We start from the raw sequence: 226,263 nt of genomic DNA, 5'->3' as shown, positions 1-226,263 counted from the left end.
CGAACGAAGATCTCACCGTTGGCGAATTCGCGCGCGGTCTGCGGGGTGATGTCGACGTCGAGTTCCTTGGCGACCTGCTCGGCCAGCTCAGGATGTGACCGGCCGGCGAAGAGCATCAAGTTCTTCTGGTTGTCGATCGAGAACGCGGTCACTGCTGGTTGCCATCCTTTTGCTCGATTGCCTTCGAAGACGTCTCGTCTGCCGCGATGGCTTCCGCCGCCGCGCGCGCCGCAGCGGTTCCTGGACGGTAACGCTGCACCCAGTTCTCAAAAGTGCGCTGTGGCCCACCCGACACAGCAAGTGCGCCCGGTGGAACGCTTCTGCGCAGTACAGTACCCGCACCCGTATAGGCGCCGTCACCCACGGTGACCGGCGCGATGAACATGGTGTCGCTACCCGTGCGCACATGTGAACCGACCACGGTGTGGTGTTTGTTCACCCCGTCGTAGTTCACGAAAACGCTGGAAGCGCCGATGTTGCTGTGCTCGCCGATGGTCGCGTCGCCGACGTAGGTCAGGTGCGGCACCTTCGAATGCGCGCCGATGGAGGCGTTCTTGGTCTCGACGAACGCGCCGAGCTTGCCTTCCTCGCCGACGACGGTGCCGGGCCGCAGATAGCTGAACGGGCCGATGGTGGCACCCTCACCGATCCGGGCGCCGGCGCCGTGGGTGCGGATCACGCTCGCGCCCTGGCCGACGAACACGTCGGTGAGGGTGGTGTCGGGGCCGATCTCGGCGTCCTCGCCGATCTGGGTCTCGCCGAAGAGCTGGGTGCCCGGCCGCAGCACGGCGTCACGCCCGATGCGCACGCTCGAGTCGATCCAGGTCGTCGCCGGGTCGACGATGGTGACGCCCGCCCGCATGTGGCGTTCGAGAATGTAGCGATTGAGGGTGGCGCCCGCCTGCGACAGCTGCACCCGGTCGTTCACGCCGGTGACCTTGTTGGAGTCGACCAGCCGCGCGCCGTGCACGGGATGACCGGCTTCACGGGCCAGCCGCAGCACATCGGTGAGGTAGAGCTCGTGCTGGGCGTTGGCGGTGGACAGCCGCCCGATCATGGTGCGCAGTACCGACGCGTCGAACGCGTAGACACCGGAGTTGACCTCTTTGAGCTTGGCCTGCTCGGGAGTCGCGTCGGCGTGCTCCACGATCTCGGCGACCTGGCCGTCGTCGTCGCGCACGATCCGGCCGTAGCCGTTGGCGTCGTCGGGTACGAAGGTCAGCACCGTCACGGCGGGCCGTTCGGCGTAGCTGCGGTGCTCGTCGAGCAGCGCGGAGAGGGTGTGCCCGTCGAGCAACGGCACATCTGCCGAGGTGACGAGGAGGTCGCCGTCGAAGTCCGTGGGGATCGAACCCAGTGCGCACTGAACCGCGTGTCCGGTTCCGAGCTGCTGCTCCTGCACCGCGCACACGATCTCGCGGCCGAGTTCCTTGCCCACGTCCGCCACAGCGGCGCCGACCTTCTCCCGGTCGTGCCCGACGACAGTGATCAGGTGGGTCGGATCGATCTCGACAGCGGCGTGCAGCGCGTGCGAGAGCATCGACCGGCCGGCTAACGGGTGCAGCACTTTCGGAGTCTTCGACCGCATTCGCGTCCCGGCACCTGCGGCGAGAACGACGACGGCGGTCTGCGGTGACATGGATCTCCCTCGGCTGCCTGTCAGCGAGTGTGCTGTGGCGGGTTCGGTCGGTAGATGGTGCGGGCCGACGATACGTCACTGGGTGTCCGTGTGCTCCGCCGCCAGGACTCGAACCTGAACTATCTGAACCAAAATCAGAGGTGCTGCCATTACACTACGGCGGATCGCTACACCAGTGGGCAGTCATCGCCCACCACTGTGCTACGGCACGCCAGTGATCCTCGCACACGATCCCGTCCTCGGGCGAATCTTGTGGATGCCTGTCGCGTCCGTGCTCGGATGTCGTTGTTAGCCTTCTGGAACGCACGTACTGATTCTTGTGAGTCGAAAACGCGGAGAGGCGGGGGCATCGATGTCGTCCAGTGAGCCGGTTCGGGCCCCGAGACCCAGGATGACGGGTACGCAGCGCAGGCAGCAGCTGATCGAGATCGGCCGCGCGTTGTTCGCGGAGCGGGGGTACGACGCGACCTCGATCGAGGAGATCGCGCAGCGCGCGCAGGTGTCCAAGCCGGTGGTCTACGAGCATTTCGGCGGCAAGGAGGGCCTCTACGCGGTGGTCGTCGACCGCGAGATGTCGATCCTGCTGGAGATGATCACCTCCTCGCTCACCCGCAATCGCTCGCGGGTGCGATTGGAACAGGTGGCGCTGGCCCTGCTCACCTACATCGAGGAGCGGACCGACGGTTTTCGGATCCTGGTCCGCGACCAGCCCGTCGCCAGCTCCGACGGGCGCTACTCGAGCCTGCTCAACGAGGCCGTCAACCAGGTGGCCCATCTGCTCGCCAGTGATTTCGGCCGTCGCGATCTGGATGCCAGCCTCGCCCCGCTCTATGCCCAGGCTCTGGTCGGCATGGTGTCGACCGCGGCGACCTGGTGGCTCGACGAGCGCGTCCCGCCGAAAGAGGTGGTCGCGGCGCACCTGGTCAACCTGTGTTGGAACGGATTGAGTCATTTGGAAGCCGAACCGGGGCTCAGCTCCGAATGGAATACGGGGACCGCGCCGACCGGTGGTGGGGTAACCAGACGTTAGCGCACGGCAGTGTGGACCGAATCCATGATTCGGCTGCCACTTCGCCGCCTGGTGGTACGGTTCACCCATCCTTTTGGGTGCTGCCGGGCGGTATGTCGAGCAAATTTCGGGATGTCGGTCTACTTCAGGATGGCTGGATTATTGGATGACAGGCGGATCTGATGGCTAGGCAAGCACGCGCGGAGATCACCCGCGACTCCGTCCTTGCTGGCGCTGCCGATGTCTTTCTCCGTTTGGGCTACGCCAACGCGAGCCTCAGCGAAATCATCGCGCAGTCCAACGTGACAAAGGGTGCCTTGTACTTTCACTTCGGCTCCAAGGAGGAGCTGGCCAGGGCGGTGGTCGATCAGGGCAACGAGCGCCTGACCGGATCCTGCCAGGGTTTCTTCGATTCCCGGGTGCCCGCGCTGGAGGCGGCCGTCGGGATCACCTACGTGGTGGCCGATCTGTCGATGAACGATCCGATGGTGGGTGCGATGCTCAAACTCACCCATCAGATCGGCGACTATCGCGGGGCGCAGGGCGACAACATCGCCAAGACGTGGGGCGATACCTATCGGTTGCTGTCGGAGCGCGCCATCGCCCAGGGCGACCTGATCGCCGATCTCGATCCGGAGGTCGTCGGCGTGCTGCTCCAGGAGTTGACCGCGGGCGTGCACATCGTCGCGGTCGGCACCGAGTCGATGGAGCAGATGGCGGCCCGGATGGAGCGGGCCTGGTATTTCCTGCTGCCCTCGCTGGTGCCGACGGAGAAACTGTCGTACTTCCGGGGGTTCGCGGCGCGCAGGCTGCGCCGCTACGTCGTCTAGGTCACACGCTGCGGTCGATGGCGAGCACTGCTCGCACATCGTCGGCGGCCCCGGTCGGGGTGATCCGGACCGCGTCGCGGCCGAAGGCGTGCAGTACCAGTTCCGACGGAGTGCCGGTGAGCACCACCTCGGCGCCCTCACCACGGTGTGCCGTGATCCGGGCGCCCTGCGGCGTCGCGAGCACGACCGGCACCGGCGACTTGCGGTAGGCCGCGCGCGCGACCGTGCGCAGTGCCTTCCACAGCCGATCCTCGTCGGCCGCGGCCAATTGCCTCGGCTCCCAGCCGGGTTCGGACCTGCGCACGTCTTCGTGGTGGACGAACATCTCGGTCAGATTGACCACCGCGTCGACCGGGCGCAGTGGCGACCACCACGGCGGGCCGGTGCGGACCAGTTCGAGCAGTTCGGCGAACGGCCGCTGCGCGATCTGGTTCTGCTTCGTCTCCAGATAGCCCGCCATCGGCCGGAAGACGATACCGATCGACGCGTCGGGCCTGCGTTCGCGGACCACGAGGTGGGCTGCGAGGTCGTGCACCGTCCAGGTGCCGCACAGGGTCGGCGCGGCAGGGCCGGCCTCGGTCATCGTTTCCACGAGGGCGTGGCGTTCACGTCGAGCCAGACTCACGCCTCGACCCTACGCCGTGTCGCGAGGTCCGTCCCCGCGCGATCCCACTCGGTGGTCCGGAATCAGCCGCCGTTCATCCACTGTCGCTTCAGATTCCAGTGGTTGACCCACCACGCCTGTTCCGCCGCGGGATCTGAGCCCGCCGCCGGGGGCGGTGACTCTCCGGGGAAGAGCCCCTGCGGGTTGGGGGCGCCGACCCTGGTCGGTGTCGGGGGCGCGGCGGGCGCGGTCGTTTCCGGCGCGGGGTTCTCCTCGGGCGCAGGCGCCGGATCGCGCGGCAAGGTTGTGGTGGGGGCCGGAGCGGCCACGGGCGGTGCGGGACGGGGTGTGTCGGCCCAGATCCTGTTGTCGGGGATCGGTGTCGTCACCGGAGCAGGCGCCGGGGGTTGGGCGGCCGGTGGTGGCGGCGAGGCTGTGGGCGAGACCTGTGGTTCGGTGGTGGTCGGCGCGGCGGTCGATGGCGGCGTGCTGCTGGTGGTATCGAGGGAACGCGCGTTCATGGTCGGTGCGCTCTCGTCCATGGCCTGTGACACCACGAATCCGGACACACCGAGGACAGCCGCGACGGCCGCCGCGGTCAGCACCACAGCGCCTCGGCCCCGAGCCGCGCGCGCAGGGGGAACGGCCTGCTTTCGCGCCTGGTCGGCGGCGATCAGCGCCGCTCCTCGCGCCGTGGCGTCGGCGGGATCCGGCAGGAGGATCACGCGGGCGGTGAGTTCGTAGCGCAGGGCATTGGCGATCTCCGGATCGACCGCCGACGAACCGCTGAGGGCGACCGCGTCGGCGTGTGCCGGGATCGACGCCAGCATCGATCGCACGCGACCGATCGTCTCGGTCATCGCGTCGCTGTCGACGGCGGGCCCCTCGACCGCGACGTCCTCGGCGAACCCGGTGGTCCAGCCATCCGAGGCCAGGATCTGGCGACGATCCGGCCCGACCACTACGGCGGTCGCGGTGTGATCGGCCAGGTGCAGCATCAACACGGTCCCGAACGCACCGAGTTCGGGCAGGTCGGCGATCAGCGCGAACAGCGCCGATCGGGTCGAGACCAGCGACGATGTCCGCCACGGCCCGCCCGCGAGCTCCGAGACGATCCGCTGCCGGTCCTCGGTCGTGTGGTACGCCACGGCGACGTCGGCGATGGCGGGCGCTGTCCGAGCGAGTGCGTCGAGTGTGTCGACGATCGAGGCACCGTCGTCGCCACGCTGGTGGACTGCCCGCAGGACTTCGGATGGTTTCCCTGGCGTGTTGGCCAGGAGCACACCCCGCACGACAGTGCGTTCCGCTGATATTCCGATTGTGGTCGTCATAGATCACCCACTCGATAGATGTATAGCTTTCGGAGATTCGTGGCGGTTGCGTTCGCCGATTGGTTGATCGGTGGATTGTGATGTCTATTACAGGGGTGGTCGGCGCGTGCTCGGGGGTCGGCTGCGGGCCGACGCCCCGAAAATCACTCATCTAGACTTCGAGACGGCTACCTCGCCTATCCCGTCTGCGCATTCAGGAGCGAACAATGTCCTCCCTTCGTCCTCCGCTCGCCGGTCTGGCCGAAGTGGTCGCGGGTGACGCCGCACTGCGGATGGTCACCGACCTGGTCGGCAAATCCGGGGTGGAACTGGTCGCGCCATCGGCCGTGCGGTCGTTCGTCGCCGCGACGATCGCCGACCAGCGTTCGCTGGTGGTGGTGACCGCGACCGGTCGCGAGGCCGACGATCTGACCGTGGAACTCACCGAGCTGCTCGGTCCGTCGGTGGCGATGTTCCCGTCCTGGGAGACCCTGCCGCACGAACGTCTCTCGCCCGGCCCCGATACCGTCGGCCGCAGGCTGGAGGTACTTCGCAGGCTGGCCCATCCCGAGGACACCGTCTATCCCGAACCGCTGCGGGTCGTGGTCACCACGGTGCGTTCGCTGATGCAGCCGATGACGGCCGGGCTCGGCGATATCGAGCCGGTGGTGCTGCGGGTCGGCGGTGAACACGATTTCGACGAATTGCTCGCTCGCCTGGTGGAATTCGCGTACACCCGGGTCGACATGGTGGGCAAGCGCGGCGAGTTCGCGGTGCGCGGCGGCATCCTCGATCTGTTCGCGCCGACGGCGGATCATCCGGTGCGCGTGGAGTTCTGGGGTGACGAGGTCACCGAGATCCGTCCCTTCTCGGTCGCCGATCAGCGCTCGCTCACCGAGAGCACCGTCGACACGGTGGTCGCGCCGCCGTGCCGGGAGTTGCTGCTCACCACACCGGTTCGCGAACGCGCCACCGCGGTCGCCGCCGACAACGAGGCCGACGCCTCCCTGGTCGAGATGCTGAACAAGATCGCCGAGGGCATCCCCGTCGACGGCATGGAAGCCTTGCTGCCGGTCCTCGCGCCGGGCCAGCTCAGCCTGCTCACCGAGGCGCTGCCCGCGGGCACCCAGCTGTTGCTGTGCGACCCGGAGAAGATCCGCACCCGCGCGGCCGATCTCGTGCGCACCGGCGAGGAGTTCCTCGAAGCCTCATGGACGGCCGCCTCGTTCGGTAGCGATGCGCCGCTGGGCGCCAACGGCCTCGACCTGGCCGCGTCCGGCTACCGTGGTCTGCCCGAATTGCGTACCAGCGCGGATGAACTCGGCCTGCCGTGGTGGACGCTGAGCCCGCTCAGCTCGGGTGACCCGATCGAGGTGAACCTGCCGGTGGCCCCCGGGCCCACCGCGCGCGGGTCCGAGGAACTGGTCGCCACCATCTTCGCGTCGTTGCGCGCGCACGTCGCCACCGGTGCTCGCGCGGTCGTCGTGGTCACCGGTCACGGCACGGCCCAACGCGTGCTGGAACGGCTCGGTGAGGCCGAGGTGCCCGCCGCGCTGCTGCCCGCGGGGGCGGTGCCGGAGCCGGGGGTGGTCGGCGTGCTGTGTGGTTCGCTGCACGACGGGCTGATCTTCGATGACGCCGGACTGGTGGTCGTCGCCGAATCCGATCTCACCGGCAACCGGGTCACCGCGCCCACCGAGGGCAAGCGGCTGCCCGCCAAGCGTCGCAACCAGGTGGACCCGCTGGCGCTCACCGCGGGCGACATGGTGGTGCACGACCAGCACGGCATCGGCCGGTTCGTCGAGATGATCGAGCGCACCATCGGTGGCGCGCGCCGCGAGTACCTGGTGATCGAGTACGCGCCGAGCAAGCGCGGCCAGCCCGGCGACCGCCTGTTCGTGCCCATGGAATCGCTGGACCAGCTCTCCCGCTATGTCGGCGGCGAGCTGCCGAGCCTGTCCAAGCTCGGCGGCTCCGACTGGGCGAACACGAAACGCAAGGCGCGCAAGGCCGTTCGCGAGATCGCGGGCGAGCTCGTGCAGCTCTACGCCGCCCGCCAGGCCGCCCCGGGTCACGCCTTCGCCCCGGATACGCCGTGGCAGCAGGAGATGGAGGACGCGTTCGCGTTCACCGAGACCGTCGACCAGATGACCGCCATCACCGACGTGAAGTCGGATATGGAGAAGGCGGTGCCGATGGACCGCGTGGTCTGCGGCGATGTGGGCTACGGCAAGACCGAGATCGCCGTGCGCGCCGCGTTCAAGGCGGTACAGGACGGCAAGCAGGTCGCCGTGCTCGTGCCGACGACCCTGCTCGCACAGCAGCACCTGCAGACCTTCACCGAACGCGTCGCGGGCTTCCCGGTGACGGTGAAGGGGCTGTCCCGGTTCACCGATGCCGCCGATTCCAAGGAGATCATGGCCGGGCTGGCCGACGGCTCGGTCGACATCGTGGTCGGTACGCACCGGCTGCTGCAGACCGGCGTGCGCTGGAAAGACCTCGGCCTGGTGGTGGTCGACGAGGAGCAGCGCTTCGGGGTGGAGCACAAGGAACACATCAAGGCGCTGCGCACCCACGTCGACGTGCTCACCATGTCGGCCACCCCGATCCCGCGCACCCTGGAGATGAGTCTGGCCGGCATCCGCGAGATGTCGACCATCCTCACCCCGCCCGAGGAACGGCATCCGGTGCTCACCTATGTGGGCGCCTACAACGACAAGCAGGTCACCGCGGCCATCCGCCGCGAGTTGATGCGCGACGGCCAGGTGTTCTACGTGCACAACCGGGTGTCCTCGATCGACAAGGCCGCCAAGAAGATTCGTGATCTGGTGCCCGAGGCGCGGGTGGTCGTGGCACACGGTCAGATGAACGAGGATCAGCTCGAGAAGACCGTGCAGGGATTCTGGGAGCGCGAATACGACGTGCTCGTCTGTACCACCATTATCGAGACCGGCCTCGACATCTCCAACGCGAACACCTTGATCGTGGAACGCGCCGATTCCCTCGGACTTTCGCAATTGCACCAGTTGCGCGGCCGCGTCGGTCGTTCCCGTGAGCGCGGCTACGCGTATTTCCTGTACCCGCCGGAGAAGCCGCTCACCGAGACCGCCTACGACCGCCTTGCCACCATCGCGCAGAACTCCGATCTCGGTGCGGGTATGGCCGTGGCGATGAAGGATCTCGAGATCCGTGGCGCGGGCAATGTGCTCGGCGCCGAACAGTCCGGTCACGTCGCCGGTGTCGGCTTCGACCTGTATGTGAGATTGGTCGGCGAGGCCGTGGAGGCCTACCGCGCGGCCGCCGACGGCAAGCCGATCGTCACCGAGGAGAACAAGGAGGTGCGCATCGATCTGCCGGTCGACGCGCACATCCCGCCCGATTACATCGCCAGCGACCGCCTGCGGCTCGAGGGCTACCGCAAACTGGCCTCCGCCCAGGATGATTCGGCCCTGGCGGCGGTTATCGAGGAGCTCGTCGATCGTTACGGTCCGCTGCCGGTGGAGGTCGGGCGGCTGGTGGCGGTGGCCAGGTTGCGCCTGCTCGCGCGGGAGTACGACGTGTCCGAGATCGTGGTCACCGGCTCGTCGCTCAAGATCGCGCCGCTGAGTCTGCCCGATTCCAAACAGCTTCGGCTCAAGCGGATCTATCCCTCGGCCAACTATCGCCCGGCGAGCGGGTTGATCACCCTGCCGCTGCCCCGGATCACCGACAGCGTCGGCGCCGACCGGGTACGCGATGTGGCGGTGCTGCAGTTCGTGGCCGATCTCCTGCTGGTGCTGGATGGCAAACCACAAGGGATGGTGGACCTTTCGGTGCCGACCGAACCCGCGGCGGCGCGATGAGTTCGGAGCTCTCGCGGGAGCAGACCGACGCCGCGATCGTCGCCGCGGGACTGTCCGAGGCCGTCGAGGTGATGGATCGGCTCTGGCGGTTCGGCGGCTGGGAGCGCACCCAGACCCACGATTCGCTGCGCCCCTACCTCCTCGAGGAGACCTACGAGCTCCTCGACGCCATCCAGGCCGGCGATGCCGAGACCATCCGCGAAGAACTCGGCGATCTGCTGTTGCAGGTGCTGTTCCATTCCCGGATCGCCGAACACGCGGGCGAATTCACCGTCGACGATGTGGCGGCGACCCTGGTCGACAAGCTCGTCCATCGCAGCCCCTATCTCACCGACGCCGATTTCTCCTCGGGCGCCTCGGTGGCCGACAAGATCGCGGCGCAGGAAAAGGCATGGGAGGAGCGCAAATCCGCGGAGAAATCCCGCCGCTCCTGTCTCGACGGCATCGCCATGGCCCAACCCGCCCTCGCCCTCGCCGAGAAGATACGTACCCGTGGCGCCGCCGCCGGACTGCCCGCCGACCTCGTCCCCGACACGCTGCGCGTGGTCGAACTCGGCGGTCCTGATTCGGCCGAGGAACGCCTGCGCACGGCATCGATCGACTTCGCCGCCGCCATTCGCGCCGCCGAGGACGCCGCCGAAGCCGAACGGGGCGCCAGGCTGCCACTCGGCGTGGACGACTGGCACGCCTTCTGGCCGCGCTGAGCGTCATTCGCCGACAGTATCGGTTACCGATCAGCTAACGGTGTCGCGAGGTTATGGGCCCGCTTCGGCGGCTGAGACGTTGCTGAGATCTGATGGATAATCTTGCTCGCGCCAGCGGGCAAGGGCCACACGGCTTTAGAATCGAGGTAGCTCGCCGTCCGCGGCGAGGCAGGGGTCCGGCGATCGTCGAGGTGAGGTTGATGGCTACAGAGGTAGATCCGGCAGGGCAGAGCGTGATGGCCGACCATCCGGAGCTGGATGTGTTGCCGGTATGGCCGCAGGAAACCATCGCGGTGCTGGTGACCACCGATCTGGGGCCGCACGCGATTCCGGTCTCGTGGCCGGTGCGCGCGGGTGATCGGCGGATTCTCATCAGTTTGAAGTCCGATCGCGGGTCGCTGGCGCGGTTGCGGGAGCGGCCGGAGGTGGCGTTGCTGATCCTGGGCGGCGGCAACGTGGCGCTGTGTGCGCGCGGCCGGGCCACCGTGATCGCCGAGCAGATGCCGTCGGCGCAGGATTACACCGCGGTGCAGCTGGATGTCGACGTGATCGACGACCATCGCCAGTCCGCGTTCGCCGTGGACCGTGGTATTCAGCGCACCGTCCTCGACGACACCGAATTGCGGGCGTTGGAGGGACGTGTCGAAACCCTGCGAACCTGGGTCGACGACGAGTCCGCGGCGTAAATTTCTCTACGGCATACCATCCGGATAGAAGGGTTTTCATGAGCGTCACACTCGCCAAGGGCGGCAACGTCTCGCTGTCGAAGCAGACCGACAATCTCACCAAGGTGGCGGTCGGTCTCGGCTGGGACGTACGCACCACCACCGGCGCCGACCACGACTTGGACGCCAGCGCGTTGGCCACCGGCGCGAATCTGAAGGTGCTCTCGGATCAGCACTTCATCTTCTACAACAACCTGCGCTCGCCGGAAGGCACCATCGAGCACACCGGTGACAACCTGACCGGCGAGGGCGAGGGCGACGACGAGACCATCAACGTCGACCTGGCCGCCACCCCGCCGACGATCACCAACATCTTCTTCCCGGTCTCGATCCACGACGCGCAGGCCCGCGGCCAGTCGTTCGGTCAGATCCGCAACGCCTACATCCGCGTCACCGACGCCAACACCGGCGTGGAACTGGCGCGCTACGACCTGTCCGAGGACGCGTCCACCGAGACCGCGATGGTGTTCGGCGAGCTGTACCGCCACAACGCCGAGTGGAAGTTCCGCGCCGTCGGCCAGGGCTACGCCTCCGGCCTCGCGGGCATCGCCCGCGACTACGGCGTGAATCTCTGACGAACCACCCCGAAGGCGGGCGAGCACTGCTCGCCCGCCTTCGGGGTGCTCGCCGGTCATCGTGATTGCGTGACCGGCACCCGTCGCGGCGAGGGCACACTGGCCTGATCGAGCAGCGTGAAGTACTTGCGCAGCATGAGCGCGGCGGTGGTAGCCAAGCCGGCCGTCAGGCCCCACCACACCCCGGCCGCGCCCAGGTGCAGCGGGAACGCCAGCAGCAGCGCCGAGGGCAGGCCGACGCCCCAGTAACCGACCAGCGACAACCGCAGGCCCGCGGAGGTCTCCTTGAGACCGCGCAGGAGCCCGGTGCCGATGTTCTGGGCGGCGTCGAAGAATTGCAGCACGATGCCGATGAGTAGCAGGGTGTGCGCGATGGCGACCGTGTCGGTGTCGGTGGTGTCGAGGAACGGCGCGAGCACGATGTTCGGCGCGAGCACGTAGACGACGCCGGTGACGATCGCGACTGTGGCGGCCATGCGCAGCGCCAGCCAGGCCAGCGCCCGCGCGTGCGCGAACTCATCGCGCGCCACCGCATGGCTCACCAGGATCGACGCTCCCTGCGACAGCCCGATCGCCACCTGGAACACGATGTAGATGACCTGGTAGACCACGTTGTGCGCGGCCAGCGCGGCGGGCCCGAAACTGCCCATCACCAGCGCGAGCACCGAGAACATGCCCGCTTCCGAACCGTAGGTGAGCGCGATCGGGGTGCCGAGGCGCAGTTCCTCGTGCACGGTCGCCCAGCGCACCGGCCACGGCGTCGACGGCAGTGTGGCGCCGAGTTGTTCGTCGTAGCGCACCATCGCCCACAACACGCCGAAGGTGATCAGGAAGACCAGGGAGGTCGCGATGCCGACACCGGTCAGGCCCATCGCCTGAATGCTCGCCCAGCCGTGGATGAAGGCCAGTGCGAGCACCAGGTTCAAGGCCACCGAACCGAGCGTGACCAGCAGCAATGCCTGCGGCCGCTGCATACCGACGGTGTACTGGCGCAATACCTGGAACCACAGACACGGCAGCAACCCGGGCGCGAGCGCGATCATCATCGGCCGGGCCGCGTCGAGCACGCCCGCGTCCTGGCCCAGCCACGGCAGTACCCATCCGAGCCCGATCAACAGCGCGCCGCCGAGCAGCCCGGCGACCGTCGCAATCACGAAGGACGCCCGCATCACCGCGCGCACTTCGTCGTCGGCGCGTCCGCCGCGCTTGTCCGCCGCGCTGAGCGCGCCCGCGATCTGATTCCCGGTGCCGGTGATCAGCCCGACGCACATGGTGCGGATCTGGTTGAACAGCACCAGCGCCAGCCCACCCGCGGCCACTTCGCGCACACCGAGCGTGCCCATCAGCGCGAGATTGGTCGTGGAGACCGCGATCTGCGCCAGTTGGGTGAGCGCGATCGGCGTCGCCAGCCTGGCCAGCGCGTTGCTATCGGTCGCCGTGCCGTTCACCCACCCGCTCCGGGATTCGTCTCGCGCGTGATCGCGCTCACCTGACCTCCATCAATTCGTCTCGGTGCCGCAGCGGTGAGTAGCGGCGCAGCAGCGTGGTCACTTCCGCTTCGGCGGCGGGATCGAGCAGGTCGCGCGCGCTCATCCAGTCGTCGTCGAACACGGTGTCGAGGTATTTCTCGCCACCATCACACACGATGGTCACCACGGTGGAACCGGCCGGGAACTCCGCGAGCCGCGCCAACGCATTGTGCACCGAACCGCCCGCCGAGCCGCCGATCAGGAGCCCGTGTGTTCTCGCGACCGCGCGGGCGGTGGCGAAGGCGTCGACATCGCTCACCTTCACGCCCTCGTCGAGCAGGGCGTAGTCGACGGCGGTGCCGATGGTCGCGCCGGGCGGGGTGCCGGTGCCCGACTGCCAATACGGGCCGCCCTCGCCGCCGAAGGCGATGGATCCCACCGGCTCGATCCCGATCACCCGGGCGGGCAGGCCGAGGTCGCGCAGCCGGGTCGCGGTGCCGAACAGCGAGCCGCCGGTGCCGACCGCGGAGAGCAAGATGTCGACCCGCTCTACGTCGGCCAGCAATTCGTCGGCGACCGCGTAGTAGCCCACGGCGTTGGCGTCGTTGTTGTGCTGTTCGGTGAAGTACGCGTCGTCGCGGGCAGCCGCCATCGCCTCGGCGAGGTCTTCGCGGGCCGAGGTGGCCAGCTCGTCGTCACCGTCGTCGGCGACGAACACCAGGTCGGTGCCCATGGCTCGCATCGCGCGCAACTTGTCCTTACAGGCGTGGTTGTCGACCACGGCGGTGAATCGATAGCCGCGTTCGGCCGCGACCACCGCCAAGCCGAGTCCGGTGTTGCCGGACGTCGACTCGATGATATGCCCGCCATCGCGCAGCAAACCTCGCCGCTCCGCGTCGAGCACCATCGAACGGGCCATTCTGATCTTGGCGGCGCCGGTCGGATTGAACTGCTCGAGTTTGAGTAACAGCCGGGTGCCGGTGTCGGTGACGGCGAGTTCGAACAGGGGGGTGCGGCCGATCAGGTCCGTCACGCGCGTGACGAGAGCCATGGGGTGTTCCTCCATCGGGATCGGTATCTCGGGTGATCAGCGGGCAGTGCTGTCCAGACTCCAGCGTGGTCGGTCCGCGCCTGCGCGCAGCACCACCTTCGGCGGGAGCGGGAGTTCGTGGAAGGGGGACTCGTTGGAATCCATCTGGTACCCGGCGGTGTTCGGGTAGACGAGCAAGTCGCCGGTTCGTGCGCGCCGGGGCAGCGGGATACGTCGTCTGCTCAGCAGGTCGGACTCCAGGCAGGTGGTGGCGCCGACACAGGTGGGGGTGCGGTGGCCGGGGCTTTGCGGCCACAGCACCGGATCGGGGAGGTACTCGCTGTCGAACCACTGCTCGGACAGGCTGAGGCTGGTGCCGTCGACGGTGAGGATGTCGTACGGGTTTCCCTGCACGGTGCGGGTTTTCACGCCCTGGACTCGGAATACCGAACTGCCTGCCCGGTCGAGTAGCGCCCGGCCAGGCTCGATGGCGAGTCGTATTCCGTTGTCGCGCAACAGTGCGGCGAGGCCGTTGTGGGCCAGGATCGCCGCGAGCATGGCCGCGCCGGCGACCGGGAAGTGATAGGGGTAGTAGTCGCCGGGCGGGTTCGTGTGGAACCAGCTGTCCTCGACCGTGTTCTGGAACTGCGCCCACGTCGCAGCATCGAGATAGTCGACGCCGAACCCGCCGCCGATCGAGATCGTTTCCGCCGGATGGCCGTTCGCCCGCGCGCGTCGGCAATGCCCGACCAACGCGGCCGCCTGCTCGGCGCGGGCGACCGCGTCGTAGCCGGACAGGTGGAAACTGAAGCCGGACAAAGTAATCGGTGCGGCGATGGCCTGAATCGCCTGCTCGAGCTCCATCGGATCGAGTCCGAATCGGCTGGTCGATGCTTCCGGCAGCACCCGCAGCAGCACCCGCACCGGCAGCTCGAGCGCGGCGAGCCGGTCGAGTTCGTCGAGTGCGTCGATCGCGATCAACGATCGATGCCGAGCCGCCAACCACAGCAACTCATCGGACTTCGCGGGCCCGGTGACCATCAGGTCCTCGCCCCGAACCCCCTGTCCCAACGCGGCGACGAGCTCGCCGGTACTCGCGACATCGATCCCCGCACCGCTGTGCGCGCACGCACGAGCCACACAGGCCGCCTTGTTCGCCTTCTTCCCGAAGTAGACGAACCCGTCGACGCCGGACTCGGTGAAGACCGACTGAAATGCCGTGATATTCCCCGAGACCCGTTCGGGGAACAGCACGTGAAACGGCCCGCCGACCGCGTTGGCGATCTCGCGGAGCAGCCGGGGATCGGCGAGAAGACGCTGTTCCAGCACGTCGGTGTGGGCGGGCATCGGCGGTGCGCAGTGCGTCGGCCGGTCGGTGCTCGGCGTCGGGTCGACGCCGCGGTCCTCGATCTGCGGCGAACTCGGCGGCACCCGCGTGTCGGATCGGGGCGCGGGGAGCGAGGTGCTGTCCCCGGTGACCCCCGGCCGCGCACCCGTCAGTCCCACAACGGCACCTCCGTGCCACGTCCCTCGGCGATCGCCCTGGCGGCCAACGCGTGCGCGACCGCGATATCGGTGAGCACCAGCCCGCTGTTGTAGACGAAGATCTTCTCGTCCTCGGTGCGCCGGGCCACGGCGCTGCGGGTGAGTACCTGCGGCAGTTCGGCATCCACCGAACGCAGTGTCCCATCGGGTCCGACCATGTCGGTGCCCGTCAGTGCCATCTGCGCCGCGCTGGTGGCGACGACCCGATCGGCCTCGACCAGCGCCGACGGAGCCAGGCCGTAGCCCACCAGTACCGCCACCGAACCCGGTGCCAGATGCGAGGATTCGAGCGCGATCTCGGTGCCGGGCCCGGCCGTGGCCAGCACCACATCGGCCGCCGCGGCCGCCGCGTAGGGGTCGTCGACCACATCGAGCAGCGCGTGCGGTGCCGCGTCGGCCAGGTGCGCGTGCACCGCGGCCAGCCCCTCCGGATGCGTGCCGTACACCATCAGCTTGCGCAGCTGCGGGTTGGCGGCGAGCAAGTGTGGCAACGCATTCCGACCCTGGGTGCCGGTGCCGATCAGCAGCGCGCTCTCCGCCCCGCGCCGCGCCGTCTCGCGTACCAGCAGCGCCGACACGGCGGGCGTGCGCAACGCGCCGACCCGCGCGCAGTCCATCATCGCGATGGGGGCGCCGGTGGTGTCGTCGTAGAGCGTGATGGTCGTGTAGTACCGCTTGGTGCTGCGGTCGTGTCCGGGATCGAACTTGTAGGAGGTCTTCATGGCCACCACGCGTCTGCGCCCGTCGCGGCCGAGCATGGCGTAGGACACCGACGAGCCGCCGGGGTCGGCGACACTCAACTTGCGTGGGTTGTCGGATTCGCCCGCCGCGAAGGCGAGATAGGCCTCCTCCACGGCGCGCACTACTTCGGCGGGGCTGATCGGTACGTCGGCCAGGTCGCTGCGGGAGAGCACGCGCAGCCCGACGCCGCGGTCACGGTTGTTCAACGGATCCTCGTTCATCTGCAATGCCCCGCTCTGCTGTCCGATCAGCGCTCGCCCGGAACGGGGCGACCACGTGTTGGCCATACCCATTCTCGGACGACTCCTGCGCGCGCCGACGGCGTTCGGGCAGTCGGATATTGACGCGCTTGAGCCAGCGGTCGGTGCCGTCGTAGCGCGCGCGGAACGGAACGCGCCCGTGCACGGTGACGTCGTTGTCGAGCAGCAGGATCTCGCCGGGGGCCAGCGCGGGGGCGTGACTGACCCTGACGAGTTCGGCGGTGAGCCTGGCGTAGGCGGCCCGGAAGGCCGCGTCCGCATCGTCGATCGGGGTGTAGGCGGGATCGTAACGTGCTGTCACAGCGCCGTTTTCGTCGCGCCACAGAGTGGGCAGCGGTGCGAGCTGATCGAAACCGGTGCCGTAGGAGACATCCGGCAGGATCGGCAGCGTCGGGGTGGTGAGGGTTCGCAGGTCGTCGTCGGACAGACGCACTTCGCGCACCGAGGAGACCGTGGTGGCGACCCGGTCGGGGTTGCGCAGGCAGATCAGCATGAGCAGGTTCGCGCGCAGCGCGTGGAAGGCGTCCTCGGTGTGCGGGCTGAGTAGGGTGGAACTGCTCGCGCCCGACTGCTCGTCCTCGTGGCCGACGGCGGGCACGATATTGTTGACCAGCCTGCCGTTCTGCTGGCCCTGCCAGCCGAAAGGCTCACCGGCGCAACGCCCGAGCAGCAACATCACGATGTCCAGTTCGAGCGAGCCGGGATGCGTGTGTTCGGCCGCGGCCTGCCAATGCGCCGGGGTGTGGCCGAGATCGGCGTCGTCGACGGGCAACCCGCGCACCACGGTCGCGCCCGCGGCGGTGGCGGGCGGTCGCACGGCGTGGCGCACGCTGTCGGGTAGTTCGTCGGCGCGCTCGGCGATCCGGGCGATCAGACCGGGGTCGTGCAACGTCGCGGTGTGGGGTGCGTCACCTAATCGGCGGCGAATGTCTGCCGCGAGCGATCGGAGCGCCGTGGCGGCGCCGGGATCGAGCTCGCGATATTCGATGTCGTGCTGGTGAATCGTCATACGTTCGGAGAGAACGCTTTTCACCGGTTTCCCTTCTGCGCATCGGTCGAAAGCGGGTGATCTTCAGGCTCGATGTGCGAAGGTAGTGCCTGCCATGTGATTAGGCAAGACTTACCTAACGTGTCGGCGGGAGAAATAGCCGATCCATATAATCTAGCTTTCTACCCGAGTCGCCGGAGTAGGCGCTGAGCAGGGTGTCGCGCGGCACCGCGGTTCGGTGACGGTCGATGTGAGGCTCCCCACGCGGGGGCTCTTTCAGGCTAGCCTCGCCTGATTTACGGCGTCGGGAAAGGGGTTCCGGCGCAAGCGGTTCCAGGAGGTGAAACCTGGCGACGAACACTCGAAGCCAGGAGCGCGGCGGTTTCCTGATCTCGTACTAACATGGGTGGCTCACCGGGTACGGGCGCACTCGTCACCGTCCTCGGTCCGGCCGCCGACGCAGCCCCACCACAGCCTGAGTCCGGCTCATAACACGGGGAGGCGGAATGTCAGTGCAGAAGTTGGGCGTAGCCGCCGCGGTCGCGATCAGCGCTCTGTTGGCGGGGTGCAGTTCGCTCGCGTCGATTCCCGACGACATGCCGCCGGGGCCGGGAGTCGCGCTGCCGGTGATCGACGTCGACGCACCCGGCCGCGCGGCCGAACAGTTGCGCGGCTGGGCCGACGAGCAGTCCGACGCGATCGGCATCCAGCCGGTCGCGCTCGAGGCCTACGGCTACGCCGCGGCCGTGCTGGCGAAGTCGAAGCCCGAATGCGGGATCGCGTGGACCACCATCGCCGGCATAGCCAGTGTGGAGAGCGGACACGGTACCCATCGTGGCGCGGGCGTCGACGCCGACGGCACGGTGCGGCCGGCGATCATCGGCGTCGCCCTCGACGGCACGAAGGGCAACGCCGACATCCGCGACACCGACGGCGGCCGCCTCGACGGCGACACCACCTACGACCGTGCCGTCGGCCCGCTGCAGTTCATTCCCGAAACCTGGAAGCGCTGGGGTGTCGACGCCAACGGCGACGGCGTGGCCGACCCGCAGAACATCGACGACGCCGCCCTCACCGCCGCCCGCTACCTGTGCACCCGCGGCGGCGATCTGACCTCGGCCGACGGCTGGCAGCGCGCCCTGTTCGCCTATAACCAGTCGAACAAATACATGCATGTGGTGCGCGATCGCGCCGCGATATACAGCATCGGCCGCCGCGTGTAGTTGCGCACGGCCCGGAGTGCCGGTTACTCCGCACTCGGCCGAGACGATAGGCTCGGCAGCGCACGGCCCTCCCGTGATACCTACCGTGCCTTCCGTCGTAAGGAGCAGTTTTCGTGGCCATTATCGAACAGGTCGGAGCTCGCGAGATTCTGGATTCGCGCGGCAATCCCACCGTCGAGGTCGAGATCGCCCTCGACGACGGCACCCTGACCAGGGCAGACGTACCTTCCGGTGCGTCCACCGGCGAGCACGAGGCCGTCGAGCTGCGTGACGGCGGCGACCGCTACGGCGGCAAGGGCGTGACCAAGGCCGTCGAGGGCGTCCTCGACGAGATCGCGCCCGCCATCATCGGCCTCGACGCCGTGGAGCAGCGCACCGTCGACCAGGTACTGCTGGATCTGGACGGCACCCCCGACAAGTCCCGCCTCGGCGCGAACGCCCTGCTCGGAGTGTCGCTGGCCGTGGCGCGCGGCGCCGCCGAGTCCTCGGGCCTCGAGCTGTTCCGCTACCTGGGCGGCCCGAACGCCCACGTGCTGCCGGTCCCGATGATGAACATCCTCAACGGTGGCGCGCACGCCGACACCGGCGTGGACGTGCAGGAATTCATGGTCGCCCCGATCGGCGCGCCCACCTTCCGCGAGGCGCTGCGCTGGGGCACCGAGGTGTACCACTCGCTCAAGGCCGTGCTGAAGGAGAAGGGCCTGTCCACCGGTCTCGGTGACGAAGGCGGCTTCGCCCCCGATGTCGCGGGCACCGTGGAGGCGCTCGACCTGATCAGCATCGCCATCGAGCGCGCGGGCTACAAGCTCGGCACCGATGTGGCGCTGGCCCTGGACGTGGCCGCCACCGAGTTCCACACCGAGGGCGAGGGCTACAAGTTCGAGGGCAAGGTCCGCACCGCCGCCGAGATGGGCGATTTCTACGCCGACCTGCTCACCAAGTACCCGCTGGTCTCCATCGAGGACCCGCTGTCGGAAGACGACTGGGACGGCTGGGTGGCACTGACCGACGCCATCGGCGACAAGGTGCAGCTGGTCGGCGACGACCTGTTCGTCACCAACCCCGAGCGCCTCGAAGAGGGCATCGCCAAGGGCGCGGCCAACGCGCTGCTGGTGAAGGTCAACCAGATCGGCACGCTGACCGAGACCCTCGACGCGGTCGAGCTGGCGCACCGCAACGGCTACAAGACCATGATGTCGCACCGTTCGGGTGAGACCGAGGACACCACCATCGCCGACCTCGCGGTCGCCGTCGGCTCGGGTCAGATCAAGACCGGCGCCCCCGCGCGTTCGGAGCGGGTCGCCAAGTACAACCAGCTGCTGCGCATCGAGGACGCCCTCGGTGACTCGGCACGCTACGCGGGCGACGTGGCCTTCCCGCGTTTCACCGGCGAATTCTGAAAGCAGTTCAGGGCGGTAGCGAATGACCGAGCGACGTGCGCGTGGAACCAGTCCGGGTGGACGAGGTGACAGGCGCACGTCGCGGGCCGCGCGTTCGCGCCCGCGCCTCGATACGCCGAGCCGCCCCACCGCGGCCAAGCGTCCGACCAGGCGGCATCCGCAGTCCACGGGCGCTACCCGCAGGTCAAGCGGCAAGCTGGAGCGCGGCGAACACACCATCCTCGGTCTCTCGACCGGGAAAGCGGTGATCCTGGCCGCGGTGCTGTGCGGCCTCGCGCTGACCTTGGCGGTGCCGACGCGCACGTATTTCAGCCAGCGCGCCGAAGCCGTGGCACTGGCCAAGCAGCGGACCGAGCTCGAAGCCGACCTGGCCGGCCTGCGCGATCGTCGTGCGCAACAACAGGATCCGGCCTACATCCGTTCCGAGGCGCGTGATCGCCTTCGCCTGGTGATGCCCGGCGAAACCCCCTACATCGTGCAGATTCCCGGCATCGAAGCGCCAGCGCCGCCGCCGATGAGCACCCGCACCGCGGCGCCCGACCCCTGGTACACCGACCTGTGGCGCAGCATCTCCGAACCAGCCCCGGAAGGACCACGGTGACGACACCGAACGCCGACGACCTCGAGATCATCGCGAAGCAGTTGGGCCGCGAGCCTCGCGGTGTGCTCGAAGTCGCCTACCGCACCCCCGACGGTCGGCCCGCCGTGGTGAAGACCGCGCCCCGGCTGCCCGACGGCACCCCGTTCCCCACCCTCTACTACCTGACCGATCCCCGGCTCACCGCCGAGGCGAGCAGGCAGGAGTCGGCCGGTGTGATGCGCGAGATGACCGAACGCCTCGCCACCGACCCCGAGATCGCGGCCGCCTATCGCCGCGCGCACGAGAGCTACCTGGCCGAACGCGACGAGATCGAGTCCCTCGGCACCGATTTCACCGGCGGCGGTATGCCCGATCGGGTGAAGTGCCTGCACGTGCTGATCGCGCACTCGCTCGCCAAGGGGCCCGGCCTCAATCCCTTCGGCGACGAATCCGTAGCGCTGGCCGCCGACGCCGGTCTGCGCGGAACCGCGATCCCCACCGATTGGCCTGCCGCCCAGACCCCCGAAGCGTCGGCCTGATCGCGGCGCCGCCGTACCGACGCGCTGCCCGCGGGCCGGGAGACCAGGCATAATCGCGGACAACGTCGACGTGCCCGGCGTGTCGTCAGACCTGGAGGAGCATCATGAGTGAGCGTATCGCCGCAGTGGACTGCGGAACCAACTCGATCCGACTGCTGATCTCCGAGGTCGGCGCCGACGGCGGGCTCACCGATGTGCACCGGGAGATGCGCATCGTGCGACTCGGGCAGGGCGTCGACGCCACCGGTCGGCTGGCACCCGAGGCGCTCGACCGCACCCGCCGTGCCCTGGGCGATTACGTGAGCGTGATGTCGCGGCACGGGGTTTCGCGCGTGCGCATGGTGGCCACCTCGGCCACGCGGGACGCGGAGAACCGCGACGAGTTCTTCGAGATGACCCGTTCGTTGCTGGGGCTCGTCGTGCCGGGTGCGGTCGCCGAGGTGATCTCCGGGGACGAGGAGGCACGGCTGTCGTTCGCCGGAGCGGTCGGCGAATTGTCCGCGAGCGCGGGCCCGTTCGTCGTTGTCGATCTGGGTGGGGGATCGACCGAACTCGTGGTCGGCGACGAAAACGGCGTCCAGGCAGCCTATTCCGCCGATATCGGTTGTGTGCGCATCACCGAGCGCTGTCTCACGGGCAACCCGCCGACAGCCGAGCAGGTCACTGCCGCAAGGGAATTCGCCCAGACCAAGCTGGACGAGGCCTTCGCGAAGGTGCCGGTCGACAAGGTCCACACCTGGGTCGGAGTGGCGGGCACCATGACCACGATCACCGCCGTCGCCCTCGACCTACCCGAATACGACGCCGCGCGTGTGCATCTCACCCGCCTGAGCCTGGCGCAGGTGCACCAGGTCTGCGACCGCCTGATCGGGATGAACCACGACGAGCGCGCCGCGCTCGGCCCGATGCACCCCGGACGCGTCGACGTGATCGGCGGCGGCGCGGTGATCACCGAAGTGCTGGCCGACGAATTGGCCACCCGCGCGGGAGTTTCCGAACTCATCGTCAGCGAACACGACATCCTCGACGGCATCGCCATGTCGATCATCGACGCGGCCTGACACCCTATCCGCCGGTGCGCTCGCGATGCTTGCATCCGGGCCAGCAGCACGGTCGTCGCTGACCGTCTTCGAGCTCTTCCTGCGTGCGCCGGATCCGCCGTGCACGAGTCGCGGCCTGCTTGGCGTCCTCCACCCAGCAGACGAACTCGTTGCGGGCCAGCGGTGTGATGTCGCGCCAGGCCGCGAGCGCCACGGCATTGGCGAGCAGTGCCGCACGCAGGTCGCCGGGCAGTTCGTGCACCACGCCGCCCGGCACTTCTCGGCCGCTCATGAGCGTTCGGGCAGCGCGCAGGCCATCCCATCGGCCATCCCGGTCGGCTGCACGCCGAGGCCCTGATTGAGGCGGGCGCGCTGGTTCTCCCACGCGATGGTCGCGGCCAACTCGGTCAGCTGCGCTTTCGACAGGTGGGTGAGCAGGGTGTCGCGCAGTTCGTCGATGTCGACCGCGGGGGTGACCGTCATCGCCTCCGCGAACGCGATCACGAGCTTCTCCAGCTCGGTATAGGCGTCACTGGTCTTGTACCGGGGCAGATCGGTGAGTTGCCGCTCGGTCAGCCCGGCGGTGTGCGCCAGCGCCGACCCGATGTCGAGACAGAACTGACAGGCCACCAACCCCGCTGTCTTGAGTTCGGCCAGCTCTTTGAGCCGAGGGTCGAGCTTGTTGCTGAACAACAGGGCCGTCTCATAGGTCATGGTCGCCGCCGCGAGCTGCGGCCGTCGCCCGAGCCACCCGACCAGATCCCCCCGGTTACGCCGGGCCTGCCCGATCACCTGGGCGTATCCCCTGATTCGCTTGACCACCCGCATCGATTACACCCCTTCGTGCCGACGTTTCGTTCACCCATGAACCTACGCCGGGATCCCACCGATCCCCAGGGTGATCTGCCTCCCTATCGCGACGAAGCGCCTGCTGGGCCCGCGGTCCGGTCGGGGGCGTGTCGCGCCTCGGCCGGGGGTTCCGTCGCGGGGCGTTCGCGCGCGGACCCGGCTGCGGCGGCATCAGGTGCGCGGGCATCGACGCCAGAATGTTGCGTGGCAGCGGCATGGTCTCGTCGAAGAGGGAGACCGCCCGGAAGGGTTGGGCGTCGATGGCGACCCGGTCGGGTTCGCGGCGGGCTTGGTCGACGATGAGGATCGCCAGCATCGCGATCGCGGCGTAGGCGATGCGCTGGTGGTTGGCGGGATGATCGGCGAGGCTGATGGCGAGGAAACCGCACATGCCCGCGGCCGCGGCGGGTGCGGTGAGCGAGCCCGCGGCACTGCCGGTGACCGCGATCCACGCGCCGATGACGGTGAGCGCGACGACCGCGAGCAGGCCACCGATCCCGGATTCGACGGCGTAGTTCAACCACAGGTTGTGGGTGTGATGGAACTCCTCCGGGCTGTCGATCATCTGGTTGAGCCAGGCTCCGGCCCGGCCCGGCCCGACCCCGAGCGGATGGTGCACGGCTATCTCGACCGCCGCCGTCCACACGTCGGCCCGAACACCGACCTTGCCGCGGGTGATCACCACGACGAACGCGACGGCGGCGGCGATCGTCGCCCCGATCGGCAACAACCACGGCACCCATCGCTCGGCCATCGCGTGCTTACCCGGTCGCAGCCGTCGCAGGAAGGCGAAAACCACCAGTCCGGCCAGCGCGGCGACCACTCCGCCGCGCGACCCGGTGAGCACGACGGCCAGATATCCGAGCACGACCAACCCGACGCTCACCAGCTGCGCGCGCATATTGGCGAGCGAGGCCGACGCGGCCGCCGCCACCGGCAGCAACAGCACCAGATACGTGGCGAGCAGATTGGGATTGGAGAAGGTGCCAACGGCGCGGATCATGGTGTCGGCGCCGCAGATGTCGTGCGAGCCGTCGAGCGAGCCCCGGCAGAATCCGGTCGGGGTGTCCTGCACCACCTGCTGTAGCGCGACGATGCTCGCGATCGTGGTGCAGGCCAGCGCGAGCAACGCGATCGCGGGCCAGGAGTCGGGCACGACCCGGCGGACACCGACCGCGAGGTAGTAGACGGCCACGATCGTGACCAGCCCACGCCAGGTCGACCACGGTTGTCCCGCGAGGTAATTGGCCACCGCCGACGACACCACCAGCAGTGCGAGTGGGATATCGGCTGGTGTGCGCCACCGTGATTCGCCGGTGCACAGCACGGCGAGCAACCCGATGGCGATGATCGAGCGGGTCGGCGTCACGATCCAGAAGATCGACTCGTCGGGCACGATATCGGCGACCGATTCCAGTGAGATCGCGCCGAGGCACAGCAGGGCGGTAGCGCGGGCGATAACGACCCTCGCAGGTGCACGCGGTGGTGTCTGCGATGCCGGGTCGGGATAACTCATCCGCAATATGTCCCGCACGCGGATTTCCGGATCGCCACCAGCAGGAGATCTTCTGATGACAAGTCAGAGTTCTTCGCGCCGGCAAGTACCCGCAATCGTTAGACAGATAGTCATGTTTGTCTTATCTTGGAGGCATGAGTTCAACGACGTCTCATGCGGTCGGCTTCGAGCTTCGCTCCGGAGAAACCTGGCGCGACCCCTGGTCCATGTACTCCGCCCTGCGCGAGCACGACCCTGTGCACCGGGTGATCCCCGCCGAGCAGCCGGACAACGACTTCTACGTGCTCTCGCGTCACGCCGATGTGTGGAGCGCGGCACGCGACCCCGCGACCTTCTCCTCCGCGGCGGGACTGACCGTGGACTACGTCGATCTGGCCGCCGCCGGGTTCGGCGCCGTCAAACCGTTCGTGTTCATGGACCCGCCCGAGCACACCGACTTCCGGCGCAGGGTGTCGCCGGGATTCACACCGCGCCAGGTGAATTCGGTCGAACCGGCGGTGCGAAGGTTCGTCGTCGAACGCATCGAGCGGCTGCGCGCCGCGGGCGGGGGCGACATCGTCAAGGAACTGTTCAAGCCGATGCCCACCATGGTGGTCGCCCACTATCTCGGTGTGCCGGAACGCGATCACGGCAAGTTCGACGAGTGGACCGAGAACATCGTCGGCGGCGCGGTCGCGGGGGCCGGGCTGGCCGCCGGAGACCAGCACGCCTTCACCGCGGTCGGCGAACTGGTCGGTTACTTCAGCGAACTGATCGCCCGCCGCCGCGTCGAACCGGGCGACGACACGATCTCGCATCTGCTGGACTCCGGCCTCGGCGCCGACGGCGACAACGAAGGTTTGGTCGCGATCCTCGGCTTCGCATTCACCATGATCACCGGCGGCAACGACACCACCACCGGCAACCTCGGCGGCGCCGTCCAGCTCCTCACCGCCAACCCGGACCAGCGGCGACTGCTCATCGACGACCCCGCGCTCATCCCGGACGCCATCGAGGAGTTCCTGCGCATGACCTCGCCGGTGCAGGGCCTGGCCCGCACCACCACCCGCGATGTCGAACTGCACGACACCACCATCCCGGCGGGTCGCCGCGTCCTGCTGCTCTACGGTTCGGCCAACCGCGACGAACGCGAATTCGGGCCAACGGCAGCCGAACTCGATATCCGGCGCAACCCCAAGCGCATTCTCACCTTCAGCCACGGCCACCATCACTGCCTCGGCGCGGCCGCCGCCCGGATGCAGGCACGGGTCGCGCTGGAGGAACTGCTCACCCGCTGTCCCGACTTCACCGTCGACCTCGACGCGGTGCGGTGGGCGCACGGCAACTACGTGCGCTGGCCCCTCTCGGTGCCGTTCCGAGCGACGAGCGCGGCATGAGCGGTGACTGGCTGGCCACCGACCGGGCGGATCTGGCGGCCGAACGCATCCTCGACGCGGCCGCCGAACTGTTCGCCGAACACGGGGTCGCCGCGGTCGGCATGGGCGACATCGCCAAGGCGGCCGGATGTTCCAGAGCCACGCTGTATCGCTATTTCGACAACCGCCAGTCGGTGCGAATCGCGTTCGTGCACCGCGAAACTCGTCGCATCGTGGCGTCTCTCGACGAGCAGGTCCGCCACATCGCCGACCCCGGCGAGCGCATCATCGCGGCGATGCTCGGCGCGATCAACGCGGTCCGCGCCGACCCGCTGCTCATCGCCTGGTTCCGGCCGGGCGATTCCGGCGCGGCGGGTCGCATCAGCCAGGACTCCGATGTCATCGAATCCCTCGCGGCGGCCATGTTCACCGACACCGACCTGAGCGACCCGGAACGCAGCCGTCTCGCCCGCTGGCTCACCCGCGTGATCGTCTCGTTCCTGGCCACCCCCGGTCGAGACGACGCCGACGAGCGCGCCATGCTCGAGGACTTCGTCGCCCCGATCATCACCCGAACCTTCGCCTGAACAGGCAGTACACTGCGAAGATGCGAATCCACCGGAACGCTGTCGCCGGCGCCGCGGTGCTCGCCGCGGTCGTTGCCCTCGCGCCGACGACCGCTGCCACCCCGGCCTCCGGTGTGACCGTCGAACCGCTGACCCAGGTCGATGTCAGCGCGTTCAGCCCGTTCGCCTCCTTGCCGAGCAAGTTCACCTTCCGCCGGATCACCATCGCGCCAGGGGGCACACTCGGCTGGCACTACCACGACGGCACTGTCCTCGCGGTGATCACCGCGGGCCAGGTGACCCGCTACGAGACGGACTGTGTGCCCACGACGTACTCCGTCGGCGAGGGTTTGTCCGAGACCGTCGGCCCCGACCACGTCCATGTGGGCCGCAACCTCGGCACCGAGCCCGCCGAGCTGTACGTGGCGTACCTCAACCTCGCGAATGAACCCCTCTTCGTGGATGCCCCCGCCCCCGACTGCCCGTAGCCGCCCGGCGGCTCAGGCGCCGAGGCAGACTCCGGCACCGCCGGTGGCGAGTGTTTCGGTGTCGCAGTACGCGGTTCTCGGGTAGTAGGGGCCCATCGTGGTGGCCGGGTCGGCACCGGAGTCCTGGGACGCCTGGACCGAATTCGGGTAGAACGCCGCGCTCGGGATCATGTTCCGCAGGAACAGCACCTTGTCGACGTCGGTGCTGCCCCAGGGAATCACCGTCACGCTCGGATCGAGGTTCGCGGGAAGATCCGCGGGCGCCCCGAGAACATAGGTGTAGTAGCCCGACTCGTCGATCGCGGTTTGGAAGTCGGCCGCGCACGCGACGACGGGATACGGCGAGCGCAGGTCGTTCTGACACATCGACCAATACCGCACCTGCTGGTTCGGATCGGTAGGCGATTGTCCCGCAAGGGTATTGGGGAAGATCGGTGCCTTGCCACGCACCACCAGCAGGCGTCCGGGCTGATAGCTGATCCGCGTTCCGATGTACTTGTTGTCGCCGTTCGGGAAGAGCCCGGCCGTGCTCGCCGGATTGCTGAACACCGCCTCCGGTGTGTTGCCGGGGAACGCGCCCGCGGCGGCCCCGGCGATCACCCGGTCGAACCCGGCCTTCACGGCATCGGCGACCGGACCCGGGTAGGCGGCCGGATCGAAAGGCTGCGCGCACGGTTGGGTCGCGACGTCGGACCCGCCGATCGAGAGCTTCGCATCGGGCAGTCCCACGCCGCCACTGAGCGAGTTCGGATCGGTCGGAACGTAGACCCGGATGATGACGAACCCGATCGGAGTGCCCTGCCCACTCGCCACCGCCTGGATCTCGTTGCGGCTGTGGTCGGCCGGGCCGTTGACCAACGTGGCGTGCCAACGCTGTCGCGAGGCGGGCAGTGCCTCGGCGGAAGCGTCGACGTACGGGTTGGCGCTGCCCGGGTCGGGGATGATCTGGTCGTCGCGCAACGTGTCCACGGTGTCGAGATCGGTCCCGTAGGTATTCAACGAGAAGTACCGAGCCGCCGGATAGGTACCGGACAACTCGATCGAGTCACCCGGTCCCAACGCGTAGGGCATCAGCCAATACGTCGAGTTCGCGTCAGGGAAAGCCACATTCAACACGGTGCTGTTGGACATGAACCGCCACGCGCACAGCGTCGAGTCGGTCGGTTCCGCGGAAGCCGGTGCGGCGAACCCCACCGCCGCCGAAATCATGGCCACCACACAACCCAGACGGACGAACAAGGCCATAACCGAATGCATGACGATCCCTTCGCTGCGCTGAAGCTGTCGAAGAATCCGTGCGCCCACGTCGTCGCGGCCGCGTCCCGCAGCAACATAGTGCCAGTACAGCGAATCGAACCCCGACCCGAGGTGGCCCGTGCCGCTATCGCGGCGGAGCTCGCAACGTAATCCGTTGAAACGCAATGCAATAACCACCGAAAGGCCAGCGGGTGACCATAAGGATTTCGCATGTCGATCGCAGGCGGGGCTCCCTAATTTTACAGGTGTCAAGGCCACCAAGGGCTGACAAATCCACACCGAAGGAGATCTGAGTTGAAGAAAATGGTTGCGGGACTGTTGATGGGCGCGCTCGCCACCGGGGCCCTGATCACCATGGCGCCCGCGGCGCAGGCGGCGCCGTACGGCAACCTCAAGGACTGCCAGATCGCAGCCAAGCGCAAGGCCGACGAGCGAATTTCCCAGGGCGACCTCAACGTCCCCAACTACACCTGCAAGCGTGACGGAAACGGCTGGCGGATAGCCGTCGGCTAGTTCTGCGCGAGATGGCAGGGGTCAGGCCGCCCGACCCCTGGCGACGTTCTGGCGCGCGTTGCACCGGCGGCGCATCACCGCGCACATCCGGTGTCACCCTCACGGCGGAAACCGTACGAGCGCGGCCGTGTGCCGTGCTCGTACGGTTGTGTGCTCGCCGACAGGGTCAGGCGGTGGGGGTGAGGAGTTGGTTGAAGAACGAGCGGTAGCTGCGCAGCGCGCGTCGCAACGACTCGGTGTCGGGGCTCTCCGACCACCGGTCCGCGATGATCCCCTTGCGAGCGGCGTAGGTGGTGGTGAGCTCGTGGATCAGTTCGGTGACCAGCTCGTCGGCCTCGCGGACGGCATCATGGGGATCGTCGACGAAGGCGCCCTGCAGATCGCGCCAACGGTCGCGGAGCTGTTCCAGGGACTTCTCGTCGAACAGCGGGACGACGTCGTCGTCCGTGTCGGTGGCCGGGCTCTGCTGCTGGACCACCGGCTCGTGCTCGGGGTCGGCCGCGTCGACGGTGTCGGTCTCGTCGGCGGAGCTGTGGCGCTGGTGACCCGCGCGGGCCTCGTTCGCGGTATCCGCGCCGCTGCCCGCGACGAAGGTCCTGTCGGTATTGCCGTCCACGGCGGGGGAGGCCTTGGGATCGCGTCCGGAATCCGGGTCGATGACCTCGGCGTCGATCACGAGGTGCTCGCCGCGTTCCTCGGTCGCGCCGCGGTCGTTTTCGTTGAGGTTCTCGAGATCATCGGTGTGCGAAGCGGTTTCGGTTCGGTTGCGTTCTGTGCTCATGACACGGTGTCCTTCTTGTGCTCGGTGTGGCCGTTCGTCAGATCGAGGAACAGGGCGCGGTAGTGCACGATGGCGGTCCGAAGGTCCTCGGTGCTCGCCTGGCCGTTCGCGTGCTTCACCGCGACGCCGTGGGCATCGCGATAGTGGCCGAGCGTCGAGGCGTGCTCGACGGAGAGGTCGGCGACTTGCTGGTCGAAATCTTCTGTGGGGTAACCACGTTCGGCCATGACGGTCGTCACGAGCCGGTCGGCCTCGGTGACGGCGTCGGCGGGATCATCGACGAAGCGCTCCTGCACGCTCGCCCAGTCCGCGGCGAACTCCTTCTTGCGTTCGGGCGTCAGTTCACGCAGGTCGAGTGAGCTGTGCCTGCGCTCGCGCTCGGCCAGTTCGCGTTCGGCGGCACGGCGATCCGCCGTCTGCTCGACGGTCCGGTCGTACTCTGGCCCGAATCGGTCTCGTAGACGCTTCCGGCGTAGGTACGGCGGCACCAGAAGTGCCGCACCTACGAGTACGACCACGATGACGATGACAACTACCAGGATTCCGGAAGACACGGTTCTCTCCTTCGACGAGCCTCTTGTCCCGGTAGTGCCTCGAAAAACCTTTCTCAAACGCCTTCGCGCCGAACGGCCGATCGCCCCGCAGGTCACGGCGCATGTTGCGGTCGCCGCTGCGACACGATTTCCGCTACTTCGGAATTGGAGCCGTCACGCGATACGTCGGCCTTCGTGGCCCGCCGAATCAGCAGGTCCGGGTTGCGGAATCGAGCATTCCGAGGTCGATCGCGTCTGCCATCGCTTGGTAGCCGACCAGGTTGGGGTGCAGGTTGTCCGGTCCGCTGTAGGACGACAGCAGGATCGAAGGATTGTTCGGATCTCGCAGTGCGACATCGAAATCGACGACTCCGTCAGCGAGGTCCTGGTCGCGGATCCACCGGTTGATCTGTTGCCTCGAGTCCTCGCTCCCCGGTGCCAGCACGGTGCCGTCGACCAGTGCGTTGGATGCGGGGAGAATCGTTGCCAGCCAGATCTTCTTACCCGCGGCATGGGTCTCGGCAATGATCCGCTGATATCCGGCGATCATGGCGTCCGCGGTGGCGACCGGGGGCAGCCCGAGGTCGTTGATGCCTTCCAGGACGAGGATTCCGCCGACGCCGGCCTGTTCGAGAGCGTCCTTTCGGAAGCGGTCGAGGCCACGGGGGCCGAGCATCAGCGGCTCACCGCTGGTGAGCAATCTGTTGGAGCCGATTCCGCTGTTCACCACCGAGATCGGGATCCCAGCGGCGTCGAGTCGGCGCTGCAGATTGTCGGGGTAGCGTCCGTCGACGTCGGCCACCGTCGCGTCGGCGGGGACGCTGACCGGGCTGCCGCCGACGAAACCGTCCGTGATCGAATCGCCGAACGCCACCACTGACCGCGTCGACGCGGGCGCCATCACGTCCAGTCCGTTGACATAGAACCACGAGTTCGTGGTCGACGAGAACTGCTGGTCCGCACCATGTTCGGTGAGATCCCCACTTCCCGCCGGGGCGTAGTACGACGTGGCATTCGCGTTCCAGTGCTTGGTAGGCGAACCGGTCGGCCCGGGAACGTACAGGGTGAGGGCCAGCGGCTCGAAGGCGCGGAAGGTGATCGATACCGGGTCGCTGACGGCATCTCGGCCCGGTGCGATGGTCACTCCGGGTGCCCCGTCGAAGGTCACCCGCACGATGCCGTCCGCCGTCGATCCGTCGGACTGGATCCCAGCCGTCACGCTGCCGAATGTCACCGGCGTCGTGCCGAACCGGTTCGACAGGTGAATGCGGGCCTGCGAGCCGCCCAGATGCGGACTGATGATCATGCGGAGGGTTTGGTTCACCAGGCCGAGCGGAACCGGACCGCCGAGCGCGTCGAGGGGAGCCAGCGCATCGGTCGGGCTCGCTGTCCAACTGGCGACGAAATGGTTCCCCTCACAGGTGGCAGGTAGCGGATCGGCACTCGTGGTCGGTGCGGCAAGAGACCAGGCGGCCAAGGCGACCACGGTTGCGATCCCGGCGAATCCGCTGTACGGGGCCGTCCGGCCACCGTGCGCCGAGGGGCTCCGGAAGGGGACCTGCCGACTTCTTTGTCCGTTTCGCATCAACGCGCGTCCGTATCGTCCAGCAGCCTGTCGTCTGCACCTGGTAATTCCCCCCATTTCGTACACGGCGTCCGGGTGCGACAGCTGGCACTTCGTCGGCTCGTGCGCCGAGCGGTGGTCCAGGTGAGACGAGCGGTTGAGATCCCCCCACGAACGGTAACCGAGTTACTCTCCGACGTCCGCGCTGCCGGTCGTGGTGTTCGGTGCCGGAGGTGGTGCGTCGGGTTGGCGAACCATGCGCAAGGAGGTGAGCAGCCCGAGCAGGCCGGCCAGGATCGGCACGAGCAGCGCCGCCTGCAACGCGAGCGGTCGCGCGTCGGTGTTGATCCGGACGATTTCCGCACCGATCGCCGGGGGCTCATCGGCCACCAGCGACTCGAGTTCGGTATTGCTCATGATCTGGGCGTCGTCGTCGAGAACCTGGGCGACATGTTCCTGCTGTGCGGGTGGGAGCACCTCGCTCGAGGTGGCCATGGCGGTGAAGGTCAGCGACAGGGTGGCCAGCATGACGGCACCGGCGAACGCCAGCCCGAAGGAGAGCCCGAACGACCCGGCGGCGGAGTTGGTGCCCGCGGCTTCACTCACCCGCTCCTCCGAAATCGGTGCGAGCGTGTAGTTGTTGAGCTGCGAGACGAGCAAGCCCAAGCCCGCACCGGCCACGACCAGCGGCGCCAGCAGTGCCCACCCGAACTCCGCGCGCGGCACCAGCGGGATCAGTATCGCGATACCGGCGGTGACCAGGACGAACCCCCACCGGATGATCACCGCGGGACGTCGCGTTCCCGCTCTTCTGCCCGCCAGCAGCGCAACGGCGAACATGCTCAGCGACAGTGGGGCCAGCGACAGACCCGCCTGCATGGCGTTGTATTCGAGCACCATCTGCAGATAGATCGGCAAAGCGATCATCGTGCCGCCCAGCGCGATCTGCTGCAGCATCTGCCCGGTCACCCCGAGCCGGAACACCTTCGACCGGAACAGATCCGGGTCCATCAGCGTCGGTTCACCGCGGCGCTTGCGCCGGATCAGCCAATACGCGAGCCCGATCAACGCCGCCGCACCGGTCACCAGCAGACCCGCGACGGCCTCACCGCCCTCCTGCCACACCAGGATTCCGAGCACGATGCCGCCCATGCCGACCACCGAGAGCCCCGCACCGACCACGTCCACCCCGCGCGCACCGGTGTAGGGCACGTCACGGACCAGCCCTATACCCGACAGGACCACCGCGATGATGACTACTTCGAGCGCGAACCCGACCCGCCACGACAGGTAGGTCGTGACGAATCCCCCGAGCAGGGGCCCCACGGCGGCGGCGATCGCGGCGGCCGCGCCGACGAGCGCATACACCTGCTTCTGCGCGGCGCCGTGGAAGTTGCCGTGGATCAGCGACTGCATCGCGGGCAACAGCAGCGACGCCCCGATACCGCCGACCACGGCCCACGCCACGATCACCGCGGTCAGGCTCTGGGCGAAGGTCATCGCGGTCGCCCCGACCGCGTAGCCGAGCAGGCCGAGCACATAGGCGCGCCGACGCCCGATCAGATCCCCGACCTTGCTGCCGATCAGGATGAACGCCGCCGATACCAGCGCCTCGAGCGCGATCGCGGACTGCACACCGCTGACGGTGGTGTCGAGGTCACGCACCACCGCGGAGATCGACACGTTCATCAGCGAGGTATCCACGACCAGTACGAACATCGCCATCGCGAGCAGGACCGCGAGCAGCCTCCGCTTACCCGACAGCTGTTCGGCATCTCCGGAAACCGCACCCTCGACCAAGACCGTCCACCTCGCTCGTCACGAACCGGCGCGAATCCGGTCCAGGGTCGAACTCTGCTGAACCAGACAGTAGGCCGTCGGCGCCCCGAGGCCCGCACCCGGCCACCAACCGTTATGACAAAGCCGCTTCCGCACCGCGACCTCGCCAACTTCCTCGCCTTTGGCCCGGTGGCCGAGCACGCCATCAGCGACACGGCGTGCGAGCGCGGCCGTGTCGGTGCTGTCGATTCGGCGGCGTCCTACAGGATCGGTATGTCGGGCGGCATATGCATCGCGATCGCGATGAGCGAGTGCACGCGGGTGGAGATGATGTTGAGCAGGCCGTGAATCTCTACCGGCGCCGCCTCGGTGACGGTTTGCAGGTTCTTCAGGTCCGCGTCGATGCGGGCGAGTATTTCGTTGACATCGCGCGGGTTGGAGGCATTGAGCGCGGTCGAGATCTCCTCGAGCGGTACGCCCTGCGCTTCCAGGTTCTGGATGAGGCGAATACGGTCGACGTCGGCGGGGTTGTACAGGCGGTAGTTGCCCGCGCTGCGCTGGGCCGGGGTCAGCAAGCCCATGCTGGTGTAGTGGTCGATCGTGCGTGGGCTGACCTCGGCGCGTGCGGCCAGTTCGCCGATCTTGAGCAATGTGTCGGTCACTGTGGCCTCCTCTACGCGCAGCGGAGATCAACCATACAGCGGTACGTGCTACCGTCGCGAGAGAGCCCTGCGACGGCTGATCCGGGCAGGCTCAGCGCTGGATAACTGTAACGTGGCACGTGCTACTGTGTGCCATTGCTGACACCGGCACGTTCCACTTCTGATCGCTGATTTCAGGTAGGTATCCCACCGATGATGTTGCGGCCCATGGCCAGTACGGCGACTACGGATCTCGCGTTGCTGCCGGGTTTTCTGGATCCGGTGAACCTGCTCAACTCCTTCGGCACCTGGATGCTCGCGGGTCTTCTCGCGGTGGTGTTCATCGAGTCCGGGCTGCTGTTCCCGTTGTTGCCCGGCGACTCGCTGCTTTTCACCGCGGGTTTGATCGCGGCGTCGAAATCGACCGAGATCGCACCGTTCGCGCCGATCGGGCTGCTGTTGGTCCTGGTTCCGATCGCCGCGATCGCCGGTGATCAGGTGGGATACGTGATCGGGGCCCGCGGCGGAACCGCGTTGTTCAAGGACAACGACGCCCGATTCCTCAAGAAGCGCTACATCGACGAATCGCACGCCTTCTTCGTCAAACATGGTCCGATCACCATCGTGCTGGCCCGATTCGTGCCGATCGTGCGGACCTTCGCGCCGGTCGTAGCGGGCGCGGCGGGCATGCGGTACCGAACGTTCGCGATCTACAACATCATCGGTGGCGTGCTGTGGGGTGCGGGCGTCACCTACCTGGGATATCTGCTCGGCCAGATCGAGATGGTCCGCGACAACATCGATCTCATCTTCTTGCTCATCGTCGCTGTCTCGGTCCTGCCGATCGTCATCGAAGTCGCCAAACGTGTCATCGGAAGCAGGCGTGGGGAAGTCCGAGTCGATCACTCGGCGGACAACGCCGATTCCAGCGAACGCATCAACTCCTAGAACCGGATCCGCTCACTTCCGGTGGCAACTCCCCGAGCGCGCGCGCCGGGTGACCAGCCGGCGTTTTCAGCCTTCTACATGGGCCTTTCCCGGCCCGGACCATACAGTGCTGCGTGCTACTGTGGCTTGTATGCCCGATGGTGAAGCCGACGACGAAGGTCCGTCTCGATACCCCCGCGTCGCGTCGTGTTCTCGACTATGCGGCAAGGGGGTGAGAGTGTGCTGACCGCGCTGAGCGTGATTCTCGGAGTGGTGGTCGTTCTGCTGATCACGGCGGCTACCGGGTATTTCGTAGCCCAGGAATTCGCCTATATGGCAGTGGACCGGTCGCGACTGGCCGCGCAGACCGAGGCCGGTGACGCAGCCGCGGGCCGTGCGCTGGCGGTGACCCGACGGACCTCGTTCATGCTCTCGGGCGCGCAATTGGGAATCACGGTAACCGGGCTGCTCGTCGGTTACGTGGCCGAACCGCTGATCGGGCGGGGTCTGGGCGAGCTGCTCGGCGGGATCGGGATTCCGACAGCGGTCGGCGTCGGCGTCGGGACGGTGCTCGCGATCGGGTTCTCCACGGTCGTGCAGATGCTGTTCGGTGAGTTGTTCCCGAAGAATCTCGCGATTGCCCGACCGGAACCCGTCGCGCGCTGGCTGGCGCGCTCGACGACACTGTATTTGCGGGTATTCGGTTGGCTGATCTGGCTTTTCGATCAATCCTCGAACGTTTTGCTGCGGGCGCTGCGGATCGAGCCGGTGCACGATGTGGAACATTCGGCGACACCACGCGACCTCGAGCACATCGTCGCCGCCTCCCGCGACGCGGGTGAGCTGCCGCGGGAGCTGTCGACACTGCTGGATCGGATCCTCGACTTCCCCTCGTCCACCGCCGAACACGCGATGATTCCGCGTTCGCAGGTCGATCTGGTCCATGTCGATGATCCGGTCGTCGATGTCATCGCCCGGATGAGCACCGGGCATACGCGTTATCCGGTGGTCGGTCAGACCAATGACGATCTGCTCGGCATCATCGAATTGCACGATCTGCTCGGCGCGGAGCTGACCGGGACCGCCGCGAACCACCTGCGGTCCGCGATCTTGGTGCCGGAATCGCTGCCGCTGCCCGATGTGATGGCACAGCTGAGCGAGGCAGGCCAGGAGATGGCATTGGTCGTCGACGAGTACGGCGGGTTCGCCGGGGTCGTGACCGTCGAGGACATCGCCGAGGAACTGGTCGGTGAGATCGCCGACGAACACGATTCGGGCACCACACCGGAAATCGTCGCCGACAACGGCGGTTGGCTCGTACCGGGGGAGGTGCACCTCGACGAGGTGGAACGGGTCATCGAAGTGGATCTGCCCGAAGGCGACTACGAGACCATCGCCGGTCTGGTGATCAACACCTACGGTGGCCTACCCGAGGTTGGCGACCGGGTCGAGCTCGCGCTACCGCGCCGTGGTGCCGACTACGCCACCGAGCGACCAGGCCCGGTCCGCACGGTGGCAGCCGAGGTCAGGGCGGTCGGCAAACATGTGCCGTCGTCGGTGTGGTTGACCGTGCGCACCGAACACGTGGGAGACAACGATGAGTAACCCGTGGGTGGTCCTCGCTGTCACGATCGTGTTGATCGCGGCCAGTGCGTTCTTCGTCGCGGTGGAGTTCGCGCTCATCGCGGCGCGTCGGCATCGTCTCGCGGATGCCGCACCGAGAAGTCGTGCCGCGCGCGCGGCATTGCGGAGTTCGGCGGAGCTGCCGGTGCTGCTGGCGGGGTCCCAGCTCGGCATCACCGTGTGCACGCTGGCGCTGGGCGCTGTCACCAAACCCGCTGTGCACCATTGGATCACCCCGCTCGTCGAGCGACTGGGCGCTCCGCTGTGGGTCGCCGATATCGCCGGGTTCGTGCTCGCCTTGATCGTGGTGACGTTTCTGCATCTGGTGGTCGGTGAGATGGCGCCGAAGTCGTGGGCGATCGCGCATCCGGAGCGGTCGGCGACCATGCTGGCGATTCCGATGCGGGCGTTCATGACGGTGATGCGTCCGCTGCTGACCGCGTTGAACAATGCCGCCAACTGGTGTCTGCGCAAGGTCGGGGTCACCCCGGTCGACGAGGTCGAATCCGGACAGGATTCGGCGGCGTTGCGCCATCTCGTCGAACATTCCGCGACCGCGGGAACACTCGACGAGCGGTACCGCGGAAATCTCACCAGCGCTTTGGAACTCGAACAGCTCACCGTCGGCGACATCACCGTGCCCAACCCCACACCGAGCGCGGTCGCCCCCACCGCCGGCATCGGCGACATCCAAGATCTGTCCCGGGAGACCGGTCACCTGCGGTTGCTCGTACGCGACGGCGACGACGTCCTCGGCGTGGTTCATGTGCGTGACAGTCTCACCGCGCCGACGGATACCGCCGCAGCCGAGCTGATGCGCCCGGTGCTCAGATTCGCCGCGAGCCTGCCGGTGTACGAGGCGCTGCGCGTCATGCGCGAATCCCGCAGCCACCTCGCGTTGGTCACCACCGCGGACGCCGGGACGGAGATACTCGGATTGGTCACGATCACCGATGTGCTGCAACAACTGCTCCCCGTCGCGGTGGGTAGCGACACGACCGCGTAGCTGTTCGAATGGGTAGCACGGTGTCGCGCACACCACGATGAGCTTGTGGCACAGTCGGTTTCGAATCACGACGAGCGGATGATGCGCTGATGACACAGGAGGACGTTATGGGGACACGACTGGTCAGCGCGCAACGGACCCATCGCGGGTTGGTGCGCGAAGCGAACGAAGACAGCGTCCATGTCGGCCCGAGCGTGCTCGCGCTCGCCGACGGGATGGGCGGGCACGCCGCGGGTGAGGTGGCCTCGGCGTTGATGATCGCGGCACTGGCACAGCTCGAGCAGGCCGACGGCGGCGAACTGTTGGAGCGGCTGGAAAAAGCTGTACTGACAGGCAATTCAGCCATCGCCGAGCACGCCGACCGCAGGGCCGAGACAGCCGGAATGGGTACCACGCTCACCGCGATCCTGTTCGACGGGCCCCGGTTCGGACTCGCCCATGTCGGTGACTCGCGCGGCTACCGGCTGCGCGCCGGGAAGCTGTCACAGCTCACCCACGACGACACCTTCGTCCAGTCCCTGGTCGACGCCGGCCACATCACCGCCGAGCAGGCACGAACCCATCCGCGGCGTTCATTGATCATGCGGGCATTGACCGGCGAGCCCGTCACGCCTGCCCTGGTCCTCGGCGACGCAGAGGACGGCGACCGGTTTCTGTTGTGCTCGGACGGGCTCTCCGATGTCGTGGGCGCCGAGCAGATCGAGGTGACCATGGTCGGCGCGCGCACTGCCGAGGAATGTGCCGACCAGTTGATCGAACTGGCGTTGGCGGGTGGAGGACCGGACAATGTGACCGTCGTCGTCGCGGACCTGCTCGCGACGACCTGACCACCCATCAAGGATGTAACCGCCCCTATTTGTAATGTCGTTGCGGCCCTTGGCTTCTGTCGGTGCTTCTCCCTACCCTGAATGGGTGACGTTCAAGATTGTTTTCACGTCGGTGTTGTTGCTGGCGGCCGTGCTATGGGGAGTGACATGGCTGTTCGAGCATCCGGAAATAGTGGATTCCTGCGACCAGATACCGTGCCCGCCGGATGTGTTCACGAAACCCACCACCACCACACCGCCGGCGCCGGGCGAACCGTACACGATCACTTCGGACGCCTACATGTGCTGCGCGTGAAGGCAAAGCCCCACCCGCACGGAATTCACTGATCGCTCGGTGATGGTGACCGGCGTTGCCCTGCATTCACCGGCGTCGTCAAGAGCGAACGTGCTCCCGCGACGGGAACGTCTATGAAGAAGACTTGGCGCCGATCGTTGACGGCCGCACACCTACGAACGAAGAGATGCGCACTGCACGGTGCTCGGAAAACGACCTCGGTCTCGACCGCCGGACCACGGATAACGCCGCCGTAGACGAGCACTTTGCCGTTCTGCTCGTGGAAACACTCAGGCTCGGATACTCGCCTCCAGCTCAGCGGCGTCAGGGCCCGTGATCGTGAATTCGACACATACAGGCGCCGCTGGTGTGCTTGCCCCGCTGGCGGGACCGGGCACGATCGACTGTGCCAGCTCGCTGATCGCATCGACCTGATCGACCAACCCTCGCTGGGCTGCGTAGTGCCGCAGCGCCGACTTGTTCTCGTCGAGTAGAACCGCACTGAACTGGCACACAGGTCGTGAGATTGAAGGGGCGGAATCCGCGCACTCACCGCTGGTGGGGGACATCGGTGTGATGAAGAGCAGTGGGCAGTGACGGGGCGGCGGCCGACCCAATCATGTTTTGACCCTGCGTCAATACTGCAGTGTCGCCGGTCATCGGAGTTGGATTCACAGGCCCCTTCCATCCACACCAGCCACCGCACGCGGCGACGGTCTGGCTTTCGACTCCGCCGTCGTCGAACCGGGCAGTGATATGCCAAGCACGGGCCGGATGGTCGCAGATCGGGCATTTGCCGAAGTAGTTGAGAACGTCCTGGACTTCTGAGTCAGTGACGGTCCTCTTGTGATTGGCCATGATCGAGTCCTCCCTAGCTGGGAGCTTAGAGCGGCGCAGCGCTGGTGCTGATCGAACCCGCAATGCGATCGGTCACAGGCTGTCGTCGAATCGTCCCGAGATCCGCATGGTGGCGTCAGATTTCACCGATCGGGTTGGTGAAGTCCGATGCCGAACGACGGCCGTATTCACCGATAAACGACGTCACATGCGGCGCGGCATCCCCCTGTCGGCCGGGCGTTGGTGGCAGCAGGTGCAGCGTCTGAGGCAAGTGCGTGGACGTCTGTCGTTCTCGAAACTGGAGGGTCTATCTCGCTGCAGCGGTCCCGGCTGACGATGGCTGGGGCCGGCGGGCGACAGGAAGTTCGGCGCGAATTCTTGGTGTTTTTTTGGGAATCGCCCGCATTTTGCAAGTTCTCAGACCCAGCGATCGGGTCTGACCTGGTGTTTCAGTGCCCCCACAGGGACTCGAACCCTGACTGTGCGGATTTTAAGTCCGCTGCCTCTGCCAATTGGGCTATAGGGGCGTCCCGGATAGCGTAGCGAATCGTACGGGTGTACCGGAATCCTGTTGGTCGACAAGGTCGGCCCGGCGTGTCGGAACGGACCACGCCGGGACCGATCATGTCATCGAAGGGGCTGGTCAGTCTTGCTTCGCCGCCTTTTTGCCGAGGACCGAGTGGCGACGGCCATAGGCGAAGTAGACGGCGAAGCCGATGGCCATCCAGATCACGAAGCGCAGCCAGGTTTCCACCGAGAGGTTCACCATCAGCCACAGGCAGGCCGCGACGGCCAGGATGGGGACGAGGGGGACCAGGGGGACGCGGAAGCCGCGGGGGAGGTCGGGGCGGGTACGGCGCAGGACGATGACGCCGACCGAGACCAGGACGAACGCGAACAGTGTGCCGATGTTCACCATTTCCTCGAGCGTGCCGAAGTCGACGAAACCGGCCAGCACGCAGCAGATCACGCCGACGATCGCGGTGAGTCGCACCGGGGTGCCGCGCTTGCCGGTGTGGGCCAGCCCACGGGGCAGCAGACCATCGCGCGACATCGCGAACAGCACGCGAGTCTGCCCGAGGAACAGCACCATCACCACGGTGGTGAGGCCGGCCAGGGCGCCGATGGAGATGACGTTCTTGGCCCAGTCCACGCCGACGATCTGGAATGCCGTTGCCAGTGTGGCGTTCTCGCCCGCCAGATCGGTGTAGGGCACCATGCCGGTGAGTACCAGCGTCACCGCCACGTAGAGCACGGTGACGATCACCAGTGAACCGAGGATGCCGCGCGGCACCGCCTTCTGCGGATTCTTGGTCTCCTCGGCGGCGGTCGCCACGACGTCGAAGCCGATGAACGCGAAGAACACGATGCTGGCCGCGGCGAGCAGGCCGTACCAGCCGAAGTTGGTGTCACCCGCACCGGTGATGAACTGGAACAGCGTCTGGTGCAGACCGCTGGCGCTTTCCTCGGCGGGCTGCGACGGCGGGATGTAGGGGCTCAGGTTGGACGCCTTGAAATAGGTGATGCCGAGCACGAGCACCAGCGCGATGACAGCGAGCTTGATCGCCACCGCGACGGCCGAGACCCGCGAGGACACCTTGGTGCCGACGGCGAGCAGCACACCGAGCACGGTGAGCAGCAATACCGCCCCCCAGTCGAAGGTGATCGACCCCCAATGCACCGTGGCGGAATCGAATCCGAATACCGTGCCGAGATACTGCGACCAGCCTTTCGCGACCACCGACGCGGCGAGCGCGAATTCCAGGATCAGGTCCCAGCCGATGATCCACGCCACCAATTCACCGAAAGTGGCATAGGAATAGGTGTAGGCACTTCCGGCGACCGGCACGGTAGAGGCGAACTCCGCGTAGCAGACCGCGGTGAGCCCACACGCGATCGCCGCGAAAACGAATGCCAGCGATACCGATGGCCCGGCCACATTGCCCGCGGTGCGCGCGGTCAGGGTGAAGATGCCCGCGCCGACCACCACGGCGACACCGAAGACCGTCAGATCCCAGGCGGTCAGGTCTTTGCGGAGTTTGGAATCGGGATCGTCGGTGTCGAGAATCGACTGCTCGACGGATTTGGTGCGGAACAACCCGCTCCCTCGGCCGGGCGCTCGGCCCACGCCTGGCGCGTCCTGCGGTGTCGACACGGTATCTCTCCTTCTTCTCACGAACGTAGTCGGGGATTACCCGCAAAACCCGGTCAGTGCACGCCCTGCATGCGGCGCTTGATCCAGGGCGCGCACGCGACGACGACGAGACCGGCCACGATGGCCGCGGCGCCGCTGAACCCGAAGTAGGCGACCTCGCTCTCGGGGCTGTAGAAGCGGGCCAGGGTGCCCGCCATCGACGTGCCGATACCGACGGAGAAGAAGTACAGGGCCATCATCTGCGAACGGAACGCGGCGGGCGCGAGATGGGTGGTCACCGCCAGGCCGATCGGTGAGAGCAGCAATTCCGAGACCGCGAAGCCGCCGAGGATCACGAAGACCGCGAGCACCGGCACGGTCTTGCCGTCGAAACCGCTGAGCAGCGCGAACAACCAGAACGCGATGCCCATCCCGATCACGCCGAGCGCGAACTTGATCGGCGTGCTCGGCGCGCGATTGCCGAGCTTGGTCCACATCAGCGCGAACAGCGGCGAGAGCGCGATGATCCACACCGGCTCGACCGAACCGATCCAGCTGGCGGGGGCCTCCCAGCCGAAGATCCGCCAGTCGACGCGCTCGTCGGAATACACCGCGAGCATCGTGAACATCTGCTGGAACAGCGACCAGAACACCGCGTTGGCGATGAACAGCGGGATGAACGCGACCACCCTTGTCCGTTCGACCTGGGTCACCTTGGCACTGCGCAGCAGCACCGCGAAGTAGACGACCGAGGCGACCACGATGACGCCGGTGGTGACATCGGAGAGGTTCTCCAGCGTGATCAGCTCCGCCAGCACTGCCACCAGCACCACGACCGCCGCGACGGCGACACCGATCAGCACCGGGATCAATTCGCGACCGGTGATGGGATTGGGCACCTCGCGCCCATGGGTGCCCAGGTTGCGGCGGAAGACCACGTACTGGGTCAGACCGAGCGCCATGCCGACCGCCGCGGCGCCGAAGGCCACGTGGAAACCCCACTCGCGTTGCAACAGGCCGGTCAGCAGCGGGCCACAGAACGCGCCGATATTGATGCCGAGATAGAACAGCGTGAACCCGCCGTCGACCCGCGCGTCCGTGGGCGCGTAGAGGGTGCCGAGCAACGACGACGCGTTCGCCTTCAATCCGCCACTGCCCAGCGCGATGAGTACCAGACCGACGCCGACTCCGGCGAGACCCGGCAATACCGCCAGCGCGAGGTGCCCGGCCACCACCACGACACCGCCGTAGAAGACCGTTCGCTCCATCCCCAGCACTCGGTCGGCAATCCAGCCGCCGAGCACGGTGGACAGGTATACCAAGCCGCCGTACGCGCCGACGATGCCGAGCGCGGTGCTCTGCGCGATCCCGAGGCCGCCCTCGGTGGTGGAGTAGTAGAGGTAGTAGCCCAGGATCGTGAGCATGCCGTAGAAGGAGAAACGCTCCCACAGCTCGACGCCGAACAGATTGGTCAAACCGATCGGATGACCGAACAGGGTGCGTTCGGCCGCCGTGTCGGCGGGGCTCGGCGGGTCGCCGAGCCGTGGTTCTTCCTGCGACATGAGGGAACGATCCCACGTCGAAACGGTAGACAGCAATTTTCCCGCATCGTCGTGGGTTCGGCGTGCCGTGCTCGTCGGGCGGGCGCGAACACGCCCGGCGGCAGGTGCCGACGCCAATTAAGCTGTGGTGACCGAACTCCCACGACGGACGAGGAATCAGACGTGCTGACAGCCGAGGTGACCGTGCCCGTGCGGCCGGAGCGGGCGTTCGCGACTCTGGCCGACGGCTGGCTCTACGCGAGCTGGGTGGTCGGCGCCTCGCACATCGGTGAGGTCGACCCCGGCTGGCCCGCCGTCGGCAGCCGCATCCACTACCGATTCGGCCTGTGGCCGGTGCTGATCAGCGACACCACGGTGGTGCGGGCGATCGACCCGCCGCACCGGCTGGAGTTGGAGGCGCGGCTGTGGTCGGTCGGCTCGGCCTGGATCTCGTTCACGCTCGCCGAGAAATCAGCGGGGCACACCACCATCCGGATGGTCGAACGCGCCGTGCGCGGGCCCGCGCAGTTGATCCCCGGCCCGGCGCAGGACCTGATCTTCTCGGTGCGCAACCAGGAATCCCTGGATCGGCTGGCCGCGGTGATCCGTGCGCGCTCGCAAAATGATTGATTCGCGCGAATTCCGACCGGTTTGTATTTCTCGATTGTGAGTATTGCGCGTTGAAATAGTTTCGTGGAATTCCCGGTCTCCGTGTTGTGCCTGTGTCCGTGGGTTTAGTCTCTAGCCCACTATCAAATGCAGAGGGTAGATCAGGGGAACGCGCGTGCTTCATATCGAGCACTTCGGCAATGGCTGGATGACTCCGGTACTGGCTTTCGTTCTGTCGTTCATCGGTTCGGTTCTCGGGCTACGGTGCGCCGTGCACGCCAAGGTGTCGGCCGCGCCACTCTGGTGGCTCATCGCCGCGTCGGTCGCGCTGGGCGGAGCGGCCATCTGGGTCATGCACTTCACGGCCATGCTCGGATTCGGCATCGGCGGTGTGCCCATCCACTACGACGTGCCGTTGACGCTGCTCAGCGCCGTCGTCGCGATCGGGGTGGTGCTGATCGGGCTCACCATCGTCACCGGTGGTGGCAATGAATGGGTGACGCTGCCGTTCGGGGGTGCGATCACCGGGCTCGGCGTCGCCGCCATGCATTACCTGGGGATGTGGGCGATGCGCGTGCAGGCCGTGATCGAATACGAGCCGACGCTGATGGTGCTGTCACTCGTGGTCGCGGTGGTGACGGCGACGGCGGCGCTGTGGTTCATGCTGCATGTGCGTGGCCTGCTGATGACAATGGGCGCCGCGCTTGTCATGGGAATCGCGGTGTGCGGCATGCATTACACGGCGATGGCGGCGATGCGCGTGCGGCACAGCGAATCGATGGTGATGGTGGACGGCGTCACCCCGGTGCAATTGCTGCTGCCGTTGATCGCGACGGTGTCGCTGGTGGTCACCGGATTGGTGATCGTGGTCGGATTGGCCGAATCGGAGTTCGATGAAAAGCGCCGACCGCGTCAGCCGAAGTAAACCGCCGTGGCCGAATATTCGGCCACGGCGGTATCGGTCAGCTCGGCTGGGGGAGGTCGCAATCATCGACCTTCGGATTAGCGCCCACATAGTTCAGTGGGCCCGCGATGATCGTCACCGCGATGGTGCCGAGTGTCGCGCAATTCTGGTCGCGTTCGGTGTAGTAGCCGCGCTGGCCCGCGGCCAGAACGCCGATCAGCAACCACACCAAGACGACGATCGAAACGATGCGAGATCTACTGCCTGCCATGACTGTTCCTCGATTTCGACGAATTCTTCGCACGGTCAGTAGTAGTGCCGGCGGCCACCGACAACACGTCCGGTGCTGCCGACCAATGCCAGCACGACGCCGACGACCAGGAGGATGACTCCCACCGTGTTCAGCAGGGGGATGCCGAAAACGAGTCCAGCAATGAGGAGTACTGCGCCGAGAATAATCATCAGATCTCACCTTGTTCGGTGTCGGGATCGTGGAATGCCGGAGGGCACCACAATGAACGGATGCCCGGTTTTCCCGATACGAAACAGGCTGTGCCGCAACTGTCCGACTCCGGGGCCGCCGCGGCCGAAACTACTCGGCCACGACGGCTCGCAGTGGATCAGCGGGCGAAGATCGGCAGCGCGGCCGAGCCCGAGGAAACCGGGCGCGGGGCACTCGAGCCGAGGTCGGCGTCGAAGGAGCCGGTGCCGCTACCGACGTCGACTGAGCCCATCGAGCTGCCGGTGGGCGGGCCGAGCTCGACCGAACCAGAGGGCAGCAGGTCCCAGTCGGCGCTGCCGACCGCGTTGGCGGTGCCGCCGGTGCCGAGCAGGGTTGCCGCGGCGAGCGCGGCCAACAGGCCCGCTCTCGTGGGGGTGGATTGACGGATGGACATGGGTGATACCTCCGAGAACTTCACTGTGGTAGCTCCCAGGACGGTAACTGAAATACGCTGATTTCACACCGTATCGGCGTGGTCTGCTACGCGGGTGGCCGCTGACCCACTTCCATCTGCACGCGGTAGCGGTCGGCGCGGTACCAGCTCTGGGTGTGCTCGATCGGTATTTCCGCGCTGAACGACACCCGGTCGAAATGCAGTACGGGAGCGCCCTTCCTGACTCCGAGCAGATCCGCGACACTCGCCTCCGCGGCCTGGGCGTCCACCGTCTGCAGGGCGCGTTCGATCGGCCTGCCGTAGCGATCGGCCGTGGTTCGGTAGATCGAGCCCGAGAGATCGTGCGAGATCAGGCCGGGCACCAGTTCGGGATTGAACCAGGCGTCGTCGACGCTGACCGGATCGTCGTCGGCCAGCCGCAATCGGCGCACGTGGTAGGCGGGCACGCCCTGTGGCAGCCGCAGCGCGCGGGCGGTGGCCTCGGGCGCGATCGCCTCCTCGGCGACGAGCACCAGGGTGGTCGGCTGGTGGCCGAGCGCGCGCATCTCCTCGGTGAACGAAGCCAGGTGCAGCCGCGATTGCACCGGCCGGTGCGCGACGAAGGTGCCCTTGCCGCGAACCCGAACCAGATATCCCTCGTTCACGAGTTGACCGACCGCCTCGCGCACAGTGATCCGGCTGACGCCGTAGTCCTGCATGAGATTGCGCTCGCTGGTCAGCAGATCGCCCGGCTGCAGCTCACGCGTGCACTTCTGCAGCAGAATCGCGCGCAACTGTTCGTGTTTGGGCACTGCGCTGTCACGCAGCGGTGCGGGCATCGCCAGTGGCTCCTTTTTCTGGTAGGCCGACCGGTCCCTACTGGTCCTATCCGGATGATTCGAGGGTACGCGACCGGCGTCGAGGAGCCCGCAGATCCACGCCCGGGCTCAGCGGATGCCCGGTGTGCGGGGATCGGTGCCGACGCACCCCAGGACGACGCATCCCGGTGGTGAATCCGCGAACGGGGCCTTCGGAGTCTCGCCGAGACAGTCGAGGAAATTGCAACCGGGGTAGGCGTACGGGCCGACGCCGAGGGTGCCGAAGAAGGCGTCGGGTCGGGCGATCATCGGGTCGGTCACGCTCACATCGGGACGTTCCCGATATTCGCCGGGATCGGGGATCTGCTGGTCGCGGAACGCGGAGACGAGCGTGCGCATCACGTCGTGGGTGTAGGTGGTCGAACTGCCCACGGTCGCGACGCCGGTCCAATTCAGCACCATGCCGAGGCTGGGCACGATGAAGCTGTCGTTGCGCAGCATCCCCGACATCTTCACCGCGTCGTCGGGGAGTCCGGGAAACTCGAGGCGACACGGTGCGCCGTTGATCACGAACAAGAAGCCGTAACAGGGCATGCTCGGCGAGGGTGACACCGCCGCCCGCATGTAGTCCGCGGAGATCACCTGCAGGTCGTTCCAGCGACCCCGATTGCCCACGAGCAGGCCGAGTTTCGCGAAGTCGTCCGGGGGAAGGATCAAATGCGCGTGGCCGTAGGTGTTTCCGGCGCGGTCGCGAGCCCAGTAGTAGTCGCTGCGGGCAATACCCAACGGGTCGAACAGCTTTCGCTGGGCGAAGGACTGGAAGTCCTCGCCGACCGACTGCCCGATCACATAGACCAGTAGGTCGACCGCGCGCTGGCTGTAGCGGAACATCGTGCCCTGCGGGCGTTCGATCGGCATCGCGAGTGCCTGTGCGACGACATTGGGATCCAGTTGCGCCAGCCCTGTCGCGCCTTCCGCGGCAACGGCGACCTCCATGCCGGAGGACTCGGTGAGCAGATTGCGCACGGTGATCTCACGGTGTGCGGCGTCGCCGAGGCCTGGCGGTAGGTAGTCGCCGATCGGCGCGTCGATCCGCAACAGGCCCGCGTCGACGGCGGCCCCGGCGACGAGCGCCACGACACTCTTCGTTCCGCTCCACAGATTCCACGCCACCCCACCGGATTCGGCGTTGCGTGGGCCGGTCGCGATCAGGCAGTTGTTGCGGTACAGCTGGATGTTGAAGCGGGTCACGTCGGTGGCCCGTGCCATGGCGGCCCCCAGCACGGCGGGGTCGAGCGCGGCTTCGGCCGGTGTCGCGGACTGCGGGGTGCGGCCGGTAGTGACCTCGCACTGCTTCGCGGTGACCGGATCGGCCTTCGCCGCTGTCGGGAGCCAGGTGCCCGAAATCAGCGTCATCGCGGTAATAGCCGCTGTCACAACGTATTTCAGATATATCTGCACGCAACCCTCCAGATGGTGTGTCCGGAGAGGAATCGTGAACGATCACGTTCTTGTTACGAGGCGATCAGCTGCCGTACGGCGCGCACACCCCGATCGCGGTGTCCTTGGACGTATTGAAAGTGTCGATCACGCCGTTGAGTTCGCCGGTGGGTGCCCTGCGTTCGAGGGTGTCGGCGAGGGTGTTGGTCTTCTGGACGTAGTCGCGCAGCGGCACGGACAGATCGGTGATCACATCGCCGGTGATCTTGCGGTCGAGGTCCTTGGCGCTGTTGCGCAGGGTGGCGACCGCGTCCGTGGCCTTGGCGTCGGCATCGGGGGCCTGATCGTTGGACGCCGCGATGTAGGCGTTGAACGAGGTGACCGAGGTCTTGTTGGCCGAGCGCAGGCCATCGCATGCCGCGTCGTTGGCCGCCTCTATCTTCGCCGCCTTCGACGAGGACGCCGCCGCCGACGACGCCGCCACCTCGGAGGTGTAGGAAGCCAGCTCGCCCTGGTTGACCTCGGCCGTGCCCGGCACCTGCTTGGAGCAGGCGCCGATGAAGATCACTCCGGTCGCGGTGGCCGCGAGCGCGGTCCCGAGCCCCAGCCGTTCCAGTACTCGCATTTCTCTCCCCTGCCTCGAGATCGCACGCGCCGGTTGGGCCGGAGCCGAACATATCGACCGTACTGGCTGATTCCGGGTGACGTCAGGGCGCGGTGGTGAATTCGATGACGAACCGAGACGCGGCGCCGGGGTGTCGCACCCGGCGCCGCCCCCGATCAGTTCTGTTCGAGCATGCCGCGCATGGTGGTGATCTCGGCCTCCTGGTCGGCCACGATCGCCGTCGCGAGCTGACGTGATGGCGGATTCACGCCGGCGTTCAGCTCGGCCTCGGCCATCGCGACCGCGCCCTCGTGGTGGGCGATCATCATCGTCAGCCACTGCCGGTCGAATTCCGCGCCGTTCGCCGCCCGCAGATCGCTCATCTGCGCGTCGGTCATCATGCCGGGCATATCGTGCCCGGCGTGGTCTTCGGTCGCGCTCGGCGCCGGTTCGCCGAAACCGGCGAGCAGATCGGTGATCTGCCGCATCTCCGGCGCCTGAGCCTTCTCGACCTGGGCGGCCAGTGCGATGAGCCGCTGGTTCTGGGTGTGGCTCGGCACTATCTTCGCCATCTCGACGGCCTGCGCGTGATGCGGGTACATCATCCGCAGGAAGCTGACGTCGGCCGCGTTGAAGTCGGTGCTCGCGGCGGCGCTGGTCGTGACGGGAGAGGTGTGTTCGGCGGGGTGGGTGGTGGTGCTGTCGGTGCTACAGCCCGCCGCGAACAAGACGGCGGCGGTCGCGGCGATGAGCACGTGGGTACGACTGATGGACATGGTGATCCTCCTGGGGATTCGGGTGAGGTGTCGACACTGGCGAGGCACGCACGGTGCCGCGCCTGTCAGATCCGCAGAATCGCCAGTTGGGAAAGGGTGAGAACGGTCCACGCCGGCGGGCGTTCGCGGCGGCCGCGCCAGGCCCGGGTGGGGCGCCGGGCGGCTTCGACGGTGTCGCCGAGGCGGTAGAGCAGGACCAGGGTCAGTGCGATGGCGAGTGCGGCCAGGACGAAAACGCAGGCGTGGATGGCGGTGTGTTCATCGCAGCCCGCCGCGCCGCAGCCCGTGTGTGGGGCGGTGGGAGCGGCGATGGGCAGCGTCGAGTCCGTGAACGGCGCTTCGGCGAGGGCAGGAGTGTCCCGCGCGAGGTGGGCGATCGCGGGGACCGTGACGTGCTCGTCGACCGGAGTGGCGGACGGCGGGTCCGAGTGGTCGGGTGGCGCGAGGGCGGCGGCTGGCGGGTTCGAGTGGTCGGGTGGCGCGAGGGTGACGACCGGCGCGTGCGCGCTGTCGTCGGCGTGCGCGGGAGCAAAGACCGCCGAGTGCATGGCGACGATCCCGGCCAGCAGCAGCAACACGGCGAGCGCCCTGGCGATGCCGGGTGCGCGCGTGGGCTGATGCCGGTCCGTCACGGCGGCCAGTCTAGCGATCGTCGTTGCGATACCCGGTAGGGGTAGTAATCATCGCGTGGCGATGTCGATGACCAAGCGCGGGGGATCGGCCAGGGCGGTGACCGAAAATGGTGGCTGATCAGCGTCGACGCCGATATACGACTGGGTGACACCCTCGTAGACGAGCCGTTTGTAGACGCCGGTGATGGTCGGCGTGCCCGGGTCGGTGACCGGATCGGGCCCGGCGAACGGCGCAACGGTGGAGTCGAACGGATACGCCGAGCCGAGGATGCGCACCTCGAGAATCGCGCGGCCCGCCACGTCGACGGTCTTGCCGCTGCCGTCCTGCGTCGCGCGATCGGTATAGGCCACCTGCCACCCGGGGGAACCGGTGCCGCCGAGCGCGTAGACCACGCGGTCGAAGCCGGGCTGTCGGCCGATCCGGATATCGGTCACGGTCAGTGCCGCACCCGAGGAGGCCGGGCCGGACTTCGGGCTCGCGTCGGTGGGTACCGCACCGGCGGCATCGGCGAACGTGCCCGCGGTGCTCGTCGTTGTCGGCGGCGCCGCGGCCGGTGTGTCGTCGGTGTCGCAGCCGGATACCGAGACCGCGGCCGCGGCGATCAGCACGAACACGAGGGCGTTGCGCATGCGGCTGATGCTACGCAGGGGCGGTGGCGTGGCGGGCGAAGGAGCACGGGGTGTGTTTCGGCTACCGAAAGTTTGCTGATTACTTCGAAATGAAAGCTGTTGCGGTTGGTGGGCGCAGGTCGTGGCCGGGATTTCCGGTGAACACGTACCAGTTCCGTAGTTAGCGCGACCTGCGGTGATCGGTTTCGGCGCACGTCGGCCCGCAGCCTTCGTCGAGGCTTTGGGAAACAACGAAATTCGTGATAGACGCGAATTACGGGCGATCTGCCATGGCATCGCCAATCGACGTAACTCGTTGGCACTCAGTGAAATACATCCCACAAAGACCCCTGGTGAATCGTCTCGACGGCTGATAGTGGGGCCGGATGTGGCGGTGGGGCAACGATCTAGCACACTTGCCGGGTGGACAGTGTTGAGGACGTATTCGACCGACTACGCCGTTATCCGGATGTGGAGGCGCCGAACCTCTATGCCGTCGACGCCGCCGACCGACTGATCCTCGACACCGCGGCCGACGCCGTCGCGGCCGTGGGTAGCGGTGAGATTGCGGTGATCGGCGACGCCTACGGCGCGCTCACCCTCGGCCTCGCCGCGCGAGCTGGACTCACCGGTATTCGCGTGTATCAGGACCAGATCACCGGCGAATCGGCACTGGCGGCCAACGCCAAAACCCTCGGGCTCACCGATCGCTACACCGCGCACGCCCTGGACGCCGATCTGCTCGCCGGAGCGCGCGTGGTCGTGATGCGATTGCCGCGGATGCTGTCGGGCGTCGCCGAGATCGCCGAGGCCATCGCCCGCTATGCCCCCGGCGACGTGGTGGTGTTCGCGGGCGGTCGGGACAAGTACCTCACCCCGGCCATGAACGAGGTCTTCGCCGAGTTCTTCGCGCGGGTCCGCGCGGGCCGGGGTCGGCAGAAGTCGCGCGTGCTCGAGGTCGGCGAACCGCTGCCGGTGGGCGAACCCCGGTTCCCGGTGCGCGAGCACATCATCGAGATCGACGGCGATGTCGTCGCGTTCGGTGCGGCGTTCTCGGGCTCGCGCCTCGATATCGGCACCCGATTCCTGCTCGAGCACCTGGACCGGATGAAGCCCGACGCGCGCGATGCCGTCGATCTCGGTTGCGGCACCGGCATTCTCGCGGTCGCGCTCGCCAAATCGCGCCCGGGTATCCGGGTGGTCGGCACCGACCAGTCCGCCGCCGCCGTCGCCTCGGCCAGGGCCACCGCCGAAGCCAACGGGGTCGCCGACCGGGTGACCGTGGTGCGCGACGACGCCATGTCCTCGGCCGCCGACAACAGCGCCGACCTGGTGCTGTGCAATCCGCCCTTCCATGTCGGTGCGGCCGTGCACACCGGCTCGGCGATCAAGATGTTCGTCGAGACCGGTCGTGTGCTGCGACCCGGCGGCGAGCTGTGGACGGTCTTCAACTCGCATCTGAACTATCGCGGCGTGGTGGAGCGAATGGTGGGACGCACCGATGTGATCGGCCGGAACCAGAAGTTCACGGTCACGCGGTCCGTTCGTGGTCTGCGCGACGTACAACGATAGGACGACCCGAAAGCGGTAGAGTCCGATTTGTCCGAAAGGGCGAGCGGTGTGGTCGTCGACCGGGTCGCTGGGAACTTTGTCCGCTCGGGGCGCGTTGAACAGGGCAGTTGGAGCTCCTGTAGCGACTCGTACTCCAAGAAAGGCGCACGGTGCGTACCTCATCGAATCCGGTGTTCAGAAACCTTCCCCGCCAGGAGGGTGTCGGCGGTTACGCGAACTTCGGTTCGGGCGTAGCCGGCGCGGGCCAACTGGGCAACCAGCAGTACGGCGAATACGGGCAGCAGTACGGCCAGCAGTTCCAGCAGGCCCCTGCCACCCGCGCGATGACCATCGACGACGTGGTCACCAAGACCGGCATCACCCTCGCGGTGCTGACCGTCTCGGCGATCATCTCCTTCGCGCTGTCCAGCGCGAACCCGTCGCTGGCGCCGCTGTTCGTCATCGGCGGTGCCATCGTCGGCCTGGTCCTGGTGCTGATCGCGACCTTCGGCCGCAAGATGGACAACCCGGCCATCGTCCTGTCCTACGCGGCCTTCGAGGGTCTGTTCCTCGGCGCGCTGTCGTTGATGTTCACCGGCACCGAGTTCGGCGGTGTGGGCGGTAGCGCCCTGATCGGCCAGGCGGTGCTCGGCACGTTCGGCGTGTTCTTCGGCATGCTCGTCGTCTACAAGACCGGCGCCATCCGCGTGACCCCGCGCTTCACCCGCATGCTGATCGGTGCGATGGTCGGCGTGCTGGTGCTGATGGTCGGCAACCTGATCGCGAGCTTCTTCACCGACGGCGGCTTCGGCCTGCGCGACGGCGGCGCACTGGCGATCGTGTTCAGCCTGGTCTGCATCGCCATCGCCGCGTTCAGCTTCCTGCTCGACTTCGACGCCGCCGACCAGCTGATCCGCGCCCAGGCCCCCGAGAAGGCCGCCTGGGGCGTCGCCCTCGGCCTCACCATCACCCTGGTCTGGCTCTACGTGGAGATCCTGCGCCTGCTGAGCTACTTCCAGCGCGACTGATCATCAGACGACGAAGCGGCCCACCTCATTGAGGTGGGCCGCTTTTTCAGCTCACGCGCCCGGTCGTGGGCTCGTGGATCAGCTCAAGCGCTCGATGATGAGTGCCATGCCCTGGCCGCCGCCGACGCACATGGTCTCCACGCCGAACTGCTTGTCGTAGGTCTGCAGGTTGTTCAGCAGGGTGGTGGTGATGCGGGCGCCGGTCATGCCGAACGGGTGGCCGAGGGCGATCGCACCGCCGGAGACGTTGAGCTTGTCCTCGTCGATCTTCAGCTCACGTGCCGAGCCGAGCACCTGCACGGCGAAGGCCTCGTTGATCTCGAACAGGTCGATGTCGGCGACGGACTTGCCCGCGATCGCCAGCGCGCGCTTGACCGCCTCGACCGGGCCGAGGCCCATGATCTCGGGCGAGAGGCCGGAGACGCCGGTGGAGACGATGCGGGCCAGCGGGGTCAGGCCCAGCTCCTTGGCCTTGGTGTCGCTCATGATGACCAGCGCGGCGGCGCCGTCGTTGAGCGCGCAGCAGTTACCGGCGGTGACGGTGCCGTCGGGACGGAAAACCGGCTTGAGTCCGCTGACCGCCTCGTAGGTGACGCCGGCGCGCGGGCCGTCGTCCTTGCTCACGATCGAGCCGTCGGGCAGTGTCACCGGGGTGATCTCGCGCTCGAAGAAGCCGGCCTTGATGGCCTCCTCGGCACGGTTCTGCGAGCGCACGCCCCAGTGGTCCTGGTCCTCGCGCGTGATACCGGTCAGCGAGGCGACGTTCTCGGCGGTCTGGCCCATCGCGATGTAGGCGTCGGGGAGCAGGCCGTCCTCGCGCGGGTCGTGCCACGCGCCGGTGCCGCCCTTCGCGGTCTCGGCGGTGCGCGCCTCGGCCTCGGCGAATTCGGGGTTCTTGGTGTCGGGCCAGCTGTCGGCCGAACCCTTGGCGTAGCGCGAGACGGTCTCCACGCCCGCGGAGATGAACACGTCACCCTCGCCCGCCTTGATCGCGTGGAAGGCCATCCGGGTGGTCTGTACCGACGACGCACAGTAGCGCTGCACGGTGGTGCCGGGAACGACGTCGAGGCCGAGCTGGACGGCCACGTTGCGGCCGATGCCGAAGCCACCCTCGCCGGCGGGGGAGCCGATGCCGAGGATGATGTCGTTGATCTGCGTCGGGTCCAGCGAGGGCACCTTGGCCAGCGCGGCGCGAACCATCTGCGCGGTCAGGTCGTCCGGGCGCATTCCCGCCAGTGACCCCTTGACGGCACGGCCGATGGGGGAACGAGCGGTGGAGACGATGACGGCCTCGGGCATGAGGACTCCTTTTCGCGTGGATTGACGTGAACGGCTGTTTACATGCCGGTCATTCTCGAATCTACGTCTCGAGGCGCGCGACGGGAAGAGCCGGGCGGTCGCGCACCTGTGCGATCAGCACCGGCAACAGTTGGGCAGCGGCCAGTTCATAGCTTGCCGCGGACGGATGGAATCCATCGGTGGCGAACAGGATTTCGGGCGAGGCGCGGAACTCCGACGCGACCAGCGGTGAGCCCATCGGCACCGCGATGCCACCCGCGATGGTCGTCGCTACCGTCTGCGCCTTGGCCAGTCGCACACTCCAATTGGCGACCACGGTGCGCAGTGGCTGCTGGATGGCGGTGACGGTGCCCAGGTTCGGGCAGGTGCCGACCACCACCAGCGCGTCGGCCTCCCGCAGTCGCGCCACCGCTGCCGCGAGCCTGCCCGCGGAGGCCCGGATGGAGTGCTTCTTGGTGATGTCGTTGGCGCCGACCAGGATCACCGCCGCGTCCGGCGGCGGCCCCGCTACGAACATCGCGTCGACCTGTCCGGCCAAGCCCTTCGACGTGGCGCCGGAGATGGCCTTGGTACTCAATCGAACGCGCAGGCCGGTGGCCTCGGCCAGCCCCCGAGCCAACCGCACCCCCGGGACCTCGGCGGCGCCGAGACAGCCGAGCCCGGCCGCGGTGGAGTCGCCGAAGACCATCAGATGCAGGTCGACGGGTGTGGTCTTGCGCCACGGCTGCGGGAGCAGCGCGCCCGGTGCGTACACGCCGTCGGCCTCGGGCGGCTTGGAGGTATCGCGACCGATCACCGCGCGCGCCGCGCCCGCCTGCGTCATCAGCAACCGATACGTCGCCCAGGAGACGGTTCCGGCGCTCGATCCGGCGAGCACCGTCGTCGCTCCGGTCACGACCGCGGTCCGCCAGCTGATTCGGGGTGCGCTCACATTCGAAAATTCTACGTCTTGTCCGCCGCTGCGAGCCTGTGGCCGAACCGGGGTGCCGCACACGGCCGGGACCGAGCGGGCGTGTGTCGGGCCGTCCCGACGAGTTACCCATCTACTCGCGAAATCAGAGGTTCTGCAACGATGGAGCTATGCGCATCGCGGATCATGTGGTCGACCTCATCGGAAACACCCCCCTGGTTCGGCTGAACTCGGTGGTCGGACCCAACGCGGGCCTGGTGGCCGCGAAGGTCGAATACCTGAACCCGGGCGGCAGTTCCAAGGACCGGATCGCGGTCAAGATGATCGACGCCGCCGAGCAGGACGGCCTGCTGAAGCCGGGCGGCACGATCGTCGAGCCGACCTCAGGCAACACCGGTGTGGGTCTGGCGCTGGTCGCCCAGCAGCGCGGATACAAGTGCGTGTTCGTGTGCCCGGACAAGGTCAGCGAGGACAAGCGCAACGTGTTGCGCGCTTACGGCGCCGAGGTCGTGGTCTGCCCGACCGCCGTGCCGCCGGAGCACCCCGACAGCTACTACAACGTCTCCGATCGACTGGTTCGCGAGATCGAGGGCGCCTGGAAGCCCAATCAGTACTCGAACCCGGGCGGTCCCGAAAGTCATTACGAGACAACCGGTCCCGAGATCTGGGCCGACACCGAGGGCAAGATCACCCACTTCGTCGCCGGCGTCGGCACCGGCGGCACCATCTCCGGTACCGGTCGGTACCTCAAGGAAGTCTCCGGCGGCAAGGTCAAGATCATCGGCGCCGATCCGGAGGGCTCGGTGTACTCCGGTGGCACCGGTCGCCCCTACCTGGTCGAGGGCGTCGGCGAGGACTTCTGGCCCACCGCCTACGACGCCTCGATCCCCGACGAGATCATCGCCGTCTCCGACGCGGACTCCTTCGAGATGACCAGGCGCCTCGCCCGTGAGGAAGGCCTGCTGGTCGGCGGTTCCTGCGGTATGGCCGTGGTCGCCGCGATCGAGGTCGCCCGCCGCGATCCCGACGCCGTGGTGGTCGTGCTGCTGCCCGACGGTGGCCGCGGCTACCTGTCGAAGATCTTCAACGACAAGTGGATGAGCTCCTACGGCTTCCTCCAGACCCCGCTGGACGCGGGCCCGGAACCACTGGTCGGCGACGTACTGCGCGGCAAGTCCGGCGCCCTGCCCGACCTGGTGCACACCCACCCGTCGGAAACCCTGCGCGACGCCATCGAGATCCTGCGCGAATACGGCGTCTCCCAGATGCCCGTCGTCGGCGCCGAGCCGCCGGTCATGGCCGGTGAGGTCGCGGGCAGCGTCACCGAGCGCGATCTGCTCTCGGCGGTGTTCGAGGGCCGCGCCAATCTCACCGACTCGGTCGCCCAGCACATGAGCCCGTCCTTCCCGCTGATCGGCTCGGGCGAACCCCTGTCGACGGCCACCAAGGCACTGTCGGATTCCGACGCGCTGATGGTCGTCGAAGACGGCAAGCCGGTCGGCGTCATCACCCGCCACGATCTACTCGGATTCCTGAGCACCGGCAGCATCTGAGGTTCGACGCACAGTGGGTGCGGTCCGGATGTCGGGGGCGAGTCCCTTCTTCGCCGCGGCGGTCCGGATCGCGTCCACCACCAGCAGCAATGCCGCTCGCCCCGCCGAGTTGGTGCGGTAGGCCAGCGATACCGTCCGGGTGAGGGCGTCGCCGAGCGCGACGATATCCACCCCGGGCGGGCGAAGGGCCAACCCCAGATCCGACACCAGCGTGACGCCGAGTCCGGCCGCGACCAGCGCCATCGAAGTCGCCTGCTCCTCCAGTTCGTGGTCGATGCGCGGCCGTAGCCCGGCGGACTGGAACGCCAGCCGCGCCGCGTGCCCGAAGTGCGACCGGGCAGGCGCGATGATCCACGGATGCTCGGACAGCTCGGCGAGGGTCACCCCCGCCGCGGGCACCGCGCCGGCGGGGACGGCGGCGTGGATGCGTTCGACCCCGATGACCGCACGCTCCAGACCACGGTCCCAGGTCATCGGATAGTTCGAGTAGTCGAGCACGAACGACAGGTCGAGCGTGCCGTCACGAACCGCGGCCGCCGTCGACTCCGGCGCGAGTTCTCTGGTGCGCACCAGAATGCCCGGGTGCGACGCGGCGAGCGTGGTGAGCGCGTCGGGCATCAGACCCGAGGCCACCGACGCCCACACCCCGGCGGTGATCTTCGCGGTCACCGAGCCGCCCGCTTCCTCCAGCGCCTGGGTCGCCCGTTCCACCGCGGCCAGGATCTCCTCGGCGTGCTCGGCGAGCACGATCCCGGGGTCGGTGAGCTGCACGCGGCGACCGCGGCGCTCGAACAACCGGGTGCCGGCGTCACGTTCGAGCTGGGCGAGCTGTTGGGATACCGCCGACGCGGTGTAGTGCAGAGCGGCCGCTGCGGCCGTGATCGTGCCGCGGCGGTGCAATTCGCGCAGCATTCTCAGGCGGGCCAGAGACAGGTCCATGACTCCGAGGGTAGGCACTGTGCAGGAACTGTGAACGGTGCCGTGAACGAACCGTAAATAGACGGGGGGCCGGGGGCCGCGCAGGCTTGGTGCTACCGGGACGACGAGGTCCGCCACGGGCGATCACGACATAGGAGGAGGGGCATCATGACGATGCTGGACCCGGACACGGGCACGCCGCAGGTGACTTCGCACGGTATCGCGGGCACATCGACGGACCCGGCCCGCCCTTCGGCGCTGCGCCGTGGCGAGCCGTATCTGCGCCTGCACTGGACCGATGCGCACACCGAGGCGGTCGGCTACCTCGTCGTCCATACCCTGCGCGGCGGTCTGGCCACCGGCGGTACTCGCATGCGCGCCGGTTGCACCCTGCGCGAGGTCGAGGATCTGGCGCGCGGCATGGCGAACAAGACCGCCACTTTCGATCTCCCGATCGGCGGCGCCAAAGGTGGAATCGACTTCGACCCGAAGGATCCGCGCGCGGTGCAGGTGCTCGAGCGTTTCTGCGAGGCGATGCGCCCGTGGCTCGACACGCACTGGGTGACCGCGGAGGACCTGGGGGTTCCGCAGCAGCTGATCGACCAGGTCTTCGACAAGCTCGACCTGGACCAGAGCTTCCACGCCGCGATCCGCCGATCGCCCGACCCGGCGGCGACGCTGGCACGCGTTCGCGCCGGGCTCGACGCCGCGGTCGATGGCGGCTTCCTGCTCGGTGACGTCATCGGTGGTTTCGGTGTCGCGCACGCCTGTCTGGCCGCGGCGGTGCAGTGGGGGCGGGCCCCCGCCGATACGACGGTCGCGATCCAGGGTGTCGGCACCATGGGCGGGGCGGCGGCGTACTACCTGCACGAGGCCGGGATGAGGATCACCGCGGTGGCCGACGCCGCAGGCACCCTCTACCGCGCCGAGGGACTCGACATTCCGGCACTGCTGGATCTGCGCGACAGCTACGGCGAGATCGACCGGTCCCGGCTGCCCGCGGGCATCGAGGAGATGGCACGCGGCGACGTGCTGTCCACCGACGTCGATATCCTTGTGCCCGCGGCGATCTCGTACGCGATCACGCCGGACAACTCATTCGATATCCGGGCGCACGTCATCGTCGAGGCCGCGAACGCCGCCACCACGCCGGAGGCCGAAGCCATGCTCGCCGCGCGCGGCATCCCGGTACTGCCCGATTTCGTCGCCAACGCGGGTGCGGTGGCCTGGGCGTGGTGGTTGCTGCTCGGCGAAGTGGACGATGTGCCCGACACCTCCTTCGATCGGCTCCGTACCACCATGCACGACAAGGTCGCGCAGTTGCTGACCGCATGGACCGACGACGGCATCACCCCCCGCGAGGTCGGTCACCGTTGGGCCGACGACCCGGCCCCGCTCACCGGGCCGGTCGTCATTCCCTGATCGCGAGACAGTGCTGCCCGCACGGATGCGGGCAGCACTGTTGCCGGTCAGCGGGTGAGCAGCGCGTGCAGGTTCACCCATTGGTCCGGGTGGACATAGGCGACGACCGTGTCGTGATCGATGCCGGTCGCGGCCAGCGCTTCGTCGACGCCTCGGTAGCGGGTTCGCAGCGTTGCCCGCACCGTGCCGCCGACACCGGAGTAGCCGGTCCGCACCAGTTCGGTATAGGAATTCTGTTGTCGGACAAGTGGTTCCGGCCTTCTGGTGATCCGCAGGATCGCCGAGTCGACCGACGGGATCGGGCGAAAGCTGGTGCGCGGTACTCGACCGTGCAGCTGCCAGGTGAACCACGGCCAGGTGGTGGCGGTCAGTAGGCTCCAGCGGCCGTAGTCGCCGGTGCGTTTGCGGGCGTACTCGCGTTGGGTGAGCAGGGTCGCCGAGGTCAGGGCCGGTGCGGTCAGGCACCACTGGACGATCTCGGCGGTCACCGAGAACGGAATGTTGCCCACCACCGCGAACGGATCGCGCGGAGCCCGCGCCTTGGTGAAATCACCACGGACGACGCGGATTCCGTGCGCGGCCCGGGTTCGTGCCGAGAGCTTCGCCGCGAGCAGCGGATCGATCTCGTACGCGGTGACCCGCGCGCCCCGGCGGGCCAGTGCGTGGGTAAGAATGCCCTCGCCCGCACCGGGTTCGAGAACCGAACCTGTCGGATCGGCCACCGCGACTATCGAGTCGACGGCGTCACGATCCACCAGGAAGTTCTGGGACAGTGTTCTTCTCGCGTGGTCACGGGCGGTCCGACCGCCACTGTTGCCGGTGACCTTGCGCTGAGTGTGTGAGTAGTTTCGGTGTGCGAAATCCTGCGCCACGGCAGTTGCCCCTTCGGGTCTTCGAGTCGAATGAGTCTCGAAGGGCCCTGGGCGCGCCGGTGGACGCCGATGAAGTTATCCGCGTCCGCTAGCGGGCCAGAGCCCGGTCGGAGCGGAAGCGAATCAATGCGTAGTGCGCCATGCGGTTCACCCTAGGAACTGCGCGAACCGCCTGGCAACCGATTTACGACCCGGGGTTGTCGCCGCCCGGTACCCTCGCGAGCCGCCCGTCCGCTCGAGATCCGCGGGTCACCAGGACGCTGACCGGCCGGGAGCAAATATTTCGCAATTTCTCGATTCGAGGCGAATTACCTGGGTAACTGCCACGAACAGTGCAACGGCAATTCGGCCGGGCTGATCGGAATGAGCGAAAGGATTGGGCCGTGGATACCTCCGTCATTGCGATAGATTTCCAGCAGGGCTTGACCGACGCGTGGAGTTCGGTAGCGCAGTTCGTCCCCAAGGCGGTGGCCTTCATCGCCATTCTCATCGTCGGCTGGATCATCGCGAAGGTAGTCGCCAAGATCGTGAACGCGGTGCTGGAACGGGTCGGATTCGACAAGCTGGTCGAACGCGGCGACCTGCGGAAAGTGATGTCCCGCAGCAAATATGACCCTTCCGACATTATCGCCAAGATCGCCTACTACGCGATTCTGCTGATCGCATTGCAGATCGCTTTCGCGGTGTTCGGGCCGAACTCGATCAGCGCGCTGCTCACCAGCATCGTGGCGTGGCTGCCCAAGGCGATCGTCGCGATCGTGATCGTGGTGATCGCCGCGGCGATCGCGCACGCGGTGAGCGATCTCGTCTCCAACGCACTCGGCGGGCTGTCCTACGGGCACCTGCTCGGCCGGATCGCGGCGGTGTTCATCTGGGGTATCGGCATCATCGCCGCTCTGAACCAGATCGGTGTCGCGACCTCGGTGACCACTCCGGTGCTGATCGCCGTGCTCGCCACCATCGGCGGCATCCTGGTGGTCGGTGTCGGTGGCGGCCTGGTCAGGCCCATGGAGCAGCGCTGGAGCAATTGGCTGGGCAGCCTGGAATCGGAGATGCCCGCGATGAAAGGGCATGCCCAGGCCTACCAGCGTGGACGTGAGGACGCCGCACGTCAGGGCGAGCGGGTGGCGCCGAGCGCGGCCGAGCAGGCGCGGGTCATGCCCGGCGGGAGCTACCAGGGCGGCGAGCCGGGTTGGGGTGGCGAGACGCCTCGGTAAGCGGCACACGTCGGCGCACCGTCACCTGAGGGTGTCGGTGCGCCGACGTATGTCGAGCCGCGGCGATCAGTCGATGGCGTACGCGCACACCGCGGCGAGGCGCAACTGCAACCAATCGGCGGCGTGCCAACTGTCCGGCGCGCCCGCGAGGAATCCGTCCGGTAGTTCGGCGAAATGATCGAGCAGTCCGCTGACATATCCGGCGAGCAGAATGGCACGGGGCACCCGCGCCGCATCGTCGACACCGAGATCGAGAATGTCACGCACTGCGGCAGCGTGCTGGTCCAACTGTGCGGACAGCGCGGGCGCGACCGCGGCGACGGCGGCCGCTGGTGCTCCGAACTCGGCGTGCAATTGCTGCAATTGTCGTTGCGCCGAAAGTTCGAGCAACGCGGGACCTGGCGCAAACATAACGATATGGTAGCAATTTATCCACCGGTGATGAAATTGGATAACTTCAAGATCGACGACAGTGATGGCGAATGCATAGCGAACAACACCGCGTTCGATCGAATTCCGTTGAGCGCAACCATGGTCGCGCTCGGAACGCCCTGCTGGACTGTCGAGTATGGGCAGTGAACGTCGGAAATTGAAGACCGTTACCGGGGTCAGCGGATCGCGTGATGTGTACGCCGCGGCGCTCGATCCGACCCGTTCCACGCTCGAGGAAGGGATCCGGATCGCCCGGATCGCGCAGGAGAACAAGATCGGTGCGATCTTCGCGGCGGACCTGCTCAGCTTCGGCGCCCAGGGGGCCATCGGCGCGCAGGAACCGCTGATCCAGCTCGCCGCCCTCGGCGCGGTGACCACCGACGTCGGCCTGATCGCCACCGTCTCCACAACCTTCCATCACCCGTACAACCTGGCCAGGCTCTTCGGCACGCTCGACCACATCAGCAACGGCCGCGCGGCCTGGAACGCGGTGACCTCCTCGCTGGGCGAGGAGAACTACGGGGACGGCGACCTGCCGAGTCCGGAGCAGCGCTACGCGCGCGCCACCGAATCCATCGAGGTGGTCAACGCGCTGTTCGACAGCTGGCGCCCCGGCGCGCTGCGACCGGACGGCGCCGGGGGAGTGACGCTCGACGATTCACTCGTGCGGCCGGTCGACTACGCCGGACAGCATTTCTCGGTTCGCGGCCCGCTGAACATCCCGCCGCTGCCGCAGGGCAGGCCGGTGCAGTTCCAGGCCGGTCAATCCGCGGGCGGCGTCGAACTCGGCGCGCGATTCGCGGAGGTGGTGTTCACCTCGCTGGCCACGCTCGAGGACGCGATCACCTACACGAAGAAGATCCGCGCCCGCGCCGCCGAGTGGGGCAGGCCGAACGGGCTTCCGCTCATCTTCAGTTCCTTCCACGCCACCTACGGCGCGACGGAGCAGGAGGCTCGCAGACTGGTTCGTGAGGCCGCCGAGGCCACCGACTTCGACGCGGGGCGCCGTCAACTGGCCGACATGCTGGGTGGCGGTATCGACCTGTCCGAGCTTCCGTTGGACAAGCCGATCCCGGAAACACTGTTGCCGCAATTGGATTCGGTGCACCGACGGCGCGGCCGGGTCGAGATCTTCGGCAAGCTCGCCGCCTCGGGCGCGACGCTGCGCGAACTTGTCATCGCCGCCAAGGACACCGGCCACTGGGCCGCGGCGGGCACGCCGGAACAGCTGGCCGACGCGATCGAGGAACGGTATCGGGCCGATGTGCTCGACGTGATCTCCCTCGGCGGGTTCACCGACGGGCGCACCCACGATTTCGTCGTCAACGGTCTGTTGCCCGAGCTGCGTCGCCGGAAGTTGCTCGATACCGACTATCTGGGCGGCACCTACCGCGAGAATCTGGAACTGCCCGCGCCGACGAGGACATAGCCGACGAGAGGTGATCGATACCGCCGAGTTGCGCGAACCGGGCGTCGAATGGACTCTGAATGGGTATAACCGTCACAGAGGCAACTTTCGGCAAACCAGCTCGGCGAGCGAAGGGATCCGCAGTGCAGGTCACCGACCCGGTCGTGCATCTGTTCGGCATGAGCACGGTAATCGCGGCTAGCGCCGCATATTCGGCGCAGGCCGGGATCGTGGGCGCTTGGCGCCGCTCGCCCTACGCGCCGCTGCTCGGTCGGCTCGCCGCCGCGATCTTCTTCGGCTGCGGCGGTGTGGCCGGTTCGACGGTTCTCGGCATTCCCGCAGCGATCACCGTGCCGATCGCGCTGACCGTGCTCACGGTCGTGCTCGTGGTGCTCGCGGCCGCCTTCGCCGGGGGCGCGCTCGAGCCCGCGCCGAGGCCGGGCCTGTCGCCCGGAACCTGACCTACCGGAACGCGTTGGCGTCGGTGAGTGCCTTGCCGATGACCAGTTGGTGCACCTCGGCGGTGCCCTCGTAGGTGAGCACCGACTCCAGGTTGTTGGCGTGGCGCAGCACCGGGTAGTCGAGGGTGATGCCGTTGGCGCCCAGGATGGTCCGGCATTCGCGAGCGATCGCGATGGCCTCGCGGGTGCTGTTGAGTTTGCCCGCGCTGATCTGCTCGCCGGTGATCTCGTGCCGATCCTTCAACCGGCCCAGGTGCAGCGCGAGCAGGTGCCCCTTGCCGAGTTCGAGCGCCATGTCGGCCAGTTTGGCCTGGGTGAGCTGGTAGCCCGCGAGCGGCTTGTCGAAGACCTCGCGGGTGCGGGCGTAGTCGATCGTCGCGCGCAGGCAGTCGCGTGCGGCGCCGAGCGCACCGAAGACGATGCCGAATCGCGCTTCGCTCAAGCACGCCAGCGGCGAACCGAGACCTCGCGATTCGGGCAGCACGGCATCGGCGGGCAGCCGCACGTCGTCGAAATCCAGCGCGGCGGTGAGCGATGCGCGCAGCGACAGCTTGCGATGGATCTCACGAGTGGTGAAACCCGGTGTGCCGGCGGGCACCAGGAAGCCGCGCACCCGTGGCTTGTCCGTGCCTGGCTCGTCCGCGTAGGCCCAGACGACGGCGACATCGGCGACCGATCCGTTGGTGATCCACATCTTCGACCCGTTCAGGATCCAGTCGTCGCCGTCGCGTCGCGCCCTGGTACGCATCCCGCCGGGGTTGGACCCGAAGTCGGGTTCGGTGAGCCCGAAGCACCCGATCACCTCACCGGCCGCCATCGCGGGCAGATACTGCTGCTTCTGCTCCTCGGAACCGAAGAAGTGGATGGCGGTCATCGCCAGCGAGCCCTGCACCGACACCATGCTGCGCACGCCGGAGTCGACGGCTTCGAGTTCCAGGCAGGCGAGCCCGTACTCGGTGGCCGACGCGCCCGCGCAGCCGTACCCGTCGAGGTGCATGCCGAGCAGCCCGAGCTTGCCGAGCTCCGGCGCGATCTCGCGGACCGGGAAGGTGGCGTTCTCGAACCAGTCGGCGAGGTGTGGTCGCAGCCTGCGTTCCCCGAATCGCGCCACCGTATCGCGGATTTCGCGCTCCTGCGCCGACAGCAACGGATCGATGGCGAACAACTCTTCGACAGTGACCATGCCGTGAGCTTAACCGCAGCACCAGGCCCGAAACAGACACTTCGACCAGGGCCGCACCCCCGCGATCACACCGGGACGCGGCCAACTAGTCTGGGGTGATGAGTGAGCTGGGATTCTCCACCAGGGCCGTGCACGCCGGATACGAACCCGATCCTCAGACCGGTGCGGTCAACGTGCCCATCTACGCGAGCTCGACCTTCGCCCAGGACGGCGTCGGCGGTATGCGCGGTGGCTACGAGTACGCGCGCACCGGCAACCCCACCCGCACGGCGCTGGAAGCCAACCTCGCGGCCCTCGAATCGGGCAGCTTCGGACGCGCTTTCGCCTCGGGTATGGCGGCCACCGACTGCGCGCTGCGCGCGATGCTGCGCCCCGGCGACCACATCGTCATCCCCGACGATGCCTACGGAGGCACCTTCCGGCTCATCGACAAGGTCTTCAGCCAGTGGGGCATCGAGCACTCGCCCGCCCACATCGCCGACCTGGACGCGGTGCGCGCGGCCATCCGGCCCAACACCAAGCTGGTGTGGATCGAGACGCCGACCAACCCGCTGCTGAGCATCGGTGACATCCCCGCGCTGGCCGATATCGCCCACGAGGCCGACGCGAAGCTGGTGGTGGACAACACGTTCGCCACCCCGTACCTGCAGCAGCCGTTGTCGCTGGGCGCCGATGTGGTGCTGCACTCGACCACCAAGTACCTCGGCGGTCACTCCGATGTCGTCGGCGGCGCGCTCATCACCAACAGCGCCGACCTCGACAAGGACTTCGCGTTCCTGCAGAACGGCGCGGGCGCTGTCCCCGGACCGTTCGACGCCTTCCTCACCCTGCGCGGCATCAAGACCCTGGCCGTGCGCATGGAGAAGCACTGCGACAACGCCGAGGTCATCGCGGAGTTCCTGACCAACCACCCGGCCATCTCGCAGGTCATCTACCCCGGTCTGCCCACGCATCCCGGCTACCAGATCGCGCAGAAGCAGATGCGCCGCAGCGGCGGCATGATCTCGGTGCGCCTGGCCGGTGGCCGGGAAGCGGCACTGAAGTTCTGCTCGCGGACCGAGATCTTCACGCTGGCCGAATCGCTGGGTGGTATCGAATCGCTCATCGAACACCCCGGTGCGATGACCCACGCCAGCACCGAGGGCTCGGCACTGGAGGTTCCCGCCGACCTGGTCCGGCTCTCGGTCGGCATCGAGGACATCAGCGATCTGCTCGCCGATGTCGAGCAGGCGCTGAGCTGAACAGGACCCGACACACATGACGAAGCGGCCGCATCCGGATATCGGATGCGGCCGCTTGCGTTCGGGTTCTGAATGTTCAGCGAGATCAGCTGTGGTACGGCTCCGCGCTGACCAGCGTTACCTTCATGGTGTTGCCGTTGGGGAGTGTGTACTCGCGGGTCTCGCCCACCTTGGCGTCGATCAGCGCGCCGCCCAGCGGCGAGTTCGGCGAGTAGGCCTCGAGGCCGGTGGCGCCGAGTCCCTCTTCGCGGGTCGCGATCAGGAAGGTCTCGGTATCGCCCTCGTCGCCGTCGTAGTAGACCGTGACGACCGAGCCCGGCAGCGCCACACCGGATTTGGTGGGGGCGACGCCGACCTTGGCGTTGTTCAGCAGTTCCTGCAGCTGGCGGATGCGCGCCTCCTGCTGACCCTGCTCTTCGCGCGCGGCGTGGTAGCCACCGTTCTCCTTGAGGTCGCCCTCTTCGCGGCGCTCGTTGATCTCGGCGGCAATGACCGGACGGTTGGCAATGAGCGAGTCCAGCTCGCCCTTGAGCCTGTCGTGCGACTCCTGGGTAAGCCAGGTCACATTCTCGGTCATCTCGATCACTCCCTAGTAGTTGTTCCCGGCGTACCGGGATTCCCTGAAACCGGCGCGAAACCTCCCGGAGGAGGGCATGCACCAGCCCGACGGCTGGAGCGATCCTGGGGGTGAACCCGATACCCACAAACAGCACCGCTGGCCGCCAATGCAGCAAACACGGCTCCGAACCCCGGAACCGTGTATCAGACCATTTTAGCATGTCCCACAAATATGCAGGTCAGGCTAGTCAGGCGGGCTATTCGGCGCTGCTCTACCGGTCGCTGACGCGCAGGTAGTCGGGAATCTGGTCGCTGCAACCATAAATATCGCCCGCCGACGGGCGGGCCGAGGATTTCACCGTGGTGGCCACCTGCACGCTGGTCGAGTCCGAGCCCGGCACGAGTACTTCGCGGCGCCCCACCTCGGCGCCGTCGCGGTCCATCGCCCGCACGAAGCAGACCACGGCCTGCTGTGGGTTGTCGCGGGTGACCTTGATCCGCACGTCCAGGGTGGCGTCGTCGACGACCACGTAACCCAGCTGTTCGGTCTCGATCGCCTTCGGGCCGTATTTCTGGAACCCGAGATAGGCCACCACGAATCCCGCCGCCACCACGCCGACACCGAGCAAAACCATCAGCCACAGGCGACGCGCAGGTGGTTTCGTGCCGTATCGATCGGCGTGTCGCGCTGCTGCGGCGGCCGAGGTCGCGGCGGAGTCCGGTGCGGGCTCGGTCATCGGTTTCGCGCTCCCGGGGGTGGTCGGAACAAACAGGGGGTCGGATGGAACTATAGGTAACGACATCTGACACCCGCGAGCGAGAGCGACGGTGAACGAGAAGTGAGTGGCCTTCGCCTCATGGCAGTGCACGCCCACCCCGACGACGAATCGAGTAAGGGCGCCGCGACGACCGCCAGGTACGCCGCGGAAGGCGTCGAGGTGCTCGTCGTGACGTTGACCGGCGGCGAGCGCGGCAGCATTTTGAACCCGGCCATGGACACCCCCGGTGTGCTGGACCGGATCAACGAGGTCCGGCGCGAGGAGATGGCCGCGGCCGCCCACGCGCTCGGCGTGCGCCAGCACTGGCTGGGCTTCGTGGACTCCGGCCTGCCCGAGGGCGACCCGTTGCCGCCGCTGCCGGAGGGCTGCTTCGCGCTGGTGCCGCTCGAGGAGTCCACCGAGGCGCTGGTGCGCGTGATCCGCGAGTTCAAGCCGCAGGTGATCACCACCTACGACGAGAACGGCGGCTACCCGCACCCGGACCACATCCGCTGCCACGAGGTCTCGATGGCCGCGTACGAGGCGGCGGGCGATCCGACGAAGTTCCCCGACGCGGGCGAGCCGTGGACGCCGCTCAAGCTCTACTACGACCACGGCTTCAGCATGAAGCGCCTGGAAGCGTTCTCCGCGGAGTACGAGCGCATCGGTGAACCGTTCCCGCTGCAGGAGTGGCTGGACCGGATGAAGCAGTACACGCAGGCGCGTGGCGACATCATGGGTCGCGTCACCACCCAGATCGAATGCTCCAAATACTTCCCCCAGCGTGACGACGCACTGCGCGCTCACGCGACCCAGATCGACCCCAACGGCGCGTTCTTCGCGATCCCGTTGGAGATGCAGCAGCGGCTCTGGCCGACCGAGGAGTTCGAATTGGCCAAGACGCGCGTATCCACCGCTATCCCGGAGACCGACCTGTTCGCCGGCATCGAGGACAACGACCGGTGATGTTGGTCTACCTCGCACAGCAACCGACGGGCCCCGAGTTCGGCAAGGCCTCCCCGCTGGGCCTGCTGGTCATCCTGATCCTGCTGGCAGGCACGGTGCTGCTGGTCCGCTCGATGAACAAGCACCTCAAGGGCCTACCCGAAACCTTCGAACCCGAGCATCCGGAACCGGATCAGAAGGCCGACGACGGCACCGAGCCCGGCGCGATCACCGTCGAGGAATCCGAACCGAAGCAGAGCACCTAACCCGCCGCGGCGAGGTCGGCGACGAGTTCGCCGACCAGGTCGCGCGCGGTGGCCGCGTGTTCGGCCACCGACCGTGACGCGCCGCCCGCGCTCAACTCGATCATCGTGTTCATCAGGCCGAACAACGCGATGAGCTGGCGTAGGGCGGCACGGCGCTCGGACACTGTCATCGGCGCGGCGGATGTCGGCATGTTCACAGGTATGGGATCGCTGCCGTCGAGAGGTTCGTTTCGGTCGCTACGCAATCGACACCGTCCGCGAACTACCAGTCGATGAGGTCGAGTTCGTGCAGGCGCCGGAACACCATCATCGAGCCGGGCGCGACGTGCTCCATCGCGGCGTATTCGCTCACGGTGAAGTAGCGGAATTCGGCGATCTCGCCGGTGGCGAAGGGTTCTCCGGTGAGTTCGGCCCGGAAACAGGTCATGTGCAGGCCGGTGTTGCGGCGGTGGCCGAAGGCTTCGGCCTCGAAGACGCCGAACTCGGCGACTCCGGCCAGGCCGACGCCGAGTTCTTCCTCGATCTCGCGATGTAGCGCCTGTAATGGAGTCTCGCCGGGGTCGATCTTGCCGCCCGCCATGTAGAAGACATCCTTACCTTCGGGACGCGTCTGAATCAGCCTGCGGTCGCGGACATGGGCGAGGGCGGCGGTGCGGATCATGAGGATCACTCTAGGGAGCGATCGTCCCCGTCTTATGTCGAACGTGCTCCTCATCACTCTGGTGTCTGGGTCAGCTCATGGGGGAGGGGCGGTCAGGGTTTCGGTGGTGCCGAGCGACTCGGTGCGCGAGGTGTCCTTGAGGTCGACTCCCGAGCGGCCGAGGGCGCGAGCACCCGCGACCAGACCCGCCACCACACGGGCGGCGTCGGCGTAGGCGAGACCGTCGGGCGGATGGATATTGGAGACGCAGTTGCGTTCGGCGTCGGCGCGGCCGGGTCGGGGCAGATGGGTGAGGTAGATGCCGAGGCTGTCGGCGACCGAGAGGCCGGGACGCTCGCCGATCAGGACCAGGACCGTGCGCACGCCCATGGCTTCGGCGATATGGTCGCCCAGCGCCACTCTGGCCTGGGTGGCGATCACCGGCGGGGCGAGGGTGTAGTCGTCGCCGAGTTCGGCGGCCACCGCGGCGAGCAGGCCGGGCGCGTGCTCGGACAGGGCGCGTGGCGACAGGCCGTCGGCGAGGACGATGCCGATGTCGGCGCCGGAGTTCGCGATCGTGGTCAGGTCGTCGGGCAGTCTGCCGAGGTCGGGGCGGCGCAGGTATTCGGCGCGATCCGCCGCCCGGCTGGTGACGGCGACCGGTGCGCCGAGCCCCGCCGCGGTGATCTGCTCGATGAGGGCCGCGACGTCGAGGGGTAGGTGCACCGCGTCGCGGGCGGCGGCGTGTGCGGCGCGCAGGGTGAGGACCTCGGCGGTCGGTAGTGCGTCACCGGTGCGGCCGAGTCCGATCCTGGCCTGGGTGCTGCCGCGCAAGTCGCGCCAGAAGTCTTCGCCCGTGCCCGCTTCGGCAGTGCCGAGATCTGGAACTGGTTGCGGTACAGCAGGTTCGGACTCGACCGGGGGCGGCCCAGCCTCGGCTGCGTCGGTAGTGCGCTCCAGGTCGGCGTCAGCGGGGTGTGCGTTCGGTTCGGGTGCCGAGTGACGGGCGCTCATCGGGATGCCGTCAGGGCTCGCAGGGGAGAGGACAGCGGTTCCACTTGTCGCACACGGCCGTTCGCGTCCAGCATGCCGAGGCCCGAGAGCCAGGCCTCGAATTCCGGTGCGGGGCGCAGGTTCAGGACCTGGCGGGCGTACAGGGCATCGTGGAACGACAGGCTCTGGTAGCCCAGCATCACGTCGTCGGCGCCGGGAACCGTGATGACGAAGGCGCAACCGGCCGCGCCGAGCAGGGTGAGCAGGGTGTCCATGTCGTCCTGATCGGCCTCGGCATGATTGGTGTAGCAGACATCCACGCCCATCGGCAGGCCGAGCAACTTGCCGCAGAAGTGGTCCTCGAGGCCCGCGCGAATGATCTGCTTGCCGTCGTAGAGGTACTCGGGTCCGATGAAGCCCACGACGGTGTTCACCAGCAGTGGTCGCAGATCCCGGGCCACGGCATAGGCGCGCGCCTCGAGGGTCTGCTGGTCCACCGGCCGATCGCCCACGCCCAGATGGGCGTTCGCGCTCAGTGCCGACCCCTGCCCGGTCTCGAGGTACATCACGTTGTCGCCGACGGTGCCGCGCCGCAGCGATCGCCCCGCCTCGTTGCCCTCGCGCAACAGCGAGATGTTCACGCCGAAGCCGGTATTGGCGCCCTCGGTGCCCGCGACGGACTGGAATACCAGGTCCACCGGCGCACCCGCCTCGATCAACCCGATGGTCGTGGTCACGTGCGAGAGCACGCACGACTGGGTCGGGATGTCGAAGCGCGATCGCACCTCGTCGAGCAGGTGCAGCAGCTCGGCGGTGGCCCGCGGCGAATCGGTGGCCGGGTTGATCCCGATCACCGCGTCGCCACAACCGAGCAGCAGACCGTCCAGGGTGGCGGCGGCGATCCCACGCGGATCGTCGGTCGGGTGATTGGGTTGCAATCGCGTACTCAACCGGCCGGACAGGCCGATGGTGGTGCGGAATCCCGCGGTCACCTCGGCCGCCCCGGCCACCGCGATCAGGTCCTGATTGCGCATGATCTTGCTGACCGCGGCCACCATCTCCGGCGTCAGCCCCGGCGACACCGCGGCCAGCGTCGCCGCCGCATCCTCGGTCGCGGTGACCGCGAGCAACCAATCCCGCAGCCCGCCGACCGTCAGGTGCGCGATCGGCCCGAAGGCCACCCGGTCGTGACCGTCGATGATCAGCCGGGTGACCTCGTCGGTTTCGTACGGTACGAGGACCTCGTTCAGGAACGTGACGAGCGGCAACTCCGCCAGCGCCCACTGCGCCGCGGCGCGCTCGGCATCGGTGGCGGCCGCGCATCCGGCGAGTTCGTCGCCGCTGCGCAGGGGCGTGGCCTTCGCCATCAGGTCGATCACGCCGTCGAAGGTGTAGGTTGTGACGCCGATTGTGCTGCGGTACACGGTCATCGGGTCCCTTTCGCGAGAATCTGTCGGCCGACGAATCCTCCGGCGCTACTCCAGTTCGGATTCCGCCTCGGCGATGGCCGCGAACTCCTCGTCCGGCGACTTCGCGACCAGGTGTTTGCGACTGTAGAGCCCGAAGTAGGCCATGAAGGCGACGAACACACCGAGGGTCCACAGGGCGGCCGTCGGGTCGACCAGGAAGGTCGCGGCCACCGACGCGGCCGCGATGACCAGTGCGAAGGCCGTGGTCACGATGCCGCCGGGGGTGCGATACGGGCGCGGCATGTTCGGTTCGCGCTTGCGGAGCACGATGTGGCTCACCATCATCAGCACGTAGCTCAGCGCCGCGCCGAACACGGCCATGTTCAGCAGCATCGCGCCCTTGCCGGTGAGCGAGAGGGCGAAGCCGATGATGCCGGGCACGATCAGCGCCAGCATCGGCGCCTTGCGGGAGTTGGTCACCGACAGGACCGTCGGCAGGTAGCCGGCGCGCGAGAGCGCGAAGGTCTGGCGGGAATAGGCGTAGATGATCGAGAAGAAGCTGGCGACCAGACCGGCCAGGCCGATGTAGTTGACCACCTTCGCCGCCGAGCTGTCGCCCAGCGCTTCCACGAGGGGGTTGCCCGAGGCGGACGCGCTCTGGGCGCCGAGCGCGCCGGTCACGAGGAACAGCACCGCCGCGCCGGTGACGCACAGCAGCAGCATCGCGACGATGATGCCCTTCGGCACGTTCTTCTCCGGCTCGCTGGCCTCCTCGGCGGCCAGCGGAACGCCTTCGACGGCGAGGAAGAACCAGATCGCGAACGGGATGGCGGCCCAGATGCCCAGATAGCCGAAGGGCAGGAACGACGACGATCCGGTGGCCGTGGGATCGGCCGCGATGTCGGTCAGATTGGCCATGTCGAATCGGCCGACCGCCGCGAAAGCGAAGATCGCCAGACCGACCAGCGCGATCGCGGTGATCACGAACATCGCCTTGAGCGCCTCGCCCGCCCCGGCCAGGTGGATGCCGATGAACAGCGCGTAGACCGCCAGATACACCCACCAGCCGTCGGTGATCCCGAACAGGTTCAGCGACTCCACATAGGCGCCGATGAAGGTGGCGATGGCCGCGGGCGCGATCGCGTACTCGATGAGAATGGCTGTGCCGGTGGCGAATCCGCCCCACGGGCCGAGCGCGCGCCGGGCGAAGGTGTAGCCGCCGCCCGCTGCGGGCAGCGCCGAGGACAGTTCGGCCATGCCGAGTACCATCGCCAGATACATCGCGGCGATCACGATCGTGGCGATCAGCAGACCGCCGAATCCGCCCTCGGCGAGACCGAAGTTCCAGCCGGAGAAGTCGCCGGAGATCACATAGCTCACGCCGAGACCGGCGAGCAGCACCCAGCCCGCCGAGCCCTTGCGCAGGGTGCGTTTGGCGAGGTAGTCGTCGACCGGTGTGTCCCCACCGGTGGCGGGGCTGATTTCTGTACTCACGTGCGAGCTCCTCGTCAACAGACAGATGCGCGTTCGACCGGCCACAGTGCTCGTCGAGGATTGCAGAATGCTCGATGTCTGTTACGGCGGTGGATCCGTCAGGTCAGCGGTGCGTATCGAGCACCGCTGACCTGCGCGGACGAGTTTCGGGCTACCCGGTGGGTGGCGGCTGCGCCTCGAGCGCGGCCGCTTCCTCGTCGGTGAACAGACGTGAGCGGATCAGGAATCGCACGCCCTCGGGAGCCTCCAGGGAGAACCCGCCGCCGCGTCCCGGCACCACATCGACGGTGAGATGGGTGTGTTTCCAGTACTCGAACTGGTCGGCGCTCATCCAGAACGGGGTATCGCCGGGCAGGTACCCCAGCAGCACGTCCGAACCGCCGACCCGGAATTCCCCACGCGGGTAACACATCGGCGAGCTGCCGTCGCAGCAACCACCGGACTGGTGGAACATGACCGGGCCGTGCTGCCCGGTCAGTTCCCCCAGCAGCGCCGCGGCCTTCTCGGTGAGGCCGACACGCTGCACCATCAGAAGAAGCCGAGCTTCGTCGCCGAGTAGCTGACCAGGATGTTCTTGGTCTGCTGGTAGTGATCGAGCATCATCTTGTGGTTCTCACGTCCGATGCCGGACTTCTTGTAGCCGCCGAACGCCGCGTGCGCGGGGTAGGCGTGGTAGCAGTTGGTCCACACCCGACCCGCCTTGATGCCGCGGCCGAGGCGGTAGGCGGTGTTCATATCGCGCGTCCACACGCCCGCACCGAGACCGTAGAGGGTGTCGTTGGCGATCGAGAGCGCCTCCTCGGTGGTGTCGAAGGTGGTGACCGCGACGACGGGGCCGAAGATCTCCTCCTGGAACACACGCATGTCGTTGCTGCCCTTGAAGATCGTCGGCTCGATGTAGAAGCCGTCGGACAGCCCGTCCACGCTGCGGACCGCGCCGCCGGTGAGTACCTCGGCGCCCTCCTTCTTACCGATGTCGATGTAGGACAGGATCTTCTCGAACTGATCGTTGCTGGCCTGCGCGCCGATCATGGTCGCCTCGTCGAGCGGGTTGCCGCTGATGATGGCCTTGGTGCGCTCCACACAGCGGGCCATGAACTCGTCATAGATCGACGAGGCGATCAGCGCGCGCGACGGACAGGTGCACACCTCACCCTGGTTGAGGGCGAACATGACGAACCCTTCGATCGCCTTGTCCAGGTAGTCGTCGTCGGCGGCCATCACGTCGGGCAGGAAGATATTGGGGCTCTTGCCGCCCAGTTCGAGGGTGACCGGGATGATGTTCTCGCTGGCGTACTGCATGATCAGCCGGCCGGTGGTGGTCTCGCCGGTGAACGCGACCTTCGCCACGCGCGGGCTCGACGCCAGGGGCTTGCCCGCTTCGACACCGAAACCGTTGACCACGTTGAGAACTCCCGGCGGCAGCAGATCCGCGACGAGTTCGACGACCTTCATGATCGAGGCGGGGGTCTGTTCGGCGGGCTTCAGTACCACCGCGTTTCCGGCGGCCAGCGCCGGCGCCAGCTTCCAGGTGGCCATCAGAATCGGGAAGTTCCACGGAATGATCTGCGCGACAACGCCGAGCGGCTCGTGGAAGTGGTAGGCGATGGTGTCCTTGTCGACCTCGCTGAGACCGCCCTCCTGCGCGCGCAGCACGCCGGCGAAATAGCGGAAGTGGTCGACCGCGAGGGGGAGATCGGCCGCCAGGGTCTCGCGGACCGGCTTGCCGTTGTCCCAGGTCTCGGCGACGGCGAGCGCCTCGAGATTGGTTTCGATCCGGTCGGCGATCTTGTTGAGGATGTTGGCGCGCTCGGCGGCCGAGGTTTCACCCCAGGCGGGTGCCGCGCGGTGGGCGGCGTCGAGCGCAAGTTCCACATCGGCGGCGCTCGAGCGGGCGATCTCGCAGAACGGCTGCCCGTCCACCGGGGAGGTGTTCTCGAAATAGCGGCCTTCCACCGGCGGGATCCACTTGCCGTCGATGAAATTGTCGTATCGCGGCGCGTAGCTGACGATGCTGCCCTCGGTGCCCGGCTTGGCGTAGATCATGTGCGGTGGCTCCTCGCTGATTCCGGTGAATCGTGACGCCCATCACTATCCCTGCTCAGGGTTGATGAAACGTTGAAGAGGTGACTTTTAGCGGAGGCGCGCCGAGAACGGGCACTATGCGCGCAATGCGCTGTGCAGGCGTGCGGTGGCTACGGCGCGGCGCGCGTCGCGGGCGGGGAGCAGGGTGAGGGCGTGTTCGTGGACGGCGATGTCGTCGGGGGCGCGATCGCCGTATGTCAGTGCGTGATTCGCGTCCGGGCTGTTCAGTACCGCGTTGCGCATGGCGACTTCGAGGTAATCGCGCCATGCGGTGATGCCCGGTGTCTCCGAATCGGGAAGCAGCGGACCGTGATACAGGCGAACGGCGGTGTCGAGGTCGCCTCGCTCGATGGCGCGCAGCACGTCGACGGCGTCGCAGGACAGGGGTGTGGTGAAACGGTAGACGCGACTGGTGATGTCGCCGCCGGTGGCGCGGCGCAGATACGACATCTCCGATTTCAGGGTGCTGGCGCCGACCGCGCGATCACCGTAGACGGCGTAGTGCAGGCGCTCGTGGCTGTAGCCGTCGTCGTCGAGGGCGAGCAGGGTCAGGATCTCGAGGTGGCGTGGCCGCAACCGGATCTGCTGACCGTCGCGCATCAGCCGACCGGTGCCCAGGCTGGTGAGTCGCATTCCCCGTGGCTCGGGCGCGGCGGCGGGCAGTTTCGATTCGATGGCGCTGGTCAGCGTGCGCACGGTGGCCATGGCCAGCGGGTGCGACCGCTGCCAGGTGGTGGACAGGTCGAGTACGCCGAGCAGGGTGCCGTCGGCGGCGCGGATCGGCGCGCAGTAACAGACCCAACCGTGCAGTGCCGCAACGAGATGCTCGGCCGAGAACACGGTGTGCGGTTGGTCGGTGCGCAAAGCCAGCGACAACGCGTTGGTCCCCATGTGCGCCTCGTCCCACCGGCCACCGGGCGCGAAGTTCACCTGCTCGGCCCGCCTGCGCATGACGGGCCCGCCGTAGGACCACAGGATCGTCCCCGAGGCATCGGTGACCGCCGCGACGTACCCGGCGTCATAGGCGACGCTGTGCAACTGCTCTTTCAGCTCGGTAACCGGCCCTCGCAACGCGGACTCCGCCCACCGCGGCCCGATATCGGTCTCGCTGACCGGCGCGTGCCCGCGCCCCGGATCCACCGTCCGCAACGACCGCGACCAGGACTGCGCCACCTCGGTCCGCACCCCGGCCCCCGAAACCCCGACGCCACCAGGCACCCACATCGCCCACTCCCGCTCCAGCGCGGCCCGTCGCGCGGAAAGCGTGAGCTGGGTCATCTCGGGGGTCTTCCTATTCAATGAACTGGACGGGGTTCTGCTTTCATCATGCCCCAGCCTCCGGCGCTGAGCAGCCGATTCGCGAGCTCGAGCGACCGCAACCGGGAGGTGGATTCACCTCCTCGACTACCGAGCCGCTGTGTCTACGCGCGGCCGCCGACCTTCGGTTTCGAGGTGTACGCCCGCCTGTAGCGCAATGTAGCGCATAGGGCTACGCTGGTGGACATGAGGCAGATCAGCCAGCGCGAACTGCGGAACAATTCGGCGGCGGTCATGGACGCGGTGGAGGCGGGCGAGACCATCCGGGTCACACGCAATGGCGTCGTGATCGCGGAGGTTCGACCGGTGAGCCGTCGGCGCAGGCATAGTGCCGCAGAGTTGGTTGCGCGCCATCGTGCGTTGCCGCGCGTGGACTACGCGCAGATGCGTCAGGAGGCGGACGAGTACTTCGGTTCGGAAGATCGGATCGGCGACGACGACCCATGGGGTGGACGGTGAGCAGCCGTCATCCCGTTGGAGTTCTGGATACCTGCACCTACATCGATCTGTACGAGCTCGACCCACAGGATTTGCCGGAGATACCCGAGATCACCGCAATCACGCTGGCAGAGCTGAATCAAGGCGTCGCGATGGCAAAGAACCCGGTCGCCCGTGCGGAGCGCTCCGAGCAACTCGGCGCGGCGATAATGGAATTCGACCCGATGCCTTTCGACGAGGCCGCCGCGACGCGGTACGGAACCCTGGTCGCTCTGACGATCGCCGCTGGACGCGACCCGCGTCCGCGACGGATGGATCTACTGATCGCCGCGATCGCCTCCGCCAACGATCTGCCGCTGTATACGCGCAACGCGGCGGACTTCAAGGGCTTGGAATCAATGCTCGAGATCGTCGCGCTCTGAGCTGAGACAGGCCTGCCGACCCTCGCTGGTCGCCGCGCCGAGGCCCCGGCTGAATGATCCGCTGACGCGGAAAGGGTGGCGAACCCGACACTGGGCACGCGACCTGTGCGCATCGCGTGTGGCAGGGTGGAACTGTGAACCGATTGGCCGGTGCGACCTCGCCCTATCTGCGTCAACACGCCGACAACCCCGTCCACTGGCGGGAGTGGGATGCCGACGCGTTAGCCGAGGCCGCCGAGCGGAATGTGCCGATTCTGCTCTCGATCGGGTACGCGAGCTGCCACTGGTGTCATGTGATGGCTCACGAGTCCTTCGAAGACCTCGCCACGGCCGAGCAGATGAACGCCGACTTCGTCTGCGTGAAGGTGGATCGGGAGGAGCGCCCCGACCTCGACGCGGTGTACATGAACGCCACCGTGGCCATGACCGGGCAGGGTGGCTGGCCGATGACGTGCTTCCTCGCGCCCGACGGCGCGCCGTTCTACTGCGGTACCTACTACCCGAAGCAGCCGCGCGGCGGCATGCCCTCGTTCACGCAGTTGCTCAGTGCGGTGACCGAGACCTGGCGCGATCGGCGCGACGACGTGGACAAGGCCGCCCGGCAGGTCACCGAGGCGCTGCGGGCTCAGGCGTCGGGACTGCCCGCCGCCGAATTCACTATCGCCCCTGATCTTCTCGACCGGGCCGTGCCCACGATCCTCGCCGACGAGGACGCCACGAACGGGGGATTCGGTGGGGCACCGAAGTTTCCACCGTCGGCATTGCTGGAAGGACTGTTGCGGCACTGGGAGCGCACCGGCGACCAGGCGGTGTTCGATGTGGTCGAGCGCACGGCCGAGGCGATGGCGCGTGGCGGGATCTACGACCAGCTGCGCGGCGGGTTCGCGCGCTACTCGGTCGACGCCGGATGGCTCGTGCCGCACTTCGAGAAGATGCTCTACGACAACGCCCTGCTGCTGCGCGCGTACGCCCATCTCTCGCGTCGGGCACCGACTACCACACTGGAGTCGTTGCCGCACAGGGTAACTCGGGAAACGGTCGAGTTCCTGCTCGGCGATCTCGGCACGGCGCAGGGCGGTTTCGCCTCCGCTCTCGACGCCGACACCCACCTCGAGCCGGGCGGGCCGGGGGTCGAAGGCGCGACCTATGTGTGGACGCCCGCCGAGTTGATCGGCGAACTCGGCCCGCTCGACGGCATGTGGGCCGCCGACGCTTTCGGCGTGACCACCGGCGGCAATTTCGAACAGGGCACCTCGGTGCTCACCCGGCGCAGCGATCCCGTCGACGCCGAACAGTCATCGCGGTTGGATCGGTTGCGCGCCCAGCTCTTCGAGGCTCGCGCCCAGCGCCCCCAGCCCGCCCGCGACGACAAGGTGGTCACCGCCTGGAACGGCATGGCCATCACCGCGCTCGCGGAATCCGGTGCGGCACTGGAAGAACCGTCCTGGGTCGCCGCCGCCGTGCGCTGCGCCCGCTACCTGCTCGATGTCCACCTCGTCGCGGGCAGGCTGCGCCGCGCCTCCCTCGACGGGGTCGTCGGCACCCCGCCGGGCGTCCTCGAGGACTACGCCTGGTTCGTCACCGGTCTGCTCGCCCTCTATCAGGCCACCGGCGAACCCGACTGGCTCGCCGCCGCGCAACTGTTGCTGGACAACACGATCGAGCACTTCGCCGACCCCGACCGTCCCGGCAGCTGGTTCGACACCTCCGACGACGCCGAGACACTGGTGGCTCGCCCCCGCGACCCCGTCGACGGCGCTACCCCCTCCGGCGCCTCGGCCTTGGCCGAAGCTCTGCTCACCGCCTCGGCGGTCGCCGAGCCCGACCGCGCTCTGCGCTACCGCGAACTCGCCGACCAGACCCTCGCCCTCGGCGCGATCCTGCTGGCCCGTGCGCCCCGGACCGCGGGCAACTGGCTCTCCGTCGCCGAAGCCGCCGTCCGCGGCCCCTACCAGGTGGCGATCGCCGCCACCGAGAAATCCGCCACCACCATGGAACTGCTGGCCGCGGCCCGCGCGTCGGCACCGGGCGGCTCGATCATCCTGGCCGCCCCGCCGAACACCACCGCGCTGCTCACCGACCGACCCCTCGTCGGCGGCGCACCCGCCGCGTACGTCTGCCGAGGCTCGGTCTGCGATCTCCCGGTCACCGATCCCGACGCCCTCACCGCTTCGCTGTTGCGCTGACGACCCGGCATCTCACTTTCTCGGTGCGATGTCGGTCCAGGTCCGGGTGCGGCCGGGGATACCGCGCAGGCGTAAGTCCTTGTAGCGCTTCCACTTGGCGCGTTCGGCTGGGGTCGCGGCCTGCCAGACCGAGTCGCTCACCAGGACGCGCCGCGGCGCTTCTTTCGCCACCGTCGTGAGGCGGGCGGCCGCGTTGACCGCGTCGCCGATGACGGTGAATTCGAGGCGGGTGTCGGCGCCTACGTCGCCCGCGAAAACCTGGCCGCGGGCGACGCCGATGCCCACGTCGAGTTCGCCGGTGGCCACGACTTCGTCGCGGATGCGGCGGGCCGCGCGCAGGGCCGGGGTGGCGTTGTCCTGGAGGGCGGAGGGGGCGCCGAAGATGCACAGGGCGGCGTCGCCGGCGAATTTGTTCACCAGGCCGCCGTTGTCCTCGGTGGCCGCTACGACGGTGGCGAGCAGCCGGTTGAGTTTGTGGACGAAGTCCTCGGGGGCCATTTCGGCCGAGAGCTGCACCGATCCGGTGACGTCGACGAACAGCGCCGAGACGATCCGCACATCACCGGTGAGGTCGCTGCTGCCCGACAGCGCGCGTTCGGCCACCGTGGAGCCGACATGTCTGCCGAAGACGTCCTCGGTGTGCATCTGGTCGCGCAGGGTGGCGGCGAGTTCGTTGACGGACTGTTCGAGGCGGCCGATCTCGCTCGCGCTGCCGACGGGCACCCGCACGTCGAGTTCGCCGCGGGTGATCCGGTCCAGCGCCCGGTACATCGTGCGCATCGGGGTGGCCACCGAGCGCGCGAGCAGTGCGGTGGCGAGGGCGCCGACACCGAGCGCGACGATCGAGAACAGCCACGCCGCGCGCACCCGATCGGAGGCCGGGGTGCTGCTGTCGGTGAGGACGACGATGATGATCAGCCCCGGCAGCGCACCCGAGACCGCCCAGGTGACGAGCACGCGCACCAGCACGGTCGAGCTGGGATGCACGGTCGGCCCGAGCACCGCGGTGATGATCGGCACCGCGGGGCGGATCAGGCGGTCCAGGATCAAATAGACCGCGCCCGCCGCTTCCAGCCCGCCGAGAGCGAACCCGGCCACCAACACGGTGATGTTGTGATAGTCGGTGAACCGGTCGACGAGCCACACGGTCAACGCGACGCCCGGTGTCCACAGGATGATCGCGCGCACGGTGATCGCGGCGGGCAGCCGGATCAGGACTCGCGCTTCCTCCGGCGTCGGTTTGCGGTTGTCGTCGAGCCAGCGCATGTATCGGCGCCGGTCGTAGAGCGCGATCCCGATTCCCAGGGTGAAGGCGAGTGTCGGATAGATCAGGATCAGCAGCGCCGCGTCACGCCAGTCGTCGCCGATCCGGCTGAAGACGCCACCGGCCCAGCTGATCAGGAAGATGGCCGTGACCCCGACCAAATTGGCGGTGATGACCACCAGCGCGAGTCCCCAATAGGACCGTAGCGCCCACCGGACCAGCCGGTTCACCGCGCACGCCCGTTCGCGGCGCCCGAGGACGCCCGGGCATCACTAGTTGCGCTGACGGGTGACACGACTACCGAGCATAGAAGGCGGGCGGGTGGACGCCGCGCGCACGCGCCGTTCAGCCGAGCACGACCAGCCAGATCGCGATGTAGTGACACAGCGCCGCGACCACCGTCGCGGCGTGGAAGAACTCGTGGTGCCCGAAGTCGGGCCACGGGTTGGGCCACTTGGTCGCGTAGAGGACAGCCCCCACGCTGTAGATCACGCCCCCGATCGCGAGCAGCACCAGCGGCGCCACGCCCACGTTGCGCAGCAGCTCGGGCGCCACCGGCACGATCGCCCACCCCAGCAGCAGATACAGCGGCACCCCCACCCACGCGGGCGCGGTCGGCCACAACAGTTTCAACGCGACCCCGGCGATGGCCCCCGCCCACACCACGACCAGCAGGATCTGCCCGGTCCGCCCGGGCAACCCGAGCAGCGCGAACGGCGTGTAACTCCCCGCGATGAACAGGAAGATCATCGAATGATCGGCCCGCTTCATCCGCACCCGCGTCCGCACACTGGCCCAGGTAACCCGGTGATACACCGCGCTGACCCCGAACAGCGCACACACCGAGATGCCATAGAGCAACGTCGACCACCCGGCCGTCAACGAGGTCCGAAACCCGAACACCACGAGCACCGTCACCGCGACAGCGGCGACCCCCACCGCCCACGTATGAATCCACCCCCGAAACCGCGGCTTCACCACAGTGGCGATCTCAGCCAGAACGTCGTCCACGAATCCTCCCGCGCCAAAACCTACGGTACCGTAGGTTACGTGCCCAACCGTACGTCAAATCCCCGTATCAACACCACAAACGTGCCCCTGGCCACACAAAAACCCGACCAACTGATCTCGCGAGAACATGGGTAACTCCCCAACCACCCCACAACCCGACCCCGCCCTCACCGCCGGCCCGGCACGCGACTCGCGGCCTACTCGCGACCGGCAAAATACTCGGGGAGGCGGGCAAGCGTAGGGTGCGGGCGTGGAGTTTCTTGGTCGGGTGCGTGGATTGCCGTACCGCATCTACGAAGCCAGGCTGTCGCAGCAGCTGACTGACAAGCAGCACCCTCGCCACGTCGCCGTCATGTGCGACGGTAATCGACGCTGGGCGCGCGAGAACGGGTTCACCGATGTGAGCCACGGACATCGCGTCGGCGCGCTGAAGATCGCCGAGCTCGTCGGCTGGTGTTCCGACGAGGGCATCGAGATGGTCACCGTGTATCTGCTCTCCACCGAGAATCTGCGCCGTGATCCCGACGAGCTGGAGACCCTGTTCGAGGTCATCACCGATGTCGTCGAGGAACTGTCCGCTCCGGAGCAGAACTGGAGCGTGCGGATCGTCGGGTCGCTCGAGGGTTTCCCCGAGCTGATCGCCAAACGTCTGCGGGTGGCCGCCGAGCGCACGAGCGGGCGCGACGGCGTGCATGTGAATGTCGCGGTGGGCTATGGCGGACGCCAGGAGATCACCGACGCGGTGCGCTCGCTGGTGCGCCAGGAGATCGCCGCGGGCGAGTCGGGTGAGGATCTGGTCCAGTCGATCACAGTCGACGCGATCGGCCAGCATCTTTACACCTCCGGTCAGCCCGACCCGGATCTGGTGATCAGAACCTCTGGTGAGCAACGACTTTCGGGGTTCCTGCTGTGGCAGAGCGCCTATTCGGAGATCTGGTTCACCGAGGCGTATTGGCCCGAGTTCCGGCGTGTCGATTTCCTGCGCGCACTGCGGGATTACGCCGCGCGGCACCGCCGTTTCGGCGTTTGATGGCCTGTTCTGCTGGAGCGGTCGCGTACTCTGCCGTCAGTGGAAACCGAACAGCCTTCTTACATCAGCTATGAGGAATTCGGCAGGCGTTTCCTGGAATACGCCGTTTCCGAACAGCGCATCGCCGACGCGTTCGGTCAACTCACCGGGGCCGCTTTCGATTTCGGACCGATCGGGGTGGGGCCGGGTCGGCTGGCGAAGGTCACCGCGCAGGTGGAGCTCGGACAGCCACGTATCGTGCGTTTCGTCGACGCGTTCATCTCGTTCGAGCTGACCATCCCGCTGCACGTGGATCTGGTGCTCGACCTGGCGGTCGACCGGTCGCTTTTCCGGGTCGACGGCGCCGTGCATCTGCATCTCACCGCGCGCACCGCCGACCCGCTGCGGGTGGTCATCGATATCGCCGAGCCGCGTCCGGGTGATGTGCGGGTCAATGTCGCCGCCAGCTCCAAGCGCGGTGAGTTGCTGCGGGTGCTGGCCAGCGTCGACCACGAGATCCGCCGGTTCGTCGCCCGGTATGTCGCGCAGGAGATTCGCAAGCCCGAGATCGCGGCGGTCCGCGATATCGACGTGGCGACCAGGCTCGACGCGGCCTGGAAGTTGTAGCGGAGCAGGCCCGATCCCGACCGGGCGTACCCGCGCGATCGCTGCGGTCGTGTCGGGCGGCTGCGGTGACTGTGTCTACTAGGCTCTGCGCGAGACCGATCCCGACGACACATTGCAGGGGTGTGAGCTGTGGGAATTGCGACGAAGGCGAGCGGATGGCGGGCGCGGATCGCGGTGCTCGGCGCGGCGGCGGTCGTCGCGGGCTGCGGTGGGGTGGACCAGCCCGCGCCGCCACGACTGACGCCCGCCGAGGAGCAGCAGGCCGCCGGGGGCCCGGTGTTCGCCTATCGCACCGACGCCGAGCTGGCGGTGGTGCGCGGCGGCGAAACCGTGCGGGCGCCGGGCAGTTTCGGTTATTCGTCGGCCGCGGTGGCGTTCACCAGGGACGGGCACTACGCCTTCGCGGTGGAGAGCAGCAGCAAGACGTTGGTCGCGTTGGGTGTGCGCGACCGGTCGGTGACCCGCATACCGTGTGACTGCGTCAACGCGGTGGCGTTGCGCGGTTCGGTGGTCGGCTGGTGGCGGGAGCCGGGCGAGATCATGAGCATGGACCTGGCCGGTTCCGAGCCCGCCGCGCCCGAGCGCGAGATCGTCCTGCCGGACTCGCCGAGTCCGCTCACCGGTGGTGGGTGGGGCGGCGCCGAACTGGTGGCGGCCACCGACGAGTTCGTGCTGCTGGCCCGGGTGGAGTCGCGCGGGCTGTGGTGGGAGAAGAGTCACCTCTACGCGATCGGCGCCGATGCCATCCTGCCGCTGGGTCGCGTGCCCGGCATCGACGCCGGACTGTCGGCCGCCGCCGGACCCGATGGGCACACCTTCGTGCTGGCCGGGACCACCGCGCGCAGCGCGACCTGCGGCAGCGCCAATGTGGCGACCATCGACGCCACCACCAACGGCGCCCGGTCCATGCCGACTCTGCCGGGTGAGTGCTCGGCGGCCTACAGCCCGCGCTGGACCGCCGACGGTTCGATTACGATCGCCACCCGCAAGTGGGCCGATGTCGCGGGCGCGCCGAGCATGGTCGACCGGATGCAGTTGGCGGCGCAGGGGTGGGCGCCGGTCGGGGAGTACCCGGTGGTCGACATGCTCCCGCGCAAACAGGCGCAGGAGCCGATGCTCGAGGTGGTGGCCGGTGAGCCCACCGACGCGCGCGGCACCCCGCACGGGGTCTTGGTCGTCCACCAGGGCGAGGACAGTACGGAAGTGGCGACGCAGGTGGTCTCGTTGGGCTCGCCGACGGCCACCGGCTGAGCGGTGTCGACGCGCGAGCCGATCAGAGTTTGCGCAGCCGTAGCCTGTTGATCGTGTGGTCGGCGTCCTTGCGCAACACCAGGGTCGCGCGGGGGCGCGTCGGCAGGATGTTCTCCACCAGGTTGGGCCGGTTGGTGGAGTGCCAGATTTCGCGGGCGGCGGCGGTGGCCTGGTTGTCGTCGAATGCCGCGTAGTGGTGGAAGTGCGCATCGGGGTCGGCGAAACCGGTCTTGCGCAACGCGAGAAAGCGCTGCACGTACCAGTTCTCGATGTCCTCGATGCGGGCGTCGACATAGATGGAGAAGTCGAACAGGTCCGACACCATCAGGCGCGGACCCGTCTGCAGTACGTTCAGGCCCTCGACGATCAGGATGTCGGGCTGACGGACACAGTGCTTCTCGTCGGGCACGATGTCGTAGGACTTGTGTGAATACACCGGCGCGCACACCTCTTCGGCGCCCGACTTCACCTCGGTGACGAACCGCAGCAGCTTGCGCCGGTCGTAGCTCTCCGGGAAACCCTTGCGGTGCATGATGCCGCGACGAATGAGTTCGGCTGTGGGATAAAGGAATCCGTCGGTGGTCACCAGATCGACCCGGGGATGGTGATCCCAGCGGGCCAGCAGGGCCTGCAGCACGCGCGCGGTGGTGGACTTGCCCACCGCGACACTGCCCGCGACCCCGATCACGAACGGCACCTGCTTGTCGGGATGCTTCTCGCCGAGGAAGGTGGCGGTGGCGGCGAACAGCCGCTGCCGGGCGGCGACCTGGAGGTGGATCAATCGGGCCAGCGGCAGGTAGACCTCGGCCACCTCGTCGAGGTCGATCTGCTCGCCCAGGCCGCGCAGGCCGGTGAGCTCGTCCTCGGTCAGTACCAGGGGAGTCGACTTGCGCAGCGTGCGCCACTGGCTTCGATCGAACTCCACATAGGGGCTCGGTTCGCTCATCCGTGCCACCTACCCGACCCTCCGTCCAGGCGCATCCGCACAGCTTGGCTGCCCGTCTGGTGAGATCCGGGATAACTCTGACCGCATAGCGAGATTGTGCTCCGTGCTCGCCGTCCGTGCGCAACAGGGGGTTTGCCTACTGGTCGGTAACCAGTGATAACGCCGAGGTAAGACGCCATTTCCCGGCCGACCACGTAAGGTCGGGCGGATGGGGTCACATCCACTTGTCACCGAATACCTGCGCCTGGGTTTGGCTTTCGATCGCCTCGAAGAGGGCTTCGTCGACGCCTACACCGGCGACCCGCGATTGCGCCGCGATGTCGAGAACGCCGCCGTTCCGGTACCCGCCGAGCTGGCCCGGCGCGCCGCCGAGCTGCGCGTCGCCCTGCCCGATGCCGGGCTCTCGGCCGCGCGCACCGAATTCCTCGACGCCCACCTGGTGGCGATGGAATGCTCGGCCCGCAAGTTCGCCGGCGAGCAGATCGGCTTCGTCGACGAGGTCCGCGCCTACTTCGACGTCGACATCGCCCCCGGCGACCCCGACGACTACCGCGAAGCGCACCGGCAGATGGACGAGGTACTCGGCGGCGACGGCCCGCTGGCCGAACGAGCGGCCGCCTACCGTCGTGGTGACGAGATCCCCCCGGAAAAACTCGCCGCCTGTGTGGAAGCGTTCTCCAGCGCGCTGCGCGAGCGGGTGCGCGAACGCTATCCGCTGCCCGACAACGAACACGTCACCTACGAGGTCGTCGGTGACAAGCCGTGGTCCGGCTTCAACTACTACCTGGGCGATTTCGCCTCGACGGTCGCGATCAACTCCGATCTCAAACAGCACATGGGCAATCTGCCCGCGCTCATCGCGCACGAGGCCTACCCCGGTCATCACACCGAGCACTGCCGCAAGGAGGCGGGACTGGTCGCGGCGGGCGAGGACGAGCAGACACTGTTCCTGGTGAACACCCCGCAGTGCCTGATGGCCGAGGGGCTGGCCGATCTGGCCCTGCGCTCGATCGTCGGGCCCGGCTGGGGTGTGTGGGCACAGGAGATCTACGCCGACCTCGGCCTTCGTTTCGACGGTGAACGGGCCGAACGCTTCTCGACCGCGTCGGCGAAATTGCTGAACGTGCGTCAGGACGCCGCGTTGCTGCTGCACGATCAGCATCGCGGCGAGGACGAGGTGGCGCTGTTCCTGCAGCGGTGGATTCTGGCGACGCCGGAACGGGCGCGTCAGTCGCTGCGTTTTCTGTCCTCGCCGCTGTGGCGGGCCTACATCAGCACCTATGTGGAGGGTTACCGGCTGCTCGGTGGATGGCTCGACGGCGCGGTCGGCGACCAGGATCGGGTCGAGCGGTTCGGGCGTCTGCTCGACGAACCGCTGACCCCGGGGGCGATCCGGCGGATGGGTGTCGCCGCCGGGTGAGGGCGCGACTGCCGGGGTTGAACAGCGAGTTCGCGAGTTCGCGGGGTATCGAACCTGGTCAGGCAGGCTGTGACCCCGGTCTCCCCGACGGTGGCTGTGACGGTGTTGCGGCATCCCCGTGCTCGGCCCGCACACCGACGGCAATAGACTCGACGGCGTGACGCAGACGACCGCTTCGGTGAATACCCAGTCTCTCGGTGAGCTCGATCCCGAGTTGGCCGCCGCGATGGCGGGCGAGCTCGCCCGCGAACGCGACACCCTCGAGATGATCGCCTCGGAGAACTTCGTGCCCCGCGCGGTCCTGCAGGCGCAGGGCTCGGTCCTGACGAACAAGTACGCCGAGGGCTACCCGGGCCGCCGCTACTACGGCGGCTGCGAGGCCGTCGACGTGGTCGAGACTCTGGCTCGTGATCGTGCCAAGGAGCTGTTCGGCGCCGAGTTCGCCAACGTACAGCCCCACTCCGGTGCCCAGGCCAACGCCGCGGTGCTGATGGCGTTGATGAACCCGGGCGAGACCCTGCTGGGTCTGGACCTCGCGCACGGCGGTCACCTCACCCACGGCATGCGCCTGAATTTCTCGGGCAAGCTCTACGACGTTCATTCCTACGGTGTGTCCAAGGAAGATCACCGTATCGATATGGACGAGGTGCGCGACATCGCACTCAAGGCGAAGCCGAAGGTGATCGTGGCGGGGTGGTCGGCCTACCCGCGTCATCAGGACTTCGCGCGTTTCCGTGAGATCGCCGACGAGGTCGGCGCGTACCTGTGGGTCGACATGGCTCATTTCGCCGGTCTGGTCGCCGCGGGTCTGCACCCCTCGCCGGTGCCCTATGCCGATGTGGTGTCCTCCACCGTGCACAAGACTCTGGGTGGGCCGCGTTCGGGTCTGATCCTGGCCAAGCAGGAGTTCGCCAAGAAGCTGAACTCCGCGGTGTTCCCGGGTCAGCAGGGTGGTCCGCTCATGCATGTGATCGCGGCCAAGGCCGCCGCGTTCAAGATCGCCGCGACCGAGGAGTTCGCTGACCGTCAGGTTCGTACCCTGTCGGGTTCGCGGATCCTGGCCGAGCGTTTGACCGGCGCCGATGTGAAGGACAAGGGCATCTCGGTCCTGACCGGCGGTACGGATGTGCATCTGGTCCTGGTCGATCTGCGTAATTCCGAACTCGACGGTCAGCAGGCCGAGGATGTTCTGCACGAGGTCGGTATCACGGTCAACCGCAACGCGGTCCCGTTCGACCCGCGTCCGCCGATGGTCACCTCGGGCCTGCGCATCGGCACGGCCGCGCTGGCTACCCGTGGTTTCGGCGACACCGAGTTCACCGAGGTCGCCGACATCATCGCGGCCGCCCTGGCGGGCACCTCCGATACCGACACTTTGCGTGGCCGGGTGTCCAAGTTGGCGCAGAGCGTTCCGCTCTACCAGGGCCTCGAAGACTGGCGCCTGCTCGGCTGAGCCGAAAACCGTTGCCCGACACCCCCAGCCCGCGCCGGGCTGGGGGTTGTCTTTTCTCTGCAGCATGTCGTGGCGACAGATGTTGCGGACTGTGATTGTCGGAAAATACAAAGTTCCGGTGAATCGCGTACGTGGCTGATGGAATAGGGCATGGTCAGTCCGCATGGAATATCGACGTGCGCTGGCGCGTGAGGTCGGCGGGGAGGTGCATGCGTTCGAGTTGCTCTCCGAGGCCGAGGCCAGGGAGCTGATCGAACTGTTCCAGGCCGCGAAGGCCAACGAGGCGCGGGCGCTGCGCCGGGCCATCAACGCCGCGCTCACCGCGATGCCGGCTCCGCTGCGGAAGGTCTCGCGCAAGGTCCTCTTCGGTAGCTGATGATCGAAACCGAACTCGAAGCGCAGACTCAGCTCGTGGTCTTGGCGCGCACGCTGCAGGTGCCGCCGCAACACCTCGCACCGCTGGCCCGGCTCGGCGCGGTGCACCTGTCGGCGATACAGCAGCAGATCCTGCGCGCACTGCACGCCGAGCACGCGGACACCTTCCGGCGGGTCAGCCTGCTGGTGCCGATATTCCCGGTGGGTCCTGGCGTCGCGCTCTTCGAGCGAGTGGTGCCGCCGGTGCTCGCCGCTCGATTCCTCGGTGCGGTCGGTGTCGACCATCCGCACAAATGCGCGCAGGCGCTGTGCATGGTCGACGCCGTCTACGCGGCCGACGGAGCGCCCTACCTCGACCCGAACGTCTTCGAACAGCTGATGCGATACGGCAGGCCGAAGTCGATCACCCGCATCATCGACGAGCTACTGCGCCGCCGCGACTACGTGACGGCGGCGCGGTTCCTGGCGGTGGCGAACGAGCCGCTGATCGCGGCATTGGAGCAGACCGTCCTCGATGACGCGGGCCTGGTGTACACCGCTGCCTACGCCTACCCGGCGCACACCCTGAGCCGGATCATGCGGCAGTTGCTGGCGGGCCCGCGTCAGCGGGTGCCGGGCATGCTCCACGCCGTGCTGGCCGGCCCGCCCACCCTGCACCATGCGATGCTCGCGCTGTTGTGCAAGGTCGCCCCCGATGTCGCGGCGGCCCTCGGCGACATCTTCTTCGGTCGTGGCACCGCGCACGAGGTGGGCCGATTCCTGCTCACCGCGGTCAACCGGAACGCCTCGCCCGCATTGCTCACCGTCATCGGCCGACTGAATCCTGTTGCCCTGTGGGCTTTGTCGACGAATCCGCAATTCGCCGACACCGACGTGCTCGGCGCGCTGGTTCGCTCGCTGGACGGCAAGGACGAAGCCGATCCGTGGCGCGGGTTGTTCGCCCTGTCCGCCCGGCTGAGCGAACGGGCCCGCCGCCACATCGCCGCCACCCTCGCCGAACTCGACGAGACCTCGGTCGCCGCGCTGCCCGCGCACGCTACCGACGCCACCTACTGGCCCGCGCTCCTGCAACTACTCGCCGAATCCGAACCCGCCGCCCAGTCCAGGGTCGCCGCGATCTGGTCGCGCCTTTCTCCCGAATGGCAAGCGGGCATCGAACGCCACATCCACGAGAACCGCTACGACACCCGCCTGAGCCGGATCACCGACGCCCTCACCACCGTCACTCCCGAAGAAGTCTTCTTCCGCCGCCGTCAACAGATCCGGCAACGAGGCGAGGACCACTTCGCGTCCTGGTGAGCTCAGCGCACCAGCGGACCGAGGGCGCGCCCGACCTGATCGACGGCGCCCGGCTCGTGGCCGTTGGTGACCATATTGACGATGACGCCGTCGATGCCGTGATCGAGCACGCGCGCCCGCACCTGTTCGGCGACTTCGTCCGGGGTGCCCACGAATTGGCGATCGGTGATGCCGGCCAGCCGTTCGGCGTCGGTCAGCGTGGACAGGTCGATGCCGAGGCGGGCGAGCATGTCGGACTGGAGCTTTCGAGCGCGGTCACCGTCTTCGTCGGCGATCACGAAGGCGAGGAAGCTGGTCTCGAGGGTGGCCGGGTCGCGGCCCGCCTCATCGCACCGTTGGCGCAGCGCGTCGAGTTTGCGTGGCAGTTCGGACGCGTTGCAGATGATGTTGAGATGGTCGGCGAACCGCGCCGCGAGGCCGAAGGTCTTCTTCTCCCCGCCACCGCCGAGCAGAATCGGCAGGTCGTCCCGGATACGTGGCTCGTTGATGGCGTTCTCGGTGTGATACCAGGTGCCGTCGAAGGTGGAGTGCTGCCCGCGCAGCATCGGGGTGATGATGTGCAACGCCTCGTCGAGCCGCTCGAACCGCTCGGTGAAGGTGCCGAATTCGAACCCGTACTGCTGATGCTCCAGCTCGAACCAGCCCGCTCCGATGCCGAGTACCGCCCGGCCGCCGCTCACCACGTCGAGCGTGGTGACGGTCTTGGCCAGCAGCGCGGGATTGCGATAGGTATTGCCGGTGACCAAGGCCGACAACTGAATTCGTTCGGTCGTGGTGGCCAGACCGGACAGCGCCGAGTAGGCCTCGAGCATCGGCTCCTGGGGTTCGCCGATCAACGGCAGCTGATAGAAGTGATCCATCACGAACGCGGCGTCGAACCCCGCGCTCTCCGCCTCCCTGGCCTGCGCGATCACCGTGGGAAACAGCTCACGCACCGACGACGTGTTGCTGAAGGTGGGCATCTGATAACCGAGTCGAATGCTCATGCGGCCGACCCTATGACTTGGAGTGCACTCCAAGTCAAGCGCTACACCCCGACGAACTGCGGGTAGTCGATCAGGTCGATGTCGTTGGCGGCCTTGTCGCCGTATTTCAGCATGAGGGTGAACAGGCGTGAGCCGATGAACCAGTTGCGGGCCCTGATTCCCAGGGCGGTTCTGGGTGCGAGGAAGGGGCCCGCGTTGGTGTTGCCCGCGATCTTGGCGTAGCGCTTCATGATCCGGTCGTAGTTGGCGAAGGCGGTGACGTGGTCGCCCGCGGCGGCGGCCAGTTCACCCGCGAGGACGTAGGCGCCGACAACGGCGAGGCCGGTGCCGAAGCCCGCCAGGGTGTTTCCGTAGGCGGCGTCGCCGACCAGCGCTACGCGGCCGCGGGTGTAGGCGCCGTTCATGCGGACCTGGCTGATCGAGTCGAGGTAGACGTCGTCGAAGTCGGCGAGGTCGGCGAGCATGCGGGGGGCGTGCCACGCCATGTCGGCGAAGGTCTCGGTGATGATGCTGCGCTGGGCGGCGACGTCGTTGCGGGGGTAGTCGAATTCGGGGGCGGCGAACATGTACATCTGCTGAGCCTTCGGGCCGCCGTCGACGGCGAGTTTGCCCGGGGTGTTGTGGGCCGAGCCCGTCGCTTTGTCCCGAGGAGTGGCCGCGTCGCTCCAGCGGCTCGCGCCCGCGACGCAGTAGTAGTAGCCGAGGTGGGTCACGTAGTCGGCCTCCGGGCCGAACGCCAATTTCCGCACCCGCGAATGGATTCCGTCGGCGCCGAGAACGAGGTCGAAGGTGCGGGGCTGGTTGTTCGCGAACCGCACGGCCACGCCGTCGCCGGTGTCGCGCAGGTCGGTGATGGTGTCGCCGAAGAGATATTCGACGGTGTCGGCGGTCTTGTCGTACATGACCTCGGCCAGGGCGCCGCGCAGGATCTCCAGGTCGCCGCCGGTGAACTCCCCCGACATCACGCCGAGTTCGCGCCCGTTGTCGTCGGTGAAGACCAGGTCGGTGGTGCCGGTGCGCCGGGCGCGGACCTCGTCGAGGATGCCCATCCGCTCGAGCACTGTCAGGTGGGTCTTGCCCTTGAAATCCACCGCCTGGCCGCCCGTCCGCAGCGCGGGGGCGCGTTCGACGACGGTGACAGCGAAGCCGTAGCGGTGCAGCCAGTAGGCGAGGGCGGGCCCGGCGACGCTGGCGCCGGAGATGAGAACAGTAGGCATGACTAACTCCCGAGAATCTGTGTCCGATGGAATCTGTATCCGGTGGATACAGATTAGAGTATGGTAGACACAGTTTCTCGTCAAGGTGAATCTCGAGAGGATGGGCAGATGCCGCCGCCGACCACGGTCGAGCTGCTGTGGGGAACCACGCAGCGTCCCAAGCGCGGGCCCAAACCCGCCCTCACGCTCGACGGGATCGTCGCCGAGGCCATCGCGCTCGTCGACGCCGAAGGGTTGTCCGCGCTGTCGATGCAGCGGCTGGCCGAACGGCTCGGTTTCACCAAGATGTCGCTGTACCGGTACGTACCGGGCAAGGAGCAACTCACCGCGCTGATGGTCGACACGGCGATCGGGGAGCCGCCGAATCCCACCGGTGCGCAACAGGACTGGCGGTTGGGCCTGCGGAACTGGGTCGACTCGCTCTTCGCTCGCTACCGGGCCCACCCGTGGTCGATCGAGCTCACCCTCGGCGTGCGCCCCCTCGGCCCGAACGAGATGGGCTGGACCGAGGCCGCCCTCCTCGCGCTGGCGGGCACCGGACTCTCCGGCTCGGAGAAGCTCGACACGATCGTGCTGCTCAACGGCCACGCCCGCAGCCTGGCCCAGCAGATCGCGTCGATGAGCGGGGACGGGGAGCGGCAATTCGCCGAACAGTTCGCCCAGATGATGACCGCGGCGGCGGGCCGCTATCCCGAAGTGCGGGCGGCCTTCGCCGAGGAAGCCGCGCCCGCGGCGGGCAAAGGCGGACCCGACGAGGCCCTCCGGTTCGGTGTGGACCGCATTCTCGACGGGCTCGCTGTCCTGATCGAGCGGCGAAACTGAACAGACCCCTGGCCCGACCGCGATCCGCGCCCTAGGCTCATCGCATGACCGACCAGCCGGAACTGCCGGAGCCCGCTGTCACCATCGTTCGCGAATTCTTCAACGCGCTCGAGCTCAGCGCCGTCGACGAGGCGCTGGATCTGCTCGATCCCGCGATCGTCTGGAAGAACGCCTCGCTGCCCAGCGTGCGCGGCAAGAACCGGGTCGCCGCGGTGTTGCGCGGCCTGGATCGACCGAAGCTCGGGTTCTCCGCGGAGATACACCACATCGCCGCCGACGGCGACATCGTGCTCACCGACCGCACCGACTACCTGCACTTCGGCCCGGTGCACATCGGCTTCTGGGTGAGCGGCACCTTCGAACTGCGTGCGGGCCGAATCGTGCTGTGGGACGACCACTTCAGCAAGGGAAACGTCCTGCGCGGCACCATCGTCGGCGTGGTGAAGGCGATCACCAAGCGCTGAGCTATCCGCGCTCGCGCAGGTACTGCAGGTAGGTCGGGCGCAGTACATCGGCCAGTTTTCCGTCGCCCGCGTGGAAGTAGTCGTCGAGCATCGGCACCACGTATTTGATGTCGGCCGAGCTCTCGCCGAGGTCGCCCGCCTCGGCCTGAGCCGCCGGAATCGACTTCAGCAGTTCCCACAGGAACTTCACGTCGCCGTGGCGCACGGCGGTCTTCACCGCGCGATCGTGCAGTTCCTTCGACGACAACTTCTCCAGATCCTGGTCATCGGCCATGCCATCGACTCTAGCCCTCGGCGCCACGGGCGTGCCGGATCCTTCGCGACAGTGCCGGTTAACGACAAATTCACGGACACGTGTGTCGGTCCAGCAGCGCGGCCACGAATTCGGCGGTAGCGTCGGTGATGCGAGTCGCGTCGGTGTGATTCGTACGGGAGGTCCTGACCGTGACTGAGCTACTCAGTGCGAGAGGGCCGGCACCTGGCCCTCGGGGCGGTTGACTCAGCGTCGAACGCCCACGAAGGACGGACCGGTCCAGCGAGATCGTTCGCGCGGGTGCCGTGCGAACACATAAGGAGCCCACCGTGACTGCTGCACGCTCCGTTTCCGCTTCGGCGATGCACACGGCCTCGGCCTCGGCCTCGAGCAATTCGGCCTCGAAGAAAGGGGCTCGCCCCTCACGTTCCGGTCTCAAGACTTTCGTCGTGGACACCTCCGTACTCCTGTCGGATCCCTGGGCCGTCACCCGGTTCGGGGAACACAGTGTGGTTCTGCCACTGGTCGTGATCAGCGAGCTGGAGGCGAAACGACACCACCACGAGCTCGGCTGGTTCGCCCGCGAAGCGCTGCGCATGCTCGATGACCTGCGGGTGCAGCACGGCAGGCTCGATCAGCCGCTGCCCATCGGCACCGACGGCGGCACCCTGCAGGTAGAGCTCAATCACACCGATCCGTCGGTGCTGCCCGCCGGATTCCGTTCCGATACCAACGATTCCCGCATCCTGGCCTGCGCGCTGAACTTCTCGGCCGAGGGCGCGGACGTGGTGCTGGTGTCCAAGGACATCCCGCTGCGGGTCAAGGCGAGCGCGGTCGGCTTGTCGGCCGACGAGTACCACGCGCAGGACGTGGTGACCTCCGGCTGGAGCGGGATGGTGGAACTCGACGTCGCGGGCGCGCAGATCGACCAGCTCTACGCCGATTCGGTGATCGACCTCGACGATGCGCGAGAGTTGCCGTGCCACACCGGTGTTCGGTTGCTCGGCAGCAGCTCGAGCGCACTGGGCCGGGTCACCGCGGACAAGCGGATCCAGCTGGTCAGGGAGCGAGAGGCTTTCGGGCTGCACGGGCGGTCGGCCGAACAGCGCATCGCCCTGGACCTGCTGCTCGACGAGAGCATCGGGATCGTGTCGATGGGTGGGCGTGCCGGTACCGGCAAGTCGGCCCTGGCGTTGACCGCGGGACTCGAGGCGGTGCTCGAGCGCCGGACCCAGCGCAAGGTGGTCGTGTTCCGGCCGCTGTACGCGGTGGGTGGGCAGGAACTGGGCTATCTGCCGGGCTCGGAGAGCGAGAAGATGGGCCCGTGGGCGCAGGCCGTCTTCGACACGCTCGACGGGCTGGCCAGCCGTGAGGTGCTCGAGGAAGTGCTCAGTCGCGACATGCTCGAAGTGCTGCCGCTGACCCACATCCGCGGCCGGTCGCTGCACGATTCGTTCGTGATCGTCGACGAGGCGCAGTCGCTCGAGCGCAATGTGCTGCTGACGGTGCTGAGCCGCCTCGGCACGGGTTCCCGGGTGGTGCTCACCCACGATGTCGCCCAGCGCGACAATCTGCGGGTCGGCAGGCACGACGGTGTGGCGGCGGTGATCGAGAAGCTCAAGGGTCATCCGCTCTTCGCGCACATCACGCTCACCCGCAGCGAGCGCTCGCCGATCGCGGCACTGGTGACCGAGATGCTCGAGGAGTACGGACCGAACGCGTAACCATCGGCAATCGGGCCGCGTCGCGGCCCGATTGCCGTTTGATTACCGCGAACGGTGGGTAATATCCGCTCCGACACCAATCCAGCAACGGCCCGGCGAACACTGTTCCGCCGGGCCGTTGCGGATGTCGGCCGGGCCTTGGAGGGAGTACCCCGAGGGGCCACTCGCGAGAGGATGGATATGAACCACTTCGCTCGACGTACTGTTGCCGGGAGCGCCGCGGTGGTGGCCGCGGCGGGTCTGCTGCTCGCCGCCGGCTGCAGCGATGACGACACGAACAAGGCCAACGACGCGGTCGCTTCGGTGACCTCCGCGATGAAATCTCCGGGTGGCAGCGCCACCTCCTCGCCCGGCGCGAGCGCGACGACCACCACCTCCGGTTCCGAGACCACCTCCGGCGCGGCCACCACCAGCGCGATGGCCAGTGGCTCGACCACCATCTCCACGCCCAACGGCGACATCGTCATCTCCGGTGAGGTGTACAAGAAATACGTGGCGGTCGGGGGCGCGAGCAGCCCGCTGGGCGCACCGGAGGAAGCGCAGGAATCCGGCCCCGACGGCGGCGAATACCAGGACTTCACCGGCGGCACCATCTACTGGAGCAAGGATTCCGGCGCCCACATCGTGTGGGGCGACATCCGCGAGGAGTGGGAAGCCAACGGCGGCGCCAACGGCACGCTCGGCTACCCGACCAGTGACGAGAAGGACATCGCGGGAGGCAAGCAGAGCGACTTCACCGGTGGCACCATCACCTGGGTCAACGGCGAGACCACGGTGACCCCGAAGTAATCGGGTCACCGTAGTGCTCCGCCCAGCGCGGGGGCCGGTCCCCCCATAGGTCCCCGCGCTTTCGCACCAGGTACTAAGTTGTCTGAGTGCAGAAAACTTTGACCGACCTCGAGTTGCTGGATTCGCTCGCGGTCGAGGTGGAACTCAACCTGCGGCGCCATCTCGAGGTGGCCGACGGCTGGCAGCCGCACGAGCAGGTGCCGTGGTCGGACGGGCGCAACTTCGCCTTCCTCGGCGGCGAGGACTGGACCCCCGAGCAGTCCGAGCTCAGCGACACCGCCCGGCTCGCGCTGACCGTGAGCGTCCTGGTCGCCGACAATCTGCCCTCCTATCACCGTGAGCTCGGCAAGCACCTGCGCACCGGTCCCTGGTGGCGCTGGGTCGGCCGGTGGACGGCGGAGGAGAACCGCCACGAGATCATGATCCGCAACTACCTCATGCTCACGCGCGCGGTGGACCCGGTCGCGCTCGAGCGGGCCCGCATGCAGCACATGACCGACGGGTTCAACCGGCCCCCGATGCACCTGATCGACGTGCTGGCCACCTGCGCGTTCGAGGAGGCCGCCGCCGCTATCCGACACCGCAACACCGCCGCGATCGGCGAGAACCCGATCGTCACCGCGATGGCCGAGAAGCTGGCCGCCGACGACGAACTGCAGGCCGAGTTCTTCGCCGTGCTCGTCGCCGCCGCCCTCGACCTGGTTCCCGACCAGGCGGTGCGTGCGATCGCCGATCGGGCCGCCGACTTCCGGGTGCCGCACGTGGATCTGCCCGGTGGCGGATCCAGTGACGAGGCGCTCGCCGAGGCGGGCATCTACGACCCGGCCAAGGAGGGCGAGCTGGTGTTCAAGCCGCTGCTGCAGCGCTGGAACATCTTCTCCCGCACCGACTTCAGCGAAGAAGGCGAAAAGGCTCGCGCCGAACTGGCTGTGTTTATCTAGCGGCCGGGGCCGCGTGTTCGCGGCCCTGAGGGGCCGCCGGTCAGGCACCGCGGCTTGCTCCTTCGTCGCGTACGCCGCGGCGCCTGACCGGCGGCCCGGCCGCGAACGTCCCTCCTCGAGGTCGGGGGTGCGTGGCCGGGCTGTGAGGGTCTGTTGTCCGGGGTGGGGGGTGTGTGGCCGGGTTTCGGTCTATTTCGCTCTGTCGACGTCGGCCATGGCCAGGACGTCCAGTTTGCGGTCGAGTTCTTCGAGTGAGAGTTTGTCCGGGACGAGGCCTCGGTCGATGACGGTCTGCCGGATCGTCTTCTTCTCGCGCAGCGCCTGTTTGGCGACCGCCGCGGCTTCCTCGTAGCCGATGGCGGAGTTGAGGGGAGTGACGATCGACGGCGACGATTCGGCGAGGGTACGCAGATGGTCTTCGTCGGCGACCAGGCCGCTCACACACTTGTCGGCGAACAGGCGAGAAACGTTGGCCAGCAGGCGAATCGACTCGAGCAGGTTGCGGGCCATCACGGGGATGTAGACATTGAGCTCGAACGCCCCGCTCGCCCCGCCGAACGCGATCGCCGCGTCGTTGCCGACCACCTGCACCGCCACCTGGGTAACCGCCTCGGGCAGAACGGGATTCACCTTGCCGGGCATGATCGAACTACCCGGCTGCAGGTCCGGCAGCTGCAACTCGCCGAGCCCGGTCAGCGGACCCGAACCCATCCAGCGGATGTCGTTGGCGATCTTGGTCAGGCTCACGGCGATGGTGCGCAGCGCGCCGGAGGCCTCGACGAGACCGTCGCGCGCGGCCTGGGCTTCGAAGTGGTCCCGCGCTTCGCGCAACGCGTCGATTCCGGTGGCGCGCACCAGTTCCGCGACGACCTTCGTGCCGAATCCGGCGGGCGCGTTGAGCCCGGTGCCCACGGCGGTGCCGCCGATCGGCAACTCCCCGAGGCGGGGCAGGGTGGCCAGCGCGCGTTCGACGCCCGCGGCGATCTGGCGGGTGTAGCCGCCGAATTCCTGGCCGAGCGTCACCGGCACCGCGTCCATCAGATGCGTGCGGCCCGACTTCACCACGGTGCGCCATTGCTGCGACTTGTCGAGCAGGGCCAGGCGCAGATGGTCCAGCGCGGGAACGAGTTCGGTGATCACGGCCTCGGTGGCGGCCAGATGTGTCGCGGTGGGGAAGGTGTCGTTGGACGATTGCGACATGTTCACGTCGTCGTTGGGGTGCACGCTCACCCCGGCGCGCGCGGCGATCGAGGCGATCACCTCGTTGGCGTTCATATTCGAGCTGGTGCCCGAACCGGTCTGGAACACGTCGATCGGGAACTGGTCGTCGTGCGCACCGTCGGCGATCTCGCCCGCCGCGGCGATGATCGCGTCGGCCTTGACCGGATCGAGCAGGCCCAGATCCTTGTTGACCTGCGCGCACGCGGCTTTCAGCAGGCCCAGCGCCCGGATCTGGGCACGCTCGAGCCCACGCCCGCTGATCGGGAAATTCTCGACGGCGCGCTGTGTCTGCGCCCGCCACAGGGCGTCGACAGGGACGCGAACCTCTCCCATGGTGTCGTGCTCGATCCGGTACTGCCCATCGTCGTCAGCCATGGTTCGACCCTAGGACGAGAACACCGCGAATGGTGGCCACACACCAGCGCGAAATCCCACATCCGTAGCCGGAATACTCGCCGAACTCAGCCGACGGGCCAGACGGCGCGAACCTCGTCGACGAAGTCGATGGCCTGGGTGCGACCGGCCCGCGCCGCGGCGTGCACGCGTTGCGGGTCGAGCTCGTTGGGGCCGATGGCCTTGCGCGCGGCGTGGTCCGGCAGTATCACCGTGGCCTCGGCCGCGCCGAGGCGGCCGAGCTGGGCGGAGATCTTCCCGCTGCGTCGCGGGGTGAGAATGTTGGACGCCAGTCCGACGATCCGGCCATAGCCCTTCGCCAGATCCAGATTCATCGGAGAGCGGACCCCACCGCCGAGATAGTGGCGCCCGTCGCACGATGCCGCGGGCCAGGCGAACGGGACCGCGCAACTGGCGTTCACCGCCTCGGCGAGGGAGACGTCGCTGTCGCGATCGAAGACCTTCAACACCCCGGTGTCGGCGTCGACCGCGGTGATCCACAACGGCCGGGTCGGCCACAGCTTCTCGGGCAGCCGCGAGGACACCGCCGCCAGGCGCAGCACCGGGTCGACGCGCGACTTGCCGCGCGAAGCGTTCGCGACCCGGCGTGCCGCACTGGTCGCACTGGGTGCGGTGCCCGCGACCAACGCCCACCTGGCCAAATGCCTGACCGAGAGCCGGTTCGGGATCTCGGTGTTGAGCCGCCGTAGCTGGCGCTGGTAGAGCTCGTCGGTCGCCAGCTCACTGCGGATCTGCGCGCCGACGACCGCACCGGCGGAGGTACCGATCACCAGATCGGCCGACCGGAGGTCCACCCCGGCCTCGGCCAGTCCGGCGATCATGCCGATCTGCCAGCCGATACCGACGATGCCGCCGTTGCCGAGGACCAGAGCGGTGCTGGGCGCTGCCATAGTTCGACTATAGGGACGCCCAGCCCCGGATCACGGCAGTGGCGGGTTCGCGCTGTCGTCGCCGTCGAAGTCGACCGAGGAGTACTCGCGCAGCTTCGTCAGGCGGTGGTAGGCGTCGATCATGCGCACGGTGCCCGACTTCGACCGCATCACGATCGACTGGGTCGACGCGCCGCCCGCGTAGTAGCGCACGCCGCGCAGCAGGTCGCCGTCGGTGACACCGGTGGCGCAGAAGAACACGTTGTCGCCGGAGACCAGGTCGGTGGTCGAGAGCACCCGGTCCAGGTCGTGGCCCGCGTCGATGGCCTTCTGACGCTCTTCGTCGTCCTTCGGCGCGAGCATGCCCTGCAGTTCGCCGCCGAGACAGCGCAGCGCGGCGGCGGCGATGATGCCCTCCGGGGTGCCACCGATACCGACCAGGATGTCCACGCCGGACTCCGGCCGCGCGGCGGCGATGGCGCCCGCGACGTCACCGTCGGAGATGAGGCGGATGCGGGCACCCGCGTCACGCGCCTGCTGAATGGTGTCCTCGTGCCGGGGGCGGTCCAGGATGCAGACGGTCAGATCGGACACCGACAGGTGCTTGGCCTTGGCGACGCGACGGATGTTCTCGCCGATCGGGGCGGTGATGTCGATCGAGCCCGCGGCGTCAGGGCCGACGGCGATCTTGTGCATGTAGAACACCGCGGACGGGTCGAACATGGCGCCGCGCTCGGCGACCGCGAGCACCGAGATGGCGCCGGGGGAGCCCTTCGACATCAGGGTGGTGCCGTCGACCGGGTCGACCGCGAAGTCGACCTCGGGGCCGGTGCCGTCGCCGACCAGCTCACCGTTGTAGAGCATCGGCGCTTCGTCCTTCTCGCCTTCGCCGATGACGACGATGCCCTTCATCGACACCGAGCTGACGAGCTGACGCATGGCGTCGACGGCCGCGCCGTCGCCACCTTCCTTGTCGCCACGGCCGACCCAACGGCCACTCGCCATCGCACCTGCCTCGGTGACGCGGACCAGCTCCAGTGCGAGGTTGCGATCGGGTGCCTCGCGGCGGCTGGGGGCGGGCGATGATGCCGTCATGCGGAGTGCCTCCTTGGCGTTGGTGTTACGGGTGCATTGTCGCATTCGGAAACGGCACGCTCGTGCACGACCTCCCGCGATGACCCCTCGGCGGCCTGGTCACGGCTCGAGTGGATACTGATAGCCGTGGCACAGACCAAGCACCGAATTTTCAACGACTACCGCGATCTGTTCTGGTCGTTGATCCCGTTGGTGCTGGCCGCGGTGGTGCTGGCCGGGGTGGCGAGCCAGTGCACCGTGGCGACGAACGGCCCGACGCAGGGTCAGATCCCGTTCTTCGACGCCGATGCCGCGCTGACCTCCGACGCGAAGACCCTGTCGTTCCCGATCCGCAAGCCGGCCCTGCCGCAGGGCTGGGTGTCGAACTCGGGCAGCCGCGACACCATCGCCGCCGCGGGCGGCGGTGCCGTGAGCACGGTCGGCTACATCACACCGCAGGGCACCTACATGCGGTATTCGCAGACCGATGCCACCGAAGAGGCACTGTCGCGACAGGAACTCGGCTCGCGCTATCCGAATGGAACGCGCGAAGTGGCCGGGCAGACCTGGGTCGTCTACTCCGAACCGACCGAGGAAACCGGCTGGATCGCCGACCTCGGCGGCGTCCGGATCCTCATCACCGGCGCGGGCAACGAGGCCGCGTTCACGACCTTGGCCACGGCGATCACGGCGGCGGCGCCGCTGTCGCGCTAGGCACTAGCTGAGCCGGTAGGACCAGCCGCTGTTGGGCAGTGCGGTCGAGCCGGTGATGGTGTCCTCGGCGTCGTCGGACTTGCCCTGGGCCAGCAGGCCGTACGGGTCGAATTCGCGTTTGGCGGCAGCCTCTTTCGGGCCCCACGGCTTCATCCCGCCCGCCCCGAGGACGGGTGTGTGCGAGTTCGCGATGAACAAGCCTGCCCGCTGCAACCGCTCGGTGATCGAGGCCAACTGCTCCTGGCTCTCGAAGGCGAAGACCGGTGAGCCCTGACACGACAGACCGCCGTCGATGCGCTTCATCTCCACATGCAACGGCCCCAACTCGGCGAATTCGCGGTGGACGGCGACCATCGACTCGTACAGATCGCGCGGTGGGAACAGGGCCATCAGCCCGGTGAGCTCCGCGTTGTGCCGTTGATAGCGCAGCATCGAATGGCCCCAGGTGAACTCGTAGAGGGGCGAGCCGTAGCTGCCTTTGCCCTCGAGGCAGCGGTACCGGATCCGGCCGCCGTTGTCGCGCACCAGATCCTCCACGTTCGGCACCGACTGCACGGCGGCCATCAGCAGCACCATCGACTCGCCGTCGGGAATCAACCCGGCCAGCTCGGGGAAGTATTGCGGGAGCGGATGCGCATGGGGCGAAACCACTTTCGTGAGTACACCGTCGCTGCGGCAGACATCGACCGAGAAGCGGGCGGCCCGCTCGAAATCGGGGAACGAGACGACCAGTTCGTGCCACTCCCAGGCCGGGGCGAGCGGCAGTTCGACCTCGGTGATGATGCCGTTCGCGCCGTAGGCGTGGTGCACGGTGTTCACCTCGCGCCCGCGCAACTCAATCAGCCGGGGGTGCTCCTCCACCGTCATCACCTCCAGCGCGGTGATATTGCCGGTATCGCGCAGGATGCCCCAGCGGCAGCTGCCGATACCCGCGTGTCCGCCCGCGATGTAGCCGCCGACGGTGGCCTGGTGCGCCGTCGAAGGATGCATCCGCAGCTCCCAACCGGACGGGCGGATCGCGGCGTCGATATCGGCGACGACGGTGCCCGCGAGCGCGCGCACCGTGGTCGGTGGGCGCCTGCCGGGTTCGCCGTGCCAGCCGATGACGCCGGTCAGAGCGGTGACATCGATCACCGCGCCACCGCGCAGCGGCACACCCTGCCCGAACTGCCCGGAACCGGCCCCGCGCACGGTGATCGGGATGCGATGACGCGCGCAGGCGGCCACCGCGATGCGCAACTCCTCCTTGCCGCGCGGCGCGATGAAGATCTCGGCATTGCGCCCGCGCAACAGATCTCGCAGGACCGGACTCTGCGCGAATCGGTCACGGCTCTTGGTGCGCAGCTTGCGGGTGTCGGTGGAGAACTCGATGGCGCCCAGGTCGGTACGCAGGCCGGTCAGCGAATCAGTGAGTGCCATCGGCCGTACTCCGTCGTTCGAACTCTCCGAGCGTCGCGCGGAGGGCGGCCCCTCGTCGGACCGACCGAGCAACAGCGTGCCCGGCCGGTGTTTCGCGGCGGTAAAAGCGGAATGTCGGTGCGCGAACTCAGTCGGCGGTGTCGAGGTCGGCGCGCGAGAGAGCATCCTCCACCCGGCGGCGCGCACCGGCGAGATGCTGTTCGCAGCGGGTGGCCAGCGCTTCGCCGCGCTCCCACAGCACCAGCGAGTCGTCCAGGTCGAGGCCGCCCTGTTCGAGCATCTTGACCACGTTGATGAGCTCGTCGCGGGCGCGTTCGTAGCCGAAGCCCGCGATCTCGGCCAGGGTGTCGGCAGCGGTGCTCTCGGAACCGGCGTCGGCCACGGTCACTTCCTCTTCTCGTCGGTGGTCTCCGGCGTCAGCCGCTGGGTGCCGAGAGCCGCGGCGGTCACGGCTCCGTCGGCCACCCGGATGCGGAGCTGGCTGCCGGCGGGGGAGTCGTCGATCGAACGCACGACATGGCGTTCGGGACCGGCGACGCGCTGCACGACAGCGTAACCACGGGCCAGGGTGGCGGCCGGACCCACCGCGGTCAGCTTCTCCCGCAGGTGCAGGGTGGTCGTCGACTCGCCGCGCAGCAGCTGGTCGACGGTGCGTCGCGCGGCGGTGCGCCAGCGTTCCAGCTCGTCGTGCCGGTGGGTCAGCTCGCGCAGGGGATCGGCGAGGACGGGGCGCGATCGCAGCTGCGTGATGGTGTGTTCCTCGCGCTGGACCCAGCCGCGCAGCGCGGCCGCCGAGCGCGCCCGCATCTCCCGGACCCCGGCCAGTTCGGCGGCGGCATCGGGGACGATGCGCTTGGCCGCGTCGGTGGGGGTGGCCGCACGCAGATCGGCGACCAGGTCGAGCAGGGGGTTGTCGGGTTCGTGGCCGATGGCGCTGACGATCGGGGTGCGCGCCGCGGCGACCGCGCGGCACAGCGCTTCGTCGGAGAAGGCCAGCAGATCCTCGACGCTGCCGCCGCCGCGCGCCAGCACGATCACCTCGACTTCGGGATCGCGATCGAGTTCAGCCAGTGCCTCGAGCATTTGCGGCACCGCGCTCGGACCCTGCACCGCGGTATTGCGGATGACGAATCGGACCGCGGGCCACCTGTTCTGGGCCACGGACAGGACGTCCCGCTCGGCCGCGCTCGCCCGTCCGGTGATCAACCCGATCGTCGCGGGCAGGAACGGCAGCGGCCGCTTGAGGCGGGCGTCGAACAACCCCTCGGCCGTCAAGAGGGCTTTCAACCGCTCGATCCGCGCCAGCAACTCACCGATGCCGACCGCGCGAATCTCGGTGACCCGCAACGAGACCGTGCCGCGGCCGGTGAAGAAGTGCAGTTTGCCGTAGACGACCACGCGGCTGCCCTCGGTCAACGGCACCGGCAGCCTGCGCAACAGGTCGGGGTCGCAGGTCAGCGACAGCGACATGTCCACCGAGGCATCGCGCAGCACCAGAAACGCGGTGCGGGTGCCCGGGCGCAGATTGATCTGGGTGACCTGCCCCTCCACCCAGATACTGCCGAGCCGTTCGATCCACTGGGCGACCTTCACCGCGACCGAACGCACCGGATACGGCTGCTCCGCCGAATTCGCAGGAGCCCCGGCCTGCGCGACGCCGTCCTGTGTCATAGGTCAGTTCTACGCGGGGCCACCGACACAACCAAAAGCGGCCACAACCCAGTGGTGCGCCGAAGGCGCGGATTGCGGCCGCCTCAATTCTGGACTGACGGAGAGAAGGAGCGAAGCGACTGAACGCAGGAGGGAAGAATTGAGGCCCACCGGGCCGCAATCCACGCGGCGCCAGCCGCCGAGATCACTGCGCCTGAACGGTGGCGATGCGGTTGGTGAGCATCGTGACGAACGGGGCGCGGGCGCGGGTCTGCTGTTCGAACGCCAGCAGTTGGGCCAGCTCCTCGACAGTCAGCATCCGCAGCCGGGCGCGCAGCTGGGCCAGTGTCATCGCCGGGTAGTCGTAGCGGACCGCGACCTCGGGTGCGACAACCTCCGCCACGGTGGGCTCGGGAGCGGGTTCGATGACCTCGTCTTCGGTCTCGAGCAACAGCAGCGACGCGGGCACGGCCTTGCCATTGGTCCTCGGAGCTTCCTCCGCCGCGTCGAACAGGTCGAAGCGGCTGGCATGGCCGTTGGTGGCGGGCGCGGGCGCGAGGTCCTCGTCGAAGGTGGCCCACTCGGGCTGCTCGGCGGGAGCCGAACCCAGCCGTTCGAACACACCGTCACCCTTGAGCGCGAGGCTGGTCACGAACTGCTGCAGATGCATCGTGGTCTGCAGCACGCGACTGAGCGCGGTGATGGGGAAGTTGATCGCGGCGACGGGCAGCCGCCGAGTCTCTTCCAATGCGTAGACGGCGGCGCCGGCGGCCACCCTGGCCAGGAACGGAGGTCGAAACATGACTCCAGCCTGCCGCATACTCCGTGTGATGCAAAGGTCCACACCCGTGTTGTGTGACTTTCGCCCCTTGATCCGACCTGATCCGGGCTCTCGCGCGCACGTAAGCTGTGGACTATGACCTCGGCAATCCCCTTGAACGTCGGTATCACGCGCTCCGCTGGCGCGAATGCTGCCGGTGGCAAGCGCGTGCTGCTGGCGGAGCCGCGCGGCTACTGCGCAGGCGTCGACCGCGCCGTCGAGACCGTGGAGAAGGCTCTCGAGAAACACGGCGCCCCGATCTATGTGCGCAAGGAGATCGTGCACAACCGCCACGTGGTGGAAACGCTACGTGAGCAGGGCGTGATCTTCGTCGACGAGACCGATGAGGTGCCCGAGGGCGCGCTGGTCGTGTTCTCCGCGCACGGTGTCGCGCCGACCGTGCACGAGACCGCCGCCGAACGGAACCTGCGCACCATCGACGCCACCTGTCCGCTGGTCACCAAGGTGCACCAGGAAGCCAAGCGTTTCGCCCGCGACGATTTCGACATCCTGCTGATCGGCCACGAGGGCCACGAGGAAGTCGAGGGCACCGCGGGCGAGGCGCCCGAGCACGTGCAACTGGTCGACGGGCCCGACTCGGTGGACAAGGTGACCGTGCGCGACCCGTCGAAGGTGATCTGGCTGTCGCAGACCACGCTCTCGGTCGACGAGACCATGGAGACCGTCGAGCGGCTGCGCGAACGTTTCCCGACGCTGCAGGACCCGCCCAGCGACGACATCTGCTACGCCACCTCCAACCGCCAGACCGCGGTCAAGGCGATGGCGCCCGAATGCGATCTGGTGATCGTGGTCGGTTCCCGCAACTCGTCGAACTCGGTGCGATTGGTCGAGGTGGCGCTCGGCGCGGGCGCGAACGCGGCCTATCTGGTCGACTACGCGCGCGAGGTCGACCCGGCCTGGCTGGAGGGCGTGCGGACCATCGGCGTCACCTCCGGCGCTTCGGTGCCGGAGATCCTGGTGACCGGGGTGCTCGATCTGCTGGCCCAACACGGCTTCGGCGAGGTTCAGCCGGTGACGACGGCCAACGAGACACTGGTGTTCTCACTGCCGCGCGAGCTCCGGCCATCCCGCCTCTCCGCGCCCTGAGTACCTGGATAATCAGAAAAGCCCCGCCGTGACGGCGGGGCTTTTCTTTGCTCACACGTTGTCGGGCCGACGCCGTTCCGTGCGGGCGGAGTCGGCGCGGTCGCGGTAGCGCACGTTGGGTTGGGGGTGCGGGGGCGCTTCGTTGCGGCGACGGGGTACCCGAGCCGGTTCTGGTTCGCGCGGTGCGGCGCCGCGCGGGCTGGGTTCGCGCGGGGCCGCGCTGCGTGGGCTGGGTTCGCGCGGGGCCGCGCTGCGCGGGCTCGGTTCGCGCGGTGCGGCTGCGGCGGCCCGCGCGGCGCGGGGCTCACGGGGCCGGGCGGCGGCGGGGGCGCGTTTCGGGTCGGCGGATCGGGCCGGGCGACGGGCCGGGCTCGCCATGTCGACCTCGGTGTCGGGCTCGTCCAGGACCGCGGTGCCGCGGCGTGGGCGCTTACGGGCGGCCGTGGCGAGGTCGGGGGTCGGCTCGGGGCGACGGCGCTTGACCGGCTTGCGTTCGGTCTTGCGCTCCGGTGTCGGGCGGGCCGCCTGGGGTGCGCGCTTGGCGATCGCGATTCTGGCGCCACCGATCGCCAGCACCAGCACGGTCGCCAGCGCCATCGTGGGGAAGCGTTCCACCAGCGGAATGATCAGGTTCATCAGCACGTCTTTGATCGACGTGGTGGCGCGACCACCCAGCATCTGGCAGGCCAGCGGCACCGCGACGAACAGCAGCAGCGGTGGCATCACCATCGTGGAGAACAGCCCGCGAAAGCGCACTGCGCAGACGGCGAGCACGCAGCCGAGCACATACAGCGCCGAGAACGTGCCGGTCGGATAGGTCTCGCCACCGAGTCCGTCGATCAGGAACCCGAGACCGGTCGTGCCCGCGGCGAGCAGAATCGCGGCCCAGGCGGGGATGCCGGGTACCGAGGGCACGATCGAACGTTGCGGCGCGGGCACCCGGGGTCGCGCACGTTGGGAAGCAGCCACCCTATGACACTAACTGCATATCGGCCCTATCGGCGCCACGGCACGGGGATCTCAGACACGATCCTCGACGTCGGCGAACGCCACGACGCGTGGTCGGGTCTCGGTGTGCCGGATTGCCGGGAGCTCCTGATCGGCGATGCCGAGATCGTGCATCCGGCGCGCGGTGACCATCACTCGCGACTCCACCGAACCCACCGTCGCGTTGAAAGCCGATACGGCCTTACCGAGATTCACGCCCAGATTGTCCAGATGCTCGGCGACCTTGCCCACCCGGGTGTAGAGCTCCTTGCCCAGTTGCTGCACCGTTGCCATATCGCGCGAGAGCGCTTCCTGCCGCCAGCTGAACGCGACCGTCCGCAGCAGCGCGATCAAGGTAGTGGGGGTTGCCAGGATCACGTTGCGGCCGAACGCGTACTCCAGGAGACCGGCATCGGTGGTGAGCGCGGCGTCGAGGAACGGGTCGCCGGGTACGAACAGCACGACGAACTCCGGTGCCGGATCGAAGGCCGCCCAATACGCCTTGTCGGCCAATTGGTCGACGTGGGCGCGCAGGTGTTTGGCGTGGCGGGCCAGGAATTGGGTGCGCGCGCCGGGGTCGTCGGTGGTCGCCGCGTCCAGATACGCCGAGAACGGCACTTTGGCGTCGACGACGATGTGCCTGCCACCGGCCAGCCGCACCACCATGTCGGGCCGCACCACACCCCGATCGTCACCGCCGGGCCGGGAGACCTGGGTGTCGAAGTCGCAATGGCGGGTCATGCCGGCGAGTTCGACCACTCGTTCCAGCTGGATCTCGCCCCACCGCCCGCGTACCTGCGGCGCACGCAGCGCGGCCACCAGCTGACCGGTTTGATCGGAGAGTCGATGCGAGGTGCGTTGCATGCCGGCGACCTGCTCGCGCAATCCCGAATACGCGTCGATCCGGTGATGCTCCACCTGCCGGATGTGCTGTTCCAGTGCGCCGACCGCGTCGCGCAGCGGATCGACCATCGCGCCGATCGCGGCCGAATGCCTGCGCGCCGCATCCTCGTTCGCCGAGTGCAGCGACTGCTGTAGCAACCGTTGATTGTCGTCGGCCGCGGCGAGCCTGGCCTCCGCCGTGGCGGCGCGCTGCCCACCACGGGCGAAGTGCCCCAACCAGCCGAGACCGAAGCCTGCGGCGAAGACGAAGACGAGCGCGACGAGCATCGAAGCGGTCATGGCGGCGATACTGCCCGATGCCACCGACAAGTTCGCAATTCCCCGGCAACCCGGACATCGCGGTGGCGGATCGCCCCGGCCATCTCGGCGGCGTGTGCGCCGCGCTGTGCGCCACGCCGGTGAATTACACGCGTGTAGTGCGTCGATTGAATTCTGTCGGGGGTGTGGCCTACGGTTCGCGGCATGCGGATCCTGCACACCTCCGACTGGCACATCGGGCGCACCTTTCACGGTGTCGACCTGCTGGCCGATCAGGCACGGGTGCTGTCGGCCGTCGCGGAGCTGGTGGCGACCGAATCGGTCGACGTGGTGGTGGTGCCCGGCGACATCTACGACCGCTCCATCCCCAACGCCGATGCCATCGGGGTGTGCAATCGCGGATTCGAGGCGATCCGGGCGGCGGGCGCGACGATCATCGCCACCTCCGGCAACCACGACTCGCCCGCCCGGCTCGGTGCGGGCGCCAGCTTCGCCGCGGTCGGCGGCTTGCACCTGTGTACGCGAGTCGCCGACGCGCACCGGCCCATCGTGCTGTCCGACGACGACGGCGACGTGGCCTTCTACGGGATCCCGTATCTGGAACCGGAGATCACCCGCGCCGAACTCGAGGTGCCACAGGCGCATTCGCACGCGGAGATCCTCGACGCCGCGATGGCGCGCATTCGCGCCGATATCGCCACCAGGCCCGGCGCGCGCACGGTGGTGCTGGCGCACGCGTTCGTGATCGGCGGCGAAGCGACCGGTTCGGAACGATCCATCTCGGTGGGTGGGGTGGAAACGGTGTCGATGTCGGCCTTCGACGGCATCGACTATGTGGCGCTGGGACACCTGCATTCGCCGCAGACGCTCTCGGAGTCGGTGCGCTACAGCGGGTCTCCGCTGCCGTATTCGTTCGGTGAGAGTTCGCATCGCAAGGCGGCGTGGATCGTCGACTTCGACGCGAAAGGCCTCGCGGCGGTGCACCGCCACGAGCTGCCGCTGGTGCGCGGGCTCAGCAGGCTCACCGGCACCATCGAATCGCTGCTGACCGACATCGAATACGCGGCGGCCGAAGCGCATTACGTGTCCGCCACGCTCACCGACACCACCCGCCCGGTGGACCCGATGCGTAAACTGCGCGAGCGGTTCCCGCACGCGGTGCACGTGGAATGGGCACGACCGGAGGGCAATCCGGAGTTGCATTACCGCGAGCGGGTGCACGGTCGTCGTGACACGGAGGTCGCGGCGAGCTTCCTGACCGACGTGCGTGGCACACCGAGCAAGGGGGAGATGGCATGGGTGGAGCGGGCGCTGGCGGCGGCGGTTCGCGAAACCGACTCGGAGCGAAGCGAATCCGTCGGTGCGACGGAGCTCACCGCATGAGTCCTGGCTTCGGGTTCGCGCGGGCGGTGCTCGTCGCGGGCGGCATCGGGTGAGGCTGCACCGGCTCGAACTCACCGCGTTCGGACCGTTCGCCGAGACCACCGTCGTCGATTTCGACGCACTCGGCGCCGACGGGCTGTTCCTGCTGCACGGGCATACCGGCGCGGGCAAGACCACCATCCTCGACGCGATCGCCTTCGCCCTCTACGGCAAGGTGCCGGGAGCGCGCGGCGAGAGCAAGCGCCTGCACTCCGACCACGCCGATCCGCAGACACCGCCGAGCGTCGTGCTGGAGGCCACGCTCGGCGGCCGCCTGCTGCGCCTGACCCGCTCGCCCGAATTCGAGCGTCCGAAGAAGAACGGCGCCGGAACCCGACTCCTGCAACCACAGGCCACGCTCACCTGGCTCGACGGCAGCGGCGAGAACCTCTCGCGCATCACCGATATCGGCGACGAGGTACTGCGCCTGCTCGGCATGAGCGCCGATCAGTTCTTCCAGGTGGTGCTGCTCCCGCAGGGCGACTTCGCCAGATTCCTGCGAGCCGAGAACGAGGACCGCGAGAAACTGCTCGAGAAGCTCTTCGACACCCAGCGTTTCGGCACCGCCGAGAAATGGTTGGCGGATCGGCGACGCGCGGCCGAAGCTGAACTCACCACCCGCCAGCAGGGCATCGACCGCCTGATCACCAAGGTCGGGATGGCAGCGGGTTACGGCGGCGCGGAATCGATCGGGATCAACGACTCGCTGACGTGGTCCCAGGAGCTGCTGGCCACCGCGCGCACCGCCCTCGCCGAGGCGACCACGAATGCCGAACTGCGCCACAAAGAATCGGCCGAGGCCCGCACCGAGGCCGAGGAACAACGCCGCGTCGCCGAGCTGCACGCGCGCATGAGCGCCGCCCGCGCTGAACTGGCCGCCCATACCGCTTGCGCACCTCGCCGTGCCGAACTCGAACGCGAACTCGAAATGGCTCGCCTGGCCGAACCCGTTGTCCGAGCCATCGACGAAGCACGCGCCGCGGTCCGGGGCTTGCGCCGCGCGGAAAGTGCCACTCGCGCGGCAGCGGCTGATCTGGCCACCGGTCTCGGCGCCGCGGCTGCCGCTGACATCGCGGGCGTGGATTCGCTGACTGTCGTGCGCGACGAGCCGATCGGCCCCAACGAGACCGACCGGGTGCAGGGTGCGCCGGACCAGTCGTCCGGTGCGCAAGGACTCGGCATACGAGCGGATCGACGGGACCACGTGTCCGACGGGCAACCGAGTCGGAGTGCTGACGGCGAGGCGCGCGGCCTGTCTTCGACGGCGGGCGTGGTGGAAGTCCACGGTGATCTCGACGCGGCGATCAGCCAGTGGAACGCGCTGCTCGGTGTGCTCGGTGAGGTGCGCGCGGATTCGGTGACCGCACGCAGGCTCGCCGACGATCTCGTCGCCCACGAGAAGGAGTCCGCCCAGCTCACGCGGCGTACGGCGGAGTTGGCACAGCGGCGCGTCGAGCTGCCGGCAGCGATCGGTTCAGTTTCCGAACAGCTCCGGGAGGCGACCGACGCGGCCGCCGCATTGCCCGGGGTTCGCAACGAGCTGGCCAAGTGGCAGGACTCGGCGGCCGCTGCCGTCGAGATCGTCCGTCGCCGAACGGCTTTGGACACAGTGCGCGGCGAACACGGCACGGCCTGGCGCACCCACCTCGAAGCCAAAGAACGAGTCCTCGATCTGCGTACCCGCCGCCTCGCGGGCATGGCCGCCGAACTCGCGGGTGCGCTCACCGAGGGCGCGCCGTGCACGGTCTGCGGGTCCGCCGATCACCCGGAGCCCGCGCAGCCCACCGACGACGCGGTGTCCAGAGACGCCGAGGACGCCGCACAGGCGGCCGAACAGGTCGCGGAGGCCGCGCGCGACCGCCTCGCCGAACGCATCAGCGCCGTCGAACGCGAGATCGAGACGCTGACCGCGCGCGGTGGCGACGCCGACCCCGTCGCCCTCGCCGACGCGGTCCGCACCGCCACCCACCGCTTCGACGACACAGCCGAAGCCGCCGAGCGCGCCCCTGCGCTGACCAGCCGCCTCGAAGCCCTGCGCACCGAGGAAGCCGCCCTGCACGATCAGTCCCGCGAGCTGGACGCCCGCCTCGGCACCAGCACCGCCACGATCGCGGCCACCCGCACCCGCCTCGACGAACTCAACGCTCGCCTGCGCGCCGCGGCGGGCGCCGACACCACCGTCGACGCCCGCACCTCCCGCCTCGAATCCCTCATCACCGCCGCCACCACCCTGCGCACCGCCCGCACCGCAGAGTCCACCGCCCGCGATGCCGTCCACACCATCGCCTCCCGCGTGGAAAACCTCGCCCGCACAGCGGGTCTCATCCCAGCGGGATATGAAGACAGCGCACGGCTTGCTGCCGCGGCGACGAACGCTGTCGCGACGGAGGGTGCGGTCGCGGAGCCGGATGTCGCGGCCCGAGTGGTCGCCGCCGCCGAGTCCGGGAACGGCGAGAAGGCAGGAACGGGCCCCGAGGAGGCGAGTGCTGGCCGGGCTCGGGCGGTCGGTGGCGAGCCTGAAATGCCCAGCCTGTTCGACTTGTTCGACGAGGAGCCACTCGACGAGGAGCCGGTCGACGACCGGCCGGTCGACGGGGTCTCGGTGGCCGAACCAGCACCGCCTCGCGACGACGTCGCCCTCCTGACCGCCTACGCGCAGGTCGTCACCGCCGTCGCGCGCACGGCCCAGCAGCAGGCCGCGATCGAGGCGGAACTCACCGCCGCGGACCGGGCCCGCGCGCATGCCGAGACGGTGCTCGCCGAGCCGCGCATCCAGGCGGTCGCCGAGCAGACGCCGGGCGACCTGAACACGCTCGAGCAGCGCTTCACCGAGGCACAGAGCGCGCTCACCGCGGCGGTGGCGGTGCAGTCGGCGGCCACCGAGCGGGTCGCCCAGCTCGAGCAGTTGGGGACGCAGCTGTGGGGTGAGGTCGAGCGGATCGCGCCCGAACAGCGGGTCTTCGACGAGCTCGCGGTCTTGGCGGAGGTGGTGGCGGGCCGGGGTGAGAACAACCGGCGAATGTCGTTGCGTTCCTATGTCCTCGCGGCGCGGCTCGAAGAGGTCGCGGTGGCGGGGTCGCTGCGGCTGCGCCGGATGTCGGGTGGCCGTTACGAATTCGTCCACTCGGACAAGGCGGGCCCGCGGGGTCGGCGCGGTGGCCTCGGGCTCGACGTCCGCGACGACTACACCGGCGCGATCCGCTCGGCGAAGACGCTGTCCGGCGGCGAAACCTTCATGGCCTCATTGGCTTTGGCGCTCGGCTTGGCCGATGTGGTCGCGGCGGAAACCGGCGGTCTCGTCCTGGACACCCTGTTCATCGACGAAGGCTTCGGCAGCCTGGACGCCGACACCCTCGACGCCGTCATGGGCGTGCTCGACGAACTGCGCGCGAACGGCCGCGTGGTCGGCGTCGTCAGCCACGTAGACGAAATGCGCCAGCGCATCCCCAGCCGCCTCCACGTCGTGCGCGGCCGGTCGGGATCGCGCCTGGAAGCCACCGTCGCGTAGTCCGTACCGCCGCCCGCCCGGCGATGCCTTCGCCACGACTGCGTTGGGCTTCGCGTATTCGGGTACTGCCGCCCGCCCGGCGATGCCGTCGCCGCGCCTGGCGTCACGTGGTCCGCACCGCACGCCCGGCGGGGCGGGGCTTCGTGACGTCCGCGTCGGCACGGCTCTATTCAGCCCGGCGCGGCGGGAGCCTGCGGACGCGGCGCGGATGGCGCCTTGTCGTGGCGGGTGCGCGGCGTGAATCCGGGGAGCTTGCCGTCGACGAACGGAATCATCAGCTGCACCAGGGGGCCGATGCCGAAGGCGTAGACCAGCGTGCCGATTCCTACGCTGCCGCCGAGGAACCACCCGGTCGTCAACACCGAGACCTCGATTCCGGTCCGAACCGACCAGATCGGCCAACCGGTCCGCGCAACCAGTCCAGTCATCAGTCCATCACGTGGACCCGGCCCCATTCCCGCACCGATGTAGAGCACCGTCGCCGCCGCGTTCACCACCACCGCGGCGACCATCCCGAGTGCCCGCAGCCACAGCCCGTCCATGGCCGGGATCAGCCACAACCCGGCGTCGACCGCGATCGCGATCACCACCACGTTGCTGACGGTCCCCAACCCCGGCCGCTGCCGCAACGGAATCCAGGCGAGCAGCACAGCGAGCCCGGTCAGCGCGGTCACCACCCCGAAACTCAACGGCACATGCGAGGCGACCCCCTGGTGGAACACATCCCACGGGTCGAGCCCGAGCCCCGCCCGGATCATCACCGCCATCGAGGTGCCGTACAACCACAGACCGACGTACAGCGCGACCAGGCGACGAGTGAGCATGGGTACCACGATCCGTCCTACTGGACCTGGAGAGAAGAGCCAATCACCGATCACTGGCCTGATCGTTCATGAATCGTCGAACGGCACACCCCTGCGCGTACTCGAGGCTGGAGCGGTGGGGCCTGCGCCCGAGGAAGCGGGGCGCGCTCAGCCCTCGTGCGCGAGCAACCAGGACTTGGCTTCCAGCCCCCACCGGAACCCGCCGAGCGCGCCGCCGATCCGCAACACGCGATGGCACGGTACGAACAGCGCGGCGGAGTTGCGAGCGCAGGCATTGGCCGCGGCCCTGGTGGCCGCTGGTCGCCCGGAGAGCCCGGCGAACTCCGTGTAGGTGACCGGTTCACCGGCCGGTACCTTGCGCAGGACTTCCCAGGCATGGACGAGGAATTCGCCGGACCGCTGACGTACCGCGATCGTGTCGATCGCGGTGAGGTCGCCCGCGTGGTAGTCGATGACGGCCTGGGTGACAGCGCCGAGTGAGTCCTGTCGCCGCAGTTCGGTCGGGCGCAGAGTGGCGTGGATCAGGCCGGTCAGCGTGCTCGGGTCACCGGTCCAGCCCGAGGCGAGCACGGCGCCGTCGGCATCGACGATGGTGGTGAACGGGCCGATCGGCGTGGGGACGGTCGCGACATCGGCGAGACGAAGAGCAGTGTCAGTCATGGTTTTTCGCTTCCTGGAGAGCGGGGTCACGGACAGGCGCGCCGCGATGTTCGAGCGCGATCTTCCACAGGTGCATGGACAGATAGGAGCGCCACGGCGCCCAGCGGGTGGTGTTGTCGAGGTCGATGCCGACCTGCGCGGCGCCTGCGCGAACGACGAGGTCGGTATGGAGCATGATGTCGGGATCGGCCAGCGATCGCATGGTGACGTAGTCGGCCGTCCACGGCCCGACCCCGTCGAGGGTGAGCAGGTCACGCCGCAGGTCGTCGGCGGTGCGGCCGGAATGCAGGACCAGTTCGCCGTCGGCGATCGCTCGCGCCGCCGCCACGATGGCGCGCACTCTGCGAACGGGGCCGGTCAACACCTCGGCGCCGTGTTCGGCGACCGCCTCGGCAGTCGGGAACAGCCGAGGCACCGGGCCATCGATCCGCTCACCGAGCGCGTCCACCAGCCGCGCGATGTGTGTCCGCGCCGCCCGCACCGAGATCTGTTGCCCGATCATCGTGCACAGCAACAACTCTGAGCCGTCGAGGGATCCCGGCACGCGAATCCCCGGTGTGAACCCGGACACCGCGATCGCCTTCCCGGATCCCGAATTCGTTGCGGTATAGCTAGATTCGTCGTCACCGGCGAGCCGGCGGCCGCCGTCGTGACCGCCTCGCGTTCCGGTGCTCGCGCCGATGCCGAGCGCCGCATCGATGCCCATCGGATCCGCGTCCAGATCGAGCAGATGCCGCACCCGGGCGACAGTCGGAGCCAGATCGCGCATATCCCGCAACGCCAACTCCGCCCGCACGTGCCCCGGCTGGAACGAGAGCCGAATCGTCGCGTGCCCGTGCGGAGTACGCAGGCTGCGTGTGTAGACGTCGTCCTCCCACAGTTCCATCCCGGGCACCGCGTGCGCCGAGAGGAACCTCGTCAGCCATCCGGTGTCGAGCGGCTCGCGGTAGGGCAGCCGTAACGTCAACAGTCCCGGTGTGCCGGGCGCGACGACATCGGTGCGCGGCGACCGGCGTACTTCGGTCCGCATCGTGGTGGGGCTCACCGCGAACACCTCGCGCACGGTGTCGTTGAACTGCCGGATGCTGGCGAACCCCGCCGCGAACGCGATATCCGACATCGGCATCTCGGTGGTCTGGATCAGCAGCCGAGCGGTGTGCGCACGATGCGCCCTGGCCAGTGCGAGCGGCCCGGCCCCGAGTTCGGTGGTGAGCACCCGGGTGAGCTGGCGCTGCGAATAGCCGAGGGTGGCGGCCAGCCCGGGCACCCCGGCACGCTCGATCACCCCGTCGCCGATCAGCCGCATCGCGCGCGCGGCCAGGTCGGCCCGCACATTCCACAGCGGTGACCCGGGCGCGGCGTCGGGCAGGCACCGGCGACAGGCGCGATAACCGGCCTGCTGCGCCGCCGCGGCCGTGGGCAGGAACGACACATTGGCCCGCTTGGGCGTGATCGCCGGGCACGAGGGCCTGCAGTAGATGCCGGTCGTGCGCACCGCGGTGAAGAACTGCCCGTCGAAGCGCGAGTCGCGGGTGGAGACCGCCCGGTAGCAGCCCTCGAAGTCCAACGCGGTGATGGTCACGAGTTCCACAATGGCACCCATTCGAACGGGGTGCTAGCGGAAATCGGCCACCGATCCCGAGCGTCGCGAACCGCGATCAGCAGCAGCGAGTGGTGGGATTGCGCTCGGCTTCGGCATAGCGTTCGCGCCAGTAATCGCGGACGGAGAGCACCGGAGCCCCCGGATGCGTGCGGCGCACGTGATCGACATACCGCTGGTAATCCTGGCCGCCGTTGATCGCGCTGTACCAGCGGGCGACTCCGCGCGCCGCCGCCCACGCCCGGCCGAGAACCGCCCGCACGCGCGGCCCCACATTCACGAGACGTGCGCCGATCCGGGCGCGCTCACCTTGCCCTCGGCGATCAGCACATCCCACTCCTTCTGCACGTCCTTCTCCGCGGAGGTGGCGATGAAACCGCTGGGGGCGAAGATCTTCGACGGCTGCTCCTCGGACTCGGTGCTCGACACGGTGCCTGTACGAATCGCCTTCGCGCACACCAGCACACCGACGGCGGTGACGATCAGCACCAGCACCGCGAACACGATCGACAGCGTGCCCTGGATGAAGGTGTTGCGGATCGCGATGTCGACCTGCTCGGGGGTCTTGGCTGTCAGGCAGGCCTTGCCCGCGTCTTTGGCCGCCTGGCACAGGCTGTGCTGTTTCCAGTAGCCGAGCTTGGGATCGTCGGAGAAGATCTTCTGCCAGGACGCGGTCATCGTGACCAGCAGATCCCAGGCCAGCGGAACGCCGGGAATCCACGCCCACTTCCACTGCCCACGCTTGACGATGATGGTGAGCACCACGATCAGCGCGATCGCGGCGAGCAGCTGGTTGGCGATGCCGAACAGCGGATACAGCGCGTTGATGCCACCGAACGGATCGTTCACGCCCATCAGCAGTACCCCGCCCCAACCCGCGACCACGATCAGCGAGCACAGCCAGGCGCCGATCCGCCACGACGGATCACGGAACTTCTTGAACCCGCCGCCGAAGTTGCCGAGCGCGTCCGAGACCAGGAAGCGCGCCACGCGGGTGCCCGCGTCGATGGTGGTGAGGATGAACAGCGCCTCGAACATGATCGCGAAGTGGTACCAGAAAGCCTTCATCGTCGAGCCACCGAGGAATTGGGAGAACACCTCGGAGATGCCGACCGCCAGGGTCGGGGCGCCACCGGTGCGCGAGACGATCGACTTCTCGCCCACCTCGGCGGCCGCGTCGGTGAACAGTGCCGGCGTCGCGGGCGGGCCGGACAACCCGAGCGAATTCGTGAACTTGGCGGCGCCTTCGGCGGTGCCGCCGGTGAGCCCGGCCGAGGCGTTCATGCCGAAGTACAGGTGCTGGTCGATGATCGAGGCGGTGATGATCGCCATGACCGCGACGAACGACTCCATCAGCATGCCGCCGTAGCCGATCATCTTGGCATTGGATTCCTTGGCCAGCAGTTTCGGCGTCGTACCGGAGGAGACCAGCGCGTGGAATCCCGAGAGCGCGCCGCAGGCGATGGTGATGAACAGGAACGGGAACAGACTGCCCGCGAACGCGGGACCCGCACCGGTGTGCGCGAATTCGGAGACGGCGGGCGCCTTCAGCACCGGCATCGTAATGAGGATGCCGACGGCGAGCAGCACGATCGTGCCGACCTTCATGAACGTCGACAGATAGTCACGCGGTGCGAGCAGCAGCCACACCGGCAGCACCGAGGCGACGAAGCCGTAGGCGATCAGACACCACGCGATGGTGGTGCGCGAAAGGGTGAACCAGTCCGCGCCCCACTCGGTTTCGGACACCCAGCCGCCGCCGATGATCGCGCCGAGCAGCAACACGATGCCGATCGCGGACACCTCGCCGACCGCACCCGGTCGCAGATACCGCAGGTAGACGCCCATGAACAGCGCGATCGGGACGGTCATCGCGATGGAGAACACGCCCCATGGGCTCTCGCCGAGCGCGTTCACCACGACCAGCGCCAGCACCGCCAGCAGGATCGTCATGATCACCAGGATCGCCACGATCGCCGCGACGCCGCCGATGAGCCCGAGTTCGTCGCGCGCCATCTGGCCGAGGCTGCGGCCGCGGCGACGGGTCGAGGCCCACAGCACGAGGTAGTCCTGCACCGCACCGGCGAACACCACGCCGACGACGATCCAGATGGTGCCCGGCAGATAACCCATCTGCGCGGCGAGCACCGGACCGACCAGCGGGCCGGCGCCCGCGATGGCGGCGAAGTGGTGCCCGTAGAGCACCCGCCGGTCCATCGGCATGAAATCCTTGCCGTTGTCATAGATCTCGGCGGGCGTGGCCACGTCGTCGCGCGGCTTGGTGATCTTCCACTCGATGAACCGCGCGTAGAAGCGGTAGGCGATGATGTAGGTGCAGACCGCCGCGATCACGATCCACACCGCGTTCACGGACTCGCCGCGCACGAACGCGATGATCGTCCACGCGACGGCGCCGAGAACGGCGACCCCGGCGAACACGGCCTTCTTGGCGGGCGTGATCGGCGTGCGATCGACGACACCGACCGGAGGCAGGTCCGGGTCGGTCCGCAGATGTTCGATGGTCGCCATTGACTCAACTCCCCTGGATACGCGCAGAGCCTCGGGTGAAGCAATCGACAACGTAGCCGATCCCTGAGCTGCGACGGAGAGGTTCGCACCCGATAGAGCGCAGAATGAAATTTTGTTCAGGGTTTGTTGGAGCGCTGGCGCGCTCGGGTTCGCGGCCCCTGCGGGACGGCCGCGAAACGCCGCTGCGCGGCGGGACCCTCCTCGGGGTCGGGTCGTGGTGGCTGGGAGGTGCTATTCGCCCCCGTAGGTTCCGAAGCTCCAGAGGTTGCCTTCTGGGTCGGCGGCGCTGAAGCCGCGGGAGCCGTAGTCCTCGTCGCGTAGGTCGCGGATGATGGTGGCGCCCGCGGATTTCGCCCTGGCGTAGAGGGCGTCGGGGGAGTCGGTGACCAGGTAGAGGCTGGCGACGCCGGGTGGGCGGGTGCCGAACGGGGTGTCGTCGCGGCCGGTGGAGCCGAACATGATGCCGCCCCCGCCGGGCAGGCGCAGTTCGCCGTGTTCGACGATCGAGGCGTCGTCTTCCCTGGCATAGACCGCGGTGGCTTCGAAACCGAAAGCGGTGGTGAGGAATTCGATCATGGCGCGGGCGTCGTCGAAGGCGAGGCAGGGCCAGATGGTGGTCCGGTTGTCGGTTGTGGTGTCCATGTGTTCAGCCTCGTGCTTCGGGCCCGTTCGGGTCTTGGACGGATGGAATCTCCTCGGCGAGCCAGGCGGTGGGGGGCACGCCCGCCAGTTCGGCGAAGTCGCGATTGAGATGCGCCTGGTCGTAGTAGCCACAGGTGGCGGCGATCTGGGCGATGGAGACATAGGACGGGGTGCCGGCCAGCATGCGCTTGGCTCGCTCGAACCGGATGATCCGCGCGGCCAGCTTGGGGCTCGCGCCGAATTCGGCGGTGAACCTGCGGGTCAGGTGTTGACGGCTCCAGCCGATCCGATCCGCGAGCGGGTTGATCGAGCAGGTACCGCCGGTTTTCACGAGAGCGCGCCAGGCCCAGGTCAATTCGGGCCCGGCCGCGGTGTCGGCGCGTGCCGCCGTGGTCAACGCTCGATCGCACGCGGCGAACCGGCTCGGCCAGTCCTGATGCGACTGCACGGCATCGGCGAGTTGATCGCCCAGCGCCCGATGCGCCTGGGAACACTCGATCGACAGATCCCACAGTTCGCTCGCAGGCATGCCGAACAGCACCCGCGAACCCAGCGGGGTCAGCTCGATCGCGACGCCTTCCTGAAAACCGTTGTGCGCGATCATCGCCGGGCTCGCCTGCAGGCCGCTCAAGACGCAGCGGAAGTTGGCGGGAGCTTGGCGCGGGTCGGTCTGCTCGACGACATCGATGGTCGGGCCGACCGCGACGATGAACGTCATGTGCTGCGACGGCAGGCCGCGGTGCAAACCCGGCTCGAAGCCCGCCATGCGATAGCCGACGTAGCGGTCGATGAACGCCGCCAGCACCGGCGCGGGCGCCGCTGTCACCACCTCGGTGGATGCCTGCATGCGTGCCACGCTACGCCGGGAACGACACGGGTGACCAGGTCATCGGGCTGGTAGCCGGAGGTCCGAGGCGTCGTTGCCCATCGACATCGGAACACCCGCCACGACACGCCCTCACCGACCCGCCGTCGGCAGTGTGGCGTTGCCCACGCGTCCGTGACCTTGCCGTGGGGTAACCAGCATCCGAAGGTGCTCTCGGCGCGACGCGGCGGGCGGTGAGATTTCGCACTCACGGGCGAACAACCTGTGAAAACACGAGGTCAGCCGGTTAATCTTGCGCCTTCGCTCAATTCTGCAGGAGGTGTCATGCGGCGGGTTCAATACGAGCGCGGCAGTGGTTCGGAGGCGCTCGAAGTCGTCGCGGCCGAGGTTCCGGTGCCCGGTGCCGGTGAACTGCTGGTGCGGGTCGAGGCGATCGGGGCCACCCTGTCGGCGATTCGGCGGATCAGCGGCGACGCGGAGCAGGTCCGTGCCGAGGTGGCCGGTGAGGTCGTGGCGGTCGGTGACGGGGTCGACGGCTACAGCGCCGGATACCGCGTCGTCGGCCTGTGCACCTCCGATGCCTACGCCGAGTACGTCGTCCTCGCGATCGACCAGGTCTCGGCCATTCCCGACGGCGCCTCGGCTGTCGACGCCGTCGCCCTGATGCGCAGCGGGCTCGTCGCCCTCGGCGCCCTCGACACCGCCTCGCCGCGCGAGGGCGAGACCGCCCTGGTCACCGCGGCCGCGGGTGGGGTCGGCCACCTCGCGGTGCAGCTGGCCCGCGTGCGTGGCGCGAGCTGGGTGGTCGGTGCGGTCTCCGACGAGTCCAAGATCGATTTCGTGCGCGAACTCGGCGCCGACGAGGTGTTCACCTACGACCAGTTGCACTGCGGCAAGCAGGCCGATTACGCCCTCGACGGCGTCGGCGGCACCGGCCTGCGCGGCACCCTCGCGGGTCTGGCCGAAGGCGGTCGCGCGGTCACCTACGGCACCGGCGGTGGCCTCATCGACACCGAGGACCTCCTGGCCGGCGGCAAAACCCTCACCGGTTTCCGGATCGGCAGGCTCGCCCAGCGCGACCCGGCTCGCTACGAGGACCTGCGCCAGGAGGTCTGGCAGTACTACGCCTCCGGCCTGCTGCACCCGGTCGTGCACGCCGAGTTCGCCCTCGACGACGCCGCTGCCGCGCACGCGGTCATCGAACAGCGCGCCAACCTGGGCAAGGTCGTTCTCGTCCCCTGATCGAGTTCGAACCCTGACCTCTCGGGACGGCCGTTCGCGGCCCGGCTCGCTGGTCAGGCGCCGCGGCTCGCTCTTTCGTAGGCGACGAAGGAGCAAGCCGCGGTGCCTGACCAGCGAGCCACAAGGGGGCCGCGAACCCGCCGCGCCGCAGGTGCGGCAAAATAAACACAGTGAGCCTCACCCTCGGAATCGTCGGCCTGCCCAATGTCGGAAAGTCGACGCTGTTCAACGCGCTGACCAAGAACGACGTGCTGGCCGCGAACTACCCGTTCGCGACCATCGAGCCCAACGTCGGCGTGGTCCCGCTGCCCGACCCGCGTCTGGACAAGCTCGCCGAGATCTTCGGTTCCGAGAAGATCGTGCCCGCCGTGGTGTCGTTCGTCGACATCGCCGGGATCGTGAAGGGCGCCTCCGAAGGCGCGGGCCTCGGCAACAAGTTCCTCGCCAATATCCGTGAGGCCGACGCGATCTGCCAGGTCGTGCGCGTGTTCGCCGACGACGACGTGATCCACGTCGACGGCCGGGTCGACGCCGCCGCCGACATCGAGGTCATCGAAACCGAGCTCATCCTCGCCGACCTGCAGACCCTCGAGAAGGCCATCCCCCGCCTCGAGAAGGAAGCCAGGGTCAAGAAGGACCGCAAGCCCCTGCTCGATGCGGCCAAGATCGCCGAGGGTTTCCTCAACGAGGGCACCACGCTGTTCGCCGCGGGCAAGAAGATCGACGCCGAACTGCTGCGTGAGCTCTCCCTGCTCACCGTCAAGCCGTTCCTCTACGTCTTCAACGCCGACGAATCCGTCCTCACCGACGACGCCAAGATCGCCGAGCTGAAAGCCGCCGTCGCCCCCGCCGACGCCGTCTTCCTCGACGCCAAGGTAGAAGCCGAACTCCTCGAACTCGACGACGAATCCGCCCTCGAACTCCTGGAATCCATCGGCCAAACCGAACCGGGCCTACACGCCCTCGCCCGCGCCGGCTTCCACACCCTCGGCCTGCAGACCTACCTCACCGCGGGCCCCAAGGAATCGCGAGCCTGGACCATCCACCAGGGCGACACCGCCCCCAAGGCCGCGGGCGTCATCCACACCGACTTCGAACGCGGTTTCATCAAGGTGGAACTCGTCGCCTTCGACGACCTGGTCGAAGCCGGTTCGATGGCGGCGGCCAAGGCTGCGGGCAAGGTCCGCATGGAGGGCAAGGAATACGTCATGCACGACGGGGATGTCTGCGACTTCCGCTTCAACGTGTAGTTCACCCACCGATTCTCGATCTCGGGATCCCGCTTCAGTAGCCCCGCGTAGTCTGTGATATCCGTTACAACGATGTGATGTTCGTAGCAACCGCAAATGCGTCAGTTCGACGATGGAGGGGCTCGATGAATCCGCATTACCTGTATCGCTGGATCAACAATCACGGTGTGGTCGTGCTGTTCAAGAAGATCTCGCTACGTCGTGGCAACCCGTTCGCTCGGTTGATCGGTGGTGCGGAGGGGATCGAGAATCCGTACGCGCTGATCGAGGAGATGCGTGGGGACGGTGGGTTGATCCGCGCCCTTCCGGTGTGGATCACCTTCGATCACGATGTGGCTCGGGATATCCTGCGCGACAACCGGTTCGGTGTCGGTATCCCGACTGTGTTCGGGGTACCCGGGCCGGTGATGCGGGCGCTGGAGCGGCGGCCCCTCCCGCCGAATCTGGTGGATCCGCCGTCCATGCTGGTAGTCGACGATCCCGAGCACACCCGGATGCGCAAACCGGTCTCCGCGGCGTTCACCCCGCGGGCCATCGCCCGGCTGCGCGACCGGATCGAGACGGTCACCGGTGAACTGCTCGCGGAGTTGCCCGACGACGGGCCGACCGATCTGGTGGCGCGGTACGCGTCGCAGGTGCCCATCGCCATCATCTCCGAGATGCTCGGTTTCCCCGATGCCGACCGCGAGATGTTCCTGCACTGGGGTGACGACATCAGTCCGTTGCTCGACCTCGGGATCTCGTGGCAGACGCACCAGCGGGCGATGGAATCCTCGGAGCGTCTGCACCGGTATCTCGTCGACCACCTGGAGCGATTGCGCGCCGATCCCGGCGACAACATTCTCAGCAGTCTGGTCACCTCGGGCGATCTGACCACCTACGAACTGTGCGCGTCGGCGACCCTGCTGATGGCCGCGGGTTTCGAGACGACGGTCAACCTGATCGGCACGGGCATCGTCTGGCTGCTCCAGCACCCCGAACAACTGGCCCGCTTGCGTGCCGAGCCGGAACTCTGGCCCAACGCGGTGGAGGAGATCCTGCGGATCGACCCGCCGGTGCAGTCCACCGCCCGGACCACCCGGACGGCACTGGAGATCGGCGGCCTCCGTTTGCGCAAGGGCTCGACCGTGGTGGTGTCGCTGGCCGGCGCGAACCGCGACCCCGCCGTGTTCACCGACGCGGCCCGGTTCGACATCACACGGGCCAACGCCAAGAATCACCTGTCGTTCAGCAACGGTAGCCATGTGTGCCTCGGCGCCGGTCTGGCCAGGATGGAAGCGACGCATGCGCTGCGCGCGCTGTTCGAGACCTTCCCGGATCTGCGGTTGACCGATCCGCCCACCCGGCGGCCGCTGTTCACCCTGCACGGTTATCAGCACCTTCCCGCACACACCGGTCCGCGTGCCCGCAGCGAGGTGACCATCGGCTGACCCGCCCCGAGTGGGGTTATCGGCATCGAAACCTCGGCAACGGCGTCCACTGTCTCGGTGTTCGAACGGGCCGACGCACCGTGCGATCGGGACATCCCGTCGAGCAGAGCGTGACACCAAGGTGGTGTTACGCGCACCCTCGGGGGAGCGGGCCCAGTACTCGGGGCCCTGATGAGGGGCCCGGATTCGGCGCAGAGTGGATGTTGTCACCACCACTGCCGAACCCGGAGGCTCCGATGTCGAACATCAGCACAATCGCCCGCTCCGCGCAGCGTCGTGTTCCGGTGTCGACCCGCGATGGTGTGGAGCTCGCGGTTCGGGAGTACGGGCGGCGCGACGCCGACCTGACGGTCGTCCTCATCCACGGGCATTGCCTGCGGACCGAGTCGTGGACGGATGTGCGGGATGCGCTGCTGCGCGAGCACGCCGGTGCCAAGGTCGTGTGCTACGACCATCGCGGGCACGGCGACTCGGCCACGGCGTCGAGGCAGACCTACAACATCGAACAGCTCGGTCATGATCTGCACGAGGTGCTCGACGTGGTCGCGCCCACCGGGCCGGTGGTGCTGGTCGGGCATTCGATGGGCGGCATGACCGTGCTGACCTACGTCGACCAGTACCGGCACGAGGTCGGGACGCGCATCGTCGGCGTCGGGCTCGTCGCCACCGCCGCGAGCGGGCTCGCCGACGCGGGGTTCGGCCGGCTGCTGCACAACCCGATCGTCCCGGTTTTCCAGGCCGCGGTGCGGCGCGCACCGCGGCTGATGCAGCACGCGAAGGTGCTGGCCTGCAAGGTCTTCGCCCCGATCGTGCGCACCGCCGAGTTCGGTGATCGCAAGGTCAGTCAGCGGGTGCTGGCGCTGGCCGAGGCGATGCACAACGCGACGTCGATCGTCACCATGGCCACCTTCCTGAGCGCCTTCAAGACCTTCGACCGCACCACCGCCCTGGCCACCCTCTCGACCATCCCCACCATGATCCTGTGCGGCTCCGCCGACCTGATGACGCCGCCGTCGCATTCGGTCGCTATGGCCGCCGCGGTCGACTACGCGGACTTCGTGCAGATCGACGGCGCAGGCCACTCGGTCATCCTCGAACAGCCCGCCCAGGTCGCCCAGGCCATCGCCCGCCTGGTCGGTCGCGCGGCCCGCACCGCCCGGCCCGCGCGCGCCCAGTTGGCCCTCGCGGCCTGAGCCGACCGGCGACATCAGATCTCGTCGAACCGCGGGATCGGCCGGTGACGTCGGCGATGCGCTCGAAATCCCCGTCGCGTGCGGGACTGCTAGGGTCGGAGTCCGTGATCGTTTGGCTCAACGGCACCCACGGCGCGGGCAAGACGACGACCAGTGGGCTTGTGCAGCAGTTGATTCCGGATTCGCGGGTGTTCGACGCGGAGAAGGTCGGTGAGACGCTCATGGACGTCACGCCGGGGCTGCCCGCGACGAACAACTTCCAGCATTGGCCACCGTGGCGGCCGCTCGTGGTCGAGACCGCCCGCCACATCCTCGAATACACCGGCGGCACGCTCGTGATGCCGATGACAGTACTGGTCGAGCAGTACTGGCGTGAGATCAGCGCGGGGCTCGCGCGGCACTCGATTCCGGTGCGGCACTTCGTCCTACACGCGGATCAGGACACGCTGCGCGCACGCATCGAGGGCGACACCGTTCTCGGTCCCTCCACCTTCCGCCTCGCCTATCTCGAGCCCTACGCCGAAGCTGCCCGTACCTGGCTGCACAGCGAGGCCGAGGTTATCGACACCACACGTCTCACTCCTGATCAGGCCGCCGAGCAGATCGCGTGCGCCGTCGACAAGTGACGGGCATCAGCTCGAAGGGAAATCTCCCGGCGCGCAAGCTAGGTCCTGTCGAACTCGAGTTCCATCGCACTGGCGAGGATCTCACGGGCGCGCGCGAGGGAGAGTGAACCGCTGTGCCAGCGCTCGCTGAGACCTTCCACCAGGGTGGTGAGTCGTTCCGCGGCAGTGGAGGCGTCGGCGGTCGGCGCGATGGCGCCGGACTGCTGCGCCTGGCGGATGAGGGTTTCCACGTCAGCGTTCCAGGCCTCGGTGGTGGTGCGCAGGGGCTCGCGTAGGTCGGGGTGGAAGACCGCGCTGGCCCGCAGTTCGCCCCAGGCGACGCTGGTTTCACGGACCCGGTCGGCGTCTTGGAGTTCGAGCAACAGCATGTGCTCCACCTGTGCGCGTGGATCGGTGCCCCCGGCTTCGGTGTAGGTCTGGGCGCGGTGATTGATGTGTTCGAGCGCGGCGCGCAGGATGCCTGCGCGATCCTTGAAGTAGTAGTAGATCAACGCGGTGGACACTTCGGCCGCCGCGGCGAGCTTCTCGACTCGCAGGCCGCGCACGCCGTCCTCGGCGATGACGCGGACGGCGGCTTCCATGATCTGGGTACGACGGTCCGACACGATTCCTCACAGTAGGCGCACGCGATCCCGGCGACGGGGCCGCTGCCGGGTCAGGCGACGGGTTCCTGCTGGGTGGTGCAGTGGATACCACCGCCACCAGCGGCGATGCCGTCGATATCGAGCTGCACCACCTCTCGGCCGGGAAACAGCCGCTCCAGGGTGGATTTCGCGGCGACGTCGGTTGCCGGATCACCGAACTCGGGGCCGATGACAGCGCCGTTGCAGACGTAGAAGTTGATATAGCCCGCGGCGAAATCGTCGTCGGCGAACTGCTCGCGCACTGTCGCCGGACCTTCGAGCACCTCGACCCGCAGCGGGCGACCGCGCGCGTCGGTCGCCGCGCGGAGGATGTCGAGGTGGCGACGGGTGACGTCGTAGTCGAAAGAATCCGGGTCGTTGTCGAGTCCGGCGACGACCACGCCGGGCTCGGCGAAGCGGGCGTAGAAATCTGTGTGCCCGTCGGTGATGTCCTCGCCCGCGATACCGGGCAGCCAGATCACCTTCTCGATGCCGAGCAGGTGCTCGAGTTCCGCTTCGACATCGGCCTTCTTCCAGCCGGGGTTGCGATTGTTGTTGAGCACGCAACTCTCGGTGATGATGGCCGTGCCCGCACCGTCGACCTCGAGCGCACCGCCTTCGAGCACCAGATCCGTACGCAGCGTCTCGACGCCCGCGCGGCCGGTGACGAAGCGCGCCACCTTCGCGTCGGCACCGTATTCCTGCTTCTCGCCCCAGCCGTTGAAGTTGAAATCCACACCGGCCCTGACATTTCCGCTCCGCACGAATACCGGGCCGGTGTCGCGCATCCACAGGTCGTCGAGGTCGGTGGCGATCAGTTCCACGTTCGCGTTGCCGATCAGGCGCTGCGCCGCCGCCAGATCGCCGGGGCGCACCAGCATCGAGACCGGCTCGAAGCGGGCGATCGTGGTGGCGATGGTGGCCAGGTTGCGCTGCACCTCCAGCACCAGCCGCGCGCCCCAGATCTGTTCGTCGGCGATGAAAGCCATCCAGGTGCGCTGGTGCGGCTGTCCTTCCTCCGGCATGAGCCAGGTCCGCTCGTCGCTGTCGCCGATGTCGTCGCAACCGGTCACCAGCACGCTGAACGCGGCCATCGTGGTCTGGACGAATGTTCGTCGTCGCATGGGTCCTCCTTCCGCTGCCGGGAACCCTATATCCTGACTGAAAATTTAGTCAAGAATGCCGATCCGTGTGATCCAGCCGCGGGTGGGGCGGTGTCACGACTTGACGGCCGCCAGGGCGCAGTGGGGCCGGGTATCTCCCGCTGCTGGGTGGTGGAGGCGATCGACCTCGGTGAATCCGGCTTCGCGCAGGATTTCGGACAGCTGGTCGGTGGGGTAGCGAAAGGCGGTGGTGACTTTGTGGGGGAAGGGTTCGACGGCGTCGCTGGACTCGAAGACGCCGATCACCAGTCGGCCGTTCGGGGTGAGCGCCCGGTGGAATTCCGCCAGCACGGTGGGCAGCTCCTCCGGGGGCAGATGGATGAGGGAGAACCAGGCGAGGATGGCCGAGACGGTCGCGGTGGGGGCGTCGAGGGCGCGGATCGAGCCGAGTTCGAACGGGATGTCCGGGTAGGTGGCCCGCGCGTGTGCGATGAATTCGGGGACCAGGTCCATCCCGGTGGCGGGGATGCCCGCGTCGGTGAGGAGTTTCGTGAAGTGGCCGGGACCGCAGCCGAGGTCGAGGACCGGGCCGGGAGCCAGGTGGGTGAGTGCGAAGGCCGCGTCCTCGGGGGCGAGGTCGGACGGGGAGCCGAAGAGCTCGATATAGCGGGCGTGGACGGCGGTGTAGGCGGCTTGGACGATGTGGTCGGGCACCCGGTCGACGCTAGTCACTGATCGGGGCGTGCCCGGTTCCGCGCGCCGTTTGTGATGGGAAGAGCCGGGTAGTCGAATAGGAGGGAGCCGTTTTCCCAGGTCGTAGACACGAAGGGATCGACGATGCCGATCAAGCCTGTTCGACGCATTGCTCGCGCACTGCTGGGGACCACATTCGTGGCCGCCGGAGTGAACGGGTTGATGAATCAGAAGCCACGCGCCGCCGCCGCGAACGCACTGGCCGAGAAGGGCCGCAGTGGTCTGCCGGAGTCGCTGGCCGCACGGGTGCCCGACGATCCGAGTCAATTCGTGCGCGTCAACTCCGCGGCGCAGGTGCTCGGCGGGTTGTTGCTGGCCAGCGGACGCGCGCCGCGGCCCGCGGCGTTCGTGCTCGCCGCGACCGTCGTGCCGGGAACTGTCACCGAACAGGACTTCTGGGCCGAGAACGACCCCGATCGCCGGGCCGCCAAACGGGTGGGGTTCCTGAAGGATCTCGGATTGCTCGGCGGTTTGCTGATCGCGGCATCCGATACCGAGGGCAAGCCGTCGCTGGGCTGGCGCGCGCGCAAGGCACTCTCACGTGAGGAATCGCGCCTCGCGGCGGCAAAGGTTCGTGGCGCGCAGCTCGCCGAGGTCGCCCACGAACAGGGGACACATCTGGCGGAGGTCGCGAACGAGCGTGGCAGCGCGCTGGCCGAGATAGCCAGGGAACGCGGGCCGCAGCTGGCCGACGTGGTGCGCAGCCGCAGCGCGCAACTGGTGGAAGTGGCCAAGGATCGGGGCCCGGAGGTGGCCGAGGCGGTGCGCTCTCGCGGTGCGCAGCTCGCCGACGTCGCCAAGGATCGTGGTCCGGAGGTGGCCGAGGCGGCGCGGACCCGTGGTGCGCAGCTGGTGGAGGTGGCCAAGGATCGTGGTCCGGAGGTGGCCGAGGCGGTGCGCTCTCGCGGTGCGCAGCTCGCCGACGTCGCCAAGGAGAAGGGGCCCGAGCTGGCCGAGGCGGCGCGCGAACGCGGCACCTATCTGGTCGATACGGCTCGGGAACGCAGTGCGGATCTGGCCGCGGCGGCGCGGGAGCGCGAGGAGGCGGTCGTGGCGCCCGCTCGTCGGTGGTCGAGGCGATAGCGGCCGACGAAGCTGGTTTTCGGCCGAATCCGACCGGTCCGTCCGGGAATGCCCCGATAATCGTGGTCTAGCGCGTCCACCTGCTGTGGCGCACCATAAAGCAGGGGTCGGGCATACCGACGAACTCACCGCGCGAACCGAAGATCGGGGCAATCCCGGCGAATCAGGTTCGGCGGTGAGTTCTGGTGTGAATACTGGGCATTCACAATTTTTTCGACAGAGTGGGATCTATCTGATGTTGTCCGGTCGTGAAACGTCCAAGCCGTCTGCCGTTCGAGTCGCTGTGGTGGGAGTGACGGTGCTGATCGGACTGCTCGGCTCGGCGGGAACCGCTGCGGCACTTCCTGGTTCGGGCTCGGCATCCGGTTCGGCGGCTTTGGCCACGGGGTCGGTGGCCGCGGCCGGGACGATCGATCCGGCAGTCGCCTCCTATTACAGCTGGCAGACGGCGCAGTTCATCAGCAACACCCTGCACCTGTTGCTCTCGGTCCCGATGCGCAACAGCTAGTTCCAGGCTTTTTCCCAGCGCTCAGCGGCCCAGTCGCGCACCTCGCCGCTGAGCGCGATCGCGGGCAGCAGCAGGGCGAAGCCGATCAGCAGGATCGCCAGCCGCGCCCACACGCCGAGTTCGCCGAGGGCGCGCAGCAGCGCGGGTAGGACACAGACCACGGCGAGCGCGACGAGGGCGATCGCCGCGAGATTGTGTCCGGGCCCGGCGATCAGCGCCGCGCAAACGCCGAAACACAGGCCGAGAACCAGTCCGCCGACGCCGACGAAGTAGTTGTCCCAGGAAAGCCGACTCGGGCGGGTAGACCGGTGAGTGACCACGCCGCGCAGCTTAGCGCTCAGCTATCGCTGTGCGGCGGCCTCGGCCACGGGTTCTGCTCCAGCTGTTCCACCGACCGATTGAACTTGCGCATCAGCCTGCTGAGCTCGGTGACATCGTCGGCGTCCCAGTCGGCGACCACCTTGCCGATATCGCTGCTGCGGTGGCGTCGATCGGCTTCGAGCGCCGCTCTGCCCTCGGCGGTGGTCTCGATCTTGCGGGCGACGCCACCATCGGGATCGGGAACCCGTTGTACCAGTTCGTGTTTCAGCATCGCGCCGACCTGGCGGTTGATGGTGGAGATATCGAGCTGGAACGACTCCGACAGCTCGCGCAGGCTCAGCGGTTCGCCGAGGTCGAGCCGGGTCAGGATGAGGAACGCCGAGCGGTCGAGCAGGAAACCGGGGCGTCGGCGGGTAGTCGTGGGGAAGTGCCGCGAGATCAGGTTCAGCTCGAACACCAGGCGGGCGAACGGGGTGTCGTCGACGGGGCCGGAATCGGACATCTGACAACTATGTCGGGTGGATCACTCCGGATCAAATTGTTCATGATGCACATGCTGTGTAGCGTGCATATTTGTGTCTGTCGCTGCCGAGGTCTCACCGGCCCTGCCCGAAGCCCGCCGCCCGGCCCCGGCCGTGCTCATCGCGGTGCTCAGTACGGTCGGCATCGTCGTCTCGCTCATGCAGACGCTGGTCATCCCGATCATTCCGTCGCTGCCGAGCCTGCTGAACACCTCGGCGTCCAACGCCTCCTGGGTGGTCACCGCCACCCTGCTGGCCGGCGCGGTCTCGACGCCGATCGCCGGACGACTGGGCGACATGTTCGGCAAGCGACGCATCCTGGTCGCCAATCTCGGCTTCATGATCCTCGGCTCGGTGATCTGCGCGAGCGGGAGTTCGCTGCTGCCCGAGGTGATCGGCCGTTCGCTGCAGGGCATCGCCGTCGGTGCGATCCCGCTGGGGATCAGCATCATGCGCGATGAACTCCCGCCCGCGAAGGTCGGCGGCGCGATGGCCGTGATGAGCGCGACCCTCGGCGTCGGCGGCGCGGTCGGCCTGCCGTTCTCGGCGCTGATCGCGCAGAACGCGAACTGGCACATGCTGTTCTGGACCGCGGCCGGACTCGGCGTGGTCTGCGCGGTGCTGGTTTTCGTGTTCGTGCCGGAATCGCCGGTGCGGACACCGGCGCGCTTCGACTTCGGCGGTGCGATCGGGCTCTCGATCGCCCTGCTCACATTGCTCATCGGCATCACCAAGGGCGCCGACTGGGGCTGGGCCAGCGGCTCGATCCTCGCGCTGTTCGGTCTGTCGCTGGTGAGTTTCCTCGGCTGGGGCGTCTATGAGCTGCGCCGCACCGCGCCGCTCGTGGACCTGCGGGTCTCGGCTCGCCCGCGCGTGCTGTTCACCAATATGGCCTCGATCGCGGTCGGGTTCTCGCTCTACGGGATGTCGCTGACGTTCCCGCAGCTGCTCATGGCTCCCGAGCAGACCGGCTACGGCTTCGGTCTGTCGATGGTGGTCGCGGGTCTGGCGATGGCGCCGACCGGTCTGGTGATGATGCTGCTCTCGCCGGTGTCGGCGCGGCTGTCGGCGAAGAAGGGGCCGAAGGTCACGCTGGCGCTCGGCTCGGCCGTGATCGCCGTCGGGTATCTGTGCGCGGTCATGATGATGGACACCGTCTGGCAGGTCGTCCTGTCGGCGGTCATCGTCTCCGGTGGCGTCGGCCTGGCGTTCGCCGCGATGCCCGCGCTGATCATGGGTGCGGTGCCGCTGAGTGAGACCGGAGCCGCCAACGGCCTCAACTCGCTGATGCGTTCCATCGGCACATCGACCTCGGCGGCGGTGATGGGCGTGGTGCTCGCGCACATGACCATGCACCTCGGCCCGCACATGGTGCCCACCCGCGCGGCTTTTCACACCGCGTTCTTCATCGCGATGGCGGGTGCGCTCGTCGCGCTGGCCCTGACCCTGTGCATCCCGATGCGTCAGCGCGACTGACTCTGCTCCGGCACCGGGCAGAACGCGACAAGGGCCCAGTCCCGGCGAGGGATCATCGGTTCGAGGGCGTGCATGACCATCGTCAGTACCGTGCCCGTGTCCGGCTCGCGGATTCGCTGCACCGGGAGGTCGAGGTGGGTCGGCGCGATCGGTTCGGTGGTCCAGAACTCGTCCCATTCCGGCGCTCGCGAGCAGGCCGCGATGAGTTCGTCGATGCGTTTCTGCGGCACGACGCCGGGGCTCATCACCCGAAAGCCGTAGACGATCAGGTGGACCTGTAGGTGCCAGTCGATCATCGCGGTACGTGCCCGCGGATCGAGCAACATCCATTCGAGCAGGGTCGTGCCGGGCACGAGCCCGGGGAAGAAGCGTATCCACGCCGCGTTCGCGGCCAGGATGTCGAAGGTCGAGTAGTCCTGCAGGCTGGCGGGGTGAGCGATCGCGTCGAGCAGGACGCGGTCGACGGCGGGCACCTCGAAGGTCGGCTCGGGGGCCGAACTGTCGTAGCGATCCGACAGCGAGAGGGCGACGAGGTGGTCGCGAAACAGGTCGGGCACTTCCAGTGCGTCGAACAGCGCGGTGAGGGCTTCCAATGTCGGTGTGCGCGTGCCCTGTTCGATCTTCTGGATGAGGCCGGGGGAGATCCCCGCGACGGTGCTGAGCGCGGCACGGGTCAGCCCTGCCGACTCGCGGCGTTCACGCAGGTAGCGCGCGATCGGCGGATGCGGGTTCTCCACGCGGTAGACCTCTTTCGACAGCGGTGGGACAAATTGGGACAGTCGTCTAGCTTGACCGTGGGTGATGAGTTTCGCGAAACTCATCACAGCCGGGCGGGACAGCGCGTGGCCGTCCGACCGAAGCGCATCGGCCGATTATCGGTGCAACGCTGGTCGGGACCGTGTGTTCCGGAGCGGATAGTGTTCGATTCCACCTCCGTGCGGACGAATATCGCCGGAGGGGACGGCGCGCACCTGGGGTGTGCGCGCCGAGAGCGATTGCCGTGGTGATACCCGGGTGGCGCAGGGGTCCATCCGGTGCTCGCCCGTCCGCTCCGGAAAACACCGGGGATCGGGAACCGAACGCGCTCGTGATTCGTCCAATAGTTCGATAGGGATGAACGAGAGCGGGGGGCGATGACCCAGATTCGAACCGAACGACCTGGACTACGCATGTCCTGGATCGTCGGAATCTCCGGAATGCTGGCGGCCGCGACGGTCGTCGCCGTCGGACTGGTGTGGTGGCAGCACGATTGGGGCGATCAGTTCCCCGCGCTCGACAGCGAGCGGCTCGACGAGCAGCAGATCGTGCTCGTCGAAGTGTTGCGCCGCGAATACCAGCAGCCCGGCGACGGGCCGAAGTACGCCGAGGGCGTGCGGGAAGAGTGGTGCGCCGACTTCGTGAGCTGGACGATGCGCGAGGCGGGCAGGCCGCTGGCCAACCCGAATTCCGGTTCCTGGCGCATCCCCGGGGTGTACACGCTGCAGGAGTACTACGAGCAGGTCGGCCGGTTCACCCGCGCCGACCTCGGGTACCGCCCACGCACCGGTGACGTGGTGCTCTACGGTCCCGACAGTCCGCTCGGCCAGCACACCAACATCGTGCTGAAGGCCGAGGGCGATACGATCACCACCATCGGCGGCAACGAGATGGGCGGAGTTCGGGTGCGCACGATCACCCCGGCCGAAACCGCCGATCTGGTCGGTTATGGGCGATTCTGAAATCAATTGTCGCTCAAGACAACTGCGATGATCCTGGACGGCGGTACCACGCCGAAACCCGTACCATGGAACTCGCGGCGCCCGGCAGCGCCGTTGCCGCTCCTCCGTCCTGCTTCCCCCTCATCGGCAGGACGGGGGAGTTGTGCCACCAGTCGCGGGTTCGCCGACGTCACGTACCGTATTCGATGTGCGTGTGAAGGTGGACGAAAAGCCACGTCATGACCCGATCTGGATCGAGTACGCCGATTTCGGCGAACGGTTCGTCACTTACGCGGTGACCGAGCAGCGCATCGCCGCCGCGGTGTCGGGGATGACCGGGCGTGGCGTGCAGATCGGGCCGTTCTCGCTGGGGCCCGCCGGACTGGCCGGTTTCGTCGCCGAAGGCACGCTCGGCACCGCCGTGGTCACCCGCACACCCGGCGACGCGCTGAGCTTCGGTGTGCGAATCCCGCTGACCCTGGCCGTGAATGTGGTCCTCGGTGGCCGCAAGCTCCGACTGGCCGCCGTGGTGGAGATCGGGCTCACGCTGCACGCCCGGACCGCCGCTCCGCTGCTGGTGGTGATCGATGTCGCCCCGGTGACGGCCAGGGACGTCAGCTTCACCTTGCGTGCCGAGGCCATCGACAGTGCGTGGGAGATGCTGCTCGACCCGATCGCGGGTCTGGTGCAGCGCGAGGTCGCCAACCGGGTCAACGCCATCGTCGGCGATCCGAAGGTTCGGTCGGAGCGGGTCTTCGACATCGAGGCGATCCTGGACGGCTACCGCTCACCGCATCGCAACGACACCGTCTTCGACTGGATCGACTACCGCGAATTCGGTCTGCGTTTCTTCACCGCCATCATCACCAGAGACCGCGTGCACGGCGTCGTCGGCCAGCTGGCCGGTAGCGAGATCAAGGTGGGGCCGCTGTCGGAGGGTCCGCGCGGCGCGGCCACGGTCACCGTGCGCGGCGCGATCGAGCAGCCACGGGTGATCGATCGCGGCCTGGGCGAGCCGGGTGACCTGCGGATCTTCGATATGACGCTGCCGGTGGGACTCGACATCACCGTCGACGTGCTCAAAGCCAACCACTACCGTGCCGATCTGGAGATCCCGCTCGTGCTCACGGCACGGGCCGCCGAACCGCTCCAGATCGTGATCGAGGTCCCGCCGCCCGCGCTCGAGGACATCTCGATGGAATTCACCGCGAAAGGTCTGCGCGCGGCGACCCTGGCCCGACTGGCCGGAATCAAGAAGCAGATCGTGGCGCAGGTCGCCGCGGTGGTCAGCACCGAGCTGGCCGATCCGACCGGCCGCACCATCGATGTGGGCGCCGCGATCGACGGTGCGGCCTGATACTGGTGTGACTCGCGGGGCGAATGTTGCCGTTGGTTCCAGTGGTTCCCCTGGGTTTTGTGGTGCAATGAGACGCACGTTCCAGACTCCCGGCGCGAGATTCGGGGAAGGCGCGCCGGGCTCGCTTACCGGTTGAATTCGGGTTGCGCGAAGGAGTCCTGCGATGCGTTCTGTTCCGGTGACCAGGCGAAAGTTCTTCGGCGTCGCCGCCGCCGCGGCCACGATCGGTGCCGGCCTCGCCGCCGCACCGGCCCGCGCCTACTCCTTCGGCACCATGGTCGACTATGCCGCGGGGGTCCCCTCCGCCGAGTCGATCGCGGCCGAAGGTCATATCGGCGTTATCCGTTATGTCTCCGAGCGCAGGCCCGGCGCGGAGTGGATGGAAGGCAAACCGCTGCTCGCCGCCGAGGTCGAGGATCTGTGGAACCACGGCCTGTCGATCGTGTCGAACTACCAGTTCGGCAAGGGCCCGACGGCCGACTGGCGCGGTGGCCTCGAAGCGGGCAAGGAACACGCCGAACGCGGCTGGGCCATTCACGCCGCCGCAGGTGGACCCGATACCGCGCCGATCTACGCCTCCATCGACGACAATCCCTCGGACGAGGATTTCGAGGAGATGATCGCGCCCTACATCGAGGGCTGGCAGTCGGTGCTCGGCGCCGAACTCGTCGGCATCTACGCCAACGCGCCGACCATCGACCGCGCGCTCGACGCGGGCCTGGGTTCCTGGTTCTGGCAACACAATTGGGGTACCGCGCGCGGATTCGTGCACGACAGCGCGCACCTGCACCAATTCGAGATCGACAAGCGCTCGATCGACGGAATCGGCGTGGACCTGAATCGGGTATTGGCCGAGGATTACGGCCAGTGGTGAGTTAGGTCTGGCAGTGGCAGGTCGACCCGTGCCGCAGGTCCGGTTCGTCGTCGGGCATCACCGACAGGGCCGTCCGGCTGTCGGGCGTGGCGTGGTCGCCGAGCCACGACAGCAGCGACCACCGGGACAGACCTGACAGCGCCGACCCGATACTGGCGAACGACAGCGACGAGATCGCGGACCCGAACGACCCGATCGAGCCGATGGACAGCACCGACCCGACACTGCCGATCGAGAGCACCGAATAGGCCGATCCGATCGAGAGAATCGACCCCTCGGACCGATAGGACAGAATCGAGCGGCTGCTCCGAACCGACCGAATATTGCGGGAAGGGCCGTACGTGGTCGCCATGGATCCCGGTCTACCACACCGCCGCACCGGCGGGAACCCCGCGAGTACGGGCCGGCCGTCAACGCAAACCTCCCCGCACCCCAGGTCTGGCCTGGAGTCGCGGGGAGGCAGGGGAACTGAACTCAGACGGTGAAGAAGCCCAGGGTCGGCATGAACGTGCAGGTGCGCGGTGCGGCGCCCTCGGCGGCGGTGGTGAGCGAGCCCGAGATCACCGCGACGACGCGGCCGTTGCCGGTGTTCGCGATGGCCGACAGGGTGGCCGGACCGCCGGGGTTGATCTTGGCCTCGTCGGTCAGCGTCTGGGTGGCGGACTGTCGGGTGTCGATGTTGAGCCACTGCACCGTCATCGGCGGGTTCTGCTCGCCGGTCGGGGCCTTGGTGCCGAGCGCGGTGAACACGAAACCGGCCTGTCCGGCGGCGGGGCCGGGCGGGGGCAGCTGTGCCGGACCGGCCACCGCGAGCGCGGTGCCGACCGAGTCGGCGCCGTCACCGATGCAGCCCTGGCCGATGGTCGGGTACAGGAACTGCGCGATGGCCGGGCCGTCCTGCGGGAGTTCGGGACCGCCGCCGCCGCTGCCGTCGAGGAAGGTGATGATCCGCTCGAGGGTGGCCTTGATGGCGGGCGGCAGGTTCAGCGTGGCCAGCAGCGCGCGCGCCTGATCGAGCAGGGCGGTCTGCGGGCTCGCGACGTCGGCGGGGCCCGCGATCAGGCCAGCCACGGCGGGTGCGAAGGCGGCTAGCGCGTCGACTGGGACGCCCTCCGGCACCATCGGGACGCTGATCGGCGCCGCCTGTGGCGCGGGAGCGGGCGCGGCGATAGATGCAGGCGCGGCGAGCATGGCGCCTGCCACGATGGCGAGAGCGGTCGTTGCGATCCGCGATCCTCGGCTACGAAGCACTGTCTAGCCGTCCTTACCTCGGGTTTGCGATGGGCGAGGGTTGTCGAGCCCAGATGTCGGGGGTCACTCTAAGGACAACGCTGCCGTGTTGTACAGCCGCCGGGCCCAGAGCGGATCACCGGCCGAAACTACACTCATGGACGCTAGTCCTGACCGGTGTGACACCTGGGGATGTTGATGCAACTGTGACCCTAGGTGTCGCTGATGCGCGCGCCACCCACAGCGTTGTCCCTGATGCGCGCTATGTCGCGGTTTCGCCCCTGAAGCCAGCCACACCCTGGTTTTCGGCCCGCCAGGGCCGAAAACCCGCGGCGCCAGCCGCAAATCAACACAGCTAAAGTAGCGGAGCGCCGGGAAATGGCGCGCGATGTCCCGTCCGACCGAAAGCCTGGCCTTGAACCGACACCTCCGATGGGCACTCGCGCTGCTCGGACTGTCCGTGCTCGCCAGGCTGGCCTGGATGCTCTTCGCCCCGAACGGGCTCAATGTCGTCGATCTGCACGTGTACGTGGACGGCTCGGCCTCGCTGCTCACCGATCGGCTCTACGACTTCACCTACTCCGAGGTGACGCCGGACTTCCCACTGCCGTTCACCTATCCACCGTTCGCCGCGCTGGTGTTCTTCCCGCTGCACTACCTGCCGTTCACGCTGGTGGCGGTCGGCTGGATGCTGGCCACGGTCGCCGCGCTCTACGGGGTGATCCGGATCAGTTTCGAACTGCTCCTCGGCGCGGAGAAGGCGAGGCGGACGCCGTGGATCACCGCGGCCGTCGGCTGGACCGCGCTCGGGGTGTGGCTGGAGCCGGTGCGAACCACGATCGACTACGGCCAGGTGAACGTGTTCCTGGTGCTCGGCGCGATGCTGGCCGTGCGCAGTGCGCGCTGGTGGATCTCGGGCACCCTCGTCGGCGTGATCGCGGGCATCAAGCTGACCCCGGCCATCACCGGCCTGTACTTCGTGGCTCGGCGGCGCTGGGCGACGGTGCTGTGGTCGGCGGGGGCCTTCGGGCTGACCGTGGCTGTGAGTTTTCTCATCAATGCCCACGAGGCGAAGCGCTATTTCGGCACCCTGCTCGGCGACGCCGACCGGATCGGCCCGGTGGGCTCGGTGTGGAACCAGTCGTTGCGCGGGGCGTTGAGCCGCATTCTCGGCTACGACGTGCAGTCCGGGCCGTGGTGGCTGGCCGCGGTGGTGGTCACGGCGGTGCTGGCGTTCTGCGCGTGGCGCACTCTCGGCCCCGATGACCGGCTCGGCACTCTGGTGCTGGTGCAGCTGTTCGGGCTGATGATCTCGCCGATCTCCTGGTCACACCACTGGGTGTGGTTGATCCCGACCGCGCTGTGGCTGCTCTACGGGCCGCTGCGGGCCGAGCGGGTCGCGCGGATCATCGCCGGGTTCTGGGTGCTGACGATGCTGGTCGGCGTGCCGTGGGTGCTCTCGTTCGCGCAGCCGACGATCTGGACCATCCCGCGCCCGTGGCCGCTGGCCTGGCTCGGCGCGGTCGATGTGATCGGCGTGTTCGTGTTGTTCGGCTGGCTGATCTGGCACGGTCGGGGTTCGTTGCGCGCGCGACTGCCCGGCCGCCGCGCGGCCGAGGTGCCCGCGAGCTGAGGCTCAGCCGAGGAGGCCGTCGATGGTGTGCGCCATCGCCGTATCGAGCGAGGTGAGCCCGCCCGCCGAATGCGTACTCAGCGTGAAACGCAGTGTGCGCCAACGGATATCGATATCGGGATGGTGATCGGCCGCTTCGGCCGCCGCGGCGACCTCGCGAACCGTCTCGATGCCGGCGAGGAAACTCGGCGCCTGCACGGTGCGGGTGATGGCGTCACCGTCGCGCGACCACTGCGGCAACGTGGCCATGGCGATGGTGAGCTCGGGAGCGGAAAGCAACGGAGTACCCATACCTCGTTTGTACGCCTCCAGCTACTTCGCGCGCGCCAGCTCCAGTGCTTTTTTGAGATCTTTACCGCTCGTTCCGGCGGCCTCGGCCTTCTTCATTCGCATGATGACGACGGGGCATTTGAAGCAGCGCGTCTTCTTCCTGCAGCACTTTTTCTTCGGCTTGAGGCTCGAGACCTTCTTCGCCTTCACCTTGCCCATGCGAGTTAGCCTAGCCTAAGTACAAAGCCTGACACGAGGGTGTCCCCGCGCAACCGGTACTGTGTAACAGGCCGCGATGCCAGATGAATGCGCGCCAAATACATCAACAGCAGGAGGATTGAGGCGTGTCGTCTTCACGCGATTTTCGCAACGTCGCCATCGTGGCCCACGTCGACCACGGCAAGACGACGCTGGTGGACGCCATGCTTCGTCAGTCGGGCGCGTTCGCCGAGCGAGCCGAACTGGTCGACCGCGTCATGGACTCCGGTGACCTCGAGCGCGAGAAGGGCATCACCATTCTCGCGAAGAACACCGCGGTTCATCGCCATAACCCCGACGGTTCCGTCACCGTCATCAATGTGATCGATACCCCCGGCCACGCCGACTTCGGTGGTGAGGTCGAGCGCGGCCTGTCCATGGTCGACGGTGTCGTGCTGCTCGTCGACGCGTCCGAGGGCCCGCTGCCCCAGACCCGTTTCGTGCTCCGCAAGGCGCTGGCGGCGAAGCTGCCGGTGATCCTGGTGGTCAACAAGACCGACCGGCCGGACGCCCGCATCGCCGAGGTCGTCTCCGAGTCGCACGACCTGCTGCTCGACCTGGCCTCCGACCTCGACGACGAGGCCGCCGAAGCCGCCGAGCTCGCGCTGGATCTGCCGGTGCTCTACGCCTCGGGCCGTGAGGGCAAGGCGTCGAAGGTCGAGCCGGAGAACGGTTCCGCGCCCGACGCCGAGAACCTCGACGCCCTGTTCGAGGTGCTGATGGACTACATCCCGGCGCCCAAGAGCAACAAGGACGCGCCGCTGCAGGCCCACGTCACCAACCTCGACGCGTCGGCGTTCCTCGGCCGTCTTGCCCTGGTCCGCATCTACGCGGGCGAGCTGCGCAAGGGTCAGAACGTCACCTGGATCAACGCCGACGGCGCCAAGACGGTCAAGATCACCGAGCTGCTCCAGACGATCGGTGTGGAGCGTCAGCCCGGCGAGGTCGCCGAGGCCGGCGACATCGTCGCCATCGCCGGTATCCCCGACATCATGATCGGCGACACCCTCGCCGATCCGGAGAACCCGGTCGCGCTGCCGCGCATCACGGTCGACGAGCCGGCCATCTCGGTGGTCATCGGCACCAACACCTCGCCGCTGGTCGGCCGGGTGCAGGGCCACAAGCTCACCGCCCGCATGGTCAAGTCGCGCCTGGACTCCGAGCTCATCGGCAACGTGTCGCTGCGCGTGCTCGATATCGGCCGTCCCGACGCCTGGGAGGTGCAGGGTCGTGGCGAGCTGGCGCTGGCCATCCTGGTCGAGCAGATGCGTCGTGAAGGCTTCGAGCTCACCGTCGGCAAGCCGCAGGTGGTCACCAAGCAGGTCGACGGCAAGACCCACGAGCCGTTCGAAGAGCTGACCATCGACTGCCCCGACGAGTACCTGGGCGCGATCACCCAGCTGCTGGCCGCCCGCAAGGGCAAGATGGTGCAGATGAGCAACCACGCCGCCGGCTGGGTGCGCATGGAGTTCATCGTCCCCTCGCGTGGCCTGATCGGCTTCCGCACCGTGTTCCTCACCGAGACCCGCGGCACCGGCATCGCCAACGCCGTCGCCCACGGTTACGCCCCGTGGGCCGGTGAGATCCGCGCTCGCCACACCGGTTCGCTGGTGTCGGACCGCGCGGGCAGCGTCACCCCGTTCGCGATGATCCAGCTGGCCGACCGCGGTCAGTTCTTCGTGGAGCCGGGCGCCGACACCTACGAGGGCATGGTCGTCGGCATCAACCCGCGCGCCGAGGATCTCGATATCAACGTGACCCGCGAGAAGAAGCTGACCAACATGCGCAGCGCGACCGCGGACACCTTCGAGACCATGGCCAAGCCGTTGCAGCTCGACCTCGAGCTGGCGATGGAGTTCTGCACCGAGGACGAGTGCGTCGAGGTCACCCCCGAGGTGGTTCGCGTGCGCAAGGTCGTTCTCGGCGCCAACGAGCGTGCCCGCGACCTGTCGCGTCGCAAGGCCCGTGACAAGGCCGCCGCGAACTAAGCCATAGATGACGACAGTGGGGCGGTGCTACGGCACCGCCCCACTTCGCGTTTACGAGCGCCCACCAGGGGTTGGGCCCGCCTCGGTCCGGACTGACCGGAGGGTGCGACGAAGGAGTACCCGGAGGGAGGGAAGACCGAGGTTACGAGGGCCCAACCCAGCGGCGCCAGCCGCTCATAAACACAGTAGAGTGCGCAAGGTGAGTTCGGGGCGGCGCGCGAGGTGGCGCGTGATGGTGCTGGCGATGATCGCCTCGACGGCGGTCGTGGCCGGTTGCACGGCGAATCCGCCACCGCCGATCGAGTCCTCCGATTCGCCCAAGACCACCCAGGTCAAGCCGGGGAAGAACACCGTGGTCGTCGCGATCGACGACATCGGGATCGGGTTCAACCCGCATCTGCGTTCGGACCAGTCGCCGGTGACCAGTGCGGTGAGTTCGATGGTGCTGCCGAGCCCGTTCCGGGCCGCGCCGAGCCCCGTGCATACCGGTCAGGTCGATTGGTTGCCCGATTCCTCGCTGATCGTCTCGGCTGATGTGACGGCCCAGGAGCCGTTCACGATCACCTACATCCTGCGCAATCAGGCGAACTGGTCCGATGGCGCTCCGATCGCCGCCGAGGACTTCCGGTTTCTGTGGCAGCAGATGATCAGCCAGCCCGGCGTGGTCGATCCCGCCGGTTACCGGCTCATCGCCGATGTGGCGTCCTCGGGTGGCGGCAAGACGGTCACCGTCACCATGTCCCAGCCCTATCCGGCCTGGCGTGAACTGTTCTCGAATCTGTTGCCCTCGCACCTGGTGAAGGATTCACCGGGTGGGTTCACCAGCGGGCTGGTCGACAAGATCCCGGTCTCCGGCGGCAATTTCACCATCAAGTCGGTCGACCGTGGACGCGACGAGATCCTGCTCGAACGCAACGACCGTTTCTGGGGCACGCCCGCGTCTCCGGATCAGATCCAGTTCCGGCGCGGCGGCACGCCCTCGCAGCTGGCCGAATCGCTGCGCACCGGTGACGCGCAGATGGCGCTCGTGCACGGCGGCGTGGCGACCCAGGCGCAACTGGCCGCGATCCCGTCGGTGCGGACCACGATCATGCCGCAGGCCAGGGAACTGCAACTCGCGCTCAACGGCCGCTCCGGCGACCTCACCGATGGCCGGGTCCGCAAGGCGGTGCTCGCGCTGCTCGACCCGGCGCTGCTGGCGACCGTCGGCGCGCAGACCGGCGGTTGGGTGGAACCCGCACGCGCTCAAGTGCTTTCGCCGTCGAGTCCGGGGTATGTGCCCACCGCGCCGCCGCGGATGTCGGCCGACGAGGCGTTCGCCCTGCTGGCCGAGGCCGGTTACGGCCGCGCGCCGGAGACACCGCAGACCGGCTCGCCCACCTCGCCCGCGCCGCGGCCGCGCTCGGTGGCGCGCAACGGCAAGGGGCTGTCGGTGCGGATCGGCGCCGTCAACGAGGACGCGTCGGCGCTGGCCGTCGCCAATACCGCCGCCGACCAATTGCGCAGTGCCGGAATCGATGCCACCGTGCGCGGCCTGGCCGCCGACGAGCTGTACGGCAAGGATCTCACCGATTCCTCGATCGACGCCATCGTCGGCTGGGAACTGGCGGGCGGGGATCCCGCCACCGCGCTCGCCTCCCGCTACGGCTGTCCGCCCGTCGAACCGGTCGGTGCCGAGGGGCCCGCGTTGGCCGCGGCCGAGGCGTATCGCAAGGCGCCCAGCAATATCGGCGGCGTCTGCGATCCCACCCTGCAGCCCTCGATCGACGAAGCCCTGCGCGGGTTCGAGGTGCCGCGGATCCTGGCCGAAGCCGAGCCCCGGCTGTGGGAGCTGGCGACCGTGTTGCCGATTGTGCAGGACAACGTCGTCGCGGCGGCCGGGCCGCGCGTAGACGGTGTCTCGCTGTCGGGAGCCATCCAGGTAGGCATCTTCGGTGACACGGCACAGTGGCGGAGGATCCCATGACCGAGACCGGCGGCCTGCTCCTGGTGCACGCGCATCCCGATGACGAAACCCTCACCACGGGTGGGACCATCGCGCACTACCGTCGCCGTGGCGTTCCGGTGACCGTGGTGACCTGCACGCTCGGCGAGGAGGGCGAGGTCATCGGCGACCGGTGGTCACGCCTGATCGCCACCGAAGCCGACCAGCTCGGCGGTTACCGCATCGCCGAACTCACCGCCGCGCTGTCGGCCCTGGACGCCGGTGCGCCATGGTTTCTCGGCGGTCCCGGTCGCTGGCGTGATTCCGGCATGGCGGGCACGCCGTCGGCGGCGAACCCACGCGCGTTCGTGCATTCCGGCGAGGCCGCAGTCGACGCACTCGTGGCGGTGATCCTCGAACTACGTCCCCGGGTTGTCGTCACCTACGACCCGCGCGGCGGCTACGGCCATCCCGACCACATCCGCGCGCACGAGATCACGACCGCGGCCGTCGCAGCCGCCGCCGAGCGTGGCTGGGATGTGCCCAAGTTCTACTGGACCGTCACCGACGGCGACCTGCTGCGACAGCACACCGCCGCGCTGGCTCGCCGCACCGTCGACGAGCTGCCCGGCGCGTTGCCCAAGGGCTGGCGGCTGCCGGTCGAGGCCGAACTGGCCGCCATGTCCACGAGCGGGGTGACCACCGTGGTCGACGTCTCCGACGCGGTCTCGGCCAAGCGCGCCGCAATGCGCGCGCACGCCACCCAGGTCACCGTCGCGCCGAGTGGCCGGGAATTCGCCCTGTCGAACAACATCGCGCTGCCGGTGCTGCCCGAGGAACACTTCACGCTGGTGCGTGGCGCGCGTGGACAGGTGGGCGCCGACGGATTCGAGCACGACCTGTTCGCCGGTCTCGATTGAGCCACTGGGCACCGGGCCGCCATCGCGGTTCGGCGCGGTGAATCGCTGGAGCTGATGGGCGAGCCGTACAGGGGCCGGCGGCTCTCCTGGGCGCGCGCGGCACAGCGCAGCGGTTCGGCCGAATAGACTCACGCCCATGGTGACCGATCGCGATCAGCCCACCGCCGTGCTGCGGTTCGCACGCATCCCCGGCCTGGATCCGTTGCTCTCGGGACTCATCGTGGTGTTGCTGTTGGTCGACGCGCTGATCACCCTGGCCGTGGAAGTGCTGTTCCTGCCCCTCTACCTGGGCTCGCTGGCGTTTCCGGTGGTGGCGCTGTTGGCGGCGCCCATCAATGTCGCCCTCGTCTACGGCATGGAGTCGGTGACCGACCGGGTCGGTTTCCTCTTCGCCCCGATCGTAATGTGGGTCTTCGGGTTCATGGTCTGCGCCTCCCGAGGACCGGGCGGTGACATCATGCTCGGCAGTGACGGCCGCACCCTGCTGTTGCTCGCCTGCGGTGTGCTCGCGCCCGCGGGATATATGTATTACCGCTCCCAGTTCAGCCGGTAGATTTCGAGGTCTGCCACGGCCAGTGCCCGGTCAGCTCGAGTTCCAGCGAGTAGCTGAGGAACGTCCGTACCAGCACGATCAACGCCAGCACGCCGACGCTGGCGAACGTCGGTGAGATGGCGACCGTGCGGATGATGTCGGCCGCGACCAGGAATTCCAGCCCGAGCAGGATCGCCCGGCCGAGCCCGCGCCGATAGATGCCGTAGGCGAGCTCGAACTCCTCGTGCCCGGCCAACTGCCGCAGGAAACGGACCGTGCCGACGAGCGCGCCGATGACGATGGCCGCGACACCCGCGGCGTCGAGCACTTTGCCGGCATTCTCGATAACCTCGGTGAAATGCACGAATCACCCCTAGCGTCAGCGGCGTAGCGATCGAATCGAACGCTACGCCGCGTCCGGCGTCCGCGCCGCTCTCGGCTCGGCGGGTCTTCTCGTCCATGGCACCCTGTTCGGGGTCGGTGCCGGGGACCGCGATTCCCGGACCTGTCAGCGTCTGCCGAGTCCGCCCGGGGTCACTTCCTCGATCAGGGACGCGGCCTGATCGATCGGGATGTCGACCACCTGGTAGGCCTTCTTGCCCGCGGCGGTGGCCGCGACGACGGTGGCGAGTCCGGCACGGCGCTGCCAGAAGGTCTGTCGCACAGTCCATCCGATGATGCCGGGAGCTTCGATACAGTCCCGATCGCGGTCGAGGCTGCCGTGGCGGGTGATCAGCCAGGTCGGGCCGGTGGTGCCGGACAGCACCTGATGACCGAGGCCGCGGTAGCGATCCTCGGCGAGCAGGGCCATGACGACAGCGAACACCACCGGGAAGGTCCAGGTCCACGGCGGTGGGTAGTCGTCGACGAGCGCGACAGCCAGCATGGCGACGACGACGATCCCGACGGGCCACGCGGCCCGGGTGTAGCGGCGACGCCGGGCGAGCGGCCCGTGCTTACGCAGGTCGACGGTGCCGAGCGCGGCGCCGGTGACCGGTGCCGGATCCGGTGCGTCGGCGCGCGGGTCTCGGTGGCTGCGCAACAGCTCGTCGAGGGTGCGTTGCACGGCGACGCGGGGCGCCTGGGGAAGGATCTTCTGGCGCGGTTTCTCGCCGGTCATGATCATTTCCAGCTGGGCGGCGCCGGCGGCACGCAGCAGCAGCGGTTCGTTGAGGGTGGCGCCACGGAAGCGCGCCAGATCCAGGGTGATCTGGCGGGTGGTGAACAGTCCGTGGCGCAGGTGCAGGGTGGTGCCGTTGTCGAGCACGCGCAGGCCGAACCAGGTGGCGAGGTACTGGCCGCACGCGGCGAGGTTCACCAACGCCAATACGAGCACGGTCAACCCGGCGATGGTGATCGCGACGACCGAGGCGGTGTCGTCGTCGAGGTGTTGCACGACAGCGCTTTTCGACAGCACGTCGATCACCCCGTACTGCGCGCCCAAGCCCGCGATCGGGGCGACGACAGCCAGTCCGGTCAGCGACAGCGGCGCGTAGCGCACCCACGCCGCCCGCCAGTGTCCGATCTCCAACCCGGACTCGGCGAGCGTGTCGGAATGCGAAACACGCTGTGCCCCGGGTTCATCGACGTGTTCGGGCAGGTATTGCCCGGTGTGTGAGAGCAATTCGGCTCGCAGTGCCGGGATCTGACTCGTATCGAGCGCGTCGAGCTTGAACCCCTCGCCCTTGCCGGTCCGCTTCCCGGTGCCGATCGCCAGCACCGCCAGCCCGAGCACCCGATGCAGCAGATCGGCCTCCACATCCACCGATCGGATGCGCGGCCTCGGCACCGACAGGGTCCGCCGCGCCAGGATCCCACTGCGCAACTGCACGTGATCGGCGTCGATCCGATACGACGTCGTGAACCAGCGCGCGATACCGAACATGGCGACCAGCAGCACCGGGATGAGACTCCACAGCGGATTACCGCTGGTCGTGCCGACGATGATCGAGCCGAGCAGCACCGGAATGTATTTCATGATCTCGTTGACCGGATACACCAGCAGCATGCGCGGGTCGAGGCGCTGCCATTCGACGGCCTCGATCACGTCGCGTCCCCGCGGTGCTGCGCGGCGATCGCGGTGAGCCGCAGCACCGTCTCCTCGGCCACCGGCCGGTCGAGCGCGTTGATCTTCACCGCCCCCGCCGATGACGCGGTGGTCACCGTGACCGTGGCCAGCCCCAGGATCCGTTCCAGCGGCCCACGCTCGGTGTCGACAGTCTGCACCCGTGAGATCGGCGCGACCCGTGATTCCTGATCGAACCACCCCGCCCTGGTGTACACGGCCTCATCGGTGACCTCCCACCGATGCACCGCGTATCGCCACATCGGAATCACCACGACGCCGAGCACCGCGAGTACCACCAGCGCCAGTACGGCGAGCGATTGCCAGCCGCGATGGTCGTCGTCGAGCATGGCCCACACCCCGAGCACGACGCACAACACGCCCACCACGATCGCGTTCTCCAACGCCCACAGCAGCTTGGCCTTGGCACTCGGACGCCAGGCCGGTTCGGCCAGGATGGTGGAACGCGGTAGTGACATGCTGACCATGGTTCCATGCGCGTGCGACGAGTTCACCCCGTCGGGAATACGCGTGGTCGCGGTGGAGGTTGTCGTCGGACAAGGACGACCGCACCGCGCCCGCCGAGGGGGCAGTGACCAGCCGACCACACGTCCGGGAGAGAAGTAGCGCATGATCGACGGGGTGAGCGACCTTCCGAAGCCGAGCGTTCCGATGCCGCCGCCGAGTCCCGCCGCGATGCGCCGGGCACTGCGCCGAGCGCGCGACGGCGTCACGTTGAACGTCGACGAGGCCACCGTCCTGCTGCACGCCACCGGCGACGACCTCGTCGACCTGTGCGCCAGTGCCGCCCGGGTCCGGGACGCGGGACTGGAATCGGCGGGCCGCCCAGCCACGATCAGTTATTCGCGCAATGTGTTCATCCCGCTCACCAAGCTGTGCCGGGACAAGTGTCACTACTGCACGTTCGTCACCGTGCCGGGCAAGTTGCGCGCCGAGGGCAAGGGGATGTTCCTCGAACCCGACGAGGTGCTCGAGATCGCCCGTCAGGGCGCCGCGCTGGGGTGCAAGGAAGCGCTGTTCACCCTCGGTGACCGGCCGGAGGACCGCTGGCCCGAGGCCGCGCAGTGGCTCGACGAGCGTGGCTACGACTCCACCCTCGACTACCTGCGCGCCGTCTCCATCCTCGTGCTGGAGGAAACCGGGCTGCTGCCGCACCTCAATCCCGGCGTGATGAGCTGGAACGAGATCTCGCGCCTCAAGCCCGTGGCCCAGTCGATGGGCATGATGCTGGAGACCACGGCCACCAGGCTGTTCACCGACAAGGGCGAATGCCATTACGGCAGCCCCGACAAGGATCCCGCGGTCCGGCTGCGGTCGATCACCGACGCGGGCAGGCTCTCGGTGCCCTACACCACCGGCATCCTGGTCGGCATCGGCGAGACGCTCACCGAGCGGGCCGAGTCGATCATGGCGATTCGTCAGCAGCACAGGGAGTTCGGGCACATCCAGGAAGTGATCGTGCAGAACTTCCGCGCCAAGGACGACACGGCCATGCGCGATGTGCCCGACGCGGGCGTCGCGGAGTTCCTGGCGGCCGTCGCGGTGACGAGATTGCTCCTGGGCCCGGATGTTCCGGTACAGGCGCCGCCGAACCTGGTCTCGCACAGTGATTGCCGGGCGCTGATCGACGCGGGCATCGACGACTGGGGCGGGGTGTCGCCGGTGACCGTCGATCATGTGAACCCCGAGCGCCCGTGGCCGAATCTGGACACGCTGCGCGAGATCACCGAGGCCGCGGGATTCGTTCTCGTGGAACGCACCTCGGCGCATCCGAAATACGTTCGCGCGGGTCACCCGTGGATCGATCCGCGCATCGGCGCGCACGTCGCCGCGCTCACCGACCCCGCGACCGGCTTGGCCAGGCCCGAGGCTGTGCCGGTCGGCCTGCCATGGCAGGAGCCCGACGAGTCGTGGGATTCGGTCGGCCGCGTCGACCTGAACACCGCCATCGACACCGAGGGCCGAAACACCGACAGCCGCAGCGATTCCGGGCTCGGGCAGGAGGTGGTCGGCGCGTTCGGCGACTGGGAGACGATCCGCGAACACGCCCGCGACCTTGCCGTCATCGCGCCCGAGCGGCTCGATTCCGAGGTGCTCGACGCTCTGCGAGCAGCAGAGAAGGATCCGGCTGGTCTGACCGACGAGCAGTATCTGGCGTTGGCCACCGCCGACGGCGCGAATATGGAAGCCGTTGCCGCACTGGCGGATTCGCTGCGCCGCGAGGTCTCCGGCGACGAGGTCACCTACGTGGTGAACCGCAATATCAACTTCACCAATATCTGCTACACCGGCTGCCGCTTCTGCGCCTTCGCCCAGCGCAAGGGCGACGCCGACGCCTTCACCCTCAGCACCGGCGAGGTGGCTGATCGCGCCTGGGAGGCCCACGTCGACGGCGCCACCGAGATCTGCATGCAGGGCGGCATCGACCCCGAACTTCCCGTCACCGGCTATGCCGACCTGGTCCGCGCCATCAAGGCGCGCGTGCCGTCGATGCACGTGCACGCGTTCAGCCCGATGGAGATCGTCAACGGCGCCTCGCGCGGGGGCCAGAGCATCCATGATTGGCTGTCGGCGCTGAAAGAGGCCGGATTGGGCTCGATCCCCGGAACGGCCGCCGAAATCCTCGACGACGAGGTCCGCTGGGTGCTCACCAAGGGCAAACTCCCCACCTCGGCCTGGATCGAGGTCATCACCACCGCGCACAAGCTCGGCATCCCGTCGAGCTCGACGATGATGTACGGCCATGTGGACAACCCGAAGCACTGGGTCGGGCACCTGCGGGTGCTGCGCGGCATCCAGGACGAGACGGGCGGCTTCACCGAGTTCGTCCCGCTGCCGTTCGTGCACCAGAGCGCGCCGCTCTATCTCGCGGGCGCGGCCAGGCCGGGCCCGACCAACCGCGACAACCGCGCGGTGCACGCCCTGGCCCGGATCATGCTGCACGGCCGCATCCACAACATCCAGACCAGCTGGGTGAAATTGGGCACCCTCGGGACCCAGGCGATGCTCACCGGCGGCGCCAATGATCTGGGTGGCACGCTGATGGAGGAGACCATCTCCCGGATGGCCGGGTCCCAGCACGGCTCGGCGAAAACCGTCGCCGAGCTCACCGAGATCGCGGCGGGTATCGACCGTCCGGTCCGCGAACGCACCACCACCTACGGAGTGGTGGAGGCCAAACCGGCACCACTGCCTTTGGCTATCGGCTGATTGTCAGTGTGAGTTAGGGCAGGCTGACCTGGGAGTAATGTGGGCGGTCGGGATAAAGTTTCGTGGGCGGAGTAACCCCGCAGGTGAGGACAGACTAGGAGAACGGCAGTGCCGTACATCATCGCTGAACCGTGCGTTGACGTGAAGGACAAGGCGTGCATCGAGGAATGCCCCGTGGATTGCATCTACGAGGGTGGTCGCATGCTCTACATCCAACCCGACGAGTGCGTGGACTGTGGTGCGTGTGAGCCGGTCTGCCCCGTGGAGGCGATCTTCTACGAGGACGACACTCCGGACCAGTGGAGCGGTTACATCAACGCCAACGTCGACTTCTTCAACGAGCTGGGATCCCCCGGCGGCGCGACCAAGGTCGGTGTGGTCGACTTCGACCCCGCCTTCATCAAGGCGCTGCCCCCGATGGCCGAAGAGTGAGCGCAGGGGTGCCGACCCAGAGCCGCAAGGGCCGGGTGAGCGGGCTGCTGCCCGACTTTCCCTGGGACACCATCGCCGCGGTGAAACAGAAGGCGGCCGCCCATCCCGGTGGCCTTGTCGACCTGTCCGTGGGGACCCCGGTCGACCCGGTCGATCCGCTGATCCGGGCCGCGTTGGGTTCGGTGGCGTCGGTTCCGGGCTACCCGACCACGCACGGCACCCCTGAGCTGCGCTCGGCCGCCGTCGCCGCGTTGGCGCGCCGGTTCGGCGTCACCGGCGTAGACCCGGCGGCGGTGCTGCCGGTACTCGGCACGAAAGAACTGATCGCCGGGCTGCCGCGGCTGCTCGGCGTTGGCTCCGACGACCTGGTGGTGATTCCCGAGATCGCCTACCCGACCTACGAGGTCGGTGTGCTGCTCGCGGGCGCGAAGCCTTGGCGCGCCGACGGTCTCACCCAGATCGGTCCGCAGAACCCGGCGCTGATCTTCGTGAACTCGCCCTCCAACCCCACCGGCAAGGTGCTGCCCGTCGAGCACCTGCGCAAGGTGGTGGCCTTTGCGCGCGAGCGCGGCGCGATCGTCGCCTCCGACGAGTGCTACCTGGGGCTGACCTGGGAGGGCGAAGCCGTCTCGATCCTCGACCCCCGCGTCTGCGACGGCGACCACACCGGTCTGCTGGCCATCCATTCCCTGTCGAAGACCTCGAACCTGGCCAGCTACCGCGCCGGATTCGTCGCGGGCGACCCGGAACTGGTGGCCGAATTGCTCGAGGTGCGCAAGCACTCCGGCATGATCGTGCCGTTCCCGATCCAGGCCGCGATGACCGCCGCGCTCAGCGACGACGTCCACGAGGCGCAGCAGCGCGAGCGTTACCGCGCCCGTCGCGAAATCCTGCGAAAAGCGCTGGTGGAGGCTGGTTTCCGCATCGACTTCTCCGAAGCCGGTCTGTACCTGTGGGTTACCCGCGGTGAACCGTGCCGCGTCACCCTGGATCGGCTCGCCGAACGCGGAATCCTCGCTGCCCCCGGCGATTTCTACGGTCCGCGTTCACCCGAACACGTGCGCATCGCCCTCACCGCCACCGACGAGCGCATCGCCGAAGCGGCCGCCCGCCTGTCCTGAACGCCTCCGCGTGTGCACCGCTGGCTGATCGCGCCCGGCGGTGCATGCCGTCTCGGGCGGCCGATATCGTGTGGAGCACAGGGGCGATAGCTGTCAGGATCGAGAGGCGCAACGGATGCACGGGGTGGAGTTCGGCGCCGGCACGGTCTTCGCGGGGTATCGGATCGACCGGCTGCTCGGCCGGGGCGGCATGGGCACCGTGTACCTCGCGGCGCATCCGCGCCTGCCGCGGCAGGTGGCGCTGAAGCTGCTCGGTCGCGAACTGTCCTCGGACGACGAGGTTCGCGGACGGTTCGAGCGTGAGGCGGACGTGTCCGCCCATCTCGATCACCCCGGCATCGTGTCGGTGCTCGACCGGGGCGTCGAAGACGGCCTGATGTGGATCTCCATGCAGTACGTCGACGGCCGCGACGCCTCGGTGTTCCGCGGGGAGCCGCTGGATCCGTCGCGGGCGATCGGCATCATCGCCCAGACCGCCGAGGCGCTGGACTACGCCCACGATCGTGGCGTACTGCACCGAGATGTGAAGCCCGCCAACATCTTGCTGGCCGCGAGCCGAACCGGTGACCGTGTTCTGCTCACCGATTTCGGTATCGCCCGTCTTCTCGGCGACGCCCGTCAGCTCACCCGCACCGGAGCCTTCCTCGCCACCCTCGCCTACGCCTCGCCCGAACAACTCTCGGGCGCCCCGGTCGACCACCGATCCGACCAGTACTCGCTCGGCTGCACCCTGTTCACCCTGCTCACCGGCGAAAGCCCCTTCCCCGCGGACAATCCCGGCGCGGTGGTCGCGGCCCACCTGACCAAGCCGGTACCCAGTGCGTCCGCGGTGGTCGCCGCCCTGCCACCCGGAATCGACGCGGTCATCGCCAGGGCGATGGCGAAGGCGCCGGACGAAAGATTCGACAGCTGTGAGGAATTCGCGCGCGCGGCGACAGCGGCCTCGGTGAGCGCGGGTTCGGTGTCGCGGGGCACCGGTGGTTCCCGCTCGCCCCGCGCCGGTGAACCTGCCCGTGTGGTCGGCGGGGCGGCCGTCCCGGTCGGGGTGGCTTCCGGCCGTGAACACCTGCCGACGCACTCCGGCGAGAGTTTGCTGGATCCGACCCAGGTGAGTTCACCGTCCTACGCCGTTGCGCGGCAGGCCCCGGTAGGCGGCGGTAGAACCGAAGCGATCGGCGCGGTGGCTGTTCCGCATCCCGGGTATGCGCACGTGGGTGCCCGTGAGGTAGGGCAGCGGGCACCCTCGGGTGGACGTTCCGGGCGACCACCGCAGCGGGCGGTTTCGTCGCGGTGGCGGGTACTGGCGGTGAGTCTGATCGTGCTCGCGCTGGTCGCCGGGGTCGGCATCATCGGTGTCGCCGGGATCTACTGGAAGTTCGTGCGGCCCAACCGGATTCCACCGCCGCCCACCTGGGGCGCGCACGGTTCGGTGGCCTCGGGGTTCACCGACTTGATCCCGTCGGGGCCCACCGGGCGCGGCTGGCGCGGGGCGAATTGCTCGGCGACACCGTCACTGGTGGTGCTGCCGGGTGACCCGGCGCCGTTGCGGCAGATCATGTGCACCGATGCCGACGGCGTGATCGCCTGGTACACCGAGTACCCCGACGCCACCGACGTGGATGCCTATCTGCGGCGGCACACCACCGAGGACCTCACGCGCGAACTGCACCACACCAGCCTCGTCGCCTACCGGCCACGCGACCCCGCCGCGCCGTTCACTCTCGCAACCAGGGAGCGCGGCAATGTGTTCAGCGCGAACTCGGTGGTCGAAGTGTCGTGGCCGGGGCACACTTTCGAGGAGACCCGCGACAACTGGTGGCAGCTCGCCCCGTTCTGACCGGGCGCAGCTACCTTGCCCGCGCCGGTCAGGACGCCCCGACCAGGCGAAGGACCAGCGCGGGCAGGGCGTCGAGTACGTCGACGGACTGGTCGGCGGCGGTGCCGTAGGTGTGCGCGGCGACCGAGAAGCTGGGTCCGAAGGACGCGGAAGCCACCTCGGGGGCGCCCATATCCGACCATCCCCACTTGCTGCCCTGGACGCCGGGTAGTTGGGCGGTGCCCCAGTTCTGGGGAGTGCCGTCGGCGGCGGTATTGCTCGCACCCGCCATCCACTCGAAGATCGGCGAACCGGCGTCGGTGCGTTGCTTGGCGGCCAGGAAGTCGGTGAGGTCGGCGGTGCTGGTACTGGATCTGCCCCAGTCGGCGGTGCCGTGCGTGGCGCGCAACCCGTATTCGCTCGCGGTCGCCTCGATCGCCTGCGGATACTTGTCGGCGAGCTGGGTGGCGGCGCCGTCGTCGGAGTCACGGATCATTCGTTCCGACAGCGCGCGGTCCTGCGGTGAGCCGTCGCCGTGGCGCAGCGCGTAGTCGGCGATGTAGAGCTTGGACAGCGACAGCGCCGCCCGCGATTCGTGCTCGTTGGCTGTACCCCAGGCGAATCCGCCCGGCATCCGCAGTGAGATGGCGGTTCGCGGGGGCACCGTCGTCGGGTCCTCGTCGGCGTGTGCGGCGGGCGCGGCCATCATGAGGCCGACCGCGACCGCCGCACACCCTGTCATTGTTCGAATGCTCACGAGCGTCCTCCGATTCCCCGCGACGGCGTTGCGATCGTGGGGAATGAAACCCGAACGCCGCAGGTCGACGGGGGAGGCGCGCGGCAACGCCGATCAGATCAGGGGCTTGCCGAGCCGGTGACGACGGCGCATGTCGATGAGGGTGACGTTGAAGGGAAAGTTGCGGATGGGGCGTGGCAGGCGGGCGGTCACCGTGCCCGTGGTACGCATCAGGCGGTTGAGTTTGCGCTCGTCGGCGGCGCTCCACGTCAGGCCGAGTTCATCGCGGAGGTGCTGGGGGAGCAGGCCGGTGGTGAACCAGCGGTGGAAGCCGGCGAAAGGTCGGCGCAGTCGCCTGTCGACCATCTTCAGGTCGAGCAGGTCGTCGAAGTAGGCCTTGACCGTGGCGTCCACACTGGTGAGCTGCAGGTGTTCGGTCCAGTAGGCATCGAACGCGGCGCGATCGGCGGGCCACATCTCGCGGGGGACCTGGAGCGTGGTGCCGAGGTGATGGGCGTAGTCGTAGAAGGTGTCGGCGAGGTCGTCGTCGGCGGGGCCGTAGAGGCGACGCATCACGTCGACCGAGCCCCAGTACAGGCACGCGGCCACCCACAACTGCAGGTTCTTGTCGAAGGCGTTGTATTTCACCGGGCTGTCGGCGGTGGAGCGGACCTGGCGGTGCGCGCCGTTGACGGCGGTGCGGTAGGCCTCGCGATCGGCGTCGGTGCCCATCAGCGCCACCGACAGGTAGGTGAGGGTGGTTCGGGTGCGCTTGACCGGGTGGCGCATGATGCTGCCGCTGTGCACCGTCGATTCGGCGACGCCGTGGCCGACGGGGGCGAGGCTGAGCTGCATGATCACATTGGCGGTCGCGCCCCAGAAGGCCGCGGAACCGTCGACATGGTCGCGGATATCGAAGGGCGCCGGTTCGGACCGTTGGGAACGCGAGCGCGACAGGATGGTCATCGTTGACCCCGTTTTCCTCGAAGAGCTAGTGAGAGAAGTACGCACTAAATGTCTCATCATGTCGTCAGGGTGTCAACGACAGCGGCGGCGGTACCCGCCCGATCGCCTCGCGTTAGCGTTGACGGATGTCCTATGGTCCGCCGCTGCTCCTCGCTTCGCTGAATCCGGCCGCCGTCGCCGCCGGGGATGACATTCCCGACGCCGTCACCATCGATGATGCCACCGTCTCGCGCAGCGATCTGCTGGGTTCGGCCACATCGGTAGCCGAACGTATCGCTCGCGCCGACCGCGTCGCGGTGCTGGCCGAACCGACCTTGCGCACCGTGATCGCCGTGGTCGGCTGCCTGATCGCGGGGGTGACGGTGGTTCCGGTGCCGCCGGACTCGGGCGTCGCCGAACGCGAGCACATGCTGCGCGATTCGGGCGCGCAGGCCTGGCTCGGCCCGGCGCCGGAGGGCACCGACCTGCCGGTGGTGCCGGTGCGGCTGCACGCGCGGTCGTGGCACACCTATCCCGAACCCGATCCGGCCGCGATCGCCTTCATCCTCTACACCTCGGGAACCACCGGGGCCCCCAAAGGCGTGATGCTCAGTCGCGCCGCGATCGCCGCCGGGCTCGACGCGCTGGCCGAGGCGTGGGCGTGGACATGGAAAGACACACTGGTACACGGGCTTCCGCTGTTCCATGTACACGGGCTGATCCTCGGGCTGCTCGGGCCGTTGCGGGTGGGCAGTCCGGTGATCCACACCGGCAAGCCGACGCCGCAGGCCTACGCGGCGGCGGGCGGAAGTCTGTACTTCGGCGTGCCGACCGTGTGGTCACGCGTGGTCGAGCAGCCCGAGCTGGCCAGGCAACTGGGCAAGGCGCGGTTGCTGGTCTCGGGCAGCGCGCCGCTGCCGGTGCCGGTTTTCGAGAAGCTGACCGAGCTCACCGGGCAGGCGCCGGTGGAGCGGTACGGGATGAGCGAAACCATGATCACCCTGTCGACCAGGGCGGATGGCGAGCGCAGGCCGGGCTGGGTCGGCACGCCGGTGCGTGGAGTGCAGACCAGACTTCGCGACGAGGCGGGCGCGCCCGTCGCGCACGACGGCACGAGCATCGGTGGCCTGCAGGTTCGCGGACCGATGCTGTTCGACGGGTACCTGAACCGGCCCGAGGCCACGGCGTCGGACTGGACCGAGGACGGGTGGTTCCGCACCGGCGATGTGGCCGTCATCGATGCCGACGGATTCCATCGCATCGTCGGGCGCGAATCGATCGACCTCATCAAATCCGGCGGATACCGCATCGGCGCGGGGGAGATCGAAACCGCGCTGCTCGGGCATCCGGCGGTCGGCGAGGTCGCGGTGGTCGGACTGCCCGACGATGATCTCGGGCAGCGGATCGTGGCCTTCGTCGTCGCGCGCGACGCGAGCTCCGACGCGCTCGCGGGCGAGCTCACCAGCTATGTGGGCGAACAGCTTTCGGCCCACAAGCGACCACGGGAGGTGCGTTTCGTCGACTCGCTCCCGCGCAACGCGATGGGCAAGGTGCAGAAGAAGCTGCTCCAGCGGTGACGCCTGGCCGACGGCTGTGCGCCGGCCAGCGCCCCGCCTTCGATCTCACCCCGGAACCCGCACAGCACTGAGCTTTTCGGGGTTGCGGATCGAATAGATCGCGGTGACGCGACCATCGCTCACCTCGATCGACGTCACCTGGTCGAGCACGCCGTCGATGGTCACCAGCAGCGAGGGCATCGCGTTGTAGATCCCGACGTGCGTGCCGACGGCGCCGAGCCGCTGGCCCTTGGCGAACAACCCGATGGTCAGGCGCGACACCTTGTCGCGGCCGTGCACGGGCCTGCGCACCGCGCTCACCAGCCCGCCGCCGTCGCCGAGGAACACCACCTCGGGAGCCAGCACGTCCATCAGCGCCTGCACATCGCCGGTGGCGGCCGCGATCGCGAACCGCTCCACCACCGACTGGGCCTGCGCGGGGGTGGCGACGACAGTGTGGCGGGCTGCGTGGACGCGGTTGCGGGCACGCTGGTTCAGTTGCCGCACAGCGGCTTCCGACTTATCCACCGCCGTCGCGATCTCCGGGTAGTCGAACGCGAACACCTCGCGCAGCACGAACACCGCCCGCTGCACCGGCGTGAGCGTTTCCAGCACGAGCAGCATCGCGGTGGTCACGGCCTCGCCGGTCAGGACGTGCTCGACCCCGCCGTCCGGCTCGGTGGCCAGCGGTTCGGGCAACCACGGTCCGACGTACTCCTCACGCCTGCGGGCCGTGGCACGCAGCACCCCGAGCGCCTGCCTGGTGACGATCTGGGCGAGGTAGGCGCGCGGGTTGTCGACCAGGGTGTGATCGACTTCGCGCCAGCGCAGATAGCTGTCGTGCAGGACGTCCTCGGTATCGACCACCGAGCCGAGGATCTCGTAGGCGATCGAGAACAGCAGCCGCCGGTTCTCGGTGAAGGTGTCCTCGGGCGCCTCTGTCACCGTTTCGGGCCGCTGATCCACACGCTCTTGCCGGTGCGGGAGGCATAGGCGGCATAGCGGCTGACGCGTTCCTTGGCGAACGCCGCGACGCGTCCGCGCAGGAACAGCCGTCGGGGGTTGTCCGCGCGGTCGGTCGTCTGCATCAGCCCGTCACGCCTGCCCAGGCTCATGCCCTGCCCGGCGTAGCCCATCGAAAACGGGCGCGGCTCGCGTCCTTTGATCATCCTGGCCAGCGTATCGGCCGCGTGTGCGCCCTGCGGAGCCGCCGTGGCGCAGGCCATGCGCATGCCGGGCACGGCCGCGCAGTCGCCGACGACGAAGACGCGAGGATCGGTGACGCTGCGCAGCGCGGCGTCGACCAGGGCTCGGCCGCCGGTGTCCACCGCGAGTCCGCTGCGGGCGGCCAGGTCGGGCACCGCGGCGATGATCGCCCAGAGCGTGAGGTCGGAGGCGAGTTCGGCGCCCGAGCCGAGTCGCAGGGCCGTCGGGGTGACCTCGGTGATCCGGTCGGTCACTATCTCCACGTTGAAGCGGGCCAGTGTGGCGCCGATATGGCGTTGCGCACCGGCCGAGAGCCCGGCGGCGACCGTCTCGCTCGCCAGCCGTAGGCGCAGGTCGGGGCGAGCTTCGGCGATCTCGGTCACGGTCTCGATCCCCGTCAGCCCGCCACCGATCACCGTCACGATCGCGCCCGCGGGCAGCGCCTCCAGCGCGATCCGTGCCTGTTCGGCGCCTTCCCAGGTACCGATCGCGATCGTGCCGGCCAGTGGGTTCGCGATGCTGCCCGCCGCGAGGATCGCGTGATCGAAGTCCAGGCTCCGGCCGTCGTCGAGGGTGAGCGCACCGTCGCCGATCTTGTCCACACTCGCGGTCTCGACCGCGATCCCGTCCCTGAGCATCTCGGTGAGCGGCCGGTCCGCGGTCCCGCTGCCGGCGAGCTGTTCGTGCAAACGCACCCGCTCGATGAAGACCGCGCGCGGATTGACCACGGTGATGCGCGCGTCAGGAGCCTTGCGATGGAGCCGATTCGCCGCGACCGTACCCGCGTACCCCGCGCCGATAACCACGATGTGCATGTGTGCCTCCTGCCATGGACTGTCGCTGTCGACCATGTGATGGCGCCCGGCGCTCTCCTGTGACGGTGAGGTGCGTCATAGGGAAAGGCCCCGTACTCCGCAGCAGTACGAGGCCTTTCCCTGTGACGAGGTCAGATCAGGGCTGACCGGACGCGAACGCGGTCACGGCATCCAGGAATTCCTGGCCGCCCATCAGGTAGCCGCCGATGACCATTCCGGCCGGGATGGTGACGATCCACAGGAACGGGATGAACGAGCCGATGAGGCCGCCGATGACGACGCCGGGCAGGTTCTTGTTGACCTGCTCGATGAGCCGGTCGACGGAGCTGATGTCCTTCAGTTCCGCGACATTGCTCAGCTTCGCGGAATCCTCGGGCGCCATGGTGGAAGTCAGCTTGACGGTGCGACCGTCCTCGCTGATCTGCTGGTTCACGACGATCGGCAGGCCGGCGACCTCGGAGCGCAGCGGCGTCTGGTCGACGATCGCGCCGTCGGTGGTCTTGAGCAGTACCGACGCGCCGTCGGCGGCGAGCTCGAACTTGCCGCCCTCGACCGCCCAGGTGATGGCCTTGTCCGCGGGCGCGACCGTGGTCCGGTAATCGATTCCGTGTGTGGTGCCAGAAGTCACGCCCCCCGAAGCCACTACAGCAGGCTGCTCGGTGCCCAGCGCGGGCGCACCGTGGGCAGTGGCCGCGGTAATCCCCACCGCAGCGACCGCCATGAAAACAGCAGTAGTGAACTTTCCGAACTTCATACTTTCATCCCTCCGCATTTTTTTACCGCTCCTGATCGGAGCGACGAAACGAAGGTTAGCGCGTGAAATTGCTTGTCGCACATTCGGGTTCGAATTCGTGAAATCGAAAGCATTTGCTGAATTGTGACTGGTGTCGACAATTGCCGGGCCGAATGGCCCGGCAACGCGACCGGTCAATCGTTGGCGTGCAACGCGGCATTCAGTTCGACGCCGGTGCCCTTGCGCGGCACGACCTCGACAGCCCCGGTGGTGGAATTGCGGCGGAACAGCAGGTTGTCTCGACCCGACAGACTCGCGGCCTTGACGACGGTGCCGTCGGGCCCGGTCACCTTGGTACCCGCGGTGACATACAGACCGGCCTCGATCACGCAGTCGTTGCCCAGCGAGATGCCGACGCCCGCGTTGGCGCCGAGCAGTGAACGCTCGCCGACCGAGATGACCTGGGTGCCGCCGCCGGACAGGGTGCCCATGATGGAGGCGCCACCACCCACATCGGAGCCGTCGCCGACCACGACGCCCGCCGAGATGCGGCCCTCGACCATCGAGTTGCCGAGGGTGCCCGCGTTGAAGTTGACGAAGCCCTCGTGCATGACGGTGGTACCGGCGGCGAGGTGCGCGCCGAGCCGAACCCGGTCGGCGTCGCCGATGCGCACGCCGGCGGGGACCACGTAGTCGACCAGGCGCGGGAACTTGTCCACGCTGAGGACCGTCACCGGGCCGCGGGCGCGCAGCTTCAGGCGGGTCTGCTCGAAGCCGTCGACCGCGCACGGGCCGTGGTTGGTCCACACCACATTGCTGAGCAGGCCGAACTGGCCGTCGAGGTTCAGTCCGTGCGGTCGCACCAGGCGGTGCGAGAGCAGGTGCAGGCGCAGGTAGACGTCGTGCGCGTCGACGGGGGCGGCCGACAGGTCCGCGATCGTGGTGCGCACCGCGATGACCTCGACTCCCCGCGCCGCGTCCGCGCCGAGGAGCTCGGCGAATTCGGGCACGTCGGCGGCGTCGAGGCGCTGGGAGCCGGTCTCGGTGAACTCGCCCAGCGCGGGGCCGGGGTACCAGGTATCGAGGACCGTCCCGTCCGAGGTCACATTGGCGATACCGACTGCAGTTGCTCCCTGAATACTCACGGAGGCCATTTTGCCCGGTCCGGCCCTGCTGGTGTGCCGCGGGCCCTGTGCGTTCGACCACGCGGTCCGCTCGGCCCGGATCAGCCGATCGCGGACGCGCCCGTACTACTGTCGAAGATGTGACTCTGGATTTGCGTGCCGACCCCATCAAGTTGACCGCCGCTCTCGTCGACGTGCCGAGTGTGTCGCGCGATGAGGCCAAGATCGCGGATCTGGTCGAGGAGGCGTTGCGTGAGCAGACCACCGGGTTCGAAGTGGTGCGGCACGGGAACGTGGTGCTGGCGCGGACGCGGCGCGGACTGCCGACGCGGGTGATCCTGGCGGGCCATCTCGATACCGTGCCGATCGCGGACAATGTGCCGAGCCGACCCGACGAAATCGACGGTGAAGCGGTGCTGTTCGGTTGTGGCACAGTGGATATGAAGTCCGGTGACGCTGTATTCCTGCACCTGGCCGCCACGATCGCCGACCCGGCCCACGATCTGACGCTGATCTTCTACGACGGCGAGGAGATCGCCGCGGAGTTCAACGGACTCGGGCAGATCGAGCGGGAATTGCCGGAATGGCTCGAAGGCGATCTGGCGATTCTCGGTGAGCCCTCGGCGGGTTGGATCGAGGCAGGCTGCCAGGGCACCCTGCGGGTGCGCTTGACCACGGCCGGCGTGCGCGCGCACTCGGCGCGAGCGTGGCTGGGGGAGAACGCGATCCATGGCCTGGCTCCCCTGCTGGAGCGATTGTCGGGCTATGTCGCGCGCGAGGTCGATATCGACGGGTGCGTGTACCGCGAGGGATTGTCGGCCGTGCGGGTCAGCGGTGGGGTCGCGGGCAATGTGGTGCCCGATGCCGCCGAGGTGGATGTGAACTTCCGTTTCGCCCCCGACCGCAGCGTCGAGCAGGCCATCGCGCATGTCCGCGAGGTCTTCGACGGACTCGATGTGTCCTTCGAGGTCACCGACTCCTCACCCGGCGCCCTCCCCGGCCTGACCGCCCCGGCCGCCGCGACACTCATCGACTCGGTCAACGCCCACGGTGGCGGTGGCGTGCGGGCCAAGTACGGCTGGACCGACGTCTCCCGTTTCGCCGCCCGCGGCATCCCCGCCGTCAACTTCGGCCCCGGCGACCCCAATCTCGCCCACAAACGCGACGAACACGTACCGCTGAGCCAGATCACCGCGGTGACCGCGATGCTGCGGAGCTACCTGTCGGGTGCCTGATCCAGCGCATCAGCCAGGCCGGAGAAGGTGCCGCGTGTGCCGCCCACGACAAGCGGGTCATGGACATCCTGCGGGCGAAGGGCGTGTCCCTGTGAATCGGACAAGTGCGCGCCCGCGCCCGCAATCCGACACAGTAGGTTGGGTTCATGTCTACCGATTCCACTGACGAACAGGTCGGGAAGGTCAAGCCGAGGTTCCGTGGTCCGGTGATGTTCCGCCGTGAGCGCAAGCCCGGCGTCCGGACGGCCGACCGGAACCTGCTCGATACGCGGCAGGACAGCGACTGGGTGCACACCGATCCGTGGCGGGTGCTGCGGATCCAGGCCGAGTTCGTCGAGGGTTTCGGTGCGCTCGCGGAGATCCCGCCCGCGGTGACGGTATTCGGCTCGGCGCGCACGGGCCGCGAGCACCCCGAGTACGTGGCGGGCAGGGCGATCGGCACCGCGCTCGCGGAGGCGGGCTTCGCGGTGATCACCGGCGGCGGGCCCGGCGCGATGGAAGCGGCCAACCACGGCTGCTCGGAGGCCGGCGGCTATTCGATCGGGCTCGGGATCGAGCTGCCGTTCGAACAGGGTCTCAACGAGTGGGTGGATCTGGGGATCAACTTCCGGTACTTCTTCGTGCGCAAGACGATGTTCGTGAAGTACTCCCAGGCCTTCGTCTGTCTGCCCGGCGGCTTCGGCACCCTCGACGAATTGTTCGAGGCGCTCACCCTGGTGCAGACCCGCAAGATCACCCGCTTCCCGATCATCCTGTTCGGCGTCGACTACTGGTCGGGTCTGGTCGACTGGTTGCGTAGCTCGCTGGCGGGTTCCGGCAAGATCTCGCCCGAGGACCTCGACCTGATCCAGCTCACCGACAGCGTCGACGAGGTCGTGCGGATCATCCAGGGCGAGACCGGCGATCACGCGAACATCGAGCGGCTCGGCACCGAGGATCAATGGTGAGCTATTCCGTCTGCGTCTACTGCTCCGCCAGTACCACCGATCCCGACCTGATCAGCCTCGCCGCGCGAGTCGGCACCGAAATCGCCCGGCGTGGTTGGCAATTGGTCTCCGGCGGCGGTCACGTCTCGATGATGGGCGCGGTCGCGACGGCGGCGAGGGCCGGTGGCGCGCACACCGTCGGCGTGATCCCGAAACACCTGGTGCACCGGGAAGTCGCCGATGTCGATGCCGACGAACTGCTCGTCACCGACACCATGCGCCAGCGCAAACAGCTGATGGAAGCGCGCGCCGACGCGTTCCTCACGCTGCCCGGCGGCATCGGGACGCTCGAGGAACTGTTCGAGACCTGGACCGGTGGCTACCTCGGCGAGCACACCAAACCCGTTGTCCTGCTGAACGCGAACGGCTTCTACGACGGCCTGTTGAGCTGGATCGACGAACTGTCGCAGCGCACGATGGTGCCGGCACGGGCGCGTGATCGCCTCGTCGTGGTCCCCGACCTGCCCACCGCGTTCGCCGCGCTCGAACCGGCCACGGCCACCCAGTAGGAGATCGACGTGAGCACAGACGCCCGCGACACAGTCAGCGTTTTCGACCTGGCCAGAGCGCTGCCCGGGATGGCGCTCGACGCCCCCGGCATGTTGCGTAACGCGCGCGGAATGCTGGTGGGCCCCAAGGACGAAGCCTCCATCGGCCTGTACTTCCAGCGGGTCGCGCACCGCAGGCCCGACCGTGTCTTCCTGCGTTTCGAAGGCCACGCCTACACCTACCGCGCCGCCAACAGCGCGGTGAACCGTTACGCCGCGGTGCTTTCCGCGCGCGGGGTTTCTCGTGGTGATGTGGTCGGTGTGCTGATGACCAACCGGCCGGAGACGCTGTTCACGGTGCTGGCCGTGCTCAAACTCGGCGCCACGGTCGGTCTGCTCAACTACAACCAGCGCGATCAGGTCCTCGCCCACAGCATCGGCCTGCTCGACAGCGTGCTCAACGTCGTCGGCGCGGAGTGCGCCGAGGCGCTGCTATCGCTGCCGGAGCCCGCGGCGAATGTTCTCACCGCCGAGGAACTGGACGAATCCGCCCGCACCGCAGCCGATTCCGATCCCGCCACGTGTGCGCGGGTACGGGCGGGGGAGCGGGCGTTCTTGATCTTCACCTCCGGCACCACCGGCCTGCCCAAGGCCAGCGTGATGACCCACCAGCGCTGGACCAAGAGCATGTCCGGACTCGGCGGGCTCGGCGTCCGGCTGCGCGCCGACGACGCCCTGTACTGCTGCCTGCCGCTCTATCACAACAACGCGCTCACGGTCGCGCTGTCGGCGGTGCTGGCGGGCGAAGCGACGTACGTGCTCAGCCGCAAGTTCTCGGCGTCGGGGTTCTGGGACGAGATCGCGCGCGAGCGGGCCACCGCGTTCATCTACATCGGTGAGCTGTGCCGATACCTGATCAACCAGCCGGTGCGGCCCGCCGAGCGGGGCAACCGGGTCCGCCTGGCCGTGGGCAACGGGCTGCGGCCCGAGCTGTGGGACGAGTTCCGCCGCCGGTTCGGGATCGGTCGGGTGGTCGAGTTCTACGGGTCCAGCGAGGCGCCGCTGGCGTTCGTCAACGCGTTCGGGGTCGACCGGACCGCCGGGCTGTGCCCGCTGCCGTACGCGGTGGTGGAGTACGACGACGACACCGGCCACCCCCGGCGCGGTCGCGACGGGAAGCTGCGCCGGGTGCGATCCGGCGGGGTCGGCCTGCTGCTGGCGAAGGTGAACGACCGTCAGCCGTTCGACGGGTACACCGACGAGAAGGCGTCGGAGTCCAAGCTGGTGCGCGACGGCTTCAAGAAGGGCGACTGCTGGTTCGACACCGGCGACCTCGTCCGCGATCAGCACTTCTGGCACATCGCGTTCGTCGACCGGCTCGGCGACACCTTCCGCTGGAAGGGCGAGAACGTGGCGACCACACAGGTCGAGGGCGCGCTCGGGCACGACGCGAGTATCGACCAGGCCGTCGTCTACGGTGTCGACATCCCCGGCACCGACGGCAAAGCGGGCATGGCGGCGATCACGCTGGCCGCGGGCGCCTCCTTCGACGGCAAGGCCCTGGCCGCCACCGCCTACGACCGCCTGCCGCTGTACGCGGTCCCGCTGTACGTGCGAGTGGTCAAGGAACTGGAACAGACCTCGACGTTCAAGAGTCGCAAGGTGGAATTGCGCAAGCAGGGCTATGCGCCCGACGAGGAAGGTCAGCTGTACGTGCTGTCCGGCCCGACGGATGGCTACATCCCCGCGTACGCCGAATACGCCGCTGACGTTGCCGCGAGCAAGGCCCCGAGGTAGCAAGGTAACGTCTGATTTCGCATGAACATGGGTAACTCACCGGGGACCGGCGCATCGAGCCGCTGCCCGTCCGCAGGTCGCCAACGCGAATCTCGACCGCTCGAGTCTGGCCAAGAGTCGCGGAGAGGCGGACGAGCACATGGGTAACTCACCGGGGACCGGCGCATCGAGCCGCTGCCCGTCCGCAGGTCGCCAACGCGAATCTCGACCGCTCGAGTCCGGCCAAGAATCGCGGAGAGGCGGACAAGCACATGGGTAGCTCGTCGGGTATGCGCAGCGGGCCCACCTTCTGTGGGCGCGAGGTGGCCACCGATCGCGCGTTGGTGATGGCGATCGTCAATCGCACGCCGGACTCGTTCTACGACCGTGGGGCCACGTTCAGCGACGCTGCCGCGATGGAACGGGTCTCGCGCGCGGTCGACGAGGGCGCCGACCTGGTCGACATCGGTGGGGTGAAGGCGGGCCCGGGGGTCACCGTGGACGCGGCCGAGGAAACGCAGCGGGTGGTGCCGTTCGTCGCGGCGATCCGGGCGAAGTATCCCGACCTGTTGATCAGTGTGGATACCTGGCGTGGTGACGTCGCGCGGGCGGCGGTCGCCGTGGGCGCCGACCTGATCAACGACACCTGGGCCGGGGCCGACCCCGGGCTCGTGCATGTCGCCGCCGAAACGGGCGCGGGCATCGTCTGCAGCCACACCGGCGGCGCCGTGCCGCGCACCCGCCCACACCGTGTCCGGTATGCGGATGTGGTGGCCGAGGTGACCGCCGCGGTGGTCGCCGCGGCCGAGAACGCCGCGGCCGCGGGGGTGCGCGCCGACGGCATCGTGATCGATCCCACCCACGATTTCGGGAAAAACACCTATCACGGGCTCGAGTTGTTGCGGGGAATCGACGGTCTTGTAAATACCGGATGGCCAGTCCTGATGGCACTGAGCAACAAGGATTTTATCGGGGAGACTCTAGGGGTAGGTCTTACCGAAAGGGTCGAGGGCACGCTGGCGGCAACCGCATGGTCGGCCGCCGCGGGCGCTCGGATCTTCCGGGTTCACGAAGTCGCCGAAACCCGGCGGGTCGTGGACATGATCGCCGCGATCCAGGGCATCCGGCCCCCCGCACGAACTCTGCGAGGTCTGGCATGAAAATCCAACACCGCGAGCCCGCCTGGGCCACTACCCACACATGGGACACCCCTGATTGGACGGTCGGCGAACTCGTCGCCGCCAAGGCGGGCCGCACCGTTTCGGTGGTGCTGCCCGCGCTGAACGAGCAGGACACCGTCGCCGATGTGGTGGCGTCCATCCGACCGCTGCTCGGCACGCTCGTCGACGAACTGATCGTGCTCGACTCCGGGTCCACCGACGCCACCGCGCAACGCGCACTGGCGGCGGGTGCCAAGGTGATCTCGCGCGAGGAGGCCGTTCCCGAACTCGACCCGGTCCCCGGTAAGGGCGAGGTGCTGTGGCGGTCGCTTGCGGTCACCACCGGCGACCTGATCGCCTTCGTCGACTCCGATCTGATCGACCCCGATCCCGCCTTCGTGCCCAAACTCCTCGGTCCGTTGCTGATGATGGAGGGCACCCACCTGTCCAAGGCCTATTATCGTCGCCCGTTACGTCAGGGCGAGTCGGTCGACGCCAACGGCGGCGGCCGCGTCACCGAACTCGTCGCCCGTCCCCTGCTGGCCGCGCTTCGCCCCGAACTGGCACAGGTCCTGCAGCCGCTGGGCGGCGAATACGCGGGTACCAGGGAACTGCTCACCTCGGTTCCCTTCGCCCCGGGCTACGGCGTCGAGATCGGTCTGCTCCTCGACACCTACGACACGATGGGCCTCGACGCCATTACCCAGGTGAACCTGGGCGTGCGCACCCACCGCAACCGTCCCCTCGCCGACCTCGGCGTGATGAGCCGCCAGATCCTCGGCACCGCCCTGCGCCGCAGCGGCGTGCCCGACTCCGGCGCGCCCCTCACCCAATTCCCGTTGATCGAAGGCGAATTCATCGCCCACACCACCACGGTCTCCCTCGAAGACCGTCCGCCGATGAAAACCCTTCGCCCGGAACAGGTCGCGGCGTAGTCGACCACCTCGGGCGTCGCGTCGGTCGGTGGACCGGTGCGGCGCCCGAGGCATGTCAGTTCCGTTGACGTGCGCGCAGCGCGACGGCCACGGCCAGCAGGGCCAACAGGATCAGCGCCAGCAGTACCTGTGGGTGCAGACCGATGATCCTGATGTCGGCGAACTCCGGATCGTGAACGGCGGTGCCGGGAAACAGCATCGCCGCCAGTAGCCCGAGCCAGGGCGTGGCCAGGATCGCGCAGGCCGTCCACACGCGTGACCGCGACCCACCGCCGCGCCGCAGCAGCAGCGTGAGCGCCACCGCGCCGAGCAGAATCGACATGGAGATGTACTGGGCGTCGTGGAATTTCGCGTGCGGGGGCCAGGCGTCGTTGCGCAGGTGCTGCGCCGCGCTCGCCGGAATGACGAAATCCGCCAGCAGAGCGCCGAATACGGTGATCACCGCGACGAGCACAGCGAGAACTCGGGGCGCGGAGGGCTTGTTGGAGACGGTGGTCGTCATGTCACGAAATCCCATGCTCAGGTGATTGTTTCGAGGAATAGGCGCGAAGGAAGCTGTCGAGGACGGCGCGCACGTAGTCGAGGTCGAAAGTTCGGTTGGCGACCAGGCGACGAAAGAACAGCGGGCCGTGCAGCTGATCGACCGCGAGGTCGAGATCGAGTTCGGCGGGCAGCTCGCCGCGGGCGACGGCCGCGGTCAAGGTCGTGCGCGCCGCCTGGGTTCCCGACCGGTACAGCGCCTGCTTGACCTCCGCGAATCTCGGATCGACAGCGGCCCGCTCGATCATCACCCGCATGCCCTGCTCGGTCGCGGGTTCGTGCAGCATCGCGTGCGTAGCCGTCAGTCCGGTCAGCAGGTCGGCGCGAAGATCCCCGGTCGGCTTCGGCCGCGCGAGGGTGATGTGCTGGGTCACGGCGGCGCGGACCAGATCGGTCGGCTCCGGCCAGAGCCGGTACAGGGTGGCCCGGCTGATCCCGCTGCGCGCCGCGACGGCGCTGTGCGTGAGCCCGGCCAGGCCCTGCTCGATCAGGAGTTCACGAGCCGATGCGAGGGCTGCATCGAGACTGCGCACCGTGCGTGGGTCGAGTGGGCGCACCGCATTCCTCTCGGACAGTTTGTCTCATAATTTCGAGACAAACTGTATCGAAAGGTGGCGCGAATGAACAGCTTCCGGTGTGGTTCGCGGTGCGGCTAGTTCGATCGGCGGTGGATGGGGCCGTTCAGGTGCGCCAGCGGCCGTGCGGTGGTGTTTCCCCGGTCGGCGAGGATCTGGGCGAGAATGGAGACCGCGGTCTCTTCGGGGGTGTCGGCGGCGAGGTCGAGGCCGAGCGGGCTTCGGACACGCCCTGTTTCGGCGTCGTCGAGACCGGCGGCGCGGAGACGGTCGGTGCGTTCGGCGTGCGCCCGGCGGGAGCCCAGTGCGCCGATGAATCCGACCTCGGGTAAGCGCAGCGCCGAAGCCAGCAGGGGGACATCGAATTTCGGGTCGTGGGTGAGGACACAGACGACCGTGCGGTCGTCGACGCGGCCCGCGTCCTGTTCCGCGTCGAGATAGCGATGCGGCCAATCGACGACCACCTGATCGGCTGCCGGGAAACGGGCCGGGGTGGTGAAGGTTTCGCGGGCGTCCACGACCGTGACGTGGTAGCCGAGGTTCGTCGCGGCGACGGAGAGGGCCCGGGTGTAGTCGTTGGCGCCGGCCAGGATCATCCGGGCGGGCGAGCGGAAGACCTGCACGAAGGTGCGGGGGCGCTGGGCCTGGGCCGGCGTGCAGTCCTGCGCGCCGACGAGGCCGTTGTGACCCGCGGTCAGCAGCGCGGCGGCATCGTGATCGAGGCCGCGCCACGGCGTGCGATCGCCGGGGTACAGCAGTTTTCGGTCGGGGGCCGACTCGAGGGTGGTGGCGTAGGCGACCGGACGATGCGCGTCGAGCGCGACGTGGAGTGCGCGCAGGGCGGGCAGGTCGGTGTGGTCGAGACGTTCGACGAAGACCTCGATCTCGCCACCACACGGGAGGCCGACGGTGAGTTCATCGGCGGCGGCGAAACGTTCCAGGGTGGCGTGGCCGTCGAGAAGTACCTGGTTGGCGGTGGTGAGCACCGCCGATTCGACGCAACCGCCGGACAGTGAGCCCAGCACGTGTCCGTCTTCGGTGACGACCATCGAGGCGCCCGTTCCGCGCGGTCCCGCACCGGTCCGGTCGACGATTCGCGCCAGCGCGAGGGCCTGATCGGGGAGCAGTTCGAGCACCTGCCCGAGCAGATCACGCATCGCGCACCGGCCTCTCCACGATCACGTCCGGGCGTTGTGATCGTGCTGACCAGCCTAGCTATCCGCCGGCATACGCGCGCGGCGAGCCGCGGGCGAGTCTCAGTCGAGGATCTCGCGCTGCTGCAGGTGGGCCGGGACGGTACCGGCGAGGAAGAAGTCGCGGAAGATCTCCACCGCGTTGTCGGCGGTGAACACCTCTTCCGGATAGACGTAGGTGTCCTCGTCGCCGTGCGGGAGGTAGACGGTCGGCAGGCCGAGCCGCCCGCCGGGTAGGCCGAGGGTGAAGTGCCGGGTGACGTGATCGACCGTGGTGCGCAATTGCAGCGTCATCGCGTCCGCCGAACCGACGCAGCCGAGCGCCAGATCGCCACGCGCCGAACTCACCGAGGTGGTGACCTCGGTGGCCGGCACCGGCTCGGGCAGCACGGTGAGATCGAGTGCGTAGCGCTGATGACCGTCCATCCGGCGCAGCGGGCGCAGAAAGCTGTCCACGTCCTCGTGCGGGCCGATGAAGACCTTCAGACGGTCGCTGTAGGTCACGCGATGGGTGGTGACGACGACGTCGCCGGTGGCCGGCTCCACGTCGAAAGGCGGAACGGGCCCCGGGTGGCTTGCGGCGTGCACGGGCAGAACCCGGCATGCGCCAGCCTCAGGAGACGAGAACATCTGATGCTCACCTACTCACACTCGGTTACTCGCTGGCAATCTAATCATCGCGGGCGACTTGTGATCCATAACAATACAGTGATGCAGATCACTAGATGTGGCGAGTTTAGTTCAGCCTACGGACGAACCCGGGTCGTAGCAAACTTTGGGTCTGTTTCATGCCGATATACCGGGGTGAGAAGGTCTGCATCAACCGGTTCTCCGGTTGCACGGTCGTAACGGACCGCGATAAGGACAGAGAAAAGATGACTGCTCGCGCGCTCGTGCAGGGTCGCCAACCGGGTTGCCAGCAATCGGATCGCACCCAGCGAGCCGGGCGGATGCAGGCCGTCGATCACCATGATGCTGCCGCGGCGGTCGGGTCGGGGCAGTCGGGCCAGGTAGGCGATGTCGTGGGGTTCGGTGCCGCCGGGCCGGTACACGCGGCGCGCGGCCCGGTCCTCGATGCCGCGTCGGGTGTCGCCGGCGCGAGTGACAGTGCGGCGCAGGCGGGGATCGGCCACCACCAGTTGACGCAGGCTGGGCGAGAGCTCGGGACCGCCCAGGATCACCAGCCCGTCGCGATTGAGGTCGATCGGCCTGCCAGGCAAGAACGTCTCGACATTCGCGGCGAAGCCGAGCTGTCGCAACAACTCGGCCAGGCGGGTGGCGGCCTGGGGGTCGGGTGCGCCGAGCAGTCTGCCGGAGCGAACCTCGGGGGCGAGCACGGTCAGGGTGCCGTGTCCGAAGAACAGCCCCTCTGGCACGGGGCCCTGGGTGCTCACCTGATGGATGCGCGCCCGCGACAGTCCGGCGGCGGCGCCGATCCGGGCGAACGTCCAGCCGTCGGCATGGAGCTCTCGGATCACGGCTCGCCGGATCCTCGTTAGTTCGTTGATGGTCTGCTGTGCAGCCGCCACCCCGTCGGTGGCTGCTTTGAGTCTTTCGACCTTGTCTTCGATCGCGAAAACTCGTGCCACGTCATCGGCCGACATGTGCGAAGTCTAGACAGCTCGACAGCGTTGTGTGTCTATATCGGTTGACATCGAACTGTCTTGCGCGACAACGGTCTCGGACCCGAATTGTCGGCAAATCACAGGTGGGCGAGGTCGCCGCCGTGCGGATCGTTCAGCGCGACCTCGCAGCAAATGCCGACCGTGCGGTGTGTTCCCGGCTCGAATCGGATCAGGTCGCGTCGTAGTCGATCGGAGGACGCTCGTTGTTCTCCAGCGCTTTCGGCGGCTGGGGCTTGGACAGGCCACCGGGCATGCCGCTGCTGGTACCGAACAGTTGCTGCTTGTCGGGCACCGCGTTCTCCAGATCGCGCAGCACCGAGTCGTCACCGCCCAGCAGGTGTTTGGTGACCACGGCCCGAGGACTCATCCCACGCAGTTCGTTCAGCTCGGCGAGCGGCTTGCGCAGTTCGTCGAACTCCGGGCCGAGCTCCTGCTTCAGCTGAGAGGTGGCGCCGCTGGCGTAGTCGCGCGCCTGGCGCAGCGCGCCGGTGGTCCAGCGGACGGCGCCGGGCAGTCGCTCCGGGCCGAGAATCACGAGGGCGGCGACGAGCAGGATCATCATCTCGCTCCACCCGACATTGCTGAACACAGCTCTCAGACTACCGGTTGCCGAACGCCGGTACCGGAATGTGGTGGTTGCGCGGTGACGAACAACGAATGCTCAATCGGATTCCAGGGTCACCGGCACATCCACCTTGCGGCCGTCGCGAATGAGCTGGACGATCACGGTCTGATTGATCTGGTGCGACTGCTCGGCCACGGTGAACTCGTCGGCGCTCGTCACTTCACGGTTGCCGACTCGGACGATCACGTCGCCCTCGCCGATTCCCGCGCGTCCGGCGGGTCCGTCGGGGGCCACGTCGGCCACCTGGGCGCCGCTGGTGACCTCGTTGGCGACAGTCTTGGTGCGGACCGCGAGGCGCATGGTCGGGTGGTGCATCTGGCCGTCGCGGATGAGGGTCTGGGTGACCGCGGTCATCACGTCGACCGGGATGGCGAAGCCGAGACCGACCGAACCGCCGGTCTCGCTGCGGATGGCGGTGTTGATGCCGATCACCCGACCCTGCATGTCGACCAGCGCGCCGCCGGAGTTGCCCGGGTTGATCGCGGCGTCGGTCTGCACGGCGTCGATCACCGCGTTGGTATCGCTGCCCTCGCCCGCCAGCTTCACCGGGCGGTGCAGGGCGCTGACGATGCCGGAGGTGACGGTCTTGCTCAGGCCGAGCGGTGAACCGATCGCCAGCACATCGTCGCCGACCTGGACATCGGCGGACTTGCCGAGGTTGGCCACGGTCAGGTTCTTTGCCTCGACCTTGAGCACCGCGAGGTCGGTCTTGGGATCGCGGCCGACGATCTGCGCGGGCACCCGGGTGCCGTCGGAGAACTGCACCTGGATGGCGGCCCGGTTGGACTTGTCGGTCGCGGCCATCGAGATCACGTGATTGTTCGTGACGACGTACCCGCCGCCGTCGATCACCACGCCGGAACCGGTGGCGCCGTTGTCGCCCACGGTGACGCGGATCGACACCACCGAGGGCAGAACGGCATTGGCGACGGCGGCGATCTGGCTGTGCGGTGTCTCGACGCCCGCGCTCTGATCGAGGGTCACCGTGCGCGAGGTGAGCGTGGACGCGGTCTCGGCGGTGATCCGGCCGACGAGCCCGCCCACCACGGCGATGCCGAGTGCCAGCGCGGCCAGGATCGCCAGCGCCTTCGGCGCCACCCGCGAACCGAACAGCACCTCGCGCGCGCTGAGCTTGTCCGCGACGGGCAGCCGGGCCGGCGGGGGAGTGTCCACGGCGGGCGAACCGAGCCGGGCCGCCGCGTCGGGATCACGCCACGGATCCACCGGACCCGCGATGACGGCCTTCGGCTCGTCGGCGCCGGGCTCGCGCTGCAGCAGTTCCGAGGAGCCCTCGGGCCGGGCGAACGCCTCGGCGAGCACGCCGTCCGGCGGGCGCGCGACGATTCCCGCGTCGGCGCCGCCATTGCCGGGCGCGCGCTGGGGGTCGTGCGGTGCGAACGAACCGGCTTGCCCGTTCGGGCGGCGGAACGCGCGCGCGGTGTGGCTGTCGATGTGCGGCCGGTAGACCGGACGCGGCCCGAGGTTCGGCGCGTCGGAAGGCCGCAGGGTGCCCCGCGCGTCCGTCCGTGAATCCGCCCTGGGTGATTCAGCCCCCGAATCCGCGTGGTCGGCCGATCCGGAATTCGTCGATTCGCCTGTCACGTCGCAGACTCTACTTGCGCCGCCATGTTGTCCACCGGGTCGCGGTGAAGGAATCGGTGATGAATCCGAGAAATGCCTCGTTACGGCGTTGCGGTTCGGGTGCGCTGCCGGGGAGGTCGGCCAGCGGAATGCGCGAGAGGCTGTCGTGCAGGCTGCGCGGGATCGCCACCTCGGCGGCCCGGCGCAGCGCGATCCGCGCCTGCTGCTGGGCATCGATCTCGGCCGCGCATTCGGGGCAGATCGAAAGATGCTGGGCGGCGCGCAGATACGCGTTCATGCGTAGTTCGCCGTCGACGAAGGCCGCCACAGCCTCACTGGCCAAGTGCTCGGTGGGCTGAAAGCGCGGCGGGCGACCTGCGGCATTGGGATCCACGCTCATGCGGAGTTCATTCCTTCCGACCGACATCACCTCGAGCCACCGGGGTGACGTCGGAACACCCGTCACGCCGATGGGACTTCAGCGGAGTACCGCTGCTCACTTCCATTATGCGCAAGGTACTCGCGCAATGCCTGACGCCCGCGATGGATCCGGCTGCGCACAGTACCCAGCTTCACGCCGAGCGTGGCGCCGATCTCCTCGTAGGACAGACCCTCGATGTCACACAGCACCACGGCGGCGCGGAACTCCGGCGCCAGCGAATCGAGTGCTTTCTGCAGGTCGGGGTCGAGGCGGGAGTCGTGATAGGCGTCTTCGGGAGTCGGTCCTTCGGCGGGCACCCGGTCGTAGTCCTCCGGCAGCGCTTCCATGCGGATGCGGTTGCGGCGGCGGACCATGTCGAGGAACAAATTGGTGGTGATGCGATGCAGCCAGCCCTCGAAGGTGCCGGGCTGGTAGTTCTGCAGCGAGCGGAACACCCGGATGAAGGTGTCCTGAGTGAGGTCCTCGGCATCCTGGGCGTCGCCGGAGAGACGGTAGGCCAGGCGATAGACCCGGTCGGCGTGTTCGCGGACGAGTTCGTCCCAGGACGGCATGGCGGCGCGATCCCCGGTCGCGTCGAAAGCGGCGGTGCCGGTGAGTTCGGCGTCGAGTTCGTCGGCCCCCGCCGCGAGGAGATCGGCGGACAGAGTCTGGTCGGTGGCGTCGTGACGCGCCGTGTCTACCATCGGGATGGGACACCTCCTACTCGGGACCGCTGGCACGAAACCTGGCTGGTCCGGGTCAGCGAACCTTGCTTATCGACAATCAACCAGCAACTGTGTGCGGTTGTTCCCGAGCCTCGTACCCGCCGCGATCGGCTGGCCTTGCGTAGGGCAACTATTTCCTGCCCTGATATGGGTCAGGTGTGGAGATCCTGAGTGTGACCTGAGAATTCCGGTCTCATTCGAGCCTAATCCCGTCGGCGAGCGAGAACCAGCAGTTCGCGAACCCTTGTGACCGATCCGCAAACCTTCGGCAATTGTTCGGGTTCTGGACGACACAGCGCCGGATCCGTCCCTTCGCTGAATACACAGAGCCCCCCGGTGGCCTAGCCTCATAGCTGTGGCATCGAACGTGGAGCGGAACCTGGCCTATGTGGAGGAGTCCGTCGTCGAGGACGAGGTCCTTCTCGAAGCGCGTGAGCGGGCCACCGAATTGGGCGCGGGGCCAGTGCCCCCGGCGGTCGGCGCGCTGCTGAGCATGTACGCGCAGATGCTGGGCGCGCGCTCGGTGGTCGAGGTCGGAACCGGGGCGGGCGTCAGCGGGCTGTGGCTGCTCGACGGGATGCGTGAGGACGGAACCCTGACCACGATCGACTCCGAGCCCGAGCATCAGCGCGCGGCCAAGGAGGCGTTCCGGACCGCCGAGATCGCGCCGTCGCGCACGCGACTGATCAACGGACGCGCGCTCGACGTGCTGCCCCGGCTCGCCGATGGCTCCTACGACCTGGTCTTCATCGACGCGGCGCCGATGGAACACCCCCACTACGTCGAACAGGGCGTGCGGCTGCTGCGCGAGGGCGGCGCGTTCATCCTCAACAACGCCCTGCTCGGTGGGCGGGTGCCCGATCCGGACCAGCGCGATCCGGCGACGCAGGCCGTGCGCGCCGCGACCCGGGCGATCGCCGAGAACCCCGAACTCACCAGCGTGCTGATCCCGATCGGTGACGGGCTGCTCTGCGCCTCGCGCGGCTAACCGACCCAGATCCCCTTGCCGACGGTGACCACACCGCCGTTGCTGACCGCGAACCGCTCCCGGTCGCGGTCTAGATCGAGGCCGATGATCTCGCCCTCGCCGACCACGACGTTCTTGTCCAGGATCGCGTGGCGCACCACCGCGCCACGCCCGATCCGCACGCCGGGCATCAACACGCTGCCCTCGACCGTGGCGCCGTCCTCGATCACCACATTCGAACTCAGCACCGAATTGCGGACCGTGGCCGCCGACAGGATCGAGCCCGCCCCCACGATGGATTCCTGGGCCAGGCCGCCCTGCGCGAACTTCGCCGGCGGCAAGTTCTCCGCCGCGCCGCGGATCGGCCAGTGCCTGTTGTAGAGGTTGAAGACGGGGTGCACCGACACCAGGTCCATGTGCGCCTCGTAGAAGGCGTCGATGGTGCCGACGTCGCGCCAGTAGCCGCGGTCGCGTTCGGTGGCGCCGGGGACGTCGTTGTCGGCGAAGTCGTAGACGGCGGCCTTGCCGTCGGCGACCAGCTTCGGGATGATGTCGCCGCCCATATCGTGGTCGGAATCGGAGTTCTCGGCGTCGGCGCGGATGGCGTCGACCAGTACCCGGGTGGTGAACACATAGTTGCCCATCGACGCGAACGTCACGTTCGGATCGTCGGGGGTGCCCGGCGGGTGCGCCGGCTTCTCCAGGAACTGGGTGATCCTGCCGGAATCGTCGGTGTCGATGCAGCCGAACGCGCTCGCCTCGGCCCTCGGCACCCGTATCCCCGCCACGGTGACGCCCGCGCCCGAGGCGATATGGCTGGCCACCATCTGTTCCGGATCCATCCGGTACACATGGTCGGCGCCGAACACCACGATGTAGTCGGGATCCTCGTCGTAGATCAGGTTGAGCGACTGCATAATCGCGTCGGCGCTGCCGGTGTACCAGCGTGGCCCGAGACGCTGCTGGGCGGGCACCGGGGTGATGTACTCACCGGTGAAACCGGACAGCCGCCAGGTCTGGGAGATGTGGCGGTCGAGCGAGTGTGACTTGTACTGCGTGAGCACACACAGGCGCAGGTATCCCGCGTTCACGAGGTTGCTCAACACGAAGTCGATGAGCCGGTAGGCGCCACCGAACGGAACCGCGGGCTTGGCGCGGTCGGCCGTGAGTGGAAACAGTCGTTTGCCCTCGCCACCGGCGAGCACGATCCCGAGTACGTGCGGCTGGCTCCTCACCCTGCTCAAAGTACAGGGCTAGCGCGGCTACGGTGGCCCATGTCGACCCGAGGGTCTAATTTGGACCGGTGAGTGATAGCACCGACAGCGAGCAGATTCCAGCGCAACCGCTGCGGGTCGCGATGCTGACCCGGGAGTATCCGCCTGAGGTGTACGGCGGCGCGGGAGTGCATGTCACCGAACTCACTTCCCGATTGCGTGAACTCTGTGACGTCACCGTGCACTGCATGGGCGCGCCGCGCACCGGTGCGGTCGTACACCGCCCCGACCCCGAGCTGTATGCCGCCAACGCCGCGTTGCAGATGATGTCGGCGCAGCTGCGGATGGCCGACGCGGCGGCCGGCGTCGACGTGGTGCATTCGCACACCTGGTACGCGGGCCTGGCCGGTCATCTCGCCGCCATGCTCGCCGGGATACCCCATGTGCTCACGGCGCATTCGCTGGAACCGCGCAGACCGTGGAAGGCCGAGCAGCTCGGTGGCGGGTATCGGCTGTCGTCGTGGTCGGAACGCAACGCGATGGAGCACGCCGACGCGGTGATCGCGGTCAGCGAGGGCATGCGCCACGATGTGCTCGACGCCTACCCCGCGATCGACCCCGATCGAGTTCATGTGGTGCACAACGGCATCGACGCCGGGGTATGGCACCCCGGCCCGCCCGCCGATGCGCAGACGCCGGTGCTGGAACGGCTCGGCGTGCGCGCCGACCTGCCGATCGTGTCGTTCGTCGGGCGGATCACGCGGCAGAAGGGCGTGGGGCATCTGCTCGCCGCGGCCGCCTCGTTCGCCCCTGATACGCAGGTGGTGCTGTGTGCGGGTGCGGCCGACACCGAGCAGCTGGAGGCGGAGGTCGCCGCCGCCGTCGACGCGTTGCAGCGGCAGCGCGGCAACGTCTTCTGGGTGCGGGAGATGCTCCCCACCGAGCAGGTCCGCCAGATTCTGTCCGCCTCCTCGGTGTTCGTGTGTCCGTCGGTGTACGAGCCGCTCGGCATCGTGAACCTGGAGGCGATGGCGTGCGCGACCGCTGTCGTGGCGTCGGATGTGGGCGGGATTCCCGAGGTGGTCGACGACGGCGTCACCGGTCGTCTGGTGCACTACGACCCGGACGCGACGGGGGAGTACGAGCGCGGGCTCGCGGCCGCGGTGAACGAGATCACCGGCGATCCGGCTCTGGCTGTGCGCTACGGCGGGGCGGGGCGGGCGAGGGCGATCGCGGAGTTCGACTGGGCGCGGATCGCCGAGCGCACGCTCGAGGTCTACCGGAGTGTGTCGCGCTGACGCGTGGTCGTCGACGCGCGGGCTGTGCGCTGGCTGATCGGTGTGGGCGCCGTCAGCGATGCGGCAGATATGTCGACACGGTGACCGACGCCGACACTTCGGTGGTGTCGAGTAGCGCCGCGATGCGCGGATCGTCGGCGGGGGTGCGGTGGAAGGCGGACGGACCCATCGCGACGACATGGGTGACGTCGGCGCGAGACAGCTTCATCGGGAACTCGACGAGGGTGCTCTCGGCGCAGTCGAACGCGCCCGCGAGCGAGTCGGCCAAACGCCGGTCCTTGTCGGCGTCGACGCTGACCATGCCGAGGGGGCCGATCAACTCGCCCAGATGATGAGCAGTGGGAGTGACGACGACGAAGCGTCCGCCGGGAGCGAGGACCCGGGCGACCTCGGCGGGGTTGCGGGGAGCGAACACCGAGAGCACCCCGGTGACCGCGTCGTCGCGCAGTGGCAGCCCGCGCCAGGCATCGGCCAGCACCGAGGCCGCGCGTGGGTGGGCACGGGCGGCTCGCCGGGCGGCGGGTTTGGCCACATCCAAGGCGATGCCGAGGGCATCGGGGTGCGCGTCGAGGACGTGGGCGAGGTAGTAGCCCGTACCGGCACCGATTTCCAGCACGGCCGCCCCGGTATCGACGGTGCGAGCGATCGCCGCGGCGATCGGGGCGAAATGGCCCGCCCCCTGGAAAGCGGCGCGGGCATCGAGCATGTCGGCGGTATCGCCGGTCATTTTCGTCGATGCGCCGGTCAGCAGTCCGACATAACCCTGGCGGGCGATGTCGAAGCTGTGACCGGTACCGCATCGCAGCGCACGATCGTGCGTGTGCAGCTCGTCGCCGCACTCCGGGCAGGCCAGGAGCGCGGCGACCTCGGTCAGCGCACTCAGCTGGTGACGCTCTTCAGTTCGTCACCGAGCGCCGCAGCCTCGTCCGGTGTGAGTTCGACGACCAGACGCCCGCCACCCTCGAGTGGAACCCGCATGACGATTCCACGACCTTCCTTGGTTGCTTCGAGGGGACCGTCCCCGGTACGGGGCTTCATGGCCGCCATCCTCTGCTCCCTCCAGATCTGCGCGGTGGTTCTGCGCTCTGTTTCTCGTCTGCCGGTTGTCGCCAACCAGCGGGCTCGCCGGGTGTTCGGCGGGCCACACTGGTCCTATTCTTCCCTATCGCCGTCGCGGGCGGACACCTGAGTGCGAAATCTGACTGCCGAGTCGGTTCCGTTCGGTACCGCTCCCACCCAGCAAACACCCAGGTGATCGTCCACCATGCCGGTCGCCTGCATGAGGGCATACGCTGTCGTCGGGCCGACGAAAGCGAACCCCCGGCGCTTCAATTCCTTTGCCAGAGCAATGGATTCAGGTGTGGTGGCGGGCACATTCTCGATCGAGGTCGGTCGCGGGCGTGGGGCGGGTGCGAACGACCACAGCAGCTCGTCCAGGCTCACCGACAGGTCGCGAGCAACCCGGGCATTGTTGATCACCGCGTCGATCTTCGCGCGATTGCGCACGATGCCGGCATCGGCCAGCAATCGCGCGCGGTCGTGATCGTCGAACTCGGCGACCTTCGCGATCTCGAAACCGGCGAACGCGGTGCGAAAGGCGGGCCGTTTACGCAGCACGGTGATCCACGCCAGGCCGGACTGGAAGGCTTCGAGGGACAGTCGTTCGAACAGGGCGTCGTCGCCGTGTAGTGGCTGACCCCATTCGGTGTCGTGGTAGTCGCGGTACAGCTGCGAGCCGGTCGACCAGTCGCAGCGCACGAGGCCGTCGTCGGCGAGCTCGCTCACCCGCGATCCTGGCCCGCCGTCACCTGCGCCTGCCGCTGTCTGGCCTGCGCCAGCTCGAACTCGAGTTCGTCGATCCGCTCGGCGAGCCTGCCCAGCGCCCAGTCGACCTCGCCCGCCTTGTACCCCCGCACCACCTGCTGGAACCGCAACGCCCGCACATCCGCCCCCGTCACGCCATCGACGGGCAGCACGGTAGCGGTGGTTCCCTCGGGCAGGGGCCCGAGCTCCTCGGACCGCCCGAATACCGCACTGGCGACGAGGAACAGCATCGCCGCGACCAACCCGACGATGAGTACGTATAGAAGCAGCGTCAGCATTACTCCAGCCTAGGCAAAGCCACCGACAACCCCCGAATCACAGATGGCGGGTGGTATCGATTCCCAGTGACATGCCCGCCAGGCCGCGCTTGCGGACAGCGAGCTTGTCGGCGACGCCGCGCAGGGCGACGGCGGCCGGGTTCTCCGGGTCGGAGAGCACGATCGGCCGACCCTCGTCGCCGCCTTCGCGCAGGGCCTGCTCGATCGGGATCTGACCGAGCAGCGGCACCGTCGAGCCGACGGCGCGGGTGAGGCGGTCGGCGACGACCTGGCCACCGCCGGAGCCGTAGAGCTCCATCCGGGAACCGTCGGGCAGATCGAGCCATGACATGTTCTCCACGACGCCCGCGATGCGCTGACGGGTCTGCAGGGCGATCGCACCCGCGCGCTCGGCCACCTCGGCGGCGGCGATCTGCGGGGTGGTGACGACCAGGATCTCGGCGCTGGGAATGAGCTGGGCGATGGAGATCGCGACGTCGCCCGTGCCGGGCGGCAGGTCGAGCAGCAGCACGTCCAGGTCGCCCCAGAACACATCGGCGAGGAACTGCTGCAGCGCGCGGTGCAGCATCGGGCCGCGCCACACCACGGGGGTATTGCCCTGGGTGAACTGGGCGATCGAGATCATCTTCACGTCGTACGCCATCGGCGGCATGATCATCCGCTCGACCTGGGTCGGGCGGGCGTCGGTGCCGAGCATGCGCGGGATGGAGTGGCCGTAGATATCGGCGTCGAGCACGCCGACCGACAACCCGCGCTGCGCCAGCGCCACGGCGAGGTTGGCGGTGACGCTGGACTTGCCGACGCCACCCTTGCCGGAGGCCACCGCGTAGACGCGGGTCAGCGAGCCGGGCTGGGCGAACGGGATGACCGGCTCGGCCGAATCGCCACGCAGCGACTTACGCAGTTCGGTGCGCTGCTCATCACTCATCACATCGAGGTCGACGGTCACCGCCCCCGCGCCGTTCACATCGGCGACGGCCTTGGTGACCCGCTGGATGATCTCGGTCCGCAACGGGCACCCGGAGGTGGTCAGGTAGATCTCGATGTGCACATCACCGCTGTCGGCGATGGCGATGGACTTGACCATCCCCAACTCGGTGATCGGTTTGCGGATCTCCGGGTCGTCGACCTTCGCGAGCGCCGCCCGCACATCCGCTTCCGTAATCACTGACATACGCCCGATGTTATCCCCCCGGCGATACCGAGCCCCCCGGGGATTCGACGATGGTCCCCGATCTTCAGCGGGTATCGGCGCGGTTCCGCTCGACCGCCGCCACGAAATCCGGGTGCGCGGAAACGATCAACCGGTCAGCCGTCGCATTCATCCACACGTCCGCGAAATACCCGGATCTGCTCCACGCGAGCATCGCCGTCACCAACGCGATCGGCAGGCACCCGGGCACCACAGCGAAAGCCAAAGGGAGATAGAACTGCTCCAACTCGAGCTGCTTGGTGATGATGATCGCCGCGAGCGTCAGTGGCACGAACAGCAGCGACAGCACCGCGATCCACCTGTCTCGCCGGATCCCGGCAAGACAGTATTCGCAGGCCGGACACTGGAACCTGACGCGCGCCTCTGCCGGAATCTGCCTGCTGGGCGGCATGGACCGCAGAAAGCCCCGCAGCGTCGGCAACTCCGACCGTGGCCCGCTCGAATTCACCGTGCACGCACGGCTGTCCACGGCGGGTAGGCCATGCTCGCTGCAGGACGCGGGCATCGCCTCGGCGAGGACCAACTCCATTGGCGTCGCCGACACGATTGGCAGCCAGTCCGGGTCGTAGTCGGTATCGAAGACGACCTGCTGACGAGTCATCGCAGCCAACCCCGCTGTTGCCGCTCGCGGAAATACGCGTCGTCCTCGTCGTCCTCATCCGGTGTGACGATCCGCTCGCGGTTGGGCTTGCGGGTTCCGGGCACCACCCGGTCAGCGGGCGTCGATGGCATGGACGGTGATGACGTGGACGTCGATGGGTGCGATTCGTCGGCTGGAGGTGCGATCCGCAGACGCGCCAAATCGGCTTCGCCCTGCTCGGCCAGCCGCTGCCGTTCCTCGTCCGACATCTCGGCGAAGTGGCGCATCGCGTCGGGCATGGTCCGATCGAGAACCTGGTTGAACCCTTCACTGTGCATAAGATCGCGCGCGCTGCCCGTCCCCGCGAGGATCCCACGGAGCTGATTCTTCAACTGCGGATCAGTCGCGGTATCCATCAGGACCCGCAGCGCTCGGGAAAGCTGCCGTGAAACGCCGATGTCGCCGCGGGCCAAATCGTGAATTGGCTCAGGGATACTCACTCAGGCTCCCGGATGGTCGTAGCTGGTATTTGGCAGAGCAGGCATGTCAGCCGACTCGACCACCGCGACGACGCCGAATCCGACACCAGCGATCCCTTCGAGAGCCGCGTAGCCGGTGTTGAAGGTTTGCACCAGGTCGTTCCATGCCTTGATGACCTTGAGTATGGTCAGGCTGGCTGCTGCGACGAGTGCCGCCGTAGCGACAAGGCCCACGCCGGTGAGGCCGGCGACTTCAGCTGCTGCCAACTGGATGAGCGCGATGGCGCCCCAGTCCAGTAGGGCTTGCAAAGCGTTGCTCATCGCTGTGGCGAGGTGGTACGCGGAAGAGGCGAAGCGGTTTATCTCGTCAGCCATCTCCTGCAAAGGCCCCACCTGGGCGGAGACGGCTGACGAGAGCTTGGTGAAGTAGGCCTGGGCGCTCGTCGCGGCGTTGCCGTCCCAGGTCGCGTCGACCGTTGTCGCAGCGGACTTGACCGAGTCGGAGAACGTCGAACTATAGGCAGCGAGGTTCTCCACGGCCTTGCCTGCTTTCTGCAGGGCTTCCCAATCACCGGAGATCTTGGAGGTTACCCATTTCAGTGGGTCGGTCCCGAGGACGTTCTCACACCACTTGCACACCCAGTAGGACGGCGAGATTGCATTGGAGGTGATGAGGAACTCGAACTGGTCGCTGAGCGGATCCTCCGGCGACGGTTCGGTCAGGCACTCGGACGGAGCCTTCGACATCACTGACCGCCCGCGGGATAGGTGCGGTCCAACGCATCGGCATGTGCCTTGTCGGTGGTGCGGTATACCTGCGCGACTTTGACCAGTTCGGTTGCCGCGTTGTCGCACAGCGTGCCGAGCGTGGCGTAGTTCGGTGCGAGCTGGGCATGTGCCTCGCTGACGGCACTGAGCCCGATACGAATCAACCCACCATCGCCCCAAACGGTGTTGTCGAGAACCAGCCACTTCTCCAGATAGGTGGCGACATTCGCATTGGCTTCAGCGAGAGTGCGCAAACTAGCGGCGAACGTGTCCACCGCATCTGGCTCAACCTTGAAAGTCTCCGACATGTGGAACCCCTCCCTGCGACGACTCGAAAGCCGCGCGTGCGTCGGAGCACTCTCACATAGCCGATCGGCTCGGCGCAACTGCCCCCATCGGGCGGCGGTCGCAGGTACCGGGCGGAATCGGCTGGTTTCCTAGTGGATTCGGGGGAGGTCCTGGGGCTTGGGGGCGAGGCCGCTGGAGTAGGAGCCCGACCAGGCCATCACGTTGGCCACGTAGGCCATCGAGTTGTTGTAGCGCAGGATCGCCTTCGACTGCTGGGAGAGGTCGCGCATGTTCAGGCCGCCGTCGCACAGGTAGCGGCCCGCGGTGAGGGCGGCGTCGAAGAGGTTCTGCGGGTCGGCGATGCCGTCGGCGTTGCCGTCGGCGGCGTAGCGCTGCCAGGTTTCGGGCAGGAACTGCATCGGGCCGATGGCGCGGTCGTAGCTGCTGAGGCCGTCCAGGCCGCCGTCGTCGGTGTCGTGGATGACATTGTTGCCCGAGAGGCTGCCGTCGAGAACGGGCCCGTAGACCGCCTTGATCGGGTTGCCCTGTGCGTCGGCCTTGCCGTAGGCGTGGGTGGATTCGACGCGGCCGATGCCGGCCAGCAGCGACCAGGACATCCCGCAGTGCGGATTCTCCACGGCCAGTTGCTCTTCGGCGGTCTGATAGGCGGCGACGGCGATACCCGGGATGCCGAGCGGGCCCGCGGGCAGATCGGCGGACACGCGATCGTCCGACAGTGCAACGGTTTTCACCACCGGCGCGGCCGAAGCCGACTGACGCGCCTCCGCGTGGACGGTCTCGGCGAAGCCTGCCTTGGGTGATGCGACCAGATCGACCGTGGCCTCCGGCTCGGCGCCGGGCAGCAGGTCGTGCTCGACAGCCGCGTTGGTTGCCGTGGTCGCCTCGGTGGCGGCCGCGGTAATGGCTACCAGGCCGGCGGGGACCAATCCGGTCAGTGCGATGAGCGAGCTACGGCGAACTGTCGTAGCAGGCTGTTTCCGATGACGACCCACTGTGTGGTGCCCTCCTCAACCGTGTTGGATGAGAAGAGGTTACCGCACCCGAGACCTTTTTGTTACTCCTCCGTGATCTGAGTTTCGGTTTGATTTCTACGGGGCCGGTGCGGGGGCGGGCGGCAGCGGGATCACGATGCCGAACGGCAGCGTGATGCCGGGCTGCTGGGTGGGCGCCACCGGCGCGGGCTCGGCGGGTGCGGGCTCCTCGGCCGGGGCGACTCCCGGTTCCGGTGTCTTCTCCGGGGTGGTCGGCGCGGGGGCCGGTGCCGGTGTCTCAGCGGGGGCGGCAACTTGCGGGGTGCACGCGGCGGGCTCGACCACCGGCTGTTCCGGCGCGGCGGGATCCTTCGGCGCCGCGGCACCGTAGGTCTGCTCGGCGGGCTTGTCGGCGGGCTGCTGTTCGGGCGCCAGGGGGTTCGGCATCTGCGCGGGCACCGGCGCGCTCACGCACGTCTCGGGTGGCGCGACCGGCGCCGGGCAGAAGATCCCGCAGGGGATCGGTGGCAGACCGGGCAGCGTGATCATCACCTGTGTCGGCGTGGTGACCTTCGGTGTCGTCGGCGTGGGCGTGGTGGTGGTCGGCGTCGGCGTATTGGTCGAGGCGGCCAGCACATTGGGTGCCACCAGCGGAGCGCTGCCCGGCGGGATGAGCTCCGGCGAGATGGCGACCTGGCTCGGCGCGCCGCCGGTCCGGTAGGCCGCCGACCAGCTCAGCACGTTGGCCGCGTACGACATCGAGTTGTTGTAGCGCAGTACCGCCCGCAGTTCCTGGGCCGCCTCGCGCAGGTTCAGGCCACCCGAACAGAGGTACTTGCCCGCGGCCAGCGCGGCGTCGAAGACATTGTGTGGGTCGGCGGCGCCGTCGCCGTTGCCGTCGGCGGCGTAGTGCACCCAGGTGCTCGGCAGGAACTGCATGGGACCGAGGGCTCGGACGAAGCCGCCGTCGGCCTCCTTGATCACCTCGTTGCCGGGCAGGGTGCCGTCGAGCGCGGGTCCGAAGATCGGCGTTGTCGTCGTCCCGGCGGGGTCGGTGCGGCCGTTGCTGGCATGCCCGGATTCGATCCGGCCGATGCCCGCCAGCAGGTTCCAGGTGAGCCCGCAGCCCGGCTGCGCGGATTCCATGGCCAGCTCCGCATTGCGGTAGGCGGCGAGCACGATCTCCGGAATGCCGAGTGCGCCGCTACCGGTGGGTAGCGAAATACTTTGCAAGGGAACGGTTCCCGCGAAGGGTGCGGCGGTGTTGGCATTGAGCGCGCGCAACCGGCGCGGCGCCTCCTGCGCGACCGGCAGCAGGCCGACGATCTCGGACGGATCGGTGTCGAGGGTGTCCTGGGTGGTGCTCGCCGAGGCGGCCAACAGGGCCTCCGGCGCGGTCGGCGCGGTGCTCGGGTCGCTGGTGTGCACCCCGGACCCGGAGGCGACGAGACCCGCGACGACAAGTGCCGACATCGTGATCGGAGCAGAGATTCGCACGGCCACACCCTTTTCGTCGAAAAGCGGTGGGCCGCAGAGTCCCCCTCCGGCCCACCCGGAACACGTGATCCAGGTTACCTACCGGTCAGGAAGTTGTTGAGCATTTCCGGTCATCCATCTGTGGCGCCTGGCGAAATCGGGGCGGTAGTGGGCGTTTGACCGGAGGTTTTCTTGCGGACTGCTTTTCGCTTTTTGTCCGGCTTCGGCGCGCCGTCGGGCGTGGTGACCGCATCGATGCGGTCGAGTACGTCCTTGATCTCCTCCAGTTCGCGCCGCAGGTAGTCGCGGGTGGCGACCTCGCCCACCGCCAGCCGCAGCGAGGCGAGCTCGCGGGCCAGGAACTCGGTGTCGGCCTTGGTCTGCGCGGCCCGGGTTCGGTCCTCCTCCAGCGCGACCTTGTCCCTGTTGTCCTGGCGGTTCTGCGCCAGCAGGATCAGCGGCGCCGCGTAGGCGGCCTGGGTGGAGAAGGCCAGGTTGAGCAGGATGAACGGATACGGATCCCAGCGCAGCGCCACCGCGAACACATTCAGCAGGATCCACACGATGACGATCACCGTCTGGATCGCCAGATAGCGCCCGGTGCCGAGGAACCGGGCGACGCGCTCACTGCCCTGGGCGAAGGCGTCCGAATCCCAGTCGATGCGCAAGCGCGATCCGACCGGCGTCTCCAAGCGTTGCCGTGCCGGATTCTTCTCGCTCATGCGGTACTCCCACTCGCCTCGACCTGCTGCAGCGCGGGCGGCTCTTCCTCGCGCCAATCCTCCGGCAGCAGATGATCGAGGACATCGTCGACGGTCACCGCGCCGAGCAGATGGTTCTCCGCGTCGACCACCGGTCCGCACACCAGGTTGTAGGTGGCGAAGTAGCGGGTCACCGCCGAGAGCGGCAGGTCGGGTGACAGCGGCGCCAGATCACTGTCGACGATCCCGCCCACCAGATGCGCGGGCGGTTCGCGCAGCAACTGCTGAATGTGCACGCAGCCCAGGTATCGGCCGGTCGGCGTGGCCGTGGGCGGCCGCACGACGAAAGCCATCGACGCCAGCGCGGGGGTGAGGTCGGGATCGCGGACGCGGGCCAGCGCTTCGGCGACGGTCGTCGCGGGACCGAGGACGATCGGTTTGGTCGTCATCAGACCGCCCGCGGTGTCGGGGGAGTGCGCGAGCAGGCGGCGAACCGGTTCGGATTCCTCGGGATCCATCAGGGCCAGCAGCGATTCGGCTTCGTTCGCGGGCAGCTCGCCGAGCAGGTCGGCGGCGTCGTCGGGGTCCATCGCCTCGAGGACGTCGGCGGCGCGGCGTACCTCCAGGTGGCCGAGCAGGTCGACCTGGTCGTCGTCGGGCAGCTCCTGGACCACGTCGGCGAGGCGTTCGTCGTCGAGGGCGAGCGCCACCTCGAGGCGACGTTTGTCCGGCAGCTCACGCAGCCGGTGCGCGACGTCGGCCGCACGCAGTCCCTCGAACTGGGAGAGCAGGGTGGTCACGTCCTGGCCCGGCCGGTCCACCTCGGCGGGGGTGAGCCCGTCGACCTGCGACCACTCCACGACGTGCACCGAGCGCCTGCGCCCGATCCGCCGGTGCCCGCGCACCGCGACCCGGCTGACGATCCAATCCCTGGTCCTGGTCTGCTCGATTCCCAGATCGGCGACGAGCACGTCGATATCGGCCAGGTCGGGCAGATCGGGGTCGTTCACCCGGACCGGCGAATCGAGGACCTGCGCCATCGCCAAGCGCTCGCCGGGGCGCTGGGCGAACCGGCGCAGGCTCACCGTCCCGGTATTGAGGGTGACCATGCCGGGTTCGATCGCGGTGACCCGCAGCATCGGCACGAAAATTCTTCGCCGGGTGAGCAATTCGACGACGAGTCCGTGCACGCGTGGTGGCTGGCGTCCGTGCCGCACGGCGACGACCACATCGCGGACCCGGCCGATAGACTCCCCGTCCGGACCCAGCACCGTCAGACCGGCGAGCCGGGCGACATACACCCTGGTGGTTGCCATGACCATCAGGCTATCGGTCGGGAACGACCGCACCACTCAGGAGGCACTCCTCATGAAGCCACGCCGTTCGGTGCTCGCCGTGCCGGGGAGTAACCCGAAGATGATCGCCAAGGCGAAGACGCTGCCGGTCGACGAGGTGTTCCTCGACCTGGAGGACGCGGTCGCTCCCGGCGCCAAGGCGGCCGCGCGGGCGAATATCGTCGCCGCGCTGAACGAACCCGGCTGGGGTTCGCAGTTGCGGGTCGTGCGGGTGAACGACTGGTCGACCGAATGGACGTTCGCCGATGTGATCAGCGTGGTCGAGGGCGCGGGCAGCTGGCTCGACGCGATCCTGCTGCCCAAGGTCACCGACGCCGGTCAGGTGCGGGCGCTGGATCTGTTGCTCACCCAGGTGGAGAAGGTGAGCGGGCTCGAGGTCGGGCGGATCGGTATCGAACCGCAGCTCGAGAACGCGCTCGGCCTGCGCAATATCGACGAGATCGCCACCGCGAGCCCGCGCGTGCAGACGCTGGTGTTCGGACCCGCCGATTTCATGGCCAGTATCAATATGCGCACCCTGGTGGTGGGCGAGCAGCCGGAAGGCTACGACGTCGGCGACGCCTATCACCACATCCTGATGACGATCCTGCTCGCCGCCCGCGCGCACGGTCTGCAGGCGATCGACGGTCCCTACCTGCAGGTTCGCGATGTCGACGGCTTCCGTCGGGCCGCCGCTCGTACGGCCGCACTGGGTTTCGACGGCAAGTGGGTGCTGCACCCCGATCAGGTGGACGCGTGCAACGAGATCTTCAGCCCGCGCCAGGCCGACTACGACCGCGCCGAGCTGATTCTGGAGACGTACGCCTTCCACACCTCCGAGGCCGGTGGCGCGCGCGGCGCTGTCATGTTGGGGGATGAGATGATCGACGAAGCGAGCGCCAAGATGGCGCAGGTCGTCGCCGACAAAGGGCGGGCCGCGGGTATGACGAGAACCGACGCGTGACGCCGCGCGACCACTCCGGCGCGTTTCACTGCGGCGCAGTCGGTCGACGAATAGCAGAATAGGACTATGACGAATCCCTTGGGCAACTCGAATCGCGGACGGCAGGCGTTGCCGACGCCGCCGTCGGGCTGGCCGGTCGGCTCGTACCCGACCTACGCCGAGGCGCAGCGCGCGGTCGACTACCTGGCCGACGGCCAGTTCCCGGTGCAGGACGTGACCATCGTCGGTGTCGATCTGATGCAGGTGGAGCGGGTGCTCTACCGGCTCACCTGGGGCAAGGTCATCGGCGGCGGCGTGGTGTCTGGCGCCTGGCTCGGCCTGTTCCTCGGTCTGCTGCTGAGCCTGTTCACCACCACCGGCGGTGCGCTCGGACCGCTCGTCGTCGGTCTGTTGGGCGGCATCGTCTTCGGCGTCATCACCACGTCGATCCCGTACGCGGCCACCAAGGGCCAGCGCGATTTCGCCTCGACGATGCAGCTGGTCGCGGGGCGCTACGACGTGCTGTGTGACCCGAAGTCCGCCGAACAGGCCCGCGACATGCTGGCCCGACTGGCCCTGTAGCGCGATGGATGTGGAGAACACGGTCCGCGCCGCGGTGCTCGACCATTTCGATGTCGAACGCGCGCAGGTCGATTCGGCCTCGCTGACCTTCCTCGGGCTGGAACCTGTCGAGATCCTGCGCATCCCGGGCGACGGCGCCGTCCACTACGCGACGCTGGGTGGTTCCCGTCATCCGATGGGTGATCCGAGTGATCTGCTGGCCGACCCGGTGCGCGGTCCGCGCGCGGAACTGGTGCTGACATTGTTGATGAGCGCCGACCCGCAGGTTGGTGTGGCCAAGTCGCTGGGCGTGCTGGTGGCCTCGCCCGCGGTGGAAGGTGTTGTGCTGCAAACCGACGCGTTACTCGATCTCGGAGAACCGTTGTGGCGCAACGCTAAGTTCACCGCGGTTCTGTTGAGTGAGAGCGATATTCCCGCGATCGCGCTGCCGGATCCGGCCGACCCGGTGCGCTACCTGAGCGTCACCCCGGTGACCGCGACGGAGGCCGCCTGGGTGCGCGTGCGCGGCGCGCAGGCGCTGCGCGATGCCTGGACCGAAGCCGGTATCGATGTGCGAGATCCCGAGCGCGGCGCGGTGAATCTCTAGAGCCAGCCGTTGCGGCGGAAACTGCGGAACAGCACCGCGCACAGCACCGCCATCACGACCAGCACGACGGGATAACCCCACTCCTGGTGCAGTTCCCACATGTGGTCGAAATTCATGCCGTAGATGCCCGCGATCATCGTCGGCACCGCCGCCATCGCGGCGTAGGCCGAGATCTTGCGCATGTCGGTGTTCTGCTGAACGCTGATCTTGGCCAGCGCGGCATTGACCAGCCCGCTCAGGGCTTCGTCGAAATAGCTGACGTGGTCGGAGACGCTGACCTGGTGGTCGGCCACGTCGCGCAGATAGCGACGGATCTCGGTCGGCACCGGCAGGTCGGTGTTGTTCACCAGCCGTTCCAGCGGAACCGCCAACGGCGCCACCGCCCTTCGCAGTTCCACCACTTCGCGTTTGAGCTGGTAGATCGACCCGATGCCGATCTTCGAGGTGGGCGTGAACACCGCCTCTTCCATCTCGTCGATGTCGACGCCCACGGATTCGGTGACCTCGACATAGGTGTCGACGATGTGGTCGGCGACGGCGTGCAACACCGCGGTCGGCCCGTATCTCAGCTGATCGGGACGCTTTTCGAGCTCGTGGCGCACATTGGACAGGTGGGTGTGTTCGCCGTGGCGCACCGTGATGGCGAAGCGCGGCCCGGTGAAGACCATGATGTCGCCGGTCTCCACGATCTCGCTGGTCGAGTCGATGTCGTGTTCGACGTAGGAGACCGTACTCAACACCAGGAACAGGGTGTCGCCGTACCGCTCGAGCTTGGGGCGTTGGCGACCCTGTACCGCATCCTCCACCGCCAGCGGGTGCAGGTCGAAGATCGAGGCGACGTCCATCATCTGCCGCTCGTCTGGGTCGTGCAGGCCGATCCAGACGAAGCCGGCGTCGGTCTGCTCCGCCGCGCTCAGCGCCTGCTGTGGGGTGAAGTGTCCCGGCTGCCGCTCGCCGTCGGCGTAGACGCCGCAGTCGACGATCGCTCGGGCCGTCGGCACGGGGACCCGCGGTCGCGGTGATTTCGCCGCGCGATTCGACCCGTGAAACGACGGCATCGGCGGAAAGGAGGGCACCGAGTGGATCCTACGTGCACCGTCCTCGCGCACCCGGGAACGCGCGGTACCCGACACCGCACTGTATGACTGAGAGTGTGCGCATAGATCTGCATACCCATTCCACCGCCTCCGACGGCACCGACAGCCCCGCCGAACTGGTGCGGCACGCGGCGGCGGCCGGTCTCGACGTCGTCGCGATCACCGATCACGACACCACCCGTGGCTGGGCCGAGGCCGAGGCGGCCCGCCCCGCCGGGCTGACCCTGGTGCGTGGCATGGAGATGTCGTGCACGGGCATGGGGGAGGACGGCCATCCGGTGCCGGTGCACCTGCTGGCGTATCTGTTCGACCCCACCGATCGCGGTTTCGCCGAGGAACGCGAGCGGTTGCGTGGCGAGCGGGTGGCCCGGGTGCGGGCGATGGCCGAGAAGATGGCGGCCGACGGTCTGCCGATCGATCCCGTCGCGGTGATGGCGACCGCGGGGCCCGCGGTGGGCAGGCCGCATCTGGCGCAGGCGCTGGTGGCGGCCGGGGTGGTGGAGAGCGTGGACGCCGCGTTCCGCGAGTTACTCGCGCCGCACGGGCCGTACTACGCGGAGAAGGCCGACACCCCGCTCACCACGGCCGTCCGGCTGATCGCGGCCGCGGGCGGGGTCAGCGTGATCGCCCATGCCCGCGCGCGCAAGCGGGGCAGGTTGCTCGCGCTCGACGACATCAGGGAGTTGGCCGGGCTCGGTCTGGGTGGGCTCGAGATCGACCACCCGGATCACAACGCGGCCGATCGCCTTGTACTGACCGAACTCTCGCGTGAATTGGATCTGGTGCGCACCGGCTCGTCGGATTACCACGGCAGTAACAAGACCATCGAGATCGGCGCGTGTGGCACCGCTGTCGATCAGTACGAAGCCCTCATCGACAAGGCGAGTGGGACGCCGGTGATCGCCCCGTGACACTGGTGCGCACGGTCAGCGGCGTTGTCGCGGGTGGGGTTCTCGTGCTCCTGTGCGTGGTCGTCGGCGCGGCGGTGATCGGCGCGCGCCGCGACTTTCCCGGGCCGGGCGCGCAATCGTTGGCGTGGCATGTCGTGGCCGCCGTCGTGGTGGTGCTCGCCCAGGTCTTCGCCGACCGGCGTCGTGGCATGTCGGCCCTGTTGGGGTCGGGAGCGGTCTTGGTCACGGCTGGTGTATTGGTTTGGACACAATGGTGGGGTTGACGGCCACGTAATGGTTGCGGACGGGTGAACTGTGCCCGAATACTTAACCGTGTGACCAGCATCGAAACCGATGTCTTGATACTCGGCGGTGGACCCGCCGGACTCTGGGCCGCCCTCTCCGCCGCGGCGATGGGTGCGCGGGTAACGCTGGTCGACAAGAGTCGCTGCGGCTCCAGCGGTCCCACGATGTACGGCACGACCGTGCTCTGGGATATTCCGCCCGGTCCGGGCCGTGCCGAGGCGGTCGAGAAGGAGTTCGTCGCCGGTGGCAAGCTCGGTGATCGCGAGTGGCTGCTGCGCGTGGTCGACGAGACCCACCAGCGATTGCTGACCTGGTCGGGGACCCGCCATCGCGTACCCGATCCGCACGGCGACCCGGCGCAGGTCCACTTCGACGGCGCGAGCTACCTGCGCAGGCTTCGTCGTGGCGCGCTCGAGGTCGGCGTGCGCATTCTCGATCATCATTCGGCGCTGCAATTACTCGTGGATCCGGCGGGCACTGTGGTCGGGGCGGCGGGGGTACAGCGCCACAACAAGTTCCGGCCGTGGACCATTCGCGCGGGTGCGGTGGTGGTGGCCACCGGCGGCTGCGCCTTCCTGTCCGGTGGCGCGGGCACCGAGGTGAGCACCGGCGAGGGTCTGCTGATGGCGGCCGAAGCGGGCGCCGAACTGTGCGGGATGGAATTCTCCAGCGCCTACGGTCTGGCGCCGGTGCTGTCGCGCGTCCATCCGCATCCGGCGGTCGCGCCGGGTCTGTCGGTGCATTTCGCGGCGCTCTACGACGAAACGGGCGCCGAACTGCCCGACCGGCACCCGGCCGCGCTCACCGCGATCGCGGACGGTCGGCGGGTCTTCGCGGCTCTGAGCGAAGTGCCCGACACCGTCCGGCACTGGTTGAGCAGACACGGCGCGGTCGACGCCGCCGGGCGGGTGCCGGTGCGGGCGGTACTGGAGGGCACCATCCGTGGCGCGGGCGGGCTCGCTCTCGCCGGCGCGGATTGCGCGACGACGGTCCGCGGCCTGTTCGGCGCGGGCGACGCGACCGGCAGGCAGATCGTCACCGGTGCGGCGGGCGCCTGCGGCGGCCTCAACGGCGCATGGGCGCTGGCCTCCGGTAGCTGGGCGGGGCAGGGCGCCGCCGCGTTCGCGGTCGCCAACGAGCGGTCGAGCAGTGCGCGTCCGGTACCCGGAGTCGGTCTCGGGCCCCACTCCCACATCGATCCGCGTTCGGTGATCGGTCTGGTGCAGGAGCACACGCTGCCGCTGCGCCGCAGCTACCGGCGCAGCGCGGGCAGTCTCGGCGACAGCATCGCGGAGCTGGACGCGATGTGGCCCGGTGCCCAGTTCGATCTCGGCGGTCTCGGGGTGGGACAGCTGCGGGCCCGCCAGGCGGCCGCCCTCCTCGCCGTCGCCCGGTGGGCGGGTTACAGCGCGCTGCTGCGCGCCGAGAGCCGTGGCATCCACCGTCGCATCGACCACCCCGCCGCGCACTCGGATTGGCTGGTCCGGCTGCGCTGTGGTGGGCTCGACGAGGTGTGGGTGCGCCGGGAGCAATGGTCGCCCCCGCTCGACGGCGAGCTCACCGCGGCCACCCCCGCCGCGGTGTGAAAGTTCACCGGATGTTCCCGATGTGCTGCGAGTTTTCGCTTACGCCACGGCAATTCGGCCCGACTACGCTCGACCCGTGACGCGGTTTGGCAATCGACGCATCGTGCTGGCAGAATGTTGCGGATTCCCTTCCCTTGCCACCGCCGGGTTCGGGGACATCGGCGACCATGCGCCGTGCGACGCACCGTCGCAGCGTTGGTCGACCCGTTCTGCTCGCCCGGACACACCCGTCCGGCTCCGCTCGGCGGATCAGTGCCGCGCCACGTGTACCGGTTGCTACCGCGAAACGCGTGCGGTCGCGCACCCGATGAGCGTCGTAGCGACCCGGCGTCGTAGCAATCCGGCGCACCAGAAATCCGTAGTTCCGATGTACCCGGCGGTAACCGTCCCCCGGTTGAGCCCGATTCGAGCAGGAGTGAAATCGTGTCACCTGTGACTGACGCACCGAATGCCACCGCGGCACCCAAGGCCGATGACGCAGCGAGCCTCGCCGCGATCACCCAGGAGGAGATCTTCGCGGGTCACCTCGGTGGAAAGCTGTCTGTCGAGCTCAGCGCCCCCCTCGAGACCCAGCGCGATCTGTCCATCGCCTACACCCCGGGTGTCGCCCAGGTCAGCCGGGCGATCGCCGAGGACGCCGCGCTCACCAAGACCTACACCTGGACCGACCGGCTCGTGGTCGTGGTCAGCGACGGCACCGCCGTGCTCGGCCTCGGCGACATCGGCCCGCGCGCCTCGCTGCCCGTGATGGAGGGCAAGGCCGCGCTGTTCAAGAAGTTCGCGGGGCTGAACTCGATCCCGCTGGTGCTCGACACCACCGATCCCGACGAGATCGTCCAGACGCTGATCCACCTGCGTCCGAGCTTCGGCGCGGTGAACCTGGAGGACATCTCCGCCCCGCGCTGCTTCGAGATCGAGCGCCGCGTCATCGAGGCGCTGGACTGCCCGGTCATGCACGACGACCAGCACGGCACCGCCATCGTGGTGCTGGCCGCCCTCAAGGGCGCGGCCGCGGTCCAGGGCCGTGACATGTCCGGGCTGAAGGTCGTCGTCTCCGGCGCCGGTGCTGCCGGTGTGGCGTGTGCCGACATCCTGATCGCCGCGGGCGTCCCCGATGTGGTCGTGCTCGACTCGAAGGGCATCGTCAGCGCCGGTCGCGACGGTCTCAACGGCGTGAAGGCCGACCTGGCCGCCCGCTCCAACCCGCGCGGTCTCACCGGCGGCGCGGCCGAGGCGCTCGCCGGGGCCGATGTGTTCCTCGGCCTGTCCGCGGGCACCATTCCCGAGGAGCTCATCGCCTCGATGGCGCCGGAGGCGATCGTGTTCGCCATGTCCAACCCGGACCCGGAGATCCACCCCGACGTGGCCGCCAAGTACGTGGCGATCGTGGCGACGGGCCGCAGCGACTTCCCGAACCAGATCAACAATGTGCTCGCCTTCCCCGGCGTGTTCAAGGGCGCGCTCGACGCGGGTGCCCGCCGGATCACCGAGGGCATGAAGGTCGCCGCCGCGAACGCCATCTTCGGCGTCGTCGCCGACGAGCTCGCCGTCGACAAGATCATCCCGAGCCCGCTCGATCCGCGCGTTGCTCCGGCTGTGGCCGAGGCCGTCGCGCAGGCCGCGCGTGCCGAGGGCGTCGCCTGATCTCTCTCGCTGACAGCGCCCCCGTTCCCACCGGAACGGGGGCGCTGTCGCGTTGTCTGGGATCATCGAACGATGACCACCATCGCCGTTCACCTTCCCGAAGACGTCGCCGAGCAACTCGCGGCCGCCGCGGCGGCTACGGGAGTTTCGGTGAATGTGGCGATGGTGCAGGCGGCGCAGGAGTGGATCCACGCCAACGCCCAGCGCGCCAGGGAACGTGCCAGGATGTTGGACGTTCTGGCCGAGGACCCGCAGCTGCGAGCACTACTCGGTGACGACTGAGGATCGTGTGGGGTCCGCCGGTGCGCGGGTGAGCCGGCCGGTGCCGGGCACGCTCGCCCACACCGCGATCGCCAGCAGCCCGTCGAGCACCAGCGCGAGCGCGGCGACCAACAGCGCACCGACCAGCACCAGGTCGTAGCGGTAGAGCCCGATCCCGTCGAAGATGTAGCGGCCGAGCCCGCCGAGGTTGACGTAGGCCGCGATGGTCGCGGTGGCGACGACCTGCAACGTGGCATTGCGCAACCCGCCGAGCAGCACCGGCAGCGCATTGGGCACCTCGACCCGCGACAGGATCTGACGCTCGGTCATTCCCATCGCCCGCGAGGCGTCGACGACATCGGCGGGCACGTTCGCGATCCCCGCGTACGCCCCCGCCAGCAGCGGTGGAATGCCGACGGTGATCAGCGCCAGCAGCGGCGGGATCAGGCCGAGACCGAGGCCGAGCACCAGAAACGTGAGCAGACCCAGCGTCGGCAGCGCCCGCATGGCATTGGCGAAACCGACCATCACCGCGCTGCCGCGGCGCGTGTGCCCGATGATCGACCCGAGCGGCACCGCGATCACCGCCGAGCACGCCACCGCCAGGAAGCTGTACCAAAGATGTTGCAGCAGTCGATGTTCGATGCCGGTGGGGCCGCCCCAGTTGGCGCTGTCGCTCAGGTAGTTCCAGGCTTCGAGGAACAGGTTCACGAGCGCGTCCCGCTCGCGTGCGCCCTGGTCCACGGGGTCGCCAGCGCCCCGAGCAGGAACACCAGGCGATCGAAGATCAGCGCCAGCACCAGGGTGACGATGATGCCCGCGACGATCTGATCGGGGTAGTCACGCTGATAGCCCTGCGTGAACAGTTTCCCGAGCCCGCCGACGCCGATCAGCGCGCCCACCGACACCATCGCGATATTGGTCACCACCACCACGCGCAAAGAGGCGGTGAAGACCGGTAGCGCCAGCGGCATGTCGACGGTGACGGTGCGCCGCAACCCGCCGAACCCGATCGCGTCGGCGGCGCTGATCACCTCGGCGGGCACCGTATCCAGCGCCATCGGCACCGCGATCACCAGCAGCGCGGTCGAGTACACGGTGAGCGCGATGATCACGTTGAGCGGGTCGATCATCGAGATGCCGAGCAGCGGCGGAATGATCACGAACAGGGCGAGCGACGGAATGGTGTACGCCACGCTCGACAGCGTGATGGCCAACCGTCGGGCCCAGCGGGTTCCTCGCACCAGCGCGCCGATCGGGACCGCGAGCAGAAGGCCGAGAAGCAGCGGGACCATCGCGAGCACCAGATGGGTGCGGGTCATCGCCATGACCTCGGCGAAATTGTCGATCAGATATCTCACGCGGTGCCCTGGGTGAAGAACTCCTGATTGCGTTCGGAGTCCTCGGCTTCGCGTTGCGCGGCGAGTTGGGTCAGCACATCGGTGGCGAGCAGCCCGCCGCGCACCGCCCCCGCCGCGTCGACGGCGACACCGATTCCCGACGGCGAGGAGATCGCGGCGTCCAGTGCCTGGCGGAGATCGCTGTCAGGGGTGAACAGCGAGCCGCCCGCGGAAACGCTGGATGCCACGGGTTTTCCGGCGCGCACGCGCTCCACGCCGGTGACGTCGATCCAGCCGCCGGGCTTGCCGAGTTCGTCGACGACCAGTGCCCACTCACCCTGGTCGAGCCGCAATGCGGCGATGCCGTCCGCGTCGATCGTGCGAATCGGGGCCAGTGTGACAGCGTCCGCGCTGCGGAACGACAGTCCTCGGTAGCCGCGATCCCTTCCCACGAATCCGGCTACGAAATCTGTTGCGGGCTGGGCCAATACGCGCTCCGGCGGGTCGAACTGCTGCAGCATGCCACCGCGCCCGAACACCGCGATCTTGTCGCCGAGGGTGATCGCCTCGTCGATATCGTGGGTGACGAACACGATCGTCTTGTGTAACGCGGACTGCAACCGCCGCATCTCCGATTGCAATTCCGCCCGCACCACCGGGTCCACCGCGCTGAACGGCTCGTCCATCAACAGCACCGGCGGGTCGGCGGCCAGTGCGCGCGCCACCCCGACCCGCTGCTGCTGCCCGCCCGACAGTTGCGCCGGATACCGTTGCGCCAGCTCGCGATCCAAACCGACCCGGTCCATCACCTCCAGTGCCGCCGCGCGGGCGGCCCTGCGTGATTGCCCGAGCAGCATCGGCACGGTCGCCACATTGTCGACCACCCTGCGGTGGGGCAGCAGTCCGCCGCTCTGGATCACGTAGCCGACACCGAGGCGCAGTGTCACCGGATCGACCGTGGCGATATCGCGACCGTCCACGGTGATGGTGCCCGCGGTGGGGTCGACCATTCGGTTGATCATGCGCATCGAGGTGGTCTTGCCGCAGCCGGAGGGCCCCACGAACACGGTGAACGATCCCGAGTCGATGCGCAGGTTCAGCTCGCGCACCGCGTGCGTGCCGTTCGGATAGGTCTTGTCGATACCGCGGAATTCGATGTCGGACATGGAGATTCTCCTCGAGGCGCGGCGCCTAGCCGATAGGGGAGTTCAGCCCCTGCGCGGTGATCCAGGCGAGCGCGGCGGCCTTCGGTTCGATCTTGGCATCGCCCGAGACGGCCGTGTTCAGCGAGATCAGTTCGGTGGTGGTGAGTTTGGCCGATACCGCGTCGAGCACGGCCACGGCCTTGTCGGACTTCTTCGCGGCATTGAACAGCGGGACCACGTTCTGGGCCGCGAAATTGTGCTTCGGATCGGCGAGGACGACCAGATTGTTCTGCGCGATCGCCGGTGAGGTGGTGAAGATGTCGGCCGCGGTGACCTGGCCCTCGACCAGCGCGCGCACCGTCGCGGGGCCGCCGCCGTCGGCGATCGGCACGAAATTGGCGTCGGTGATGTCGAGGCCGTAGTTCTTCTTCAAGCCGGGGAGTCCGCCGGGGCGCTGCGCGAATTCGGCCATCGCGGCGAACTTCACCTCGGCCGAGTGCGGCGCGAGGTCGGCGATGGACTTCAAGTTCCATTTGTCGGCCGTGGCGCGGGTGACGACCACCGCGTCCGAATCCTCGCCGGGGGCGGGCGTCGCGATGGCGAGGTCATCGCCGAGCGCCTTGGTGAGCGCGGCGTTCACCTCCGGCGCGGCGGTGGCCGTGGCGTCCTTGTCGAGATATTGCAGCAGGTTGCCGGTGTATTCGGGGATGAGCGAGATCGCGCACTGGCGCAGGGCGGGGATGTAGGCCTCGCGTGAGCCGATGTCGAACTTGGTGTCGACGTTGAAACCGTTGATCCGCAGCACTTCGGTGTAGATATTGGCGACGGTCTCGGACTCGGGGAAGTTGGCCGACCCGACGATCAGCGCGTCGCTCGTGCAATCGCCCTTGGCGGCGAGCGGATCGCTGTTGCCGCAGGCGGAGGCGATCATGGCGGCGGCCAGCGCCACCGCGGCGACCAGGACCCTGCCCGCCCGCATCGCGAGGCGGCGTGCCGGTCGACGGTGTCCTGGTGAGGAGGAGGCGGAGTCGGTTTTCACTGATGTCCTTCCGGCAAAGGCGGGCAGTGCGCTGTGCGTGCGACCCGGGGGCCACAGGTACATTCTGGTAGTTCATACTGCCCGCCGTCGGGCCGAATTGCGCGGGTTGACGGCAAATACGGAAAGTTGGTGTCGCCGGATGTACTCGGTCGTCGTGCGTCGAACCGCCGCCGCGATCCTGGCCGCTACCTGCGCTCTCGGCACCATTTCCTGCAGCGGGGACGACACCGGTCCGGTCGTCGTAGTCGGCGGGGATTCGACCACGGAATCAGTTCTGCTCGCCGAGATCTATTCCCAGGCACTGGAACGCGCGGGCACCGACTCCACCGTTGTCACCGGATCGTCCACCCCCCTGGCCGATCTCGATGCCGGTCGCATCGCGGTCCTGCCCGCCCGCAACGGCGCCCTCGTCGACCGCTGGAACCCGTCCTCCCCGGCGCGCACCCCCGACGAAGTGGTCGCGGCCCTCAATTCGTCTCTCCCACAGGGAATCTCGGTATCGGATGCGGCAGATGGCACGGACCCGCGCGTCGCCGACACCCACGGCGCGACAACCGAGAAGAGCGCCCGCACCCAGCGCGTTGTCGCGCTGTACCGCAGCGGAATCTTCGATCGCCAACAGCTGAAGAAACTCAACTACGTGGCGGGCGAACTGACCACCGACGACCTGACCGACCTCGTCGGCCAGGTCGACACCGGCACCGATCCGGCAGTGGCGGCCCGCGCCTGGCTCGACGCCCACGCCCTCTGAGGCGCGATCACCGGCAGCGGCGCCGGGGCCGTTCACTGCTCGCAGTAGCGCTCCTTCGCGATGAAGACCGCCAGCGCGGCGGTCGCGGCGCAGTAGCAACCGCTGCGGAACTTCTGGTGGATATCGTCGAGCTCGGCGTAGATCGCCAGACTCTTGCCGAGTGGGTGCTGTGTCGTGATCTGCCCGTTGACCTGATCGATCAGAAAATCCCAGCTCACTCGGTCGAGGTTGCCGAGCAGGTCCACCGCGGTACCGCACAGTAGTCGGCCTGCCTGTTCGTAAGCGCTCGGCAGCTGTCGCCGCACCGGCACGACTTCGGCGGCCAGCGGCCTCCTCGGCTGGAAGGCAGTCCATTCCGCTTTGAATTTCGCCAGGTCGGAACTCTCCATGACCGGCGTCAGCGTCTTTGCCTGTGCTCGGAAAAGGCTTTCGATCCGCGTCGTGAACTTGCTGAGGCCGAGCCGCTTGGCCACGGGGCCCGCGACCTCCTTGGCGGCTATCGCGATGGCATTGTTCGGCAGCGGGCCGGCGGCTGCCGGGCTCGCGCCCGACGAGAGTGCGAGTCCGGTGCACACAGCGATCGCCAGCGCGGCGATCGCTGGTCGAGGTGTCCACATGAGGTGCTCCTAGGTGGGGGATCTGGCGGGGTAGATCACCACTGTGGAGCCGGCCCGTGCGCCGTGTCGTGGGTAGCGCGCTACTCGACATCGTCGTCGCTGTCTTGTCAAGCACTGTTCCGCTCCGTATATTCCTAGTGGAATATTTGGACTGGAACAGTGAAGTATGCGGAGGTGGCGGGGTGGGGCAGACCGCGCGGGCGATATTGACGCCGCTGGCTATCGCGGTGCTCGGTTTGCTCGACGAGCGGCCGATGCATCCGTACGAGATGTATCAACTGCTGATCGCCCGGCGGGAGGATCTGCTGGTCAAGGTGCGTCCCGGGTCGCTCTATCACGTGGTCGGCCGGCTGGCCGACGACGAGATGGTGGCGGCGGAGGGGATCGGCCGGGCCGGTAATCGGCCCGAGCGGACCACCTATCGGATCACCGAGTCCGGGCGTACCGCGCTGCGGGAACGGATCGCCGATCTGCTGCGGACGCCGGTGCAGGAGTATCCGATCTTCCGGGTGGCGCTGGCCGAGGCACACACGCTCCCGCAGGAGCAGGTTGTCGCACTGCTCGATGCGCGCGTGGAGTCCCTGACTCGGACGCGAGCCGACATGGACGTGCTGCTCGACTGGGCGCGCAGCCGCGACATCCCGCGACGGTATTTCGTTGTCCTGGAATACATTCTCGCCACCATCCAGGCCGACATCACGTGGATCGAAGACTTCGCCGCCCAAATCGGCAGCGGCGCCGTGCCGTGGGAGCAGTACGACCCGGACACCGGCGAACGGATCACCGACGATCACGCTCACGAATGGCCGAGTGGGGATTCCCCCGAAGCCGCGCCCCGGCCCCATCGGGCCGCCCGAAGCTGACTCCTTCTCCCTCGATTGGAACGAATTCGATGACCACCCAACGCAATCCGTGGCTAGCGCTCTTCGCGCTGGTAGTCGGGTTCTTCATGATCCTGCTGGATATGACGATCGTCGCGGTCGCCAATCCGGCCATCATGACCGACCTGAGTACCGACATCTCCAACGTCATCTGGGTCACCAGCGCCTACCTGCTCACCTACGCGGTTCCGCTGCTGGTCACCGGTCGGCTCGGTGACAAATTCGGGCCGAAGAACATCTACCTGATCGGCCTCGCGGTCTTCACCGCCGCCTCGCTGTGGTGCGGCCTGTCCGGCAGCATCGGCATGCTGATCGCCGCCCGCGCCGCCCAGGGCGTCGGCGCCGCGCTGATGACCCCGCAGACGATGGCCGTGATCACCCGCACCTTCCCGCCGGACAAGCGCGGCGCCGCGATGGGTCTGTGGGGTGGTGTGGCCGGGCTGGCGACGCTGGTCGGCCCCATCCTCGGCGGTGTGCTGGTCGACAACCTCGGCTGGGAGTGGATCTTCTTCGTCAATGTGCCGGTCGGCATCATCGCGTTCGGCCTGGCTGTGTGGTTGGTGCCCACGCTGTCGACCAGTGACCACAAGTTCGACCTCGTCGGTGTGCTGCTCAGCGGCGTCGGCATGCTCGCCCTGGTTTTCGGTATCCAGGAGGGCAATTCGCAGGACTGGTCGCTGCGGATCTGGCTGTTGATCGGCTTCGGCGTGGCGATGCTGGTGGTGTTCGTGATCAACCAGGCGCGCAACAAGGGCGAACCGCTGGTGCCGCTGAGCCTGTTCCGGGATCGCAATTTCGCGCTCTCGAACCTGGCGATCGCCGCGATGGGCGCCGCGGTCACCTCGATGATGGTGCCGTCGTACTTCTACCTGCAGGCGGTGCGCGAGATGACGCCGACGACGTCGGCGCTGATCTTCGCGCCGATGGCGATCATCACCGGTTTCACCGCGCCGTTCATCGGCAAGGTGTCGGACAAGCTGCCGCCCCGGCTGCTACCGACGATCGGCTTCGTGCTGTTCGCCGGTTCGGTGACCTGCTTCAGCGCGCTGATGAGCCCGGACTCGTCGATCATCTGGTTCCTCGTCGCCGCCGCCGTCGCGGGCCTGGCCAACGCCTGCATCTGGGCACCGCTCGCCTCGACCGCCACCCACAACCTGCCGGTCAGCCAAGCTGGTGCGGGCGCCGGCGTGTACAACACCACCCGCCAGGTCGGCTCGGTCCTCGGCAGCGCCGCGATCAGCGCTCTGATCGCCGCTCGCCTGACCGCCAACGGGCTCGGCGACACCGGCCCGGTCGGCGAGGGCGCGGCCACCGGCCCGCTCCCGCCGCAGATCATCGACGAATTCAGCACCGCGCTGTCCCAGTCGATGCTGCTGCCCGCCGCCATCCTGGTCATCGGCGTCATCGCCTCGGCGCTGTTCGTCGGCCACGGCAAGTCCGCCGCGAAAGCCGCCGCACCGGAGAAGGTCGACGCGTCGGCCTGATCGCGTGCTCGAATCGCCTGCCCGTCATGTTCGTCTGTGGCGGGCAGGCGCGTTCAGTTCACCTGGATGGTGAAGGTGGGGTAGCCGGTGGCGCCGTCGGGGACTACGTCCTGGGAGACGGCGGTTTGGGGGCCGGTGGGGTCGAGGGCGCGGGCGCGCACGGTGTGCTGGCCTGGGGTGGCGTCCCAGTCGTAGGTCCACTGGCGCCAGGTGTCGACGGTGACCTCGGTGGACAGGCGGGCGGGGCGCCAGTCGCCGTTGTCGACCTGCACCTCGACGCCCGTGACGCCGCGATGCTGGGCCCAGGCGACCCCGGCGATCACCGTGCGGCCCTTCGGGATTCGGCCGCGTCCGCGCGGGGTGTCGATGCGGGTGCCGGTTTTGATCGGTCCCTGCGCCGACCAGCCGCGGCGGGTCCAGTAGGCCGTGGCTCGGTCGAAGCGGGTGACCTCGAGTTCGGTGACCCACTTGGTGGCGGAGACGTAACCGTAGAGACCGGGCACGACGAGGCGGGCGGGGTAGCCGTGCCGAACCGGGAGGGGTTCGCCGTTCATGCCGATGGCGAGCAGGGCGTCGCGGCCGTCGATGAGGACCGACAGCGGCGAGCCCGCGGTCCAGCCGTCCTTGCTCCGCGACAGCACCATGTCGGCGTCGGGGTGCGGTCGCGCTTCGGCGAGGAGTTCGTCGAGCCGGTAGCCGAGCCAGCGGGCGTTGCCGATGAGGTCGCCGTTGATCGGATTGGACACACACGCCAGCGTGACCAGGCGCTCGACCGGGGTGCGGCGAAGGAGGTCGTCCCAGGTGAGGGTGATCTCCTGGTCGACCATCCCGTGGATACGCAGGGACCAGGAGTCGGTGGACACCTGGGGAACGATCAGCGCGGTGTCGATCCGGTAGAAGTCGCTGTTCGGGGTGATGTACGAGGTGAGTCCCGGCACCCGGAGATCGGCGTCCGGCGGGAGATCTGGTACCGGTGTTGTGGCCGTTGGCAATTCGACGGTCTCGCGCTCGGCCGTCACATCATGGCGCGCACCGCCCAGCAGCCGTCCCGCGAGCCCGGCTCCGACGGCCAGCACCCCGGTCGCCGCGATGCCCCCGAGCACGCGCCGCCGCCCGGCTGCCTGCTGTGGCGCAACGGGTTCCGTCGTCGCTCGCGGTGAATCGGCGCTGTCGTCGATGCGCCTGGTCAGTGCCCGCAGCGCGAGGATGCCGGCGGCGGTGCCGATCAGCGCGGGCAGCGCACCAGCGAATCCGTCGACTCTCGCGGCGCCGATGACAGCGGCGACCACTCCGAAAACCGCGAACGCGACCGACCCGATCGGTCGGGCCGTCCGTTCCGCGACTCCCGCGAGGCCCGCGACGACCACCGCGACAATGCCCATGCACACGAACAGCACGGCTTTGTCGCTCGTACCGAAGGTCGAGATCGCCCACTCCCTGACCCCGTCGGGAGTGTGGTCGACCACGGTCGCGCCGAGTGCATAGGCGGGCGCGCTCCCGGACCCGGTGAACACCGCGATCAACTCCGCCACACCGAGTACCAGTGCCGCGGCCACGATCCCGGCCATCGCCCGCAAGAACGCCATGGTCTCGAGCCTACGTCGTGGTCGATTCACGCCGGTGATGGATTTGTGACGGCCGAATATCTTCCGCTCACCCCCCATTGAAACTACGCTGTGTAGTAGAAGAGATCCCCCTCGGCAGGAGACATGATGACCGAGACGACACCGGAATCGACACTGCGCGCCACGACGGCGGTCTTCGCCGTCGCTCTCCTGGTCCACGGCGCCGACCACCTACGCCGCGGCATGGACGCCACGTCAGCACTGGTGAACGCGCTGGGCACCCTGCAACTCCTGTTCGCCCTGTTCACTGTGTTCCTGGTGTTCCGCCGTCATCCGGCGGCCCCGCGCGCGGCGGTGTTCATCGGCTTCGCGAGCGCGGTCGGTTTCACGATCGTGCACCTGCTGCCGGACTGGTTCGGCCCACTCAGCGACAGTTTCATCAACGCTCCCCCCGCGTCCGGGGTCACCGGATTCTCCTGGTTCGCGGCACTATTCGAGATCACGGCGGATCTGGCCATCGGCATCGCGGGCCTGTGGGTACTGCGATCGCGGGAGTCGATCCCCGCCTGAACGCCGGGGCGGTCGCCGTCGGCACGGCGTGCCGGGCGAGGCGCGGCGATGATGAACAGTCGCGGTCGGTAGTCTGCGCGGCATGACAGCACGTTCCTTCTCGCGATTCGTGTCTGCAGTCTTGTTGGCAGCCGCGATTCCCCTGGTATCGCCCACCCACTCCGCCACCGCCGCGCCCTGTTCCGATGTCGAGGTGGTGTTCGCTCGCGGCACCGCCGAGCCCGGCGGCGAACTCGGCCTGACCGGTATCTCCTTCCTCGAGGCGCTGCGCGCGAACGCGGGCGGACGATCGGTCGGCTCCTACGGCGTCGACTACCCGGCGAGCAGCGACTTCGCCGACCGGCTCGCCTTCGCGAATACCGTCGTGCAGGGGATCGGTGACGCGCAGCGGCGGATCGAGTACATCGTGGCGAACTGCCCCAGCTCGCGGATCGTCCTGGGCGGATACTCACAGGGCGCGGCGCTGGCCGGTTTCGCGACCGGCGTCGGCGTGCCTGCGGGCGTGCCCCCGGAGTACGAGATGTACCTGCCCGAACCGATGGCGCCCGCGGTGGCCGACCACGTCGCGGCGGTCGTGCTGTTCGGCAAGCCGTCGGATCGGTTCATGCGCGACGCGGACGCCCCCACGGTCTCGGTCGGTGCGCCCTACAAGGACAAGACCATCGACCTGTGTATCCCCTCGGACAACATCTGCGACGGTTCCCCGCTCGGCCAGCCCAACGCCCTACACACCCTCTACAGCGTCAACGGAATGACTGTCACCGCGGCACAATTCGCGGCGCAGCGCTTCTGAACAGCCGAAAGGCCGGTTGCGAGAGCGCAACCGGCCTTTCGTTCGCGTGGATCAGGAGTAGATCTTGTCTACTTCGCCCGCGTACTGCTTCATGACGACGGCGCGCTTGAGCGACATCTTCGGGGTGAGTTCACCGGTCTCCTGGGTCCAATCGACCGGCAGGATGCGGATCTTCTTGATCGCCTCGGCCTTGGAGACCTTCTTGTTGGTCTCGTCGATCGCGGCCTGCACCTCGGCGACCAGCGCCGGGTTCTCGATCAGGGTCTCGATCGAGGTGTCGGCGGCGACGCCGTGGCGATCCTTCCAGCCCGGCAGGGCCTCCGGGTCGAGGGTGATCAGCGCGCCGATGAAGGGCTGGCCGTCACCGACGACCATCACCTGGCTGATCAGCGGGTGCGCGCGCAGCGAGTCCTCGAGGACCGCGGGGGAGACGTTCTTGCCGCCCGCGGTGACCAGGATTTCCTTCTTGCGGCCGGTGATGGTGATGAAGCCGTCGGCGTCGATCGCGCCGAGATCGCCGGTCTTGAACCAGCCGTCCTCGAACGCCTCCTCGGTGGCCTCGGCGTTGCCCCAGTAACCGTCGAACACGACCGAGCCCTTGAGCAGCAGCTCGCCGTCCTCGGCGATCTTGGCCGCGTGGCCCTGGATCGGGCGACCGACCGAGCCGACGCGGATGAACGCGGGGGTGTTCACGGTGAACGCGGCGGTGGTCTCGGTGAGGCCGTAGCCCTCGTAGATCGTCACGCCCGCGCCGCGGAAGAAGTGGCCCAGGCGCGCGCCCAGCGGGCCGCCACCGGAGACAGCGGCCAGGCACTGGCCGCCGAGGGCCGCGCGCAGCTTGCTGTAGACCAGCTTGTCGAAGACGAAGTGCTTGACCTTGAGCAGCAGGTCGGGGCCGCCCTTGGTCTCGAGCGCCGTGCTGTAGGCGATGGCGGTCTCCGCGGCGGCGTCGAAGATCTTGCCCTTGCCGCCGTCGTGCGCCTTCTGCTTGGCGGAGTTGAACACCTTCTCGAACACGCGCGGCACCGAGAGGATGAAGTCGGGCTTGAAGTCGCCGAACTGCTCGACCAGGGTGGTCCAGTCCGCGCTGTGGCGGATGGTCACCTTGGAATCGAAGGCGATCAGCGCGACGGCGCGGGCGAACACGTGCGCCAGCGGCAGGAACAGCAGGGTCTTCTGGCCCTCGGAGACGAACGCGCTGAGCTCGATGCCACCCGAACGCGATTCCGCCCACAGGTTCGCGTGGGTCAGCTGGACGCCCTTGGGGCGACCGGTGGTACCCGAGGTGTAGATCAGGGTCGCGGGCGAGGCCGCGCCGACCTGCTTGCGACGCTCGTGCACGACGGAGTCGTCGAGTTCGGCGCCGCGCTCGATGAGCGTGTCGATGGCGCCCTTGTCGATCTGGAGGGTCTGCGCCAGTGCGGGCAGCGAACCGGCTTCGATCTCGTCGATCGTGGCGAGGTGCTTGTCGTTCTCGACGACCAGGAGCTTGGTCTCGGAATCCTGCAGGATCCACTTGGCCTGCTCGGCGGCCGAGCTGTCGTAGATCGCGACGGTCACGCCACCGGCGGCCCAGATCGCGAAGTCCAGCAGCGACCACTCGTAGCGGGTGGCCGCCATGATCGCGACGCGGTCGCCCAGCTCGATGCCGGAGGCGATCAGGCCCTTGGCGACGCCGGTCACGGCCGTGGCGAACTGCGCCGCCGTGACATCGTTCCAGCCGCCGCTGCCGTTCGGAACGTTGAACAAGACCGTGTTCGGCGACTCCTCGCCGAAACGGAAGACGTTGTCGGAATTGTTCGCGTCGTCCGGGATGGTGTAGGAAGCCGGAACTTCGAACTCTCGCATCTGTGCCCTTCCAGTGGGTTCTACTCGCCAGTAATCTACGACACGTTCGAGCGGGCGGCGATATCGCCGCCACGATTCGCCCGTCACCAGCCCTTATCGTAAATCGTCTATCGACACCGGCTGAATTGCTTCTCGCAGGAATTCCGCGAGTTCGCTGAGCGCCAGCGCGGCCTCGGTGACCAGCGCGGCCTGCAGTTGCGCGACGTGCCAGAGGCCGCGGGTTTCGGTGAAGCGGACGTGCACGCCCGCTCCACGCAGGGCACCGACGAGCGTGCGGCACTGATCGTGGAGGAGTTCGCTCACATCGACCTGCACGTAGGTGGGCGGCAGGCCGATCAGGTTTCCCGCCAGCGGGGCGTAGCCCGCTTCGGTCGCGGCGGCGTCGCCCAGGTAGTGGGCGGCGCACGCGCGCGACCACGCCCGGTTGATCACCAGGTCGCGGTCCCTGCTCGGGATCTCGGTGGGGTCGACCCACGGCGCGATGAGGCCGAGTGCGGCGGGCGTGATGTGGTGGCGTTCGATCAGGCGCTGGGCCAGGGCCATCGCCAGCCCGCCGCCCGCCGAGTCGCCGGCCAGACAGATCTGATCGGGCCGGTAGCCGACATTGCCGACCAGATCGAGGAACGCGGCTTCGGCGTCGTCGAGCCCGGCCGGGAACGGGTGCTCCGGCGCCAGCCGGTAGTCCAGCGAATACACCGCGCAGGACGTCTCGCGCGCCAGGCCCGCCACCAGCGAACGGTGCGTGGCGATCGAACCGACCACGTAGCCGCCGCCGTGCAGGTACAGGATCGCGCCCGCGGCACGTTCTGGGGGCACCGCCCGGGTTCGCGAACCCGGAATGGCGGTCTCGGCGATCACCCGCTCGGCGGGACGCCCACCCAGCTGCAGCTGCTGCACGACGGAACCGTCGGGCACCAACTGCAGCCGGGAGACCGCGTCGAGCAGGAAACGCTGCACCGCGACCGGTAGCCGTGCGTTGAGTGTCACCCGGAACACCGGGTCGAGCACCGTGCGGGCGATCGGCAGCGGAATCTTGAACTCGCGCATGGAGTTTCCTCGGATCCAGGGCAGCGTCAGTGCGGCATGAAGCGGCCGTTGACCACGGCCGAGATCCGGCTGTAGCCGGAGGCGAGCAAGCGTACGCCCGCGTCGAGCACCTTGGCCTCCCAGCCGATCAGCACGCGGGCGTGGCCCTTGCGCACACCCTCGGTGATGGTCTGCGCGGCCATCTCCGGGCTGTGAATCGCCAGGTACTTGTCGAACAGGGTGGCGGCGCCCGCGCCGTCCATGCCCTCGGCGTAGGTGGCGTTACGGGCGACCGCGGTCTTGATGCCGCCGGGGTGCACACAGGTGACCTGGACGGGCGCCTTGGCGACCTTCATCTCCTGGAACAGTGCCTCGGTGAAGCCGCGCACGGCGAACTTGGCCGAGTTGTAGGCCGCCTGGCCGGGCACGGCGACGAGGCCGAAGAGGCTGGAGACGTTGACCACGTGGCCGTCGCCGGACTCGATCAGCATCGGTAGGAACGCCTTGGTGCCGTTGACGACGCCCCAGAAGTCCACATCCATGATGCGTTCGATGTCTTTGAACTCGGTCTTGACCACGTCGCCGTGGTAGGCGATGCCCGCGTTGTTGTAGATCTGGTGCACGACGCCGAAGTGCGCCTTCACCTGGTCGGCGTAGAGCAGGAACGACTCACGCTCGGCCACGTTGAGCCGGTCGGATTTCACCTGCGCGCCCAGCTTCTCGCAGGACGCGACGGTCTGGGCCAGGCCCTCGGCGTCGATATCGGAGAGCGCGAGCTTGGCGCCACGCGCGGCCAGATTCTCGGCCAGTGCGCGACCGATGCCGGAGCCCGCTCCGGTGATCACGCATACCTTGTTCGTGAAGTAAGCATTGTTGCTCACTGTGCTGCCACCACTTCCCTATCGGCGTCTGCTGTTGTCGTAGTGTAGGCGGCGGCATCGAAATGCCTTGTGAGCCTACGGAATTCGAAGGTGAAGTCCGGCCACAACGTGGTGTTGTTGCCGTGCTTGTCCAGGTACCAGCTGGCGCAGCCGCCGGTGTTCCAGACGGTCTTGCCCAGCTTGTCCTGCAGGTCGGCGTTGTAGGCGTGCTGCACGTCTTCGCGCACCTCGACCGTGCGCAGACCCCGCTTGTCGATCGTGGCCAGCGCGTCGCTGACGTAGTTGATCTGGGATTCGATCATGAACACCATCGAGGTGTGGCCGAGGCCGACGTTCGGGCCGACCAGGAAGAACATGTTGGGAAAGTTCGCGATGGCCGAGCCCTTGTAGGCCTGCTGGCCGATGTCGTCGAACACCTCGGCCAGCGTGCGCCCGTCGCGTCCCACCATCGCGTTGTAGGTCGGGGAGTCGGTGACGTGGAAGCCGGTGGCCACGATGAGCGCGTCGATCTCGCGCTCGGTGCCGTCCTTGGTGACGATGGAGCCCGCCCGCACCTCGGCGATGCCGTCGGTGATCACGTCGACGTTGTCGCGATCGAGCGCGGGGTAGTACTCGTTGGAGATCAGCATGCGCTTGCAGCCGATCCGGTAGTTCGGGGTGACCTTCTTGCGCAGTTCGGGATCGCGGATCTCGATCTGCAGCTTGGCGCGCGAGAGGGCCTCGAAGGCCTTCATCAGCACGGGGAAGCGGGTCAGGCCGACGACCTGGGTCTCGCGCGCGGCGTAGATGGCCGCGCGTGAGAGACGCTGCACGGCGGGCAGGTATTTGAACGCCAGCCGCTCGGGCAGCAGATACGGGCGGTCCATGCGCGGCAGCAGCCACGGCGCGGTGCGCTGGTAGACGTCGAGCGTGGCGACCTTGCTCGCGATGGCGGGCACGATCTGGATCGAGGAGGCGCCGGTGCCGATCACCGCGACGCGCTTGCCGGTGAGGTCGGCGTCGTGGTTCCAGCGGGCGGAATGGAAGATCTCGCCGTCGAAGTCGTTGATGCCCTTGATGTCGGGTAGCGCCGGTTCGCACAGCGCGCCGACCGCGGAGACGACGGTGTCGGCGGTGAACTCGCCCCGGGTGGAGCTGATCTCCCACTGCGCGGCCGCTTCGTTCCAGCGGATGCTCTGCACGTCGCAGTCGAAGATGTGCCGGTCGAGCACGTCGTGACGCTCGGCGACGCTCTTGATGTAGCCCTGGATCTCGCCCTGCTTGGAGAACGAGCGGGTCCAGTCCGGGTTCGGGGCGAACGAGTACGAGTACAGGTGCGAAGGCACGTCGCAGGCAGCACCGGGGTAGGTGTTGTCGCGCCAGGTGCCGCCGACTTCGCTGCCGCGCTCCAGCACGAGGAAATCGTTCCGACCCTCTTGGCGCAGGCGGATGGCGAGGCCGAGGCCCGCGAATCCACTGCCGACGATGATCGTCTTCACGTGGCGGGTTTCGGCGACCCGGGGCTCGACATCGTTGTCTGTAACCTTACGACTCATGTATCGCACACTACGGCCTTATTGAGCCGGAGTCAACAGCTATTGAACCAGATTCAGTAGTGGCTAGGATGTCCGGTGTGACTACCAGGAGTGTGGGAGAGACGAAGCGTGTGCGGCTCGGCCCCGAGGAACGTCGGCTACAGCTGATCACCCTCGGCGCCGAGATGCTGGTCGACCGATCGCTCGAGGACATCGCGGTCGACGACATCGCCAAGCAGGCGGGCATCTCGCGGGGGCTGCTGTTCCACTACTTCGCCTCCAAGCAGGAATTCCACGAGGCGATCGCCCGGCATGTGAGCACGGAGTTCTTCGCCGCGATCATGCCCAATCGCGAGCTGTCGCTGTTCGACATGCTGCGCGACTCGATCGAGCGGTTCGTCGACTACGCCACCGAGCACTCCGCGTCCTACCGTTCCGTGCTGCGCGGGCCTGCCAGCGTCACTCCTGACATGGCCGACTACGTCAACGAAACCCGTGCTGCCATCGCCGATCTCATCGTCAGCGAATTGCCGCTGCCGCCGGAGGATCCCGATCTGGCCCGGCTCACCCTGGCCATTCGCGGCTGGATCGCCTTCGTCGAGGAGACCATCCTCACCTGGATGATCGACAAGCCGATCAGCCGCGAGGCGCTGGTCGATCTGCTGGTCGAGTCGTTGCCCGCGCTGACGTTGAGTTCGGCGTTGATCACGGCGCTGCGGGATTGAGATCTCTGTTAACGGACCGCTGGGCGCGTCGCGAACCTGTCAGCAGGCGCCCTGTTCTCAGCGGCGTCCGCCGCCGCATGGGCTGAGCGCGTCTTTCTGTCGAATCTGTTGTCGCAGTTGATCTTCGGAGACCAAATCGTGACTGTTTCGATGGCTAACGACAGGCCGGTTCGGTACGACGAACTGAGTATGACTCTCACGAACAGCACGTTTCGCAAACTCTCGGCCGTCATCGTCTCCACCGGTGCCGTCCTCGTCGGACTCGGTGCGCCCGCCGGTGCGCTGCCCTCGGATCCGATCGCGGTGTTCACCCCGACGATCAGCCGGACTCCCGGCGCGAACTGCGCGGCCATCATCAACGCCCAGACCGTGCCGCAGCCGCAGTCGGGCACCTTCGGTGTGCGAGTGGCGATCACCCAGGTCGGGGACTTCTGCCAGCGCTACCAGGTGGCTGTGCGCTTCCGCAATCTGGATACCGGCGTGACCAACGGCCAGTCGCATCCGGTGGAGAACGGTCAGCTGCTCTACGCGCCCGACAATGTGATCGTCGGGTTCGGGACCGCGCCGGGCAAGGGCCGGGTGGAGGCCTGGATCGTGACCACCGACGAATCCCTGCCCCAGCACCAGGAATTGGAGCACATCGCGGGACGCGCGACCTTCACGCTCGGCTGATCCGCACCGATTTCCCCGGGGCGAGCGCACAGGGAGTGCGCTCGCCCCCTGTCGTGTCCGTCCTAGTCGGATTTGGGGCGGGCGCGCAGATGCGCGCGCTCGCCCTGTTTGCCGAACAGGCTGATGAATTCGACCGATTGCTCGTTGGCCGCACCGAACCAGTGCGGGATGTGAGTGTCGAACTCCGCGGCCTCGCCGGGGGTGAGAATCAGATCGTTGTCGCCGAGGATCAGCCGCAGGCGACCGTTCAGCACGTAGAGCCACTCGTAGCCCTCGTGCACCTGCGGCGTCTGTGGTCGATCGCGGGCGCCGGGGGCGATGATCATCTTGAACGCCTGGATACCGCCCGCGCGTTTGGTGAGCGGGAGCATGGTCATGCCGTTGCGGGTGACCGGGCGCAGGTGGATGCGTGGGTCGCCGGTGGGTGGGGCGTCGACGAGCTCGTCGAGGGTGACGCCGTGTGCCTTGGCCAGCGGGAGTAGCAGCTCGAGGGTGGGTTTGCGGTCGCCGGATTCCAGACGCGACAGGGTGCTCACCGAGATGCCGGTCTCCTGGGCCAGGTCGGCGAGGGTGGTCTGGCGCTGTTTGCGCAGGGCGCGCAGCCGAGGGCCGACCGAGTCGAGGGTTCGATCGAGGTCGTCCATGCTCACCACTTTGCCATACCGGCAAATTACATTGCCAGTGTTCGGCCTGGGCGGCACTGTGGACGCTCGAAGGAGGTCGACATGACACAGCTGGATGATTCGTACGACGTGGTGGTGCTCGGTGGCGGAGCCGCCGGGCTGAACGCGGCCCTGATGCTGGCGCGTTCGCGGCGCTCGGTGGCCGTGATCGACGCAGGGGACCCGCGCAACGCGCCTGCTGAGGGGGTGCACGGACTACTCGGGCGCGAGGGGATGTCGCCGCGGGAACTGCTGGAACTCGGGCGAGCCGAGGTGCGCGGGTACGGCGGGCACGTGGTCTCGGGGCAGGTTGTCACGGTCGGGCGCTGGACTGCGCCGGTATCCGGGATCGGGCAAGCCGACTCTGTCGCAGGACTGCCTGATTCGGTGACGGGCGTAGCGGATCGAGATGTCGCCGACTCGGACATCGACGGATTCGTGGTGACGCTCGCCGATGAGCGCACCGTACTGGCCCGGCGAATTCTCGTCGCCACGGGACTCGCCGACGAACTCCCCGAGGTCGCGGGCCTGCGTGAACACTGGGGCCACGACGTACTGCACTGCCCGTACTGCCACGGATGGGAAGTGCGCGATCAGCGCATCGCGATCCTGGCGAGCAGTCCGATGTCGGTGCACCAGGCACTGCTGTTCAGTCAGCTCAGCGACGACATCGTCTTCCTGTCGCACACGGCCGACCCGTTGAGCGACGACGACGCGGAAAAGCTGGCGGCACGGGGCATTCGGGTCATCGACGGCGAGGTCGTCGAGGTACTCGGCGCCGACCGGCTGACCGGCGTAAAGCTCGCCGACGGCACCGTCATCGCACGTGATGCCCTGGTCGTAGCGCCCCGCATGAACACCCGCGCCACCTTCCTCGCCGACCTCGGCCTGACCCCCGAACCGCACCCCTCCGGCATGGGCGACCACATCCCCGCCGACCCCGTCGGCCGCACCTCGGCACCCGGCGTCTGGATCGCGGGCAACGCCACCGACCCGTCCGCCCAGGTCGGCGCCGCCGCGGCCGCCGGGGCCATGGCCGGTGCGCAGATCAACGCGGAACTGGTGATGGCCGAAACCGCCGCCGCGGTAGCCGCGCGCCGCGTCGAACGGAACGAATCAGCGCCGGTATGAGTTGGTCGATCCTCTCGGCGGCGCATGTTCGCCGAGGGGATCGATCGCCATCGACGACGAAACCGAGTGGACCGTGGCTGTCGTGCGATACTCGGCAGTTCAGGCAATCTCCGAGCGAGGAATCGATGACCGCGGATCGGATGCCATCTGGGGACGAGGGTCCATTGAACTGGCCGGTGCCGCCACCGGGCGGATATTTCGCCGAACACCTGGACCGTTCGGCTGAACTGCCGCCACATACTCAGCTCATCGACGGAAGCTTGGTCTTCGCCAGTCCGCAGATGATGTTCCACCTGCTACTGATCAGATTCTTCGACCTGCGGCTACTCGGACAGATCCCGGTGGAATTGGCGGTAATCCGGCAGATGACCATGACGCTGGGGCCTCGTCAGCGCCCTGAGCCGGACGTGATGATCGTCGATGCCGCGGCACTCATCGGCCTCGAACAGACGACATTCCAGCCGCACGACGTCGTCCTCGCGATCGAGGTCGTCTCGCCGGATTCGATCGAGCGCGACCGCCACCGCAAACCCCAGCTCTACGCGGAGGCGGGCATCCCCCACTTCTGGCGCGTGGAGAATGTCGACGGCCGGGCCGTCGTGTACACCTACGAACTCGATCCCGCGCAGCGCAAGTATTCGACGGCGGGCATCCACCACGGCCGCATGAATGTCGACGTCCCGTTCCCCCTCGACCTGGACTTGGCTCGCGCAACAGATCCGAAAGGTTCTCTCTGACAAGGTGGCTCGGCATGCGCGTCAGCTAGCGGTTGTCGGGCGCCCACCCAACTCCTCGTCGGTCATGAAGGGGTTGTGGTTCATGCGCTCGAGTTGCGCAAGGGCCTCACGCTGACGGTAGCCCTGCACGAGCTCCGAGATCGCGAGATTGATGACACCCTTCTTCGTCTGCAGGCCTGTCAGGCGCAAGGCTTCGGCGAGAAGGTCATCCGGGATCTCCACTGTCGTAACCACCATGCCTTCATACTCGCGATATGCCAGCAGGTGGATCGTTCAAAGCCGCACGCAGGCGGCCACGTTGGACTTGGCCTCCCAGGGTGTCATCACCACCACGGGGTGGATGGGACACCCTGGGAATTGACCGACCGGTAGTTCTGGGAACCGGGTGGCGCCGCCTCAGCCGGGTGCTTCGGATCCGCGCGAGCCCTGCGCGGCATCGATCGCCGCGCTCAGCAGGACGCGCGCCTTGTCCGGGGCGAGCTGTCCGATGGTGACGTGGATGGCTAGGCCGTCCAGGAGGGCGAGCAGGGATTCGGCGGCGGATGTCGGGTCGGGGTGGTGGGGGAGCATGGTGGCGACGTGGTCGCGGAAGGCGAGGCCGTTCGTCGCCAGGGTTTCGGAGATCTGGGGACGCACCGAGGCGAAGGCCAGGTAGCCGATCAGGATGCGGGCGTCGGCGGCGGATTCGGGGTCGGTGGGGAGCAAGGCGGTCAGGAGTTGGCGCAGGTCGGGGCCTGCTGCCGTGATGCGGGTGGCGATGCGTTCGGCGATCGTGGAGGTGGCGAATTCCATCATCGCGTCCCTACTGGGGAAATAGTGCTGTACCTGTCCGGTAGAGACGCCCGCCTCGGTGGCGACATGGCGCAGGCTGATCGACTCCAGGCCGCCACGGGCGAGTAGGCGCATCACGGCATCGCTGATCGTCGCGCGTCGAGAACTGTGATCCACTCGCTTCGGCATCGATCCATCTTTTCACAATGCACTTGTATTGCCACACCCGACTTCTTTACAATGCAAGTGTATTGAAAAGGAGAATTCATGCGCCCGTTCACCCAGCTCGCGCGGTCATTCGTTCGTTTCGAAGTCGATATCTGGGTGAGTCTCGCTCGGGCTGTCACCCGCAGGCCGGACACCCTGGGCGGCACGCCGATTCGGTACGCGGGCGCGGTATCGGCCACCTTCTGGGCTTTCATCGTGGTCAGTGCCGTAGAGATCCCCGCGGTTCACCTGCTCATTCCGTGGCCGGCGGCGCGAATCGTGGCTTTGGGACTCGGCATCTGGGGATTGGTGTGGATGATCGGAATGCTGGCCGCGCACCACATGCACCCCCACGTGCTCACCGATGAATCGCTGCGCGTGCGCTACCTGCGCCGCGTCGTCCTCGACATCGCGCCCGTCGAAATCCGGGCGGTCCGGCACGACCTGCGTGCCTACGACGGCGCGAAATCGTTGCAGCTCACCGGACCTGGCGACGAGACGCTCACCGTGATCATCGGCAGCGCGACGAACATCCGCGTCATCCTGACCGAGCCGCGAACCTTTCACACGCCGCACGGCGACTTCACTGTGGGCGCCGTCGCCTTCTGGGCCGACGATGCTCAGGCCGCCGTGGCGAAAATTCGTACGGCCATACCGGACCGAGCCGCCTGACTTGCGACGCCGAGTTCGGCTGTCGCCGTAGTCCACCGTGTAACCGCGCGCGGGTCACGCCGCGTCGGGCAGGTGCGCGTCGGCCGGAAAACGGCGCACGACCTCGATCCCGCCGATGATGTTGCGGTTGAATTCGTCGAGATCGCCTGCGGAGATCCAATATTCGAGGATGTCGCGGCCGCCGACCTGCTGTACGTCGTAGCTGTCGAGGTAGTCGGTTCGGACTTCGAAGCGGGTGACGTAACCCGCGCCGGATGCGGGGGACATTCCAATCGCGCGCGATCAGCACCTCGTAGGACTCGATCGAGGGCAGCGGCCGGGCGAAGAACCGGAAAGACGCTGAGAAACTGGCAGAGAAGGATGTCGACAACAAGATGCCGAACGGCTACCACAAGCGGCACTGCCGTGCCATCAACTGAGAGGATGTGACTGAGAAGCCGTGAGCAGCTATCTGGTGGTCCAACTGTATTGCACGCCCACCGAGGCAGATGCTATTCGTTCGACGTTAGCGGGCGAGATCGCGAAGTTCCCGGAGTTCGGCGATGCACGTATCGAATTCGAACAGAAGGCCGAAGACGACTACGAAATGCATCGGGAGTGGGCTGCCGATCACCCCGGTCAGGATCCAGCGGACAGGTCGTACTACCTGCTTCGGGTGGAGTCGTTGACTGATGTCCCCGAGCCTGTATTGCGGCAGGCGGAGGCGGCTGTCACCGATTGGATCGACTCGACCTACAACGACGCCTCCGATGAGATCACCGAGGTGCAGTGGGGTAGTTACGCCGGGACCAAACTCTTGAAGTGAGCAATTCTTGAACCAGCAGGGCTGTCGCCATAGATGCGATGAAGCCACCCTGACCGCCCGCATCATTGCGGGCGAAACCGCCTTGCGCGAAGCAGGTTTCGACCTCGTCTCCTGTCAGGTCCCCGCCGACCCCGACGCGGCCGAAGCGGTCCTGCGCGAGTGCGCGGCGGGTGGCGCGTTCGGGGTCGCGATGATCGGCGCGGGGGTGCGGATGGCGCCCGAACACACCCTGCTGTTCGAGCGGCTCATCAACGTCGCCGCCGACCTCGCACCCGGAATCCGGTTCTGTTTCAACACGTCTCCGGAATCCACCATCGACGCCTTGCGTCGCTGGGTCCAGCCCGGCTGAGTCGTGACAGTCTATTTGTGGCCGCCGCCGTGGTCGTGGCCGCAAGTCGCAGTTCGAGTCGCACCGGAGGGGCCGACCATGACATCCACCGAGTACAAGTCGCTGCATTTCTCCCAGGCTAACCCTGCCGGGCCCGGCCAAGACGATGTGGCGACCCTGCTGCGGAGCGTCGCGTCAACGATCGAGGAACTCGGCCCGGTGACCATCGCGGACCTGATCTTGCACAACGAGGTCACCGCAGCGGGAAATTGGCCGTCGATCACCGTGTACTACAGCAAGTCTGGTACCGGATAACCGCAATTCTGGGCATCCAGGGGCTGATCTGATTCGTCGGGTCGGCCCCTCGGTGTCTATTGCTCCAACGTATGGCGGCCATCGTGTCCACCGTCCATTGTCCAGCCACCCTGTCGCCGCCGCGCCCATACTCGGGTGCGGCGACGAGTGGCCGCGGTCTACTTGTGACCGCCGCCGTGGTCGTGGCTGCAGGTGTCGGTGCGGCGGCCGTCGGCGCTGGCCTGGCCCGCTCCGTGACCTTCGAGTGCCGCGAACGGGCCGCACTCGTGCGGGGCGATCCACACGTGCACCATCGGATTGCCCGAGCCGGGGTTGATGGAGTTGGGCGGGCAATTGCCCTGGGCGTCGAGGACACCGGCGACCACGGGGCCGTTGTCGCCGGCCTTCCAGCAGAGGTTTTCGTGGACGTGCCACTGCATCAGGGAACCGCCGAAATCGACCAGGCTCGGGTCGTCGATCTTTTTGCCGTTGGCGATGTACATCGCCGACACGAGGGTGCGGTTGGTGCCGTCGACTTTGTAGACCAGCGACTCCGGGTGGGTGGGGTCGAGGAAGTTGTTGTCGCGGATGTAGCTCATGTTGATGTAGTGCTCGTACCCGGTGGCCGAGTCGCCGATCGAGCGGAAGCCAAGGGCTCCAAGGGTATTCACGTCGGAGAAGGCGGGTAGGCCGTCGAGAGTGCTGCGTACCAGGTTGGTCGCGCGCGACTGCTGGTCCGCGCTCACGCCGGTGACGCCCGACAGGTCGATCGGCTTCGTCGGATCCCACGGGCGAGGCCAGTTCGCCGCAGCGCCGTGGGAATCGCCCGCGCCGTGCGCGTGCTCGCCGCCTGCGGCATGCGCGTGCTCGCCGGTGTCGCCGTGACTGTGGACGTGCCCGACGCCGTTGAGCATCGCCGCCAGCGCCAGCACACCCACGGCCGTCGCCGCTATTCCCGACCGCATCGGCGGCAGGGTCGCGGTGGGTCGGAGCAGGCCGATGCTCGCGGCGAGGGCGGCCAGCGCACCCAGCGCCGCGCACACCGTGTCCGCCAGCTGTGGCGACTCCGCGGTGAGCCCGGCGATCCACCCCACATCGGTGAACCGGGTGAACGCCCACACCGCGGCGGCGAAGGCATTCACCGCCAGCACCGAACTCACGACGATCTTGCGCTCGCTCAGCAGAACCGCCAGCCCGGTCGCGCACTGGAGCGCGGCCAGTATCACCATCAGCCGCGCCAGCGTGGCGTGCTCGGTGTGCATGCCCGCCGCCATGAAATGCACGGCGCCCGCTCCCACGGACGCGATCCCGCCCAATAGCAGGTATCCGTTACGTCCGTCCGCCATGCCAAACTCCTGTTGCGATATCGGAGCGCCGGCGCGCTCGAGCGGGGTCCAGATCAGGGCGGGCCCCTTGGGATTCGACCGGACACTACCCGTACACCGTAAGACGCGGGTGCCGCCGGGGTAAGAGAACTCTGTGACCCACGTCTCGCCCCGGAAACGGCGAACGCCGGGTGGATCGCGATGATCCACCCGGCGTCGGTCGTTGTGCGTGCGGAACTACGTGGTCGGCTCGAAGGCCTCGCTGATGATCTCGGCCTGTTCCACGGCGTGCACCTTCGACGAACCCGAGGACGGGGCCGACATGGCGCGACGCGAGATGCGGCGCAGGCGGCCGAGGCGCTCGGGCAGGACCTCGGGGAGGTTGAGGCCGAAGAAGGGCCAGGCGCCCTGGTTGGCCGGCTCTTCCTGGACCCAGGCGATGTCGGTCGCGTTCGGGTACTTGGCCAGCGCTTCGTTGAGGCGGTACGTCGGGATCGGGTAGAGCTGTTCGATCCGGACGATGGCCACATCTTCGCGCTTGTGCTTGGCCTTCTCCGCGGCGAGCTCGTAGTAGAGCTTGCCCGAGGTCAGCAGGATGCGCTTGACCTTTGCGGTGTCGCCGATGCCCTGTTCGTAGGTGGGCTCGTCGAACACCGAACGGAACTTCGACTCGGTGAAGTCCTTCACGTCCGACACCACGGCCTTGTTGCGCAGCATCGACTTCGGGGTGAAGACGATCAGCGGACGACGGATCCCGTCGAGCGCGTGGCGACGCAGCAGGTGGAAGTAGTTCGCCGGCGTGGACGGCACCGCCACGGTCATCGAACCCTCGGCGCACAGCTGCAGGAACCGCTCGATGCGACCGGAGGTGTGGTCGGGACCCTGACCCTCGTGGCCGTGCGGCAGCAGCAGCACCACGTCGGAGAGCTGGCCCCACTTGGCCTCACCGGAGGAGATGAACTCGTCGATGATCGACTGCGCGCCGTTGACGAAGTCACCGAACTGCGCCTCCCACAACACCAGTGCGTTGGGGTTGCCCAGGGAATAGCCGTACTCGAAGCCGACGGCGGCGTATTCGCTCAGCGCCGAGTCGTGCACCGCGAACCAGCCCGGCTTCTCCGAGCCGATGTTGTGCAGCGGGGTGTACTCGTTGGCGTTGATCCGGTCGATGATCACCGAGTGACGCTGGGTGAACGTGCCGCGACGCGAATCCTGACCGGTCAGGCGCACGTCGTGGCCCTGGTCGATCAGCGAACCGAAGGCCAGCAGCTCGGCGAAGGCCCAGTCGACCTTGCCCTCGTAGGCCATCTCGCGACGCTTCTCCAGCACCGGCTTCACGCGCGGGTGCACATTGAAACCGTCGGGAGTGTTCAGGAACGCGTCACCGATGCGCTGCAGCACCGACTTGTCGACCGCGGTGATGACGGTGGCGGGCACCTTCTGGTCGTCCTCGACGGACTCCGACGGCTCCGGAACGTACTTCTCCAGCTCGCGGACCTCGTTGAACACCCGCTCCAGCTGACCCTGGTAGTCGCGCAGCGCGTCCTCGGCCTCCTTCATGGAGATGTCGCCGCGGCCGATCAGCGATTCGGTGTACGCCTTACGCACCGAACGCTTGGTGTCGATGATGTCGTACATCTCCGGCTGGGTCATCGAGGGATCGTCGCCCTCGTTGTGCCCGCGACGGCGGTAGCAGACGAGGTCGATGACGACGTCCTTGCGGAACGTCTGCCGGAAGTCGACCGCCAGGCGCGCGACCCAGTCGCAGGCTTCGGGGTCGTCACCGTTGACATGGAAGATCGGCGCGCCGATGAACTTCGCGATGTCGGTGGAGTATTCGGTGGAGCGGCTGTTCTCCGGCGCCGTGGTGAAGCCGATCTGGTTGTTCACCACGATGTGGATGGTGCCGCCGACGCGGTAACCACGCAGACCCGACAGGTTCAGCGTCTCGGCGACCACGCCCTGACCGGCGAACGCGGCGTCGCCGTGCAGCATCAGCGGCATCACCGAGAAACCGTCGGGGCCGTCGCCCTTGTCGAGCAGGTCCTGCTTGGCGCGAACGAGGCCCTCGAGGACGGGGTCCACCGCCTCCAGGTGCGAGGGGTTCGCGGTGAGCGAGACCTCGATCTCGTTGTCGCCGAACATCTGCAGGTACTGGCCGTGCGCACCGAGGTGGTACTTCACGTCGCCGGAGCCGTGGGTGGCCGCCGGGTTCATGTTGCCCTCGAACTCGGTGAAGATCTTCGAGTACGGCTTGCCGACGATGTTGGCGAGCACGTTGAGGCGACCGCGGTGCGGCATGCCGATGATGACCTCGTCCATGCCGTACTCGGCGCACTGGTCGATGGTGGCGTCCATCATCGGGATGACGGCTTCGGCGCCCTCGAGCGAGAAACGCTTCTGGCCGACGTACTTGGTCTGCAGGAAGGTCTCGAACGCCTCGGCGGCGTTGAGCCGGTTCAGGATGTACTTCTGCTGCGCGACAGTCGGTTTGACGTGCTTCTGCTCGACCCGCTCCTGCATCCACTCGAGCTGGTCGGTCTCGAGGATGTGGGTGTACTCCACACCCACGTGGCGGCAGTACGCGTCCCGCAGGATCGACAGCACATCGCGCAGCTTCATCCGCTCCTGGCCGTGGAAACCGCCCACGTCGAAGGTGCGGTCGAGGTCCCACAGGGTGAGGCCGTGCTGGGTGACGTCGAGGTCGGGGTGGCTGCGGAACTTGTCCTTGACCAGGCGCAGCGGATCGGTGTCGGCCATCAGGTGACCGCGGTTGCGGTAGGCCGCGATCATCTCGAGCACGCGGGCGCTCTTGTCGACACCACGCGCGCTGATGTCCTTGCGCCAGCGGATCGGCTCGTACGGCACGCCCAGACCGTGGAAGATCTCGTCGTAGAACTCGTCGGAGATCAGCAGGTTGTGGATGGTGCGCAGGAAGTCGCCCGACTCGGCGCCCTGGATGATGCGGTGGTCGTAGGTCGAGGTCAGCGTCATCAGCTTGCCGACGCCGATATCGGCGATCCGCTCGTCGCTCATGCCCTGGAACTCGGCGGGGTATTCCATCGCACCGGCACCGATGATCGCGCCCTGGCCCGGCATGAGGCGCGGTACCGAGTGGACGGTGCCGATGGTGCCGGGGTTGGTCAGCGAGATGGTGACGCCGGAGAAGTCGTCGTTACCGAGCTTGCCCTCGCGTGCCCGGCGCACGACGTCCTCGTAGGCCGCGTGGAACTGACCGAAGCTCATGTCTTCGGTTTCCTTGATGGCGGCCACGGCCAGCGAGCGGTTGCCGTCCTTGCCCTGGAGGTCGATCGCCAGGCCCAGATTGGTGTGGGCCGGGGTGACCGAGTTCGGCTTGCCGTCGATCTCGGCGAAGTGCCGGTTCAGGTTCGGGAACGACTTGATCGCCTGCACGATCGCGTAACCCAGCAGGTGGGTGAACGAGATCTTGCCGCCACGGGTGCGGGCCAGGTGATTGTTGATCACCAGGCGGTTGTCGATCATCAGCTTGGCCGGGATCGCGCGCACCGACGTGGCGGTGGGGATCGTCAGCGAGGCCGACATGTTCTTGGCGATGGCGGCGGCGGGACCGCGCAGCACCTTGTTCTCCGGAGCGGCGGCGGCAGCGGCGGCCTTGGGCGCGGTGGTGGCCGGTGCGTTCGACACCGGTGCAGGTGTGGTCTGCGGAGCGCGCACGGTCTTCGCGGCCGGTGCCTGTGCCGGTGCGGCGGCCGGAGCCGCGGCGGGCTTCGGCGCTGCCACGGTCTTGGGAGCCGGAGCCGGAGCCTGCGCCGCGGCCTTGGGAGCCGGGGCCTGTGCCGCGGCCTTGGGTGCCGCGGCCGCGGTGGCTACCGCGGGAGCGGAGGAGGCGTCGGGTGCCTGGCTGTTACCGGAATCTGTGGCTTCCGGCGTGTAATCCGCGAGGAACTCGTGCCAACTCGCGTCGACCGAGGACGGGTCCTGTTTGAACTTCTGATACATCTCGTCGACTAGCCACTGGTTCTGTCCGAACTGGGAAGTTGAGCTGCTCACAGCTGGTGTTCGCCTCATTTCGTTCTTCGCGCTGCGACGTTTGTGACGTGCCCGGCAGGGGAATCAGCGGATGGCTGCCGATGCGCCCGCACCGAGCATATGCCCAGCGGTTGACAGGCGTCGCTACCGGTCTTGGGTCGACACTATGCCCTCTGTCTCGAGTCCCGCCGCCCAGAGTCGGGAGTACTGACCGCTACTGGCGAGTAGGTCTGATGGTGCGCCGAATTCCACGATACGACCGTGTTCGACCACCGCGACCAGATCGGCGCGCGCCGCGGTCGCGAGCCGATGCGCGACCACCACGGTGGTCCGTCCTCGTGCCAGCGATCGGCTCGCTACCAGCATCGATGCCTCGGTTTCCGGGTCGAGGATCGAGGTTGCCTCGTCCAGGAGCAGCAGGTCGGGATCGACCAATTCGGCCCTGGCCAGGGCGATCAGCTGGCGTTGTCCGGCGGACAGCCCGCGCCCGCGTTCCCCGACCGGTTGACGCATTCTTCGAGGTAGACCATTGATCACTGTCAACGCGCCGACGGCATCGGCCGCCCTCTCGATGTCCACTGATGTGGCAAATGTTTTCCCGAATGCAATGTTGCTCGCCACGTCGCCGGTGAACAAGTGAACTTCCTGGGGCACAATTCCCAGCCGCGTCCGGTATTCGGTGAGGACAAATTTACGCAGATCGATGCCGTCGACCCGGATCGCGCCCGCCGCTGGGTCGGCCGGGAGGTCGTAGAGACGAGCCAGTAGCTTCACGATCGTCGACTTGCCCGCGCCGGTGGGGCCGACGAGCGCCAGCGTCGCGCCGGCGGGGACGGCGAAGGTGACACCGTCGAGAGCGGGGGCGCTCGCGCCGGGATAGCGGAAGCGAACATCGTCGAAGGTGATCTCACCGCGCAGGCGATCGACCGATATCGCCTCCGGCGGGTCGGCGGCGATCGACGACGTGGTGCGCAGCAGTTCGCCGATGCGCCGAAGTCCGACTCTGGCCTGCTGGTACCCGTCGAAGACCTGCGACAGATCCTGGATGGGACTGAACAGCAGTCCGAGATACAGCACGAACGCGACCAACGTTCCGGTGCTCGTGCGCCCGTCGGCGACCTCGGTGGCACCCAGGTAGACCACCACCGCCAGGGCCACGTCGGCCCAGGCGAGGCCGAAGGAGAAATAGGCCGCGATCGCGCGCTGGGCGCGAATCCTGGCATCGCGGTAGCGGTGGGAGTATTCGGCGAAGCGTCGCGCGGCGGCGGGTTCGTTGCGGGCGGCCTGCACCGCCCGCAGGCCCGCGATGTTCTCCTGGAATCCGGCGTTGACCACCGACACCCGCTCGCGCGAGACGGTATAGGCGACCGAGGACACTCGCCGGAAGGCCAGGGTGGCCAGCAGCATCGGCGCGACGGTGATCAGCACGACCATCGCCAACCCGGCGTCGATGAAGAACAGCCCGAGCGTGACGCCGACCAGGGTGATCAGTGCGACCAGCCCGGTGGCGACCCCGGTCTGCAGGAACGTCGACAGCGCGTCGACGTCGGTGGTCATCCTGGTCATGATCCGACCGGACAGTTCACGCTCGTAGAAATCCAGGCCGAGCCGCTGCAGCTGGGCGTAGCTGCGCACCCGCAGACCGAACAGCACGCGCTCGCCCGTGCGCGCGGTGAGCACGGTGACCGCCGCGCCGACCACCAGGCCGACTAGCACCAGGCCGATCCCGATCACCGCCGAGACTAGCAGCGCGGTGTCGTCGCCTGCGGTGACGCCGGTGTCGATGGCGTAGCGGACCAGTGGGGGGAAGGCGATCCCGACCAGCGCGTCGACGATGAGCAGCCCGACCACCACGCACACCAGGCCGCGCACCGGGCGAAGCAGCGCGCGCAGGCCGAAGTCGGGTTGGGGTGCGCGCAGGTCGCCGGGCAGTGTCGGGTCCTCGGTGGCCGGTGGCAGCGCGTCGACCGCGGCGCGCAGTTCCGGTGTTTCGCTGAGATCGGTCGACGTGGACGCCATCGACCGCGGCGTGCCCGCGTCGGCGCGAGGTCTGCTCCGGTCGGCCGCCGT

General features: G+C 67.9%; 228 protein-coding genes, 2 tRNA genes and 1 pseudogene (1 of these 231 only partly in view). 102 read left to right on the top strand and 129 right to left on the bottom strand.

Annotated features, from left to right (window positions below):
- From NA12_RS17060 to NA12_RS17050, 3 genes are all read right to left on the bottom strand, one after another.
- Window positions 1-152: the 5' end (the start) of a ribose-phosphate diphosphokinase gene (locus NA12_RS17060; protein WP_067451597.1), read on the bottom strand. It extends 829 nt beyond the left edge of the window; 152 of the gene's 981 nt are visible here — the first part of the coding sequence; its start codon is at window positions 150-152; its stop codon lies beyond the left edge, outside the window.
- Window positions 149-1,639: a bifunctional UDP-N-acetylglucosamine diphosphorylase/glucosamine-1-phosphate N-acetyltransferase GlmU gene (gene glmU / locus NA12_RS17055; protein WP_067451594.1), complete on the bottom strand. Its 1,491-nt coding sequence runs from the start codon at window positions 1,637-1,639 to the stop codon at window positions 149-151. The genes NA12_RS17060 and glmU overlap by 4 nt, the downstream gene beginning before the upstream one ends.
- A 93-nt stretch (window positions 1,640-1,732) precedes the next feature.
- Window positions 1,733-1,803: transfer RNA gene (locus NA12_RS17050), tRNA-Gln, on the bottom strand.
- Window positions 1,804-2,030: 227 nt separating this feature from the next.
- Between NA12_RS17050 and NA12_RS17045 the strand changes: the two genes are divergently transcribed.
- Window positions 2,031-2,669 (top strand): TetR/AcrR family transcriptional regulator, encoded by a 639-nt coding sequence (locus NA12_RS17045; RefSeq protein WP_067451591.1) that lies wholly within the window; start codon window positions 2,031-2,033, stop codon window positions 2,667-2,669.
- 161 nt (window positions 2,670-2,830) lie between these two features.
- Complete coding sequence (locus NA12_RS17040; protein WP_067451588.1) at window positions 2,831-3,478, top strand: TetR family transcriptional regulator; 648 nt, start codon at window positions 2,831-2,833, stop codon at window positions 3,476-3,478.
- A 1-nt stretch (window position 3,479) separates the two neighbouring features.
- Here NA12_RS17040 and NA12_RS17035 read toward each other — a convergent pair whose 3' ends face one another.
- Both NA12_RS17035 and NA12_RS34890 read right to left on the bottom strand, forming a co-directional pair.
- Entirely contained in the window at window positions 3,480-4,103 is a 624-nt protein-coding gene (locus NA12_RS17035; RefSeq protein ID WP_067451585.1) for a TIGR03085 family metal-binding protein, read from the bottom strand.
- A 62-nt stretch (window positions 4,104-4,165) separates the two neighbouring features.
- On the bottom strand, window positions 4,166-5,413 hold the full coding sequence (locus tag NA12_RS34890; protein WP_132369689.1) for a hypothetical protein: 1,248 nt from the start codon (window positions 5,411-5,413) through the stop codon (window positions 4,166-4,168).
- Between the two features lie 206 nt (window positions 5,414-5,619).
- Here NA12_RS34890 and mfd point away from each other — a divergent pair, with 206 nt between their 5' ends.
- The 4 genes from mfd to NA12_RS17010 all read left to right on the top strand — a co-directional run bounded on the left by mfd (window position 5,620) and on the right by NA12_RS17010 (window position 11,238).
- A complete protein-coding gene (mfd, locus tag NA12_RS17025) occupies window positions 5,620-9,234 on the top strand; it encodes a transcription-repair coupling factor (protein ID WP_067451579.1) in 3,615 nt (1,204 codons plus the stop codon).
- Window positions 9,231-9,938, top strand: a complete 708-nt coding sequence (locus NA12_RS17020; RefSeq protein ID WP_067451576.1) for a nucleoside triphosphate pyrophosphohydrolase — start codon at window positions 9,231-9,233, stop codon at window positions 9,936-9,938. Before mfd ends, NA12_RS17020 begins: the two co-directional genes overlap by 4 nt.
- A gap of 200 nt (window positions 9,939-10,138) precedes the next feature.
- Entirely contained in the window at window positions 10,139-10,624 is a 486-nt protein-coding gene (locus NA12_RS17015; protein WP_243654727.1) for a hypothetical protein, read from the top strand.
- Between the two features lie 38 nt (window positions 10,625-10,662).
- On the top strand, window positions 10,663-11,238 hold the full coding sequence (locus tag NA12_RS17010) for a TerD family protein (RefSeq protein ID WP_067451570.1): 576 nt from the start codon (window positions 10,663-10,665) through the stop codon (window positions 11,236-11,238).
- 56 nt (window positions 11,239-11,294) lie between these two features.
- Here the strand turns inward: NA12_RS17010 and NA12_RS17005 are convergent, their stop codons facing one another.
- Genes NA12_RS17005 through NA12_RS16985 form a run of 5 tightly spaced genes read right to left on the bottom strand, consistent with a single transcriptional unit; the run spans window position 11,295 to window position 17,292 of the window.
- Window positions 11,295-12,686: an MATE family efflux transporter gene (locus tag NA12_RS17005; protein ID WP_067451567.1), complete on the bottom strand. Its 1,392-nt coding sequence runs from the start codon at window positions 12,684-12,686 to the stop codon at window positions 11,295-11,297.
- A gap of 37 nt (window positions 12,687-12,723) precedes the next feature.
- Window positions 12,724-13,758 (bottom strand): PLP-dependent cysteine synthase family protein, encoded by a 1,035-nt coding sequence (locus tag NA12_RS17000; protein WP_067451745.1) that lies wholly within the window; start codon window positions 13,756-13,758, stop codon window positions 12,724-12,726.
- 36 nt (window positions 13,759-13,794) lie between these two features.
- Window positions 13,795-15,243 carry an alanine racemase gene (locus NA12_RS16995; protein ID WP_243654726.1) on the bottom strand — a complete coding sequence of 483 codons (1,449 nt, stop codon included), beginning with the start codon at window positions 15,241-15,243 and terminating at the stop codon, window positions 13,795-13,797.
- Window positions 15,234-16,244, bottom strand: coding sequence for an ornithine cyclodeaminase family protein (locus tag NA12_RS16990; RefSeq protein ID WP_174551099.1), 1,011 nt, complete (start codon window positions 16,242-16,244; stop codon window positions 15,234-15,236). Before NA12_RS16990 ends, NA12_RS16995 begins: the two co-directional genes overlap by 10 nt.
- Window positions 16,216-17,292, bottom strand: a complete 1,077-nt coding sequence (locus NA12_RS16985; RefSeq protein WP_084472827.1) for a TauD/TfdA family dioxygenase — start codon at window positions 17,290-17,292, stop codon at window positions 16,216-16,218. The genes NA12_RS16990 and NA12_RS16985 overlap by 29 nt, the downstream gene beginning before the upstream one ends.
- Window positions 17,293-17,777: 485 nt before the next feature.
- On the opposite strand from NA12_RS16985, the gene NA12_RS16980 reads away from it, so the two are divergent.
- From NA12_RS16980 to NA12_RS16960, 5 genes are all read left to right on the top strand, one after another.
- Window positions 17,778-18,494 carry a lytic transglycosylase domain-containing protein gene (locus NA12_RS16980; protein ID WP_067451561.1) on the top strand — a complete coding sequence of 239 codons (717 nt, stop codon included), beginning with the start codon at window positions 17,778-17,780 and terminating at the stop codon, window positions 18,492-18,494.
- A 113-nt stretch (window positions 18,495-18,607) separates the two neighbouring features.
- A complete protein-coding gene (eno, locus tag NA12_RS16975; RefSeq protein WP_067451558.1) occupies window positions 18,608-19,894 on the top strand; it encodes a phosphopyruvate hydratase in 1,287 nt (428 codons plus the stop codon).
- 22 nt (window positions 19,895-19,916) lie between these two features.
- Window positions 19,917-20,495: an FtsB family cell division protein gene (locus tag NA12_RS16970; protein ID WP_067451555.1), complete on the top strand. Its 579-nt coding sequence runs from the start codon at window positions 19,917-19,919 to the stop codon at window positions 20,493-20,495.
- Window positions 20,492-21,013: a DUF501 domain-containing protein gene (locus tag NA12_RS16965; RefSeq protein WP_067451552.1), complete on the top strand. Its 522-nt coding sequence runs from the start codon at window positions 20,492-20,494 to the stop codon at window positions 21,011-21,013. The genes NA12_RS16970 and NA12_RS16965 overlap by 4 nt, the downstream gene beginning before the upstream one ends.
- 104 nt (window positions 21,014-21,117) lie before the next feature.
- Window positions 21,118-22,074: a Ppx/GppA phosphatase family protein gene (locus NA12_RS16960; RefSeq protein WP_067451550.1), complete on the top strand. Its 957-nt coding sequence runs from the start codon at window positions 21,118-21,120 to the stop codon at window positions 22,072-22,074.
- A gap of 4 nt (window positions 22,075-22,078) precedes the next feature.
- On the opposite strand, the gene NA12_RS16955 is transcribed toward NA12_RS16960, so the two are convergent.
- From NA12_RS16955 to NA12_RS33150, 3 genes are read right to left on the bottom strand one after another with little or no spacing between them, the layout of a single operon-like run.
- Window positions 22,079-22,345: a YdeI/OmpD-associated family protein gene (locus NA12_RS16955; RefSeq protein ID WP_067451547.1), complete on the bottom strand. Its 267-nt coding sequence runs from the start codon at window positions 22,343-22,345 to the stop codon at window positions 22,079-22,081.
- Window positions 22,342-22,881: a carboxymuconolactone decarboxylase family protein gene (locus NA12_RS16950; protein WP_067451544.1), complete on the bottom strand. Its 540-nt coding sequence runs from the start codon at window positions 22,879-22,881 to the stop codon at window positions 22,342-22,344. The genes NA12_RS16955 and NA12_RS16950 overlap by 4 nt, the downstream gene beginning before the upstream one ends.
- Window positions 22,823-24,418 carry an O-antigen ligase family protein gene (locus NA12_RS33150; protein WP_084472826.1) on the bottom strand — a complete coding sequence of 532 codons (1,596 nt, stop codon included), beginning with the start codon at window positions 24,416-24,418 and terminating at the stop codon, window positions 22,823-22,825. Before NA12_RS33150 ends, NA12_RS16950 begins: the two co-directional genes overlap by 59 nt.
- A gap of 134 nt (window positions 24,419-24,552) precedes the next feature.
- Here NA12_RS33150 and NA12_RS16935 point away from each other — a divergent pair, with 134 nt between their 5' ends.
- Genes NA12_RS16935 through NA12_RS16925 form a run of 3 tightly spaced genes read left to right on the top strand, consistent with a single transcriptional unit; the run spans window position 24,553 to window position 26,827 of the window.
- Window positions 24,553-25,794: a cytochrome P450 gene (locus NA12_RS16935; RefSeq protein WP_067451536.1), complete on the top strand. Its 1,242-nt coding sequence runs from the start codon at window positions 24,553-24,555 to the stop codon at window positions 25,792-25,794.
- Window positions 25,791-26,360 (top strand): TetR/AcrR family transcriptional regulator, encoded by a 570-nt coding sequence (locus tag NA12_RS16930; protein WP_067451533.1) that lies wholly within the window; start codon window positions 25,791-25,793, stop codon window positions 26,358-26,360. Before NA12_RS16935 ends, NA12_RS16930 begins: the two co-directional genes overlap by 4 nt.
- A gap of 20 nt (window positions 26,361-26,380) precedes the next feature.
- Window positions 26,381-26,827: a cupin domain-containing protein gene (locus tag NA12_RS16925; protein WP_067451530.1), complete on the top strand. Its 447-nt coding sequence runs from the start codon at window positions 26,381-26,383 to the stop codon at window positions 26,825-26,827.
- 12 nt (window positions 26,828-26,839) lie between these two features.
- Here the strand turns inward: NA12_RS16925 and NA12_RS16920 are convergent, their stop codons facing one another.
- Window positions 26,840-28,084, bottom strand: coding sequence for a hypothetical protein (locus tag NA12_RS16920; RefSeq protein ID WP_132369688.1), 1,245 nt, complete (start codon window positions 28,082-28,084; stop codon window positions 26,840-26,842).
- A gap of 294 nt (window positions 28,085-28,378) precedes the next feature.
- On the opposite strand from NA12_RS16920, the gene NA12_RS16915 reads away from it, so the two are divergent.
- Complete coding sequence (locus NA12_RS16915) at window positions 28,379-28,597, top strand: hypothetical protein (RefSeq protein ID WP_132369687.1); 219 nt, start codon at window positions 28,379-28,381, stop codon at window positions 28,595-28,597.
- Between the two features lie 166 nt (window positions 28,598-28,763).
- Here the strand turns inward: NA12_RS16915 and NA12_RS33145 are convergent, their stop codons facing one another.
- The 5 genes from NA12_RS33145 to NA12_RS16890 all read right to left on the bottom strand — a co-directional run bounded on the left by NA12_RS33145 (window position 28,764) and on the right by NA12_RS16890 (window position 33,916).
- A complete protein-coding gene (locus NA12_RS33145) occupies window positions 28,764-29,378 on the bottom strand; it encodes a hypothetical protein (protein WP_084472825.1) in 615 nt (204 codons plus the stop codon).
- The gene (locus NA12_RS16905; RefSeq protein ID WP_067451521.1) at window positions 29,375-29,932 is read right to left on the bottom strand and encodes a hypothetical protein; all 558 of its coding nucleotides are present in this window, start codon (window positions 29,930-29,932) and stop codon (window positions 29,375-29,377) included. Before NA12_RS16905 ends, NA12_RS33145 begins: the two co-directional genes overlap by 4 nt.
- A 187-nt stretch (window positions 29,933-30,119) precedes the next feature.
- Window positions 30,120-31,397 (bottom strand): GDSL-type esterase/lipase family protein, encoded by a 1,278-nt coding sequence (locus NA12_RS16900; protein ID WP_243654725.1) that lies wholly within the window; start codon window positions 31,395-31,397, stop codon window positions 30,120-30,122.
- Window positions 31,398-31,661: 264 nt separating this feature from the next.
- Window positions 31,662-33,275, bottom strand: coding sequence for an MFS transporter (locus NA12_RS16895; RefSeq protein ID WP_067451518.1), 1,614 nt, complete (start codon window positions 33,273-33,275; stop codon window positions 31,662-31,664).
- A gap of 239 nt (window positions 33,276-33,514) precedes the next feature.
- Entirely contained in the window at window positions 33,515-33,916 is a 402-nt protein-coding gene (locus NA12_RS16890) for a MerR family transcriptional regulator (protein ID WP_067451515.1), read from the bottom strand.
- 195 nt (window positions 33,917-34,111) lie between these two features.
- Here NA12_RS16890 and NA12_RS16885 point away from each other — a divergent pair, with 195 nt between their 5' ends.
- The 5 genes and pseudogenes from NA12_RS16885 (at window position 34,112) to NA12_RS16865 (ending at window position 38,573) form a co-directional block, all read left to right on the top strand.
- Entirely contained in the window at window positions 34,112-34,843 is a 732-nt protein-coding gene (locus NA12_RS16885) for a VTT domain-containing protein (protein ID WP_067451734.1), read from the top strand.
- A 219-nt stretch (window positions 34,844-35,062) separates the two neighbouring features.
- Window positions 35,063-36,427 (top strand): hemolysin family protein, encoded by a 1,365-nt coding sequence (locus NA12_RS16880; RefSeq protein ID WP_067451512.1) that lies wholly within the window; start codon window positions 35,063-35,065, stop codon window positions 36,425-36,427.
- The gene (locus tag NA12_RS16875; protein WP_067451509.1) at window positions 36,420-37,451 is read left to right on the top strand and encodes a hemolysin family protein; all 1,032 of its coding nucleotides are present in this window, start codon (window positions 36,420-36,422) and stop codon (window positions 37,449-37,451) included. The genes NA12_RS16880 and NA12_RS16875 overlap by 8 nt, the downstream gene beginning before the upstream one ends.
- A gap of 107 nt (window positions 37,452-37,558) precedes the next feature.
- A pseudogene (locus tag NA12_RS16870) lies at window positions 37,559-38,266 on the top strand (PP2C family protein-serine/threonine phosphatase); the annotation flags it as partial.
- A gap of 97 nt (window positions 38,267-38,363) precedes the next feature.
- On the top strand, window positions 38,364-38,573 hold the full coding sequence (locus NA12_RS16865; protein WP_067451503.1) for a hypothetical protein: 210 nt from the start codon (window positions 38,364-38,366) through the stop codon (window positions 38,571-38,573).
- A gap of 1,269 nt (window positions 38,574-39,842) precedes the next feature.
- Here the strand turns inward: NA12_RS16865 and NA12_RS16855 are convergent.
- From NA12_RS16855 to NA12_RS16845, 3 genes are all read right to left on the bottom strand, one after another.
- Window positions 39,843-39,916 (bottom strand) — tRNA-Leu (locus NA12_RS16855).
- Window positions 39,917-40,032: 116 nt separating this feature from the next.
- Window positions 40,033-41,544, bottom strand: a complete 1,512-nt coding sequence (locus NA12_RS16850; RefSeq protein ID WP_067451497.1) for an APC family permease — start codon at window positions 41,542-41,544, stop codon at window positions 40,033-40,035.
- Between the two features lie 53 nt (window positions 41,545-41,597).
- Complete coding sequence (locus NA12_RS16845; RefSeq protein ID WP_067451493.1) at window positions 41,598-43,085, bottom strand: peptide MFS transporter; 1,488 nt, start codon at window positions 43,083-43,085, stop codon at window positions 41,598-41,600.
- Between the two features lie 162 nt (window positions 43,086-43,247).
- Between NA12_RS16845 and NA12_RS16840 the strand changes: the two genes are divergently transcribed.
- Both NA12_RS16840 and NA12_RS16835 read left to right on the top strand, forming a co-directional pair.
- Window positions 43,248-43,694 (top strand): SRPBCC family protein, encoded by a 447-nt coding sequence (locus NA12_RS16840; protein WP_067451490.1) that lies wholly within the window; start codon window positions 43,248-43,250, stop codon window positions 43,692-43,694.
- Window positions 43,695-43,848: 154 nt separating this feature from the next.
- Window positions 43,849-44,598, top strand: coding sequence for an MHYT domain-containing protein (locus tag NA12_RS16835; protein WP_243654724.1), 750 nt, complete (start codon window positions 43,849-43,851; stop codon window positions 44,596-44,598).
- 37 nt (window positions 44,599-44,635) lie between these two features.
- Here NA12_RS16835 and NA12_RS16830 read toward each other — a convergent pair whose 3' ends face one another.
- The 9 genes from NA12_RS16830 to NA12_RS16795 form a co-directional block, all read right to left on the bottom strand.
- Window positions 44,636-44,848 (bottom strand): hypothetical protein, encoded by a 213-nt coding sequence (locus tag NA12_RS16830; RefSeq protein ID WP_067451487.1) that lies wholly within the window; start codon window positions 44,846-44,848, stop codon window positions 44,636-44,638.
- Between the two features lie 35 nt (window positions 44,849-44,883).
- Window positions 44,884-45,039: a DUF6131 family protein gene (locus tag NA12_RS34160; RefSeq protein WP_165914754.1), complete on the bottom strand. Its 156-nt coding sequence runs from the start codon at window positions 45,037-45,039 to the stop codon at window positions 44,884-44,886.
- A 158-nt stretch (window positions 45,040-45,197) separates the two neighbouring features.
- Window positions 45,198-45,473: a hypothetical protein gene (locus NA12_RS16825; RefSeq protein WP_067451485.1), complete on the bottom strand. Its 276-nt coding sequence runs from the start codon at window positions 45,471-45,473 to the stop codon at window positions 45,198-45,200.
- An 86-nt stretch (window positions 45,474-45,559) separates the two neighbouring features.
- Window positions 45,560-46,291: a GntR family transcriptional regulator gene (locus NA12_RS16820; RefSeq protein ID WP_067451483.1), complete on the bottom strand. Its 732-nt coding sequence runs from the start codon at window positions 46,289-46,291 to the stop codon at window positions 45,560-45,562.
- Window positions 46,292-46,399: 108 nt separating this feature from the next.
- Entirely contained in the window at window positions 46,400-47,686 is a 1,287-nt protein-coding gene (locus NA12_RS16815) for a serine hydrolase domain-containing protein (RefSeq protein ID WP_067451480.1), read from the bottom strand.
- 109 nt (window positions 47,687-47,795) lie between these two features.
- Complete coding sequence (locus tag NA12_RS16810; RefSeq protein ID WP_067451476.1) at window positions 47,796-48,335, bottom strand: Rv2240c family protein; 540 nt, start codon at window positions 48,333-48,335, stop codon at window positions 47,796-47,798.
- Window positions 48,336-48,490: 155 nt separating this feature from the next.
- Entirely contained in the window at window positions 48,491-49,090 is a 600-nt protein-coding gene (locus tag NA12_RS16805; RefSeq protein WP_067451472.1) for a DUF305 domain-containing protein, read from the bottom strand.
- Between the two features lie 65 nt (window positions 49,091-49,155).
- The gene (locus NA12_RS16800; RefSeq protein WP_067451469.1) at window positions 49,156-49,722 is read right to left on the bottom strand and encodes a hypothetical protein; all 567 of its coding nucleotides are present in this window, start codon (window positions 49,720-49,722) and stop codon (window positions 49,156-49,158) included.
- Between the two features lie 48 nt (window positions 49,723-49,770).
- The gene (locus tag NA12_RS16795; protein ID WP_067451466.1) at window positions 49,771-50,352 is read right to left on the bottom strand and encodes an AMIN-like domain-containing (lipo)protein; all 582 of its coding nucleotides are present in this window, start codon (window positions 50,350-50,352) and stop codon (window positions 49,771-49,773) included.
- Window positions 50,353-50,754: 402 nt separating this feature from the next.
- Between NA12_RS16795 and NA12_RS16790 the strand changes: the two genes are divergently transcribed.
- Both NA12_RS16790 and NA12_RS16785 read left to right on the top strand, forming a co-directional pair.
- Window positions 50,755-51,903 carry a class I SAM-dependent methyltransferase gene (locus NA12_RS16790; protein WP_067451463.1) on the top strand — a complete coding sequence of 383 codons (1,149 nt, stop codon included), beginning with the start codon at window positions 50,755-50,757 and terminating at the stop codon, window positions 51,901-51,903.
- 149 nt (window positions 51,904-52,052) lie between these two features.
- The gene (locus NA12_RS16785; RefSeq protein ID WP_067451460.1) at window positions 52,053-52,910 is read left to right on the top strand and encodes a Bax inhibitor-1/YccA family protein; all 858 of its coding nucleotides are present in this window, start codon (window positions 52,053-52,055) and stop codon (window positions 52,908-52,910) included.
- Window positions 52,911-52,988: 78 nt separating this feature from the next.
- Here the strand turns inward: NA12_RS16785 and NA12_RS16780 are convergent, their stop codons facing one another.
- Window positions 52,989-54,209 (bottom strand): acetyl-CoA C-acetyltransferase, encoded by a 1,221-nt coding sequence (locus tag NA12_RS16780; RefSeq protein WP_067451457.1) that lies wholly within the window; start codon window positions 54,207-54,209, stop codon window positions 52,989-52,991.
- 61 nt (window positions 54,210-54,270) lie between these two features.
- A complete protein-coding gene (locus NA12_RS16775; RefSeq protein ID WP_067451455.1) occupies window positions 54,271-55,140 on the bottom strand; it encodes an SGNH/GDSL hydrolase family protein in 870 nt (289 codons plus the stop codon).
- Window positions 55,141-55,289: 149 nt separating this feature from the next.
- Between NA12_RS16775 and NA12_RS16770 the strand changes: the two genes are divergently transcribed.
- Window positions 55,290-56,672 (top strand): cystathionine beta-synthase, encoded by a 1,383-nt coding sequence (locus NA12_RS16770; protein ID WP_067451452.1) that lies wholly within the window; start codon window positions 55,290-55,292, stop codon window positions 56,670-56,672.
- On the opposite strand, the gene NA12_RS16765 is transcribed toward NA12_RS16770, so the two are convergent.
- Window positions 56,640-57,611 carry a LysR family transcriptional regulator gene (locus NA12_RS16765; protein ID WP_084472823.1) on the bottom strand — a complete coding sequence of 324 codons (972 nt, stop codon included), beginning with the start codon at window positions 57,609-57,611 and terminating at the stop codon, window positions 56,640-56,642. The genes NA12_RS16770 and NA12_RS16765 overlap by 33 nt on opposite strands.
- A 147-nt stretch (window positions 57,612-57,758) precedes the next feature.
- Here NA12_RS16765 and NA12_RS16760 point away from each other — a divergent pair, with 147 nt between their 5' ends.
- Window positions 57,759-59,012: a Glu/Leu/Phe/Val dehydrogenase dimerization domain-containing protein gene (locus NA12_RS16760; protein WP_084472822.1), complete on the top strand. Its 1,254-nt coding sequence runs from the start codon at window positions 57,759-57,761 to the stop codon at window positions 59,010-59,012.
- A 47-nt stretch (window positions 59,013-59,059) separates the two neighbouring features.
- Here the strand turns inward: NA12_RS16760 and erm are convergent, their stop codons facing one another.
- Complete coding sequence (erm, locus tag NA12_RS16755; protein ID WP_084472821.1) at window positions 59,060-59,884, bottom strand: ErmE/ErmH/ErmO/ErmR family 23S rRNA (adenine(2058)-N(6))-methyltransferase; 825 nt, start codon at window positions 59,882-59,884, stop codon at window positions 59,060-59,062.
- Window positions 59,885-60,267: 383 nt separating this feature from the next.
- On the opposite strand from erm, the gene NA12_RS16750 reads away from it, so the two are divergent.
- Entirely contained in the window at window positions 60,268-61,101 is an 834-nt protein-coding gene (locus NA12_RS16750; RefSeq protein ID WP_067451449.1) for a mechanosensitive ion channel family protein, read from the top strand.
- A 66-nt stretch (window positions 61,102-61,167) separates the two neighbouring features.
- On the opposite strand, the gene NA12_RS34650 is transcribed toward NA12_RS16750, so the two are convergent.
- A complete protein-coding gene (locus tag NA12_RS34650) occupies window positions 61,168-61,368 on the bottom strand; it encodes a DUF6401 family natural product biosynthesis protein (RefSeq protein ID WP_243654723.1) in 201 nt (66 codons plus the stop codon).
- A gap of 9 nt (window positions 61,369-61,377) precedes the next feature.
- On the opposite strand from NA12_RS34650, the gene NA12_RS34645 reads away from it, so the two are divergent.
- The 3 genes from NA12_RS34645 (at window position 61,378) to NA12_RS16735 (ending at window position 63,402) form a co-directional block, all read left to right on the top strand.
- Entirely contained in the window at window positions 61,378-61,680 is a 303-nt protein-coding gene (locus tag NA12_RS34645) for a hypothetical protein (protein WP_243654722.1), read from the top strand.
- Window positions 61,670-62,962 carry an NtaA/DmoA family FMN-dependent monooxygenase gene (locus tag NA12_RS16740; RefSeq protein WP_067451443.1) on the top strand — a complete coding sequence of 431 codons (1,293 nt, stop codon included), beginning with the start codon at window positions 61,670-61,672 and terminating at the stop codon, window positions 62,960-62,962. Before NA12_RS34645 ends, NA12_RS16740 begins: the two co-directional genes overlap by 11 nt.
- A gap of 122 nt (window positions 62,963-63,084) precedes the next feature.
- The gene (locus NA12_RS16735; RefSeq protein ID WP_067451440.1) at window positions 63,085-63,402 is read left to right on the top strand and encodes a hypothetical protein; all 318 of its coding nucleotides are present in this window, start codon (window positions 63,085-63,087) and stop codon (window positions 63,400-63,402) included.
- A gap of 1 nt (window position 63,403) precedes the next feature.
- Here NA12_RS16735 and NA12_RS16730 read toward each other — a convergent pair whose 3' ends face one another.
- The gene (locus NA12_RS16730; protein ID WP_067451437.1) at window positions 63,404-64,585 is read right to left on the bottom strand and encodes an acyl-CoA dehydrogenase family protein; all 1,182 of its coding nucleotides are present in this window, start codon (window positions 64,583-64,585) and stop codon (window positions 63,404-63,406) included.
- A 98-nt stretch (window positions 64,586-64,683) separates the two neighbouring features.
- On the opposite strand from NA12_RS16730, the gene NA12_RS16725 reads away from it, so the two are divergent.
- Entirely contained in the window at window positions 64,684-65,826 is a 1,143-nt protein-coding gene (locus NA12_RS16725; protein WP_067451434.1) for a cystathionine gamma-synthase, read from the top strand.
- An 85-nt stretch (window positions 65,827-65,911) separates the two neighbouring features.
- Here NA12_RS16725 and greA read toward each other — a convergent pair whose 3' ends face one another.
- Both greA and NA12_RS16715 read right to left on the bottom strand, forming a co-directional pair.
- On the bottom strand, window positions 65,912-66,403 hold the full coding sequence (gene greA, locus NA12_RS16720; protein ID WP_056813695.1) for a transcription elongation factor GreA: 492 nt from the start codon (window positions 66,401-66,403) through the stop codon (window positions 65,912-65,914).
- A 253-nt stretch (window positions 66,404-66,656) separates the two neighbouring features.
- Window positions 66,657-67,121, bottom strand: coding sequence for a DUF4307 domain-containing protein (locus NA12_RS16715; RefSeq protein ID WP_067451431.1), 465 nt, complete (start codon window positions 67,119-67,121; stop codon window positions 66,657-66,659).
- Between the two features lie 120 nt (window positions 67,122-67,241).
- Here NA12_RS16715 and mca point away from each other — a divergent pair, with 120 nt between their 5' ends.
- Entirely contained in the window at window positions 67,242-68,108 is an 867-nt protein-coding gene (mca, locus tag NA12_RS16710; RefSeq protein WP_132369686.1) for a mycothiol conjugate amidase Mca, read from the top strand.
- Complete coding sequence (locus NA12_RS16705) at window positions 68,108-68,353, top strand: hypothetical protein (protein WP_067451425.1); 246 nt, start codon at window positions 68,108-68,110, stop codon at window positions 68,351-68,353. Before mca ends, NA12_RS16705 begins: the two co-directional genes overlap by 1 nt.
- On the opposite strand, the gene NA12_RS16700 is transcribed toward NA12_RS16705, so the two are convergent.
- The 8 genes from NA12_RS16700 to NA12_RS16665 form a co-directional block, all read right to left on the bottom strand.
- Window positions 68,350-68,544 carry a hypothetical protein gene (locus NA12_RS16700; RefSeq protein WP_132369685.1) on the bottom strand — a complete coding sequence of 65 codons (195 nt, stop codon included), beginning with the start codon at window positions 68,542-68,544 and terminating at the stop codon, window positions 68,350-68,352. The genes NA12_RS16705 and NA12_RS16700 overlap by 4 nt on opposite strands.
- A gap of 71 nt (window positions 68,545-68,615) precedes the next feature.
- The gene (locus tag NA12_RS16695; protein WP_056816067.1) at window positions 68,616-69,014 is read right to left on the bottom strand and encodes an NUDIX hydrolase; all 399 of its coding nucleotides are present in this window, start codon (window positions 69,012-69,014) and stop codon (window positions 68,616-68,618) included.
- A gap of 75 nt (window positions 69,015-69,089) precedes the next feature.
- Complete coding sequence (eutC, locus tag NA12_RS16690; protein ID WP_084472820.1) at window positions 69,090-70,007, bottom strand: ethanolamine ammonia-lyase subunit EutC; 918 nt, start codon at window positions 70,005-70,007, stop codon at window positions 69,090-69,092.
- Complete coding sequence (locus NA12_RS16685; RefSeq protein ID WP_067451419.1) at window positions 70,004-71,416, bottom strand: ethanolamine ammonia-lyase subunit EutB; 1,413 nt, start codon at window positions 71,414-71,416, stop codon at window positions 70,004-70,006. The genes eutC and NA12_RS16685 overlap by 4 nt, the downstream gene beginning before the upstream one ends.
- Window positions 71,417-71,461: 45 nt before the next feature.
- Entirely contained in the window at window positions 71,462-72,889 is a 1,428-nt protein-coding gene (gene eat, locus NA12_RS16680) for an ethanolamine permease (protein ID WP_067451416.1), read from the bottom strand.
- A 151-nt stretch (window positions 72,890-73,040) separates the two neighbouring features.
- Entirely contained in the window at window positions 73,041-73,418 is a 378-nt protein-coding gene (locus NA12_RS16675) for a DUF779 domain-containing protein (RefSeq protein WP_067451413.1), read from the bottom strand.
- Window positions 73,418-74,935 carry an aldehyde dehydrogenase gene (gene adh / locus NA12_RS16670; RefSeq protein ID WP_067451408.1) on the bottom strand — a complete coding sequence of 506 codons (1,518 nt, stop codon included), beginning with the start codon at window positions 74,933-74,935 and terminating at the stop codon, window positions 73,418-73,420. The genes NA12_RS16675 and adh overlap by 1 nt, the downstream gene beginning before the upstream one ends.
- A gap of 114 nt (window positions 74,936-75,049) precedes the next feature.
- Window positions 75,050-76,252, bottom strand: a complete 1,203-nt coding sequence (locus NA12_RS16665) for a transcriptional regulator (RefSeq protein WP_067451404.1) — start codon at window positions 76,250-76,252, stop codon at window positions 75,050-75,052.
- Between the two features lie 225 nt (window positions 76,253-76,477).
- On the opposite strand from NA12_RS16665, the gene NA12_RS16660 reads away from it, so the two are divergent.
- From NA12_RS16660 to NA12_RS16650, 3 genes are all read left to right on the top strand, one after another.
- Window positions 76,478-76,750 (top strand): type II toxin-antitoxin system Phd/YefM family antitoxin, encoded by a 273-nt coding sequence (locus NA12_RS16660; RefSeq protein ID WP_067451401.1) that lies wholly within the window; start codon window positions 76,478-76,480, stop codon window positions 76,748-76,750.
- Window positions 76,747-77,151 carry a type II toxin-antitoxin system VapC family toxin gene (locus tag NA12_RS16655; protein ID WP_067451718.1) on the top strand — a complete coding sequence of 135 codons (405 nt, stop codon included), beginning with the start codon at window positions 76,747-76,749 and terminating at the stop codon, window positions 77,149-77,151. Before NA12_RS16660 ends, NA12_RS16655 begins: the two co-directional genes overlap by 4 nt.
- 134 nt (window positions 77,152-77,285) lie before the next feature.
- Window positions 77,286-79,337 carry a thioredoxin domain-containing protein gene (locus tag NA12_RS16650; protein WP_243654721.1) on the top strand — a complete coding sequence of 684 codons (2,052 nt, stop codon included), beginning with the start codon at window positions 77,286-77,288 and terminating at the stop codon, window positions 79,335-79,337.
- Between the two features lie 12 nt (window positions 79,338-79,349).
- Here NA12_RS16650 and NA12_RS16645 read toward each other — a convergent pair whose 3' ends face one another.
- Window positions 79,350-80,831, bottom strand: coding sequence for an adenylate/guanylate cyclase domain-containing protein (locus NA12_RS16645; protein ID WP_067451390.1), 1,482 nt, complete (start codon window positions 80,829-80,831; stop codon window positions 79,350-79,352).
- A 115-nt stretch (window positions 80,832-80,946) separates the two neighbouring features.
- Window positions 80,947-81,612 (bottom strand): PAQR family membrane homeostasis protein TrhA, encoded by a 666-nt coding sequence (gene trhA, locus NA12_RS16640; RefSeq protein ID WP_243654720.1) that lies wholly within the window; start codon window positions 81,610-81,612, stop codon window positions 80,947-80,949.
- A 250-nt stretch (window positions 81,613-81,862) separates the two neighbouring features.
- Here trhA and NA12_RS16635 point away from each other — a divergent pair, with 250 nt between their 5' ends.
- The 3 genes from NA12_RS16635 to NA12_RS16625 all read left to right on the top strand — a co-directional run bounded on the left by NA12_RS16635 (window position 81,863) and on the right by NA12_RS16625 (window position 84,499).
- Window positions 81,863-82,642: an isoprenyl transferase gene (locus tag NA12_RS16635; RefSeq protein ID WP_067451385.1), complete on the top strand. Its 780-nt coding sequence runs from the start codon at window positions 81,863-81,865 to the stop codon at window positions 82,640-82,642.
- 39 nt (window positions 82,643-82,681) lie between these two features.
- On the top strand, window positions 82,682-83,248 hold the full coding sequence (locus NA12_RS16630) for a hypothetical protein (protein ID WP_067451381.1): 567 nt from the start codon (window positions 82,682-82,684) through the stop codon (window positions 83,246-83,248).
- 129 nt (window positions 83,249-83,377) lie between these two features.
- Complete coding sequence (locus NA12_RS16625) at window positions 83,378-84,499, top strand: hypothetical protein (protein ID WP_067451375.1); 1,122 nt, start codon at window positions 83,378-83,380, stop codon at window positions 84,497-84,499.
- A 22-nt stretch (window positions 84,500-84,521) separates the two neighbouring features.
- Here NA12_RS16625 and coaA read toward each other — a convergent pair whose 3' ends face one another.
- On the bottom strand, window positions 84,522-85,454 hold the full coding sequence (gene coaA / locus NA12_RS16620; RefSeq protein WP_067451370.1) for a type I pantothenate kinase: 933 nt from the start codon (window positions 85,452-85,454) through the stop codon (window positions 84,522-84,524).
- A 199-nt stretch (window positions 85,455-85,653) separates the two neighbouring features.
- Here coaA and NA12_RS16615 point away from each other — a divergent pair, with 199 nt between their 5' ends.
- The 4 genes from NA12_RS16615 to NA12_RS16600 all read left to right on the top strand — a co-directional run bounded on the left by NA12_RS16615 (window position 85,654) and on the right by NA12_RS16600 (window position 89,992).
- Window positions 85,654-86,865 (top strand): DUF885 domain-containing protein, encoded by a 1,212-nt coding sequence (locus NA12_RS16615; protein ID WP_067451364.1) that lies wholly within the window; start codon window positions 85,654-85,656, stop codon window positions 86,863-86,865.
- Between the two features lie 157 nt (window positions 86,866-87,022).
- Window positions 87,023-88,318, top strand: coding sequence for a serine hydroxymethyltransferase (glyA, locus tag NA12_RS16610; RefSeq protein ID WP_067451712.1), 1,296 nt, complete (start codon window positions 87,023-87,025; stop codon window positions 88,316-88,318).
- A 163-nt stretch (window positions 88,319-88,481) separates the two neighbouring features.
- Window positions 88,482-88,694: a hypothetical protein gene (locus NA12_RS16605; protein WP_067451357.1), complete on the top strand. Its 213-nt coding sequence runs from the start codon at window positions 88,482-88,484 to the stop codon at window positions 88,692-88,694.
- Window positions 88,694-89,992, top strand: coding sequence for a hypothetical protein (locus NA12_RS16600; RefSeq protein ID WP_067451354.1), 1,299 nt, complete (start codon window positions 88,694-88,696; stop codon window positions 89,990-89,992). The genes NA12_RS16605 and NA12_RS16600 overlap by 1 nt, the downstream gene beginning before the upstream one ends.
- A 2-nt stretch (window positions 89,993-89,994) precedes the next feature.
- On the opposite strand, the gene NA12_RS16595 is transcribed toward NA12_RS16600, so the two are convergent.
- Together NA12_RS16595 and NA12_RS16590 are read right to left on the bottom strand one after the other, a co-directional pair.
- On the bottom strand, window positions 89,995-90,978 hold the full coding sequence (locus NA12_RS16595) for an LLM class F420-dependent oxidoreductase (RefSeq protein WP_067451351.1): 984 nt from the start codon (window positions 90,976-90,978) through the stop codon (window positions 89,995-89,997).
- A gap of 41 nt (window positions 90,979-91,019) precedes the next feature.
- Complete coding sequence (locus NA12_RS16590; RefSeq protein WP_067451348.1) at window positions 91,020-92,195, bottom strand: FAD-dependent monooxygenase; 1,176 nt, start codon at window positions 92,193-92,195, stop codon at window positions 91,020-91,022.
- 108 nt (window positions 92,196-92,303) lie between these two features.
- On the opposite strand from NA12_RS16590, the gene NA12_RS16585 reads away from it, so the two are divergent.
- The gene (locus NA12_RS16585; protein ID WP_067451345.1) at window positions 92,304-93,017 is read left to right on the top strand and encodes a TetR/AcrR family transcriptional regulator; all 714 of its coding nucleotides are present in this window, start codon (window positions 92,304-92,306) and stop codon (window positions 93,015-93,017) included.
- A gap of 44 nt (window positions 93,018-93,061) precedes the next feature.
- Entirely contained in the window at window positions 93,062-93,481 is a 420-nt protein-coding gene (locus tag NA12_RS16580; protein WP_067451341.1) for a limonene-1,2-epoxide hydrolase family protein, read from the top strand.
- A gap of 1 nt (window position 93,482) precedes the next feature.
- Here the strand turns inward: NA12_RS16580 and NA12_RS16575 are convergent, their stop codons facing one another.
- On the bottom strand, window positions 93,483-93,755 hold the full coding sequence (locus tag NA12_RS16575; RefSeq protein ID WP_067451338.1) for a hypothetical protein: 273 nt from the start codon (window positions 93,753-93,755) through the stop codon (window positions 93,483-93,485).
- A gap of 341 nt (window positions 93,756-94,096) precedes the next feature.
- Between NA12_RS16575 and phoH2 the strand changes: the two genes are divergently transcribed.
- From phoH2 to NA12_RS16560, 3 genes are all read left to right on the top strand, one after another.
- A complete protein-coding gene (gene phoH2 / locus NA12_RS16570) occupies window positions 94,097-95,458 on the top strand; it encodes an RNA 5'-3' helicase PhoH2 (protein ID WP_371856003.1) in 1,362 nt (453 codons plus the stop codon).
- 180 nt (window positions 95,459-95,638) lie between these two features.
- Window positions 95,639-96,247 carry an LGFP repeat-containing protein gene (locus NA12_RS16565; protein ID WP_067451709.1) on the top strand — a complete coding sequence of 203 codons (609 nt, stop codon included), beginning with the start codon at window positions 95,639-95,641 and terminating at the stop codon, window positions 96,245-96,247.
- An 86-nt stretch (window positions 96,248-96,333) separates the two neighbouring features.
- Window positions 96,334-97,188: an acyl-ACP desaturase gene (locus NA12_RS16560; protein ID WP_067451332.1), complete on the top strand. Its 855-nt coding sequence runs from the start codon at window positions 96,334-96,336 to the stop codon at window positions 97,186-97,188.
- A gap of 189 nt (window positions 97,189-97,377) precedes the next feature.
- Here the strand turns inward: NA12_RS16560 and NA12_RS16555 are convergent, their stop codons facing one another.
- From NA12_RS16555 to glpX, 3 genes are all read right to left on the bottom strand, one after another.
- Window positions 97,378-98,784, bottom strand: a complete 1,407-nt coding sequence (locus tag NA12_RS16555) for a class II fumarate hydratase (protein WP_067451329.1) — start codon at window positions 98,782-98,784, stop codon at window positions 97,378-97,380.
- Window positions 98,785-98,870: 86 nt separating this feature from the next.
- Entirely contained in the window at window positions 98,871-99,713 is an 843-nt protein-coding gene (locus tag NA12_RS16550; protein ID WP_067451326.1) for a patatin-like phospholipase family protein, read from the bottom strand.
- A gap of 30 nt (window positions 99,714-99,743) precedes the next feature.
- On the bottom strand, window positions 99,744-100,787 hold the full coding sequence (gene glpX, locus NA12_RS16545; protein ID WP_067451706.1) for a class II fructose-bisphosphatase: 1,044 nt from the start codon (window positions 100,785-100,787) through the stop codon (window positions 99,744-99,746).
- 126 nt (window positions 100,788-100,913) lie between these two features.
- On the opposite strand from glpX, the gene NA12_RS16540 reads away from it, so the two are divergent.
- The gene (locus tag NA12_RS16540; RefSeq protein WP_067451323.1) at window positions 100,914-101,480 is read left to right on the top strand and encodes a DUF4245 domain-containing protein; all 567 of its coding nucleotides are present in this window, start codon (window positions 100,914-100,916) and stop codon (window positions 101,478-101,480) included.
- Window positions 101,481-101,483: 3 nt separating this feature from the next.
- Here the strand turns inward: NA12_RS16540 and NA12_RS16535 are convergent, their stop codons facing one another.
- The 4 genes from NA12_RS16535 to NA12_RS16520 all read right to left on the bottom strand — a co-directional run bounded on the left by NA12_RS16535 (window position 101,484) and on the right by NA12_RS16520 (window position 105,351).
- On the bottom strand, window positions 101,484-102,899 hold the full coding sequence (locus NA12_RS16535; RefSeq protein ID WP_067451320.1) for an FAD-binding oxidoreductase: 1,416 nt from the start codon (window positions 102,897-102,899) through the stop codon (window positions 101,484-101,486).
- A gap of 127 nt (window positions 102,900-103,026) precedes the next feature.
- Window positions 103,027-103,287 (bottom strand): exodeoxyribonuclease VII small subunit, encoded by a 261-nt coding sequence (locus NA12_RS16530; RefSeq protein ID WP_371856002.1) that lies wholly within the window; start codon window positions 103,285-103,287, stop codon window positions 103,027-103,029.
- On the bottom strand, window positions 103,284-104,570 hold the full coding sequence (gene xseA, locus NA12_RS16525; RefSeq protein WP_067451317.1) for an exodeoxyribonuclease VII large subunit: 1,287 nt from the start codon (window positions 104,568-104,570) through the stop codon (window positions 103,284-103,286). The genes NA12_RS16530 and xseA overlap by 4 nt, the downstream gene beginning before the upstream one ends.
- 184 nt (window positions 104,571-104,754) lie before the next feature.
- On the bottom strand, window positions 104,755-105,351 hold the full coding sequence (locus NA12_RS16520) for a lipid droplet-associated protein (protein ID WP_067451314.1): 597 nt from the start codon (window positions 105,349-105,351) through the stop codon (window positions 104,755-104,757).
- Between the two features lie 114 nt (window positions 105,352-105,465).
- Here NA12_RS16520 and NA12_RS16515 point away from each other — a divergent pair, with 114 nt between their 5' ends.
- Window positions 105,466-106,476, top strand: coding sequence for a 4-hydroxy-3-methylbut-2-enyl diphosphate reductase (locus NA12_RS16515; RefSeq protein WP_067451310.1), 1,011 nt, complete (start codon window positions 105,466-105,468; stop codon window positions 106,474-106,476).
- 51 nt (window positions 106,477-106,527) lie between these two features.
- Here NA12_RS16515 and NA12_RS16510 read toward each other — a convergent pair whose 3' ends face one another.
- Together NA12_RS16510 and NA12_RS16505 are read right to left on the bottom strand one after the other, a co-directional pair.
- Window positions 106,528-107,445: a DUF6542 domain-containing protein gene (locus NA12_RS16510; RefSeq protein WP_207905560.1), complete on the bottom strand. Its 918-nt coding sequence runs from the start codon at window positions 107,443-107,445 to the stop codon at window positions 106,528-106,530.
- 51 nt (window positions 107,446-107,496) lie between these two features.
- Window positions 107,497-108,645, bottom strand: coding sequence for a DNA recombination protein RmuC (locus tag NA12_RS16505; protein WP_067451304.1), 1,149 nt, complete (start codon window positions 108,643-108,645; stop codon window positions 107,497-107,499).
- Between the two features lie 183 nt (window positions 108,646-108,828).
- Between NA12_RS16505 and NA12_RS16500 the strand changes: the two genes are divergently transcribed.
- Together NA12_RS16500 and NA12_RS16495 are read left to right on the top strand one after the other, a co-directional pair.
- Window positions 108,829-110,007, top strand: a complete 1,179-nt coding sequence (locus NA12_RS16500; protein ID WP_067451301.1) for an exonuclease SbcCD subunit D — start codon at window positions 108,829-108,831, stop codon at window positions 110,005-110,007.
- 49 nt (window positions 110,008-110,056) lie between these two features.
- A complete protein-coding gene (locus NA12_RS16495) occupies window positions 110,057-113,554 on the top strand; it encodes an AAA family ATPase (protein WP_067451298.1) in 3,498 nt (1,165 codons plus the stop codon).
- 170 nt (window positions 113,555-113,724) lie between these two features.
- Here the strand turns inward: NA12_RS16495 and yczE are convergent, their stop codons facing one another.
- The 7 genes from yczE to NA12_RS16460 all read right to left on the bottom strand — a co-directional run bounded on the left by yczE (window position 113,725) and on the right by NA12_RS16460 (window position 120,656).
- A complete protein-coding gene (gene yczE, locus NA12_RS34330) occupies window positions 113,725-114,378 on the bottom strand; it encodes a membrane protein YczE (protein WP_067451295.1) in 654 nt (217 codons plus the stop codon).
- 147 nt (window positions 114,379-114,525) lie between these two features.
- Complete coding sequence (locus tag NA12_RS16485; protein WP_067451292.1) at window positions 114,526-115,038, bottom strand: methylated-DNA--[protein]-cysteine S-methyltransferase; 513 nt, start codon at window positions 115,036-115,038, stop codon at window positions 114,526-114,528.
- The gene (locus NA12_RS16480; RefSeq protein ID WP_067451289.1) at window positions 115,031-116,641 is read right to left on the bottom strand and encodes a DNA-3-methyladenine glycosylase 2 family protein; all 1,611 of its coding nucleotides are present in this window, start codon (window positions 116,639-116,641) and stop codon (window positions 115,031-115,033) included. The genes NA12_RS16485 and NA12_RS16480 overlap by 8 nt, the downstream gene beginning before the upstream one ends.
- Window positions 116,642-116,696: 55 nt before the next feature.
- The gene (locus NA12_RS16475; RefSeq protein ID WP_067451700.1) at window positions 116,697-116,900 is read right to left on the bottom strand and encodes a YbdD/YjiX family protein; all 204 of its coding nucleotides are present in this window, start codon (window positions 116,898-116,900) and stop codon (window positions 116,697-116,699) included.
- A 14-nt stretch (window positions 116,901-116,914) separates the two neighbouring features.
- Window positions 116,915-119,167, bottom strand: a complete 2,253-nt coding sequence (locus NA12_RS16470; protein WP_067451286.1) for a carbon starvation CstA family protein — start codon at window positions 119,165-119,167, stop codon at window positions 116,915-116,917.
- 231 nt (window positions 119,168-119,398) lie between these two features.
- A complete protein-coding gene (locus tag NA12_RS16465; protein ID WP_067451283.1) occupies window positions 119,399-119,809 on the bottom strand; it encodes a VOC family protein in 411 nt (136 codons plus the stop codon).
- Between the two features lie 4 nt (window positions 119,810-119,813).
- A complete protein-coding gene (locus tag NA12_RS16460) occupies window positions 119,814-120,656 on the bottom strand; it encodes a helix-turn-helix domain-containing protein (RefSeq protein WP_067451279.1) in 843 nt (280 codons plus the stop codon).
- A gap of 303 nt (window positions 120,657-120,959) precedes the next feature.
- Here NA12_RS16460 and NA12_RS16455 point away from each other — a divergent pair, with 303 nt between their 5' ends.
- The 5 genes from NA12_RS16455 (at window position 120,960) to NA12_RS16435 (ending at window position 126,376) form a co-directional block, all read left to right on the top strand.
- Window positions 120,960-121,877: a quinone oxidoreductase family protein gene (locus tag NA12_RS16455; protein WP_067451276.1), complete on the top strand. Its 918-nt coding sequence runs from the start codon at window positions 120,960-120,962 to the stop codon at window positions 121,875-121,877.
- A gap of 170 nt (window positions 121,878-122,047) precedes the next feature.
- On the top strand, window positions 122,048-123,127 hold the full coding sequence (ychF, locus tag NA12_RS16450) for a redox-regulated ATPase YchF (protein WP_067451273.1): 1,080 nt from the start codon (window positions 122,048-122,050) through the stop codon (window positions 123,125-123,127).
- Window positions 123,128-123,252: 125 nt separating this feature from the next.
- Complete coding sequence (locus NA12_RS16445; protein WP_067451270.1) at window positions 123,253-124,557, top strand: cytochrome P450; 1,305 nt, start codon at window positions 123,253-123,255, stop codon at window positions 124,555-124,557.
- Between the two features lie 236 nt (window positions 124,558-124,793).
- On the top strand, window positions 124,794-125,750 hold the full coding sequence (locus tag NA12_RS16440) for an alpha/beta fold hydrolase (RefSeq protein WP_067451267.1): 957 nt from the start codon (window positions 124,794-124,796) through the stop codon (window positions 125,748-125,750).
- A gap of 104 nt (window positions 125,751-125,854) precedes the next feature.
- Entirely contained in the window at window positions 125,855-126,376 is a 522-nt protein-coding gene (locus NA12_RS16435) for a P-loop nucleotide/nucleoside kinase family protein (RefSeq protein ID WP_067451697.1), read from the top strand.
- A gap of 38 nt (window positions 126,377-126,414) precedes the next feature.
- Here the strand turns inward: NA12_RS16435 and NA12_RS16430 are convergent, their stop codons facing one another.
- From NA12_RS16430 to NA12_RS16420, 3 genes are all read right to left on the bottom strand, one after another.
- Window positions 126,415-126,981 carry a TetR/AcrR family transcriptional regulator gene (locus NA12_RS16430; protein WP_067451264.1) on the bottom strand — a complete coding sequence of 189 codons (567 nt, stop codon included), beginning with the start codon at window positions 126,979-126,981 and terminating at the stop codon, window positions 126,415-126,417.
- Window positions 126,982-127,031: 50 nt separating this feature from the next.
- Window positions 127,032-128,123, bottom strand: a complete 1,092-nt coding sequence (locus NA12_RS16425; protein WP_067451261.1) for an agmatine deiminase family protein — start codon at window positions 128,121-128,123, stop codon at window positions 127,032-127,034.
- A gap of 93 nt (window positions 128,124-128,216) precedes the next feature.
- Window positions 128,217-128,816 carry a class I SAM-dependent methyltransferase gene (locus NA12_RS16420; protein ID WP_084472816.1) on the bottom strand — a complete coding sequence of 200 codons (600 nt, stop codon included), beginning with the start codon at window positions 128,814-128,816 and terminating at the stop codon, window positions 128,217-128,219.
- A 123-nt stretch (window positions 128,817-128,939) separates the two neighbouring features.
- On the opposite strand from NA12_RS16420, the gene NA12_RS16415 reads away from it, so the two are divergent.
- Together NA12_RS16415 and NA12_RS16410 are read left to right on the top strand one after the other, a co-directional pair.
- Complete coding sequence (locus tag NA12_RS16415; protein WP_067451252.1) at window positions 128,940-129,938, top strand: DoxX family protein; 999 nt, start codon at window positions 128,940-128,942, stop codon at window positions 129,936-129,938.
- A 286-nt stretch (window positions 129,939-130,224) separates the two neighbouring features.
- Window positions 130,225-130,446: a hypothetical protein gene (locus NA12_RS16410; protein ID WP_169810413.1), complete on the top strand. Its 222-nt coding sequence runs from the start codon at window positions 130,225-130,227 to the stop codon at window positions 130,444-130,446.
- On the opposite strand, the gene NA12_RS16405 is transcribed toward NA12_RS16410, so the two are convergent.
- Window positions 130,443-130,766 carry a hypothetical protein gene (locus NA12_RS16405; RefSeq protein ID WP_067451246.1) on the bottom strand — a complete coding sequence of 108 codons (324 nt, stop codon included), beginning with the start codon at window positions 130,764-130,766 and terminating at the stop codon, window positions 130,443-130,445. The genes NA12_RS16410 and NA12_RS16405 overlap by 4 nt on opposite strands.
- A 17-nt stretch (window positions 130,767-130,783) precedes the next feature.
- Window positions 130,784-131,269, bottom strand: coding sequence for a MarR family winged helix-turn-helix transcriptional regulator (locus tag NA12_RS16400; RefSeq protein WP_067451243.1), 486 nt, complete (start codon window positions 131,267-131,269; stop codon window positions 130,784-130,786).
- Window positions 131,270-131,342: 73 nt separating this feature from the next.
- Between NA12_RS16400 and NA12_RS16395 the strand changes: the two genes are divergently transcribed.
- Complete coding sequence (locus tag NA12_RS16395; RefSeq protein WP_067451241.1) at window positions 131,343-132,764, top strand: MFS transporter; 1,422 nt, start codon at window positions 131,343-131,345, stop codon at window positions 132,762-132,764.
- Here NA12_RS16395 and NA12_RS16390 read toward each other — a convergent pair.
- Window positions 132,752-133,501, bottom strand: a complete 750-nt coding sequence (locus tag NA12_RS16390; protein WP_084472814.1) for a helix-turn-helix domain-containing protein — start codon at window positions 133,499-133,501, stop codon at window positions 132,752-132,754. The genes NA12_RS16395 and NA12_RS16390 overlap by 13 nt on opposite strands.
- A 432-nt stretch (window positions 133,502-133,933) precedes the next feature.
- Between NA12_RS16390 and NA12_RS16385 the strand changes: the two genes are divergently transcribed.
- The 3 genes from NA12_RS16385 (at window position 133,934) to NA12_RS16375 (ending at window position 136,692) form a co-directional block, all read left to right on the top strand.
- Window positions 133,934-134,482, top strand: coding sequence for a CHAP domain-containing protein (locus NA12_RS16385; RefSeq protein WP_255284088.1), 549 nt, complete (start codon window positions 133,934-133,936; stop codon window positions 134,480-134,482).
- 187 nt (window positions 134,483-134,669) lie between these two features.
- Complete coding sequence (locus NA12_RS16380; RefSeq protein ID WP_243654719.1) at window positions 134,670-135,818, top strand: hypothetical protein; 1,149 nt, start codon at window positions 134,670-134,672, stop codon at window positions 135,816-135,818.
- 163 nt (window positions 135,819-135,981) lie between these two features.
- The gene (locus NA12_RS16375) at window positions 135,982-136,692 is read left to right on the top strand and encodes a DUF1906 domain-containing protein (RefSeq protein ID WP_067451235.1); all 711 of its coding nucleotides are present in this window, start codon (window positions 135,982-135,984) and stop codon (window positions 136,690-136,692) included.
- Window position 136,693: 1 nt separating this feature from the next.
- Here the strand turns inward: NA12_RS16375 and NA12_RS16370 are convergent, their stop codons facing one another.
- Together NA12_RS16370 and NA12_RS16365 are read right to left on the bottom strand one after the other, a co-directional pair.
- Window positions 136,694-137,044, bottom strand: coding sequence for a hypothetical protein (locus NA12_RS16370; RefSeq protein ID WP_067451231.1), 351 nt, complete (start codon window positions 137,042-137,044; stop codon window positions 136,694-136,696).
- A gap of 122 nt (window positions 137,045-137,166) precedes the next feature.
- Window positions 137,167-137,943 carry an Rv1157c family protein gene (locus NA12_RS16365; RefSeq protein ID WP_067451228.1) on the bottom strand — a complete coding sequence of 259 codons (777 nt, stop codon included), beginning with the start codon at window positions 137,941-137,943 and terminating at the stop codon, window positions 137,167-137,169.
- A 367-nt stretch (window positions 137,944-138,310) separates the two neighbouring features.
- On the opposite strand from NA12_RS16365, the gene NA12_RS16360 reads away from it, so the two are divergent.
- On the top strand, window positions 138,311-139,555 hold the full coding sequence (locus NA12_RS16360; protein WP_067451225.1) for a mannosyltransferase: 1,245 nt from the start codon (window positions 138,311-138,313) through the stop codon (window positions 139,553-139,555).
- Between the two features lie 3 nt (window positions 139,556-139,558).
- Here the strand turns inward: NA12_RS16360 and NA12_RS16355 are convergent, their stop codons facing one another.
- Together NA12_RS16355 and NA12_RS34150 are read right to left on the bottom strand one after the other, a co-directional pair.
- Window positions 139,559-139,846 (bottom strand): 4a-hydroxytetrahydrobiopterin dehydratase, encoded by a 288-nt coding sequence (locus tag NA12_RS16355; RefSeq protein ID WP_067451222.1) that lies wholly within the window; start codon window positions 139,844-139,846, stop codon window positions 139,559-139,561.
- A 21-nt stretch (window positions 139,847-139,867) separates the two neighbouring features.
- Window positions 139,868-140,044 (bottom strand): hypothetical protein, encoded by a 177-nt coding sequence (locus NA12_RS34150; protein ID WP_165914753.1) that lies wholly within the window; start codon window positions 140,042-140,044, stop codon window positions 139,868-139,870.
- A gap of 125 nt (window positions 140,045-140,169) precedes the next feature.
- On the opposite strand from NA12_RS34150, the gene typA reads away from it, so the two are divergent.
- From typA to NA12_RS16330, 4 genes are all read left to right on the top strand, one after another.
- Window positions 140,170-142,071: a translational GTPase TypA gene (gene typA, locus NA12_RS16345; RefSeq protein WP_067451216.1), complete on the top strand. Its 1,902-nt coding sequence runs from the start codon at window positions 140,170-140,172 to the stop codon at window positions 142,069-142,071.
- Between the two features lie 232 nt (window positions 142,072-142,303).
- Entirely contained in the window at window positions 142,304-144,037 is a 1,734-nt protein-coding gene (locus tag NA12_RS16340) for an ABC transporter family substrate-binding protein (protein WP_067451213.1), read from the top strand.
- On the top strand, window positions 144,034-144,915 hold the full coding sequence (mshB, locus tag NA12_RS16335; RefSeq protein ID WP_067451689.1) for an N-acetyl-1-D-myo-inositol-2-amino-2-deoxy-alpha-D-glucopyranoside deacetylase: 882 nt from the start codon (window positions 144,034-144,036) through the stop codon (window positions 144,913-144,915). Before NA12_RS16340 ends, mshB begins: the two co-directional genes overlap by 4 nt.
- A 136-nt stretch (window positions 144,916-145,051) precedes the next feature.
- A complete protein-coding gene (locus NA12_RS16330; protein WP_067451210.1) occupies window positions 145,052-145,468 on the top strand; it encodes a hypothetical protein in 417 nt (138 codons plus the stop codon).
- Here the strand turns inward: NA12_RS16330 and NA12_RS16325 are convergent.
- The 3 genes from NA12_RS16325 to NA12_RS16315 form a co-directional block, all read right to left on the bottom strand.
- Window positions 145,458-145,811 carry a DUF1622 domain-containing protein gene (locus tag NA12_RS16325; RefSeq protein ID WP_067451206.1) on the bottom strand — a complete coding sequence of 118 codons (354 nt, stop codon included), beginning with the start codon at window positions 145,809-145,811 and terminating at the stop codon, window positions 145,458-145,460. The two genes, NA12_RS16330 and NA12_RS16325, sit on opposite strands and share 11 nt — an antisense overlap.
- Window positions 145,812-145,955: 144 nt before the next feature.
- Window positions 145,956-147,494 carry a PH domain-containing protein gene (locus tag NA12_RS16320; protein ID WP_067451203.1) on the bottom strand — a complete coding sequence of 513 codons (1,539 nt, stop codon included), beginning with the start codon at window positions 147,492-147,494 and terminating at the stop codon, window positions 145,956-145,958.
- Complete coding sequence (locus NA12_RS16315) at window positions 147,491-147,991, bottom strand: PH domain-containing protein (RefSeq protein ID WP_067451686.1); 501 nt, start codon at window positions 147,989-147,991, stop codon at window positions 147,491-147,493. Before NA12_RS16315 ends, NA12_RS16320 begins: the two co-directional genes overlap by 4 nt.
- A gap of 151 nt (window positions 147,992-148,142) precedes the next feature.
- On the opposite strand from NA12_RS16315, the gene NA12_RS16310 reads away from it, so the two are divergent.
- From NA12_RS16310 to NA12_RS33680, 4 genes are all read left to right on the top strand, one after another.
- The gene (locus tag NA12_RS16310; RefSeq protein WP_067451200.1) at window positions 148,143-150,743 is read left to right on the top strand and encodes a bifunctional FO biosynthesis protein CofGH; all 2,601 of its coding nucleotides are present in this window, start codon (window positions 148,143-148,145) and stop codon (window positions 150,741-150,743) included.
- A 108-nt stretch (window positions 150,744-150,851) separates the two neighbouring features.
- The gene (gene fdxA / locus NA12_RS16305) at window positions 150,852-151,175 is read left to right on the top strand and encodes a ferredoxin (protein WP_056813450.1); all 324 of its coding nucleotides are present in this window, start codon (window positions 150,852-150,854) and stop codon (window positions 151,173-151,175) included.
- 35 nt (window positions 151,176-151,210) lie between these two features.
- Window positions 151,211-152,296 (top strand): succinyldiaminopimelate transaminase, encoded by a 1,086-nt coding sequence (gene dapC / locus NA12_RS16300; protein ID WP_067451683.1) that lies wholly within the window; start codon window positions 151,211-151,213, stop codon window positions 152,294-152,296.
- Between the two features lie 115 nt (window positions 152,297-152,411).
- The gene (locus tag NA12_RS33680; RefSeq protein ID WP_067451197.1) at window positions 152,412-154,133 is read left to right on the top strand and encodes a serine/threonine-protein kinase; all 1,722 of its coding nucleotides are present in this window, start codon (window positions 152,412-152,414) and stop codon (window positions 154,131-154,133) included.
- Window positions 154,134-154,161: 28 nt separating this feature from the next.
- Here NA12_RS33680 and NA12_RS16290 read toward each other — a convergent pair whose 3' ends face one another.
- Together NA12_RS16290 and NA12_RS16285 are read right to left on the bottom strand one after the other, a co-directional pair.
- The gene (locus NA12_RS16290) at window positions 154,162-154,854 is read right to left on the bottom strand and encodes a serine hydrolase (protein ID WP_067451194.1); all 693 of its coding nucleotides are present in this window, start codon (window positions 154,852-154,854) and stop codon (window positions 154,162-154,164) included.
- Window positions 154,855-154,962: 108 nt separating this feature from the next.
- The gene (locus NA12_RS16285) at window positions 154,963-155,814 is read right to left on the bottom strand and encodes an oxygenase MpaB family protein (protein ID WP_067451191.1); all 852 of its coding nucleotides are present in this window, start codon (window positions 155,812-155,814) and stop codon (window positions 154,963-154,965) included.
- A gap of 125 nt (window positions 155,815-155,939) precedes the next feature.
- Here NA12_RS16285 and NA12_RS16280 point away from each other — a divergent pair, with 125 nt between their 5' ends.
- The gene (locus tag NA12_RS16280; protein WP_067451189.1) at window positions 155,940-157,370 is read left to right on the top strand and encodes an acyl-CoA synthetase; all 1,431 of its coding nucleotides are present in this window, start codon (window positions 155,940-155,942) and stop codon (window positions 157,368-157,370) included.
- Between the two features lie 45 nt (window positions 157,371-157,415).
- On the opposite strand, the gene sigJ is transcribed toward NA12_RS16280, so the two are convergent.
- From sigJ to dapD, 4 genes are all read right to left on the bottom strand, one after another.
- A complete protein-coding gene (sigJ, locus tag NA12_RS16275; protein ID WP_067451680.1) occupies window positions 157,416-158,294 on the bottom strand; it encodes an RNA polymerase sigma factor SigJ in 879 nt (292 codons plus the stop codon).
- Window positions 158,291-159,370, bottom strand: a complete 1,080-nt coding sequence (locus NA12_RS16270) for an NAD(P)/FAD-dependent oxidoreductase (RefSeq protein ID WP_067451186.1) — start codon at window positions 159,368-159,370, stop codon at window positions 158,291-158,293. The genes sigJ and NA12_RS16270 overlap by 4 nt, the downstream gene beginning before the upstream one ends.
- A gap of 136 nt (window positions 159,371-159,506) precedes the next feature.
- Complete coding sequence (locus NA12_RS16265) at window positions 159,507-160,124, bottom strand: DUF8020 domain-containing protein (protein ID WP_067451184.1); 618 nt, start codon at window positions 160,122-160,124, stop codon at window positions 159,507-159,509.
- Between the two features lie 173 nt (window positions 160,125-160,297).
- Window positions 160,298-161,248: a 2,3,4,5-tetrahydropyridine-2,6-dicarboxylate N-succinyltransferase gene (gene dapD / locus NA12_RS16260; RefSeq protein WP_067451678.1), complete on the bottom strand. Its 951-nt coding sequence runs from the start codon at window positions 161,246-161,248 to the stop codon at window positions 160,298-160,300.
- 119 nt (window positions 161,249-161,367) lie between these two features.
- Between dapD and dapE the strand changes: the two genes are divergently transcribed.
- From dapE to NA12_RS16230, 6 genes are all read left to right on the top strand, one after another.
- Window positions 161,368-162,462 (top strand): succinyl-diaminopimelate desuccinylase, encoded by a 1,095-nt coding sequence (gene dapE / locus NA12_RS16255; RefSeq protein WP_067451182.1) that lies wholly within the window; start codon window positions 161,368-161,370, stop codon window positions 162,460-162,462.
- 146 nt (window positions 162,463-162,608) lie between these two features.
- Entirely contained in the window at window positions 162,609-163,409 is an 801-nt protein-coding gene (locus tag NA12_RS16250) for an LOG family protein (RefSeq protein WP_067451180.1), read from the top strand.
- Entirely contained in the window at window positions 163,403-163,957 is a 555-nt protein-coding gene (locus NA12_RS16245; RefSeq protein ID WP_067451179.1) for an LOG family protein, read from the top strand. Before NA12_RS16250 ends, NA12_RS16245 begins: the two co-directional genes overlap by 7 nt.
- A 9-nt stretch (window positions 163,958-163,966) precedes the next feature.
- On the top strand, window positions 163,967-165,733 hold the full coding sequence (locus tag NA12_RS16240) for a long-chain-acyl-CoA synthetase (protein ID WP_067451176.1): 1,767 nt from the start codon (window positions 163,967-163,969) through the stop codon (window positions 165,731-165,733).
- Between the two features lie 251 nt (window positions 165,734-165,984).
- The gene (gene folP / locus NA12_RS16235; RefSeq protein ID WP_067451173.1) at window positions 165,985-166,872 is read left to right on the top strand and encodes a dihydropteroate synthase; all 888 of its coding nucleotides are present in this window, start codon (window positions 165,985-165,987) and stop codon (window positions 166,870-166,872) included.
- Complete coding sequence (locus NA12_RS16230) at window positions 166,869-167,807, top strand: glucosyl-3-phosphoglycerate synthase (protein WP_067451171.1); 939 nt, start codon at window positions 166,869-166,871, stop codon at window positions 167,805-167,807. The genes folP and NA12_RS16230 overlap by 4 nt, the downstream gene beginning before the upstream one ends.
- Before the next feature lie 55 nt (window positions 167,808-167,862).
- Here the strand turns inward: NA12_RS16230 and NA12_RS16225 are convergent, their stop codons facing one another.
- The 9 genes from NA12_RS16225 to sigE form a co-directional block, all read right to left on the bottom strand.
- On the bottom strand, window positions 167,863-168,309 hold the full coding sequence (locus NA12_RS16225) for a DUF6640 family protein (RefSeq protein WP_067451170.1): 447 nt from the start codon (window positions 168,307-168,309) through the stop codon (window positions 167,863-167,865).
- A gap of 1 nt (window position 168,310) precedes the next feature.
- Window positions 168,311-168,904, bottom strand: a complete 594-nt coding sequence (locus NA12_RS16220; RefSeq protein WP_067451165.1) for a TetR/AcrR family transcriptional regulator — start codon at window positions 168,902-168,904, stop codon at window positions 168,311-168,313.
- Between the two features lie 95 nt (window positions 168,905-168,999).
- Window positions 169,000-170,079: an XdhC family protein gene (locus NA12_RS16215; protein WP_067451163.1), complete on the bottom strand. Its 1,080-nt coding sequence runs from the start codon at window positions 170,077-170,079 to the stop codon at window positions 169,000-169,002.
- A 99-nt stretch (window positions 170,080-170,178) separates the two neighbouring features.
- Window positions 170,179-170,703: a hypothetical protein gene (locus NA12_RS16210; protein WP_132369684.1), complete on the bottom strand. Its 525-nt coding sequence runs from the start codon at window positions 170,701-170,703 to the stop codon at window positions 170,179-170,181.
- A 158-nt stretch (window positions 170,704-170,861) separates the two neighbouring features.
- A complete protein-coding gene (locus NA12_RS16205; RefSeq protein ID WP_067451157.1) occupies window positions 170,862-171,719 on the bottom strand; it encodes a hypothetical protein in 858 nt (285 codons plus the stop codon).
- A 190-nt stretch (window positions 171,720-171,909) separates the two neighbouring features.
- Window positions 171,910-172,329, bottom strand: coding sequence for a Sec-independent protein translocase protein TatB (gene tatB, locus NA12_RS16200; protein ID WP_067451155.1), 420 nt, complete (start codon window positions 172,327-172,329; stop codon window positions 171,910-171,912).
- A gap of 72 nt (window positions 172,330-172,401) precedes the next feature.
- Window positions 172,402-173,967 (bottom strand): S1C family serine protease, encoded by a 1,566-nt coding sequence (locus NA12_RS16195; RefSeq protein ID WP_067451151.1) that lies wholly within the window; start codon window positions 173,965-173,967, stop codon window positions 172,402-172,404.
- A 10-nt stretch (window positions 173,968-173,977) separates the two neighbouring features.
- Window positions 173,978-174,346: a hypothetical protein gene (locus NA12_RS16190; protein ID WP_067451675.1), complete on the bottom strand. Its 369-nt coding sequence runs from the start codon at window positions 174,344-174,346 to the stop codon at window positions 173,978-173,980.
- Window positions 174,347-174,408: 62 nt separating this feature from the next.
- The gene (gene sigE, locus NA12_RS16185) at window positions 174,409-175,071 is read right to left on the bottom strand and encodes an RNA polymerase sigma factor SigE (protein WP_067451148.1); all 663 of its coding nucleotides are present in this window, start codon (window positions 175,069-175,071) and stop codon (window positions 174,409-174,411) included.
- 376 nt (window positions 175,072-175,447) lie between these two features.
- Between sigE and NA12_RS16180 the strand changes: the two genes are divergently transcribed.
- A complete protein-coding gene (locus tag NA12_RS16180; protein WP_067451146.1) occupies window positions 175,448-176,080 on the top strand; it encodes an O-methyltransferase in 633 nt (210 codons plus the stop codon).
- On the opposite strand, the gene glgC is transcribed toward NA12_RS16180, so the two are convergent.
- Complete coding sequence (glgC, locus tag NA12_RS16175; RefSeq protein WP_067451143.1) at window positions 176,077-177,294, bottom strand: glucose-1-phosphate adenylyltransferase; 1,218 nt, start codon at window positions 177,292-177,294, stop codon at window positions 176,077-176,079. The two genes, NA12_RS16180 and glgC, sit on opposite strands and share 4 nt — an antisense overlap.
- A 110-nt stretch (window positions 177,295-177,404) precedes the next feature.
- On the opposite strand from glgC, the gene glgA reads away from it, so the two are divergent.
- Window positions 177,405-178,571: a glycogen synthase gene (gene glgA / locus NA12_RS16170; RefSeq protein WP_067451672.1), complete on the top strand. Its 1,167-nt coding sequence runs from the start codon at window positions 177,405-177,407 to the stop codon at window positions 178,569-178,571.
- A 52-nt stretch (window positions 178,572-178,623) separates the two neighbouring features.
- Here the strand turns inward: glgA and NA12_RS16165 are convergent, their stop codons facing one another.
- The 13 genes from NA12_RS16165 to NA12_RS16110 all read right to left on the bottom strand — a co-directional run bounded on the left by NA12_RS16165 (window position 178,624) and on the right by NA12_RS16110 (window position 188,486).
- Window positions 178,624-179,454 carry a putative RNA methyltransferase gene (locus NA12_RS16165; RefSeq protein ID WP_084472812.1) on the bottom strand — a complete coding sequence of 277 codons (831 nt, stop codon included), beginning with the start codon at window positions 179,452-179,454 and terminating at the stop codon, window positions 178,624-178,626.
- Window positions 179,451-179,618 (bottom strand): DUF3117 domain-containing protein, encoded by a 168-nt coding sequence (locus tag NA12_RS33135; RefSeq protein ID WP_011211259.1) that lies wholly within the window; start codon window positions 179,616-179,618, stop codon window positions 179,451-179,453. Before NA12_RS33135 ends, NA12_RS16165 begins: the two co-directional genes overlap by 4 nt.
- A 105-nt stretch (window positions 179,619-179,723) precedes the next feature.
- The gene (locus tag NA12_RS16160) at window positions 179,724-180,356 is read right to left on the bottom strand and encodes a DNA-3-methyladenine glycosylase I (RefSeq protein WP_067451137.1); all 633 of its coding nucleotides are present in this window, start codon (window positions 180,354-180,356) and stop codon (window positions 179,724-179,726) included.
- A complete protein-coding gene (locus NA12_RS16155; protein WP_067451134.1) occupies window positions 180,353-180,673 on the bottom strand; it encodes a DivIVA domain-containing protein in 321 nt (106 codons plus the stop codon). Before NA12_RS16155 ends, NA12_RS16160 begins: the two co-directional genes overlap by 4 nt.
- 37 nt (window positions 180,674-180,710) lie before the next feature.
- Window positions 180,711-181,847: an Mrp/NBP35 family ATP-binding protein gene (locus tag NA12_RS16150; RefSeq protein WP_067451131.1), complete on the bottom strand. Its 1,137-nt coding sequence runs from the start codon at window positions 181,845-181,847 to the stop codon at window positions 180,711-180,713.
- A gap of 64 nt (window positions 181,848-181,911) precedes the next feature.
- Entirely contained in the window at window positions 181,912-182,415 is a 504-nt protein-coding gene (locus tag NA12_RS16145; RefSeq protein WP_132369683.1) for a hypothetical protein, read from the bottom strand.
- Between the two features lie 68 nt (window positions 182,416-182,483).
- Complete coding sequence (locus NA12_RS33675; RefSeq protein ID WP_132369682.1) at window positions 182,484-182,966, bottom strand: hypothetical protein; 483 nt, start codon at window positions 182,964-182,966, stop codon at window positions 182,484-182,486.
- Window positions 182,967-183,692 (bottom strand): WXG100 family type VII secretion target, encoded by a 726-nt coding sequence (locus tag NA12_RS16135; RefSeq protein ID WP_132369681.1) that lies wholly within the window; start codon window positions 183,690-183,692, stop codon window positions 182,967-182,969.
- Window positions 183,692-184,021, bottom strand: a complete 330-nt coding sequence (locus NA12_RS16130) for a hypothetical protein (RefSeq protein WP_067451119.1) — start codon at window positions 184,019-184,021, stop codon at window positions 183,692-183,694. Before NA12_RS16130 ends, NA12_RS16135 begins: the two co-directional genes overlap by 1 nt.
- A 129-nt stretch (window positions 184,022-184,150) precedes the next feature.
- Window positions 184,151-185,014: a lytic transglycosylase domain-containing protein gene (locus NA12_RS16125; RefSeq protein ID WP_067451116.1), complete on the bottom strand. Its 864-nt coding sequence runs from the start codon at window positions 185,012-185,014 to the stop codon at window positions 184,151-184,153.
- 96 nt (window positions 185,015-185,110) lie between these two features.
- Window positions 185,111-186,490, bottom strand: coding sequence for a lytic transglycosylase domain-containing protein (locus tag NA12_RS16120; RefSeq protein WP_067451669.1), 1,380 nt, complete (start codon window positions 186,488-186,490; stop codon window positions 185,111-185,113).
- A 110-nt stretch (window positions 186,491-186,600) separates the two neighbouring features.
- Entirely contained in the window at window positions 186,601-187,191 is a 591-nt protein-coding gene (locus NA12_RS16115) for a DUF1003 domain-containing protein (protein WP_067451113.1), read from the bottom strand.
- Window positions 187,188-188,486 carry a magnesium transporter MgtE N-terminal domain-containing protein gene (locus NA12_RS16110; RefSeq protein ID WP_084472833.1) on the bottom strand — a complete coding sequence of 433 codons (1,299 nt, stop codon included), beginning with the start codon at window positions 188,484-188,486 and terminating at the stop codon, window positions 187,188-187,190. The genes NA12_RS16115 and NA12_RS16110 overlap by 4 nt, the downstream gene beginning before the upstream one ends.
- A gap of 52 nt (window positions 188,487-188,538) precedes the next feature.
- Between NA12_RS16110 and NA12_RS16105 the strand changes: the two genes are divergently transcribed.
- From NA12_RS16105 to NA12_RS16095, 3 genes are all read left to right on the top strand, one after another.
- On the top strand, window positions 188,539-189,468 hold the full coding sequence (locus tag NA12_RS16105) for an HpcH/HpaI aldolase/citrate lyase family protein (RefSeq protein ID WP_067451110.1): 930 nt from the start codon (window positions 188,539-188,541) through the stop codon (window positions 189,466-189,468).
- Window positions 189,469-189,534: 66 nt separating this feature from the next.
- A complete protein-coding gene (locus NA12_RS16100; RefSeq protein ID WP_056813349.1) occupies window positions 189,535-190,029 on the top strand; it encodes a YflT domain-containing protein in 495 nt (164 codons plus the stop codon).
- A 4-nt stretch (window positions 190,030-190,033) separates the two neighbouring features.
- On the top strand, window positions 190,034-190,615 hold the full coding sequence (locus NA12_RS16095) for a suppressor of fused domain protein (RefSeq protein WP_084472811.1): 582 nt from the start codon (window positions 190,034-190,036) through the stop codon (window positions 190,613-190,615).
- On the opposite strand, the gene NA12_RS16090 is transcribed toward NA12_RS16095, so the two are convergent.
- Entirely contained in the window at window positions 190,612-191,673 is a 1,062-nt protein-coding gene (locus tag NA12_RS16090; RefSeq protein WP_067451107.1) for a magnesium and cobalt transport protein CorA, read from the bottom strand. The genes NA12_RS16095 and NA12_RS16090 overlap by 4 nt on opposite strands.
- Before the next feature lie 95 nt (window positions 191,674-191,768).
- On the opposite strand from NA12_RS16090, the gene NA12_RS16085 reads away from it, so the two are divergent.
- From NA12_RS16085 to NA12_RS16065, 5 genes are all read left to right on the top strand, one after another.
- Window positions 191,769-192,623, top strand: coding sequence for a PHP domain-containing protein (locus NA12_RS16085; protein WP_067451661.1), 855 nt, complete (start codon window positions 191,769-191,771; stop codon window positions 192,621-192,623).
- Window positions 192,620-192,886, top strand: a complete 267-nt coding sequence (locus tag NA12_RS16080; RefSeq protein WP_067451104.1) for a hypothetical protein — start codon at window positions 192,620-192,622, stop codon at window positions 192,884-192,886. Before NA12_RS16085 ends, NA12_RS16080 begins: the two co-directional genes overlap by 4 nt.
- A 51-nt stretch (window positions 192,887-192,937) precedes the next feature.
- Complete coding sequence (locus NA12_RS16075; RefSeq protein ID WP_067451099.1) at window positions 192,938-194,494, top strand: FAD-dependent oxidoreductase; 1,557 nt, start codon at window positions 192,938-192,940, stop codon at window positions 194,492-194,494.
- A 423-nt stretch (window positions 194,495-194,917) separates the two neighbouring features.
- The gene (locus NA12_RS16070) at window positions 194,918-196,138 is read left to right on the top strand and encodes an NAD(P)-dependent malic enzyme (RefSeq protein ID WP_067451095.1); all 1,221 of its coding nucleotides are present in this window, start codon (window positions 194,918-194,920) and stop codon (window positions 196,136-196,138) included.
- Window positions 196,139-196,210: 72 nt separating this feature from the next.
- Window positions 196,211-196,420, top strand: coding sequence for a ribbon-helix-helix protein, CopG family (locus tag NA12_RS16065; RefSeq protein ID WP_067451092.1), 210 nt, complete (start codon window positions 196,211-196,213; stop codon window positions 196,418-196,420).
- Here the strand turns inward: NA12_RS16065 and NA12_RS16060 are convergent.
- The 4 genes from NA12_RS16060 to NA12_RS16045 are packed head-to-tail and all read right to left on the bottom strand — an operon-like array spanning window position 196,403 to window position 199,863.
- Window positions 196,403-197,110: an ABC transporter permease gene (locus tag NA12_RS16060; RefSeq protein WP_165914775.1), complete on the bottom strand. Its 708-nt coding sequence runs from the start codon at window positions 197,108-197,110 to the stop codon at window positions 196,403-196,405. The two genes, NA12_RS16065 and NA12_RS16060, sit on opposite strands and share 18 nt — an antisense overlap.
- Entirely contained in the window at window positions 197,107-197,760 is a 654-nt protein-coding gene (locus NA12_RS16055) for an ABC transporter permease (RefSeq protein WP_067451087.1), read from the bottom strand. Before NA12_RS16055 ends, NA12_RS16060 begins: the two co-directional genes overlap by 4 nt.
- A complete protein-coding gene (locus NA12_RS16050; protein ID WP_067451085.1) occupies window positions 197,757-198,905 on the bottom strand; it encodes an ABC transporter ATP-binding protein in 1,149 nt (382 codons plus the stop codon). The genes NA12_RS16055 and NA12_RS16050 overlap by 4 nt, the downstream gene beginning before the upstream one ends.
- A gap of 25 nt (window positions 198,906-198,930) precedes the next feature.
- Complete coding sequence (locus NA12_RS16045) at window positions 198,931-199,863, bottom strand: ABC transporter substrate-binding protein (RefSeq protein ID WP_067451082.1); 933 nt, start codon at window positions 199,861-199,863, stop codon at window positions 198,931-198,933.
- A gap of 199 nt (window positions 199,864-200,062) precedes the next feature.
- Here NA12_RS16045 and NA12_RS16040 point away from each other — a divergent pair, with 199 nt between their 5' ends.
- Complete coding sequence (locus NA12_RS16040; protein WP_067451079.1) at window positions 200,063-200,674, top strand: type 2 periplasmic-binding domain-containing protein; 612 nt, start codon at window positions 200,063-200,065, stop codon at window positions 200,672-200,674.
- Between the two features lie 32 nt (window positions 200,675-200,706).
- On the opposite strand, the gene NA12_RS16035 is transcribed toward NA12_RS16040, so the two are convergent.
- Window positions 200,707-201,291, bottom strand: a complete 585-nt coding sequence (locus NA12_RS16035; RefSeq protein WP_132369680.1) for a hypothetical protein — start codon at window positions 201,289-201,291, stop codon at window positions 200,707-200,709.
- 182 nt (window positions 201,292-201,473) lie between these two features.
- On the opposite strand from NA12_RS16035, the gene NA12_RS16030 reads away from it, so the two are divergent.
- Entirely contained in the window at window positions 201,474-202,154 is a 681-nt protein-coding gene (locus tag NA12_RS16030) for a PadR family transcriptional regulator (protein WP_067451073.1), read from the top strand.
- A 29-nt stretch (window positions 202,155-202,183) separates the two neighbouring features.
- Complete coding sequence (locus NA12_RS16025; RefSeq protein ID WP_067451070.1) at window positions 202,184-203,656, top strand: DHA2 family efflux MFS transporter permease subunit; 1,473 nt, start codon at window positions 202,184-202,186, stop codon at window positions 203,654-203,656.
- Between the two features lie 53 nt (window positions 203,657-203,709).
- On the opposite strand, the gene NA12_RS16020 is transcribed toward NA12_RS16025, so the two are convergent.
- Window positions 203,710-205,242, bottom strand: a complete 1,533-nt coding sequence (locus NA12_RS16020; protein WP_067451067.1) for a molybdopterin-dependent oxidoreductase — start codon at window positions 205,240-205,242, stop codon at window positions 203,710-203,712.
- A 126-nt stretch (window positions 205,243-205,368) separates the two neighbouring features.
- Between NA12_RS16020 and NA12_RS16015 the strand changes: the two genes are divergently transcribed.
- Together NA12_RS16015 and NA12_RS16010 are read left to right on the top strand one after the other, a co-directional pair.
- Window positions 205,369-205,791 carry a hypothetical protein gene (locus NA12_RS16015; RefSeq protein WP_243654717.1) on the top strand — a complete coding sequence of 141 codons (423 nt, stop codon included), beginning with the start codon at window positions 205,369-205,371 and terminating at the stop codon, window positions 205,789-205,791.
- Between the two features lie 82 nt (window positions 205,792-205,873).
- Window positions 205,874-206,584 (top strand): cutinase family protein, encoded by a 711-nt coding sequence (locus NA12_RS16010; protein ID WP_067451061.1) that lies wholly within the window; start codon window positions 205,874-205,876, stop codon window positions 206,582-206,584.
- Window positions 206,585-206,635: 51 nt separating this feature from the next.
- On the opposite strand, the gene NA12_RS16005 is transcribed toward NA12_RS16010, so the two are convergent.
- The 4 genes from NA12_RS16005 to NA12_RS15990 all read right to left on the bottom strand — a co-directional run bounded on the left by NA12_RS16005 (window position 206,636) and on the right by NA12_RS15990 (window position 211,874).
- Window positions 206,636-208,432, bottom strand: coding sequence for an AMP-dependent synthetase/ligase (locus NA12_RS16005; RefSeq protein WP_067451058.1), 1,797 nt, complete (start codon window positions 208,430-208,432; stop codon window positions 206,636-206,638).
- 93 nt (window positions 208,433-208,525) lie between these two features.
- Complete coding sequence (locus tag NA12_RS16000; RefSeq protein WP_067451056.1) at window positions 208,526-209,479, bottom strand: alpha/beta hydrolase; 954 nt, start codon at window positions 209,477-209,479, stop codon at window positions 208,526-208,528.
- 26 nt (window positions 209,480-209,505) lie between these two features.
- Window positions 209,506-210,339, bottom strand: coding sequence for an SDR family NAD(P)-dependent oxidoreductase (locus NA12_RS15995; protein WP_067451053.1), 834 nt, complete (start codon window positions 210,337-210,339; stop codon window positions 209,506-209,508).
- Window positions 210,336-211,874, bottom strand: coding sequence for a flavin-containing monooxygenase (locus tag NA12_RS15990; protein WP_067451050.1), 1,539 nt, complete (start codon window positions 211,872-211,874; stop codon window positions 210,336-210,338). The genes NA12_RS15995 and NA12_RS15990 overlap by 4 nt, the downstream gene beginning before the upstream one ends.
- 68 nt (window positions 211,875-211,942) lie before the next feature.
- On the opposite strand from NA12_RS15990, the gene NA12_RS15985 reads away from it, so the two are divergent.
- Entirely contained in the window at window positions 211,943-212,578 is a 636-nt protein-coding gene (locus NA12_RS15985) for a TetR/AcrR family transcriptional regulator (protein ID WP_067451047.1), read from the top strand.
- Between the two features lie 189 nt (window positions 212,579-212,767).
- Complete coding sequence (locus NA12_RS15980; protein ID WP_243654716.1) at window positions 212,768-213,250, top strand: hypothetical protein; 483 nt, start codon at window positions 212,768-212,770, stop codon at window positions 213,248-213,250.
- A 62-nt stretch (window positions 213,251-213,312) separates the two neighbouring features.
- Here the strand turns inward: NA12_RS15980 and NA12_RS15975 are convergent, their stop codons facing one another.
- A complete protein-coding gene (locus NA12_RS15975; protein WP_067451652.1) occupies window positions 213,313-213,894 on the bottom strand; it encodes a helix-turn-helix domain-containing protein in 582 nt (193 codons plus the stop codon).
- Between the two features lie 81 nt (window positions 213,895-213,975).
- Here NA12_RS15975 and NA12_RS15970 point away from each other — a divergent pair, with 81 nt between their 5' ends.
- Window positions 213,976-215,043, top strand: coding sequence for an NAD(P)/FAD-dependent oxidoreductase (locus tag NA12_RS15970; protein WP_067451044.1), 1,068 nt, complete (start codon window positions 213,976-213,978; stop codon window positions 215,041-215,043).
- A gap of 125 nt (window positions 215,044-215,168) precedes the next feature.
- Window positions 215,169-215,780 carry a Uma2 family endonuclease gene (locus NA12_RS15965; RefSeq protein ID WP_067451041.1) on the top strand — a complete coding sequence of 204 codons (612 nt, stop codon included), beginning with the start codon at window positions 215,169-215,171 and terminating at the stop codon, window positions 215,778-215,780.
- A 21-nt stretch (window positions 215,781-215,801) separates the two neighbouring features.
- Here NA12_RS15965 and NA12_RS15960 read toward each other — a convergent pair whose 3' ends face one another.
- Together NA12_RS15960 and NA12_RS15955 are read right to left on the bottom strand one after the other, a co-directional pair.
- A complete protein-coding gene (locus NA12_RS15960) occupies window positions 215,802-216,017 on the bottom strand; it encodes a type II toxin-antitoxin system VapB family antitoxin (protein ID WP_067451038.1) in 216 nt (71 codons plus the stop codon).
- A gap of 159 nt (window positions 216,018-216,176) precedes the next feature.
- The gene (locus tag NA12_RS15955) at window positions 216,177-216,740 is read right to left on the bottom strand and encodes a TetR/AcrR family transcriptional regulator (protein ID WP_067451035.1); all 564 of its coding nucleotides are present in this window, start codon (window positions 216,738-216,740) and stop codon (window positions 216,177-216,179) included.
- Between the two features lie 78 nt (window positions 216,741-216,818).
- Here NA12_RS15955 and NA12_RS15950 point away from each other — a divergent pair, with 78 nt between their 5' ends.
- Complete coding sequence (locus NA12_RS15950) at window positions 216,819-217,430, top strand: hypothetical protein (protein WP_067451031.1); 612 nt, start codon at window positions 216,819-216,821, stop codon at window positions 217,428-217,430.
- A gap of 54 nt (window positions 217,431-217,484) precedes the next feature.
- Here NA12_RS15950 and NA12_RS15945 read toward each other — a convergent pair whose 3' ends face one another.
- On the bottom strand, window positions 217,485-217,697 hold the full coding sequence (locus NA12_RS15945) for a hypothetical protein (protein ID WP_207905559.1): 213 nt from the start codon (window positions 217,695-217,697) through the stop codon (window positions 217,485-217,487).
- Between the two features lie 172 nt (window positions 217,698-217,869).
- Here NA12_RS15945 and NA12_RS15940 point away from each other — a divergent pair, with 172 nt between their 5' ends.
- The 3 genes from NA12_RS15940 to NA12_RS15930 all read left to right on the top strand — a co-directional run bounded on the left by NA12_RS15940 (window position 217,870) and on the right by NA12_RS15930 (window position 218,878).
- On the top strand, window positions 217,870-218,235 hold the full coding sequence (locus tag NA12_RS15940; RefSeq protein WP_067451028.1) for a hypothetical protein: 366 nt from the start codon (window positions 217,870-217,872) through the stop codon (window positions 218,233-218,235).
- An 82-nt stretch (window positions 218,236-218,317) separates the two neighbouring features.
- A complete protein-coding gene (locus NA12_RS15935) occupies window positions 218,318-218,584 on the top strand; it encodes a hypothetical protein (RefSeq protein WP_174551097.1) in 267 nt (88 codons plus the stop codon).
- A gap of 78 nt (window positions 218,585-218,662) precedes the next feature.
- Complete coding sequence (locus NA12_RS15930; RefSeq protein WP_067451022.1) at window positions 218,663-218,878, top strand: hypothetical protein; 216 nt, start codon at window positions 218,663-218,665, stop codon at window positions 218,876-218,878.
- Window positions 218,879-219,036: 158 nt separating this feature from the next.
- Here the strand turns inward: NA12_RS15930 and NA12_RS15925 are convergent, their stop codons facing one another.
- The 3 genes from NA12_RS15925 to NA12_RS15915 form a co-directional block, all read right to left on the bottom strand.
- Window positions 219,037-220,203 (bottom strand): hypothetical protein, encoded by a 1,167-nt coding sequence (locus tag NA12_RS15925; RefSeq protein WP_067451019.1) that lies wholly within the window; start codon window positions 220,201-220,203, stop codon window positions 219,037-219,039.
- Between the two features lie 216 nt (window positions 220,204-220,419).
- Complete coding sequence (locus tag NA12_RS15920; RefSeq protein ID WP_174551096.1) at window positions 220,420-224,232, bottom strand: multifunctional oxoglutarate decarboxylase/oxoglutarate dehydrogenase thiamine pyrophosphate-binding subunit/dihydrolipoyllysine-residue succinyltransferase subunit; 3,813 nt, start codon at window positions 224,230-224,232, stop codon at window positions 220,420-220,422.
- A gap of 105 nt (window positions 224,233-224,337) precedes the next feature.
- A partial coding sequence (locus tag NA12_RS15915; protein ID WP_157106395.1) for an ABC transporter ATP-binding protein occupies window positions 224,338-226,263 on the bottom strand: 1,926 nt, incomplete at its 5' end.

It is taken from the genome of Nocardia alba NBRC 108234 (genome assembly GCF_001612665.1).
GTDB classification, from domain to species: domain Bacteria; phylum Actinomycetota; class Actinomycetes; order Mycobacteriales; family Mycobacteriaceae; genus Nocardia; species Nocardia alba.
The sequence above is the reverse complement of the archived record's forward strand: the minus strand, read 5'-3'. Positions and strand labels throughout refer to the sequence as shown.

Excerpts from the sequence above, each read along its gene's own strand:
- glmU (WP_067451594.1), bottom strand. The coding sequence starts at position 1,639 with ATGTCACCGCAGACCGCCGTCGTCGTTCTCGCCGCAGGTGCCGGGACG.
- NA12_RS17045 (WP_067451591.1), top strand. The coding sequence starts at position 2,031 with ATGACGGGTACGCAGCGCAGGCAGCAGCTGATCGAGATCGGCCGCGCG.
- NA12_RS17040 (WP_067451588.1), top strand. The coding sequence starts at position 2,831 with ATGGCTAGGCAAGCACGCGCGGAGATCACCCGCGACTCCGTCCTTGCT.
- NA12_RS34890 (WP_132369689.1), bottom strand. The coding sequence starts at position 5,413 with ATGACGACCACAATCGGAATATCAGCGGAACGCACTGTCGTGCGGGGT.
- mfd (WP_067451579.1), top strand. The coding sequence starts at position 5,620 with ATGTCCTCCCTTCGTCCTCCGCTCGCCGGTCTGGCCGAAGTGGTCGCG.
- NA12_RS17020 (WP_067451576.1), top strand. The coding sequence starts at position 9,231 with ATGAGTTCGGAGCTCTCGCGGGAGCAGACCGACGCCGCGATCGTCGCC.
- NA12_RS17015 (WP_243654727.1), top strand. The coding sequence starts at position 10,139 with ATGGCTACAGAGGTAGATCCGGCAGGGCAGAGCGTGATGGCCGACCAT.
- NA12_RS17010 (WP_067451570.1), top strand. The coding sequence starts at position 10,663 with ATGAGCGTCACACTCGCCAAGGGCGGCAACGTCTCGCTGTCGAAGCAG.
- NA12_RS17000 (WP_067451745.1), bottom strand. The coding sequence starts at position 13,758 with ATGGCTCTCGTCACGCGCGTGACGGACCTGATCGGCCGCACCCCCCTG.
- NA12_RS16990 (WP_174551099.1), bottom strand. The coding sequence starts at position 16,244 with ATGAACGAGGATCCGTTGAACAACCGTGACCGCGGCGTCGGGCTGCGC.
- NA12_RS16985 (WP_084472827.1), bottom strand. The coding sequence starts at position 17,292 with ATGACGATTCACCAGCACGACATCGAATATCGCGAGCTCGATCCCGGC.
- NA12_RS16980 (WP_067451561.1), top strand. The coding sequence starts at position 17,778 with ATGTCAGTGCAGAAGTTGGGCGTAGCCGCCGCGGTCGCGATCAGCGCT.
- NA12_RS16970 (WP_067451555.1), top strand. The coding sequence starts at position 19,917 with ATGACCGAGCGACGTGCGCGTGGAACCAGTCCGGGTGGACGAGGTGAC.
- NA12_RS16960 (WP_067451550.1), top strand. The coding sequence starts at position 21,118 with ATGAGTGAGCGTATCGCCGCAGTGGACTGCGGAACCAACTCGATCCGA.
- NA12_RS16955 (WP_067451547.1), bottom strand. The coding sequence starts at position 22,345 with ATGAGCGGCCGAGAAGTGCCGGGCGGCGTGGTGCACGAACTGCCCGGC.
- NA12_RS16950 (WP_067451544.1), bottom strand. The coding sequence starts at position 22,881 with ATGCGGGTGGTCAAGCGAATCAGGGGATACGCCCAGGTGATCGGGCAG.
- NA12_RS33150 (WP_084472826.1), bottom strand. The coding sequence starts at position 24,418 with ATGAGTTATCCCGACCCGGCATCGCAGACACCACCGCGTGCACCTGCG.
- NA12_RS16935 (WP_067451536.1), top strand. The coding sequence starts at position 24,553 with ATGAGTTCAACGACGTCTCATGCGGTCGGCTTCGAGCTTCGCTCCGGA.
- NA12_RS16930 (WP_067451533.1), top strand. The coding sequence starts at position 25,791 with ATGAGCGGTGACTGGCTGGCCACCGACCGGGCGGATCTGGCGGCCGAA.
- NA12_RS16925 (WP_067451530.1), top strand. The coding sequence starts at position 26,381 with ATGCGAATCCACCGGAACGCTGTCGCCGGCGCCGCGGTGCTCGCCGCG.
- NA12_RS16920 (WP_132369688.1), bottom strand. The coding sequence starts at position 28,084 with ATGCATTCGGTTATGGCCTTGTTCGTCCGTCTGGGTTGTGTGGTGGCC.
- NA12_RS33145 (WP_084472825.1), bottom strand. The coding sequence starts at position 29,378 with ATGAGCACAGAACGCAACCGAACCGAAACCGCTTCGCACACCGATGAT.
- NA12_RS16885 (WP_067451734.1), top strand. The coding sequence starts at position 34,112 with ATGTTGCGGCCCATGGCCAGTACGGCGACTACGGATCTCGCGTTGCTG.
- NA12_RS16875 (WP_067451509.1), top strand. The coding sequence starts at position 36,420 with ATGAGTAACCCGTGGGTGGTCCTCGCTGTCACGATCGTGTTGATCGCG.
- NA12_RS16845 (WP_067451493.1), bottom strand. The coding sequence starts at position 43,085 with ATGTCGCAGGAAGAACCACGGCTCGGCGACCCGCCGAGCCCCGCCGAC.
- NA12_RS16830 (WP_067451487.1), bottom strand. The coding sequence starts at position 44,848 with ATGGCAGGCAGTAGATCTCGCATCGTTTCGATCGTCGTCTTGGTGTGG.
- NA12_RS34160 (WP_165914754.1), bottom strand. The coding sequence starts at position 45,039 with ATGATTATTCTCGGCGCAGTACTCCTCATTGCTGGACTCGTTTTCGGC.
- NA12_RS16825 (WP_067451485.1), bottom strand. The coding sequence starts at position 45,473 with ATGTCCATCCGTCAATCCACCCCCACGAGAGCGGGCCTGTTGGCCGCG.
- NA12_RS16820 (WP_067451483.1), bottom strand. The coding sequence starts at position 46,291 with ATGCCCGCACCGCTGCGTGACAGCGCAGTGCCCAAACACGAACAGTTG.
- NA12_RS16815 (WP_067451480.1), bottom strand. The coding sequence starts at position 47,686 with ATGACGCTGATTTCGGGCACCTGGCTCCCGACAGCGGCGAAGGCCGAT.
- NA12_RS16810 (WP_067451476.1), bottom strand. The coding sequence starts at position 48,335 with ATGCGAGTACTGGAACGGCTGGGGCTCGGGACCGCGCTCGCGGCCACC.
- NA12_RS16805 (WP_067451472.1), bottom strand. The coding sequence starts at position 49,090 with ATGTCCATCAGTCGTACCCACGTGCTCATCGCCGCGACCGCCGCCGTC.
- NA12_RS16795 (WP_067451466.1), bottom strand. The coding sequence starts at position 50,352 with ATGCGCAACGCCCTCGTGTTCGTGCTGATCGCCGCGGCCGCGGTCTCG.
- NA12_RS16780 (WP_067451457.1), bottom strand. The coding sequence starts at position 54,209 with ATGCCCGAGGCCGTCATCGTCTCCACCGCTCGTTCCCCCATCGGCCGT.
- NA12_RS16770 (WP_067451452.1), top strand. The coding sequence starts at position 55,290 with ATGCGCATCGCGGATCATGTGGTCGACCTCATCGGAAACACCCCCCTG.
- NA12_RS16765 (WP_084472823.1), bottom strand. The coding sequence starts at position 57,611 with ATGGACCTGTCTCTGGCCCGCCTGAGAATGCTGCGCGAATTGCACCGC.
- NA12_RS16760 (WP_084472822.1), top strand. The coding sequence starts at position 57,759 with ATGACGATGCTGGACCCGGACACGGGCACGCCGCAGGTGACTTCGCAC.
- NA12_RS16740 (WP_067451443.1), top strand. The coding sequence starts at position 61,670 with ATGGGCAGTGAACGTCGGAAATTGAAGACCGTTACCGGGGTCAGCGGA.
- NA12_RS16730 (WP_067451437.1), bottom strand. The coding sequence starts at position 64,585 with ATGGTCACTGTCGAAGAGTTGTTCGCCATCGATCCGTTGCTGTCGGCG.
- NA12_RS16725 (WP_067451434.1), top strand. The coding sequence starts at position 64,684 with ATGAGTGAGCTGGGATTCTCCACCAGGGCCGTGCACGCCGGATACGAA.
- greA (WP_056813695.1), bottom strand. The coding sequence starts at position 66,403 with ATGACCGAGAATGTGACCTGGCTTACCCAGGAGTCGCACGACAGGCTC.
- NA12_RS16715 (WP_067451431.1), bottom strand. The coding sequence starts at position 67,121 with ATGACCGAGCCCGCACCGGACTCCGCCGCGACCTCGGCCGCCGCAGCA.
- mca (WP_132369686.1), top strand. The coding sequence starts at position 67,242 with ATGGCAGTGCACGCCCACCCCGACGACGAATCGAGTAAGGGCGCCGCG.
- NA12_RS16705 (WP_067451425.1), top strand. The coding sequence starts at position 68,108 with ATGTTGGTCTACCTCGCACAGCAACCGACGGGCCCCGAGTTCGGCAAG.
- NA12_RS16700 (WP_132369685.1), bottom strand. The coding sequence starts at position 68,544 with ATGCCGACATCCGCCGCGCCGATGACAGTGTCCGAGCGCCGTGCCGCC.
- NA12_RS16695 (WP_056816067.1), bottom strand. The coding sequence starts at position 69,014 with ATGATCCGCACCGCCGCCCTCGCCCATGTCCGCGACCGCAGGCTGATT.
- eutC (WP_084472820.1), bottom strand. The coding sequence starts at position 70,007 with ATGAGCGCCCGTCACTCGGCACCCGAACCGAACGCACACCCCGCTGAC.
- NA12_RS16685 (WP_067451419.1), bottom strand. The coding sequence starts at position 71,416 with ATGACCGTGTACCGCAGCACAATCGGCGTCACAACCTACACCTTCGAC.
- NA12_RS16675 (WP_067451413.1), bottom strand. The coding sequence starts at position 73,418 with ATGGTGCAGCGTGTCGGCCTCACCGAGAAGGCCGCGGCGCTGCTGGGG.
- adh (WP_067451408.1), bottom strand. The coding sequence starts at position 74,935 with ATGATCTACGCCAAGCCGGGCACCGAGGGCAGCATCGTCAGCTACGCG.
- NA12_RS16665 (WP_067451404.1), bottom strand. The coding sequence starts at position 76,252 with ATGACCCAGCTCACGCTTTCCGCGCGACGGGCCGCGCTGGAGCGGGAG.
- NA12_RS16660 (WP_067451401.1), top strand. The coding sequence starts at position 76,478 with ATGAGGCAGATCAGCCAGCGCGAACTGCGGAACAATTCGGCGGCGGTC.
- NA12_RS16615 (WP_067451364.1), top strand. The coding sequence starts at position 85,654 with ATGGGGTCACATCCACTTGTCACCGAATACCTGCGCCTGGGTTTGGCT.
- NA12_RS16605 (WP_067451357.1), top strand. The coding sequence starts at position 88,482 with ATGGAATATCGACGTGCGCTGGCGCGTGAGGTCGGCGGGGAGGTGCAT.
- NA12_RS16600 (WP_067451354.1), top strand. The coding sequence starts at position 88,694 with ATGATCGAAACCGAACTCGAAGCGCAGACTCAGCTCGTGGTCTTGGCG.
- NA12_RS16595 (WP_067451351.1), bottom strand. The coding sequence starts at position 90,978 with ATGAGCATTCGACTCGGTTATCAGATGCCCACCTTCAGCAACACGTCG.
- NA12_RS16590 (WP_067451348.1), bottom strand. The coding sequence starts at position 92,195 with ATGCCTACTGTTCTCATCTCCGGCGCCAGCGTCGCCGGGCCCGCCCTC.
- NA12_RS16585 (WP_067451345.1), top strand. The coding sequence starts at position 92,304 with ATGCCGCCGCCGACCACGGTCGAGCTGCTGTGGGGAACCACGCAGCGT.
- NA12_RS16580 (WP_067451341.1), top strand. The coding sequence starts at position 93,062 with ATGACCGACCAGCCGGAACTGCCGGAGCCCGCTGTCACCATCGTTCGC.
- NA12_RS16575 (WP_067451338.1), bottom strand. The coding sequence starts at position 93,755 with ATGGCCGATGACCAGGATCTGGAGAAGTTGTCGTCGAAGGAACTGCAC.
- phoH2 (WP_371856003.1), top strand. The coding sequence starts at position 94,097 with ATGCACACGGCCTCGGCCTCGGCCTCGAGCAATTCGGCCTCGAAGAAA.
- NA12_RS16565 (WP_067451709.1), top strand. The coding sequence starts at position 95,639 with ATGAACCACTTCGCTCGACGTACTGTTGCCGGGAGCGCCGCGGTGGTG.
- NA12_RS16555 (WP_067451329.1), bottom strand. The coding sequence starts at position 98,784 with ATGGCTGACGACGATGGGCAGTACCGGATCGAGCACGACACCATGGGA.
- NA12_RS16550 (WP_067451326.1), bottom strand. The coding sequence starts at position 99,713 with ATGGCAGCGCCCAGCACCGCTCTGGTCCTCGGCAACGGCGGCATCGTC.
- glpX (WP_067451706.1), bottom strand. The coding sequence starts at position 100,787 with ATGACGGCATCATCGCCCGCCCCCAGCCGCCGCGAGGCACCCGATCGC.
- NA12_RS16535 (WP_067451320.1), bottom strand. The coding sequence starts at position 102,899 with ATGGCACTCACTGATTCGCTGACCGGCCTGCGTACCGACCTGGGCGCC.
- xseA (WP_067451317.1), bottom strand. The coding sequence starts at position 104,570 with ATGACACAGGACGGCGTCGCGCAGGCCGGGGCTCCTGCGAATTCGGCG.
- NA12_RS16520 (WP_067451314.1), bottom strand. The coding sequence starts at position 105,351 with ATGTTTCGACCTCCGTTCCTGGCCAGGGTGGCCGCCGGCGCCGCCGTC.
- NA12_RS16515 (WP_067451310.1), top strand. The coding sequence starts at position 105,466 with ATGACCTCGGCAATCCCCTTGAACGTCGGTATCACGCGCTCCGCTGGC.
- NA12_RS16505 (WP_067451304.1), bottom strand. The coding sequence starts at position 108,645 with ATGACCGCTTCGATGCTCGTCGCGCTCGTCTTCGTCTTCGCCGCAGGC.
- NA12_RS16500 (WP_067451301.1), top strand. The coding sequence starts at position 108,829 with ATGCGGATCCTGCACACCTCCGACTGGCACATCGGGCGCACCTTTCAC.
- yczE (WP_067451295.1), bottom strand. The coding sequence starts at position 114,378 with ATGCTCACTCGTCGCCTGGTCGCGCTGTACGTCGGTCTGTGGTTGTAC.
- NA12_RS16485 (WP_067451292.1), bottom strand. The coding sequence starts at position 115,038 with ATGACTGACACTGCTCTTCGTCTCGCCGATGTCGCGACCGTCCCCACG.
- NA12_RS16480 (WP_067451289.1), bottom strand. The coding sequence starts at position 116,641 with ATGGGTGCCATTGTGGAACTCGTGACCATCACCGCGTTGGACTTCGAG.
- NA12_RS16470 (WP_067451286.1), bottom strand. The coding sequence starts at position 119,167 with ATGGCGACCATCGAACATCTGCGGACCGACCCGGACCTGCCTCCGGTC.
- NA12_RS16465 (WP_067451283.1), bottom strand. The coding sequence starts at position 119,809 with ATGGACACCACAACCGACAACCGGACCACCATCTGGCCCTGCCTCGCC.
- NA12_RS16460 (WP_067451279.1), bottom strand. The coding sequence starts at position 120,656 with ATGCAGGCATCCACCGAGGTGGTGACAGCGGCGCCCGCGCCGGTGCTG.
- NA12_RS16455 (WP_067451276.1), top strand. The coding sequence starts at position 120,960 with ATGCGGCGGGTTCAATACGAGCGCGGCAGTGGTTCGGAGGCGCTCGAA.
- NA12_RS16445 (WP_067451270.1), top strand. The coding sequence starts at position 123,253 with ATGAATCCGCATTACCTGTATCGCTGGATCAACAATCACGGTGTGGTC.
- NA12_RS16440 (WP_067451267.1), top strand. The coding sequence starts at position 124,794 with ATGTCGAACATCAGCACAATCGCCCGCTCCGCGCAGCGTCGTGTTCCG.
- NA12_RS16425 (WP_067451261.1), bottom strand. The coding sequence starts at position 128,123 with ATGCGACGACGAACATTCGTCCAGACCACGATGGCCGCGTTCAGCGTG.
- NA12_RS16415 (WP_067451252.1), top strand. The coding sequence starts at position 128,940 with ATGCCGATCAAGCCTGTTCGACGCATTGCTCGCGCACTGCTGGGGACC.
- NA12_RS16400 (WP_067451243.1), bottom strand. The coding sequence starts at position 131,269 with ATGTCCGATTCCGGCCCCGTCGACGACACCCCGTTCGCCCGCCTGGTG.
- NA12_RS16385 (WP_255284088.1), top strand. The coding sequence starts at position 133,934 with ATGTCCTGGATCGTCGGAATCTCCGGAATGCTGGCGGCCGCGACGGTC.
- NA12_RS16375 (WP_067451235.1), top strand. The coding sequence starts at position 135,982 with ATGCGTTCTGTTCCGGTGACCAGGCGAAAGTTCTTCGGCGTCGCCGCC.
- NA12_RS16370 (WP_067451231.1), bottom strand. The coding sequence starts at position 137,044 with ATGGCGACCACGTACGGCCCTTCCCGCAATATTCGGTCGGTTCGGAGC.
- NA12_RS16360 (WP_067451225.1), top strand. The coding sequence starts at position 138,311 with ATGTCCCGTCCGACCGAAAGCCTGGCCTTGAACCGACACCTCCGATGG.
- NA12_RS16355 (WP_067451222.1), bottom strand. The coding sequence starts at position 139,846 with ATGGGTACTCCGTTGCTTTCCGCTCCCGAGCTCACCATCGCCATGGCC.
- NA12_RS34150 (WP_165914753.1), bottom strand. The coding sequence starts at position 140,044 with ATGGGCAAGGTGAAGGCGAAGAAGGTCTCGAGCCTCAAGCCGAAGAAA.
- NA12_RS16340 (WP_067451213.1), top strand. The coding sequence starts at position 142,304 with ATGGTGCTGGCGATGATCGCCTCGACGGCGGTCGTGGCCGGTTGCACG.
- mshB (WP_067451689.1), top strand. The coding sequence starts at position 144,034 with ATGACCGAGACCGGCGGCCTGCTCCTGGTGCACGCGCATCCCGATGAC.
- NA12_RS16330 (WP_067451210.1), top strand. The coding sequence starts at position 145,052 with ATGGTGACCGATCGCGATCAGCCCACCGCCGTGCTGCGGTTCGCACGC.
- NA12_RS16315 (WP_067451686.1), bottom strand. The coding sequence starts at position 147,991 with ATGTCACTACCGCGTTCCACCATCCTGGCCGAACCGGCCTGGCGTCCG.
- NA12_RS16310 (WP_067451200.1), top strand. The coding sequence starts at position 148,143 with ATGATCGACGGGGTGAGCGACCTTCCGAAGCCGAGCGTTCCGATGCCG.
- NA12_RS33680 (WP_067451197.1), top strand. The coding sequence starts at position 152,412 with ATGCACGGGGTGGAGTTCGGCGCCGGCACGGTCTTCGCGGGGTATCGG.
- NA12_RS16290 (WP_067451194.1), bottom strand. The coding sequence starts at position 154,854 with ATGACAGGGTGTGCGGCGGTCGCGGTCGGCCTCATGATGGCCGCGCCC.
- NA12_RS16285 (WP_067451191.1), bottom strand. The coding sequence starts at position 155,814 with ATGACCATCCTGTCGCGCTCGCGTTCCCAACGGTCCGAACCGGCGCCC.
- NA12_RS16280 (WP_067451189.1), top strand. The coding sequence starts at position 155,940 with ATGTCCTATGGTCCGCCGCTGCTCCTCGCTTCGCTGAATCCGGCCGCC.
- NA12_RS16270 (WP_067451186.1), bottom strand. The coding sequence starts at position 159,370 with ATGCACATCGTGGTTATCGGCGCGGGGTACGCGGGTACGGTCGCGGCG.
- NA12_RS16265 (WP_067451184.1), bottom strand. The coding sequence starts at position 160,124 with ATGAAGTTCGGAAAGTTCACTACTGCTGTTTTCATGGCGGTCGCTGCG.
- NA12_RS16250 (WP_067451180.1), top strand. The coding sequence starts at position 162,609 with ATGTCTACCGATTCCACTGACGAACAGGTCGGGAAGGTCAAGCCGAGG.
- NA12_RS16245 (WP_067451179.1), top strand. The coding sequence starts at position 163,403 with ATGGTGAGCTATTCCGTCTGCGTCTACTGCTCCGCCAGTACCACCGAT.
- folP (WP_067451173.1), top strand. The coding sequence starts at position 165,985 with ATGGGTAGCTCGTCGGGTATGCGCAGCGGGCCCACCTTCTGTGGGCGC.
- NA12_RS16230 (WP_067451171.1), top strand. The coding sequence starts at position 166,869 with ATGAAAATCCAACACCGCGAGCCCGCCTGGGCCACTACCCACACATGG.
- NA12_RS16225 (WP_067451170.1), bottom strand. The coding sequence starts at position 168,309 with ATGACGACCACCGTCTCCAACAAGCCCTCCGCGCCCCGAGTTCTCGCT.
- NA12_RS16215 (WP_067451163.1), bottom strand. The coding sequence starts at position 170,079 with ATGCGTGATCTGCTCGGGCAGGTGCTCGAACTGCTCCCCGATCAGGCC.
- NA12_RS16205 (WP_067451157.1), bottom strand. The coding sequence starts at position 171,719 with ATGTCGGCCGATGACGTGGCACGAGTTTTCGCGATCGAAGACAAGGTC.
- NA12_RS16190 (WP_067451675.1), bottom strand. The coding sequence starts at position 174,346 with ATGAGCGTGGATCCCAATGCCGCAGGTCGCCCGCCGCGCTTTCAGCCC.
- sigE (WP_067451148.1), bottom strand. The coding sequence starts at position 175,071 with ATGGTAGACACGGCGCGTCACGACGCCACCGACCAGACTCTGTCCGCC.
- NA12_RS33135 (WP_011211259.1), bottom strand. The coding sequence starts at position 179,618 with ATGGCGGCCATGAAGCCCCGTACCGGGGACGGTCCCCTCGAAGCAACC.
- NA12_RS16155 (WP_067451134.1), bottom strand. The coding sequence starts at position 180,673 with ATGCTGACGCTGCTTCTATACGTACTCATCGTCGGGTTGGTCGCGGCG.
- NA12_RS16150 (WP_067451131.1), bottom strand. The coding sequence starts at position 181,847 with ATGTCAGTGATTACGGAAGCGGATGTGCGGGCGGCGCTCGCGAAGGTC.
- NA12_RS16145 (WP_132369683.1), bottom strand. The coding sequence starts at position 182,415 with ATGGAGTTGGTCCTCGCCGAGGCGATGCCCGCGTCCTGCAGCGAGCAT.
- NA12_RS16135 (WP_132369681.1), bottom strand. The coding sequence starts at position 183,692 with ATGTCGAAGGCTCCGTCCGAGTGCCTGACCGAACCGTCGCCGGAGGAT.
- NA12_RS16130 (WP_067451119.1), bottom strand. The coding sequence starts at position 184,021 with ATGTCGGAGACTTTCAAGGTTGAGCCAGATGCGGTGGACACGTTCGCC.
- NA12_RS16115 (WP_067451113.1), bottom strand. The coding sequence starts at position 187,191 with ATGAGCGAGAAGAATCCGGCACGGCAACGCTTGGAGACGCCGGTCGGA.
- NA12_RS16110 (WP_084472833.1), bottom strand. The coding sequence starts at position 188,486 with ATGGCAACCACCAGGGTGTATGTCGCCCGGCTCGCCGGTCTGACGGTG.
- NA12_RS16105 (WP_067451110.1), top strand. The coding sequence starts at position 188,539 with ATGAAGCCACGCCGTTCGGTGCTCGCCGTGCCGGGGAGTAACCCGAAG.
- NA12_RS16100 (WP_056813349.1), top strand. The coding sequence starts at position 189,535 with ATGACGAATCCCTTGGGCAACTCGAATCGCGGACGGCAGGCGTTGCCG.
- NA12_RS16095 (WP_084472811.1), top strand. The coding sequence starts at position 190,034 with ATGGATGTGGAGAACACGGTCCGCGCCGCGGTGCTCGACCATTTCGAT.
- NA12_RS16090 (WP_067451107.1), bottom strand. The coding sequence starts at position 191,673 with ATGCCGTCGTTTCACGGGTCGAATCGCGCGGCGAAATCACCGCGACCG.
- NA12_RS16065 (WP_067451092.1), top strand. The coding sequence starts at position 196,211 with ATGACCACCATCGCCGTTCACCTTCCCGAAGACGTCGCCGAGCAACTC.
- NA12_RS16050 (WP_067451085.1), bottom strand. The coding sequence starts at position 198,905 with ATGTCCGACATCGAATTCCGCGGTATCGACAAGACCTATCCGAACGGC.
- NA12_RS16045 (WP_067451082.1), bottom strand. The coding sequence starts at position 199,863 with ATGCGGGCGGGCAGGGTCCTGGTCGCCGCGGTGGCGCTGGCCGCCGCC.
- NA12_RS16040 (WP_067451079.1), top strand. The coding sequence starts at position 200,063 with ATGTACTCGGTCGTCGTGCGTCGAACCGCCGCCGCGATCCTGGCCGCT.
- NA12_RS16035 (WP_132369680.1), bottom strand. The coding sequence starts at position 201,291 with ATGTGGACACCTCGACCAGCGATCGCCGCGCTGGCGATCGCTGTGTGC.
- NA12_RS16025 (WP_067451070.1), top strand. The coding sequence starts at position 202,184 with ATGACCACCCAACGCAATCCGTGGCTAGCGCTCTTCGCGCTGGTAGTC.
- NA12_RS16020 (WP_067451067.1), bottom strand. The coding sequence starts at position 205,242 with ATGGCGTTCTTGCGGGCGATGGCCGGGATCGTGGCCGCGGCACTGGTA.
- NA12_RS16015 (WP_243654717.1), top strand. The coding sequence starts at position 205,369 with ATGACCGAGACGACACCGGAATCGACACTGCGCGCCACGACGGCGGTC.
- NA12_RS16010 (WP_067451061.1), top strand. The coding sequence starts at position 205,874 with ATGACAGCACGTTCCTTCTCGCGATTCGTGTCTGCAGTCTTGTTGGCA.
- NA12_RS16005 (WP_067451058.1), bottom strand. The coding sequence starts at position 208,432 with ATGCGAGAGTTCGAAGTTCCGGCTTCCTACACCATCCCGGACGACGCG.
- NA12_RS16000 (WP_067451056.1), bottom strand. The coding sequence starts at position 209,479 with ATGCGCGAGTTCAAGATTCCGCTGCCGATCGCCCGCACGGTGCTCGAC.
- NA12_RS15990 (WP_067451050.1), bottom strand. The coding sequence starts at position 211,874 with ATGAGTCGTAAGGTTACAGACAACGATGTCGAGCCCCGGGTCGCCGAA.
- NA12_RS15985 (WP_067451047.1), top strand. The coding sequence starts at position 211,943 with ATGTCCGGTGTGACTACCAGGAGTGTGGGAGAGACGAAGCGTGTGCGG.
- NA12_RS15980 (WP_243654716.1), top strand. The coding sequence starts at position 212,768 with ATGACTCTCACGAACAGCACGTTTCGCAAACTCTCGGCCGTCATCGTC.
- NA12_RS15975 (WP_067451652.1), bottom strand. The coding sequence starts at position 213,894 with ATGGACGACCTCGATCGAACCCTCGACTCGGTCGGCCCTCGGCTGCGC.
- NA12_RS15970 (WP_067451044.1), top strand. The coding sequence starts at position 213,976 with ATGACACAGCTGGATGATTCGTACGACGTGGTGGTGCTCGGTGGCGGA.
- NA12_RS15965 (WP_067451041.1), top strand. The coding sequence starts at position 215,169 with ATGACCGCGGATCGGATGCCATCTGGGGACGAGGGTCCATTGAACTGG.
- NA12_RS15960 (WP_067451038.1), bottom strand. The coding sequence starts at position 216,017 with ATGGTGGTTACGACAGTGGAGATCCCGGATGACCTTCTCGCCGAAGCC.
- NA12_RS15955 (WP_067451035.1), bottom strand. The coding sequence starts at position 216,740 with ATGCCGAAGCGAGTGGATCACAGTTCTCGACGCGCGACGATCAGCGAT.
- NA12_RS15950 (WP_067451031.1), top strand. The coding sequence starts at position 216,819 with ATGCGCCCGTTCACCCAGCTCGCGCGGTCATTCGTTCGTTTCGAAGTC.
- NA12_RS15945 (WP_207905559.1), bottom strand. The coding sequence starts at position 217,697 with ATGTCCCCCGCATCCGGCGCGGGTTACGTCACCCGCTTCGAAGTCCGA.
- NA12_RS15930 (WP_067451022.1), top strand. The coding sequence starts at position 218,663 with ATGACATCCACCGAGTACAAGTCGCTGCATTTCTCCCAGGCTAACCCT.
- NA12_RS15925 (WP_067451019.1), bottom strand. The coding sequence starts at position 220,203 with ATGGCGGACGGACGTAACGGATACCTGCTATTGGGCGGGATCGCGTCC.
- NA12_RS15920 (WP_174551096.1), bottom strand. The coding sequence starts at position 224,232 with ATGAGGCGAACACCAGCTGTGAGCAGCTCAACTTCCCAGTTCGGACAG.